The 164,495-nt window shown below is 44.9% G+C and carries 109 protein-coding genes and 1 tRNA gene; 38 read left to right on the top strand and 72 right to left on the bottom strand.

The window, feature by feature from the left end; translation table 11 throughout:
* Positions 1–198 precede the first annotated feature (198 nt).
* The 4 genes from AC23N5_RS21210 to AC23N5_RS21195 all read right to left on the bottom strand — a co-directional run bounded on the left by AC23N5_RS21210 (position 199) and on the right by AC23N5_RS21195 (position 6,274).
* Positions 199–272 (bottom strand) — tRNA-Arg (locus AC23N5_RS21210).
* A 176-nt stretch (positions 273–448) separates the two neighbouring features.
* Complete coding sequence (locus AC23N5_RS21205; protein ID WP_487757156.1) at positions 449–2,611, bottom strand: 3-hydroxyacyl-CoA dehydrogenase NAD-binding domain-containing protein; 2,163 nt, start codon at positions 2,609–2,611, stop codon at positions 449–451.
* Between the two features lie 32 nt (positions 2,612–2,643).
* Positions 2,644–5,061, bottom strand: a complete 2,418-nt coding sequence (locus AC23N5_RS21200; RefSeq protein ID WP_487757155.1) for a TonB-dependent receptor — start codon at positions 5,059–5,061, stop codon at positions 2,644–2,646.
* 58 nt (positions 5,062–5,119) lie between these two features.
* Positions 5,120–6,274 carry a DUF4249 domain-containing protein gene (locus AC23N5_RS21195; RefSeq protein ID WP_487757154.1) on the bottom strand — a complete coding sequence of 385 codons (1,155 nt, stop codon included), beginning with the start codon at positions 6,272–6,274 and terminating at the stop codon, positions 5,120–5,122.
* Between the two features lie 185 nt (positions 6,275–6,459).
* Between AC23N5_RS21195 and AC23N5_RS21190 the strand changes: the two genes are divergently transcribed.
* Complete coding sequence (locus AC23N5_RS21190) at positions 6,460–8,604, top strand: S9 family peptidase (protein WP_487757153.1); 2,145 nt, start codon at positions 6,460–6,462, stop codon at positions 8,602–8,604.
* Between the two features lie 63 nt (positions 8,605–8,667).
* Positions 8,668–9,345 (top strand): TerC family protein, encoded by a 678-nt coding sequence (locus AC23N5_RS21185; protein WP_487757152.1) that lies wholly within the window; start codon positions 8,668–8,670, stop codon positions 9,343–9,345.
* A 149-nt stretch (positions 9,346–9,494) separates the two neighbouring features.
* Here the strand turns inward: AC23N5_RS21185 and AC23N5_RS21180 are convergent, their stop codons facing one another.
* The 3 genes from AC23N5_RS21180 to AC23N5_RS21170 form a co-directional block, all read right to left on the bottom strand.
* The gene (locus AC23N5_RS21180) at positions 9,495–9,965 is read right to left on the bottom strand and encodes a hypothetical protein (RefSeq protein ID WP_487757151.1); all 471 of its coding nucleotides are present in this window, start codon (positions 9,963–9,965) and stop codon (positions 9,495–9,497) included.
* Positions 9,966–9,990: 25 nt separating this feature from the next.
* Positions 9,991–10,677 (bottom strand): M949_RS01915 family surface polysaccharide biosynthesis protein, encoded by a 687-nt coding sequence (locus AC23N5_RS21175; protein ID WP_487757150.1) that lies wholly within the window; start codon positions 10,675–10,677, stop codon positions 9,991–9,993.
* Between the two features lie 72 nt (positions 10,678–10,749).
* Complete coding sequence (locus tag AC23N5_RS21170; protein ID WP_487757149.1) at positions 10,750–12,657, bottom strand: M14 family metallopeptidase; 1,908 nt, start codon at positions 12,655–12,657, stop codon at positions 10,750–10,752.
* Between the two features lie 87 nt (positions 12,658–12,744).
* Here AC23N5_RS21170 and AC23N5_RS21165 point away from each other — a divergent pair, with 87 nt between their 5' ends.
* Positions 12,745–13,089, top strand: a complete 345-nt coding sequence (locus AC23N5_RS21165) for a transmembrane 220 family protein (RefSeq protein WP_183977979.1) — start codon at positions 12,745–12,747, stop codon at positions 13,087–13,089.
* 65 nt (positions 13,090–13,154) lie between these two features.
* Here AC23N5_RS21165 and AC23N5_RS21160 read toward each other — a convergent pair whose 3' ends face one another.
* The 4 genes from AC23N5_RS21160 to sucC all read right to left on the bottom strand — a co-directional run bounded on the left by AC23N5_RS21160 (position 13,155) and on the right by sucC (position 19,372).
* The gene (locus AC23N5_RS21160; protein ID WP_487757148.1) at positions 13,155–14,126 is read right to left on the bottom strand and encodes a Smr/MutS family protein; all 972 of its coding nucleotides are present in this window, start codon (positions 14,124–14,126) and stop codon (positions 13,155–13,157) included.
* A 37-nt stretch (positions 14,127–14,163) separates the two neighbouring features.
* Entirely contained in the window at positions 14,164–16,071 is a 1,908-nt protein-coding gene (locus AC23N5_RS21155; RefSeq protein WP_487757147.1) for a RecQ family ATP-dependent DNA helicase, read from the bottom strand.
* Positions 16,072–16,130: 59 nt separating this feature from the next.
* Entirely contained in the window at positions 16,131–18,050 is a 1,920-nt protein-coding gene (locus AC23N5_RS21150; RefSeq protein WP_487757146.1) for an FG-GAP-like repeat-containing protein, read from the bottom strand.
* Positions 18,051–18,148: 98 nt separating this feature from the next.
* On the bottom strand, positions 18,149–19,372 hold the full coding sequence (sucC, locus tag AC23N5_RS21145; RefSeq protein WP_122930931.1) for an ADP-forming succinate--CoA ligase subunit beta: 1,224 nt from the start codon (positions 19,370–19,372) through the stop codon (positions 18,149–18,151).
* Positions 19,373–19,497: 125 nt separating this feature from the next.
* Between sucC and AC23N5_RS21140 the strand changes: the two genes are divergently transcribed.
* Positions 19,498–20,217, top strand: a complete 720-nt coding sequence (locus AC23N5_RS21140) for a DUF1361 domain-containing protein (protein ID WP_487757145.1) — start codon at positions 19,498–19,500, stop codon at positions 20,215–20,217.
* Between the two features lie 60 nt (positions 20,218–20,277).
* Here AC23N5_RS21140 and AC23N5_RS21135 read toward each other — a convergent pair whose 3' ends face one another.
* Positions 20,278–21,027 carry a DeoR/GlpR family DNA-binding transcription regulator gene (locus AC23N5_RS21135; RefSeq protein ID WP_487757144.1) on the bottom strand — a complete coding sequence of 250 codons (750 nt, stop codon included), beginning with the start codon at positions 21,025–21,027 and terminating at the stop codon, positions 20,278–20,280.
* Positions 21,028–21,084: 57 nt separating this feature from the next.
* Here AC23N5_RS21135 and nudK point away from each other — a divergent pair, with 57 nt between their 5' ends.
* Positions 21,085–21,663, top strand: a complete 579-nt coding sequence (nudK, locus tag AC23N5_RS21130) for a GDP-mannose pyrophosphatase NudK (RefSeq protein ID WP_487757143.1) — start codon at positions 21,085–21,087, stop codon at positions 21,661–21,663.
* Between the two features lie 99 nt (positions 21,664–21,762).
* Here nudK and AC23N5_RS21125 read toward each other — a convergent pair whose 3' ends face one another.
* Complete coding sequence (locus AC23N5_RS21125; RefSeq protein ID WP_487757142.1) at positions 21,763–22,608, bottom strand: N-acetylglucosamine kinase; 846 nt, start codon at positions 22,606–22,608, stop codon at positions 21,763–21,765.
* 229 nt (positions 22,609–22,837) lie between these two features.
* Here AC23N5_RS21125 and lipB point away from each other — a divergent pair, with 229 nt between their 5' ends.
* Positions 22,838–23,551 (top strand): lipoyl(octanoyl) transferase LipB, encoded by a 714-nt coding sequence (gene lipB / locus AC23N5_RS21120; RefSeq protein WP_487757141.1) that lies wholly within the window; start codon positions 22,838–22,840, stop codon positions 23,549–23,551.
* Between the two features lies 1 nt (position 23,552).
* Here the strand turns inward: lipB and AC23N5_RS21115 are convergent, their stop codons facing one another.
* On the bottom strand, positions 23,553–24,878 hold the full coding sequence (locus AC23N5_RS21115) for a cytochrome P450 (RefSeq protein ID WP_487757140.1): 1,326 nt from the start codon (positions 24,876–24,878) through the stop codon (positions 23,553–23,555).
* Positions 24,879–25,348: 470 nt separating this feature from the next.
* Between AC23N5_RS21115 and AC23N5_RS21110 the strand changes: the two genes are divergently transcribed.
* The gene (locus AC23N5_RS21110; protein ID WP_487757139.1) at positions 25,349–25,972 is read left to right on the top strand and encodes a hypothetical protein; all 624 of its coding nucleotides are present in this window, start codon (positions 25,349–25,351) and stop codon (positions 25,970–25,972) included.
* A 25-nt stretch (positions 25,973–25,997) separates the two neighbouring features.
* On the opposite strand, the gene AC23N5_RS21105 is transcribed toward AC23N5_RS21110, so the two are convergent.
* Genes AC23N5_RS21105 through AC23N5_RS21090 form a run of 4 tightly spaced genes read right to left on the bottom strand, consistent with a single transcriptional unit; the run spans position 25,998 to position 30,487 of the window.
* Positions 25,998–26,978, bottom strand: a complete 981-nt coding sequence (locus tag AC23N5_RS21105) for a metallophosphoesterase family protein (RefSeq protein WP_487757138.1) — start codon at positions 26,976–26,978, stop codon at positions 25,998–26,000.
* 7 nt (positions 26,979–26,985) lie between these two features.
* Positions 26,986–28,344, bottom strand: a complete 1,359-nt coding sequence (locus AC23N5_RS21100) for a lysophospholipid acyltransferase family protein (protein ID WP_487757137.1) — start codon at positions 28,342–28,344, stop codon at positions 26,986–26,988.
* Between the two features lie 46 nt (positions 28,345–28,390).
* On the bottom strand, positions 28,391–28,969 hold the full coding sequence (locus tag AC23N5_RS21095; protein ID WP_183978001.1) for a TetR/AcrR family transcriptional regulator: 579 nt from the start codon (positions 28,967–28,969) through the stop codon (positions 28,391–28,393).
* A gap of 6 nt (positions 28,970–28,975) precedes the next feature.
* Positions 28,976–30,487 (bottom strand): S41 family peptidase, encoded by a 1,512-nt coding sequence (locus tag AC23N5_RS21090; protein ID WP_487757136.1) that lies wholly within the window; start codon positions 30,485–30,487, stop codon positions 28,976–28,978.
* Positions 30,488–30,604: 117 nt separating this feature from the next.
* Between AC23N5_RS21090 and AC23N5_RS21085 the strand changes: the two genes are divergently transcribed.
* Positions 30,605–31,078 (top strand): hypothetical protein, encoded by a 474-nt coding sequence (locus tag AC23N5_RS21085; protein ID WP_183978005.1) that lies wholly within the window; start codon positions 30,605–30,607, stop codon positions 31,076–31,078.
* Between the two features lie 64 nt (positions 31,079–31,142).
* On the opposite strand, the gene AC23N5_RS21080 is transcribed toward AC23N5_RS21085, so the two are convergent.
* The 5 genes from AC23N5_RS21080 to AC23N5_RS21060 all read right to left on the bottom strand — a co-directional run bounded on the left by AC23N5_RS21080 (position 31,143) and on the right by AC23N5_RS21060 (position 40,671).
* Positions 31,143–32,645, bottom strand: a complete 1,503-nt coding sequence (locus AC23N5_RS21080; RefSeq protein WP_487757135.1) for a SusD/RagB family nutrient-binding outer membrane lipoprotein — start codon at positions 32,643–32,645, stop codon at positions 31,143–31,145.
* A gap of 30 nt (positions 32,646–32,675) precedes the next feature.
* Complete coding sequence (locus tag AC23N5_RS21075) at positions 32,676–36,275, bottom strand: SusC/RagA family TonB-linked outer membrane protein (protein WP_487757134.1); 3,600 nt, start codon at positions 36,273–36,275, stop codon at positions 32,676–32,678.
* 46 nt (positions 36,276–36,321) lie between these two features.
* Positions 36,322–37,443: a FecR family protein gene (locus tag AC23N5_RS21070; protein WP_487757133.1), complete on the bottom strand. Its 1,122-nt coding sequence runs from the start codon at positions 37,441–37,443 to the stop codon at positions 36,322–36,324.
* Positions 37,444–37,491: 48 nt separating this feature from the next.
* Positions 37,492–38,088 carry an RNA polymerase sigma factor gene (locus AC23N5_RS21065; RefSeq protein ID WP_487757132.1) on the bottom strand — a complete coding sequence of 199 codons (597 nt, stop codon included), beginning with the start codon at positions 38,086–38,088 and terminating at the stop codon, positions 37,492–37,494.
* 87 nt (positions 38,089–38,175) lie between these two features.
* Entirely contained in the window at positions 38,176–40,671 is a 2,496-nt protein-coding gene (locus tag AC23N5_RS21060) for a PIG-L family deacetylase (protein WP_487757131.1), read from the bottom strand.
* Between the two features lie 180 nt (positions 40,672–40,851).
* Between AC23N5_RS21060 and AC23N5_RS21055 the strand changes: the two genes are divergently transcribed.
* Genes AC23N5_RS21055 through AC23N5_RS21045 form a run of 3 tightly spaced genes read left to right on the top strand, consistent with a single transcriptional unit; the run spans position 40,852 to position 43,298 of the window.
* Positions 40,852–41,214 (top strand): hypothetical protein, encoded by a 363-nt coding sequence (locus AC23N5_RS21055; protein ID WP_183978015.1) that lies wholly within the window; start codon positions 40,852–40,854, stop codon positions 41,212–41,214.
* A gap of 36 nt (positions 41,215–41,250) precedes the next feature.
* A complete protein-coding gene (locus AC23N5_RS21050; protein WP_183978017.1) occupies positions 41,251–41,943 on the top strand; it encodes a response regulator transcription factor in 693 nt (230 codons plus the stop codon).
* Positions 41,940–43,298: a HAMP domain-containing sensor histidine kinase gene (locus AC23N5_RS21045; RefSeq protein ID WP_487757130.1), complete on the top strand. Its 1,359-nt coding sequence runs from the start codon at positions 41,940–41,942 to the stop codon at positions 43,296–43,298. The genes AC23N5_RS21050 and AC23N5_RS21045 overlap by 4 nt, the downstream gene beginning before the upstream one ends.
* Positions 43,299–43,378: 80 nt before the next feature.
* Here the strand turns inward: AC23N5_RS21045 and AC23N5_RS21040 are convergent, their stop codons facing one another.
* The 5 genes from AC23N5_RS21040 to kdsB form a co-directional block, all read right to left on the bottom strand.
* Entirely contained in the window at positions 43,379–44,350 is a 972-nt protein-coding gene (locus AC23N5_RS21040; RefSeq protein ID WP_487757129.1) for a peptidylprolyl isomerase, read from the bottom strand.
* Between the two features lie 74 nt (positions 44,351–44,424).
* Positions 44,425–45,567 carry an NAD(P)-binding domain-containing protein gene (locus AC23N5_RS21035; RefSeq protein WP_487757128.1) on the bottom strand — a complete coding sequence of 381 codons (1,143 nt, stop codon included), beginning with the start codon at positions 45,565–45,567 and terminating at the stop codon, positions 44,425–44,427.
* A gap of 33 nt (positions 45,568–45,600) precedes the next feature.
* Positions 45,601–46,395 carry a Cof-type HAD-IIB family hydrolase gene (locus AC23N5_RS21030; RefSeq protein ID WP_487757127.1) on the bottom strand — a complete coding sequence of 265 codons (795 nt, stop codon included), beginning with the start codon at positions 46,393–46,395 and terminating at the stop codon, positions 45,601–45,603.
* 71 nt (positions 46,396–46,466) lie between these two features.
* Positions 46,467–47,519: a magnesium/cobalt transporter CorA gene (gene corA, locus AC23N5_RS21025; RefSeq protein ID WP_487757126.1), complete on the bottom strand. Its 1,053-nt coding sequence runs from the start codon at positions 47,517–47,519 to the stop codon at positions 46,467–46,469.
* 115 nt (positions 47,520–47,634) lie between these two features.
* Positions 47,635–48,414, bottom strand: a complete 780-nt coding sequence (gene kdsB / locus AC23N5_RS21020; protein WP_487757125.1) for a 3-deoxy-manno-octulosonate cytidylyltransferase — start codon at positions 48,412–48,414, stop codon at positions 47,635–47,637.
* 62 nt (positions 48,415–48,476) lie between these two features.
* Between kdsB and leuS the strand changes: the two genes are divergently transcribed.
* Entirely contained in the window at positions 48,477–51,263 is a 2,787-nt protein-coding gene (gene leuS, locus AC23N5_RS21015; RefSeq protein ID WP_487757124.1) for a leucine--tRNA ligase, read from the top strand.
* Positions 51,264–51,308: 45 nt separating this feature from the next.
* Here the strand turns inward: leuS and AC23N5_RS21010 are convergent, their stop codons facing one another.
* From AC23N5_RS21010 to AC23N5_RS20990, 5 genes are all read right to left on the bottom strand, one after another.
* Positions 51,309–51,710: a type II toxin-antitoxin system death-on-curing family toxin gene (locus AC23N5_RS21010; protein WP_487757123.1), complete on the bottom strand. Its 402-nt coding sequence runs from the start codon at positions 51,708–51,710 to the stop codon at positions 51,309–51,311.
* Positions 51,710–51,904 carry a hypothetical protein gene (locus tag AC23N5_RS21005; RefSeq protein WP_487757122.1) on the bottom strand — a complete coding sequence of 65 codons (195 nt, stop codon included), beginning with the start codon at positions 51,902–51,904 and terminating at the stop codon, positions 51,710–51,712. Before AC23N5_RS21005 ends, AC23N5_RS21010 begins: the two co-directional genes overlap by 1 nt.
* Positions 51,905–51,954: 50 nt before the next feature.
* Entirely contained in the window at positions 51,955–52,107 is a 153-nt protein-coding gene (locus tag AC23N5_RS21000) for a hypothetical protein (protein ID WP_183978057.1), read from the bottom strand.
* 3 nt (positions 52,108–52,110) lie between these two features.
* Complete coding sequence (locus AC23N5_RS20995) at positions 52,111–52,551, bottom strand: DUF6934 family protein (RefSeq protein WP_183978059.1); 441 nt, start codon at positions 52,549–52,551, stop codon at positions 52,111–52,113.
* A 101-nt stretch (positions 52,552–52,652) separates the two neighbouring features.
* Positions 52,653–56,198 (bottom strand): SNF2-related protein, encoded by a 3,546-nt coding sequence (locus tag AC23N5_RS20990; RefSeq protein ID WP_487757121.1) that lies wholly within the window; start codon positions 56,196–56,198, stop codon positions 52,653–52,655.
* Between the two features lie 126 nt (positions 56,199–56,324).
* On the opposite strand from AC23N5_RS20990, the gene AC23N5_RS20985 reads away from it, so the two are divergent.
* The 5 genes from AC23N5_RS20985 to AC23N5_RS20965 all read left to right on the top strand — a co-directional run bounded on the left by AC23N5_RS20985 (position 56,325) and on the right by AC23N5_RS20965 (position 65,550).
* Positions 56,325–58,607 (top strand): hypothetical protein, encoded by a 2,283-nt coding sequence (locus AC23N5_RS20985; RefSeq protein WP_487757120.1) that lies wholly within the window; start codon positions 56,325–56,327, stop codon positions 58,605–58,607.
* Between the two features lie 140 nt (positions 58,608–58,747).
* Positions 58,748–59,341, top strand: coding sequence for an RNA polymerase sigma factor (locus tag AC23N5_RS20980; protein WP_183978065.1), 594 nt, complete (start codon positions 58,748–58,750; stop codon positions 59,339–59,341).
* A gap of 48 nt (positions 59,342–59,389) precedes the next feature.
* A complete protein-coding gene (locus tag AC23N5_RS20975) occupies positions 59,390–60,478 on the top strand; it encodes a FecR family protein (protein WP_487757119.1) in 1,089 nt (362 codons plus the stop codon).
* 133 nt (positions 60,479–60,611) lie between these two features.
* Positions 60,612–64,097: a TonB-dependent receptor gene (locus AC23N5_RS20970; RefSeq protein WP_487757118.1), complete on the top strand. Its 3,486-nt coding sequence runs from the start codon at positions 60,612–60,614 to the stop codon at positions 64,095–64,097.
* Positions 64,098–64,116: 19 nt separating this feature from the next.
* Positions 64,117–65,550: a RagB/SusD family nutrient uptake outer membrane protein gene (locus AC23N5_RS20965; RefSeq protein ID WP_487757117.1), complete on the top strand. Its 1,434-nt coding sequence runs from the start codon at positions 64,117–64,119 to the stop codon at positions 65,548–65,550.
* 128 nt (positions 65,551–65,678) lie between these two features.
* Here the strand turns inward: AC23N5_RS20965 and AC23N5_RS20960 are convergent, their stop codons facing one another.
* From AC23N5_RS20960 to murA, 3 genes are all read right to left on the bottom strand, one after another.
* Entirely contained in the window at positions 65,679–66,926 is a 1,248-nt protein-coding gene (locus AC23N5_RS20960) for an MFS transporter (protein ID WP_487757116.1), read from the bottom strand.
* Positions 66,927–66,939: 13 nt separating this feature from the next.
* Positions 66,940–68,730: a 3-keto-alpha-glucoside-1,2-lyase-like domain-containing protein gene (locus AC23N5_RS20955; protein WP_487757115.1), complete on the bottom strand. Its 1,791-nt coding sequence runs from the start codon at positions 68,728–68,730 to the stop codon at positions 66,940–66,942.
* A gap of 66 nt (positions 68,731–68,796) precedes the next feature.
* Entirely contained in the window at positions 68,797–70,104 is a 1,308-nt protein-coding gene (gene murA / locus AC23N5_RS20950; protein ID WP_122930893.1) for a UDP-N-acetylglucosamine 1-carboxyvinyltransferase, read from the bottom strand.
* 454 nt (positions 70,105–70,558) lie between these two features.
* On the opposite strand from murA, the gene rbp reads away from it, so the two are divergent.
* Positions 70,559–70,945, top strand: a complete 387-nt coding sequence (gene rbp, locus AC23N5_RS20945) for an RNA-binding regulator (protein WP_028526504.1) — start codon at positions 70,559–70,561, stop codon at positions 70,943–70,945.
* A 56-nt stretch (positions 70,946–71,001) separates the two neighbouring features.
* On the opposite strand, the gene AC23N5_RS20940 is transcribed toward rbp, so the two are convergent.
* Positions 71,002–71,466 (bottom strand): Lrp/AsnC family transcriptional regulator, encoded by a 465-nt coding sequence (locus AC23N5_RS20940; protein ID WP_183978078.1) that lies wholly within the window; start codon positions 71,464–71,466, stop codon positions 71,002–71,004.
* A gap of 166 nt (positions 71,467–71,632) precedes the next feature.
* Between AC23N5_RS20940 and AC23N5_RS20935 the strand changes: the two genes are divergently transcribed.
* The 3 genes from AC23N5_RS20935 to AC23N5_RS20925 all read left to right on the top strand — a co-directional run bounded on the left by AC23N5_RS20935 (position 71,633) and on the right by AC23N5_RS20925 (position 75,903).
* Entirely contained in the window at positions 71,633–72,886 is a 1,254-nt protein-coding gene (locus tag AC23N5_RS20935) for a cystathionine gamma-synthase family protein (protein ID WP_487757114.1), read from the top strand.
* 146 nt (positions 72,887–73,032) lie between these two features.
* The gene (locus tag AC23N5_RS20930) at positions 73,033–75,393 is read left to right on the top strand and encodes a T9SS type A sorting domain-containing protein (protein ID WP_487757113.1); all 2,361 of its coding nucleotides are present in this window, start codon (positions 73,033–73,035) and stop codon (positions 75,391–75,393) included.
* A gap of 120 nt (positions 75,394–75,513) precedes the next feature.
* Positions 75,514–75,903 carry a hypothetical protein gene (locus tag AC23N5_RS20925; protein ID WP_183978084.1) on the top strand — a complete coding sequence of 130 codons (390 nt, stop codon included), beginning with the start codon at positions 75,514–75,516 and terminating at the stop codon, positions 75,901–75,903.
* A gap of 119 nt (positions 75,904–76,022) precedes the next feature.
* On the opposite strand, the gene AC23N5_RS20920 is transcribed toward AC23N5_RS20925, so the two are convergent.
* Positions 76,023–76,790, bottom strand: coding sequence for a class I SAM-dependent methyltransferase (locus AC23N5_RS20920; RefSeq protein ID WP_487757112.1), 768 nt, complete (start codon positions 76,788–76,790; stop codon positions 76,023–76,025).
* A gap of 93 nt (positions 76,791–76,883) precedes the next feature.
* On the opposite strand from AC23N5_RS20920, the gene AC23N5_RS20915 reads away from it, so the two are divergent.
* The gene (locus AC23N5_RS20915) at positions 76,884–77,240 is read left to right on the top strand and encodes a hypothetical protein (RefSeq protein WP_229601437.1); all 357 of its coding nucleotides are present in this window, start codon (positions 76,884–76,886) and stop codon (positions 77,238–77,240) included.
* A gap of 365 nt (positions 77,241–77,605) precedes the next feature.
* A complete protein-coding gene (gene hisS / locus AC23N5_RS20910) occupies positions 77,606–78,967 on the top strand; it encodes a histidine--tRNA ligase (RefSeq protein WP_487757111.1) in 1,362 nt (453 codons plus the stop codon).
* Positions 78,968–79,036: 69 nt separating this feature from the next.
* Here the strand turns inward: hisS and AC23N5_RS20905 are convergent, their stop codons facing one another.
* Positions 79,037–80,446 (bottom strand): thioredoxin-like domain-containing protein, encoded by a 1,410-nt coding sequence (locus tag AC23N5_RS20905; RefSeq protein WP_487757110.1) that lies wholly within the window; start codon positions 80,444–80,446, stop codon positions 79,037–79,039.
* A gap of 81 nt (positions 80,447–80,527) precedes the next feature.
* Positions 80,528–81,955, bottom strand: a complete 1,428-nt coding sequence (locus AC23N5_RS20900) for a DUF5106 domain-containing protein (RefSeq protein WP_487757109.1) — start codon at positions 81,953–81,955, stop codon at positions 80,528–80,530.
* 99 nt (positions 81,956–82,054) lie between these two features.
* Here AC23N5_RS20900 and AC23N5_RS20895 point away from each other — a divergent pair, with 99 nt between their 5' ends.
* A complete protein-coding gene (locus tag AC23N5_RS20895; protein ID WP_487757108.1) occupies positions 82,055–82,819 on the top strand; it encodes a YdcF family protein in 765 nt (254 codons plus the stop codon).
* A gap of 58 nt (positions 82,820–82,877) precedes the next feature.
* Here AC23N5_RS20895 and pfkA read toward each other — a convergent pair whose 3' ends face one another.
* The 9 genes from pfkA to AC23N5_RS20850 all read right to left on the bottom strand — a co-directional run bounded on the left by pfkA (position 82,878) and on the right by AC23N5_RS20850 (position 98,235).
* A complete protein-coding gene (pfkA, locus tag AC23N5_RS20890) occupies positions 82,878–83,852 on the bottom strand; it encodes a 6-phosphofructokinase (RefSeq protein ID WP_183978128.1) in 975 nt (324 codons plus the stop codon).
* Between the two features lie 269 nt (positions 83,853–84,121).
* Positions 84,122–85,771, bottom strand: a complete 1,650-nt coding sequence (locus tag AC23N5_RS20885; RefSeq protein WP_487757107.1) for a hypothetical protein — start codon at positions 85,769–85,771, stop codon at positions 84,122–84,124.
* Between the two features lie 47 nt (positions 85,772–85,818).
* Positions 85,819–87,471, bottom strand: coding sequence for a hypothetical protein (locus tag AC23N5_RS20880; protein ID WP_487757106.1), 1,653 nt, complete (start codon positions 87,469–87,471; stop codon positions 85,819–85,821).
* 134 nt (positions 87,472–87,605) lie between these two features.
* Positions 87,606–89,135: a DUF4394 domain-containing protein gene (locus tag AC23N5_RS20875; RefSeq protein WP_487757105.1), complete on the bottom strand. Its 1,530-nt coding sequence runs from the start codon at positions 89,133–89,135 to the stop codon at positions 87,606–87,608.
* A gap of 164 nt (positions 89,136–89,299) precedes the next feature.
* Positions 89,300–91,723, bottom strand: coding sequence for an exo-alpha-sialidase (locus AC23N5_RS20870; protein WP_487757104.1), 2,424 nt, complete (start codon positions 91,721–91,723; stop codon positions 89,300–89,302).
* A gap of 69 nt (positions 91,724–91,792) precedes the next feature.
* Positions 91,793–93,277 carry a capsule assembly Wzi family protein gene (locus AC23N5_RS20865; RefSeq protein WP_487757103.1) on the bottom strand — a complete coding sequence of 495 codons (1,485 nt, stop codon included), beginning with the start codon at positions 93,275–93,277 and terminating at the stop codon, positions 91,793–91,795.
* Positions 93,278–93,406: 129 nt separating this feature from the next.
* Positions 93,407–94,615, bottom strand: a complete 1,209-nt coding sequence (locus AC23N5_RS20860) for an acetyl-CoA C-acetyltransferase (RefSeq protein ID WP_487757102.1) — start codon at positions 94,613–94,615, stop codon at positions 93,407–93,409.
* Between the two features lie 77 nt (positions 94,616–94,692).
* Positions 94,693–97,620, bottom strand: coding sequence for a T9SS type A sorting domain-containing protein (locus AC23N5_RS20855; protein WP_487757101.1), 2,928 nt, complete (start codon positions 97,618–97,620; stop codon positions 94,693–94,695).
* Positions 97,621–97,674: 54 nt separating this feature from the next.
* Positions 97,675–98,235 carry a hypothetical protein gene (locus tag AC23N5_RS20850; RefSeq protein ID WP_183978104.1) on the bottom strand — a complete coding sequence of 187 codons (561 nt, stop codon included), beginning with the start codon at positions 98,233–98,235 and terminating at the stop codon, positions 97,675–97,677.
* A 74-nt stretch (positions 98,236–98,309) separates the two neighbouring features.
* Here AC23N5_RS20850 and AC23N5_RS20845 point away from each other — a divergent pair, with 74 nt between their 5' ends.
* The 5 genes from AC23N5_RS20845 (at position 98,310) to AC23N5_RS20825 (ending at position 110,768) form a co-directional block, all read left to right on the top strand.
* Positions 98,310–98,921, top strand: coding sequence for a fumarylacetoacetate hydrolase family protein (locus tag AC23N5_RS20845; RefSeq protein WP_487757100.1), 612 nt, complete (start codon positions 98,310–98,312; stop codon positions 98,919–98,921).
* A 203-nt stretch (positions 98,922–99,124) separates the two neighbouring features.
* Positions 99,125–101,152, top strand: a complete 2,028-nt coding sequence (locus tag AC23N5_RS20840; RefSeq protein WP_487757099.1) for a M23 family metallopeptidase — start codon at positions 99,125–99,127, stop codon at positions 101,150–101,152.
* 16 nt (positions 101,153–101,168) lie between these two features.
* Positions 101,169–101,933 carry an alpha/beta fold hydrolase gene (locus tag AC23N5_RS20835; protein WP_183978107.1) on the top strand — a complete coding sequence of 255 codons (765 nt, stop codon included), beginning with the start codon at positions 101,169–101,171 and terminating at the stop codon, positions 101,931–101,933.
* A complete protein-coding gene (locus AC23N5_RS20830) occupies positions 101,930–102,631 on the top strand; it encodes an SAM-dependent methyltransferase (RefSeq protein ID WP_487757098.1) in 702 nt (233 codons plus the stop codon). The genes AC23N5_RS20835 and AC23N5_RS20830 overlap by 4 nt, the downstream gene beginning before the upstream one ends.
* Before the next feature lie 397 nt (positions 102,632–103,028).
* A complete protein-coding gene (locus tag AC23N5_RS20825) occupies positions 103,029–110,768 on the top strand; it encodes an SdrD B-like domain-containing protein (protein ID WP_487757097.1) in 7,740 nt (2,579 codons plus the stop codon).
* Positions 110,769–110,874: 106 nt separating this feature from the next.
* On the opposite strand, the gene rho is transcribed toward AC23N5_RS20825, so the two are convergent.
* Complete coding sequence (gene rho, locus AC23N5_RS20820) at positions 110,875–112,686, bottom strand: transcription termination factor Rho (RefSeq protein WP_487757096.1); 1,812 nt, start codon at positions 112,684–112,686, stop codon at positions 110,875–110,877.
* A 439-nt stretch (positions 112,687–113,125) separates the two neighbouring features.
* Between rho and yidC the strand changes: the two genes are divergently transcribed.
* Positions 113,126–114,997 (top strand): membrane protein insertase YidC, encoded by a 1,872-nt coding sequence (gene yidC, locus AC23N5_RS20815; RefSeq protein WP_487757095.1) that lies wholly within the window; start codon positions 113,126–113,128, stop codon positions 114,995–114,997.
* 85 nt (positions 114,998–115,082) lie between these two features.
* Here yidC and AC23N5_RS20810 read toward each other — a convergent pair whose 3' ends face one another.
* On the bottom strand, positions 115,083–117,638 hold the full coding sequence (locus tag AC23N5_RS20810; RefSeq protein WP_487757094.1) for a phosphocholine-specific phospholipase C: 2,556 nt from the start codon (positions 117,636–117,638) through the stop codon (positions 115,083–115,085).
* Positions 117,639–117,883: 245 nt separating this feature from the next.
* Here AC23N5_RS20810 and AC23N5_RS20805 point away from each other — a divergent pair, with 245 nt between their 5' ends.
* Positions 117,884–118,168: a hypothetical protein gene (locus tag AC23N5_RS20805; RefSeq protein ID WP_487757093.1), complete on the top strand. Its 285-nt coding sequence runs from the start codon at positions 117,884–117,886 to the stop codon at positions 118,166–118,168.
* A 67-nt stretch (positions 118,169–118,235) separates the two neighbouring features.
* Here AC23N5_RS20805 and AC23N5_RS20800 read toward each other — a convergent pair whose 3' ends face one another.
* From AC23N5_RS20800 to AC23N5_RS20765, 8 genes are all read right to left on the bottom strand, one after another.
* Positions 118,236–128,525, bottom strand: a complete 10,290-nt coding sequence (locus AC23N5_RS20800) for a LamG-like jellyroll fold domain-containing protein (RefSeq protein ID WP_487757092.1) — start codon at positions 128,523–128,525, stop codon at positions 118,236–118,238.
* 156 nt (positions 128,526–128,681) lie between these two features.
* Complete coding sequence (locus AC23N5_RS20795; RefSeq protein ID WP_183979471.1) at positions 128,682–129,230, bottom strand: HD domain-containing protein; 549 nt, start codon at positions 129,228–129,230, stop codon at positions 128,682–128,684.
* Between the two features lie 127 nt (positions 129,231–129,357).
* Positions 129,358–130,434 carry an alkaline phosphatase family protein gene (locus tag AC23N5_RS20790; protein ID WP_487757091.1) on the bottom strand — a complete coding sequence of 359 codons (1,077 nt, stop codon included), beginning with the start codon at positions 130,432–130,434 and terminating at the stop codon, positions 129,358–129,360.
* 39 nt (positions 130,435–130,473) lie between these two features.
* Positions 130,474–132,267, bottom strand: coding sequence for a cytochrome-c peroxidase (locus tag AC23N5_RS20785; protein ID WP_487757090.1), 1,794 nt, complete (start codon positions 132,265–132,267; stop codon positions 130,474–130,476).
* Between the two features lie 68 nt (positions 132,268–132,335).
* Complete coding sequence (locus AC23N5_RS20780; RefSeq protein ID WP_487757089.1) at positions 132,336–133,802, bottom strand: PhoX family protein; 1,467 nt, start codon at positions 133,800–133,802, stop codon at positions 132,336–132,338.
* A 155-nt stretch (positions 133,803–133,957) separates the two neighbouring features.
* Positions 133,958–134,305, bottom strand: coding sequence for a hypothetical protein (locus AC23N5_RS20775; RefSeq protein ID WP_487757088.1), 348 nt, complete (start codon positions 134,303–134,305; stop codon positions 133,958–133,960).
* 81 nt (positions 134,306–134,386) lie between these two features.
* Positions 134,387–135,886 (bottom strand): SusD/RagB family nutrient-binding outer membrane lipoprotein, encoded by a 1,500-nt coding sequence (locus tag AC23N5_RS20770; protein WP_487757087.1) that lies wholly within the window; start codon positions 135,884–135,886, stop codon positions 134,387–134,389.
* Positions 135,887–135,935: 49 nt separating this feature from the next.
* Positions 135,936–139,142, bottom strand: coding sequence for a SusC/RagA family TonB-linked outer membrane protein (locus tag AC23N5_RS20765; protein WP_487757086.1), 3,207 nt, complete (start codon positions 139,140–139,142; stop codon positions 135,936–135,938).
* Between the two features lie 348 nt (positions 139,143–139,490).
* Here AC23N5_RS20765 and AC23N5_RS20760 point away from each other — a divergent pair, with 348 nt between their 5' ends.
* On the top strand, positions 139,491–140,228 hold the full coding sequence (locus AC23N5_RS20760) for an HAD family hydrolase (RefSeq protein WP_487757085.1): 738 nt from the start codon (positions 139,491–139,493) through the stop codon (positions 140,226–140,228).
* The gene (locus AC23N5_RS20755; RefSeq protein WP_487757084.1) at positions 140,228–141,376 is read left to right on the top strand and encodes a TIGR03364 family FAD-dependent oxidoreductase; all 1,149 of its coding nucleotides are present in this window, start codon (positions 140,228–140,230) and stop codon (positions 141,374–141,376) included. The genes AC23N5_RS20760 and AC23N5_RS20755 overlap by 1 nt, the downstream gene beginning before the upstream one ends.
* Positions 141,377–141,378: 2 nt before the next feature.
* Here AC23N5_RS20755 and AC23N5_RS20750 read toward each other — a convergent pair whose 3' ends face one another.
* The 6 genes from AC23N5_RS20750 to AC23N5_RS20725 all read right to left on the bottom strand — a co-directional run bounded on the left by AC23N5_RS20750 (position 141,379) and on the right by AC23N5_RS20725 (position 151,406).
* A complete protein-coding gene (locus tag AC23N5_RS20750) occupies positions 141,379–144,261 on the bottom strand; it encodes an ATP-binding protein (RefSeq protein WP_487757083.1) in 2,883 nt (960 codons plus the stop codon).
* A gap of 367 nt (positions 144,262–144,628) precedes the next feature.
* Positions 144,629–146,404: a T9SS type B sorting domain-containing protein gene (locus AC23N5_RS20745; RefSeq protein ID WP_487757082.1), complete on the bottom strand. Its 1,776-nt coding sequence runs from the start codon at positions 146,402–146,404 to the stop codon at positions 144,629–144,631.
* 105 nt (positions 146,405–146,509) lie between these two features.
* Positions 146,510–146,962 carry a D-aminoacyl-tRNA deacylase gene (gene dtd / locus AC23N5_RS20740; protein WP_487757081.1) on the bottom strand — a complete coding sequence of 151 codons (453 nt, stop codon included), beginning with the start codon at positions 146,960–146,962 and terminating at the stop codon, positions 146,510–146,512.
* Positions 146,963–147,025: 63 nt separating this feature from the next.
* Positions 147,026–150,817, bottom strand: a complete 3,792-nt coding sequence (gene metH, locus AC23N5_RS20735) for a methionine synthase (RefSeq protein WP_487757080.1) — start codon at positions 150,815–150,817, stop codon at positions 147,026–147,028.
* 2 nt (positions 150,818–150,819) lie between these two features.
* A complete protein-coding gene (locus AC23N5_RS20730) occupies positions 150,820–151,191 on the bottom strand; it encodes a type II toxin-antitoxin system VapC family toxin (RefSeq protein WP_487757079.1) in 372 nt (123 codons plus the stop codon).
* Positions 151,185–151,406 (bottom strand): hypothetical protein, encoded by a 222-nt coding sequence (locus AC23N5_RS20725; RefSeq protein WP_183979450.1) that lies wholly within the window; start codon positions 151,404–151,406, stop codon positions 151,185–151,187. Before AC23N5_RS20725 ends, AC23N5_RS20730 begins: the two co-directional genes overlap by 7 nt.
* Before the next feature lie 284 nt (positions 151,407–151,690).
* Between AC23N5_RS20725 and AC23N5_RS20720 the strand changes: the two genes are divergently transcribed.
* From AC23N5_RS20720 to AC23N5_RS20705, 4 genes are all read left to right on the top strand, one after another.
* A complete protein-coding gene (locus AC23N5_RS20720) occupies positions 151,691–152,152 on the top strand; it encodes an Lrp/AsnC family transcriptional regulator (RefSeq protein ID WP_122930858.1) in 462 nt (153 codons plus the stop codon).
* Between the two features lie 3 nt (positions 152,153–152,155).
* Positions 152,156–153,307, top strand: a complete 1,152-nt coding sequence (locus AC23N5_RS20715; RefSeq protein ID WP_487757078.1) for a glycosyltransferase — start codon at positions 152,156–152,158, stop codon at positions 153,305–153,307.
* Between the two features lie 120 nt (positions 153,308–153,427).
* Entirely contained in the window at positions 153,428–154,114 is a 687-nt protein-coding gene (locus AC23N5_RS20710) for a polysaccharide deacetylase family protein (RefSeq protein WP_487757077.1), read from the top strand.
* A gap of 36 nt (positions 154,115–154,150) precedes the next feature.
* Positions 154,151–156,022, top strand: a complete 1,872-nt coding sequence (locus AC23N5_RS20705; RefSeq protein ID WP_487757076.1) for a gamma-glutamyltransferase family protein — start codon at positions 154,151–154,153, stop codon at positions 156,020–156,022.
* Positions 156,023–156,026: 4 nt separating this feature from the next.
* Here AC23N5_RS20705 and AC23N5_RS20700 read toward each other — a convergent pair whose 3' ends face one another.
* From AC23N5_RS20700 to tpiA, 7 genes are all read right to left on the bottom strand, one after another.
* Positions 156,027–157,358, bottom strand: coding sequence for a DUF58 domain-containing protein (locus AC23N5_RS20700; protein ID WP_487757075.1), 1,332 nt, complete (start codon positions 157,356–157,358; stop codon positions 156,027–156,029).
* A gap of 1 nt (position 157,359) precedes the next feature.
* Positions 157,360–157,977: an L-threonylcarbamoyladenylate synthase gene (locus tag AC23N5_RS20695; protein ID WP_487757074.1), complete on the bottom strand. Its 618-nt coding sequence runs from the start codon at positions 157,975–157,977 to the stop codon at positions 157,360–157,362.
* Between the two features lie 101 nt (positions 157,978–158,078).
* On the bottom strand, positions 158,079–159,083 hold the full coding sequence (locus AC23N5_RS20690; RefSeq protein WP_183979441.1) for a glycosyltransferase family 2 protein: 1,005 nt from the start codon (positions 159,081–159,083) through the stop codon (positions 158,079–158,081).
* Positions 159,084–159,455: 372 nt separating this feature from the next.
* Positions 159,456–160,493: a YihY/virulence factor BrkB family protein gene (locus AC23N5_RS20685; RefSeq protein WP_487757073.1), complete on the bottom strand. Its 1,038-nt coding sequence runs from the start codon at positions 160,491–160,493 to the stop codon at positions 159,456–159,458.
* Between the two features lie 42 nt (positions 160,494–160,535).
* Positions 160,536–160,817 (bottom strand): 2TM domain-containing protein, encoded by a 282-nt coding sequence (locus AC23N5_RS20680; RefSeq protein ID WP_122930852.1) that lies wholly within the window; start codon positions 160,815–160,817, stop codon positions 160,536–160,538.
* Positions 160,818–160,959: 142 nt separating this feature from the next.
* Positions 160,960–162,051 (bottom strand): hypothetical protein, encoded by a 1,092-nt coding sequence (locus AC23N5_RS20675; protein WP_487757072.1) that lies wholly within the window; start codon positions 162,049–162,051, stop codon positions 160,960–160,962.
* An 81-nt stretch (positions 162,052–162,132) separates the two neighbouring features.
* Positions 162,133–162,897 carry a triose-phosphate isomerase gene (gene tpiA / locus AC23N5_RS20670; RefSeq protein WP_487757071.1) on the bottom strand — a complete coding sequence of 255 codons (765 nt, stop codon included), beginning with the start codon at positions 162,895–162,897 and terminating at the stop codon, positions 162,133–162,135.
* Positions 162,898–163,144: 247 nt separating this feature from the next.
* On the opposite strand from tpiA, the gene AC23N5_RS20665 reads away from it, so the two are divergent.
* Positions 163,145–164,401, top strand: coding sequence for an aspartyl protease family protein (locus tag AC23N5_RS20665; protein ID WP_183979433.1), 1,257 nt, complete (start codon positions 163,145–163,147; stop codon positions 164,399–164,401).
* The last annotated feature ends 94 nt before the right edge of the window (positions 164,402–164,495 follow it).

The raw sequence follows: 164,495 nt of genomic DNA, 5'->3' as shown, positions 1-164,495 counted from the left end.
AGGTTAGAATAAAATCAGGTAAGAGATACTCTACTAAAGGTAGGAAACTTTCCAAAACAGACAGGTTTGATTAAAACACAAACCTAAAAAAATACAACGCTCTCCACAAATTTTGAACTTGATCCGTTTTAAACCCTCAATATCAGATAAAAAGCAATAAAAAAGCCCCTCAAAACAGCTGTCTTGAGGGGCCTTTTGTGGTCACGTAGGGATTCGAACCCCAAACCTTCTGATCCGTAGTCAGATGCTCTATCCAATTGAGCTACGCAACCGTGTTATTTTTTTTACTTATTTCCCGTTGTTTTGGGAATGCAAAGGTAGGGGTATTTCACCCCTTTGTCAAGCCTTTTTTTGATTTTTTTTGAAAATATTTTTTGTCGAACCTGCGTTTTGGAGCTAAACACGCTGCTTTTCAGAAAGATAAGTGTTGAAAAAAAATAAAAAATTTTTACTTTTTTTCAACAAAACCTTCGCCCGCTGCCGCCATCGCTCGCAATTTGGGGGTGGGGCGAAAGCGCTCCCCGTAAGTTTTGGCAAGACGGTCGCATTCGGATACGAAGGTGGAAATGCCCACGTAGTCAACAAAAGACAGCGTGCCGCCCGCGTAAGGAGGGAAACCCCAGCCGAGAATCGAGCCCAAATCGGCGTCAAGGCGCGTTCGTATCACTCCCTCCTCAAAGCACCGCACCGTTTCTAACGCTTGACGGTACAACAAACGCGTTTTTACTTCTTCCAACGTAGGCTGTTGGGTCCTGACGGGAAATAATTCCGCCAAACCTTCCCATAAGTGTTTTTGGCCACCTTCGGGGTATTCGTAAAACCCTGCTTTAGCTTTTTTACCCAAGCGCCCCATTTCAGTAAATTGTTTCCCAATTTGGTAGCTAGTGTCGGTTTCGGCCAGTACGCCGTCTTTTACGGCTTGTCCCGCGATTTTATATACCAAATCAAGTGCCACTTCGTCCGAGACTGCCAACGGCCCTACGGGCATTCCTGCCAGTTTTCCTGCGTTTTCAATGAGCACAGGGTTTACGCCGTCTTTAAGGAGCTCTATTCCTTCGGAAGTGTAAGTGCCAAAACAGCGCGACGTATAAAAGCCCCGCGAGTCGTTGACAACAATCGGCGTTTTTTTGATTTTACGGGTGTAATCTATTGCTACTGCCAAGGCGTAGTCAGAAGTTTCTTTGCCGACAATCAATTCCACCAACATCATTTTATCGACGGGAGAAAAGAAGTGAATGCCAATGAAATTGGCAGGTTTCGCTGAGGCTTTGGCAAGGCCCGTGATGGGCAAGGTGGATGTATTGGAGGCAAATACGCCGTTGTTGACTAATTGGGGCTCGGCTTCTTGGGTAACGGTGGCTTTTAGCTCGCGGTTTTCAAAGACGGCTTCGATGATTAGCTCACTACCCGCCAAATCATCGGCGTTGGCTGTCGGTTTGATTAAGTCCAATACGCCTTCGGCTTTCAATGCGTCGAATTTGCCGCGTTCTACGGCTTTTTTTAACAAACTACGCGCGTAGTCCTTGCCTTTTTCAGCCGCTTCTTGGCTGACGTCTTTTAAAATGACTTCGATGCCCGCCAGCGCACTGACGTAGGCAATGCCCGCACCCATCATGCCCGCCCCCAAAACACCCAATTTTTTTACCTCCGTCTTGGCGATGTCTTTGGGGCGGCTTGCGCCTTTGTTGGCTTCGTTTAAGCCCAAGAACATGGTACGAATCAGGTTGCCTGCTTCTTTGGAGGTAGCAACTTTGACAAAATGACGGGCTTCAATGGCAATACCTCGGTCGATGTTGACCAACAATCCTTCGTAAACGCACGACATGATGTGTTGGGTCGAAGGGTAATTTCCTTTCGATTTGTCCATCATCATCGCCGTTCCTACCGTAAAGGTTTGCATTCCGACGGGGCTTAGAACGGCTCCATTGGGGACTTTGTAGTTGTCTTTGGCCTGAATTTTGCCCGTTTTTTTATTGATTTCGTCCCAAGGTTTTAGCGGTTTGGGATTGGCTGCAATCCACGAAAAAGCCTTTTCGAGCATTTCTTCGCGGGTTTCGGCGACAGCATCGACAATCCCCATACCTAAGGCATCTTTAGGGGAGAGTTCTTTGCCTTCCAAAATCAATGGTAGAGCGGCCTGCATTCCAATCATCCGCGGCAATCGTTGCGTACCACCCGCCCCAGGTAGGAGTCCAACTTTTACTTCGGGAAGCCCCAGTTTGGTTTTGGGGTTGTTGAGGGCGACTCGGTAATGGCAAGCCAGACATATTTCTAAGCCACCGCCCAGCGCTGTGCCATTGATGGCCGCGACAACGGGTTTGCCGTTGGTTTCGATGCGTCGAAAAAGCTCGTTAAGTCCTGCGGAGATTTTGAGCATTTCGGCGGGGTCGCCTCCTTGATTGCGCAAAATCATTTTTAGGTCAGCTCCAGCCACAAACTCGGGCTTGGAGGATGTAATGACGATTCCTTTTACGTCAGCGTTAGAGAAGGCTTTTTCGAGCGCTTCTCCAAAAGCAGGAACAGAGTCGTCGTTGAGGACGTTCATGGGCGAGCTTGTCATGTTCCACACAATCATCGCTACCCCGTCTTTTACTGAATAATCAATGGCCATTGGTTGTTGATTGATAAGTGAGTATCTGATTTTTACATAAACTTGAAATTGTATGCCAAAGATACAATTGGGGAGGCAAAAATTTGAAGCTGGTAGGCGGTATAGGCTGTTCCTTGGGTTTTCAAAAATACCGAGTACTGGTTTTTGCGACCGTAGAGGTTATAAACGGTGAAAATCCAGCTGCCAATCCAACGTTTGTCTTTGAGCGATGGGTTGTTGATTTGCCACGAAAAATCAAGTCGGTGGTAGTCTTTGATACGGCCTTGGTTGCGTTCGGCATAGTAGGGGTAGGCTTTCCCTTGGAAACTCACAAAGCCGTTGGGGATGGTGTAGGGGCGGCCTGTCCCGTAGGTGAATGTCAACGAAAGGCTGTGGTATTTGTTCTCACTGAAATTGAGCGACATGTTCACGTTGTGAGGACGGTCGAAGTTGGCAGGATACCATTTGCCATCGTTGATACGCTCGGTGAAGCGAGGGCCTTCGTCCACCAAATTAAATACCCTTGAATACGTGTAATTGACCCAACCCGTCATTTCGCCTTTTTTCTTGGTGAGCATTAATTCTAAGCCGTACGATTTGCTACGTCCCTGCAATACTTGGGTTTCGATGTAGTTTTGCAACAAAAAATCGGCACCTGGTTTGAAGTCTAGCACGTTTTGGGTGGCGCGGTAGTAGGCTTCTAGCGAAAACTCATAGATGTTATTTTTAAGGTTTTTGAAATAACCAACTGTCCACAACTGACTCACTTGCGGCCGAATGTGGGCATCACTCATTTTCCAACGAGAGGTGGGAAGGGGAGTGGTGGTATTGGAAACCACTTGTAAATACTGACGCATGAGGTTGTACCCGAATTTGACCGACGACAGTTCGTCGATGGTATAACGCAGCCCCACACGTGGCTCAAAACCTCCGTAGGTTTGGAGGGGTTTGCCGCTTCCGTAATAAGTAGAGTCGATGATGCTGGCTTCGGATTTGGGGCTACCGTCGGCGTACGAACGTACAGCGGCGGGGCCTAAGGCCATAAAATACGAATAACGCAGTCCTACCGAAACGGTTGTTTTGCGGTTTATTGAGATTTCATCTTCTGCGTGTAGTGCCAATTCCAGCCCATATTCGTTGGGAACGCGCAAAGGGTTAACCCGGTCGTTGGCGCCAGGGTTAAGCGTGCCAGGTTGTAACTGATAATGGGTCATGTTTGCCCCAAATTCTATTTTATGGGCTTTGTTGGGGGTATAGTTAAAGTTCGTTTTGGCCTGTCGCTGAAGGATTTCGGAGCCAATCGTTACTTTATTATCGCTGTTGAGTTCGGGCAAAAGGATGGTGGGGCGATATTGGCTAAAAACGGCTGTGGTTTGCACGTTGAGACGGTCGTGGAAGGCATGAAACCAGCGAGCGGTAAAGTTGAGGGTGTTGTAATCGTATTGGGTAGAAACGGAGTTGATGTTATTGATACCGCCAAGAAGGTCGGTTTGGAAGAAATCGGTGCTGTAATAATTGGATAATGAAAAGGTGTTTTTGTCATTGATTCTCCAAAAGAGTTTGGCGGCGGCATCTCCAAAACTCGCCCGAATGTTTTTTAATTTTTGAGGCCCCCACTGAAACGCAAAATCGTTGAATGCCCCGCGACCCGTTATCAATATCCCCACTTTTTCTTTGACCAACGGGATTTCAGCGGTCAAACGGTTGGCGACGAAACTAATGCCGCCTTGGAGTTTAAATTTGTCCAAGGATGGGTTGGCCATCGAAATATCGAGTACCGAAGCAGCTCGCCCGCCAAACCGAGCAGGGGCAGTACCTTTGTACAGTTCCATGCTAGAAACGGCATCGGGCGGAAAAACAGAAAACAAACCAAACAAGTGAGTTGGGTTAAAAATAGGGGCATCGTCAAGTAAAATTAGGTTTTGGTCAACGGCACCACCACGGATATTGACCCCGTTGGAGGCTTCCCCTACGGAAGTGACCCCAGGGAGCATTTGCAAACTTCGTAGCACATCGACTTCTCCCAAAATGGCAGGGAGGCGTCTGATGGTTTTAATGTTCAACTGCGTTACTCCCAGCAAAGGCCGAGCTACATTTTCGTCCACGGCTTGGGTAGAAATAACAACTTCTTCGAGCTCTTTTGCCACGTTGAGAAGTTTGACGTCTAAGTGGATGTTTTGGTCAAGTGTGAGTTTTAGGCGGTGCGGACGGTATCCTAATCGGCTGATGACGACGGTGTAGTCGGCTTTACTGAGCATGATGGTGAAAGTGCCCGTAGAATCGGTATAAAGCCCAGATTTGTCAAAATTTAGGCGGATGGCGGCATTGCTGATAAGTTCGCCCGTTAGCGAATCACGAACGATGCCACTCAGTTCAAACGGTCGGGTGGGTGGGTGCTTGACGCGTTGTTGGGCCCATATATACCCCGTACCCGCCATTAGCCAGAGAAAAAGAAGTAGCCTTATTTTCATTCCAATTGTAGTGTTTTCTCAGGTGTTAAAATAAAATGGGGTATTTGCTTTCTCACTTTTACAAAAGCCATCCTGCGGGACGAATGGGCGTTCGGGTAGCACTTTGCACACAGGGCGCTAAAGGAGGGCGAGACTCAAACAAAGGAGGCATGGGAGGGGTGTCGGGTTCAAGTGAAGGTTCTCGCCCAAGCATGAGGTACTTGTAGGCGTTAGAATAAGGGCGTTTATCAATAAAATGACGGGATTTTGCCACCCCTGCCGTCCCGAAATAGCCAACTACTTCTTCGGTGCTGTCATCTATGTTTCTAACGTTACCGATAATGGCAGAGGGTGGTGTATCGGTCAGATTACCCGTGTTTTGAGCTTGGTCGCGCAGGAGTTTGTAATATTCGTAGGCATTAGGAGAAATGGATAGTTGCTGGATTTCGACCAGCGCTGCCCGATTGGCAAATCCACCTCCCATTACATAGAACGGAATTTTGGCAACTTGCTGGGCCTGAACTTGGCGACCATTGGAATAAATATCTGAAAAGACGGTAATTTCATTGCTGTAAAAAATCTCCCAACAAGGGGCATCACATCGGTAATCGTATATCGTCCGACTGTTACGCTCAGGAATACACACGAACGTTTTTGAGTCGAGTTTTCCGCCTTCGCAAGTGGCACATAAGCCTTGCTCCTCGTAGTCTGTCCAGCGCCACAAATAGAAGTTGCGCTCATTGGCGGGGTCTTTAAAATCAACGTAAACATCTAACGAAGAAAAAGCAACTCGTTTTCCTGTGCGGTCTAGGATGCCATCACGGTTGTATTTATGGTAGATTTTATCAATTTCAGGGGAAGCCCTCAACTGTTCTTTTTCTGACTCATATACTTTTCCTGTGGGGGTTCGGAAATGTAATTGGTAGGTTTGACCGACTTGGCCATTAAAAGTAGCGGGTGCCATATACACGCCACTTTCGTATTCGGCTAGTTTTACAACTGAACCGTCGCCTACCCTGACTTCGACCTCACAATTTCGCAGCGGTACAGAGTAATAGGTGGCATTTTCAGAACGAGCTGTTTTCAGGGTGACAGTCAGACCGTATCCGTTGGTTACGAATCCATCTACGGTGATGACCTCCGAATTGAAACGATAGTTTACATCATAGACTTCAACGCACGAAACCCACAGCAAACAGAGAATAATAAAGGTGATGGCTCTTTGTAAAAACATCCCGAAATGTAACAATTTAGGACGAGTTTTCTGAGGAATATCTTATTCAGTCTTTTTATTTTACTACAATGTGCAGACTAATCACGCTATTTTATAGATGAATGGATGAGATAAGTCCCACTTTTTTCGTTGGGAAATAGCGGTTTCATTGTGTAAATTACCCCCAAATTCTAAAACCATTTTCGATGAAAAACCTCATTCCCAGCACCCTAGTGGTGTGTTTGGCTTTGGGAGCGTGCAAAACCACTCCCGAGCAAACAAAAGTCCTCACCCAAGCCGAATATCCTGCCGCTCCCGTTGCCGCCAAAAAGCCCCAAACTTTCACCAACCACGGCTATCAGCGTGTGGACGATTATTATTGGTTAAAGGATAAAACCAACCCTGAAACCATTGCTTACCTGAAAGCTGAAAATGCCTATGCTGATACGGTGATGGCTTCGACCAAAGCGCTTCAAAAAACGCTTTTTGACGAAATGAAAGGCAGAATCAAAGAGGAAGACCAGTCGGTGCCGTCGTTCGATAATGGGTATTATTACTATTCTCGCGTTGGGAAAGGTCAACAATACAGCGTTCATTGCCGCAAAAAAGGCAGCCTTGACGCTGCTGAGGAAGTCATTTTTGACGAAAACAAAATGGCCGAAGGAAAAGGAGCTTTCATCATGGGAGGCTACGAAGTAAGCGATAACAACAACATCGCGGCTTATGTCAGCAACACCACAGGGTCTTATGCTGAGTTTGAGCTACGTTTTCGGGATTTGCAAACGGGTAAAGAGCTACCTGACGTTATCAGTCGCATGGGCGGTAGCCTTGCGTGGGCGGCCGATAACCAAACGGTGTTTTATTCGGTGCCAAATGCTGCCCTTCGTTCGCACAAAATTTATAAACATATAGTCGGAAGCAACGCCAAAGACGAACTTGTATATGAAGAAAAAGACGAGCTATTTAACTGCTACGTAGGTCGTTCAAAAACCAAACGTATCATTGCGATTCAGTCGGGAAGTTTCACCAGCAGCGATACCCGAATCCTGCCCGCTGACCAGCCCAATGGAAAGTTTACGCTGTTTTTGCCGCGTCAAAAAGACGTTGAATACAACATCACCGATCACCCCGCGCATTACTATGTGTCGTGGAAAGACCCGCAAAACAAAAACCAAAAAATATACGAATTGCCCAAAGAAGGCTACGAAAACCGCAGTACGTGGAAGGAGATTGTTGCACATGACCCCAAAGCAAAAATCGAAGGGATAGATATTTTTGAAAAGTATATGATTATCACCAAACGAATCAATGGGTTGCTAGAGATGCAGGTGAGGGAACTGACAACGGGGAATAGCAAAACGATTTCGTTTCCCGAACCTGTCTATACCGCCTATCCGATGGGTACGCCTGATTTTACTTCGACGAAATTCCGTTACGCTTATACTTCGCTCAACCGCCCCACTACGACCTACGACTACGACATGGTGACCAACAGCAGCACAAAGCTCAAAGAACGTGAAGTGCCGAGCGGGTTTAATCCCGACGACTATGAGGTAAAGCGCCTTTGGGCAACGGCCAAAGACGGTGTTAAAGTCCCGATGGCTGTTGTACATAAAAAAGGAATCACGCTCGACGGTACCAATCCGAGTCTTTTGTATTCGTATGGGTCGTACGGGTATTCGTCGGATGCGGGTTTTAATGCCAATATCTTTAGCTTGGTCAACCGTGGATTTGTCTATGTCATTGCGCAAATTCGTGGCGGGTCTGATTTGGGCGAACAGTGGTACGAAGACGGGAAATTGCAGAAGAAAATGAACACCTTTACCGATTTTATTGCCTGTGCCGAGCATCTTGTGAACGAAAAATATACGTCTCCAGAAAAATTGGCCATCAACGGTGGAAGTGCGGGGGGCTTGTTGGTAGGAGCCGTGACCAACCTACGCCCTGATTTGTTTAAAGTAGTGGTGGCGGAAGTGCCTTTTGTCGATGTGATAAATACCATGCTCGACCCTAATCTTCCGCTGACAACCCAAGAATACGAACAATGGGGCAATCCGAACATCAAAGCTGACTACGATTATATCATGACGTACTCACCTTACGATAACCTCAAAAAAGGAAATTATCCCAATATTTTGGCCACGGGTGGTTTAAATGATTCGCAGGTTGGTTTTCACGAACCTGCCAAATGGGTCGCCAAAATACGGACGCTCAAAACTGACCAGAATGTAGTCCTTCTCAAAACCAACATGGACTCAGGTCACGGCGGTTCGACGGGGCGTTTTGATTACCTCAAAGACGAAGCCTTCAACTACGCCTTTATCCTTAGCCGATTGGGAATAGGGAAGTAAACAAGTTTTTTAACATCACACCACTAAGTAATCTTTAATAAAATGATAGACTTACTAATTCCTTTGGTTTCGCTCATTGCGCTTGAGGTTATTCTTGGCATTGATAACATTATTTTTATATCCATTTTGGCAGATAAATTGCCAGAGAATCAAAGAAATAAGCTCAGATTTTGGGGGATATCTTTGGCCATGGTAATGCGTCTTTGTTTGTTGGCTTTTATTTCCTGGATTTTAAAATTAGACCAAACATTATTCACCCTGCTAGATATTCCTTTTTCAGGGAAAGGTCTGATTTTGATTGGGGGAGGTTTGTTTCTACTTTATAAAAGTACCAAAGAGATTTACCACAAAACAGAAGCTAATGAAAGTGATAGGGCTACAACTGCTAAAAAAAGTACATTTAATCAGCTACTTGCGGAGGTTATCGTATTGGATTTGGTGTTTTCTATCGACTCTATTATTACGGCCGTTGGGATGGTTCAAGAACTTTGGGTGATGTACACAGCGGTCATTGTTACGGTGGTAATTATGCTAGTTGCTTCAAAACCAATTAGTGAATTTATCCGAAAGCACCCTTCTTTCAAGATATTGGCACTCTGCTTTTTAATGATGATTGGAGTGGCATTGTTAGCCGAAGGATTTCATTTTACAATACCCAAGGGCTATATTTATTTCTCGATGGCATTTGCCTTTTTGGTGGATATAATTCAGATGAAAACTATCAAACCACAGAAGGATTAAATCAACATAGAATAAACACATAGCACACAAATGACTGTCTATGTTGACTATGTGTTTATTCTACTATTTTCTATGTGTTTTAAAAAGAATGTTACCATATCCTGCATTTGTTCGGATACTCCACGGTGGAATAATCAAACTTGGAAAGTTTAAAAGTTTTTAGTCAATACAATATTCAATTGACGATTTTCTTTGGCCGCTTTTTCGTCCATTTTACGACCGACAACTACCCCCAAACCCAGCCCAATGGGTAAGCCAACTCCCAATAAACCCATGTTTTTGGTAGCAGCCCCTATCACTACTCCAATAGGTAGGCCAATAGCCGCCATACCCATACTCATCCAAATCGTTTGGTAGTAGTTTTTAGGGACAATTTTTACCTCTTTTGCCAAAAGGGTGACAATAGTTGATTGCTTCATTTTAATGAATTTCCCAAAGTCGGTTCCCGAGCCAGCAAACGAGTTGATTTCTACAACGTGAGCATTGATGCGGTCGATGAGTTGAGAAGGAATTTCTTTCTTTCTTAACTCAATTAGTAAAGTATCAAATTGGTTGTAAGTAGCTTCTAATTTAGGCGTATTTCCAATCTCAATTTGTGTTGATAAATGCTTGATTTCCATGAGAATGTTATTCTAGGGTTATTAACTAATGGCGTTCGTTAAATGCTGTTTTCTGTTGTTTCATGGACGTTTGCCATCCAGCTGGAAAAATAGCCTGATTGTTTTCGGTCATAGCTTCCATCTTTTGTTGAATGGAAGCTTGAATTGCTTTAGGAAGTGAATAAAACGCTTTGTCCACTTGGGTTTCTCGTTCAAAATCAAGGACTCCATTTTGATGTCGAATGGCGTATTTTTGGTCTTTGTAATAAATGATAAATTTGATTCTTCCGTCGTCGTATCCATTAGCCCCTTTCGTTCCATAGACAATGATTGGGTCAGGTATTCCATCTTTATCTACATCATTAAAACTGCAATATTTCGTCCAAAACCAGATGTTACTTTCTTGTTTTTCTTTGGCAAGAACAAAATCATTGATTTCCCAAACTTTGACCAAAGAAGCTTTTTCTACTTTTAAATTAATTGCTTTAATTTTGGTATGAAGGGTGTCTTTTCCGTTTGCAATTTTATCAATGTTTTCAGTCAGTAAGCAATAATATTGTCCAGTTTTGTCGGAGTATTTGTACGCGCGATAAATAGGAAAGTTGATCCCAAAGTTTTTTTGAACACTACTCGGGAATAGCGTGCTAATTTGCTGGTTAGTAAGTATTTCTATTTGAGAAAAAAGGGGAGTATAGGAGGTTGTTGCAAGCAATAAAAGTAGTAGAAATCGCATAAATAGGTTATTAATGGAGTAAATGTTGGCCAATACCTGAGATAGTTGAGGTATTGGCCAAATTTTTAAAAGTTACTGTCCAATCACAATTTCTTTTTCCTGATAGCCTCCCCGCGTCGAAAGCAGCTTAACTTTTGCTTTAACGCTTCCCGTTTGGTTGAGTTTTACACGAAAAACGCCTTCTTTCGTCTCGTTAGGAGCCGTATAGCCCGCAAAAATGGTTTTATCAAACAAGGTTGGTTGTGTAATCACCACTTTTGCTTCTTCAAATCCTTTCAGTAGGTTTTTGTCGATGTCAAGGGTTAGGCGGTCTTCTTGAACGATTTTAACGCGTTTGGCTTGCTCAAGGGCAACGGGAAGTTTACCTGTATTGCTCCATTTAACTCGAATTTCGTATTCTTTGTTTGGAAGAGCTTTCACCGAAACATCTTTAAACTCCACTTGCGGAAGCTCTAAAGCCATCCCTAAGTTGAAAAGGGATTGTTTTGAAATCCAGGTTTCCAAGTTCCAGGCGGGGCCGTTTTGGGCAAAAAACTTGGGGTGAAAACCGCCAAGTTCGACTTCTCCCAAAACGGGGTGCGTAAATTTTGTCCAAGGTTTAAAGCCGTTCTTCTTGTTGGCTTCATCGTCCCACATGAGGCCGTCATATTCGTCGTATTGGCCATCTTTGTCGTAATCTTTCATGGCGCCACCGTTCCAAAGCTCATCACCGTACCAGATGGAACCGTAATAAAAATACCCAAAATCAGGGCCGTGGCCAAAGAGAGGTTGGGGTTTTGAAGGGTCACCCGTCACGCGGTCGGTTTTGCTGCGAGTGGCATAGGTGTAATAGACATCGCCCGCCCACGGATAGTTGGTGTGCGAAAGCCCAAGGCTATCCATGTGTTTGTAAATAGCCAAGTCAGCAGGAAACATACTTTCTTCGCTTTTCGACGTTGACGGTGGGCGCAGGTGCATGGGCACACGCGTATCCATCGAATTGACCACCGAAATATTGGGGTGTTGAAGCAACCACAATACCGTCGAACGCGTTTCAATCTCGCTCAACGGATAATCACCCGCTCCACCTTGGGTATAGCCCCTGCCCGTGAGGTCGCCACCTTGGTCGGGGCGCCAGTTTTCGGGGTAGTTGCGGTGGTTGTCGAGTCCACCTATTCCGTCTTCGTTGTATTTGCCATCGCCGTCGTTATCAATGCCTTCGGTATAAACCAGCCATTCTCCTTTTCCTTCTTGAACGCGTTTCATCAAGCGCGGGTCGCGGGGGTCTAGGATAAAGTCTGCCTTTTCTTTTTCAGCTTTGGTAACGGCTTTTTTACGAATTTGGTAAATCACGCCGTCGCCGTCGAGGTCTTCTTCGGGATCTTCGTCGAGCAAACCATCACGGTCATCGTCTTTGGGATGCACGGTACTACGATTTCGCTGGGCCGAAAACAAATACATGGTTGAGCCATCAGGATTATTTTCGGGGCGTAAATAAATGGTTTTTGTATCAATCAGCTTGGTAATGGCGGCGTCTTTGCCGTAGTTGTCGAGCAGGTGTTTGGTGAGCCATAAAATCGCTTCGCTACTGGTGACTTCACCACTGTGGCGGCCTGCTTCAAAGTAAGCGGCAGGTTTGTCGGTATGCTTGCCCATTTTTTTGTTGGTGAGGGTCATTTGAAGAATAGGACGACCTTCGTAGCTTTTCGCAACTTCGTATAAATCAACGAGATTGGGGTATTGCTCGGCCCATTTACGGTACCAGTGATACATCACATCGGGGGAGTGATAGACATCAAATGCAAGTTTGTCGGTGGGGGTGTACTGGACGTCTTTGAAATAATGTTTTTTGAAAAAACTTACCCCATGACGTTCTCCTTTGACGGTGTAGAATTTGTTAGCGGTGTCTTGTTCGGGCCATTTTGGTTCGGGGTAATAGGGTTTTTGAGCCCAAATACTGACAGAAATCAGTACGAGCGAAAGAGTAGAAAGGGTTTTCATTGGAATTTAGAGAGTGTTGTTGAATGGGCAAATTAGCTATTTTTGGCCAAAAATTAGTAGATATTACGTTTAACCTAACCAATAAAAATGAACCTAAAGAAAGTGGTGTCGCTGTTGTTAGCGATTTTGTTTACCTATTTTGTGGTCGTACAGTACAACGACCCCGACCCTGAGCTGTGGATGCCGATTTATGGGATTGCCGTCGCGGCTAGTTTGAGTATATTTTTTGGGAAAGCCCCCAACCGCTACGTATTTTTTATTTTGGCGGGAGCTTATTTTTTAGCGGCTTTTCAGCAGTGGCCACCTAAGTACGAAGGGGTATTTTGGGGAGAAATGGCCATGCGTTCCATCAACATCGAACTCGCCCGTGAGTCGTTGGGCTTGGCCATCAGTGCTTTAGGAATGGTTATTTTGGGCTTTTTACGGAATTAAGTTTCACCTCCCCGAAAGTCCGTTATACCTTCCCGAAGGTTTTGAACCTTCGGGAAGGTACTATCTTACTTGATTTTTACCTTAGTGGCTCCGTAGCCAAACTTCTCTTTTTGAGCGTCTTCGTAAAACTTTACGTTTTTGTGCTTGCTCATTCGGCGGTGGAGTTCTGTACGCAAAACTCCGTTTCCAACGCCGTGAATAAACGTAATTTCGTCCATTCCGCTGGCGATGGCTTTTTCGAGCTGTTGCTCAAATGTCTTCAATTGAATTGCAATCATTTCGTTGTTATTCAACGCCAAAAAATCACGCGTCAGTTTTTCGATGTGCAAATCAACGACCGAAGAAGGACGCTCAATGGGCAGAGAAACAGCAGGTTCTGGTTCGTTTTTCTCCATCATTTTTTCTTTCAACACCTGCGCATTGAGCGGCTGGTCTAGCTTTTCGTCGGCGTCGAGCTGAAATAGGTACGCGTCCTTTTCAAGGATGGGTGCTTTGCGTTTGTTTTTAAAGAAAGTGTTGGCCCTAAACTTAATACGCTTCGTAAGCGGAGCCCTTTCGGGCGAAAACCCAACGGTGAAATAGAGGCAATGAAACACAAACGTGCCCCAGTCTTCAAAATCTTTGATCAGTAATTCGTGGACTTTAAGGGCGCTTTTGGCCTTGAGATACCCTCCCGAAATACCTCTTTGGTGGCGTTCGGTGGGAGTAGCGAGCGAATAAGGTAAATCCCAATCGGTATTGTTGACGAGATGAAGAACGATTTCGCGGTCGTTGAGCGGAACAAACGCCATAAAAATTCCCTTTTCAGCACGGATACCCGTGGGGCGGCTATCAGTAGCTTTATCTGGCGTGGGTTGGGGTTTTACCGTACGAAAAGCCTGTGCTTCAACGGCTGAAACGACGGCCAATTCACGCTTTAAAACGGGCAAACGAAACCCGTCTTCGATTTCGATTTCGATGACGTTGTTGGGTAAAATTCGGGTAACGATACCCTCTTCTTTGGAGTGGATTAATCGGACTTTATCGCCTATGTTCATTGTGATAGTGTTCGTTGTTTTATTGTTTTTTAAAGCTTCATGACTCCTTTAGTCGTATTCTTCCTTCATTTTCATACAAAACGACTTCGTCCTCCAATAGTTCCCGCAGCGTTGCGATGGCGGCTTGTTCGTTTTTTAATCCAAAGGCTGCTACTAATTGCTGGGGAGTAAGCGGACTTAGCGACAAAAGTCGGAGCATTTCGGCCCGAATGGGGGCATGTTCGGCGGGAGATGCGGCTTTTTTCTTTTTGGCTAAACAATTATCGCAAATGCCACAATCGGCGTCGCTTGGTTCACCAAAATAGTTTTGGAGTAATTGGGTTCGACAACGATTTTGTTGTTTTACATAATTGATTACGGCCGCAATTCGTTGCAAATCAGTTTGATGTTTTTCTTCAATCGCCAGGGCATTGATGGGCATTTGGAAGGCATCGAAGCGGGGAGTGGCAAAGCCAAATTGGGGCTTAACTCGCTGTTTGTCATAGACAATCATGCCAAGGTCATGAAGCCCTTGCAGAAGTTTGACCACATCGGCTTCCATTGTGTAATGTTTTTGCCCAATGGCAGTTTCCGAAATGGGGACAAACTGGCTAAATAGCTCACCCCCGTACATACGCAGCAACAGTTTGATAAAACTATCGTATTGAGGGTACTTGAGTTGGAGTTCGTACAGTGAGCGGTTATCGACCGTAATATGAACTTTAGAAACGCTATTGTAGGCTTCGCTAAGTTGCACAAAACCTTCTTCCTCAAGGAGTTTTATGGCAAAGTGGGTTTCAGAGAGGGGCAACCCAAACGTGCCTGTAAAGTCTTGTAAGTCAAAATCAAAGGTTTCAAATTCGCCCCCTCCCACGGGGACTTTATAATAATTGGAAAGCGCCTGATACACACGACGGAGCAGGTCGATAGGTGGATATTTTTGGTCAACATTTCGGGCTAATTCGTCCAAATCACGCTGAGAATACAAGGCCACAGCGTAGGCACGCTGCCCATCTCGCCCTGCTCGTCCCGCTTCTTGGTAATAGGCTTCGAGGGTGTCGGGCAAATCAATGTGAATCACCGAACGAACATCGGGCTTGTCGATACCCATACCAAAAGCATTGGTAGCGACCATCACCCGCGAACGGTTGCGAATCCAAGCTTCTTGCTTTTCGCTGCGTTGTTTATTGGGAATACCCGCATGGTAAAAATCAGCCCGAATGCCGTTTCGATTAAGCCAATCGGCAACCTCTTTGGTACGACGACGATTACGAACATAAATGATAGAACTTCCCTGTACGTTTTGTAAAATGCGGAGCAGTCGAGCGTCTTTGTTTTCTTCAAAAAACGCGGAATACGACAAATTGGCTCGCGCAAAGGTTGATTGGAAAACGGCGGGTTCGCGCATTTCCAATTTTTCACAAATGTCTTTCTTTACGGGGTCAGTGGCGGAAGCGGTCAGGGCAATCAGGGGAACCGTAGGAATCAACTGACGAAAAGCCGCAATTTGTAAATAGGCTGGGCGAAAATCATATCCCCATTGCGAAATACAGTGTGCTTCGTCGATGGCCAAAAGCGAAATTTTCATTTGCTTGACCCGCGTCAAAAAAATATCGGTTCGGAGGCGTTCGGGCGAAACGTACAAGAATTTGGTTGTTCCGTGAATGCAGTTATCAAGCACAATGTCGATTTCGTGCCAATTCATTCCCGAATAAATGGCTGCTGCCATGATACGCCGCCGCTTGAGTTGCTCCACTTGGTCTTTCATGAGGGCAATCAATGGCGTAACGACAATACAAACACCCTCTTTCGCCAACGCAGGGACTTGAAAACACACCGACTTTCCCCCGCCCGTTGGGAGTAACGCGAGCGTGTCTCGCCCCGACATAATACTTTGTATAATATCTTCTTGTAGCGGACGAAACGAATCGTAATTCCAGTACTGTTTTAAAATGTCATGAATCATACTTCCCTAACTCCAATCGAAACGCAAAGGTAACAGTTGGGGTGGAAAAACGTGAGGTCTTAATTGCAAGCGTTGCCAATGGAAGCTTTAAATACATTACTAACAGCCGAAAACCCAGGTAAAAGTATTATTGACTGAGTAGCTTTGTATTCGACAGTTGCGTTGGAGATTTTGTTGTTAGCAGAAATTTTACCCGCGGAAATAAGGTAATTCCCCGAGGTATAATTGTCGGTTACGTTGATATTTGCAGGTGGACTCTGAACAGTAATAGTAGCTGTATCAATATCAAAATCAGTTGTTTGTACCGAATTGTTGGGGTCTGTAACAGAAACAAGCCGATAGGTAGTAGTTGAACTGATGGGGGAGGATGCCACGTTGAATGGTACCCCACTGAAAACGTTGGTTGCAGTTCGATTGGTTACACCATCGTTATAAACGACTGTGTAAGGACCACTACCCGCAGCACCTAGAAAAGTTAGCTGTCCGTTTCCTGCTCCACAAAATGGGCCATTGGCATATAAACTTCCCTTAGTAGTAGAGGTTTGCTGAAGGATTGATACCGTACTAAAAGTAGCTGCAACAATGTCAGTTTTGCCGTCCATGTTTAAATCCCCAATGGCAACAGCATAGGGTTGTTGTTCCACCGTTACATCCGTTTTAGGGGCGAAACTGATGGTGCCAGGAGTACAGAGATTTCGTAAAATAGATATGGAATATGAGCCTTGGTTTGCCGAAACTAACTCAGGTTTACCATCGCCATCTATATCTCCGATGGAAACAGAATAAGGGCTAAACCCTGTGGTGAAATCAATTTTAGGGGCGAAGTTGATAGTGCCAATTGTTGATGTATTTTTTAATACTGAAACAGTATAACCACCTCCATTTGAAACAGCTAGGTCTTTCAGCCCATCCCCGTCTAAATCCTCCATTGCGATTGCATAACGAGCCCCATAATTGAACACATCGGGGGTTTTCGGGAAACTGACAACGGGCGCAAAGCTTATTTGTCCTGGAGCTGAACTTGTATTTCTAAGGACTGAAATGTTGGATGAGGTATAAAGGGCAATATCTGGTTTGTTGTCACCATCAAGATCTCCAACGCAAATATTGTAACTACTTACAACAGTGTCAAAGGTCAATAATTCTGAAAAATTTATATCTGCTACAGTTGAATTATTGCGATATACCATGATATTGTTGAATGCTGAAGCTCCTACGGCTTCAGGCTTTCCATCATTATCTAAGTCGATAATAGCATATTCATTACTTCCAAAATTAGTATTTATGTTGTTCTGGGTCATGGAAGAAAATAGTACAGTATCAATTTTAGAGTTATTTTTTAAGTAAGTAGCCCTACCTTGAAGAATGATGTCAATCTTTCCATCTCCATTTAAGTCCCCTATCGTTGACGATTGGGTAGTATTAGGAATAGTTAGAGGAGTAGGTTTGCTCAAATTAATGCTACTTGAACTGGTTAAATTTTGCAAAATAGTTGTAGTTGAGTACTGAATGGGCGCTCTTTGTCCATAGTTAGTAACATTAACATCTGCTTTACCATTATTATCAAAATCAGCTATCTGTATAGCAACTGGGCTAGAACCTTCTGAACTTACTTTGGTATAGGGCAGGAAAGTAAGCGCCCCTTTGAAGGTCACCTTAAAAATCTGGGAAGCGTATGCCGTAAGCCCATTTATGCTATTTGTAATCGTAGGATATTTTGGCGTCGCACCGTTGGGGACGTTGACAATTAGTTGAGTTGGTGAGGCTTGAATAACTTTTGCTTTAGTAGCACCAAAATAAACGATGTTACTATCAGGAACTGGGTGAAAACCTGCCCCAATAAAAGTGACTTCTGTTCCAATCGGCCCTTTTTTGGGGTTAAAATCAACAATAGTCGGTGCTTGAGACAATAGTGTGCTTGATTTGAAGATAATTAAGCACACTAAAATAACAGTATTTCTCATGATAATCAGAATCAAATATTTAGTGTAGATATGTAAAGATTTTAAATATTTTCCAAAAAAACAAGGCGCGACATTTGTCGCGCCTTGCCATGAGAATACAATATGGGTTTTTCTTACAGACCCAATGACTTCAAAACTTCAGTCACTTTCGCGGCTGCTTCTTTGAACTCGATGGCTGAGAAAACTTGCAAACCTGATTCGTTGATGATGCGAGCACCTTCTTCAGCATTGGTTCCTTGCAAACGAACGATGATAGGTACTGGAATGTTTCCGATGGCTTTGTAGGCTTCAACTACCCCTGTCGCTACACGGTCGCAACGAACGATACCACCAAAGATGTTAATCAAGATAGCTTTTACGTTCGGGTCTTTTAAGATAATACGGAAGCCAGCTTCCACCGTTTTTGCGTTAGCGCCACCCCCTACGTCCAAGAAGTTCGCAGGTTCACCACCCGACAACTTGATAAGGTCCATGGTAGCCATTGCCAAACCAGCACCGTTTACCATACAACCTACGTTTCCGTCAAGTTTTACGTAGTTAAGGTTGCTTTCACCTGCTTCTACTTCCAAAGGATCTTCTTCGTTAGTATCGCGCATGTCGGCTAGGTCGGCGTGGCGGATGAGTGCGTTGTCATCAAGGTTTACTTTGGCGTCAACGGCTAAGATTTTATCATCCGAAGTTTTCAACACAGGGTTGATTTCAAACATGGCCGCATCCGATTCGATGTACGCACTGTAAAGCGCCGAAACGAATTTTACCATTTCTTTAAAAGCATTGCCAGTAAGACCAAACGCAAACGCAATTTTGCGGGCTTGGAAACCTTGCAAACCTACGCGAGGATCCACCCACTCCTTGATGATTTTCTCAGGCGAATGTTCGGCCACTTCTTCGATGTCCATACCACCTTCGGTACTTGCCATGATAACAGGGCACCCTTTAGCACGGTCAAGAAGAATTGACATGTAAAACTCTTTAGGCTCCGAAGCCCCAGGATAGTACGCATCTTCTGCCAAGAAAATCTTGTTTACTTTTTTTCCTTCTGGGCCTGTTTGGTGCGTCACCAACACGTGTCCGAGGAGGTTAGTAGCTGTTTCACGAGCTTGGTCAGGTGATTTTACCACTTGAACGCCGCGTTGCTCGCTACCAACAATTTGACCCTTTCCGCGTCCACCTGCGTGGATTTGAGATTTAATAACGACAAACTTAGAATTTGTACGTTCTGCGATAGTGCGGTAGGCTTCTACTGCGCGTTCTGGGGTATCAACCACGATGCCGTCTTGGACTCTGACACCGTATTTTTTGAGTATTTCTTTTCCTTGGTACTCGTGGATGTTCATACTATTATTAGGTGAGTGTTTGTTTTTTTTTAGTTTGGCCGTGCCAAATTACACAAAAGTTTTAACTTGGTTATTGAATTTCGGCATATAATTCAGCGTTATTTGTGAAACTAACCCTCAATGTCTTGCTAAAACGTCTCCTTTATAAATTCTGGAAATACCGTTTTATGGTATCTGAGCCCCCAATTATTACCATGCAGGGGCTCTATCCGCTACTTTTGCTCTTGTTGTTGAGTATGGTGGCTTTGACATACCACATGGTTAGAATTCAGTTCAAAGAAGCGGTCGATTTTTCAATGGATTGGAATTTGTTTTTGAGCTGGATTCCCCTAATCGTCGCTTTTATCGTGGATGTCACTGTTAAGCGTTTTCATAATTGGTATGTATGGGTGGGGCTTTGGAGCGTTGTTTGGGTTTTGTTTTTTCCCAATGCGCCTTATATGATTACGGACCTTGTTCATTTGTCGGTGGACATGGGGAGCGACCTTACTTGGCACGATATGATTATGCTTTTTTTTTATGCGGAAGTGAGCTTATTCAACGGGCTTGTCTCCGTATATTGGATGCATCGAAGCTGGCAAAAAACGTATTCCAAAGCCATTGGAAATCTCTTACTACTCGTCAGCTTCCCTTTAGCTGGTTTTGGAATTTATTTAGGAAGAGTTCGTCGATGGAACAGTTGGGACATCCTGCATAATCCACAAGAACTGTTCAATGCCATTTGGCAAAGCCTCACCGACCGAACAGCGCTCATCCTGAGCCTTGAGATTGGGGTATTGCTCGGAATGCTTTACTTGGTTCTCTGGGCATTGCTTCGTTTCAGAATCCGACATATCAATGATTAGTAGCACAACTTTCCGAAAGCTCTACAACTTCCCGAAAGCTCTAAGCTTTCGGGAAGTTAGTTATCGCAAAACCTTTACGCCTGCGTTTTTGAATGCTTGAATAATCTCCGAAGATTGTTCATCGGTGATAAGTACGTTTACCAAAGTCAAAGGGGCAAAAGTGAGGTATTTGTCTTTGCCTAATTTTGAAGAATCACACAGTAAATAAGTGACTTGGGCGTTTGCGGCCATCGACAGTGTCATTTCGGCTTCTTTTTCACTGACCGCACTGAGTCCTTTTTCAACCGAAATCCCCCCAACGCCCAAAAAAGCTTTGTCGGCTTGGTAGCGTCGAATGTGTTCGATGGACATGCTACCGTGAACCGCTTGTCTTTCCGCATCCACTTCGCCGCCTATGAGATTAATGGAAACGGCGCTGTTGAGGAGCTCGTGTACCACAGGTAACGAATTGGTAATGACTTTGATGCGTTTGTCCCGAATAAAGCCACACATCCTAAAAACGGTGCTTCCGCAATCCATAAAAATAACGTCTCCGTCTTGAATTTGTGCCGCTGCAATGCGACAAATGTGGTCTTTCTTATCGGCATTGACGGCTGATTTTTGAACAAAACTGATGGGCTGATTGACCAAACTTAACTTCATAGCTCCTCCGTGGGTTCGATAAAGCAGGCCGTCGGAAGCCATTGTCCCTAAATCGCGACGTACCGTAATCTCCGACGTTTCAAGTACTTGTGCCAATTCCTTGACGTCAACGTCGCCTTTTTCATCCAATATTTTAAGGATGATTTGTTTTCTGCTTTGATAACTCATGGATTTTGCTTTGATTTGTTCAAAAATAATCAAAATTTATCAAAAATAATCATTTTTATGAATCCTAACGTTCAAATCATTGAGGAAAAATTGCTTTCGGACAATTGGTACGTTCTCAAAAAAATCACGTTCGATTACCAAAATAAGTCGGGCGAATGGCAACGGCAGTCGCGAGAGGCGTACGACCGTGGCAATGGTGCGGTGATTTTGTTGTACCATCCCCAAAATAAAACGGTGATTTTAACGCGTCAATTCCGAATGCCTACGTACGTCAATGGAAACGAAACTGGAATGCTCATTGAAGCCTGCGCGGGGCTTTTGGACAAAGATAACGCGGAAGATTGTATTCGTCGAGAAACGGAAGAAGAAACGGGTTACCGAGTTTCGTCGGTGCGTAAGGTGTTTGAAGCCTACATGTCTCCAGGTTCAGTCACCGAAATTCTTTACTTTTTTGTGGCAGAATACGAAGCTGCTATGAAAGTAAACGAAGGAGGCGGGGCCGAACATGAGCATGAAAACATAGAAGTGCTGGAGTTGCCGTTTGACCAAGCCCTAAATATGATAAAAGCGGGTGAAATCAGGGATGGGAAGACAATAATGCTGTTGCAATACGCGAAATTAGAAGGGTTGATTTGAAAAATGTTCAATTGAGCCATCGGTTTGAAAATGCGATAATTTGAAAATTAAAGTTTACGAAATTCAATTTTCAAATTATCACATTCATGAATTTTCAAATTATCCTTTCTCCTTGTGGTAAAGGGTTAGTCCAGCAATGGGGGTTTCCATAATGTGCCCGATGGTCATGCCTTTGTCGGCAGCGGCGCGGCGTAGGATGTCGTTGTAGTAAAAAGCGACCGAACCAACGAAGTGAATTTTGTGCTGGTTGTAATTGGGTAGCTTGGCAACATACTTGTCCAAAAACTCGCCGAAGGCATCATAAACCAATTGATAAGCAAAGGGGTGGTTTCGATTGTCAAAAAGGAATTTGGAAAAACTGGCGAAATAGCGGTTGGGAAATGGTTTTTTGTAGGCATTTTCCAACACGATTTCGCGGGTAAGTCCGTAACGTTTGGCAAACTTTTCGGCCAAGTCGGTAGGCATTTCTTTGTGTAAAAAGGCTAAAACGGCTTTTTTCCCTAAATGGCCACCGCTACCTTCATCGCCGAGCCAAAACCCGAACGAAGGGATTTTGTCAGCGATGTTTTTGCCGTCGTATAAGCAATTGTTGGAACCCGTTCCCAATATACAAGCAATGCCCGTTTGGTGTCCACAAAGGCCACGGGCAGCCCCCAACATATCACTATCGACTTCAACGAAGTGCGCGGTTGGAAAAACGGCCTGCAAGCCTCGACGAACGATGGCACAAGGTTCTTCGCCAGCGCAACCTGTGCCATAAAAGTAGATTTCGGTTACTTCGCCAACGATGGAAGGCAAAAGGTTTTGTCGAAGTTCGTTGGCTATCGAATCGGAATCTTGGAAATAAGGATTGAGGCCAATGGTTTTAGCCTGTTGGACATTGTTTTCGTGGTCGATAATTCGCCAGTCCGTTTTGGTCGAACCGCTGTCGGCAATTAATATCATTCGGAGCTACGTTAGTAATGAAATGGAGGCTTCAATAACGGGCGCAAAATTGGCTAATTCGCCGTCACGAACCAACTCTTTGAAAAAAATGTAATAAGGAAAACCTATAAGGTTTGTAAAATCGACGAGAGCGAAACCTTATAGGTTTGGGAAAGTAGAATAAATAAAACCTATAAGGTTTGAAAAATCGACGAGAACAAAACCTTATAGGTTTAAAAGACGTAGCCGCATGAATACGATTCAAAATAAAGAAGTACGTTTTGAAGATTTAGGTACAATTGATTACCAAGAGGCTTGGGATTATCAAGAACGCTTGTTGGCCGAAACCGTCGCCATCAAAACGCAAAACCGAAAGCTTGCCGTTGAAGAACAACAGTTTACGCCCAATCATTTGTTGTTTTGCCAGCACCCGCACGTATATACATTAGGTAAAAGTGGTCATCAAGAAAATTTATTGATGAACGACGAACAACTGAACGCAGCGGGAGCGCAATTTTATAAAATAAACAGGGGAGGAGACATCACGTATCACGGGCCTGGGCAACTGGTCGGGTATCCTATTTTAGACCTGGAAAATTTCTTTACCGACATTCACAAATACATGCGCCTATTGGAAGAAGCCGTCATTTTGACTTGTGCCGATTATGGACTTTCGGCAGGGAGAATCGACGGCCTAACGGGAGTTTGGTTGGGGCATGAAGATGGACAAAATCCCCGTAAAATTTGCGCGATGGGTGTCAAGTGTAGTCGCTGGGTGACCATGCATGGATTTGCCTTTAACGTCAATACGGATTTGAACTTTTTTGGGAATATTATTCCCTGTGGTATTAGCGACAAAGCCGTCACCTCTTTACAGCAAGAGCTTGGTAGAGAGCTCACTATGGTCGAAGTAGCAGAGAAATTAAAAGGGCACTTGGTGAGATTGTTTGAAATGGAGTTGTGATTTATTTTACCCAAACTTTGATACCATTCATGGGTTTGAGTGTAATCAGTGGAAACATTTTGGGGTTGTGGGTGTCGTCGGGTACAAACGTGAATCGTTTGAGTAAGGATGCTAAAATCAGTTGCATTTCGATGAGGGCAAATTGCTGACCAATACAAATGCGTGGCCCCGCGCCAAAGGGTAAGTAGGCAAATTTGGGGCGATTTTTGACGTTTTCGGGGGTGAAATGAGTGGGGGCAAAAGAAAGCGGATTGTGCCAAAATTCGGGGTTACGGTGAAGCTCGTACATGGGTAAAAATACAATGGTGCCCTTCCGAATTTCAAAACCCTCAATTACATCATCAGCGATGGCTTCGCGAGCAACAGCCCAAGCGGGCGGGAATAACCGCAAACCTTCTTCCACTACTTGACGAGTGTAAGTGAGTTGCAAAAGTTGTTCCCAAGTCGGAACAGTGTCAAAAATTGAACATTCTTCACGGATTTTTTGAACCATCTCTGGATGTTTCGATAGCTCCAACAACAACCAATTTAGGCCGTTGGCGGAAGTTTCATGCCCTGCGGCAAACATCGTAATCGCCTCATCCCGAACTTGTTGGTCGTTCATTTGCTGACCCGTTTCTTCGTCGGTACAGTCGAGGAGCATTTGTAAAAGGTCATCTTGCGGCTGACTCGAAGCGCGGCGTTGTTCAATTATATCAAAAATGAGGCGATTAAAATAGCTCAAATCAGCCCGAAAACGACGATTAGCGCCGTTAATGGCCATCCAAGGTTTGAGAAAAGGCTTCCGAATATTGGCAATGATAAATTCTTGGGTACGATTGATTTGCTGATAAATCGTTGCCTTATCTTCGTTGGTAATGGTGGTAAACAAGGTTCTGAGCGCAATGTCGGCGGTGATGGCCATCATTTTTTCGTCGAGGTCGATGGCTGATTGGTCTCGGTTTGCTTCAAAATCGTTGACAAACTGAGTGGTTAATTCTGCCATGATTTGATACAACCCCAGCATTCGTTCACGGTGGAAAACGGGTTGAATCAGACGCCGTTGCCGCAGCCAAAAGTCTCCTTCGCTGGTTAGCAGTCCTTTCCCGAGCACTTTACTTAACTCTGTAAATGCCTTTCCTTTGGCATAACCACGGTGATTTTGTTGAAGGACGTGCCGAAAAAAAGCGGGGTCTCTCGAAAAAACGATGTCTCTAAAAAGGCGTAATCGAAAGGTATCCCCACAGGTTGAAAAACCACTTCTGATGAATGAAAGCGGGTCTTTGGCAAAACGAAGTGGTATCGTTAGCGGGATTTTACTGGGTTTATATAGAGGGAGGACAGGCATTTGTGAATTGATTAAAATTCAAGAATTTAAGTTGTACTAATGAATACAGGTCTTAATAGCATTCCTTTTAAAACACATAGAGGACAGTTATAATTTTACGACAAAATAGTTGTATAAAAATCTAGATTTTATTTTTATATAAATCAAATAATAGATTGAAATATAATTTGTTTTTCTTATTTAATACCTTGTTTGAAAAGTAGTATGATATTTTTTATCCCGCAGATAAACGCAGATTAAAATTCAACGCGGATTGGCGCAGATAAGCTCATTAGCCGAATTAATCACCCAAAATCTGCGGTTATCTGTGGTTTTAGAATCAGCGTAAATCTGCGGGTAAATTATAAAGAAACTTAATAAACAACGTATTTAATAACTGTGTATTCAGAAATGACTTGTTTTTGGGTAATTTCAAAATAGTAATACTTTTGTAGAACTTTAAGTAAGTTAAACTATAAAAAAACACTAAAATGAGAGTCATAACAACTCTTCTCTTCTTTTTTGCTTTTACGGCTGCTTTCTGCCAGAGTGCACAAATTACACCAAATGAAATTGTTGTGCCAACTGTTACTACATTCCCAACCAGTTCAACTGGTAGTTTTGTATTTAAACTTCCTGAAAATGCCCTGTTTACCTACGATGGGACAAGCTGGAAGCAGTTACAGGCCGTTTCTCAAGAAGGTTTTTCAAGTTCGATTGGTTCCTACAACAATTGTTGTACATATCCTAATTCGCCTTCTGTTGCCTATTTAAACACCCCAAGTTTTAAATATGGAAATGGTACATTGACAAATAATTCATATCAGGTTGATAAAAGTGGTGTTTATCAATTTTCTTCCACATTTACAGCAGGCACGTTCGACTCAAACCCTGTAAATTATTTCTTGACAATTTATATTTTTAAAAATAACACAATGTTTAGACTAAATTCTTTTACAAATTTGTCTTCAGCTACAAATTCTACTTCACAAACATCAGATTATATCTACTTGAACTCTGGGGATATAATTCAACTGAAAATAGCCCATAATTACACAGGGGGGATGTCTCCAAATGCTACTGGTTCTCATTTTAGCTTAATAAAAATATACTAAAAGTCGGGGTTTATGCAATCGAACATCAGCTGATTGGAACTAACTCCACCTTCAAATACCCACCTGCTGCATTGGGCGGAGTGATGACTTGAGGAATGCCATTCACAATGTCGAGGGTTGGCTTGTGGGTATGTCCTGCCAAAATACCAAGCAAATTGGGACAAGAAAACACTTCTTTGTGGAATTGCAAGGTAGTCTGAGAATGACCCGTTTCAGGCCAGCGCTCGCGGCGTTCGAGTTGGTAATTCTTGTCGTTTTGGGCGTTCCATTTTGGGTGCCCACAGCCAAATCCTAAAGAGCGTTCGGGGGCATAAAGTGGGATGTGAACCATGAGCACAACTGGTTGCTGGGTGGCAACCTCTTTTCGGAAAAAAGCCAACTGTTCAGGGGTAATTTGGTACGTAGAATTATCAAGTGCCAGAAATCGGATGCCATTGATTTCGCGAGTGCTCATCAGAGGATGGTCGTTTTGGTACATTGGTCGAAGCCTTTTTTGTATCCAAGTGTCTCTCAACGAGTGGCTTGAGCCTTCCATGCCTTCGTAATGCCAATCGTGGTTTCCTGTCACGTAGAGGTGGGGAAGTTGCGCTTCCTTTAGCTGAGACGCCACCCATTCTACGGCAGCCTCCGAAGGAAAACTGAAAATGTCACCAATCAAAGCGACCAATTTGGATTGCTCTTGTTTCGCTATTTCAAGCGTTTTTCGAAAACTCTCCTCTGGATTGGTAGCTGCTCCCGTTTGAAAATGAATGGTTTGGTTGTAAGCTTTGGCCATTCTTCCGCTGAATTGCTGAAAAGGAACGCCGCGGTCATCGTCTTTAAACAAGTGCGTATCTGCCACCATCGTTATGCTAAAACGTTCTTTGATGGCTGAGTGGTAAAATCGCACTACGTTTCCATCGAGGGCAAAACTGCCCCGATTTTGCTCGGAAGCTACGTTCGGAACTTTCAATCCAGCCACTCCTAGGAGCGCCATTCCGCTTTTTAGGACAGTTCTTCTCTTCATTGTGGGTTTAGCGTTTAGTAGTTAAATAGAGTGTTTTTGCTTCTTCCAATGCCTTAAAGATTTTAGCACGTTCACTCGTAAGCGACTCCATTAAACTGGGCTTTTGTCGAAACAATCGAAGGGCTTGCCAAAGGTGAGTAAGTCGGGTAAGACGATCCCAATACCAAAGCACAAAATAACCAAGCAGAGGTAGCGATGCGACAAAAACGAGGGTAATCCAGCGCTGCTGAAATAGGGAGTGAACAATAAATGCTTCAAAACCATAAAAAATCGGGAAAAGTAAAATCCCAACGGTCATCATGATTGGGGCACGATAGCTAATGTCTGACGAAATCAGGCGTGCAATTTTTGAAGGTAAAATATATGGTATGTAATTGGTAATGAGGCCAATCAAATAGAAAGGAAGGCCAAGTAGAAGCGTAAAAAGTGTGCTGCTCAGATGATTATACAACCGTTTGGTTTGGGTGAAAATTCGGTCAGAAAGGTGAAGTTTTTGAAGTGAATCCAAGTAATTTGTCATCCTCACTTGCAGTGATTTTAGCCTGTCAGGATGCTGCGTTTCAAAGTATCGAACAGCGGTAATCAGCTGTTTAATGAGCCCAAATTCGTCTTTTTTTACTTTTTGGTTGAGTTGAAGTTCATCAAAAAGCTGGTTTTTGTACAGTTTTTCCACCTGCAACACCAAGCTGTCCTCTTCCGCATCCTCGGTGATAATGACGGTTTCTGTAAGTCGTTGCTGAATCAAATCGGTCAGGGTTTCAACGGCTTCAAACGAATCGGGATGGTAACTTTCCTTAAAGTCACGGACGTGAATGGGCTCGCCTACGTTGACAAAAACCTCCGATCGAAAGTGCGTAGGGTCAGAATAATTGAGGCCGATGGGTAAAATTTGAACCCCTAAATCAAACCCGTGCTCGGCTTCAGCACCAAGGGCAATGCGGGCCGTTCCTGTTTTTATCTCTCGCAACCGTCGTTCAATTTCGCTCGTCCCCTCGGGAAAAATCAGAATTGTTCCTTTGGTTTCTAAATAATCATAACAACGCTGAAAAGTTCGCTTGTTGAGTTCGGCGGGCGAAAGTGTATCAGAACTGGTGTCTTTTTTTCGATACACAGGAATGACGTGGAAGTACCTAAAAATGGGGCGCGTAAACCGATTGAAAATGCTGCCATTGGCAATAAAGGCGACCCGTTGCCGCACCAAGGTAGCGATAATGAGCGGATCCATAAACGTATTTGGGTGGTTTACGGCCAAAATGAGTGGCCCTTTCGCCCGATGCAATTTATCAAGTCCATCCACCTGAAACCGTCGAAAAAATACCCTAAGGGCAATTTTGAGGATAAACTTCAATAACGTGTAAAAAAGCATAAGGGCTAGGGGATTAGTTTTTTGCTCAAAATAACACTATTCGTTTCTAGGCACGAATGCCGTCCCAAATCACGCTGAAAGTCATTTCCCAATCGGCAGCCGAAACAGGTTTTTGGGTATAAATCGTTTGTTTAGCCAGTTCATGCAACATGCCCGATACCAGCGTTACCAAAAGCTCGGGATTTGCCTCTTTAATTAAGCTTTGGCGTTGTCCTTCGAGTACGAGCTGGTAAATAGGCTGCAAGGCGTGATCTTCTTCTTTGCGGGTTGTATCGTCTTCTTGAAAATAAGGAGAGCGAAAATATTGTTCTAAAAAAGCACCGTATTCTGGGTTTTGAATATTGTTTTCCAGAAAATTACGGGCCATTTTTTTAATTTTTATTTTCAAAGGTTCATCTCCCGTGAGTTCTTGGGTAAGGTCGTTGGTATTTTCGTGCATTAGGTACAAATACAACTCCCGAATCAACTGATTTTTGTCTTCAAAATAGATGTAAACAGTTCCCGTCGCTACGCCTGCTTCCTTCGCTAAATCCGACATTTTGAGGCCAGCCAAGCCCACACGGGTTATCATCTTTAGGGCCGTTTTCAGAATCAATTGTACCTTACTTTCGTCTTTGGTTCTCATGGCAGCTTATTTTTCACTTTTGGAGGCGTTGATTAATTCATAGGCACGCTCAACGTCCAAATCGCGGGCTTTTCTGACATCTTCAAAACGGTATTCAATGGGCACATTGGGCTGTACACCGTGGCCAATGTCGGCTCCAGGAATGTTAAGTACCAATTTAAACACGGGAATGCGCACTTTTGCCTGCGTATGCGGCAGGGTCAGGTAGGGGGAAATAAACGCATTGCAGCCGTGGCGCCCGCCGCCCGTTTCGCGGCCTATGACTACCGCCCGAGGGTTGTACTGTTGAATCATGGAGGGGAAAATGGCCGCAGCGGAAAACGACCCGCCATTGGTGAGCAAATACACCTTTCCCTTGAAACCATAGCGACGGGTCGGTTTTTGAACGCGCTGGGCGGAACGGCTGCTTCGGCGACCGTCGGGGAGTTTTTTTGACCAAAAATAACGCGTAAACCAGCGTGGAAATTTGTGCCCGTAATAGTGTTGGTACGAAGGACGAAGGGTGATGGCCGCCGCCGTGTCATAGACTGTATAATTGGCATCGAGGAGGTACGACATCAAATTAATACTCGCGTCTGATTTTCCTCCACCGTTGGCCCGTAGGTCAATGATTAAGTGTTTGATATTCTGGGTTTTTAATGCTTTGAAAGAACGGCGATAAAATCGTCGATAACGGTCGTCGCTAAAGGTGTTGATGTCCAAAATAGCCACTGTGCTGTCTTTTTCTGATAGCTTCAAAGTGCGCAATTTTGGATTGGTTTTGACCATCAATTTGGGCGTTGCAACGGGCGTTTTGGGTGGTTGATTGCTGGCCGTTTTGACAGGAATGCTGGCTTTTTTGGTAGGTTTGGGTGGTTTGTTAAAACTAAGTTTAAGCCCCCTTTTTTTACCTAACGAATCTTGTACGGTGACTTCAAATGTTTCTTTATTTCCGTACAAATAGCGATAAAAACCGCCAAAGTTACCGTTGATTACCGTCGTTTTAAACGTTTGATTGTAGCCGTCGGAAGGAACGAGTTGGCGCATTTTTGCAATAATATCAGCCGCAGGTTGCCCATCAATGGATACTACTTCGGTGCCAACGACCAGGCTAGTGTCGTCTGTTCGATTTTGGAGAATACGAAGCTTGTTTTCAACGTAATACAGCCCCAAAGGAAATTCTTTTGGTTTGTTTTTTTTGATGTATTTTGAATACCCTTTCGACGGATAAATATCGGTATGACCACAACGGATGTACGAAAAGATGGGGTTGACCGTGCGCCGAAACTCCAGCTCCGTCATGGGATGGTCGAGCAGCTTTTCAGTTTGGTCAAAAACCCAACGAATAGAATCAGAGGAGGTGTAACGATAAATCCCTGGGTGAGATTCTTCCAACGCATGACGCATGAGCTTAAAATCTTGCTTGATTTGTTCAACACTGTAAGTAGTGTCAGGAACGTATTTGCGGCTACATGAACTGAGCAGAAGAAAAATCCCAAACAGGAAGGTGGAGGGGACGAATTGTTTTTTTAGGGTCATGATTGATTGTAATATTCATTGACTGCTTTACAAAAAAATACATAAATTGCTTGAAAACAAAAAACCTAGACACTCGGTTTGATTTCTCATAAACCATAAATAAAAACGTATAAGGCTATGGCACGTCCTAATCTCGACCTCATTGCCGCTCTTCGTCGAACGGCTCGTAAGATTGAACAAGGCTCTCCGTACCAATGGGGACACATGGGGAGCTGCAATTGTGGAAATTTAGCGCAAGAAATTACGAAGCTTACCAAAGCCGAAATCCATGCCCATGCCCTGGCCAACGGCAGGGGAGATTGGAATGAGCAATTGAATGACTATTGCCCTACGAGCGGGCTACCGATGGATTTGCTCATCAATGAGATGATAGACGCAGGGTTGGATTCGGACGATTTGAAGCATTTAGAACGACTGTCGGACCGACGAATTTTGAATCGTTTGCCCGAAAATAAGCGTCATTTACGTCATAATTATCGCGATGACGTGGTGCTGTATATTTCGGAGTGGGCAACTATGCTGGAGGAACAGCTTTTAAGTACCATAAAACTTCCTCAATTTACTTGGGAAACGGAAGCCGTTTATGTTTAGTTAAGAAAAAAAAAGGCAAACCAAAATTAGCTTGGTTTGCCTTAACGTAAAATAGAAACAGTGGTTATTTCTTATCCCACCACACCTTAGAGGTATATGAGTTGCCGTTGGCAAGGCGCTTAACGGCTTCGTCATAGTTGGTTTTGTTTAGCAAAGTCTCACGAGACGAATAAATAGCTCGGCGTGGAATTTGGCCGTTGGTTGAGCCCAAATTTGGTCCTGCTTTCAAAGCAGGATACCCCATTCTGCGCCATTCGATAAAAGCTTCGTACGAACGGCCAAACAGCTGAATCCATTTTTGGGTACCGATTTTTTCCAACTTTTCGTCTTTACTTAAACCCGTAAATGAGAGCTCCTTTTGAAAATCAGCGGGTACTGTGGTGATGTTGTATGGGTTTTGTGCCAAAGCAGCTCTTACCCCATCCTGATAAAACTTCTCCGCTTGGTCAGGCGTCGCGCCCCAGTTTTCGAGGGCTGCTTCGGCTTTGTAAAAACAAACATCTGAGTACGACATGGCCAAGCACGGAATGGCTGGGCTATAAGCTTTGTTAAAAAACGTTGTTTGTGAGGCAGTTGAATAGTCGTCTTTGATGATTGTTTTCAAAAGCTCATCTGTAAGGGCCACACCAATTCCTTTGTAAGCGGGGGTACCAGCCTTCACAGAATTGACCGTGGGTTGCACAAGGCGTGCAAGGCGCGGGTCTTTAGAGTTCACCAACTGAGCTACCAAGGGTGCTGCTAAGTATTTAAGGTCGGGGCTACCCGCCAGCCAATGGTTCAACACTGGGTGTACGTTGGCGTTGGTTGCGTCGTTAAATGTTGGTACGGCCGCATTGTCGGTATTGCTTTCAAGCAAGGGTTGACCCATGGCTTCGGTAACGGTTTTTTGGGCCAAAGCCGCGTCAGCGTAACGGATACGCATTCCAAGGCGCAACTTGAGTGAATTGCCGTATTTTTTCCACTGCGTAAGATTGCCTTTGAAATAATAGTCAGCTGCCCCGTAGCTATCGTCGGTTGGCGTAATTTGAGAGAGCGCCGCGTCCAAGTCTTGTATCAACTTTTTATAAATAGCATCTTGCGTATCAAACTTCGGTTGATTATTGACCGCATCTACGCCCAAGGCAGTTTCGGAGAAAGGAACGTCGCCGAACAAATCCGTCAAACGTTGCCAAATCGAAATCTCAACAATCCTTGCAATGGCTAGTTTGGTACGTGCTTTGGGGTCATTTTCACGTCCTTTGAGCAATTGAGTTCTGATTTGCGAAATATTCCGAATCAGGGCATAATGGTCGTTCCAAAGGTTATCGTCGGTTTGTTGGATGTACCTAGAGCTCGAAATAAGCACGCCACCCGCCCAGTGTTGTATCCACGAGCCAAATTGGTTGTTGGGGTATTCGTAACCTTCCGAAAAAGCGGCGTCCTTTTGAGCTTTGGACAAAATAAGCCCTGGGTCGATGGTGGAAAGGGTCGTAGGAGGCGTATTGATTTTTTCAAAATCTTCGGTACAGCCTTGCGCTACAAAAAGCGCCCCTATCATAACAAGCGATTTGATTTTTATAGATTTCATGAGTTGAAAGTCGTTAGAGGAAAGAGGTGGTTAGAGTTCTAAATTCAAGCTAAAGCCAAAATAACGTAACAATGGCAACGAGGTGGACTCAAGACCCAGCGAGGAATTGTTGACGTTGAACGACGAGGCTTCGGGGGCGTAGCCGTCGGTTTTGCGTTGCAAGTAGAACAAATTGCGTCCATAAACTCCCGCGCGAATGTTGCGGAAAGGCGTTTTGCTGATGATTTTAGACGGCAATTGATAGTTGAAAGTAAGTTCTCTGAACATGATATAACTTGCGTCGTTGAGCATTTCTTCCGACACAACGTTGTCTTTGTCAGGGGCAATTACGTTCCAGTAGTCTTGAGCTCTTACTTGTTTGGTATTGCCTTGGCCTGTGCTTGTCCAAGTACCATCAGCGTTTTTCTGGGCTACAACACCATCGGCGACATACGAGCCATCGCGCCCAGGAAGGGTCTTTTTGATGGTTCCGAATACCAATTCTTCGCGCAAACTTTGTGAAAATATTTTTCCACCTTGGCTTACGTCCATCAAGCCAGACAAGCTGAAGCCTTTGTAGCGGAAGGTATTGTTAAATCCACCAATCCAGTTGGGTAACGCACTGCCAATTTCGTACAACAACTTCGCATTGGTTTTGAGGGGCAAACCTGTCGTTGGGTCAATCAAACGATTGCCTTTGTCGTCGCGTAACCATTGAAAACCGTTACCGATGATGGTTCCGAATGGCTTGCCTGGGGTGGCGATAACTTGCACGTTGCGGTCGTCGCCCAATAAGAAGGTAGAGACTCCTTCGGCCAATTCAACAACTTGGTTGCGGTTACGCGAGAAGTTGAAAGTAGCATCCCACGAGAAGCCTGTTTCGGTCCGCACGGGCGTTCCTGTGAGGGACAATTCAATGCCGTGGTTACGAATTTCGCCCGCGTTGATGCGGCGTGACGTGAAAGTACTCGACGGAGGCAATGGAATATTGAGAATTTGGTTTTTTGTACTTGCATCGTAGTACGCAAACGTCAATCCCAAACGATTTTTGAAAAAACGGGCTTCAAGACCTAATTCAAGCGACGTTGTTAATTCGTTTTTGAGGTTAGGGTCTGGAATAACTGAGGTAAACGAACCCAAAGGTTGCCCCCCGTGTGGTGTTTGGTCGAGCGCATAGTTACCCGTCAACTGGTACGGGCTTCCTGAACTTCCCGCTTGTGCCCACGAGGCACGAACTTTTAAGAAACTCAACGTAGAATTTTGGAGGTTCAAGGCATCGGTTACGACCAAGCTACCGCTCACAGCAGGGTAGAAAAAGGAGTTGTTGGCGGGAGAAAGGGTAGAAGACCAGTCGTTGCGGGCAGAGAAATCAACAAATAAATAGTCCCGAAAACCTACTGAACCTGCGGCATAAACGGAATTGATGGATGATTCAGAAAGGTTGAAAACGTAGGAATTGATGAGGGTGTTGTTGATGGAATACAAATTAGGCGCAATAAATTCCGTCCCCGTATTTCCTGTGGTACGGGCATAAAATTTTTGGTGGTTGGCGCCAAGGTTGAGCGACAATGAAAAATCTTTTGACAACTCAGGGGTCAACGACAGCAATACGTCGCTGTTGTCTTCGCGGACGCGCGTTACTTCTTCAATAATATCACCATTGCGGTTTTGGCTTTGGTAAGTGCCTTTTTCGCGGTAGCGAAGACGCTGGTCAGTATAAAAGTCAGTACCTGTTTTGGCCGTCAAACGAATCCAATCATTAAACTGATAACTCAATTTTATCAAACCAATCAAACGCTGACGGTCGTCGGAGTTGCGGGTATGGTCGCGCGTCCAATAAGGGTTGGCTGTTGAAGAGTTGGTAGCGTACGTTTTTTCCAACCCAATAAAAGGAGTGGTGCCGTAGCCCAGTTGTTTGCTTACATCTTCCGCCGTCCAAGTCGAGTTTTCCAAAATGCTCATAGGAATGGAGCGCGGTTGGCTGATCCAAAGATAGGCAGGGTTGTCGGCGGCATCCGAAACCGTAGGGCGATTGTTTCCCCGTTGACCGATGTAATTGGCTTTTACGTCAAGGTCAAGCTTGGGAGTAAGTTTCGCCATTGTACGAAGGCTAATGTTATTACGGTTGAGGGTATTCCCTGGGGTATAACCGTCGATTTTAGTATTTCCAAACGATAAACGATAGTTGACATTGTCGTTTCCGCCTTCAAGGCTAATGTTATTGGCCATCTGTCTTTCTTTGTTGAAAAACGTTTGGAAAGTGTTGGGTTGAGGGGTAAGGCTCAATACATTTCCCCATTGGTCTTCGTACTGTTGTCCTTCCATTTTGGCTCCCCAGCTGGCACGGGTAAAGCGGTCGCGTCCGCCACTCATTTTGGGAATACCTTGAATATTAGCGGCTTTTGCGGCTGCCCACGTATAAATTTTGCCATCGTTGCCACGGAAATGCGTAAACGTTCCGTCAAGTCCTTGACCGTATTCGTCTTGAAAATCAGGTAAAACTAGCGCGTCACCGACAGAATAATCAATGCCGTATTTGATGCCTACGCCCTTGCGTGATTTGCCCGATTTAGTCGTAATCAAGATGACCCCGTTGCTTCCGCGCTGACCGTATAGGGCGGCGGCGTTTGGCCCTTTCAAAACCGACATGCTTTCAATGTCTTCTGGGTTGATGTTGGAGATTCCGTCGCCGTAGTCGATTCCTCCCCAGCGGCTGGGTGAATTTACGTTGCTGTTATCCATCGGAATCCCGTCGATGACGTACAGTGGCTGGCTATTTCCCACCAAGGAATTGGCCCCCCGAATCACAACCCGCGACGACCCGCCTGCTCCGTTGCCTGCGCGTGTTACTTGTACACCCGCAATCTTCCCTGCCAATGAGGTAGCTACGTTGGCTTCTTTGGCTTGAGCAAGGCTTTCGCCGTTGATTTCCTGAATCGAATACCCCAAGGCGCGTTTGTCGCGTTTGATACCCAAAGCCGTGACAACCACCTCGCCGAGGGTTTGGGTGTCTTCGTTTAAGACAAGGTTGATTTCCGTCTGATTGCCAACCACAATTTCTTTCTTGATGTAGCCAACAAACGAGAAAACCAGGGTTTCGGAAGGTTGGGCGACAAGGCTATATTTCCCTTCGCCGTTGGTAGAAGTTCCGCGGTTGGTTCCTTTGACCAATACGCTTACCCCCGCCAAAATCTCTCCTTTGGCATCGGTGATGATTCCCGTAATAGGTTGCTCAATCGCGAAGGGTTCATGACTAACGGATGCTTTTTTCTCGACGGGTTGAGGAAGGGGTTCTTGCTTTAAAATGACTTGTTTTCCCGCTACTTCGTACGAAACTTGCAGCGGACTAAGCAGCGATTCAAGTACTTTGCTGAGGGGCTCGTTGACGGCATTGAGATTGACCTTGCGCTCCGACTTAATGAGGCTAGGGCTGTACAAAAACTTTACCGATGTAAGCTTTTCGATTTTTGTTAAAACTGCCTTTACCGATTGTTCGTCGGCTTTAAGGGTAATGCGTTGCTGAAGCAACTCTTGGGCGAAAGTTTCGCGGGCGTAAGACACACCAATCAGTAATACTGACAGTAGTAGCAGGGTGCAGGTTACACAAACCGTCCGCATCGCCAAACTGCGTAGTCGTAAAGGATTTCTCATAGAAGAGGGATGATTAGGTATTAAAAAATGAATATAAAGAGTGGAACTAATGGCAACCTTTGGAGTAAATAACAATCTGGGCATCAATGGTTTCTGAGGTGGCGTCTATTGCTTGGCAAATCAGTTTGATTTTTTGGGCGAGCGATTCCTCCGAAAGGGAAGCCGTGAGGGTGCAAGAGGAGAGAAGCTCGGCATCATAGACAATATGGATACCATAAGCTTTTTCAATGAGGTCTAACACCTGCGGAACGGGTGCTTCTTCAAACTCGAAAGCTGGCAGGGGTATAGGCTGAGCCAAAAGCTGGGGCTCGGGTACTAAGGCCCTCGCCAGTCGGAGTTCTTGCCGATTGAGCGTAATTTGCTGGTTAGGAGTCAATACAATTCCTTCCAATTCGCGGTTGCCCAACTTTTGGGCTTTTGAGGGGTCGTTTTGGGTAAATACCGATACTTTGCCCGTCTTTACTTGGACTTCCACTTGCTTGTCGTTGGGGTATGCTTGTACCACAAAACTGGTGCCTAATACTTTGGTGACCAGTTCGTTGGCATACACAAAAAATGGCGAATTGGGCTGTTTTTTGACCTCAAAAAAGGCTTTTCCCGACAAATAAACACTGCGATTTTTTTTTCCAAAAAAATGATCAAAACTCAAACGACTTTTGGCAAAAAGGGTGACTTTCGAGCCGTCAGGGAGCTGAAAATGAAGAGGCTTATCGCCTTGGTTTACCTTCTCAATCTTTGACTCATCGAGGGTTGCCACGTACGCTTGGTAGGGTTGAGCGCGGCGTTGAAAAGACTGCTGTCCCCACCAGCCGATACTTATCAAACCTACCACACTGGCCGCTGCCACGTACCGAATCCACGGCTGACTCCACAGCGAGCGAGTAGGCGCTTCCTCTTCGTCGTGCAGTCGGTTGGTGGCCTGAATGCGCGACAACAACATCGCTTCTGTTTCGGGGGTGAGGTAAGTACGGGTATAATCGTTCAATCCCAAACGCACGGCTTCGAGCAACTGCACTGCTTTGTTCCATTCTTCTTGTTGGGATGGGTTTTCAGCAAGCCAGCGATTCCACCAGTCCGTTGAAGCAGGGGTAGGGGTAAGTTGGTGCTTTAAAAAAGCATCGTCGATGACAAAATCTGCTGCCGAGTAAAAAGCGTATTGGTTTGGCACAGTGTTTAGGATTTTTGTCCGTAGATGACCAATCCCGCGCTTCTATACTCACTTACTGTTGAAAAAATCCTGAAAAAGATAAAAAAGAGAAGGGAGTAGCCAGCTTCTTAATTTTTCGACTGCCCTAAAGAGCAGATTTTGAGCAGATTGCCGATTCATGGAGAGGAGCTCGGCGATTTGGGTGTATTCCATATTTTCCACAAAACGCAGTCGTATGGCTTCCTGTTGACGCGGAGGGAGTTGGCTAACAAGGCGTTTGATTAACTGTTCGCGATCAAAAGACTCCTCTTCTTGCATCAGGAGTTCATCGCTCGAAGGCTCGGCCCAGAGGTCATCAAAATCGGGTTGAGAAACAAACAAATGCGGACGCTCATGGCGTTTGAGAAGGTGTAATATGCGGGTTTTGAGGGATTTGAGCAGGTAATACCGTACGTTTTCTGGAACCGTAAGGCGTGTTTTTTTTGCCCAAATTTCGGCAAATACATCGTGAATACAATCCAAGACAAAAGCTTCAGAAACAGGCACTAAACTAAGTCCATAACGGTACATGGCTCTGACGTGAAGGCGATAAAGCTGGGTATATGCGTCGTCGTCACCCTGCTGAAAATCCTGCCAAAGTTGTTGCTCGTCGATGGGGGTATCCATGTTAATTCTTTGGGTAAGGAAACAGACTAGCCGCTGAGGTACGGGTTTTAATCGTCGTCTCAGGGGCTAGTCAATCCTGTCATTGGGTTACTTTTTTCCCAACGAAATCATATTGGCAAACAAACGATAAGCACCAGGTACGCCCGCAGGTAACTCGCGGAAAAATACAATACCTGTGTAAATGAAGTGGCCTTTTCCGTACTGGGTATAAATCAAACTTCCTTCTTTGGCTGCTTCGCCTGTGTCGTTGGCCGAGAAAAGTGGTACGTAGTTTTTGTCCCATTCTACGGCAAAATAGATTCCACGCTCTTGTATCCAGCCTTCAAAATCTTTGGTTGTTATTTTATTCGGCGTATTCAAAATCGGGTGAGCAGGTTGTAAAATCCGCATTTCGGCATCTTCTTCGGTCACGCGGTCGCGGCCAACTTTGAAGGGATACGGCCCCATTTCTTGTACTTTGAGCGTATTTCCAAAACCACCCGCCGTCACGTATTGAACCACCATTGTACCGCCATTTTTGACGTATTCCATCAGTTTTGGTTGAAAATATTTGATACGCTCTTCGGTGTTGTAAGCGCGCACACCTACCACGATGGCATCGTATACCGACAAGTTTTTGTTGAGTGCACCTTCGTCGAGCAACGTCACTTGGCAGCCCATTTGGCGAAGTGCTGCTGGAACTTCATCGCCTGCACCCGCAATGTATCCAATGTTTTTTGCCTTGTTTTTGATGTCCAATTTTACCAAAGCGGTGGTTGCACTTGGATAGATGGTTTGGGTAGGAATATGCTTGTATTCTACCGAACGAAGGCTGTACGAATTTTCGCCGTTGTCAGTCTTGGTAATCACTTTGAGCTTGACGTCACTTTGCTGGGCCGATGGGAATACTTTGACCGAAACCGTTTGCTCTTGGTACTTTTCGCGCATTTCAAACGGCAATTGCATAGGTTCTACGCGCCAGCCCGCAGGTACGTCAAACGTCAACGTACCTTTGACATTGGCGCGGTGGGCTTTTACGACGATGTCCACCGTTTTGGGTTGATTGTCAGCAAAAACATATACTTTTTCCGAAACGTTTGCGGTAGCCTCTGGCCGAATTTCAAACGGACGATAAACTTCGCCGTCCACGGGGTCGGTTGATTTAAAGACCCAAGGCTTCGTGAAGGTGAATTTTTGACCACTAATTTCAAACGTAAACGCCGTTTGAAGCGTAGGAATGTTTTCGGGGGTTGATAATTTCGATTGGTCGTCGATTTGGAACGCCCCGTCTTTGATGGGTTTGACCAACCAATAAGGCTGGCTTATGGGTGTATTGGCAGGAACGGTAGGCGCAAATGAAAACACCGAAAGCTCGTTGTTTTTCATTTCCAACGTCATGGTAGTGTCTTTTGATGCCCCAATAAACTGCAAACGAGTGAGTTTAATGGGGAAATCGCTGCGCTTAACAACGCTAATTTTCAGTGGTGCGCGGTCGCCCACGGCGACCGCATAATCCGTCGGATTTGTTTCAAACCAAAGGCCAAGGCAATTTTGAAGTAATACTTCTACTTCGGCCTTTTTTTGTTGCACATACAGGTTTTTTGCGTCGAGTTTGCCCAATTCTTCATAAATTTTCACCAACACAGGCACCGACGACGCGGGGTAACTTACGTTGTAATTTCGGATGGCTTGGTCGATGAGCTGGGCAACTTGTTCGCTGCCTTTGACGCGGCTCCAAGTAAGATCAACGCCATCAAACACATCTTTTTCGGCAGGCACACCGTCTTTGTGAAGCATAAAATCGACGCGGGCATTGCGGTTGGCTCCCGAGCCAAACCCTTGACTTTTGTGCGAACTGCGGCTTTCGGCGGCAATTTCGGCGTGCGATTTTCCGATAAGCGGGTTATAGCCGCCAATGTCCACCGTTATGAATGTACCTTTGTCAGTAGGCTTTTGGTTGTTAAAACCTGGAGAAAATGAGTTCCAAACGATGCGTTTGGGCTGCCAAGTTTGTACTTCTTTGAGCTGCTCAGGAAATTTGGTGGGGTCGTTAGCCATTTTAAAGGCCAATTCTGCCAAAAAAGCGGAAGAGTTGTGGTGACCATGTCCCGCGCGGGCATCAGGCGGAAAGCGCGTGATAAGAACGTCGGGCTGGTTTTTGCGAATGTGATATACGACATCCGACAGCACGTTATTTTCTCCCCAGAACTTCAAGGTTTCTTCGCGGGTTTTTGAAAAACCAAAATCGTATGCCCGCGAGAAAAGCTGCTCTGCGCCGTCAATCCGACGGGCGGCCAACAGCTCTTGTGTACGAATAATGCCAATGTACTCGCCTTGTTCGGGGCCGATGAGGTTTTGGCCACCATCGCCACGGGTAAGGGCAAGGTACTGCGTCTTTACGAGCCTTTCTTTGGATAAATAGGTGAGTAAGAGGGTGTTTTCGTCGTCGGGGTGAGCAGCAATGTGCATGGCACTACCTACGACATTCAGTTTTTTTAGGTTTAGTAAAATTTCACTCGATGTGAGGGGCTTTACTTGGGCGTGGATGAAGTGACAAATTGTGGTAAGCAACAAGCAATGAAAAAGAAATAGGGGTTTTCTCATGGTTTAGACGGTTTGCGAGTATTTTGACAAAACTACAAAATCTAAAGAAAATGTAACAATGTGGCGGATGAGTTTTGCGGTAGTGGATGCTCAGATTTTCTAATGCTGTTCTAATTTCGTTGTAAGATTATTCTAAGGCGCAAACCTTACATTTGTCTTCTAACAAAAAGATACAACGGTATGGAAGCACTATCACCACTCTTATATTCGGGACTTGGCAGTATTATTTACGCACTTATTAAATTTGATGGACGAATGCAGTCGGAAGAATCATTAAATGCCCGTTTGATTTTATTGGATCAGGGGCCTTTGGGCGTTCAAGCCATTCATTCCTTTCAGCTTTGTGAGCATTACCGAAAATCAGTTGAAGAGGCGTATCATTCGGCCATGAATTGTTTTGTATCTCACAAAAAAGAACTGAACCACGAGGTTAAACAGTACTTTATCGGTGTGATGAAAAAAATTGTGAAATCGGATAATCGAGTTACGAGGAAAGAAGTTGAATTTTTGAAGAAATTTAGGGAAGATTTGCACAATATTTGAGCAAATAAGTAAGGGGTCAAATTTGTATGTAAGGTTATGGATAATAAACCACACCTTCTTTTGGTAGAAGATGAAGCAAAAGTCGCAGCTTTTATCAAGAAAGGACTAGAAAAACACAGTTTTGCCGTCGAAATAGCAGAAGACGGCCGCGCGGGTCAGCATTTTTTTGATCAAAGTAGCTACGATTTGCTCATTCTGGACGTGAATTTGCCCCACATGGACGGGGTTGAATTGGCGACTTATGTACGTACTAAGAATCCAGATGTGCCTATTCTCATGCTGACGGCGCTTGATACCACCGCCGATAAACTGGCAGGGTTTGACGCGGGGGTAGATGACTATCTCGTAAAACCGTTCGATTTTATGGAGCTCGTCGCGCGGTTGCGGGCTTTGCTCAAACGTTCCCAAAAATCAAACGAGCAGCCCACAAATCGCTTAAAAGTGGCTGATTTAGAGTTGGATTTGGATCAAAAACTGGCACTCCGTGGCGGAAATACGATTGAACTTACCGCCAAAGAATTTGCTTTGTTGGAGTATTTGATGCGAAACCGTGGGCGGGTTGTTTCAAAAATGGACATCGCCGAGCAGGTTTGGGACATAGATTTTGATACAGGAACCAACTTTATCGAAGTGTATATCAATTATTTACGCAAAAAAATTGACAAAGAGTCTCCCACCAAACTCATTCATACTGTCGTAGGAATGGGCTATACTTTGAAAGAAAAATGACCATCCGTGGGCGTCTGACGCTTCTCTTTACTGCGGTAGTTTCCGCGCTGTTGTTGGTGTTTTGTGTGGTTATTTATTTGTTGTCGGAGCGGCATCGCAGCAATGAGTTTTACGAACGACTCAAGGCCGAAGCTACCACGTCGGCTCAGTTGCTCTTTGGGACGGAAACGGTTAGTTTAGAGCTTTTTAAGCTATTGGATAAAAATCATTTAACCGTTTTGACGGAGGAGGAAATTATCATTTACAACGACCGAGATTCGTTGGTTTATGAAAGCGGTACCGATTATTTGCAGGTGACAAAAGCGCTTTTGCAACAGGTTCGGGAAGAAAAGGAAGTCCGTTGGGTGCAAAAGGGGCGTGAAGTAGTTGGGGTTTTGTTTGTAGATCAACATAACCACCTTGTCGTGCTTGCTTCGGGCGTTGATATTTATGGGTTTAGCAAAAACCGTAATTTACTTTTGGTACTTGCAGTAGGCTGGTTGTTGGCAAGTTTTGTGGTGTTTTTTGTGGGTTGGGTTTATGCCTATCGCGCCTTGTTGCCGCTAAAAAAACTCATCGGAAGGGTAGATCAAATTTCGGCCAATCGGTTGGATTTACGGGTGGACGTAGCCAATAAACAAGATGAGATTGGGCAATTGGCCGTGCGTTTTAATCGGATGTTGGATCGGTTGGAAGAGGGTTTTAAACTGCAACGCGCTTTTGTGTCGAATGCCTCCCACGAACTTAGAACGCCCCTGACGGCAATTACGGGGCAGATAGAAGTGGCATTGATGGACGAAGACCCCAAAGAATGGCAAGAGACGTTGATGTCGGTATTGGAAGATGTGCGTCAGCTCAATCAGCTTTCCAATGGGTTGTTGGCGTTGGCCAAAGTGAGCATGGACGAATCGGTGGTGAAATTTGAAAAAGTACCAATTGATGAAATATTTTGGCAGGTTCGCAGTGAGTTGTTGAAGGTCTATCCGCATTATACGGTGAAAGTGGACTTGAGCGAATTTTCAGAAACAAACTCCCATTTTTTGGTTGAAGGTAACGAAGCATTGCTCAAAATTGCGTTGGTCAATTTGGTAGAAAATGGGTGTAAATTTTCGCCAAATCATACCGTTTCTGTTCGCTTTCAGGCACTACGAAATACCATTGAATTGCATTTTCATAACATTGGCCCACCCATTACCCAAACCGAATTGCCTACTATTTTTAAGCCTTTTCGGCGAGGAATCAATGCCCGAAATATCAATGGACACGGTATTGGTTTGCCGCTGACGGAGCGTATTGTTTTGCTTCACCACGGTCATTTGCAGGTATATTCTACCCTTGAGGAGGGAACAACCTTTATTATGACGTTGCCTTTATGAACCATATAAGACATATAAGGGCATTTAAGTTTTTCTTATAATCTCTTATATGTCTTATATGGTTCAAAGTAGTTGCACTATTACCCCACCTTCACCAACTCTGTCTCAAAAATGAGCGTAGCTTTGGCAGGAATTGGTCCGTAGCCATTTTTACCGTAGCCAAGTTGGTAAGGAATCAAAAGCGTATATTTCGCGCCCTCCTTCATCAAAGCAATACCTTCGTCCCAACCTTTGATGACGCGGCCTTCGCCTAAACGAAAATCAATGGGCTGACGGCGTGAATGCGATGAATCAAACACTTGGCCGTTTTGGAAAGAGCCTGTGTAATGTACCGAAACGTTTTTACCAGCTACTGCTTCTTTTCCCGTTCCTTCATTGTTCACGACGTATCCAAGTCCCGAGGCGGTAAATTGTGCCGTTGGGTAGTTGGCCAATGCCCATTGTTTGAACGTTTCTACTTCTGCTTTTTCGGCTTCTTTTTGTTTTTCGGCAAGCTGGCCAATGTGGGCATCAAGTGCAGCTTTGTCGGCTTTAAAAGCTTGGGCTTTTTCGCCTTGACGAACAATTTTTACACTATTAATGGCATCGTTGGTTTTCATTTGATTGACCACATCTTGTCCATCAATGACGAAACCAAAAACGGTATGTTTGCCGTCGAGCCAAGGAGTTGGCACGTGCGTGATAAAAAACTGACTACCGTTGGTGCCTGGACCCGCGTTTGCCATCGACAATACGCCTGGACGGTCGTGGCGTAATGTGGCATCAATTTCGTCGGGGAAACGGTACCCTGGGCCGCCAGAACCAGTACCTTGTGGGTCGCCCCCTTGAACCATAAAATCAGAGCTATCGCCGTTGACTTTACTGATAACACGGTGAAATTTCAGCCCGTCGTAAAACGGTTGTCCCAATGGTTTGGCGCTGTTTTCCATTGTTCCCTCGGCCAACCCTACAAAATTGGTTACCGTCATGGGACATTTTTCGTACAATAACTCTACGGTAATTTCGCCCTTTGCGGTGTCGAATATGGCGTAGATTCCTTCTTTTTCAGTCATTTATTTATGCAAAAAGTTAATACTATCAAAAGCAAGAATTAAGGTGCAAAGTTCCGAAAAATGCGCATTAATCCCTAGTTTGACTTCTCAAGTAAGCTTTGGCCGATCAATTTTGCCGAAGTACGAACGGCAATGGTAAAGCCAAAGAACGGCCCAAAATCCTGTCCAGCCATTAAACTGGTGAAATAAAGGCCAGGGATATTGCTTTGAAAATGAGCATCTAAACACGGAAAACCGTTGGTGCAATGAAGAGATGCCAGCAGGTCGGGGTGTAGAAAAGGCAATTGACTTGTTTCTACTTTGTAGCCCGTTGCCGTAATTACGTGGTCAACCTCGATTTCTTCGCCCGAACTTAATCGGATTTTTAATGAATTTTGTGGTGTAACCTCTGCGCTAACCAGTTGTGTTTGAGGGTATAAGGTTACATTTTCTTGGTGAATCCGCGCATCGAGCCAAGGTTCTAACTTCAAACGACCTTCGGCCCACAAACGATAGCGGTATTCGTCTTTGCCTTCGGGAGAAAGCTCTCGAAACCAAGTTGGATGATTGCCAATGGTGTTGACAACGTCCATTACCCAGCCCCAGTGTGCTTCAGAGAATTGTGGGGTTTCGTGGCGGTAACTGACGTGAACTTGGGTAGTTCCTTTCTCACGAAGAAGGGCTGTCCACTCAAACGCACTTTGGCGTCCGCCAATAATCAACACCCGTTTTCCTGAAAATGCTGCTAGGTCAACCGCGTGGCAAGTGTGTGAAAAATAGCCTTGGGGCAACAGTTGTGTGACTTCGGTAGGCGTGAATGGAAAATAATAAAAACCAACAGCGACAACTACATGCTGGGCTTCCAGGACGCTTCCGTCGTCTAATTTTACCAAAAAATTATCTTCTTTTTTCTGTAAATCAGTGACATACGCTTGGTGAATGGGGAGCGCAGTTTGCTGCATAAACCACCGCACATATTCCAAATAGAAATCAAGCGCGATGGGTTCTACCTCCGCTACGGTCAGTCCACGTTCTTGTAGAAAAGCCTCCATTGTATGTTCCCCTGCGACATCGAGGTGCCAATCGCAGCCTGAGCGTAAGAACATTCCTTCGGGCATGTTTTTCTCCCAAAACTCCATCGGCTTGCCGACTACTACGTGAGAAACCTCTTGTTTTTTGAGGTGTGCAGAAAGGGTTAGGCCAAAAGGTCCCGCACCAATGATGAGCGTATGTAACATTTGAGTACGAAGGTTTACCCCAAAAAGGACAAACTAACGCGCAGCTACTTTCTCCAGAACCTCAAAAACGCCTTTTTCGTCGTTTGATTTTGCCTGAAAACGAGCCGCTTCCTTAATGGCGGGGTGGGCGTTTTCCATGGCGTACGAATGGTGCGCTTGTTGCATCATTTCGAGGTCGTTGAGGTAATCTCCAAAGGCCATGGTTTGCTCGGGTGTGATGCCGTAGCGTTCTTGTAAGACTTTGAGTGCCTGACCTTTGTTGGCCAATTTGTGCGAAATGTCAAGCCATTTTCCTCCCGATACCTTGACCTGTAAGTCGTTTTCAAAGGGTTTGAAGTAGGAATAACTGTTATTGGCAGAACCGTCAAAATCGCACAAGCTAATCTTGAGGCATTGGTCATCCTCAATGGTGGTTAAATCTTCAACAAGTTCGTATTGCTCAAAATGCCTGGTTACTTGGTCCCAAAATTTGGGAACATTACTTTCAACGTACGCTTTTTTCTTGCCACATAAAATAGTGTAGGTATTGGGAATGTTACGGGCAATTTCAACCATTTGACGCGCAATCGAAAGTTCCAACGATTGAACGTAGAGTTCTTGTTCGCGGTGCATAACGTAACTGCCATTTTCGGCCACAAAAAACATATCATCCTTGATGGCATCGAAGTACTTGGCAAGGTTGTAGTATTGTCGCCCGCTGGCAGCGGCAAACAGAATTCCTTGCGCTCGGAGCTGAGAAAAGAGGGTGAAAAAGGAAGCGTCAAGTTCGCTTTTGGAGTTGAGCAACGTACCGTCCATGTCCGTTGCGATGAGCCTAATATCGGTCATTGAGTGCGAATAATGGTGAAAAGAGGCTCAAAATTGCACAAATTCTTCTAATTAAATGCTATAAAATTCAGTTACATCCACCCCCTTCGACGAAAATAAATCAGCAGCCCAACGGTCAATACGGCCATGCCGCCAAGGGTGTAGAAGTAGCCATTGGGTTGGCGTAGCTCGGGCATGTGGTCGAAATTCATGCCGTAAATTCCCGCAATGAACGTAAGTGGCATAAACACCGCCGAATAAATGGTCAATGTCTTCATCACGCTGTTCATCCGTGAACTGAGGGTCGAATAATGAATGTCAATCAACCCCGTCAGAAGTTCGCGATTGGATTCAATCGAATCAATGGCGTTTGTAATGTGGTCGTGGACATCCCGAAAATAAGGAGTAGTGCTTTTCTGAATGAGTTTTGAGTTTTCGCGCAAACCCTGACTCAGCATATCGCGCAACGGCCACACGTACTTTCGCATGAGGGTGAGTTGGCGTTTGAGGTTGTACAATTGGCCGATGGGGTCTTTGTGTTTACTTTCCAAAATCAAACCTTCCAATTCTTCGAGTTGCTCGCTCATTTTTTCCAGAATTTCGAGGTAATTATCGACAATCAGGTCAACGAGTGAAAACAGCAAATAATCGGCGCCGTTTCGCCGCGTTTTTCCCACCGAAGCCTTGATGCGTTCCAAAACGGGAGCGAAAATATCATTGGTACGTTTTTCCTGAAACGAAATCAGGTAATTGGCCCCCAATAAAAAGCTGACGTGTTCGGCGTCAATGCTCAGTTCTTTTTCGTCCCAGTACAGCATTTTTAGGGAAATAAACACGTAAGAGTCGTTGTAAAACTCTATTTTCGGCTTCTGACGCGTATTCATGATGTCTTCCAACAGCAGTGGATGGATGTGGTGAATCTGCCCAACGGCTTCAATTACCTCGGGTTCGTGAATTCCGTCCACGTCGAGCCAACTGATGTAGGAAGCATCGGCGGCAATCTGGCAATCGGCTACTTTGTCAATGGTACGTTCCTTATGGTATTTTTCATTGTATTCAACCATCGTAATAGTCGTATCCTTGACGACCTCGGGGCCGACATAAATTAATGTACCAGGCGAAAGACCAACTTTTGAAGAAGACATAATTTGTAGTGTCGAATGCAAAATGCAGCGTGTCGAATGATTTGTGTTGAGGGTTGCTCACAACCTGAATAGTATAGGCATCATGCGGGTGCCCCCGTCAACCCTCTACATTCATCTATTGAATGAATGGCAAGATTTTTTCCACATCTTCGGGGGTATCGATGCAATGACTCTCGTAGGTGGTAAGGCCCATTTTGATTTTGAAGCCGTTTTGCAGCCACCGTAATTGCTCCAAGGACTCGGCCTTTTCGAGCGGTGAAACAGGCAAGCGAGTAATTTTCTCCAAAATATCAGCGCGGTAAGCATACATCCCCACTTGTCGGTAATAGGTATGATGTTTGTGCCATTCTTGTGGGTCAACTCCTTTTAAATAAGGAATGACTTGACGGCTAAAATAAATGGCTTCGAAGTGTTCATTAATAATCACTTTGGATTCCCCAATATCAAATAATAACTCAGCATCAGTCACAGGAATCATTTGAGAAGCTAATTCAACCGAGCCATCCAGCATAGCCCCCAACTCGTCGATTTGCTCAGGCGCCACAAAAGGTTCGTCGCCTTGAATGTTGATGATGTAGTCATTGGGCATAGTAGGGGTATGATATGTATTGCCCTCTGCTCCTTGCCCTTTGCCCCTTACGTTCAAGTAGGCTTCCCAGCACCGATCCGTGCCACTTGGGTGGTCGGGGTGGGTCATAACTGCTTTACCACCAAAGGATTCGACGTGCTCTAAGATGCGAACATCATCGGTCGCAACAATTACTTCGGAGAGGCATGTGGCCTTGGTGGCCTGCTCATATACCCGTTGAATCATCGTTTTTCCTTTGATGTCGATGAGGGGTTTTCCTGGGTAGCGCGTTGAGCCATAACGCGCAGGTATAATTCCAATAATCATAATCAATAGTTTTTCGTTGCTAAATACACTAATTTTGCGGAAAATTCACAGTACAAACGATTATGACCGAATACAATCACCGCGAAATCGAAAAAAAATGGCAGAAGTTTTGGGAGGAAAACCAAACTTACAAGACCCAAATCGACCCAAGTAAGCCTAAGTATTATGTCCTCGACATGTTTCCGTATCCTTCGGGAGCGGGTCTGCACGTAGGGCACCCACTGGGCTACATTGCTTCTGACATTATTTCGCGATATAAAAGACTCAAAGGGTTCAACGTTTTGCACCCAATGGGTTTTGATAGCTTTGGATTGCCCGCCGAGCAGTATGCGATTCAAACGGGTCAACACCCAGCCATAACGACCGAGCAAAACATCAATACGTTCATTTCTCAGCTAAAAAATATTGGGTTTAGCTACGATTGGAGCCGTGAAATTCGTACTTCCGACCCCAATTATTACAAATGGACGCAGTGGATTTTTATGCAGTTGTTTAACCACTACTACGACCGTGTGGCCGACAAAGCATTGCCAATCAGCCATTTGGTTGAGCAATTTGCGCAAGGTGGTTCGGCAGCAGTGAACGCCGTTTGTGATGAAGACGTGGCCGAGTTTAGCGCGGAAGAGTGGAACGCCATGAGTGAAAAAGAACAACAACTGGTCTTGTTGAAATACCGCTTCACGTTTCCCGAAGAATCGTTTGTGAACTGGTGCCCAGGCTTAGGAACGGTACTTTCAAACGACGAAGTGAAAGACGGCGTTTCGGAGCGTGGGGGCTTTCCTGTGGAGCGTAAATTGATGAAACAGTGGGCAATGCGGATTACTGCCTATGCCGACCGTTTGTTGAATGGACTAGATACAATCGACTGGCCTGAACCATTAAAAGAACAACAACGCAACTGGATTGGCCGCTCACAAGGGGCATCGGTAAAGTTTGCCGTTGAGGGGCAAGATAAATTGATTGAAGTATTTACGACCCGTGTCGATACCATTTATGGGGTAAGTTTCATGGTGTTAGCCCCTGAGCACGAATGGGCAACAGAACTGACAACCGCTGACCAAAAAGCCGACGTAGAAGCCTATATCAAGTGGGCTGCCAGTCGCAGCGAGGTGGACCGCATGGCCGAAAAGAAAGTGTCAGGCGTGTTCACGGGAAGTTACTGTATCAATCCGTTCAGCGGTGAAAAAGTACCTATCTATTTGGCCGATTATGTTTTGGCAGGATACGGAACAGGGGCTGTGATGGGAGTTCCTTCGGGCGATCAGCGCGACTGGAACTTTGCAACGAATTTTGGTTTGCCTATTATTCCGATTTTAGATACGCAAAAAGACACGGACCAACAGGCCGATAATACCAAAGAAGGACACTACATCAACTCGGGTATCATCAACGGCATGACTTACCAAGAAGCGACTGACACACTTATCAAGTGGTTGGAAGAACGTAAATTGGGTAAGGGTAAGGTACAATACCGCTTGCGTAACGCCGTGTTTAGCCGCCAACGTTATTGGGGCGAACCTGTACCTGCTTATTTCAAAGACGGTGTTCCGTACTTGATTGATGAGGCCGATTTGCCGTTGGAATTGCCAAAAATTGATAAATACCTTCCCACCGAAACGGGCGAACCACCATTGGGCCGTGCCGAAGGGTGGAAATACAAAGGAGAATACGATTACGAATTGAGCACAATGCCAGGTTGGGCGGGTTCGTCGTGGTACTGGTACCGCTACATGGACCCTCAAAACAACGAGGTATTTGCTTCCAAAGAAGCCATCGACTACTGGCAACGTATCGACTTCTACTTGGGCGGCTCCGAACACGCTACTGGACACTTGTTGTACAGCCGTTTTTGGAACAAGTTTTTGAAAGACTTGGGCGTAGTTCCTCACGAAGAATTTGCGGCTAAGTTGGTGAACCAAGGAATGATTCAGGGACGTAGTAATTTTGTGTATCGCTTGAAATCAAGTGATAATGCAAAACCCGTTTTTGTAAGTTATGGCTTGAAAGACCAGTACGAGACGACCAAATTGCACGTGGATGTAAATATGGTAGAAAACGATGTTTTGGATACCCAAGCCTTTAAAAACTGGCGGGAAGACTTTGCCAATGCTGAATTTATTTTGGAAGAAGGTAAATACATCTGCGGCTGGGAAGTGGAAAAAATGTCAAAATCGAAGTATAACGTCGTAAACCCTGACACGATTGTTGATAAATACGGCGCTGATACCTTGCGGATGTACGAAATGTTTTTGGGGCCATTGACCGACGCCAAACCGTGGAATACCAACGGCATCAGCGGAACGTCGAACTTCTTGCGTAAGTTTTGGCGCTTGTTCTTTGAGGACCAAACGGGTAAATCAAAATTGGTGGATGCCGAACCAACCGCCGACGAATTGAAGGTATTGCACCGTACCATCAAGCGCGTGGAGGAAGACATTGAGCGTTATTCGTTCAACACGGTTGTTTCTACGTTCATGATTGGGGTCAACGAATTGAGCGATTTGAAGTGTCACAAAAAAGCCATCTTGAAAGAAATGGTCATTTTGTTGTCGCCGTATGCCCCTCACATTACCGAAGAACTTTGGACGGCATTGGGCAACGAAGCAGGAACATTGACCACCGCTCCGTTCCCTGTGTTTGAGCCTAAGTATTTGGTAGAAAGCTCGTTTGAGTATCCAATCCAAATCAACGGTAAAGTACGTGCCAACCTCGCTTTCCCTGTCGATATGTCAAAAGAAGACATCGAACAAAGTGTATTGGCCAACGAAACCGTTCAAAAATGGTTGGAAGGAAAAGCCCCTAAGAAGGTGGTAGTGGTTCCGAAACGGATTGTAAACGTCGTTTTGTAATCCTATAAAACATCCCGAAAGTTTTAAACTTTCGGGATGTTGGCTTTACACTTTTACTGCGTTGTCTTTGAACCACCTTTTACACTCTTCTAAACTTGACTGACCAGAGGCCACTTTTAGGATAAAATCCGTCAGAATGGAATTGCTGATCTCAAGTCGTAGCTCGTAATGATTGAGATTCAAGAAAATTAAAGCAGCCGCTAATCCTGTTCGTTTATTCCCATCGGTAAATATATGGTTGCAAATAATGTTATAGCAATACAAGGCAGCTTTGTCAGAAATAGTTGGGTACAGTGGCTCTCCGAACATTTCTGCCTGAACAGCCTCCAACAAATAATCTAAATTTTCTTCGTGTAAAAAATTACTGGGAGGCATAAAGTTTCCTCCGTGCGCTTCAATGGTTGCTGTATTTAACCGAATAATCTGTTGTTTTGTGAGGTAAATCATTAAGCAAGTGCCTTAAACGTTTCTTCGTAACGGTCAAAATTTTTGCGAATTAATGCTTCAAAATCAGCATCTTGTGAAGTTTTTGCCTCTTCTATTGCTGTTTCCAATAGCATCTTTTTAAATAATTCGGGTTCTTCTTGAATCAACTCACGAAGGGCTTGTTTAACAATATTTTTGTCCAATACAGCTGTCATAGTGGTGGTTATTAAAATGCCTGAATTCGATTTCTAAACAAAGATGCAATTTATTTCATATTGACACGTGCTTTTTCAATGGTTTCCTGCCACTGATTCATATCTACTTTTTTTAAGAATTCATTCAAATCTCGCACTTTTTCTTCTACTATTTGATGACCTGTTGTGCGTGTTGCGGGGGCTTTTTTTGTCTTAGTTTTCATCGCTTATCTTTTTAAGATAACAAAATAGTCATACAAACGATTTGATTGAAACGGTTCAGATTCTCCTTCGCTACTGACTCCTAAAATTACAAATTCCTTTTCTAATTCATCCAAATCTCGGCTGATTATCAAACGATACAAACGCTGTCTTCGTTCGTCGCTACCTTTAAATGCTATAATTTTGCCTGGATTTGCTTCAAGGAAATTTATGATTATCCCCATTACCGTTGCTAAAATTGTTTTCATGTCTTTATTTCGGCTCTCAGTAATGTCTGATAAACGACCCTCTTCGAGTACATCTACCAGTGCCAAATTGTAAACATTTTGGAAGTCTGATGTAGTAAAAATAACTCTTTTATTGACTTCCTTTTCGCGACTTATACTTTTGAAATCGTAGCGTATTTCGGTAATTGGGTTTTCAAACGGATACTGTGGCTCATCCATCTCCAAAAAACGTTAACAAATGAAACTTTCAATGTCTTAGGACTTTAAAAGTTTATAAAGTAACCCCTTCCAAGGTTTTAAACCTTGGAAGGGATTCTGTCTTACCCCAGTCTCACCAACTCCCGCAAATCATTGTTAGACAAATCTCCCAACCATGTTTCGCCGTCGGTGACGGTGAGGTTGGCGAGTTCGCGTTTGTTTTGAATGAGTTTGTTGATTTTTTCTTCAAAACTGCCTTGCGTGATAAATCGGTGTACCAATACGTTTTTGGTCTGACCAATCCGAAAAGCGCGGTCGGTGGCTTGGGCTTCCACGGCGGGGTTCCACCACAAATCGTAGTGAATCACGTTGTTGGCCGCCGTTAAATTGAGTCCCGTTCCTCCTGCTTTAAGCGACAAAATCAAAATACGGGTCGAGCGATTGTGCTGAAAATCATCCACCATTTCATCGCGGTTTTTACGACTGATGCCTCCGTGAAGGAAAGGCACTTCCAATTGCATTTGCTCCTGAAACATCGTTTGTAACAACGTACCCATTTCTTCGTATTGGGTAAATAGGAGCGTCTTTTCGCCATTTTCGAGGATTTGACGAATCAAATCCAACAGCAACTGCGTTTTTCCCGATGCTTCAGGTTGAGCGCCGCCTTTTTTGAGGTAGTGCGTGGGGTGGTTACAAATTTGTTTGAGGGCAGTCATCATTTTAAAAATCAACCCACTGCGTTTGAATCCATCTTTTTGACCTTCAATGCCCCGCAACGCTTGGTCCACCACACTTTGATACAAAGCCGCTTGCTCGCCCGTGAGGGTACAAGCTTGGTCGATTTCAATTTTGTCGGGTAAATCTTGGATGATTTTTTTGTCCGTTTTTACCCGTCGCAAAATAAACGGCTCGGTCACACGCTTAAACTTATCCAAGGCGTGTTGGTCGCGGTCAATCTCAATCGGAATGGCGTAGTCACTCACAAATTTTTTCAGATTACCCAGGTAGCCTTTGTTGGCAAAATCAAAAATCGACCAGTATTCGGCCATGCGGTTTTCGACGGGCGTACCACTCATGGCGATTTTTATGCCCGATTTCATCTTTTTAACGGCTTTGGTTTGGGCAGTATTGGGGTTTTTGATGTTTTGCGCCTCGTCAATCACCATCACCGCCCACTTTAATTTACTCAAACCCTCTTCCTCACTGCGAACCACGCCGTAGGTAGTGAGCAAAATATCGGCGTCTTTGAGCGGAACCAAGCTGCGTCCCGAACCGTGATACAGGTGCAGACGAAGCTCGGGGGCAAATTTGCTGATTTCTTTCGACCAGTTGGTGAGCAAAGTCGTTGGCACTACGACCAACCCTTTCAATTTTTTAAAAGCCCCTTCTTGCTTCATTTTCAGGAGGGTAGTGATGACTTGCAGGGTTTTTCCCAACCCCATGTCGTCGGCAATGAGACTACCCATTCCCAAACGCGCATTTTTATAAAGCCATTCGTAGCCGCGTTGTTGGTAGGGGCGTAAGTTGGCGGCAAGGCGCTCGGGAAGTGCAACGGTTTCGTTTTTCAACAACGATTTCATCCACTTTTGCGCCGATTTGGTGAGGGTTACGCCCGTACCATTAAATTCTTCAGTAAGAGCCGTTTGTAACAGTTCATTGCTATCCAGCGAAGGCGGATTTTTGAGCTTTTCGAGTAAGGTTTTGATTTCTTTTTCGTCAAAATACGCGTATTGGTCTTTGATTTTTACCAACCCTCGGTAGTTTTCAATCATCCGTACAAAGCTTTGGGTATCAATGTGTTCGTCGCCCACGGCTACTTCCCAGCGGAACTTGAGCATATTTTCCAAACTGATAATCGACGAAGCCGCCACTTTGCCATCTTCCTCGCTGTCGAGCGTCATGGTCAGCTGCGGACGGAGCAGTTTCTGGAGCGATTTTGGCAACTGAATTTTGATGCCAAACAGTCGAATCGTTGGCAAAATCTTCAGAAGAATGTCGGCAAACACCTCGGAGTCGAACTGCAATGTTTTCGCTCCATTGCTGGCAATCAATTGATTAAGTTGCGGAAAATGCTCCGCCATCATCGACAAGTCGCGCATCACCCCCATGCGAACGGGCGCATAATTGCGTTCGGCCATGAACGTTTGGAGGGGAATCGGGATGTTGAGTTCAGACTTTTTATGTTCTACAAACAGGTTGACTTTAAAACCCTCCTCCAGTTCTTCTACTTGCACTAACGGCACGTAATCGCGTTGAGCAATGAAAAATTTATTTAACCACAACTGAATATTACTCGGGATTTCGCGGGACTCAAAACCTCCAAAGAAAACCATGGCGTTTCTAAAAAATAAGTCGTCGGTGTCGGTGGCTTTGTAGTCGTAATGATCATTGAATTGCCGTATGTGCTCAGTCAAAATGAGCGAAGACAAGGCATTCATAAAATCCGTTTCGGTGGGAACAAAGATGTCTCGTTTCCCAATTTTGTAATAAAGAATATCGGGAGGCAATACTGCCCGTACGTGAGCCGACAGGGTAGCAACTTGTTCGTTGACAGTGGCTGGAATCCAGCGTACTAAGTGGTATTCTCGCTTGAGTTTAGCGCGTAGCAATTGAGGAATAATCGCACCGCGTTCAAGGAGTTTGAGCGAAAAACGATTCAAAAAATAAAGCCCTTTGAGGGTAGGAGAGAGCTGTGGCAACTGCGACGAAGGCAAATGATGAATCCAATCGACAAACTTGGGGAGTTCGTCAAATTGAAACACAACTCGCTCGCGGGTATCTCTGAAATTGGCCTGCAAAAAGCCCAGCGCTTCGTCCATGATGATTTCGCCGCTTTCTACCGCGTCCAAATCTTTGTCATATTCTTGGTCACTCGGTTCGTCAGAAACAGCCAGTTCGCGCGCTTTTTTGGCAGTATGGATGTAAAATTTTTGTAAAACCTGTTTGAAATTACCCGTTCGGTAAAACAAAGGTTTATCCCCTAAAAGCGACAATAAATTATCCGAAATATCGGGAAGCGTCGAAAAATCCAGCGGGGTATATAAAGCTTCGTTTGGCTGAAAAACGGTTTCTTCCGAGCCTTCAAACGGTTGGCGAATATCGGCTACGTCGAGTGTTTCTACGTCTTTTTGGTCAGACGACGCAAACCCCAGCGTTTCCAAGCTTTTGAACAAATCAAAATCACGGAGTTCAAAAATCAGAAAAGGATTTTTGTCAATTTCATTAGCGACCAAAAACAGCACCGCCGCGCGGTGTTTGCAAGGATCGCCCCAATCGGGACACGAACAATCGGAATGAAACGCTTCCCACGAACCTGGAAACAGAAAAATCCCTTGATGTTGACAGTCGTTAAACAACTCGGTAGGCAGCTGACGATTCAGTAATTGTGTCAAATAGAGCGGATTTTCAGTAATTAAACTCAGCAATCGGGCTTTGTCGGATGGAGAAAGTGGGTCGATATTGAACGAAATTTTGTAAGGCCGAGGGCTGGTACCTTTTACCCGCGCCGCGATTTTGTTTCCCTCAAAAGCAATGCTTTGGACCGAGCCATTGTTGGCATACGTACGACCTCTGGCCAATCGCCCGCTTTCATCGAGTCCTTCCAGTATCGTGATCCATTGTTGTCCCCACCACGTTTGTCCAAACGTACTTTTACGCTGAAATGCCATTCGTTTTTCGATTTTTTGCAAAAATAGGGAAGGATGTGGCAAAGTAGAACAGGATTCTGTTTCTTTGAATAGCCTTCCAATGCTTCGGCCTAGTAGTTCATTTGATTAATTTCTCGTTTTACTTACATGAAATCACCATTTTCGACTTCCCTCTTTTTAAGTTTGTTGCTGTCTTTTGGAACAATTTACGCTCATTCTCAGGATTTTTCGACAAACTATTTTAAAATTCACATCAACGAAAAAGGCTGGATTACCAGCATGAAAAATACCACTACCCAACCTCAACGGGAATTTAGTCCTGCCGAGAAGCCGTCTCCGTTGCTTAGCCTGTACGACAGTAAGAAAAAGCACTATTTTAAGCCCATCAAAGCTACCTTTCAAAAATCGAAAAAAACGTTTTTGTTGCACTATGCCAACGGCTCCGTAGCAACGGTATCGGTGGTGCCTCATTCAAAATACATCAAGCTGACACTCCTTGCGCTTAGTCCTCGAAATGGGGTTGATAATGTCCAATGGGGCTCTTACCATACCAACATTACCAACCTTTTTGGGGAGGTGATTGGCGTAGCGCGCGATACCAGCGACACCGTCAATTACGCCATCGGGATGTTGGCCCTCAATGACATTACCATCGGAGGTACGGCTGATTTAGATGGGGATGCTGCTCCTTTTCAGTACATTATTCATACGCCCGATAAAAAACAGTTTCCGCTTCCTGCGCATTTGCACGAAGGGCAAGTATTCCCGATTGGTGGTGATGGCATAAGCGACGTGGCTTTTTATTCTCATTATGAGCCTTACTATCGAATTTTGTACGGAAATGCTGCTTTTGTGGACAAAGAAGGTGAAATCTATTTGACGTACCACGCTCGCAACCGCACCGTTAAAAACGACATTTTGTTTTCGCTTATTCCATTTTTGCCCACCAACAAACCCAACCACCAAGAAGTGGAGCCGCTGCCAGGCGTCGATTTTATTGGTTCGTCCATTGCCCTTTGGGGAAGCCCCGATAGCACCGCTTTGTTGGATGTGATTCAAAACATCGTTTTGTCCGAAAAACTACCGTATCCTACCATCAATGGCAAATGGGTCAAAGACCCCGCCCGATATATCCCCGACGTAAGTGCCAAAGGCGGGCTTTATGACAGCACCCTTTCGTACGTGTCTCAAATGGGTTTTAAAGCTGTTGAAGCCGAAGATTTGCCCTATTTTAAGGTGGACCGAGGCAATGGAGGCTACATTGATGGGCTAAATTTTGAAAAGAAACCGTTTAAAAAAACATCGGGGAGCCTGTCACATAAAGAATTTACGGACTTAGCCCGTCCCAAAGGGATTTTGGTTGGCCGTCATACCATTGCAACCGCCCTCGCTCAAGGAACAAAGGATGCTAGCCCGATACCGAGCGATAGTTTGTGTTATCAGCAAAAACGGGTGTTGATGAAAGCGATAAGCGCCACCGACACGCTCATCGAAATCGACGACCCAACGTATTTGGACGAAATAGCCAGTTGGGAAGGACATTGTGAAAACTTAAACATGGTTAAAATAGGGCAAGAACTAATCCACTATTTAGGGGTTTCTACCACCCCGCCTTACCGACTTTTGCGCGTCAAAAGAGGGTACTGGGGTACAACACCGTCGGCGCACTCAGCTTCTGAATCGGTGTATAAGCTTCAAGTAACCATCAATTATGGCTACGACGGCTTGATTCCGAACATCTATTTGCAAGACAAAATTGCGGCGTATTACGCAGACGTGAGCCACATCAATGGCATTCACTTTATGGACTTAGACGGGCAAGAGTTTTTGTTTAATAGCGGTCATGGGTATTATTCGGTGAAGCGATTTTTTCGGAAAATGTTTGAACGCGCGGCCGTGCATCGCATCCCCTACCTTAGGGTGTCGGGCGCTACTTTGTCGGAAGGGTCGTGGCATTATCAAAGTGTGTGGAACGTAGGAGGAGGAACCAACATGTATGACCTCAAAAAACGAGTTTGGGGCAGCACCACCAGCGAAGGGAAAGACATTCGGGATGTGGCTTTTTCCAATTATTTTCCTGCCACGTTTGGGGTGAATTTTGGAATGAACGCAAACTCAACGGTAGCCGATTATGAGCACATTCAAGCGATTTCGGTTGGAGCTGGAGCCACCTATTTGATGGAACTTAACCAAAAGTCAATCGAAAGTTGTCCCCAAAAATACGACATATTCAAAGCCATCCGAACGTGGGAAAATGCACGTGCGGCCAATGCGTTCCCTCGTTGGGTTAAAAAAGAATTGTCGAACCCCGACAATCAATTTCATTTGGAACAAATTGATACCCACACTTGGAAGCTGTACAAAACAGACCGAGACGGACAAAATCCAACGTTGTTTAGCGTCTTGAAAAGAGACACTAAGTATCCTTGAAACGGGAAAAATTTTAATTAAACGTAAGAGCAACAGTACGTTTAGGCGTTTTAGTTAAAATTTTTATCAAAAAATTCATAATTCAAGGGTTAGGTTTGCTGATTTTAGGTCTCGTGTCAGTAAAGGTCCTATTTGAACCCATGAAACCCAGACCCAAAGACGAACATACCCAACAACTCTGGCAAGATTACCGCGCAGGTGACCCCGCTTCGCTGGCGCAGTTGATGCAGTTGAATTACTCCGATTTATTTCATTGGGGAGTACGCTTTTGTCCCGAACGGGAGATGGTCAAAGACTGTATCCAAGAGCTTTTTTTGAGCCTTTGGCAAATACATGCGACCATCGGAGAGGTCGAAAATGTGCGGGCTTATTTGCTGAAGTCGCTTAAAACGAAGTTGTTGAGGGAGTTGTCAAAACAACACAACCATTTTTACGAATTAAACGACGACTACGATTTTGATGTGTTGTTTTCTGCCGACCTGCGCATGATTGAGGACGAGTATGAAGTATATCAACTCAAACGATTGGAACACGTATTGGGGCAATTGCCCGAACGCCAAAAAGAGCTTATTTATCTAAGATTTTACCAAGATTTGAGCTACGATCAAATTGCCGAAACCATGCAAATCGGCCGACAATCGCTGTATAATTTACTCCAAAAGGCACTGACAAGTTTAAGGAAACACTGGCAAGTGGGGCTCAACTTGTTATTGGCAGCCATGTGGGTGAGATAATCAATCGGGGCCTTTGGGAAATTAACTGAAATGCATTACACCAATCAAATGAAAAAATACGAAGAATATAATGCCTTAGATTTTGTTAAAGACGACTCATTCCGAGATTGGGTACGTGGGAAAGGAAGCGATGAGGGTTTTTGGATGCGCTTTTTACAACAACATCCCGAAAAAAAGGCGGACATTCGTCAAGCGGAGTTGCTTATTCGGGCCATGAATGTAGCGCCCGAATCACTCTCTGAAAAAGAAGTTCGCCAGGAGGTGACTCAATTTTTAGAAAAAATTACCAAACCATCTGACCAAGATGTCCCAACTCCCGTACGGTTATGGTGGCAACGTCCTCTCTATCAATTTGCGGCGGTCATGGCCTTCGCAATTCTTTCCTTTGGCGCTTGGTGGGCTATGAATGTGGACGAAAAATCGCCACTGATGAGTTCAATTCCTGCACTTGACAATTCGTTGGCCGAAACGGTGAACGAAACGGAGGGTTTCTTACTGTTGACCCTAGAGGATGGCTCCACCGTCAAACTTAGCCCTCATAGTCGATTAAAGTACGCCCCAAAATTCACGGGTGAAAACCGCGAAGTGTTTCTGACGGGCGAGGCGCTTTTTGAAGTAGTGAAGAAAAAAGAACCTTTTTTGGTACAAACAGGAAAGCTAACGACCAAAGTATTGGGAACTGTTTTTACGGTAAGGGCTTATAAATCAGACAATCGCGTAACGGTACAAGTGCGGTCGGGAAAAGTTTCGGTGTATTCGATTGATGAGAAAACCCCTGCGGTGATGACCACCACCAAAGGCGTGATATTGACGGCTAACCAAGCGGCGGTTTTTGAAGAAAAAGAAAAACAACTCAGTAAAACATTGGTGTTGGCGCCCATTGTGTTGCGCCCCGAAGCCATTATAAATCATTACGCGTATGACGAAAGCCCACTTCCGCAAGTTTTAAATCAATTAGAACAAGCCTATGGGATTCATTTTCAGTTTGACAATGAAAGCCTTAAAAACTGTAAAATCACCGCAACGCTTTCAAACGAATCCTTATATGATAAACTTAATTTACTCTGTAAAATCACGGGGGCAACCTACGAGATTGTGGACGGCCAAATCATCTTTGACGCCCAAGGATGTATTTAAAAAAAAATCGGCAGTGGTTCCAGCACGGCCGATTTGGATTTAACTTTTTTCAAATGTGTGTCTAAGCTATCTAAAAAAAGATGGTAGTGAAGATGAATGTCTCAAAACCAATGTTATAAACCCAGACAAATTTATGCAAAACCTTTTTACTGGTCAATTTTGGCTTCGAATTATGAGGTTTACTTTGACGCAACTGATGGTTGCTGTGCTATTTTTGAGTATATCCCATGCCCACAAAATGCACGCTCAGGAACTCCTGAATCAACGACTCACGCTAAGTTTTGAAAGTGCTGAAATCAAAAAAGTGCTTCAGCGCATCGAAAAAACGACGAATGTGCAATTTATGTACAGCTCCAACGTGCTAAAAAGTACGCAGCGTGTATCTCTAGCCGTTAACAACGAACGCTTGGCGGTTGTACTTGAAAGCTTACTCACGCCCATGGAAGTGGCATACGAAGTAGCAGGTAATCGTATCTTACTCAAACGGGTCAAAGCTGAAAAAACGGCCACGTCCAATCAAACGTCTGTCCACCCAAACGAATTCGCCCCCATCGACCGACAAATAATCGGAAAAGTAATCGATGAAAGTGGGGGAGGATTACCAGGGGTAAGTGTGGTGGTCAAAGGCACAGCCAAAGGGGCTATTACAGACAGCGATGGTAAGTACAACCTCAGTATTCCAGAAGGGAACGTCACGTTGGTGTATAGCTTCGTTGGTTATGAAGCCCAAGAAGTTGTCGTTGGGAGCCGTACTACTGTAGATGTTACCTTAAAAGTGGACGTCAAAGCCCTGAGCGAAGTCGTGGTAGTGGGTTATGGTACCCAAAATCGGAAAGACGTAACGGGCTCTATCGCCTCTATTAGCGCGCAGGACATTAAGGATATGCCCGTAACCAACGTGGCAGAAGGGATGGCTGGAAAACTGCCTGGGGTGTTGATTCAGCAAACCACAGGTGCACCTGGCAACAGCCCTTCGGTGAAAATCCGAGGGTTTGGGTCAATCAGCGCAGGAAATGGGCCGTTGATTGTGGTAGATGGTCAACCCCTTAATTCAGGCGACCTGACCAACGGTAGCGGTCTTAACCTGATGAATCCCAACGATATCGAAAGTGTCGATGTACTGAAAGATGCCTCTGCCACCGCTATTTTTGGTTCAAGAGGAGCCAACGGGGTAATGATGATTACGACCAAGCGGGGTAAAGCAGGACGCAGTCGTATCAATTTTGATTATTATACGGGTGTGCAAGCAATTAGCAAAAAAATGGACATGCTCAATGCCCAACAATTTGCGGAATTTAGCAAAGAAGCCTCCAACAATGCTTATTTAGAGCGCGTAACGGGTGCGCAAGCTTCTGACCCCAACAGCGTACGCGCCGCAGGAAACCGCTATCGTTATCCACGTGGCGAATACCCTGGTATTGACTTTGACAACCCTGCCGCTTTGACTTCATACGACTACCAAAGCCTGATTTTTAGGCAAGCCCCCATTAGTAGTTACCAGATGTCGGGCTCGGGTGGGACAGATAAAGTTCAGTACATGGTTTCGGGAAATTATTTGAAACAAGACGGTATTATCAATACTTCGGGTTTGAAACGCTATACGTTCCGTTCCAATATCGACGCCCAATTGTCGCCAAAATTGAAAATTGGAATGAGCGTTAGCCCTTCTTTTACGACCGAGCGCCGCGTCAATTCGGATGGACACTGGGCAAGTAATGGGGTCATCAACGCCGCTTTATCGCAAGCACCTATCATTCCAATTTACCAAGCAGATGGCGTGACGTACAACTCTCAAGCTTCGATTGCAGGAGCGTATGACTGGGCGGGGGTAACCAATCCCGTGGCTAACATCACGGAGTTAGACAATACGGCAACTACATTGCGCTTGTTGGGCAATACATACGCAGATTTGACCATCTGGAAAACCCTCAAATACCGCGCTACATTTGGCGCTGACTTAAATTATTTTCGTCAAAATCAATTCCAGACATCGGCCATTCCCCTGAATCAATTGTTGCCCCCCAACGCGAATTCAGGATCTTCGGCTACGCGTCAATCCATCAACTGGGTTACAAGCCATACGTTAGGTTATAATGTCAGCTTTATGGCCGACCATTATGTGGATGCTTTGGTGGGTTTTGAAGCACAAAAAAATGATTTTGAGTCCAATAGTGTCAACGCTAACCGATTCCCCAACGATATTGTACGTACAGTCAACGCGGGCGTTATCATCGGTGGTAGTTCTTTGCGCGATCAGTGGTCGTTGGCCTCCTATTTTGCCCGCGTAGGATACACGTATAAAGACCGTTATTTGGTCAATGCTTCTATTCGCCGCGATGGTTCATCTCGTTTTGGGATGAATCAGCGTTATGGAATCTTCCCATCAGCTTCTATTGGCTGGCGCGTTACAGAAGAGCCATTCATGAAAAACATTCCGACCATATCCGAAATGAAACTCAAGGTGAGTTATGGTTTGGCAGGAAACAATGCCTTTTCTAATTATGGTTCAATCGGTATTTTGGGGGCAGACAACTACGTGTTCGGAAATGCCCTTGTCAATGGTTTGGCCACTTCTACCATCGGTAACGATAACCTAACTTGGGAAAAAAGCCGTCAAACGGATATTGGTTTGGAGTTAGGTTTATGGAAAAATCGAATCTTCTTCACTGCCGACTACTATTCAAGAATCACCACCGATTTGCTACTTTCGGTACAAGTTCCTACCCTCACAGGTTTCTCAACGGCTAGCCGTAATATTGGTAAAGTCGAAAATAAGGGAATGGAATTTGGCCTTGTGACTCGTAATACAACTGGTAATTTGAAATGGACGACAGATTTGAATGTTTCGTTTAACCGCAACAAAGTATTGGCACTCGGGCCCACAGGCGATGCCATTAGAAGTGGTACGGGTGTGGGGGAAACCAACATTACTGTCATTGGGAAACCACTTGGAAACTTCTACGGCTACCAGCAATTGGGCGTATTTAAAGACCAAGCCGATTTGGACAGCTACCCACACGATGCCACGGCGCGCCCTGGTGATGTGAAGTTTGCGGATATCAACAACGACGGTAAAATCAATGCTGACGACCGCACGATTATCGGAAATAACCAGCCTGATTTTATTTATGGTATGACGAATACCTTGTCATTTAAAGGTTTTGATCTTGGAATTACCGTTCAAGGAATTCAAGGTGGGCAGATTCTAAACTTGAGCCGCCGTTTTATCGAGAACTTAGAAGGAAGTCAAAATCAATTATCGACCGTACTCAATCGCTGGCGTTCACCGCAAGACCCAGGCAATGGGATTGTCCCGCGTGCCAATCAACGAACGACGGGCAACAATAACGCTATTTCGAGCCGTTGGGTTGAGAGTGCAAGTTACTTCCGAGTTCGTAACATCACCCTAGGTTATAACTTGCCAAAAGCAACTCTTGAGCGCGTTAAAATCCAAAGCCTTCGGTTGTATGGTGGTATCCAAAATGCCTTTACTTCCACCAAATACCTTGGCTTCAATCCTGAAGTGAGTGGTTACGAAAACGCCCTTACGGGTGGGGTCGATTATGGCTCGTATCCATTGGCGCGTACCTATACCATAGGTTTGAATATCGGTTTCTAATCCCAAAAACGGTAACACAATGAAAAGAAGATACATATACCTTACCGCCGTCGTACTAAGTCTGAGCGGTTGTAAAGAGAGTTTTTTGGCACTTGCCCCTATTTCCTCTACCAGCACTGCTACTTTTTATAAGACTGGCAATGACATGGTGATTGCCCTCAATGCGACCTATGGCTCACTTCAGTCCTCGGGACAATATGGCAGTTACTACGTAGTTTCAGAAATACCATCCGACGATACCACACCCGTATTGTCAGGTTCGGTTACTGACCAAGACGAGTTTGATAAGTTTTATCTCCGTACCACCAATCCTTTCTTAGCTACTCGCTGGAATGACGGCTACCGTGGTATTTACCGCGCCAATGCCATTATTGATCGGATTGCCGCAGTTACGATGGACGAGAACCTTAAAAAGCGGGTTGTTGGAGAAACCAAGTTTTTGCGGGCGCTGATGTATTTTAATTTAGTAAGGGTATTTGGCGATGTGCCGTTGGTGCTGAAAGAAACAACCGACCCTGCCGAAGGATATAATTATGACCGAGCGGCGGTAGCAGATGTATATGCCCAAATCGTCAAAGATTTGACTGAAGCTGAAGCAAGCCTTCCTGACCGATATACTGGAGCTGATGTAGGGCGCGCGACCAAAGGGGCGGCCAAATCGTTGCTCGGGAAAGTATATTTGACCCGTAAACAATACGCCGAAGCAGCAACAAAGCTCAAAGAGGTCATCGACGGTGGCGTATATGATTTGTTGCCTAACTACGCAGATGTATTCAAAGCGGCCAACAAAAACCATAAAGAATCGATTTTTGATATTCAATACAAAAAAGGTTCAATCGGAGAAGGAAACAGCCTCCCCAATACCTACGCTCCTGAAAACTCAGGCAACTCAGTGGTACAGTTTGGAGGAGGAGGGAACAACCGCCCTACCGCCGATTTTGTAAATGCCTACGAAGCGGGAGATTTACGCCAAAATGCCTCAATGGCAACGGGTTATACCAACGCCCAAGGAGTGCGCGTTGAGTATAATTACGTGCGTAAATATTCGGATGCTCCCACCGTCAGTGGTGATTCGGAAGATAATTTTCCTGTGTTACGCTATGCAGATGTGTTATTGATGTATGCCGAAGCCCTCAATGAAACGGCCAAACCTGCGGAGGCCCTGCCTTACCTCAACCGCGTTCGTCAAAGAGCGGGGTTAGCCGCAAAAGGCACGTTAAATCAGGCCGAAATGCGCCTAGCTATCGAGCAAGAACGCCGTATGGAGCTGGCGTTTGAAGGACATCGTTGGTTTGATTTAGTACGAACAGGCCGTGCAATTTCCGTACTAACGGCCAAGGCGCAAGCCATTGGCATTAAAGCCAGTTTAACCGAAAATAACCTCGTTTTTGCCGTTCCGCAAAGCCAGATAGATATTAATCCATCCAAGATTAAGCAAAATCCAGGGTACTAATGTTAGCAATAACAGCCTATTACTCGGCCATTTAAACTATATCTCCCATTGTTAGAAATACAAAAAGCGCAGCCCTATGATACGGGGCTGCGCTTGCTTTTTGTTAGTAAAGTTAAGTGCTAGAAGATTTAGCTTTCTTTCAAATTTACCGTTTTGGTAGGGTCAATTTTGAGCCAGAGCAACGCGGCTACAAACAAACAACCCGCAATTAGAAACAGGGGTATGTTGAAGTTTTTGGTGTTTTCGACCACCATTCCAAAGATAATCGTGATGAAAAACCCGCCCATTTGTCCCGCGAAATTCATCGAGCCAGCTACCGTTCCTGCATTTCGTTTGCCAATATCCACGCACACCGCAAAGGCAACGGGCAGGGCTAAGTCTTTGGTCAATACACAAATGGCTAACAAATAACCAGCTAACTGGTCGTCGGGCGTCAGGCCAGCGGCTAAGAAAAAGAAACTGGATAAGCCCAAACCCGTGAGTGCAACGGCGCGACGGCCAACTTTTAAACCGTATTTTTTGGTGAGAAAATCGCTGAGAATGCCGCCTACTACGCAGCCAATGGCGCCCAAAAAGTACGACAATGAAATGAAGTTTTTTGACTGTTCTTCGGTCATGTGGCGGCCTTCCTGAAAATAGGTAGAAGACCAATTGGTGAAGAAATAAGAGCCGTAAAAAAACAAATGACACATCAACATCAAGGCCCAGATGTCGGGATTGAGAATAATGGTTTTCCAAGGAATGGCGTGGTCGGTCTGTTTGAGATTTCTACCCGTTTCAATCTCTTGAATTTCTTCTTCGGAGATGCCTTCCATGGTGCGGGGTTCGTCGCGGAACCAAATAAACCACGCTAACGCCCAAAGCGCTCCCGCGGCACCCAGTACCACAAACGCCCAGCGCCAACCCACCGCATGAACCAACGGAATGACCAGCAGGGGAGTGAGTGCGCCGCCGATGCGCCCCGCCGCCCAAATGGCCGATTGGGCACGACCTACCTCGATGGCAGGAAACCAGCGCGAAATGGCAATGGTGGCATTAGGGTAAGCGCCAGCCTCGCCCATACCAAAAAGAAAACGTACGACGAGTAAATACAAAAAGTTGAAGGCAGTACCCGTCAGGGCAGTAAAGCCCGACCACCAAAGTACCACCCGCGTCAAAACGCGACGGGGGCCAAGGCGATCGCCCATGGCCCCCGTCGGGATTTCAAATAGTGCATAAGCCAATGAAAATGCGCCTAAAATCCAGCCTAATTCTTGGTTGTTTAAACCCAAATCGGCTTTGACGTACTTGCTGACAACGTTCATACAAACGCGGTCAAGGAAAGTGATAATCGAAAGCGCGAATAAAAAAGCAAGCGTTCGGTAGCGATATTTCATGGATTAAGGTTAGTTACCACATCAGCGAATAATTGATTTTTGACGCTGCGGGCACTACTAACTCTTGATTTCCGCCAATGGTTCGGATAGCCGCTCCGTCAGCTTGAATATAGTAACTTTTATCGACAACAAAGGTATTGTCGCTGATTTTTACGATTTCTTTTCCTGAAGCCAAACGGCATTTCAACGTAGCAGGAATAGTTCCTGTAATGCGAAGCTCACGGTTCAAGAATTTGCTATCAGCATCGGGGCGAATTTGGTCTTCGACTTTTACGCCAGCTACGTCATACTTGAACGTAGGACGACCTGCGGCGTCGATTTCGTATCCGCGTTGACGGAAGCCATCGGTTTCGCCGTAGGAAGCAGGCCAAGCCGTTTGTTCACTCGCAATCAATGCTAAAGTTGGCTGGTTGTTGAGGTTTAGCACACTTCCCTGAGGAATACTCATACCATTACCACGATCGTTCCACATGGGCGTCACGTCCAAGAAATCACCTTTCCACACGCGGGCTAATGCTCCTTTTTCGAGGTTGACGGCGTAGTGAATTCCTGTGGGTTCACCCACCGAAACCCCGTGTGAAACGTTTTCGTTGGCAATACGGAAAAAGCTACGGTGAACTACTGGTGTGCTGCCTGGGGCAACAAGGATAGGATTGGTAGGATTGCTAAGGTTGACAGAGCCCAATCCTTGCAATTCGATGGCACGGTTAAAGTCACTTTCTATCGACAACCCGAGCGATGATTTTGCCCAGTCGGTGTTTTTGTTATACACATATTCAAAAGGCACTTCGCCCGCTGGTAAATTAACTTTAGCTTGGCCTTCCCACCATTTCCATTTCAAGATTTCTTCGTTGTTTACCCTAAGGATACCATTACCACCGTTGTGTACGGTTTGGAAACGATACTCTCCAGCGACAGGTACAACCAATTTTCCTGTAAAACGCAATAGATAGCCGTTGTCTTTGTTGGCAACGTCGTACGTAAGTTTTTCCAGCGAACCCTCTTTGACCAACTTGGTTTTGCTGTAATCAGGCTCGGTCATAAAAATACCATCGTACTGGGCAAACTTTAGATCTTTCAATTGAGGCACCTGTTCGCCGTATTGTTTTACAGAAAGGTTGCGGAAAGCTACGCAGCCGTGGTCACCTTGAATAAGAATGGGGCCTTTGGCTACTTCACCGTCAAGGCTGCCGCGGGTAGGACCAGCAAGTTCTACGTTTTCCTGAACAGTGATGCCGTTGACCTCTATTTTTATGACTTTTGCGTTAGCGATTTTTTTACCAGCACCGTCGAAACGAGGAGCTTGGAAAATGATTTTCATGTGCTGCCATAAACCTGGGGCTTTGCTGGCATTCATGCGAGGGGCATAGCCTTCGTACCCCTTTTGTCCAGTGGGTCTAGATTCATCCCAACGCTCGTAGATAGCACCCAAATCGTGCGCGTGGGGTTGACGTACGCCCCAGCTATCAAATAATTGGATTTCGTACCGACCTTGTAGGTAAAAGCCTGAGTTAGATCCTCTGGCCATCATAAAGTCAAACTCTACGTCGGCATCACCGTGTTCAAAATTTGTCACTAAATCGTACTGACGACCGTATTTCCCTTTGGGATGAATACAAGCCAACACACCTTTACCCGCGGTGGTGCTCATGGCATTGTTTTGAACAAGGTCAACTACGGCATCTCCTACAATCGACCAGTTGGCAGAGGGGTTTTTGAAGGAGCTCAGGTCATTTAAAGAAACGGTTTGGCTTTTTACGACTAACGAAACAAGACTAAAAAGCGGTACTAATTTGCGTATCATGTTGGTTTGTTAAAATGTGCCTTTCGGCAGCGATGGTATTGGATTACGTGTTAAAGTCAAATCGCACTAAAGCCGAACAATGTCAGCGCCAATGGCATTGAGACGGGTGTCAATATTCTGATAACCACGGTCGATTTGCTCGATGTTATCAATAATACTCACTCCTTTGGCCGACAGGGCGGCAATCAACAACGATACTCCCGCACGGATGTCGGGGGAGGTCATGCGGATACCACGAAGCTGCGTAGCGCGGTTAAGCCCAACGACTGTGGCACGGTGGGGGTCACAAAGAATGATTTGGGCGCCCATTTCTATCAGTTTGTCAACGAAAAACAAACGGCTTTCAAACATTTTTTGGTGAATAAGCACCGTCCCTTTGGCCTGAATCGCTGTCACAAGGACAATGCTCAACAAGTCAGGCGTAAAACCTGGCCAAGGTGCATCGGCCACAACTAGCATCGAGCCGTCGATAAACGATTCTACTTCGTAGTGTTCTTGAGAAGGAATAAAAATATCGTCGCCTCGGAATTCCATTTGAATCCCCAATTTTTGGAAAACACCTGGAATAACGCCCAAATCAGGAACGGAGCAGTTTTTGATGGTGATTTCGCTTTTGGTCATCGCTGCCAACCCAATGAAAGAACCAATCTCAATCATGTCGGGAAGCATGGTGTGTTCCGTTCCAAAAAGTTCAGACACCCCTTCGATGCTAAGTAAGTTAGAACCTACGCCTGAGATTTTTGCTCCCATGCGGTTCAACATTTTACAAAGTTGTTGCAAATAAGGCTCACAAGCAGCGTTGTAAATGGTTGTAATGCCCTCGGCCATAACGGCCGCCATGACGATGTTTGCAGTACCAGTTACGGATGCTTCGTCGAGCAACATATAAACGCCCTTCAGCCCGCTGGCGTCCACTTGATAAAATCCGCCGTCGTTGGCATCGTATTCAAATTTTGCGCCCAAACGTTCAAATCCCAAAAAGTGAGTATCCAAACGGCGGCGGCCAATTTTGTCACCACCTGGGCGGGGAATACGCCCTTTTTTAAAACGCGCTAGCATAGGGCCTAAAAGCATCACCGATCCGCGAAGCGCGGCCGCTTTTTGGCGATACATTTCGGTTTCCATGAATTCGAGGTTGACGTCAGAAGCCTCAAAGCGAATGGACGAGTCGCTCAAACGGGTGCGTTTTACCCCCAAATCTCCCAATAAATCAATGAGTTGGTTTACATCTCTGATATTGGGAATATTATGAATAGTAACAGGTTCTTTGGTCAGTAAGACAGCACATAAGATTTGCAATGCTTCGTTTTTGGCACCTTGGGGAGTAATCTCACCTTTCAATGAATGCCCACCTGCTATTTTGAATGAAGCCATGTGTTGGAAATAAGCGTTAGGGGGATTGAAATAAACGTTCGGTTCGTATCTTTTTTGCAAAGCTATCATTTTTTAAAAAAAGATAACAATTGGAAGAAGCACCGAGGGCATAAAAAAAAGTCGTGGACAGCAACTGCCGTCCACGACTTTCGCGTGTGCGTTCCTCAAATAATAAGGCATGGTATGCCTACAAACTAAAAGTATTTGACCAATACCTTTGGCTTGCAAGTATATGTACGCAAAAAAGTGAACGAGGGTTGCTTCTTTCTTTAAAAAAGTTCAAAAAACATTCTTGGTTTTATGAATAAAGCGGAAATTACTTTTATATTTGTCTCGCTATAGGTAGTTTCTCTGTTTCTCTCGACTTGCTGTGTACTTGTCATTTGCTAGACGGAGTATTAGATCGAAGGCCGTCCATAGCGCACCAAGTCACATTATATCAAATTAATGCACAATGAACATTTATGTAGCAAATGTCCCGTTCAAAGCGAACGATGACGAATTAAACGAATTATTTGCGGAATTTGGGGAGGTATCGTCTGCCCGCATTATTATGGACAAGTTCACAGGCAAAAGCCGTGGTTTTGCGTTTGTCGAGATGCCTAACGATGAAGAAGGAAATCAAGCGATTTCACAACTTAATGGTTATGAGTTTTTAGGTAAAGTACTCGTTGTAAACGAGGCTCGTCCACGCGAAGATCGTCCACGCACGGGTGGAGGTGGTTTCGGTGGTGGCAACCGCGGTGGCGGTGGTGGCTACGGTGGCGGTGGTAACCGCGGCGGTGGCGGTGGTTACGGCGGCGGCGGTGGTCGTGATAACGATTATAAGAAGCGCTGGTAAGCTTACAACAATATTGAGAGCAAGAGCCGATTCTTTGGAATCGGCTCTTTTTTTGTCTATTCCAATGGTAAAGCTGTGGAATGTTTGATTTCGGTCATTACAAACGAACTTTGGGCGTTGCCAATGTTATCGAGTTTAGCCAATTTATTGACGATAAAATGCTGGTAGGCTGTCATGTCTTTGACCATTACCTTGAGTAAGTAATCAAAATTTCCTGCTATGTGATAACATTCAATCACTTCTTTAAGTGAAACTACCTCATGCTCAAATTTCTTGAGGTAGGGATGACTGTGCTCTTTTAGCCATACATTACAAAATCCTACCAGTCCTTTCTCTACTTTGTGCTTGTCAATCAGCGCTACATATTGGGTGATAATCCCTTCTTTTTCTAAACGTTTGATGCGTTCATGGACGGGTGTGGTGGTTAAACTAAGCTTTGATGCCAGTTCTTTGGTGGTCAATTGGGCATCTTCTTGGAGGTACTGTAATAGCTTACGGTCAATCGAATCTAAAGGACTCATAGATAGTCAGTGGTTTTTTCTAAAGATATTCAAATAGCGAAACCAAATTGGAAAAATATTCTATAAAATTACAAATTGTAGCATATATTTCTAAAAATAAGAAAAATAGTGGATAATGATTCGTGAGAATGGTTGCTTTGCCTATCAACAAAACGACCAACTTCGTATGAAAACACATGAATTTAGTCCCGAAAGTCTAATGATGTCGTACGGGTACAAACCCGAACTCTCTGAGGGAGCAATTAAATGCCCTATTTTTCAGACTTCTACTTTTGTATTCAAACGTGCTGAAGAGGGCAAGGCATTTTTTGAAGTAGCTTACGGCTTGCGTCCAAAAAATGAAAAGGAAGAACAAGGGCTAATTTATAGCCGATTGAACAACCCCGATCTCGAAATTTTAGAAAATCGCTTGTCATTGTGGGAAGGGGCCGAAGATTGCGCTACGTTTGAAAGCGGGATGTCAGCCATCACAACGATTTTATTGGAGTTCCTAACTCCAGGTGATTTACTGCTTTGTAGTAGTCCACTGTATGGGGGAACTGACCATTTTATCAAACATTTTTTGACCAAATACGGCATTCACTATTTGGAGTTTTCGCCCAATAGCACTGAAGAAGAAATCAAACAAATGATACTCCAATCAGGAAAGGCAGACCGCTTGGCCATGATTTACATTGAAACGCCCGCAAACCCCACCAATGCACTCATTGATATTGCCATGTGTCGTCGTGTGGCAGATGCTTTTAAGATGCCCGAGCGCCAAATTTATATTGCAGTCGATAATACTTACATGGGGCCGCTTTGGCAGCATCCTTTAAAATTAGGGGCTGATTTTTCACTGTATTCTGCCACAAAATACATCGGTGGACATAGTGATGTCATCGCAGGTGCTGTGTGTGGTAGTAAGGAAGTGATAACGAGGGCAAAAACGTTACGGACTTTTTTGGGAAATATGGCGGGACCTTGGACAGGGTGGTTGTTGCTACGGAGTTTGGAAACGCTCAAAGTACGGATGGAACAACAAGCTGCCAATGCCAAAGAGGTTGCAGCCTATTTACAAACCCACCCTAAAGTCAAAAAGGTACATTATTTGGGGCTTCTGACCCCAGCAGATGGCAATCAGTACGAGATTTATTGTCGTCAATATTCATCTTCGGGTGCCATGTTGGCCTTTGATGTGGTCGGTGGAGAAACAGAAGCCTTTCGGTTTTTAAACGCGCTTAAACTGATTAAACTTGCCGTGAGTCTAGGAAGCACCGAGTCTTTGGCCGAACATCCTTATACTATGACCCATGCAGGCGTAGAGATAAGCCATAAGCTATCATTAGGCTTAACCGAAAGCATGGTACGGCTGTCAGTCGGCGTTGAAAACAGCAAAGATATTATCTGGGACATCGAGCAGGCGCTTGCACAGGTGTAGTAAAAAAGTAAACTATTGCCATTGGAGCGAACCTATTTTTATGGTAGGTTCGCTTTTTTATTGTACTTTCCAACCATTTTATTGTGAAATGCGTCTAAAGTGATTGAATAGTAACATTTCCCTACACCGTTTTTAATATTTATACTATGAAACGATTATTGTTTACCCCACTATTAGTAGCCTTGAGTGTTTACTCAGTTTGGGCACAGTCAACTCTCGATGTTCGTACCCAATGGGAAAAAGGCTACGGAGCCTCTTTGTTGGGTGAGGTTGCCTTAGGATGGCCTGTGAGTAAGGCAACGCCCAACGGAAACATACTTTTTAGTTTCCCGTACCGTCTTTGTGCTTCTAAGTGCAGTACTACCATTGTTTATAGAAGCATTGTCCGCGATAGCCTTTACAAAACAGAAGGCAGCTATGTGCCTTCGCAGGGCGGCGCATTAGCTTTTGTGAAAGGATATTCAACCAAATTAAGCGGTGGTTGGGATGAGGCTACCAATAAATTTTACACAACCAGCACTTATTACTCCCCTAATTTCGACGAGATAGGAAAGGTTACCCAATCGCAACCAGCGTATATTAGCTCGGTCAACCCACTGTCAAATGGCGCACTTATCATGAGTACCACGGCGACAATGGGAGATTATAGTGATAGCCTCGTTCGGTACGATGCGCAAGGGAAGCGGGTTTGGGCAGTTGCTACTGCCAACTATAACCGAACTCAAAATGAAACCACTTGGCGCGCAAGTGCTACCGTCACTCCGATGTATCACGGTGAAGAAGCTGCGTTTATCAGCTCAAAATCTGTACGGGACATCAATAATTTTAACACAATTATTTCCCAGCAGACTGACTTGAAGGTGCTTACTGGAAACGGAACCGAAAAGTGGAGTGCCATCATCGAATCGCCACTGACGTACACCAAAGTAGTGGGAACGGATACGCAAGGACAGTGGTATGTTTTGACGCAGCGCGATTCGTTGGGGCGTGTATTGACGTTTTCAGGAGAGGGCGTGAAAGTAAACGAAGTAGTGATTTCGATTCCTAATTTGAATAATAATATGGGAGTAGAAATTCAAAAAACGGCTGATGATGGTTTTGTGCTGTATTGCCGTAATGTTTTGAATACGTTTTTTGCCAAATATAGTAAGACAGGGACGCGTGAGTGGAGTTATCAGATGCCTACCTACGTTGATCAGTTAAAAATCACTTCGACTGGGAACATCATTGCTTATACCCAATACCTGAATCCGTACAATTTAACCATACTTTCGCCAACGGGGGCAGAAAAAAACAAGCTGTCACTTTTTCATTTAATGGAAGGTAGCAATGGCTGGCTCTATGGGACTACCTTGGATAAATTGTACGCCATTAATCCACTAGGCGAAATCGCGTGGACGATAAACCGCGCAAGTGCACGGGCTGTTGCAAGCGAAGATGTAGATGGGGGCATACTGCTGACTGAAACATTTTCAACAAAGAACCCAACTGCCAGTCCTTATCTTGGCGCGTGGAATCTTGATGTGGTTAATACATTTACCCTTAGCAAATATTCAAAAGAAGGAAAATTGCTTTGGAAAACACCAATTAATAAGACAGTCACCGAGCCAGACTATCAGGTTCGTTTTATGGCAGGTGCCTACCCCTCTAAAGAAACAAAAGGCGCTTACTTGCTCACTTCTCAGGTGATTACGATGAGTAAAAATGCCAGTATAGGAAATCAAAGTAATGTTAACTACAGTACTTCGGTTATCAAAATAACGCGTCCTTGCTATACCCAATTGACGGCTACGTTAGCCACTGCTTCGCCATCTTTGTGCGGAGGACAAACGGTGAAATTAGAAGCAAACCCCGATTCGTTGGGCTTTTTGACCTACCAGTGGCAGCGCGACGGGCAGGCAATCATCACCAATCGCCAATCTACTTTTGAAACCACCACCGAAGGTGTCTATCGGGTGATGGTCTCTGACTCAGTTTGTGGAACAAGCGCACTTTCTTCAACCATTGAAATAAAATCAACACCCAATGCCTCCGCGACTTTGGTGACAAATCCACCTGTATATGCCCCCAATAAAGCCAAATTACAAGCCAATGAAGGAGCAGGGTTGACTTATCAATGGTTGAAAAATGGACAGGAAATCGTGGGAGCGGTGGCGTCGAGCTATGAAACAGCCGAAAGTGGCGCGTTTTCGGTGAAAGTAAGCCGCGATGGATGCAGCCGTACATCGCCCCCGTTGACGGTAGAGGTAATGCTACCGTTGGGAGTGGAAGGAACGACCGAAGCCGAACTGCATATTTCTCCTAACCCCAATGTGGGACAGTTTGAATTAAAACTCCCGACAGGGTGGGAGCGGGCTCAAATAAAACTGCATGATGTTTTGGGACGTGATATTCCTGTAAATCAGTCCAATGGCCGAGTGACTGTACAAACGGTGGCTGGTATGTACTGGCTCAAAGCTCTGTTTGAAGGCCGCGAACTCACCCAAAAAGTGGTTATTCACCCCTAAAATTACTGTTAATTCTAAGGCTATTCTAATCTTGCCTTAATACGCCTCTAATATGGGTGTAGTACCTTTGTCATGTCCTAAAAGAAGGACGTATTCCAAAAATCATAAATCGTTACAATTATGAAATCGTTAATCACAACCATAGCAGCTGTTGCATTGTTGAGTACCACATCCGTAATGGCCCAACTCAATTCACCACATAACTACAAGCGCCCTGTTTCGCAAAAAAGCACAACAAAAAGCGCAAACATTGTGGTTGAAGACCGAGTAGCCCCTTTAAAATTGAACAACAACGTAGCATCGGTACACAATTATAAGCGACAAGGAAGTGCTAATTTTCAGCAAGAGTCAATTGTGGCTTTGAGCGCACCAGTGATTGGTAATAGCCCACAAAATCCGACGGCATTGCCTAATTATTACAAGAGCCAGTTTAAACCAACGGTGTCAGAAAATAGAAGTGCAATAAAAGTGAAGAAAGACGACGTGCGGACTGACACATTGGCAAGATAAGTTTTTAAGAATCCACACTGTTTCTTTTCTATTGTGAGTTTAGAAGAGGAAATATTTCTACTAGTTGAAGAGCCACGAGAGATTTCTCCCGTGGCTCTTTTGTATCTTGTTGGCGGAGGTTATACCTTTTGGCAAAAATAGATAATCTCGCTACCAGGTAAGGCAAAACGCTTTGCTTCTTCTTTGCTAAGTTCGTCCATCACAAAACGGTCTTCGGTTACTTTAAATCCACCTTTTTCGAGGCGTTGGCCGTAATCGCGCCCAAAAAGGCGCACGTGGTCATCTTGCCAAAAAAGCCTTTCACGCTCTTTGGGGTCGGTGATAGTCGGGTCTTCAAACGTGGTAGCCCTCGACCAATCTTGCGGAGACTGAATAATGGCCCAGCCGCCAGGTTTGAGCACCCGATAAAGCTCGGACATGGCCTTGATGTCATCCTCAACGTGCTCCATGACGTGGTTACAGAAAGCCACATCGAAGGTGTTGGCTTCAAATGGAATTTGGTGGATGTCCATTTTGACCTTTGCCAAAGGCGATTCGATGTCAGCCGTGATGTAGTCGATGTTTTTTAAACGTTCAAAACGGTCGATAAAACAATATTCGGGAGCTACGTGAAGAAGTTTCAGGTTGTCTTTGAAAAAGTTGGTTTTCCGTTGGAGGTACAAATACATCAGCCGGTGGCGTTCGAGCGACAAGCAGTTTGGACAAAGGGCATTGTCGCGCCCAGAGCGGCCATAAGGTAAAAATTTGCGGAATTCGCTGCCGCACACACTGCATTCCACTCCCTTACCACTGTAAAAAATAGCCAATACGCGTACGCCAATGTGACTAACCAACTGCAAGTACTTACGCGGGATATGCCGCAAAACCCAACTAATAATGTCTTTCATTCGTGAATTTTATCAAATTTTTATTCTACAAGTGCTGCAAAGTTTTTACTTTTCGCCATAATTCCAAAACCAATTACGACACCACTAACAAAGATGATTCCAAAAACATCGAAACCGCCTGGTAAAAAGCTCATCAAGCGCATGAGTTCGCGTACAAAATCATACATTTTGGCACCCATCAGTCTATTAATGATTGGCTATGGCTTGTGCGTTTTTAGTGAAGCAGGCCACCTCAAGCATACAAACGCTCCCTTTCGTCAGTGGTTTATGATGGGAACCTACAGCTTGGTGGTCATCAATGCAGGGCTTGGCTTCTTTGGTCAGGCAATTGTATTTAGGATTCAATACCAATTCAGACAAGAAACGCGGCGAAAGTTGAAAAAGATGCAAAAGGAGGTTGAGCTTGCGCTGAAAAAGAAAAATGCCGCTCAAGGCGGCAAGATTGTTTAAGCTTTAGCGGCGAACTCAGCCTTGATAGCTTCAACGTCCACTCTCTTAATTTCTGGTTTCCAGCTGCGTTGTTTCATTAACACTTGCTTGTTCTGTGGAATCATTACGTTGCGCTTACTTTTACGCAAAAGTTTAGTAACTGCCATTGTCGTATTATCTAAATGTATTGTATGTTTCTTGTAAAATGAGCCGCAAAAATACGGATTCATTTTTAAAAAAGTAAGCTCTTTCGCTCTTTTTTTTCGGTAGAGACGCTACTTTTGTGGTTAGAAAAGTCCACAGTTCATTGGCCACCCCTGATGGTCAATGAACTGAATTCAAAAAAAGCACTGTGGACTGTGGACTATCAACTACCGACTATAACAATGAGTAAGCCCTCTTTGGCCCGTGGAACGCGCGATTTTGGCCCCGCGCAAATGAATAAGCGTAATTACATTTTTGATACAATTCGACGCGTTTTTCAGCGATATGGGTTTCAGCCACTCGAAACACCTTCCATCGAAAATCTTTCCGTTTTGATGGGAAAATATGGCGATGAAGGAGATCAGTTGCTGTTTAAAATTCTGAACTCAGGTAATTTTATTGAAAAAGTTACCGAAACCGATTTGCAAGAGGGGTATAAAAAAATGACCCTCAAAGTGTCGGAAAAAGGACTACGATACGACCTTACCGTGCCTTTTGCGCGTTATGTGGTGATGAACCGTAGTGATTTGGTGATGCCCTTTAAGCGTTATCAAATTCAACCTGTGTGGCGTGCTGATCGTCCTCAACGCGGTCGCTATCGTGAGTTTTATCAGTGCGACGCCGACGTGGTAGGCACCGATTCGTTGGTGTGTGAGGCCGAAATTGTGTTGATGATTCACGAAGTGTTGCGTGGTTTGGGCGTTGAAAATTTTACGGTAAAAATCAATAACCGTAAAATTTTGAGCGGAATTGCCGAGGTAATTGGCGCCCCTGGACAGGAAGGCCCGATGTGCGTGGCCATCGACAAATTGGATAAAATTGGAAAAGAAAAGGTAGAAGAAGAACTGGCGTCGCGGGGATTCTCGGCAGAAACCATTGCCAAACTTCAGCCCATTTATGAACTAACCAACGACCAATCAACGATTTTTGAGCGCTTGAAAGCGTGGTTGGCTGATTCTGAAATTGGTACGAAAGGAGTGACGGAGTTGGAAGAAGTTTGGAATAAAGTAACACACTTTGGCCTCAATGCACCACAAATGGAACTCGACGTGACGCTCGCGCGCGGTTTGAGCTATTATACAGGGGCGATTTTTGAGGTAAAAGCGAACGGTGTACAAATGGGAAGTATTTCGGGTGGTGGTCGTTATGACAACCTAACGGGGACATTTGGAATGCCAGGACTTTCGGGGGTGGGGATTTCGTTTGGGGTTGATCGTATCTATGATGTGATGGAAGAACTCCAATTATTTCCCGAAAATCAGTCGGTTTCTACCCAAGTGATGATTACCAATTTTGATGCTGCGGCTGAGGCACACGGCTTGGGGGTTCTTCGCCAATTGCGCGAGGCAGGTATCAATGCCGAATTGTACCCCGATGCTTCAAAACTCAAGAAACAATTTGATTATGCCGACCGTAAGCGCATTCCGTACGTGCTAATCATTGGGTCAGAAGAAATTCAAACGGGGACGTACTCGCTAAAAAATATGCACTCAGGGGAGCAACAGAAATTAGACTTGGCCTCTATCCTCGCTTTATTTGCCTAACGACTACTGGCTGTATTGTCCACAAAAAATCCCCGTGAATTCAATTTCGCGGGGATTTTTTGTGGAGCTTTATTTCTTTGAAAGCTTCGATTGTTCTTCATAAAAATCAATGAAACTATCTAGTTGCTCTACAGCCATCTTGCGGGCGATAATTTTCTTGTCTTTGTCTAACACATACACCATGGGCGTGTTTACCACGTCAAATTCTTTGCGGAAATCAGTTCTGAAACTGAAATCATACCCGTGACGCCATGCACCTACGCCAAAATCATGGATGTATTTTTTCCAATTGTCGGGCGAACCCGTCACTGACACTGCCAAAACTTTAACGCTGGATGAATATTTTTCCGAAAACCGTTTTAACTCAGGAGTTGACTGTCGGCAATGCCCACAATCGGGGTCATAGAAAAACACAACGGTGTATTTCGATTGAATGTCTGCTAGTTTAAAACCAATTCTTGCGGTATCGCTGAGGGCAAGTGCAGGCATGGACTTGCCGACGAGCAATGGTTTCATAATTGCTACCCTACTACGGATATTCTGCACTGTACTGGAGTCGGTGATGGGCATAATGCCGCCTAAATAATATTTTTCGGCCAAGTGTACAAACACAGCATCGCCTCCAACAGTATTTGGGGTTTCGGCTTGGTTGGTCAGATACCAAATACAATAGGCCTGCATTTCTTTGCTTCCACCTTTCAGTGCTTTTCCGATCACATAGTCGCTGGCCTGAATGAGTGAATCTGGCGCTGGAAACGTCAGGTTTTGAAGGTAGCGTTCGAGTTTGCGTTGGAGAAAAGGCGTGCGAACGAGGCGTTCGTCACTAAAATCAAAATTATCCCAAAAATGCGCACGGTAATAGTTAAACAACCAAGCCGAATCAGGGCGGCCATCGGGGCGTTTGGGAGGCGTAGGAAGCGCAATTTCATTACTAGCACTCAAAATTTTCCCCGTAAAGGTAGCAGCGTTTTCTTTGACAAACTGATGGTAAAATTCCGACATTTGACGACGAATATTACCAATTTTTGCTTGACTTATCATGTCTTGCCGTACCTTTGCTTGGGCTTGAACCAAGGTTAATTCTTGGGAGTAACCAAGCATTTTTTGCTGGTAGTTGAAAAAACGCTCGTTGTCGGGCGAACCTTCTATTTTCATGTTACCAACAATACTTAACGTATCGCTGACAAACGAAAAGTGCTGTTCTGGACCCACGATAAAATCAAGTAAGCGGCTTTTGTTGGGTTTTAATACCATGTAAAGGCCCTCTGGTAGCGATTTTGAGCCCGTAAAACTCAAAACACCTTTGTCGTCAACAAGGGCAGTATCTTTGGTGATGGTTTGGTCATACCCAAAATAGTGAGCCAAGGTATAAGCACCAGGCTTGAGCCCTTTGATAGTGCCTTCGATTTTGTAGCCACTTTGTGCCCAGCTTTGGCTGTATAATAAGTACGTAAATAAAAGTAAAGCTATTTTTTTCATAGTAGGTAGGTTACGAGGGGTAACCTCCCGAAAGTTTTGAACTTTCGGGAGGTTCAAAACTTTCGGGAGGTTCAAAACGAGCTATTTAGAACTACTTTTTTTCTGTTCTTGCGCAATTTGATTTTTGTAAACATTCAAAAACGGTTCAATATCTTCGACACCGAGGCGGCGGGCAATGATTTTCTTCGATTTGTCAAGAATATAAATCGTAGGTGTAGAAAAAACATCGTAGTCGGTACGATACACGACCTGCCTTGAAGCGACCAATCCGTAGCCATTGGTCAGGTTTTCGAGCTTAAATTCTTTGATAAATTTCCGCCATTCATCTTCGCTACCATCTACCGAAATGGTCATTAGTTCTACCCCTTGCGAATAAAGCTTCTCTTGCAAAGCTTTTAGCTTGGGTGCCGATTCGCGGCAGTGACCACAAGTCGGTGAATAAAAAAACAATACCTGATAATCGGCTTTTACGCCATGAATGTACTCAAGACGGTCGGCGGCGCGGTAGCTCATTACCCCAATGTCAGGAATCACTTTGTTGACCAAAAGTGGTTTTAGAACCTTGATGCGGTCACGAACGTTTTTGAGGGTACTCGTGTCTGAAACGGGCATGATTCCCGTGAGGTAATATTTTTCGCCCATGTGGACAAATACGCCTTCGGTTCCAACAATTTTGGCGTTTTCGTATTGGTTGGTAATGAACCAAATACAGTACGAAATAATGTCTTTTTTCTTACCCGCAATGGCCTTGCCAACGACGAAATCGGCTTCTTTGGTAATAGAATCTTCCGACTGAATCGTCAAATCTTGGAAATAACGTTTGAGTTTTTGTTCAAGGAAAGGTGTCTGAATCATTCGTTCATCGGCAAAGTCAAAACTATCCCAAAAGTGAGCTTTGTAATAATTAAACATCCACAAAGAATCCACCTTTCCGTTGGCTTTTTTGGGAGCAGGTGGAATTTCGGGTTCTGCAGACGTTTTGAACAGCTTCACCGTAAAGCTGCCCTCGTTGTCACTCATAAATTTATCATAGAAGGCTTTCCGTTGCTCTTGCAAATCTTTGTACCGCTTGTCAGTTTCGGGGAGTTTGCTGTCTCTCAATTGTTTATACTGGTTGTCTTTTTCCCGCATAAACTTTTGAAACTGGTAAAAGAGCTCGTTGTCGCGGCTACCAGAAAACTTCGTGCTTGAAATCAAATCAGTGGTATCGCATTGGAAGCTAAATTGTTGGTCATCAGTGATTAATACGCGAAATAAATTTTTGCGATCTGGAAAAACGACCTCATAAACACCACCTAGCAGCGGTTTTTCACCTTCAAAAACAAACTTTCCGTAGGCGTCGATTTTGGCAGTGTCTTTGGCATAAATCTGGGTTCCATAGTAGTTTGCCAAGATACAATCACCACTCTTAAAATTCTTCACTTGCCCTTCAATTCGATAATTGCCTTGTCCATTTACGCCGTAAAAGACGCAGAGAAGAAGAAAGAAAAGCGTACTCGTAAATTTCATGTTGATTTTATTTTATTGTAATCCCAAAAATAGCGTAATTATTTTTAGTTACTTAAACGAAATTTTCGCGTTTTTAGCGTTCGATTTACAACCCAGTTTATGTTTTATATTCTCTCCAAGACATTTGACGTATTATTAATGCCCCTGACAATGGTTTCAATCGCCATTGTTTATGCAATGTTTCTCAAAAACCGTACCCGAAGCCGTTGGATTACAGGATTGTCTCTCTTTTTTTTGTATTTGATGAGTAGTCCCATCTTGGTGAATGAACTTTTGAAGGTATGGGAGACGCCTTCTCAGGCGATTTCGAGTGAGTACCAAGTGGGGGCTGTGTTGACGGGCGGCATCATCAAAAAGTATGACTATCAAACAAAGCAAGTGTGGTTGGGCAAAAGCGGTGACCGAGCTACGCAGGCTTTTGAGTTGTACCGATTGGGCAAAATCAAAAAAATAATCATCAGCGGAGGCGAAGGGTCTTTTTTGACCAATAAACATACTACTTCCGAAAACGACGGTATCCGACAATACTTGATTTATTCGGGTGTACCTGCCGAAGATATTATTCAGGAACCCATGGCGCGCAACACACGTGACAATGCCGCTTACACGGCAAAAATCCTGAAAGAACAATTAGGAACCAGCAAATGTGTCGTCATCACTTCGGCATTTCATACACCAAGGGCGTTGGGATGTTTCCAAAAAGCGGGGGTAGAGGTGGTGCCTTCTCCTGCCCACTTTTTGCAAGAGAATTACGACATCTGGATTGACAAGTTTTTCCCTTCGGAAGAAGCGCTCGTTGCGTTTTATTTCGTTTGGCACGAAATGGTTGGCTACACGATCTATAAAGTAATGGGATACTTGTAGAAGAAAAATAATACATCTGGGGAGTCGGATGACACCACCAGATGTAGAATAGAATGTACTACGTACTTAAGATTTTTACCATTCGCAACATGTCTTCATTGATTGGTTTTGGCAATCGAATGGTGTCACGGAAAGGGGTATATACCAGTTCGTTGTTGATGATTCCCACCATCATATTTTTCTGGCCGTTCATGAGTCCTTCTACGGCACCCAATCCAAGGCGACTGGCCAAGATGCGGTCATAAGCCGTAGGGATACCTCCCCGCTGAATGTGACCGAGGGTGGTTACCCGAATGTCCATATCAACTTCCAAGCGTGCCTTGATTTTATCGGCTACTTCGGCGGCGTTTCCTTCTTCGTCTCCTTCAGCTACGACGATGATAGACGATGATTTTGAACGGTTCCAGCCTTGTTTGAGGGTTTCTACTACTTCCGAAATCGGCGTGAGTACTTCGGGAACCATTACAATTTCGGCCCCGCCAGCAATTCCGCACTGGATGGCAATGTAGCCAGAGTCACGACCCATTACTTCAATAAAAAACACGCGGTCGTGCGAGTCTGCCGTATCACGAATTTTGTCGATGGCTTCCAAGGCCGTATTTACTGCCGTATCGTAGCCAATGGTATGGTCTGTTCCGTAGAGGTCGTTGTCGATTGTTCCAGGGGCACCAACAGTCGGGATGCCGTACTCGTCAAAAAAGATAGTTGCCCCCGTAAAAGTTCCGTTACCACCAACGGCTACAAGTCCTTCAATGCCAAATTTTTGAATTTGTTCGTAGGCTTTTTGACGGCCTTCTTTGGTCATGAACTCTTTGCTTCTAGCCGACTTGAGGATGGTACCACCGCGTTGAATAATATTGCTAACAGAATGAGAAGTCATCTGATAAATGTCACCGGCAATCATGCCGTTGTATCCGCGTCGGATGCCATATACTTCGATACCATAATAGATGGCGCTTCGAACCACAGCGCGAATACACGCGTTCATACCAGGGGCGTCGCCACCAGAGGTAAAGACTGCTATTTTTTTAATCATAAGTTAGGTATTAAGGTGGTTAGTTATTTCAGCAGTTAATAAGATACACAAGCCGTATTAGCTACTTCAAACACACAAATTTATTTTGTATTTCGGTGAAATACCGAATATTTTGAAAATTTCTTCAAAATTTAACCGAAGCATCTCCCGCGTTATGGGCGGAAATCTATCATTTTTGATAACTGATTTCTAGGTAATTTTGACGATGACTTATGGAAATTAAAATGCGTAATGGTCTGTTAGTCAAGAGTTAATGTTTTGTTTTGTTATTTGTGCGAATAAATTTTTACTCCCTCTACTTCTGCCCTAAACTGGTAATTTTTAGCAATAAATTCGGCCAATTCGGGGTAATTATGGTGTCCATATTTTTTGGGGTTATCCATCCAAATGGTTCTTGGAGTGACAGCATCCACAAAAATAGCAGGTTGATTTCGTTTCAAATCACTCAAATACCGTTGATAGTAGTATTTTTGATAGGAATGGTACATCCCGCTACGAGGTGTATGGTTTTCGTTAACTCCTTGGGGCATTTGGGTAGCTACGTATAAATCGCACGACCATCCCCAGACGGCCATGTATTGTCCTGGGGTACCATATTGGAGAATTTGGTGGGCAACTTTTGCCCGTGTAACATCGGCAGGGCGTGGCGTAGAAGTAAATTTATTTGTGGGCCTATTATGCACCGTATTGTTAACAAAAAGCACAAAAAAAGCTACTTGGGTCGAAACCATCACCCATTTGGTTTGAGATGGGAGGTGTTTTAAAAAAAGGCTAAATAACAGCAAAAAGGGCAAAAACAAGTAATGAAAGTAGTGCTCGTAAAAACTACCCGTTCGGGAGATAGCTAGGTTGGCCATTAACAAATATCCCCCCAACATCACCCAAAAATAAGCGTCAAGCGAAACGCCGTTGCGTATGCGCTTTTTGATGATTATTGCAAGACCAGCCACCAAAGAAAGCAGCATAAAGGGATAGAGAAGCCACTCAAACCCGCAGCCTTTGTTGATAATTACCCAAGGGAGGCGGAAGAAGTTAACGAACTTACTTCGTTTTACAACACTGCCAGCAAGGTTGTCTTTATAGGCCAAATTGGCCTCGATGTAATACGTATAAAAATCGTCTAAGACGTCGTTTTTGGCCAGAAAAAGGCACCAAACAGCCCACAAACTCACAAATCCCAGCGTTAAGTAAAGAAAATGGGAGAGGAGTTTGGAACGTTGGTACAAAAACAATTGGACACAAGCATAAACGCCAATGACAAAAGCCATGGGTAAGGCTTGGAGTTTGCACAAAGGAATCATGCCAAGTAGTACCCCAAAAATTACTAATTCGCTTGCCTGAAAACCTTTTTTTTGATTCCAATAGGCTAAGAAAAAGACCGTGGCGTTGAGGACTAAAATGGAGGTGATTTCGCTGTAGAAAATGATAAAATCGGGATATTGGGCCAAACTGATAAAAGAAACAAAGGGAAGCAAAGCCCACTGAGCGGTGGCAGCAAGGTTTAGAACTTTGGCCGTGAAATAACCGATTAAAAGCCCCAGTAGGGTCAGAACCCAACTGAGAATATGTGCCAAATGAAAATCGAGGGTAAAACCAAGATGGGCAAATCCACTCAATAAATAACTGGTCAGTGGTCCGCCCGTGGTAGGGTCGATGGAGCGATACACCACAGGGTCGATGGAAAGCGTTAGACCTTGGGCCAGCATTTGGCTTTCGTCGGGATCGAGTTCATGGTTAAACAGAAAAGCTGGAAGCCGCATGAGGGCGGTAAGCGCCACTAAAACGACAATAAAAACGCCATCCGAAAGCGGACGTTTTCGAAGCAAAATCCAAACACTAAATGCTGCAATGAGCAGGTGACCTACGAGTTGGAAAACAAATGGGTTTGTACTAAACTGGACCTCCAGAGGATTCATAACAACTGAGTAATGGATAATGCTAAAGGTGGATTATTGAACAGACACTAGCGGGCGACATAAATTTTTACACTATCTATTTCGGCTTTGAACACATAATTATCGGCAACAAATTTGGCCAATTCGGGATAGTTTTGGTGCCCATATTTTTTGGGGTCATTCATCCAAATGGTTTTACTGGTGATGGCATCAACAAACACTTTTGGCTTAGTCCGTTGAAGGTCGCGTAGGTAACGTTGATAATAGTCCGACTGTAAAGGATGTTTCATAGCACTCCGAACCGAATGGTTTTCGTTGACTCCTTGGGGCATTTGGGTTTCAACATGGTATTCGCATGACCACCCCCAGACGGCCAAATAATCGCCTGGTTTTCCATATTTTAAGATAGTTTTACTAACATCTCCCAATTCGTTTTGACGAGAATACGCAGTTTCATAAACATTAAGGGGGAAGTGATTGACCAGACGCTTAATTCCATCCCCCAAAAACACTAATTGAGTCAGCAGTACCCCCCATTTCCAAATGGAAGGGAAGGTGAGTTGTTGGAGAAACAGCCCCGTCAACAAACAGCCAGGGATAATAAAGTACAAAAAATGGTGAGGGTAAAAGCTGCCCGTCCGTATAATAACCGCTATGACCATTAAGAAAAAACTGAACATCATCGGCCAAAAATAGTAGTTGCTTTTGGTTACTTTGGTTAGGACTGTTTTTGAAAAAAGCGTGAAAAAAAATACGAATCCAAGTACTAAAAATGGAACAAACCAATAGTTTAGCTCCGCAGTTTTTTTGTAAATGATAAAGGGAAAACGTACCAAAAAAAGCCAGGGGCTTCGATACGACTCATCGTTAAAATGCACTTTTAGCTGTGCATTGCCCACGATGTAATAAAGGAAAAAGTCGTCAAGTAGCCCATTTACTTGCATGTATAATAACCATATCCCCGCCACGGCAAGTACACTACCAGACACAATAGCTGCGTGAAGAACCCATTTTTTCTTTTTTAACATAAAAAGCAACACCAAACTCCAAACACCAAGGATAAAAGCCAAGGGAATAGCTTGTATTTTGCATAAAACAATCACGGTGATTGAGACCCCAAAAGCAATCAATTCGGTGATGGTATAAGTTTTAAGATGCCCCCAGCGAACAAGAAGAAAGATGCAGTAGCTCAGTAAGATACTCGCAATTCCCTCGCTGTAATAATGAATATAGTTGGCATCTTGGGCAAAACTGACAAAGGCAATCGTGGGGATAACGGCTAGTTGGGCTAGGTAGGTTGGTACTAAATAGTTGAGGGCTTTGTAGAGGAAATAAATGGCTGTTAACGTAACAAGCCAACTCAGTACATGAGCAGTGTGAAAGTTGAGTGGAAAGCCCAGCAAATGAACAAGTGTCAAAAGATACGTATTGATAGGCCCGCTTGTAGTTGGATCAAAAGAACGATAAATTAAGGGGTCAACTGTTAGCGTTAAGCCTTGAGCTAACATTTGGCTTTCATCGGGATTGAGAGGGAGGTTGTACAGAAAAATGGGCAGGCGCATAAATCCAGAAAAAAGAAAAAGCGCTGATATGAAAAAAAACTCACTAAAGGGGCGCTTCTTTAAAATGAGCCAAAGGGTAAAGCTTCCTAAAAAAATATGTCCAATCAACCACCAAAAAATAGGAGAACCGCCGAAGTCGAGCCAACTTGTAAATTGCATAGAATACGATTTGTAATCGCAGCAAAATAACGAAAAAATACTTTATTGATAAAATAAATCGGTATTTTGCTAAAACAAAGAGCCATCGGAGGGTTTTCTCCGACGGCTCTTTATAAGAATACTGTATCAGGAAATTAAAACCCTAATCCTAAGGCCATTCCGCGAAGCATTGGGTTGCCTGGGATAGCAGCACCACCCGTTGCAGCACCTGTGGTTAGGTTGACAGCATAAACGCGTGTTGTACCACCCGAACGGAGTAGCGCGTAGGCCATGCCACTCATGCCACCAATGTCAAAACCATTTCCACTTTCGGCTTGGATACCAAGTGAACCAACAGGAACAAGTGTGCCGTTGTTTGGTGGGTTTTGGGTGTATAGCATGGCATTACCGCCCGTTGTTTCAATGTTGTACAGGGTTGTCGTAGTAGCACCTGCAAAGTTGTTGGTATAAGCAGAAGCTGTCACACTTGGTGTACCTGGGTTGATATTGCCATCAACTGCCACAGTCACGCCAGTATCGGGGTGTAAACGAAGGTTTTGGCCTGTGTTGCTCACGACGCGAATGCGGTCAACGGTTGGGTTAAAGTCAAATCCAAAATCTGTACCTGACAAAGTAGAAGCAAATGGCCCTGCACCTACTACCGTGGCGGCGCCGTTTGAAGTATTGATGGTATAAAGGCGGCTAGTGCTTCCTAGTGCGTACAATTGACCATTGGCAGGACGGAAATCAATTCCCAAAACCATTTCACCCGACTGCAAACCTGTGATGGCTTTCGTGATAGGCATTGGGTTCATTGGGTTGAAAATGTGGAGGTTATTCGTATTGTCAACCGCGTAAGCTGTAGGCTCCGTTGGAATGGCAATACCGATAACGTTGCTAGGTAAGTCACCTAATTTCTGCATACGACCTGTCATCAAATTGACTTGCTGTAATTCAGTGTTTCCGCCAAAAGTAACCGATGCAATGGCGTTTCCGTCAGGAGCAATGTCAAATCCACCCACTGCAGTAATGTCTAAACCCAATGAGCCTACCTCGGCCAACGTACCGTTATTAGGTGGGTCTTGGCGATAAAGGCGGTCTGTGGCAGGGTCGATGTCATACAAAACAGTCGTAGTCACACCTGCTTTATTGTTGGTATAAGCACCTCCAGCAATCATTGCACCTGCTGCACCGTTGATGTTGCCATCTACGGCTGCTGTTGCACCCGTTTCTGGGTGAAGACGAAGGTTTTGTCCTGCTTCAGTAACAAGACGGATACGGTCAACAGTTGGGTTGAAGTCTAAGGCTACCATTGAACCATTGAGTGCAGGAGTAAACGGAGCAGTACCAATGGCACGTGCCACACCTGTCATCTGGTTGATAACATAAATGCGGCTACCGTCGCTGACACCGTATAACTGTCCCGTAGCTGGACGAAAATCAATGGCTAAAATACGTTCCCCTTGCATCAAGCCTGTGATACTGACAGTCGCAGTAGGGGCGTTGGTTGCCCGTACATTGAGGGCTAAAAGCTGATTAGATGAAGTCAAAGCGTAAAAAGGCGCATCGGGTAAAGTTTGAGGATTTGGAGCCATGCGGTGGTCTTGGCAGGCATTGAAAACAAAGACCGCAACGATTGCCGCCATTGCCGAAAGGAGGAGACGTGATTTTGGTGGATAAGTCATGACTTAAGTTAGTTTTGCTAGTTGGGTTGTACATTTATTTCTAAACTGTATGTATCTACGCAGAACTACCTTTTCTGGATTTAAGCGAAGGAGAAATTTTCAAAAAAAACCTCTCGAAAGTTCCAAGACTTTCGAGAGGTTGACTGTAGTGAGCCGAAAATGTCTTAATATACTTCTATCTCAGAAATAACTGGGCAAGCTTTTGATTCTGTGATACTTACTCGTATTTTTTGAGTTGTAACAGGGGCAAGTTTAAGAATACGCTTGTAACCAATGGTCGTAGCGTTGGCGATTTTTTGCCATTGACCATTTTGCCAAGCTTCAACCGTAAATGCTTTTACCCGTTGACCCAATTGGATGTGTTCTTTCAACGTTACATATTTCACGGTTTGTGCTTTGCCAAGGTCAATTTCTACCGAACCTGTGGTTACGTCATCGTTGGTGGTCCAGTAGGTATTTTTATCGCCGTCGGTGACGTTTGAGGCTGCATAATTCGCTACTTTACCACGGTGCGAGCTCGCCGTTGCTTTGGTTTTTAGGGCTAAATTGGTTTTGAACTCACGGTCAATCATCTCTTTCCAACCTGTCAACGCTTTGACGTCGTTTTCGTGAATCAAGCCACGGCGGTCGGGCGGAACGTTCAATAATAAGGTTGAACCTCTTCCCACCGACGTGAGGTAGATGTCGAAAAGGTTTTCTGGTGTGCGAACTTTCTGGTCTTCTTTGGCGTGATAAAACCAGCCTGGACGAATGGAAACATCAACTTCCGCAGGAATCCAGTGCGTTCCGTCGGCCGAACCTGTATTTAACAATTTTTCGATTCCACCTTTGCCTGCGTAGAGTGTATCAGGAGTGATTGAATTCCAGTTGGTTTCGCCCGCAATACCGCGTTCGTTTCCGACCCAACGCACCCCAGGACCCGCATCGCTGAAGAAAATTACTTCGGGGTTAAACTGGCGTACCATTTGGAGCGTGGTTGGCCAGTCGTAATACGTCCGTCCATCAATGCGGCGTTTCTCGCGTGAGCCGCCGTAGTAGCCATCGCCACCGTTGGCTCCGTCGAACCACATTTCAAAGATAGAGCCGTAGTTTTCAAAAATCTCTTTTAATTGGTTGCGGTAGTATTCCACGTACCCAGGTTTGCCATACTCGGGGTGGTTGCGATCCCAAGGCGACAAATACACCCCAAACTTCAAACCGTATTTTTTACAAGCCTCCGCTACTTCTTTTACCAAGTCGCCTTGTCCGTTTTTGTAGGGGCTGTTTTTGATGCTATGTTCGGTATATTTACTGGGGAACAAGCAGAAACCATCGTGGTGCTTGCTGGTCAAAATCGCTCCTTTAAAACCTGCATCCTTCAACGTTTTAATCCATTGCTCAACGTTGGTTTGGGTAGGGTTAAAAATAGAAGGTTTTTCGTCGCCGTAGCCCCATTCTAAATCGGTGAAGGTATTGGTAGTGAAGTGAATAAACGCATTTTGCTCCATTTCGTGCCAACCCATTTGGGCTTTTGTCGGCGTTGGGCCTACGGCTTTGGGAGGCAATACGTTCGGAATGTCCAATACCACGTATTTTACCTTGGTGCGATGATGGGTATAGGTAACGTGAACGAGTCCATCGCTACTTTGGATGATAGCAGGGTAGCTAAATTCACCTTTTGGTTCATCTTCAAACACGTAAATATCGCGCCATTCTTTGCCGTCGGTTGAGGCAGCCAAGCGTAATTTCTGACGACCGTTTGACCATTCTTTGCCGCGTGTTAAGGGATTATAAACAATCAATTGCGTGCCGTTTTTGAGCGTAACAGCATCCGTGCCTGAGTTAGGGTTAGGTAATGAGGTGCCTGCTACTTTCGACCACGTTTTTCCGCCGTCACTCGACCATGTTTCTACCACTACATTTTGGCGACTACGGCAAAGTAACTGCAATCGGCCGTCGGGATAGGTAAGGATACTTGGCTGAATAGCTCCAAAAGAGCCATTGTCAATCATGATTTTTTGCCAATTTTTACCGTCTTTGTCGGTTTTTTCTAGGTAAACGTTCCAGATGTTTTCGTCATTACTCTCGAAACTCGTCGGGTGAAGGATGTCACCGTTGGCCAATTGCACCGACTTGTTTTTGATGGGGCCGAGAAAGCCTTCGGGTAGTTTTTCGGCCTTCGACCATGTTTTTCCATTGTCGGTTGAGGTCATCACCATGCCCCACCATTGGCGAGGATTGGGGCCTACTTTATAATAGAGGAAGAGTTTTCCTGCTTTGCTTTTGAACAAAACAGGATTCCAAGTAGGGTGACGTGTACTGGCGTCCATCACGCCGTCTGCCATTTTTTTAGGCGCACTCCATTTGCCATTTTTAGATTCTGACGTCCAGATACACACATCTGGGTGGCGTTCGTGGGTTCCGCCAAACCAAGTAGCCATCAAATGGTGTTTGCCTAATTCGACAATGCTTGAGGCGTGGCATTCGGGAAAGGGAGCAGTTTCGTAGATAAATCCTTCTTTTATGAGCTTGACTGCAGGAGTTTGGGCTAGGAGAGAGGACGTAAACGTTGTGAAAATCACAACGAAATTGAGCAGTTTTAAGCGCATGGGCGAATACGTGTGGTTAAAGTAAAAGGTAGATTTGGTTATGAATGCGCAATTTACCTTATTTCTACTTTACCACGACTTACAAATCCCAAAATATCCCCCAAAATTAGGCACAAACAGTTCGCCTTGGTCGTACGCCAACGAACCTTTGACAGACGTTTTTGACCAACGATTCAGGCGTATTTGGGCCGAAACTAAGCCCGAAAACTGATAAAAAGTACGCGGATTTACCCAGCCATAAGCACCCAAATTTTGGCTATACGAAAACCGAGAACGCACCGTAAGTTGCTGTTTGTATTGCCATTCAGTGCCAATGTAGCCCACGCGCAAACGGTTATTAGGGAAAAAATATCCAGGGGTCAAAACCGAATTGTTAGGCTGAATTGTTGCCCGAGGGGCGATGAATGGCGTCCCTAGGGTGAAACCGTTGTACGACCAGCCTTCTAAGTATTGGCCATGATTAAAGTAATTGTCAGCGCCTTGGTATTTCGACGTTGTGCTGTATTGTTCGCCACTTTGGTTAGTGGTTGTGAGGTATTCAAGTACAATGTGTTTGAGAAAAAGCGGATGTGTGCTCGAACTTTTGCGTAGCCAGCGTAGTCCCGTCAGTCCGTCTGGTCTATTCTGTAACGCGAGCCCAGAGGCATCTTCGTAGGGGTGTTGGTGGTAAAGAAACACTTGAAACTTCGTAGTTTTCCATTCAATACCAAGGTCGTAGCTGCCGAGGTGATTTCCAATGCGATTGGCTCCGTCGAACGAATTGAAGCGGTCGTTGGAATAGTCATCAGGATACCGCCCCGTGACCAGTGAAAGGTAGTCTTGAAACGTAGTTGGAAGAGAACCGTTGACGGCTGCAGGCGAATTTTTTAAATAATCGGCATGACCTCCCCACTGAACTTGATGGTTGATTCCTGCATATAACCGAAGCGGCCAATGCGGTTTGCCAAATCGAACGTAGAATTGTTTTTGGTGAAAATAGGCTTGATTGATGTAAGAGGCCGTAAACCAGCCGTGGGCGTATGCTCCCTGAAAAGCCAGAATATGTTTCAGGAATCCCAGCGAAATGAACCCGTGCGTTTGAAGCTGAATTTTGGGAAAAGGCATGGCATTGCCCGACCACGCATAAAAACCCGAAGAAAGCGTGCTGTCGCCTAAACCGATGACCTCACGTTGTCTGCCTGCCAAAAGCTCTATTTGTTTCCATTTAAGTTTGGCATAAACTTCGGGCCACAGCAGGGTAGTGCCGCCTTGGGAAGAACCAAACGTACGGTTTGCCACAAAAAATGCCCCCGCTGCCCAGTCAAACGCCGAACGACGCGTCGAGTCTGTACGGTAATCGCGGTGCGGATTGACTCGTAATGTTACAAAAGGATTGGTTTGGGGAACCATTCCGTATTGATTACTTCTGAGCCAAAAGGGTGTCTGGGTTTCGGTAGCAAAAGCTGCGCCTGCCTCCAAATCGTAGGAAAACTGGTTGAAAGGCTTGTAAAGTTGGGCTTGAAGCGGTGCCCCAATGCCTAGAAAGATGAATATAAGGAGGTAAAGTAGCCGCATAGAGACATAAAGTTAAAGAAGACAACAATATGTACGATAAAATGGTCGCTCCAGTAACTTTATGTTTATGTTATTTTTTGCAAAAATGAAAAAATCGGGTTGTGAGCAACCCGACCCCAAAATGTTTTTCTAATTGACACGTTCAAAAATGGTGGCAATGCCCATTCCGCCGCCAATGCAAAGGGTAGAAAGACCAAATTGTTTATCAGAACGTTCCAATTCATCAATCAAGGTAGCGGAAATAATAGCCCCCGTTGCGCCTAGCGGGTGCCCCAAGGCAATTGCTCCACCGTTGACGTTGACTTTGGCATGGTCAACGCCCAATTGCTCCATAAAAAACAAAGGAATGGCGGCAAAGGCTTCGTTTACTTCAAACAAATCAATGTCATGGATGCTCATACCTGCTTTTTTTAGCACTTTGTGGGTGGCAGGCACAGGCCCCGTAAGCATGATGGTTGGCTCTGAACCAACGATAGCAAAGGCTTTGATTTTGGCGCGTGGGCGCAGACCGAGTTGGTCACCGATTTCTTTTGAACCAATCAAAATTCCAGCAGCACCGTCCACAATTTGAGAAGAATTTCCTGCATGGTGAACGTGATTAATTTTATCAATTTCGGCATATTTCATCAATGCCAAAGCATCCAGCCCCATGCTTCCCATCATTTCAAAAGCAGGTTTTAAAGCCGCCAAAGAGTCAACAGTAGTGCCTGGGCGAACCCCTTCGTCGCGGTCGAGGAGGGTAATGCCTATTTCATCTTTATAAGGAACAAGTGATTTGGCAAAACGATTGTCCTTTTGAGCTTCTTCGGCCCGTCGGTAAGATTCGGCCGCGTAGCTGTCAACGTCGCGGCGAGCGTAACCGTATTTGGTCGCAATCAGGTCGGCCGAGATTCCTTGGGGAACGATGTTATGACGGGCCACAATCTGAGGGTTCATAAACAATGCCCCGCCGTCGGTTCCCATCGGTACGCGACTCATGGATTCGACACCACCAGCAACAATCATATCAACTTGCCCCGACATCACGTAAGCGGCGGCTTGGTTGATGGCCTCTAAGCCCGACGAACAAAAACGGTTGAGCTGCACACCTGCCACTGACTCGGCATAGCCTGCTTCAATGACGGCCGTACGGGCAATGTCGGCTCCTTGCTCGCCAACGGGCGTGACGCAGCCCATGATGACGTCATCGACAAAACTGGTATCAAGTTGGTTACGTTCTTGTATTGCTTTTAGAACAGATGTAAGCAGTTGAACGGGTTGAACTTCGTGCAAAGAACCGTCCGATTTCCCACGCCCGCGAGGGGTACGAACTGCGTCATAAACAAATGCTTCGGCCATAGTTGAAGGGAGATGAAAATGGTATTAGACAATTTTTTGTAAATGTAATACAATCTTGTCAACGAAAGAACCACTTTTTAACGGCTTATCACGATGCGCTTTACCTGACTGCCTACCCGCAAAAAGTAAGTTCCGTTGGGAAGATGTTGGACGTTGACAGTCATCCGATTATTGCCAGTAACTCCCATGGTATTGGTCGTATTGAACACCATACTTGCGGCGGCGTTGTAGATTTCAAACGATACGGGCTTGGGCGCTGATAGCGTAAAATCGACGGTAAGTAGCGTTTGAGCTGGGTTCGGATAAACATTGACCACATCGCCCGATGGGTTGGAGGTGGTCACCGAAAGTAATAAATCTGATTTTTTAATAGCTTGAAGCGCATACCAAAGGGTTTGGTCGGTGCTTTGAGCAAAGGATACATCGAAAGTATTGGGCGAGGAGGGAAGCACATCACTCGTTGATAATACCTGCCCTGTCGTGGAAAGCTTGTGAATACGTAGCGCTTCAGCAGTAAGCGTCAATCGGGCTTCAATGGCCAAGGGGCGCACCGTAGTTGGAGACGTTCCCCAATTGTTGTTGACGGAAGTGTTGGTAGCGTTCCAAACCATTCCTGTGTTTTGGGTTTGGGATGCAATGGTAATCAACGAACTGTCGGAATCTGCCAAGGGTTTTGAATTGAGTGATACCCACGTGAGTGCGCCAAATTCGCTGGCTGATTTGAGGGTAAAATTGCCCACTTGCGTATTGGGGGCGTCTTTTAAAAAGCCCGTAAGTGTCACAAAACGAGGGGTATTGGTGGTTAAAAGACCCGTTTGTGTGTTTAGTGTGGTTTGTTGGGTTGATGTTTGAAATGTACCATTGCTTACGTTTGGAAATGCCTGACTGCTGAGCCCTTGGGCATGGTGGTAGGTATTTGTGCGCAGCGAATGCGTAAGTTGGAGTCGAAAATCGTAGGGAACGTATTTTCCCCAACGGCCGCTGTTATCGTTTTCAAACGACCAATAAATGTCTTTTTCGGAGTAATTGACCAACGTCGGCGTGGCTTCGGTAATAAGGCCATTCCGAAACGCCCAGGCGCAAGAGGGAAACAAACTCATGGTGCTGTGGTCGCGGTGAATGGAAAAATAACCTCCTACTTTATCGGCTGCCCAAGTGCTGTTGACATCGCTATTGTATTCAAAAAACATGACCCCATCCATGCCGTGAAAAGCACCGTACGCAGCCATGGCAGGTACCATTTCGGCGCGGTAGCGGTTGGGATAGCCGTGGTTGTACTCACTGATGGTGATGGGTTTGGAGGCCAAGGGTATTCCCGAAAAAACGGAAGAAATGGCGCTAAAATACGCATTTTTGACCATGGGCGTATTAGAAATCACCCAGTTGGATGCATCCCAAGCCACACCAGGAAACTGGGGGTGATCCCAGTAGCTGTGGTCGTCGTAGTAATCCATTGATTCGTGCTCAAGTCCTTCTTGGACACCCGTGAGGGCGTTGGTGCCCGTGATGGGTGCTTGGACGTTGAGCGTAGTTCGTAGAAAAGTGCGCATTTCTTCCATAAACTTCTTTTGAAGTTGGATATAAAATTGCGCCAAATCAGCCACGCGTTGTTTGGAATAATTGCCCCTGTCACGGTAGTCCACCCGTTGGATGTTGCGAGTGGCGAGGTTTTCTCCCGCTAGAAAAGCCGTACGCGTCGCTTCCTTTAGAGAAACATTTTCGAGCCAAACCGTGGTGCCGTTTGGTAAATTACCCACCTGAAAAGCCAAGCGTCCTTTGCCTGCCAAATCGTCGCTTGATACAACGTTGATTTTGAATAATTGCCAAGCCGTGGTTAGGTTGAAATTTTGTCCGCCGTACCAAGTATAGGGGGAATCATCCCGCATGAGCGACACACTCAAAACGGCCGCTTGGTTGGCTTTTGCCCAAAACTGAATGGTGTAGGTGGTGTCTTTTTGCAAGGAAAAACGGAGGTACTTAAACTGCAAATGCCACGTTTCGGTGCCTTTGTTTGTGACCGTTACTTTGGCTGATTTACTGCCTGACTGAGCTTGCGTATTGTCTAACGTAGCGCTTGCGGTGGCTCCTGCATTTTGCTCCATCGCCCAGTTGGTATTCAACGTTGCGCCTTCAAAACCGCCATCGGTTACTCTTTCTGTGATGTTAAGGCTCGATCCTTGCCAAGCGGTTTGCAGGGTGGCTTGGGTTTGATATTTGGTGACCAAAAACGCATTCCAAAGGCTATCGAGCCTCACTGCCTGACGGTAGAGCAGAGAACCACCATCTTTTCTTGACTTGAGTTGGTTGTCTTCCCACATGCCATACAACGAATTTTCGTTGATGATTTCAACCATGGCCAAACACGGATCTTCAGCGAGTTTTAAGCCTGTGTAAGGGTTGACGTGGCCTAACAATTGGGTAGCGTATTCTTTTTGAAGCGCAATCAACTGAGGGTCAAAAATGGTGACTCCTTTGGCAAAATCCAGCAGTGAATCGGCATTGGCAACGCCGTCGGAAGTCTTGAACGTCCGTGAAACGTTCAAGTTCATATTCGTATAAATAGCGTTCTTTTTCAGCTCATTGATAAAAAAATCAAGGCGGTCGAGGGTTGTTGAATTTAAGGTTCGGGTCGATTGCCCTGAAACAAAAATACTGCCATCGTTTCCTCCCCACGGATTATCTAAGTGGTGAAAACGTACCAAATTGATGCCCATTTTACGGGCATGGGTTGCGACGTCGGGGGCGGTGGTTTTGGCAGGGAAAGCAGCGGCGGAAGTAATATTGACGCCCCAAAAACGAAAAGGTTGACCGTTGACGATGAAGTTGCTGCCATTGACCGAAACGCGGTCTGGGTTGCCAATGGTTTTCGCGGGAAATTTTGGCAAAAAAGCGGCATTACTTCCGTCGTTGTAGGGAAACGAAAAGTTGAAACCGCCCGTAAAGTTTTGACCAAAAGACGGGAAGTAAATACATACAACTAAGAAGAAGGAAAGTAGCTTTTTCATGCCGTTAAAGATTATAGTTGACGTTCCAAGTTTTTTAAAACTGGGAACGTCTTGTTAGTTGCCCAAAAACATACTTTTGAGACAATTCCAAAGCGCACGTTTGTTTTTGTCGTCACTCTGCACAATGTCGAGCGATTCTGACAAAAGGAAATTGACCCCCGCGATTTGCTTGGGGTCGTAGCGATTCATCATGATTTCCAAGTTGATTTGGATAAATGGAACGCCAAACGATATAATATGGTGTACTTTCTTGTTTTGGAGCAACGGACGAAAATCCATCTGTTTGGCCCCCGATAAGTTCAAAATATCCACCCCATCGAGGTTTAAGTTGACCGCCTTGAGTACTTTTTCCAAGAAAATGGTATTACTCGGCGACATCCTTGGCGACTCGTTAATTAAAATTAACACCTGATGGTTGAGGTTGGGCGTCTCAAAAGTCGGTGGAGGAGGGGTGGGAGCGGCTACAGGAGCAGGAGGCGGTGGTGTAGGCGCCTCCGCCACGGGCTCTTCGACCAAAGACGTGGCGACCTCTTTGACTATTTTTTCTATCGCCTCTACTTCTTGGGCACGATAAAGCGTTTCGTTTTGGAACAGGAGTTGATAAAATGACTTCATTCTACAAAGCTAAGAATAGATTTCCTTTTACGGGAGGTAGTCCGTAGTTTTGTGGGCGTAAAATCCAGAAAATTATGAAAATCATTTGCATAGGCCGCAACTACGTTGATCATATTCACGAACTTCAAAATGCCATTCCCGAAGATCCCGTCATTTTCCAAAAGCCCGACACGGCGTTATTGAAAGATGGGGCCGCATTTTATTTGCCTGATTTTTCCCAAGATGTTCACCATGAAGTAGAGATTGTGGTGAAAATCAGTAAGATGGGTAAAAACATTGACGAAAAATTTGCCCATAAATACTACGACCAAGTAGGCATTGGGATTGATTTTACCGCGCGTGATTTACAATCAAAGCTAAAAACCAAAGGCTTACCGTGGGAATTGGCCAAGGCATTTGATGGTTCCGCCCCAATTTCCGACTTTGTTTCAAAGGCAGAATTTGCGGATATGCAAGTCATCAATTTCCATTTGGAAGTAAATGGTGAAACGCGCCAACAAGGCAATACCTCGTTGATGTTGTTCAAAATAGACTACATTATATCGTTTATATCTCGCTTTTTTACGCTCAAAACAGGAGACTTGATTTTTACGGGTACGCCCAAAGGAGTAGGCCCTGTAAAAGCAGGCGACAAGCTCACGGCTTTCGTTGAAGGTAAAAAAATGTTAGAATTTGAGGTTAAATAAAAGGTTTACGGTTTAAAGTGCCGTCGGTTACAATAACCGACGCGAGGTTTCTCAAAACCTCGTGAATTGAAAGTAGCAACTCAAAACAGGAAACTGTAAACCAAAAATTGTCAGTGCCGTCGGTTACAATAACCGACGCGAGGTTTCTCAAAACCTCGTGAACTAAAAAGTAACCCCAAAAAAGAAAACACCAACGTTAGTACATGGTTATAAAACGCATTCTCGTACCGTTTTTCAGTATCCTTTTTGTCATTGGAAGCTTTGCTCAAAAAGCCAGCTTTCCCAAAGGCTATTTTATATTTCCGATTTCTCCTGGGCAAAAAAATACCTTGGCGGGAGTATTGGGTGACTTGCGCGCCAATCACTTCCATGCGGGGATTGACGTCCGCACCCAGCAACGCGAAGGCTTGCAAGTGTTGGCCGCTGCCGATGGGTATGTTTCCAAAATCAAGGTTCAAACAACAGGTTATGGCAATGTGATTTTTATCAAGCACCCCAACGGCATGACCACCGTCTATGGGCACTTGTTGTCGTTTGCCGACCCCATGGGGAGTTATTTGCGGGAAAAACAGTACGAACGCAAAACGTTTGAAATAGAAATCAACCCGTCGCCCGAGCAATTTCCCGTTCAAAAAGGTGAATTGATTGGGCTGTCAGGAAATACAGGAGGGTCGGGAGGACCGCACTTACACTTTGAAATTCGGGATTCAAAAGACAATTACTTGAACCCCCTGTTCTTTGATTTTGCGGAGGTAGAAGACGATGTTCCCCCGTATTTTAATTCGTTGGCCATTCGTCCGATGTCATTGATAAGTCGTGTCAATGGCGAGTTTGAACGAATCAGTGTTCGGCCTGTTCGCCAAAAAGACGGGAGTTATAGCATTGGTCAGACCGTGAAAGCTTGGGGGGAAATTGGGTTAGAACTGATTGCCTTTGATGCCATGAACGGTGTCAACTTTCGCAATGGTGTCAATTGTGTTGAAATCAAATTGGACGGGAAAGAAGTGTTTGCTTACAACATGACGTCGTTTCCCAGCTGGAGCACCCGCGACTACAACAATGTCATCGACTACGCGACCGAACAACGCAACGGACTTCGTTATTTAAAATGTTATAACCCCGATGGGAACTTGTATGGTCTCCAAAAGACGGATGGCTATCGGGGAAAACTTCAAATTCGGGACACGCTGACGCACGAAGTACAAGTGACGCTTTTTGACTCCTACGAAAATTCGTCGATACTGCGATTTAAGGTAAAAGGAGAACTTACAGAGGAGCTTATGATGCCTTTGGGAGAGCCAGAACAGGCACCGAGTTTGGCATACATCAAAACGGATGCGACCGAAAACGTTTTAAAAATAAGTGCGTTGGGGTTGTCGCAAGCCGTTCCCGCAGAAATTTTCAGTAAACGTGCTCCCTTGCAGCTTTCACCTGCCTACAAATCAAACGGAGAGACGGTTTATTTGCTGGATTTACGCGAACATTTGCCCGATTCGATTCGGATTGGTAACAAACTACTTCGTACCGATTTTCGGCAACGCATTCGCCCCGACCGAATTGAAACGTATAAAGAAGACCGCTTTTCTATTCGTTTTGGTAATAAAAGCATTTTTGATACGCTGTATTTAGCCGTTCAGTCACGCCCCAATGGTTTGATTATCAACGATGTCTATACACCACTTCGGGATGCGATAGGGGTGAACTTTCGACCTGATATTTTGCCAGAAAACCTTGAGAAAACCCACATGTACCGCTTAGACGGCGGACGCATGAGGTTTGTCGGGGGAAAGTGGGAAGGCAATTCGATTGATTTTACTACCCGTGAGCTGGGGAGTTTTGGGTTGGCAACGGACGAGGCACCGCCTGCGGTTCGGGTGATTCAAGCCAATAAAAAAAGCATTTCGGCCCGAATCTCAGATGGCATGTCGGGTATTGAACGTTTTGATGCCTACGTCAATGGCGAGTGGGTCTTGATGAATTATGATTACAAACGCAGTTATATTTGGTCGGACAAACTGGTGGATTCCCTCGATTTTGAAGGTACGTTGCGCTTAGAGGTGCGGGATAGAGCGGGGAATGTAGCGGTTGTTGAAAGCGAAATCAAAGAAGCGGTAGTTCGACCTGCCACAGCTTCAAAACGCACCAAATCAAAAGCCGTCGCTGGGCGTCGAAAAAAAGCGGCTAAAGCGACGGGCAAAGCAAAAAGATCTTCCAAAAAACGTAAGCGATAATTAGGCAGTTAAAAATATGCAACTTTTTTTTCGTCAAGTAGGCACAGGGCAACCACTGGTTATTTTACACGGACTGTTTGGGTCGTGTGATAACTGGTTAACAATAAGTAAGGTAATCGCAGAACAAGGGTTTTCGGTCTATGCCGTCGATCAGCGAAACCACGGACGTTCGCCTCATGCCCCCAGCCATACCTATCCCGAATTAGCGACGGATTTGCACGATTTTTTACAACAAAATAACATTGAAAACCCGATTTTAGTAGGGCATTCGATGGGTGGGAAAACGGTGATGCAATACGCCATGCTGTATCCTGACACGTTCAGTAAATTGGTGGTGGTTGACATTGCTCCCAAGTCGTACCCCGTTCATCATGCCGAAATCTTAAAAGGGCTAAGTGCCGTTCCGTTGACCGAAATTCAAAACCGCAACGAAGCTGAGGCCATTTTGAGTCAATACGAACCAAGCCCGTCGGTACGTCAATTTTTATTAAAAAACCTGTACCGCAACGAAGAAGGGGTGTTTGCGTGGCGCATCAACTTACCCGTGATAAAACAATACATCGAGTTGATTGGGGCGGATTTGGAAAACACCCAAACAATACGAACACCTACGCTTTTTATTCGAGGTGCGGAGTCGAGGTATATCAAAGATGCTGATTTCTGGACCATCCAGACGCTTTTCCCGAATGTGACCCTCGATACCATCGAAAACGCAGGGCATTGGGTACAAGCAGAGCAACCTGAGGCTTTCGTAAAATCGTTGATGAACTTTGCCAAATGAAACTATACCTAATTCCAACACCTCTGGCTGAGGGGACAACGCAACGTGTTTTGCCAGCCCATGTACCTGAGGCCGTAAAAGATTTGGAGGTGTTTTTTGCCGAAGAGTTGCGCACTGGCCGCCGTTTTGTGAGTAGTTTGCGCTTGGGAAAAACCATTGAAAACCTCACTTTTTACGAACTTCAAAAAAATACCCCTGAGGCGGATACCTTGGCGCAACTGAAGGCACTGTTGGCCGAAAACAAAGATGCGGGTGTCATGTCGGAAGCGGGCTGCCCAGGCGTTGCTGACCCAGGTGCTGTAGCTGTAAAATATGCGCACCAATTGGGCATTGAGGTCGTGCCATTAGTTGGGCCTTCGTCGCTATTGTTAGCATTGATGGCGTCAGGCATGAGCGGACAATCGTTTGTTTTTCACGGTTATTTGCCCATCGACCGAGCTCCGAGAGGAAAAGCCGTCAAGCAATTGGAGAAAGAAGCAATAGCCAAGAGGCAGACCCAGATTTTTATTGAAACGCCTTATCGGAACAACCAAATGATGAAGGAAATACTGGCACAATGCCAGCCAAATACCCGTGTTTGTGTTGCTTGCAACGTGACATCACCAGAAGGATTTGTCAAAACGTTGACAGTAAAACAATGGAAAACCCAGGTACCTGAGCTCCACAAAAAACCGACCGTTTTTTTGTTGGGAGAATAATTAGAAGTGGTATTGCTTATTTTTTTTAGGTATCGTCTAAACGATACCTTTTTTGTTTTGTAGGAAAAATTAATTTAGAAATCCTCTTTTATTGAAAAAAATCTAAAAAAAAGGAGATTTGTTGATTTTTTTAGAAAATAACAATGATAAAGGTATGTTTTATTGGTGTAAAAAAAGTTGCATATTGTCATTGGTAATTATTATGGGTATGTAAAATAATTATTTATTTGCTGTAGGTATATTTTTGGCATAAAATTTGTCTATTTTATTGGAGATGTGTTCTCTTTTAAATTCAAAAATTAAGTCAAATATGTTAAAAATATACCCTTATTGTGGTTTAAAAAAGCCTCTAGTAGTATCAGTTCAAGTTGATTTTGCTAATAAGTGGCCATTTTTTTTGAGCCTATTATGCCTTGTAATCTACTCCTTTGCTGCTAATTCGCAAGTTTCGGGGACTGTTTTTAAGGATTTTAATGCAAATGGTACATACCAGACATCAGGTACCCACATTGAAATAGGGATGCCTGGAGTGATTGTTAATGCAACAAAACCAGATGGTGCCGCTCTAACAGTCTCATATACAGGAGGTGGCTCTTCTACCAATTCCACGGGCGCATATACTGTAACTGGAGGAACTGCGGGACAAATTCGTTTGGAATTTGTAATGCCTGATACCTACACTTTTGCTTCAAAAGGAGCGATTGGAAATACTACGGTCATTTTTCCAACGTCCGCTCAAACGACAGTTAACTTAGCTGTAAACTACCCCGCAGACTATTGTCAATCGGCTCCTTCTATGGTAATTCCTTGTTACGTTGCCAACCGCCCTCCTACTGGTGCCGCAGATACGGATGTGCTTGTAAAATTTGCATATTCAGCATCAGGCACTACCCATGGTGCAGACCATGTGCCGCTGGCGGATGCGGGGGAAATTGGGTCAACGTGGGGAATCGCTTATAACCGAGAATCTCAACTTATTTATGCCGCATCTTTAATCAAGCGACATGTAGGAATGAAAGATAATAATAGCGACGGCAAAGATGATATAGGGGCTATCTATTCAATCACTCCGTCAGGTACAGCCACATTTTGGCTTGACTTGGCAAGTTTAGGGGTTGATGTTGGGTTAAGCCAAATGCCTACAATTGCAGCCCGTGCGTTACCTAATACCCTACTGGGTCCCTCGCGTGATAGTGATATTTTCCCGCTAATCGGTAAACTTGGGCTTGGCGATATTGATATATCAGACGATAACAAACAGTTGTTTGTGGTCAATCTTTTTGATAAAAAAGTATATACTATCGACATTGCAACCAAAACATTGGTTGGGTCGGGGATTGCTATTCCAGATGCCTGTTCTGGTGGAACTGCACGTCCGTTTGCTTTGACCTATCATAAGGGCAAGTTGTATGCGGGAGCTATTTGTGATGCCTTGACTTCACAGGCTACCAGCGATTTAAAAGCAAGTGTATATCGTTTGGATGGTTCTACATTTACAAACATTCTTTCATTTCCACTTAATTACCTCAAAGGTCCTGCTTTTTGGGACCGTGACCATGGTTCCGTTAAATACGGTACTCAGTGGAATCCTTGGAGAGATGTGATGCTTCCGATGATTGGGCTGAATTATCCAGATCCCAATACAGGACAACCCCAAAACAATCCAGTGTATCCGCAACCTATCTTAGCTGACATTGAGTTTGACGTTGATGAAGCAATGATATTGACGTTCAATGACCGCTTAGGCCACCAAACAGGTACATTGAATTATAGTACAGACCCCAGTGATACAAAATTATACAGCAGCGTAGTGGGGGGGGATATACTACGAGCGGCATTGGTAAATGGGTCGTATGTGCTTGAAAGTAATGGTACCTCTGGAGGAGTGACCACGACAGGGGCAGGCAATGGTGAAGGGCCTGGAACATTGAATGGAACAAATACAGGCTATACATCGCCCGCAGGTGAATTTTACGTGGGTGATAACTCTTTGGGGTATTATCATGGAGAAAACGTTCAAGGGGGGAGCGCCCTCTTCCCTGGAAGAAGAGAAGTAGCTGTCCCTGTAACCGATCCTATAAATGCTTTTTCAGGCGGAGTATTCTGGTTGAGCAATACAGCGGGGACAACTAATAAGTCGTATGAAATTTTTCCATATAGTTATGATAACACCCTGTTTGGAAAGTCAAATGGGCTAGGGGATCTGGAATTGATGTGTGACAATCCGCCTATTGAGATAGGAAACCGAGTTTGGGAAGATACTGATAACGATGGGATTCAGGATGCAGGGGAAGCTGGTATTGCCAATCTTACCGTAACTCTTTGTGACAAAAACGGGGTGGCTATTCCAGGGGCGGTGGCAACGACAGACGCTAATGGAAATTATTTCTTTTCTTCTGCGTCTGGGACTGGTACTCCCTCTGCAATTTATAACATATCTCTTGCCTTCAATACACAATATATTCTAAAATTTCCAACTACATCAGGTACAAAAACGCTAACTGTTTCAAACACTGGGTCAAATGATCAGTTGGACTCTGATGCTGCTTCAGACGGGAAAGTTGCTTTTTCGACGGGCTATGCAGGGCAAAATAATCATAGCTTTGATGTAGGGTACGGAACATGTTCGGTCGTAAAACCCGTTGTTGAAGACGCTAGTCGTTGTGGAACAGGCACCCTTACAGCCACAATTACCACAAACTGTACTGGCGGCTCTACTTTGAAAATTTTTAGCGATGTTGGTTTAACAGTGGATGTAACGTCCTCGTTCACCATTGGGGCTACTACCCTTACTAGTCCTAGTATTTCTACAACGACCACGTATTATGCTTTGTGCCAATTAGATGCCTCATGCAAAAGTACAAGCGATGCTTTTGTATTAACGGTTGATGCAAAACCGAATGCGGCAGCTAGTCAAGCCACAGTATGCGCAGGAACAAGCGTAACTTTGACAGGGACATCTCCAACGACGGGGACTTGGACAGCTCAAGGGAATAATCCATCGGGTGGGACACTCGGTGCTACTACCTCAGGGGTTGCGACCGTTAGCTTTGCAACTACAGCAAGTGGGGATTTTAATTTTATCTACACTGTTTCTGGATGCTCTGATACGGTTAAAATTTCTGTAAACGCCAAGCCCGTGATTGCCGATGGCAGTGCGACACTTTGCGCAGGAGAATCGGTGGATTTAACATCAAAAATTACGAATTACGGCACGTATTTGAGTCCAGTTTGGACGGTAGGGACTGTTGGCGGCACGGCGGTGACAACCCCAAGTTCAGTAAAACCAGCCTCTACGACGACCTATGTGTTGGTTGCCCAAAACGCGGCAGGCTGCAAGGATACAGCGAACGTGGTGGTAACGGTAAATGCCAAGCCAAATGCAGGCAAAGACACGACGTTAGCCTGTGTGAACGCAGCAAATAATACTTTGGCTACAAGTTATACCTTATCACCAAGCCCAGCGGGTGGCACGTGGACTCAGGTTGGTACGACACCCGCCACGGCGACGATTTCTGGCAACAACGTGACGAACATGAGTGTAGTAGGCACGTACCAATTTATTTACACGACAACATCTGGATGCAAAGACACGGTAGCGGTGACAGTTGCGCCATGTGCAGGTTGTGTGAAGCCCAATGCAGGCTCTGATGCGGCTTCGGTATGTCAACCAACGGCCACGGCGAAGTTGACGGCCGTGACGGCAGGAGGGACATGGGCTCCAATTGGCAGTCCATCCAACCCAAGTGCAGCGACGATAGATGTGAGTGGCACCATCAGTGGTTTGAATGCAGCAGGGACGTATAAGTTTGTGTACTCGGTGACGGGTGGCGGTCAAACATGTACTGACACGGCACAAGTAGTTGTCTTGGCCAAGCCTGTCATCGCCGATGGCAGCGCGACACTTTGCGCAGGAGAATCGGTGGATTTAACATCAAAAATTACGAATTACGCCACGTATTTGAGTCCAGTTTGGACTGTTGGCGGCACAGCGGTGACAACGCCAAGTTCAGTAAAACCAGCCTCTACGACGACCTATGTGTTGGTTGCTCAAAACGCGGCAGGCTGCAAGGATACAGCGAACGTGGTAGTGACGGTAAATGCCAAGCCAAATGCAGGCAAAGACACGACATTAGCCTGTGTGAACGCAGCAAATAATACTTTGGCTACAAGTTATACCTTATCACCAAGCCCAGCGGGTGGCACGTGGACTCAGTTAGGAACGACACCCGCCACGGCGACGATTTCAGGCAACAATGTGACGAACATGAGTGTAGTAGGCACGTACGAATTTATTTACACGACAACGGCTGGATGCAAAGACACGGTAGCGGTAACAGTTGCTTCTTGTGCGGTCTGTACCAAACCGAATGCAGGAGCAGACGCGGCTTCGGTATGTCAACCAACGGCCACGGCGAAGTTGACGGCCGTGACGGCAGGAGGGACATGGGCTCCAATTGGCAGTCCATCCAACCCAAGTGCAGCGACGATAGATGTGAGTGGGAACATCAGTGGTTTGAACGCAGCAGGGACGTATAAATTTGTGTACTCGGTGACGGGTGGCGGTCAAACGTGTACTGACACGGCACAAGTAGTTGTCTTGGCCAAGCCTGTAATCGCCGATGGCAGTGCGACACTTTGCGCAGGAGAATCGGTGGATTTGACATCAAAAATCACGAATTACGGCACGTATTTGAGTCCAGTTTGGACGGTAGGGACTGTTGGCGGCACGGCGGTGACAACACCAAGCTCAGTAAAACCAGCCTCTACGACGACCTATGTGTTGGTTGCTCAAAACGCGGCGGGTTGCAAGGATACAGCGAATGTGGTGGTAACGGTAAATGCCAAGCCAAATGCAGGCAAAGACACGACGTTAGCCTGTGTGAACGCAGCAAATAATACTTTGGCTACAAGTTATACCTTATCACCAAGCCCAGCGGGTGGCACATGGACTCAGGTTGGTACGACACCCGCCACGGCGACGATTTCTGGCAACAACGTGACGAACATGAGTGTAGTAGGGACGTACCAATTTATTTACACGACAACATCTGGATGCAAAGACACGGTAGCAGTGACAGTCGCGCCATGTGCAGGTTGTGTGAAGCCCAATGCAGGAGCAGACGCGGTGTCGGTATGTCAACCAATTAGTACGGCGAAGTTGACGGCGGTGACGGCAGGAGGGACATGGGCTCCAATTGGCAGTCCATCCAACCCAAGTGCAGCGACGATAGATGTGAGTGGGAACATCAGTGGTTTGAATGCAGCAGGGACGTATAAATTTGTGTACTCGGTGACGGGTGGCGGTCAAACGTGTACTGACACGGCACAAGTAGTTGTCTTGGCTAAGCCTGTCATTGCCGATGGCAGTGCGACACTTTGCGCAGGAGAATCGGTGGATTTAACATCAAAAATTACGAATTACGCCACGTATTTGAGTCCAGTTTGGACTGTTGGCGGTACAGCGGTGACAACCCCAAGTTCAGTAAAACCAGCCTCTACGACGACCTATGTGTTGGTTGCTCAAAACGCGGCAGGCTGCAAGGATACAGCGAACGTGGTGGTGACGGTAAATGCCAAGCCAAATGCAGGCAAAGACACGACGTTAGCCTGTGTGAACGCAGCAAATAATACTTTGGCGACAAGTTATACCTTATCACCAAGCCCAGCGGGTGGCACGTGGACTCAGGTTGGTACGACACCCGCCACGGCGACAATTTCTGGCAACACCGTGACGAACATAAGTGTGGTAGGGACGTACCAATTTATTTACACGACAACATCTGGATGCAAAGACACGGTAGCGGTAACAGTTGCTTCTTGTGCGGTCTGTACCAAACCGAATGCAGGAGCAGACGCGGTGTCGGTATGTCAACCAATAAGTACGGCGAAGTTGACGGCGGTGACGGCAGGAGGGACATGGGCTCCAATTGGCAGTCCATCCAACCCAAGTGCAGCGACGATAGATGTGAGTGGCACCATCAGTGGTTTGAATGCTGCAGGGACGTATAAGTTTGTGTACTCGGTGACGGGTGGTGGTCAAACATGTACTGACACGGCACAAGTAGTTGTCTTGGCCAAGCCTGTCATCGCCGATGGCAGTGCGACACTTTGCGCAGGAGAATCGGTGGATTTAACATCAAAAATCACGAATTACGCCACGTATTTGAGTCCAGTTTGGACGGTAGGGACAGTTGGCGGCACGGCGGTGACAACACCAAGTTCAGTAAAACCAGCCTCTACGACGACCTATGTGTTGGTTGCTCAAAACGCGGCGGGTTGCAAGGATACAGCGAACGTGGTGGTGACGGTAAATGCCAAGCCAAATGCAGTTCAAGATATTTTGGGAACAAGTGCAGTTTGTACAAGTGTCGGAACGGTTGCTTTGTCAGCATCCCCTTCAGGAGGTACCTGGAACCAGTTAGGTTCAACTCCAAGCGTTGCGAATGTGACAAATGCGGGGGCTGTTTCGGGCATGACCTCTATCGGTATTTACCAATTTGTTTATACCTTAAATGGCTGTATTGATACTGTATCGGTAGAAACCAAAAATTGTGCAAAAGGTAGCCTTGGAGATTATGTTTGGAAAGATGAAAATAACGATGGTTTGCAACAAGATGTTGAAGTCGGAGTCAATGGAGTGAAAATGATTCTGTGGTCTGTTGTAAATGGCGTTGCAACCACTAAGCTAGACAGCGTTGTAACTTTTAATAATGGTGTTAAAAATGGCTACTATTCATTTGCTAATCTATCTCAAGGCGACTACAAAGTGCAAATGGATTTACGTACAATTCCAACAGAGTGTGCAGTAAGTAGTAAGCAAGATGCAGGTATTGATACCAACGACAACGACTTCACTGAGATGGGATGGAGCCCAACAGTAACCATAGACCCGACGAGCTCAGGTATTGCAAAAGATAATCCAACAATTGATGCGGGTCTAATTATAGCTTGCACAATGTCAAAAATCACGATGTCTAATTTGCCAATTTGTTCTTCTGATTTACAGACCTATACAATGACGTTCTCTGTCCAAAATCAATTGGGGGTTGTTAAAGTGAACAAAGGTGTTCTTTCGGGTAATAACCCTTATACAGTGTCAGGAATTCCTTCTGGAGCGTTAGTGACAATCACCGATAGCTTGAATTCGGTATGTAAAATGGATACAGTGATTATCGGTCTTAACTGTAATTGTAATCCTCCTCTTCCAACAATCGCGATTCAGAGTTTAACGGCTTGTATTGGTGATACCTTCCCAACGTTGAAAGCAACCGTTGTAGGATTAGCTACGGTGGAGTGGTATAGCCAACCAACGGGAGGAGTATTGATGCATACAGGTTTGGATTTCAAACCTGTCGGTACGATGGTTAATAGTATCTTTTTTTATGCTCAAGCCCGAAGCACTGACCCTTCTTGCCCAACGGCCATTAGTTCGAGTCGAGTCTCAGCAACAATCAATGCACAAAGTTGTATTGACACAGTTGATGTAGCTTTGAAGAAGCAGATTAGCAAGAAAGTAGCACGAATTGGCGACGTGCTTACGTACACAATAAAAGTGTATAATCAGGCATCTAAAAATGCAACTGGGGTTTCTGTAAAAGATAGTATGGCATCAACCGTCGAATTTGTGGTAGGAAGTATCGTGGCTAGTCGAGGTACTGCAAGTTTTGTGAATAATACAATTAGTTGGAACATTGGTTCATTAGCGGCAAATGGTGATACGGTTATATTAACGTATCAAGTTAAAGCTGTTCAAATGGGTATTCATTTGAATGTAGCTGAAGTCTGTACGACCAATGAAAAAGACGTAGATTCAACTCCTTGCAATCACAGAGACTCAGAAGATGATATTGATCGTCAATGTTTTACAGTGCCTATTTCATTATGCACAGGTAGCAAAATAGAAGCACGTGTCTCTGATACCTATGTGAACGTCAAATGGTTTAAAGACGGAGGAATTGTACCAGTGGCAACGGGGAATGTAGTGTTATTGAGTGAAATTGGAACCTATACGTTTACAGCAGATAGTCAAACTTGTCCAACTGAAGGTTGTTGTCCAATCATCATTGAAGCGTCAAACAATTGCTGTCCCCCAGCCGTATGTGTTCCTGTTACAACTCGAAAAATAAAAGGGTAAAAGTATAGTTTTTCAAAGAAGTAAAAAAGGTATTAGGCTCTGCCTGATACCTTTTTTGTGCAAAAAAATAGCCCTCGCGAAGAGGGCTAAATTAAAAATCGTTTTTCTATCGGTTCATCGAAATCAAGAATTCTTCGTTGGTACGTGTTCCTTTCATGCGTTCTAATAAGAAATCCATCGCCTCGTTTGGATTCATGTCAGAAAGGTATTTACGCAAAATCCACATACGCTGGAGGGTTTCACGGTCGAGGAGTAAATCTTCACGTCGTGTACCTGAGGCGTTCACATCAACTGCAGGATACATACGTTTGTTGGCCAAACGGCGGTCGAGTTGGAGTTCCATGTTACCCGTACCTTTAAATTCTTCAAAGATAACTTCGTCCATTTTCGAGCCAGTATCAATAAGAGCCGTAGCGATGATGGTCAACGATCCGCCATTTTCTACGTTACGAGCCGCACCAAAGAAGCGCTTGGGTTTGTGAAGTGCGTTGGCGTCCACCCCACCCGAAAGGATTTTACCCGAAGCAGGTGTAACGGTGTTGTATGCACGGGCCAAACGCGTGATAGAGTCGAGGAGTATCACCACATCGTGGCCACATTCTACCATCCGCTTTGCTTTTTCAAGCACCATACCCGTTACTTTTACGTGGCGGTCGGCTTGCTCGTCAAAAGTGGAAGAAATCACTTCGGCACGAACACTACGCTGCATGTCGGTAACTTCTTCTGGACGTTCGTCAATGAGTAAAATGATCAGGTAAATCTCAGGGTGATTACGCGTAATTGCGTTGGCAATTTCTTTGAGTAATACCGTTTTACCCGTTTTAGGTTGTGCTACAATCATCCCACGTTGGCCTTTTCCGATAGGGGCAAAAAGGTCAAGAATGCGCGTAGAATAGTTGTCGGGTTTGCCGCTGAGCTTGATGTGGTCTTGGGGGAATAAAGGCGTGAGGTATTCAAATGGAATACGGTCACGGATTTCTTCGGTTGTTTTACCATTGACGGTTTCGACGCGAAGCAAGGCAAAGTATTTTTCTCCTTCTTTGGGCGGGCGGACTGAGCCACGAATGGTATCGCCAGTTTTTAATCCAAAGAGTTTTATTTGAGACGGCGATACATAAATATCGTCGGGACTAGCTAAATAATTATAATCGGCAGAACGTAAGAAACCGTACCCACCATCTGACATAATTTCGAGAACACCTTCGTTGATGATAAGTCCATCAAATTCTTTTACGTAGTTGTTGTACTGCCGTTTGATTTTATTTTGGAACTCATCGGGGCGATAGTCGCGTGAGCGTTCTTCCGTTTTCGCGGGAAGTGGTTCGGCTTCTACCTCTGCGGGTGCTTCTGCTTCAAAATTTTCCGTAATAAATGAGGTGTCGAAAAAGTCATCTTCAGGAAGCTCGATTTTTATATCGGCAAATTCTTCCTCAGCTGCTGGTTGCTCATTTGCTGGCTGCGCGGGCGCCTCGGTGGGTGCAACAGTGGGTTCGGGAGTAGGTTCATCAAAAAAACGAGGGGCGGCATCCTGAGGTGAATTTTCAGGGAATGGCTTCTCGTTTTTATGAATACGTTGACGTTTGCCACGCTTCTCAAACGAATCGTTTGATTTGGGGTGAAAAAAGTCGATAGTACTTTGAGAAACTACTTCAATAGATTCTGAAGAAGCATCTTCTGCGGCGGCGTCTTCTGTTGGAGCATCAGTGTCTGACGCAGCAACTTTTCGAGGACGTTTACCTGAAGGTTGTGCAGATTTTGATTTTTCGGCGGGTGTGTCAGAAGTAGAGGACTGTTTTTCTAAAATTTTAGCAATCAGTTCTTTCTTTGAAAACTTAGAAGGGTCTTTGATACCGTTTTTTTCGGCAATTACCCGCAACTCCGCTAGGAGCTTGGGATTTAGATCATCAATGCTGAGCATATAAAAATGAAGGGTAAAGAGAACCTTTACACGGAGAAATGTTTATTATTAGTTATTTAACAACAAGAGGATAAACCAGGAAAAAATAGGGATTGATAGCTGGAACTGAACAAGAGAGACGGCTTTTGGGTTAATGTGTATCAGATAAGCCGTAGTATTGTCAGAAAAGTCTCGCAATTATACTTCTTAAACGGGATTCTGTCAAGAAAATTTTGGTATTTGTTATTTTTTTTGGCGCTATTGTGATTTTTTCGCTAAAAAATGACCGCTCATCCTTCTCACAGGTGCTAATTCTTGAAAACTCACTAACTTTGCACCCGCTTTTGCCACAGCAAGAGCAGTTATTAGTTTACCGTTAATCATGAGAATGTTTCCTAACGGCTGAGTACGAATAACGTGTAACAAATAACGTGTCATAAATAACGTATAAACCAAACAAATGGAGAGAAATCAAATCATTGGATTAGCGCTCATCATGATGATGCTAGTAGGGTATCAAATCCTAGCACCACAAACTGAGCCTCCCAAGACGAATCCTGCGACGCAAACCAAGTCTAGTGCCACAGCCGCTGTTGCACCTGCCCCTCGTCAGTTGGATTCGGTAGCTGCCAAAGCCATCTATGGCGATTTTGCCAGTGCAGCCATCGGTACCGCAAAAGATATTGTGGTAGAAACCGATGATGTTCGCTTGACTTTTAGCACCAAAGGTGGAAATGTCAAAGAAGTACTATTGAAAAAATTCAAAACCTACACCAATGCTCCTTTGTACCTCATTGATGAGCAAAGTAGTAAGTTTAACCTCGAACTCCCTACCAACAAAGGCACAATCAACTTAGCTGATTTGTATTTTACAACTGAGGCAAGCAACCAAGTAATCACGACGGGAAAATCAACAAAACTAGCTTTCCGTTTGCCTCTAGGAGCTAATCAGTACATCGAACAAACCTACACCATTCAGGGAAGTGGGTATTTGATTGATTATGATGTGCAATTGGTTGGATTAGATGGCCTTGTTAAGAACGAGCCTACTCGCCTTGTGTGGCAAGATAAGTTGAAACAGCTAGAAAATGACATGGCCGAAAACCGTAAAGTTGTAACAACCAATTATTACTCAGACGGGGAGTTGTCGGACATTGGTCGTGGACAAAGCGATAATGTAGAAGAGAAAATTGAGCAACCTGTTTCGTGGTTTGCCCATAAAAACAAATATTTCCTTTCTGCTTTTATTACAAAAGGGTCGAGTTTGAGTAATGCCACTTTAAAATCGTTGGTTAATCAGTCGGACTCGACTTACATCAAAACCATGCAAAGTGAAGGAAGCCTTTCAACGGCCGACTTGAAAGCTGGCAAAGGAAATTTCCAGTTTTTCTTTGGACCAAACGACTACCAAATTGTAAAAAATATTGATACAGCTACCGATTTTGGTGATAACGTGGACTTGGGCTATGCGTTCTTGAAACCGCTTAACAAGTTCTTCTTTGTGCCTATGTTTAGCTTTTTGGAGAAGTTTTTCTCTAACTATGGGGTGCTGATTGTGGTGTTGGTGTTGATTGTAAAATTGTTGATGACCCCGCTCGTCTATAAGTCGTATGTGAGTATGGCTAAAATGCGGATGTTGGCGCCAGAGCTGGCAATTATCAAAGAAAAAGTTGGCGATGATGCGGCCAAAATGCAACAAGAACAAATGAAGTTGTACCAACAAGTGGGTGTGAGTCCGTTGAGTGGCTGTATTCCTGTGTTGGCGACAATGCCTATTTTGATGTCGTTGTTCTTCTTGTTTCCCAACTTGATTGAACTTCGTCAGCAGTCGTTTTTGTGGGCAAGTGACCTTTCTACCTACGATGCTCCCATCAAGTTGCCGTTTGCGATTCCATTCTACGGTGCTCACGTCAGTATTTTTACGTTGGCGATGACGGTCTCTCAGTTGGTATATGCGTGGTACAATAACCAGATAACGCCTGCGCAAGTGCAGCAGCCTGGCATGCCTGATATGCGTATGTTGACGTATTTTATGCCTGTGATGTTCATGTTTGTGATGAACTCGTTCCCTGCGGGTTTGAGCTTTTACTACTTAGTCTCGAACGTAGTGACTATTTTACAACAGCAGGTGATTCGTCGTTTTGTGAATGATGATAAAATTCGCTCGATTTTGGAAGAAAACCGCCGCAAAATTGCGTCAGGTGAGAAGAAGAAGTCGAAGTTCTCGGATATGCTTGAGCGCTCAATGAAAGCGGCTGACGAAGCCAAAAAACAAGCAGATGAAGCGAAAAAGCAAGTCGAAGCAAAACGTGCGCAAGCGAAGAAAAAATAGGTGTGTCGGGGTGCTCACACCCCGACGCACACGCTAATAACAAAAAAGGGCAGCGATGAGCTGCCCTTTTTTGTTATCTATCAATTTATGCCATTGCGGGGTCGCTTACAGAATCTTTGCCCGTTTCGACGTGGCCCGCAAAACGTTGCTCAAAACCCTCCGCACCTTCTATGCGGATGCTGACATCGTACCAGCCGTGGCTTTTCTTGAGGTCGAGAACGAGCGATGCTTGTCCATTTTTAGCCTCTACAACCACCGTTTTAGGGGTGTTTTTGTAGGCATTGTCCGTAACCACTACGCGTAGCCTTTTTTGAGAATCCGCATTACGGAATTGCAAGGTTAAATTACCCGAAAGTTGATTTTTTGAACCCTTCGATGTTTCATATACTCCTTTCACACTCAACTGTGGGCTATTGGCTTGTCCTTTAAATTCGCGGAAAAACCCGTTAGGGCCATATACACAGAGATGATAGGCATTGTTTTCAAAACTGGAAAGCGGCCAAGAGGGTGTGAGTGAATCGCCTGAACTTACGGCGTACGACCAAGCTTTTAAGTCTTCAAAAGGAGCATTTTCGTTTGCACGGTATTTGTGCGGGGCATACACGTGAAAGGGAGAGCCCGCTGATTTTGCCCCAAACACACGGTTTTGGGCGCTCAACTGAACAGATACCGATTTTTTATCGGCACTGAGTACCGCGTCAGCGTAAAGTTCATACGGAATAGCGGCCGAGGGGCGTGTACCTTCTTCTTGTTTTGGCATCCATGAAGTAGCGGCAGGATTTTGGTTGGCTGCGGCAATTTCTTCTGGTGAAAGGGCCTTAAAGTTAGAAGGCGGATTTTTGAACTTGGCGTTGTGGACGAGTTGATAAAAGCTGTCTTTTTTAACGGATTCTGGCAACGGAATTTCTTCTCCGCTGTAGGGGCGAAAGACCGAAGTTAAATCCCCGCATACCGTTCTTCGCCAAGCGCTGATGTTGGTTTCTTTGATGTCTTTCTTGGTTTTATGGCTCAAGAAGTGCTCCATAAACTGCAACACAGAGGTGTGGTCAAACACCTGCGAGTTGACAAACCCACCACGGCTCCAAGGGGAGGCAATCAGCATCGGAACGCGGTAGCCCAGTCCAATAGCCCCGTCGCGGCCAGGGTTTTGCGCACTGTATTCTTTGCGTTTACGTTCTTGTTCCATGGTCACGTGTTCAACACTCGGGTCGATGCCTTTGGAAACCAACCCGTCGCTTAAATCAGGTTTAGGGGCTACGAAAGGAGGGACGTGGTCAAAATAGCCGTCGTTTTCATCGTACGTAACAATGAAAATGGTTTTTTTCCAAACCTCAGGGTTTTTGGTTAAAATATCCATTACCTCCGAAATATACCAAGCGCCGTACCAAGGTGCCCCTGGGTGGTCGGAGAAGTTTTCGGGGGCAACAATCCACGAAACGGTCGGGAGTTTGCCCGTGTTGACATCTTCTCTGAATTGGTGAAGGGTATCACCTTTAGGAACCGACATTTCACGTTCGACGCTGCCATCCTCGTAGCGGTGCGTGGTCAATTCGTGGTAGTGAGAATCGTTTATATTAGTCGTAAACGCCTTTTGGTGAAGGTTTTTGGCACGCTGTGAAAGTTTTTCAAAGTTTTCTTTGCTCCAAAGTTCGCGGTCTTTTTTGGCGATTTCGAGTTCGTCTTTTTTCTGCTTGAGCGTTTTTTGCGCTGTTTCAGTTTCTTTGCCAGACGGAGGAAGCGTTTGCAGTTTTTGTTCTAACGCCGCAATTTCTTTGGGCAATTCAACAACCTGTTTGGCTAGGAATCGTTGATACCCAGTTGAGAAACGAACGTTATATTGAGAAAACCACTCAATGGGGTTGTCGGTGAAGTTAGCAAGCCACGCATCTTGTTCGCCGTTGAAGCCCATCGAAATACTCAATTCGTTTTGATAAATTCTCCACGAAATGCCATTATCTTCTAACCGTTCAGGGAAAGTGGTCCAGTGGGCCAAATCGTCGTAATCAACGTCTGAGTTACGAACATTGGCCTTTGATTCGATCGTAGGTTTTTCCCGAATGGTTCCCGACCAAAGATACAAGCGGTTGGGGGTAGTACCTGTCAATGACGAACAGAAATTATGGTCACAAACCGTGAAGGCATCGGCCATGGCATAATAAAATGGGAGGTCTTCGCGGGTAAAATAGCCCATCGTGAGCGGCATGTGGGCATAGGCTTTGTTGCCCGATTTTTTGACGTCAAGCCAGCGGTTGTACTTCCCGTTGTTTCGAGCATCCACTTGGTTTTCCCAAGAGTGGGGGAGTGAGCTCATCCAAGTCACTTTGGTATCTTTGATATCAAGGCGAAAAGGGGCGTAGGTTTCGCCTTTGGCGTTAGATTGCAACCAAACCAAGTTTTTGTTGGGTTGGCGAATAGCCCGAGGGTCATTAAAGCCCCGAACCCCTCTGAGGGCACCAAGTGCGTGGTCGAATGAGCGGTTTTCTTGCATCAAGACGACAATGTGCTCGGCGTCGAGGTAAGTACTTCCCTGTTGGGGATTAATTTCTAATGCTTTTTGGATAGATTGAGGTAAGGCACTCCATAGGCTTGCACCGCTAGAGAGTAGAGCGGCTTTTTTGAGAAATTCTCTTCTAGAATCCATATAGAAAAGTTGGTGATGAAAATGGAACAGATAGCAATACTACGACAAAAGTGTACATAAAGGCTAAGGAAAGGCGTTAAGAAATGGTTATTTTCATTAAAAAATAGAAATACTAAGCGGTTATGGTATTTTTTGTCGTGGCAGAAACTTAACATAAACATAACTTGAAAATTTTGTTTTAACCGAAAAATAGCTATGTATTTGTAGATTTTTTTATTTGAACCTTTTAAATCAGTAAACCATCAATGAAATCTGAAAAGAAAGCCCAAGCAAGTGCAATTATTGAGAAAATAACCGCCGCACTTACCGACGAAACAAGCTCAAAAAAAGCGGCCAAAGCTGTGGGCAAAGCAGCTGAGAAATTGGCAAAGAAGCTTGCCAAAATAGCAAAGAAAGAAGAAAAAGAAAAAGCGAAAGAAGCTAAAAAAGCCGAAAAAGGTAATAAAAAGGAGGGGAAGAAATCTTCAAAAAAAGAAAAAGCGAAAGTAGTGGCGCCCGTGAGCGAAACAAAAGACGCAATTGCTGAGTAGTTGTAGGAAGTACTTTTTATGATAAGAGGAGGTAGCATCCAAGGCTACCTCCTTATTTGTGTGTTTTTTAATTTATTTTAATCACTTTCAACGTTACTTGTTCCATTTCGGTTTGTACGTTTAAGAAATAAAGACCACTGGGAAGATTCGTAACTTCCATTTCTTCCTGATGTGTGTTTGACTCAGGTTGAAAAGAATGACTAAAAATTTGTCGGCCTGAAGCATCCCTCAATGTAGTGTGAACGACTTGCCCTTTGCTTTTTTGTACTTTGAGGCGAAGGGTGTTGCTAACGGGGTTGGGGAGAACGGTGGCGAAGGCGCCGTTATCCGTTAGCTGTTTTCCGTTATCCGACCCTTGCGCATTTGCTCCTTGCTCTTTACTTTTTACCTCTTCGCTGGCTGCTGACTGCTGACCGCTATCCGCTGTCCTCGCTGCACCCAATCCGACGCCCTCTTTGGACTGAATACGGAACCAGTATTCTTGGTAAGCCAATACACTGCCCTGGGCTTGGCGCGTTGCAGGATAAATACTACCCCAGCCCTTTTTATCCCAATACCGTACACTTAACTTATACAAACCTTTCGGTAAGCCTTCGTCGTATTGATTGCCTCCGTTGCCATTGTCTGCAAAAAAACCGTAGGCTGGATGGTTTTGAGCGTATAACTCCGTCCAGCCATCACGGTTGGCGTACATAAAGTAGGGGGCGTTGTTTTCGTGGGTATTAAATGAGCGGATGGCACCCATTTCTGGCGTTGCCAACATATCAAACGTTAGCGAACCATTTGTTCCTAATGCACAAGCATCTACGTTGATTGTCCAATAACGAGGAGCAATTTTATTGGGATGCTCAACATAATAAAGCGTTGGGTTTTGCTGCGTGCTTTGCTCCAATTCAGGGCCACCGTCGCGGGTGATGAATTGGCTCGACCAAGCAGAACGGTCGTTGGTTTTTACCGCTGATTTGGATTGGCCGATATTGATTAATGTTACGACAAACGCATTCCAGTAAATGTCTTTGCGAATGCTCTCCGCACTTTGGCAACCACTTTCAAAGATACACTTTGCCCAGTAACTTTGCTTGGTGACATTGCTGAATGATACCTCAAAACTTGGCGTTGTGATGCCTGTGTTCCAGAAGGTTGTACTTCCTGCGGGGCAGTTGGCTGAAATGGTCACGGTTGTACCAGTGCAAACTAATTCTTGAGAAACAGTTACGATGGGAGCTACCTGGGTAGGTGTTATCGTAAACGTTACCACGTTACTTTTTTCACTCACGCAGCCGTTTTCAGTCTGACAACGGGCGTAGTACGAGGTAGTTTCCAAAGGAACAGTGGTGGGCAGGCTTGGCAAGGCGATGTGGGTAGTGGCATTGTACCAAACTGTTTTCAAACTACCACAAGATGATTGCCCACCGAAACTTGCAGTGGAACTACAACTTCCCGTTGATGATAACGAGACTGTTGGGGCAGATGGAATTAAGACCAATTTTAAACGCATCACACCTGACTCAGTTTCTATGCACGATGGCAACCCGTTCGATTTGCGGCAACGCACCCGATAATTATGGTATTGATTGTCCACCAATCCTACGGGCACTCCTGCGCTATAATCGCCCCCATCCACCGAATAGAGCGTCATTTCGTCCGTGGCACAGTTGGCAGCGAAAAGAAGCGTTGTATTGACCAAACTACACACCTCTTTCGTTTCACCCGCTGCCACACTAACCCCATCAACGGCTAATGACACATTTTGCGGTACCGAAGCTCGGCTATTAATGGTCACTTCAATTGGGTTGGTATAAGTTACTGGACAAGTACGATCACAGGCCGCTTGGTAGCGGTGGGGTTGGTTATTCGATAATTGGGAAACTGGTGGAGTGGTTGACCAGTCGCTCCATACGCCACTGCCTATTTGAACTCGCCAAACGGGCGAACCCACCACACACGAATTGGTGACTGAAAACTGTAAACTGTTCACGGGATTCGCATCTGTATCGCAGAAGGTTTGTGAATTTCCTTCATTCAATGTCACTTGTTGGGTCGTTAAAGTAAAAGTGGGTTTGGTTAACACCGTAACCGTTGCCGAACCGTTTTGAGGTTGGCTACAACCATAGGTGTCGCTGACCTTTTCTAACGTATAGGTAAACACGCCCGCTTGGTTGGTTGCGGCGTTGAGACTAGCACTGTTACCACTTGAGGTCGTGATACTTTGGGTACTATTTCCATTTAGTTTGAAAGAAAATGTATAGGGAGAAGTCGCTGAAGCTCCCGTAAATTGAATAGTTGGCAAAGGGGCATTGAGGCACACCGTTGTGGTGCCTTGAATGGTAGCTGTTGGTAGTGGGCGAACTACAACGGTACCCGTAAGCGGTTGAGAAACGCATTGATTCCCGTTTTTGACGGTCAACGTAAAATGCATCGAAGTTCCTGATGCGGGAGCCGATAACTGAACCGTAATGAGGCTAGGAGTTAAACTTTGGTTAGTTTCTGCAACAATTCCAGCGCCAGCAACCGAATAAGTAACGGGCGAAAGAGTAGTCGCCGTGTACGGAATGGTAAATGAAGTTGCCCCTGCACAAATAGCAGGAATCGCACCGAAGGTAATTGTTGGGGGATTGGGGTCAGACAAGGTTTTAGAAGTTATGTCCGAACCTGTACAGCCTGAACGGGTAATGGAAAACGTACTGTATTCGCCCGCAGGTAAAGAAGACAGGGTAAATCCATTAGCTACGACATTGACGGTTTTAGGGCTTCCTGCTCCCGTGTAGTTTAGTGAATAACTGCCATCTTGCAATTGTTGGGTGGTAAAGGCAATTCTCCCGTCGCTACCCGAACAAGTACTTGGATTGGTAACGGCTCCTGCTACAAGGACGGGAGTAGAAGGGGCATTTAAGGTAGTTGATTCGGTTAAATTACCCGTGCAACCTGAATAACTCACAGAGAAATTGGTATATGTTCCTGCCGACAAGCCTTCTAACGTTCCAACTCCAGCCGCTACACTAAGTGTTTTAGGACTACCTGTGCCCGTAAAAGCGATGGAGTGGTTTCCGTCGGGTAAATTCGTGGTGCTAAAAACGATACGGCCATCATTTCCCAAACAAGTACTGGGGTTTGAGGTCGATTTTATGGATAAAACTGGGGCTAATGGGTCGCTGAGTGATTGGGCATCTGCTAAGGTGGCAGTACAGTTGTTGTACGTTATTGAGAAACCGCTGTAAACACCTGCCGACAATCCACCTAACGTAAACGTATTGGACAAAACCGTTACTGTTTTAGGACTTCCTGCCCCTGTGTAGGTAAGCTGGTAATCGCCGTCGGGCAAATTAGTGGTAGTAAAGGCAATTTTTCCGTTCGTACCCGCGCAAGAGGTTGGCGAAGTGACCGCCCCTGCCACTAAAGTAGGCATTGGATTGACCTTTACAAGCGCCGAACCACTCATGGAAGTCGCTGTACAATTGGCATCGCTCACGCTCGTGACTGTGTACGTCCCTGCCGCTGCGCCTACAATGGTATATGGGCTGCTTGAAATGCCTGTTCTTGAAGTGGATGTCGTTCCGTTTGAATAAACTACATCCCACGGCCCAGTTCCAGTTAACGCAATCGAAACGTTGGGAAGTGGTTCGGTAGAGCAAACCGTGCCGCCCCCACTGACCACCGATGTGGGTAAAGCATTGACAGTGATTGTAGGAGTAGTACTGCTGCATCCTGTTACGGTTTCGGTAAAAGTAAACGTTACATTTCCGCTGGCAATCGCAGTTACTTGTCCAGCATTCGTAACAGTAGCTTTGCTTTCATCGCTGCTTGTCCAAACCCCTCCTGTGTTGGGCGATAGCGTAAGATTTCCACCTATACAAATCGCCGTGGCAGGTACGTTGATGCTCGGAAGCGGTTTGACCGTGACCGTAGCCGAGGCCGAAAGGTTTAGCGTACAAGTACCGTCGTTGACCGATACCAAATTGAGCGTTTGGTTTGCAGTAACGCCCGAAATTGTCACAGTTGCAGTTCCTCCCGTGAGGGTGGTGGTAGCATTAGAACCACCGTTGACGTTGTACGTAACAACAGCGCTGTTAGTCCCTGTGAGGGTAAAAACGGCATTGTTGCCCGCACAAATGGCTGAATTGGTTCCACTTATGGTGGCAGTTGCGGTACAAGAGCTTAATCCTGAAACCTCGAAATCGTACACTGCTTCGTTACAGTCGTCGTTGTTGACAGTGATGGTTGCTGATTGAGCTCCAAGGGCAGTGGGAGTAAAGGTAACGGTAAAAGTAGCGGATGCGTTTACGGCTAATGGACTGGCGGTACTCAAACTTCCTACCGTAAATAACGAATTTGAACTTCCAATGGAACCGATGTTCAATTCTTTGGTTCCTGTATTTTTGATTGTAAAGGTTCTAACAAGCGAATTTCCAATAAATACATCGCCAAAACTTGTATGGTCGGTGTCAGCAGGGGAGGTGTCACCATCGACAATCGAAGTGGTATTTCCTTGAATATCGATTTCAGGATAGTGCTGCAACCCACCCGAAGCAATCCAGTTGGAGGTTGTTCCGTTGAGCGCAAATCCTGTCATGGTGCCAGTTCTGGCAGTATCATTGGTTTGAGCATCAAAAAGGGAGGTATTGCCTGTATTATCACCGCCTGCCGTCCCTTGGTTGAAATTGTAATACGCAACCAGACCACTTTCATTTCCTGCTAACTCATTGAATAAATTGGCTTGTATTTGGGCTTGCGTTCGTTGAACATTCCAAACACGTAGCTCATCCATGGTACCGTTCCAGGGATAACTGCCTGCCCGTGAGCCCAACCACATATTTGTACTAACGGTGGGGAAATTACCTTGAAAGCTGGCCGTTGGTGTCGGTTGGCCATCCACGTAGGCATACACGGTGCTCGTTGTGCCGTTGTAAGTGAAAGCATAATGGTGCCAGCAATCTTCGATGGGATAACCTGTGAAATAGGTATTGTCCCCGTAAACAGCTAGTGCCAACGTTGGCCCCAAAATTATGGTCGTTCCAGACCCAGTAAAATTGATGGGAAATGAGAAGTTAGGAGCTCCTTTTGCCCAAAACTCAACGGTGGTTGAATTGGTACCAAACAATGGGGTCGGCATAGGAACTTCAATGAGATCATCGTATCCGTCAAAATGTAGGGCATTGGCATTGACCGAGGTACTTGTCGCTGATACGTCAAAATCGTACGTTGATTCGTTACAATCGTCGTTTATAATCGAAATGACGCTGGTTTGGGTAGTAATAGAGTTGGGGGAAAAAGTAACTGTAAATGTAGCAGAATTGCCTGAAGAAAGCGGACTCGGCGAACTCAGCTCACTTACTTTGAATTTTGTATTGCTGCTCGTGATGGCACTAATCGTAAGCGGAGCGTTTCCCGTATTCTGAATGGTGAAGGTTCTCGTAAGGGCTGCTCCTGAAGTAGTCCCAAAATTTGTATCATTCAATTCCGACGTACCCGTTGTGCCATCGACAATGTCCTGACCTTTTCCTTTGACGTTGATTTCAGGAGCATTGACTGTTACGGTGAAAGTACAGCCCACGGCTGAATTGGTTCCATCGGTTCCTGTTAAGGTAACTGTCGTAGTACCAACGTTAAAGCTAATTGCCCCACTACCTGCGCCATCGGCCACCCCACTGATGGTTTTTGTGGTTGCTCCGCTCAAGGTGTATCCCCAAGTGGCTCCCGAACAATTATCCGATAGCGGGTCTGCTATGGTATAATCGGCGGTACAGCTACCTGATGCCACTGTCATTGTTTGGTTGGAAGGACAATTAAGCACGGGCGCTTCGGTATCATTGACGGTGACGTTAAATGTACAGGTGGCGTTATTTCCACAGCCGTTGGTCGCCGAGAGGGTAACGGTAGTAATTCCTTTATTGAAAACGGCTCCGCTACCTGTTCCACTGCCGCTACCAACGGTGGCTCCAGTAAATACGTATGAGATTGTGGGAGTAGGATTGCCCGTAGCCGTTGCGGTGTAATTGACCGTTGCGGTACATCCGCCAACGGCTGTGTTTGCCGTTTGGTTCGTAGGACAGACTGAGAAAGACGGCGCTACACAACTTCCTGTTCCAGAGATGGTAAAAGTGTAATTGGCTTCATCGCAATCATTGTTTAGTACCGTAATTGTGGCATTTTGAGCACCTGTAGCTGTCGGTGTAAAAGTCACGGTAAACGTAGCTAAGCTATTGACCGCAACCGTTGTGGGGACATTGCTTACCACAAACGTAGCATTATTAGACGTAATGTTAGTGAGGGTCAAAGCATCATTGCCTGTATTTTGAATGGTGAACGTCCGTTCCAAAGCGCCGTTAATGTTCACACTGCCGAAATCAGTATGATTAGCCGTCGAGGTAGATGTACTACCGTTCAAAATGGAAACCAAAGGTGAACCACCCTGTACGTTAATTTCGGGAGCGACAACCGCAGGGCAATTGGTGCCTGAAATGACTCCTCCAGCGGCAATCCAGTTGGAAGTAGTTCCAGTGAGTGCAAAGCCTGTCAACGTACCGTTATTAGCTCCGCCAATGGTTGTGGCCAAATCATTTAATGTAGTTGTCCCACTGTTATCGCTGTCCGCAAATCCTTGGTTGAAAGGGTAGTAGGCTACTAAATTTGCTTCTGTACCTGTCAATTCACAACTACGCTGTTGACTAATCTGCTCACAAGTACGGGCTGTGTTCCAAATACGCAATTCGTCCAATGCTCCCTTGATAGGCAGACAGCAACCTGAACCAATACGTAACACATCAAAACTAGGAGGTGCGCTGTTGCCCTTGGTATATAACAAAACGCCGTTTTTATAAAAATAGCCCGTCCCATTGTTATAAACATACGCAAAGTGCTGCCAAGTATTAAGGACAACGGTGTTGGCAGGAATGTTTACGGGGGTCATTCTGCTCGCTATATCAGTGCCTACATACACTGAGCCGTTGGCTGTGGTATGAAATGCAAAGCCATTCCAATGCCCACTAGAGGCACTTCCAATTGAGATTTCTTGGTTGTAGTCGCTCAAAGACTCGGGTTTTAGCCAAAACTCGACGGTGAACTGAGTCGGTGGGGTTGGGAGTAAGCCCGATGCTGTAATAAGGTCATTAGAGCCATCAAAGTGAAGAGCAGCCCCTGTAGTTGCCCCAGCGCCAGTCACGATAAAAGTGTACGGGCTTTCGTCGCAGTCGTTATTGGTGACAGCAATAGTGGCATTTTGTGCCCCTGTTGCTGTAGGATTAAATACAACATCGAAGGTTGCAGAACTATTTGCCGCCACCGAGGTTGGTTTATTGCTGATGGTAAACTTGGTGTTATTGGATGTAATGTCAGTGATAGTCAGCGTATTGTTTCCTGTATTCAAAATGGTGAAAGTGCGCGTCAACGACCCATTTACTAGAACATTACCCAAATCGGTACCATCGGCGGTAGCAGGGCTGGAGTCTCCACTTGAGATAGAAGTCAGCGGTGTGCCACCCTGTAAGTCAATTTCAGGGGCAACAACCGTCGGGCAACTCGTACCCGTTGTGACACTGCCAGTAGCTATGAAATTGGAGGTGCTACCGCTGAGCGCAAAATTGTTAAAAGTTCCATGATTGCCGTTTGCAGTGGCGTCTGTCAGACTTGAAATTGAGGAATTATTACCATCCGCTGCCCCTTGGTTGAACTTGTAATACGCCACAAGCCCGCTTTCATTTCCCACTAATTCACAGTTGTACTGTTGGCCAATTTGGTCGCAGGTACGCACGGTATTCCAAATCCGTACTTCATCAATTGCACCGTTAAAGTATTGAAGAGAACTGGGGTTTCTACCGATACTCAACGGTTGGTTTGTAGAGGGAGGTATCTGTGTCTCTGCTTGCGAATAGACCAGTACCCCATTGACGTATAGTTTTACTTTGGCTCCGTCGTAAGTGGCCGCGATATGGCTCCATGTATTCAAAGAAATAGCACTTGGGGCCGTGTGAAAGCGGCTATCACTGGAGTTGGTCCAAAAATAAAACATCGGTTTTCCATTGGTCAATGTCAGGCCATAGTTGGCAGTCGCATCCGTATTGGTACGTTTGTCAATAATGATGTTGTATGAATTAAAACTGGCTGGTTTAACCCAAGCTTCAAGGGTAAGACTTGCCCCAAGGTCAAGTATATTGGCATCAGGTACACTCACATAATCGTTGGTTCCGTCAAAAGAAAGAGCCGCTCCCGCTGTAATGGGGGCATTGTACGACAATGTCACTTGTCCTGCGGAAGGCAGGTTGTAGTTGATGTACCAATTGGCAGGAAGGTTAACCGTCGAAAAAGTCCCCGACAAAGTGGTGGCATTTATGATAGTGAGTTGGTGGCCGTTGCTACCCGTGTAGCTATTGATAAGAGAAACGTCGAGGGTTCCCCCAAGGGTTGCCGTACCTGTGATGTTCAGACGGTCGTATTGGGTACAAGCAGTAGTTCCGCCCAATTCAATTTGAAGAGTACCGTTGTTGGTATAACCGTTGGAAAAAGAATGGCAGCCAGGCGAATTTCCTGGTGCCACAAAACTTCCATTGGGGTTGGTAAACAAACTTCCCGAGTAAGTACCTGCCCCTTTGTACGTACCATTGTTGGTCAACGTACCCGCACCACTCAAGGTACCATTATTGGTGAAAGTAGATGATGTTTCATTAGTGATTGTTCCAGCATTTGTAGCAGGCACAGACGCCCCGATAGTCATCGTTCCAGTATTCGTGATTATTCCTGTTGACGTATTCGCGAAACTCGCCAATCCACTTCCTTGCGTCATTGAATACGTACCGTTATTGTTGAAGGTGCCGCTGTTGGAAAAAGCCAACAAGCCAAGCGCCATTGTAGCCCCTGTGCTATTGGTCAGGGTCGCTCCTGAACGGTTTGAAACGCCGAGATAGTTAAAACTAAAGGTGTTATTGTTGATGAATGTCCCAGCATTGTCCAACGCTGCTGCCATTGACCCATTATTGGTGATGGTCTTGTTTGCAGCATTGATAAAGCCGTTGAATTGAACTGAGCCGCCACTGTTGTTTGTAAACGTACCATTATTTTGAACATTGATGTATTGACTACTAATCAACGTTCCCGAATTATTAATCGTCCCTGTATTTGTAAAACCGCCATACGTGGAGGTACTCGTACCACTATGATTGAACGTCCCTGAATTGTTAAAACTGCCACTTGGATTGGAGAAGTTACCTGTTGAGGCAGTGTTCATAGTACCCGCGTTGTTCAAGGTACCATTGTTGGCGGTTAAAGTACCATTAATGGTAAGTGTTGCACCTGATTGAATGGTAATGGTCGGTGTACTGGTCATTGTGAAGGTAGTCGAGGCATTGATGGTCAATGACGTACCAGACGGAAAAGAAATAGCCCCCCCAGTGATGGTACAATTTGACGCAATTACGACGGCGTCACCGCTGGCCAAATTTGCCGAAGTAGGTACGACCGCACCACTCCAATTGGAAGCTGTCGCCCAATCGGTGCTGTTGGTACCGTTGAAGGTATAGCTGGTTGTAGCACTGCCAAGCCCCCCTAATGCTGCCGTTCCTGACATTCGAACACGGTCAACGGTTAGGCTACCATTGCTGAAAAAGTATGAAAAAAGGTAATTCATCGTCGTTAGGTTCGATGAATTGGTGGCAATGGTAACTTTTCCTGTTACGTTCGTTGCAGCCGAACCTATCGTAGCGGCATTCATGGCTGTTTGGTCGAGCGTAGTACCATTAAAAAAAATGTTGTACTGTGCCAACGACAGAATCCACGCAGACGTCGAACCGTTGTCGTAAGAAAAGGCGTACAGGTAGGTGGTTCCAGTGGTCAATGCTGCTCCACCTGTCATGGCTGAGATTCCTGTTCCTCTGACTCCAAGGGCAGGGTTACCCGATTGCCCATCGTTGGCAGGTAGAAATCCTAGATAGTGATTTTGGTTGTTGGTAGAAGCATTCGTTCCTAGCCCCAACATCAACACCGACGAACTGACGGGCGCTGCATTTAGCTTGAATAAAAAACTTCCTGAAATAGGACCAGCGGCGTCAAACCCCGTCGTGATTTGCCGACGGGCATTCGAACCGCTAGCAACAATCATTGCCCCACCTGGGCTGGTTAAACCTCCGAAACTTAGTCCCGTGGCGGTGTAGGCGCCTGTGCCTCCTGACCAAGCTGCGGCAAAGCCAGTTCCGCCGTTTTGGTTGGTTAAGTCTCCCGAAGTCGTTCCGTAATCAAAGTCTTCAGAAATGATAATTTGGGCAAACGTAGGGTTGCCAGACATGAATAGTAAACCGAGAAAAACACCACATAGGAGGAGCAGACTACGGTTGGTTTTGGAGAAGAAAGAAGGGTAGAGATTCGCTTTCATACGTTTCACGAAGTGATTGTCTATGTACTTCGCAAAACAGCTAAATTCAGCGGGTTAACTGTTAGAACAAATCGGACAGTCGCTGTCCGATTTGTTCTAACGGGGTGTTTTTAGGGAAATAATTCGCAAAAAATCATTGTTGGGGCTCGGGTAAACTCAGGCCAATACCTCTTCGCACAGTTGAAGGTAGTACTCTAAGTTGGGTTTGGCTAAACCTGTGACTTTGGCGGCTTCGTCCCAGCGACGCATCTGAATGATTAAGTCAAAGTAAGGATTTTGTTCAAAAGTAGCGGCTTCTTCGGCATTCATTGGCCCCCCTTGAAACTCTAGTGTTTTTAGACTTGCTTCCGAAAGTCCCGCAAAATACTTGGGGTTTTTGAAGGTCAAGTACCGTTTTGCATTGACGTGGTTAGCAACCAAAATGCACACCTTTTCGGGAAAACCTTGGTCACGGAGCCAATCGGCCGCTACTTCTTCGTGGTCTTTGCGGCCGTATTCTGCCATGAGTTCTTCTTCGAGCTCGGTTGGCATTAAGTGGCCAATATCGTGTAAAAAAGCGGCTACTTGCACTTCTTGGTCAAAGCCTCCTTTGCGGGCTAAATCGGCGCCTTGGGCGGCGTGTTCGAGTTGGCTTACGTCTTCGCCGTAGTATTGGTCATCTCCTTGTGCTTCAAAAAGTTGACGAATGGTGGTAATTGCGGACATTTTTTTGAATGAAAAGTTGAATTATCTTTCTTCGTCAGACGATAGTCAGACGAAGTTTTATTCACTTAAAAATTATTTGCTGTACCCCGTCTGACTGGCTTCATCGTCTGACTACCGTCTGACGATTTTACTTAAAAACCGTTTGAATGGTTTCTCCTACTGGATGTTCACAGGTAAAATGTAATCCAAGAGCTTTGGCGAGAGTTTGAGCGATTTGATTTTGAAACAGTACTTCCGGATGTTGCACTTCGCCTTTGGCAGGGGTATCGGGTCCCAAAGCGCCCATCCAGATTTGAAAACAATCGGGGGTTTTGGTCCCGTGGTCTTTCCAGCGGGCTTTGGGTGTATGTCCGCGTCCGTGGTCGGTAGTGAGCAAAATCGTGGTTTTGCCTTTGTATTCGGGTTGTGATTGGAGGTAAGTCCATAAATCTGCGACAAACTTATCAACCATATTGGCCGTTAGCAAATACTGGTCATATTTTCCCGCGTGGGCAAAGTCATCGGTTTCGTCAAACGACAAGAAAAATACCTTAGGCTTATTTTTTTGAATGTATTCTTTGGCCATGTAATAGGTAATAAAATCCTGGCGAGTTTCACCCCAAGGACTAGGCAACTTATCCTGAATGTCGTTTAGTAATTGTTCGCGAGGGTTGGGACTAGCGACGGGTTCGTGGCCTGCATTGACAGGGATGCCAGTTCGTTTTTCATTGATAATGTGCGGCACCACATCCCAAGTTGCATAGCTGGCTACTTTACCTTTGTACTTTGGTTGGTTGTTGATAAACTCAAAAACGGTGGTGTTGGGGTTGTCGATTTTATCGTTTGAGTTGATTCGCTCATCGGCAAAGCCACTCAAAATTTCGTTGTATCCTGGGTAGCTAAACCAGTAGGTGTTCGAGATGTTCATTTTACTGCCATTCCAGCGGTTTCCGTACAGTTGACCTTGTTTGGCGATGGTACTCCAGAAAAATGGAAATAGTTTTTGGCGGCGTTCTTCGGGCGTATTGGCCCAAAATTGTTTTATTAATTTCGCCGTATCGCTGGTATAAGTTGGATCAAAAAGGAGGGAAGAATCAGCCCCTCCAAACATTTCTTGCCAGCGAAGACCATCGGTGGTAATCAAAATGACGTTTTCGGTTTGGCGCTGGGCAATGCTTGATAAAGTAATCAAGAGAGAGCAGAGGAAAGATAGTATGGTTTTCATTTTGTAAAAAAAGTCAGGGGTTAAATATGGACTGTCATTTTAAAAAGAATTGGCCCTAATATCAGTAAGAGCTTTCAAAAATGCTATCATATCGGCTTTTTCCTCTTTACTGAGGTTGAGTTTGCCAGACGGTAGGGTTTGGTTGGGCAAATCAAGACCCAATCCTGCCGCACCTCCGTGGTCGTAAAAATCAATTACTTCTTCAAGCGTTTTGTAAGCTCCGTTGTGCATATAAGGCGCAGTAAGGGCAATGTTACGCACTGTGGGTGTTTTAAACGCATATTTTAGGTCGGGCAGGGTGGGATAATTGAATCCTTTTCCTAAATCAGGGTCAATTATACGAGACCTTGGAGCGGTCATTACCCCAATCACTTCCGACTCGCTTTTGGCGAATGAAGGTGGAACGGTACCGTTGAAGAGTGGCATAAAATGGCAAATGCCACATTTGGCCTTGCCCATAAAAAGATTAAAGCCACGCTTTTCGGAGTCGGTGAGCATAGTTTCTTTGCCACGCATATACTGGTCAAAACGACTATTGAAAGGTATCAAACTACGCTCATAACTGGCCAGGGCATTCATGACGTGCTTGGGTTCTATTTGCTTTAAGTCAGGAAACGCACTTCGAAAAAGGGCCATGTACTTCGCATCTTTTTGAAGAATATTGCAAGCCTCTGGTAGAGAGCCGTGCATCTCATCGCGGTTTTGAATTACATCTTGGGTTTGGACTTCAAGGCTATTGGCACGCTGGTCATGAAACTGGCGCTGTTGGAGCGCTGCATATAAAATTGTAGGAGCGTTGCGTTCGATGTGCCCACCGCCCAATTTAAGACTTTTGGGTAACCCATCCGTAAATGCTTTTTGTGGCTGGTGGCAAGTGGCACAACTACGATTGTTTTTAGCCGAAAGTTGGGTATCATAAAAAAGTGTTTTCCCAAGTGCTACTTTGGCATCACTTACAAACAAATCGGCATTGCCTGTGTAGTAGTTGGGGTCAAACGCATTTTTGTCAAATAAAGTAGCGACATCGCCCCGCAAAGCCCTCAACTCCGTGAAAGGCATGATTCGTAGCTCTTTCTGTTGGGCGAGTAGCTGGGTAGTGAGTGGGTTGGCATATTTGGTGATGAAGGTAAGACGGTCGAACGTGTCAAAGTCGTTGTTCTGGTTTGCAAAAGCGATGGCTTCTCTAAACAACTCATTGATAGCGTCAGATTTAGAACCTTTGAACAGGTTGGCGTATTGTTGTAGTGCTTCCAAACTTACGGCTAGTTCTGGGGTAGCGGTTTTACAAAGTGGTGTATCAAAGCCAGAAATTCCAAGCGAAATGTTTCTAAAAAGTTGTAAGCGTATCGCATCAAATAGGTGTGTTTCCGTAAATTCGGTAGCTTCCCAAAGCTCGCGGTAGCGGCGGAGCTCGGGTTGAAGTTTTTTTATTTCACGCAGCAGTTCCGCTCGGTTTGTGGAGTCAAACGGAAACAGATGTTCCTCAATAACTTGTAAGCCACCAGGTTCAAATGATTTGTTCTCTTCGAGTTCGTATTCTGGCAGCGGCGGGCCGTTTACCAAACGACTTGTGGTGGGAAAGAAATACTCAGTTAAATGCTCTATTTTTTTGTATTGAAGTCTGCTTTTTAGAAAGGATTTCTGTAACGAATCTTGGTCGTTGCTATGCTGGGCAAGTTGGGTCAATTCTCCATTGACGAGGTGTTCAAGCGAATCTAGATCTTTGATGAACTGTGTTTTGGATTCTTCAATAGGGCTTGTTTGAGGGCGGCAGGTTACAATCAATACTGCCGCAAAAAGACAGGTGCTCAGCAATAAAAAGTACTTGTTCATGGTATTGGTGGAAAAAATAAAAGCCTGCCAACTTTTAAAAAATTGACAGGCTTTTGATAAAACAACTATTATTTCTGGATACCGCGTACAATTACTACCTGACCACCCTCGGTAAAAGAGCTGGTCAAATCTGTAGTTTTTGTGGACGTCGAGCCATCAACACCTGCATATTTGACATCACGCCAAGTGTGAGGGTGAATATTAATAGCAAAGGTGTTAGGAATACCCGTCAAATCCGAAACATCATACATGGCGCCATATTCCCAAGAACTCAATAAATCGCTCTTGACAGTGTTGTATTTGTCATTGAAGGTAGTTTCAGTACGGCGGTGGTTCATTTCGAGCATTGGCTTGAGTACTTTAGTAGCAATGTTATACTGCCAAATGCGGCCATCGTGCTTGGTGTCCAAATAAAACGAGTCACCATCTTCTTGGATGTAAACAAAGTTTTGTGTTACGCAAATGTTGTCTGGGTTTACAATCGAAAGGCTTGGAGTTTCATCACCATCTACAATAAGCTGCAATTTGCCTTTCAATGGGTCGTTGGCATTCATCGAAAGCTGATACACACGGCCCCACATGGTTTTGCCAGGAATTGGATCTTTGCGGTTATTGGCTTGACCAGTTGCCGTAAAGTAAATTTCACGACCAGCCGCTGCAGAACCTTTGCCATAGTCAATATCTTCTACACGTGTAAACTGAATGGCTTTTTTGGTTACCGACTGTGCTGCGATTTGCGCGCCAGTTTGTGTTTTGGCATCATCTACTTCCACAAACTCCACGTCATAAGAAGTGCCACGCTTCATGTCGGTTTCTACCGCATTTTGATCCGTACGGCGCAAGAAATAAAGTTTTCCGTTTTGCAAATCGCCTACCGTGTTTGAAACATAAGCTAATAACTGACCAGCACCATCGTCTTCGCCAATGATGATGATAGTTTTGCCGCTGTAAGCAGTTTTGGGAAGTGGAACGGCGTTTTCCATTGAAGCTTTTCCCAAAGCAGGCAATACACGGTCTTTGTTCTTCTTGTCCGCAGCCCCAGTTGGATTAATCGCATGTACCATTGACTCAGCACCGCTTTCACCTGCTGTCAAAAACACGGGGCCAAAGCCGTGCTCTTCGGGGGTTGCCAATGTAGCCGAACACAAACGCCAAGTACCACCGTCATAATCAACGATGTATTCGCCTTTTACTGGTTTGAAAGTTTTATCCAAATAAACCCGCGATACCGAACGGTTAAACTCGTGGTTGTTGAGCATGATAAAGCCATCACCAGCAGGATTTTTGATGATACCTGCGCCGTCGGGCTGTCCACCAAATACGAAGTCAGGCGATTGTTCAAGTTTATCGTCAGAAGAAATCAACGTAGTGATTTCCAAATTCTCAAAACCTGCAAGAGATTTAATGAGCGAAGGGTTGACCGAGTGGTTTTTCAACACGACGTCAGTAGGAGGCGAAGTTACGTGGTCATTCACACAACTCGTCATGAGAGCCGCTGAAGTAAAAGCTGCAAGAGTAGATTTTGTAATTTTCATGTACTTTACTTTATTGATTTTAATTACGGTGTAAAGTACAGGAGCAAACGTTACCCTAGTATGAAATAGAGTTTATGCTTTTTTAAAATTAAGTGATAAAAAAATAGCGATTTTTTAACCAAGTTTTTCAAAACATTTTTCTTTAACATAAGCTATTAATGAATTTTATTCTGATACCAACAGTCGTGTTTTATCCTTGGTGAGTTCAACGTTATAAAGCCGAATGGGCATAGCTGCTGGCGACCCAAAAGTACACTGCCAACCCGTATAAAGCCACCCGGCACGCGCAAGGCGTTGTAAAGTGATAAAGTGAGGTCTAAACTGAAATTTACTCTACCGTTACCCAGTTCGGCATTACCCGTTAATCCTTCGATTTCGGGCGGAAAATCGTTTGATTGGGCTTCTAAAGGGCTAGTGATACAGCTACTTACCCCAAGGCAATAAAATGCCATCAGGGCTTGACTGCTCAGTCCTATTGTTTTAATAAAATCACTGCGTTTCATGAATTTATGGATAATTTTAAAAGAGTAAAGCGGGAAGAATACCTCCCGCTTTAGTGTTCACTTAGCCTATGAGTAAAACATTTATTTTAGTAACCACATCAAGTCGTTCACGTCATCTTTACCAGTGAACTGTGAGGAAAGAGCAGAATTATAGTTAGTTACGTTGGTGGTACGTTCGGTGGCTGGGTACTGCCAGCGTTTCGGAATACGACCACTGTTGCCAGTGCCTACACCTGTCAGAAAAGTAGGAATGCCCGTACGGCGTTGGTTGTAAAATGGCTCTAATCCTGAATTTTGGAAGAAAGCGATGTACTTTTGAGTGACAATTTGACTTAAACCTGTTTGATTGTTGCCAGCGTATTTTACCAGCGTACCGTCGAGGTAAGTGGTTAGCGTCGCTGCATCAGCGATACCATAGTGGCTCATGGATGCTTCAATCCCTTTTTTGTACCATGAAACAGCATCACCTGTAGCCCAACCACGATTAATACCTTCGGCAATGTTAAAACACAATTCTGGATAACCAATAAGGAAAAGTGCCTCGCCAACGTCGTTGGAGTAATACCGAGCACGTTTTTGGAAAGAATATTCACCTTTGAGCACTTTGGTACTCATATCGGCCAAATCTTCTCCCGAAGAGGCACCTACGTATGCTTCGTAATCAGTGGCTTTCAAACCTGCATTGATTTTGGCTTCGGCAGGTTCAGCAACGACAAAAACGCGCGGGTCTTTACGGGTTACGAGCAAATCAATGTACGTCTTGGCCATGTTCTCACGCGTGGCATTGAAACCAAAATTGGATGGGTTTCGGGGGTATTTGTTGAAGTTATTAAAAGTATATTGAAGGTTATCGCTCATGCTTGCTTGTACTGGGAATTTAGTAGGGTTGCTAATCATTTCGCCAAAACGTTGTTTTACCTGCAACTCACCGTCAGCATCTTTGCTACTAAGACTTATCAGTACCCTCATTTTGAACGAATTAACCGCTTTTTGCCATTTGACGAGGTCATTGCCTAAGTAAATATCGCCCGATAAATTGCGATCTCCTTTGGCGATAAGGGCGGCTAACTCCTCGTTGGAGCTGTCTAACCACTTCAAAACCTGAACGTACACCGCTTTTTGAGTGTCGTATTTAGGTGTAGGTGATTCCAACCCTTTGAGGGCTTCCGTCATGGGAATATCGCCTACGCGCTTTGTCATATTTTCGAAGAAATAAGCCCGAAAAAATTTGCCCAAAGCACTGTAAGGGTTTTGTTCAGGTAATCCTGCTCTTTTGGCTTCTTCTTCCATCTTTAATACGTTTTTGATCGTAAAATAGTAGAGGTCGGTGGTCGTCCAAGAATATTCGTTGGTCGCGTAATAATTGTAGTTTGAGCAATAATACTGGTTCCAACGGGCTTTGTCTCCCCAAGCACTTCCACCGTTTACAACATTGTACATGTCGTTCAAAACCCCATTGAAAACCAACGAAGCAGGTGCGTTCACAGGGCGGTTAGGGTCTTTTTCGAGAGTAGTAAAATCTTGGCACCCCCCTAATCCCCAAAGTGGGAATAATAACAGAAGTCTAAAAATATTTTTCATCGGTATAAAATTTTATGTGAATCCCCCATTGGGGGTTTGGAGCCTTGTTTTAGAATGTTAAATTGATGTTTACTCCATAACGACGCATGGTCGGTGTTTGAAGGTCAGAACTGCCTTGTGAGCCGTTGGCAAACTGGTCGAGATCAATGTCTTTTTTCTCGGCAAAATACAGTAAGTTACGACCAACAAACGAGATGCTTGCTTGTTTGAAGAACGTCTTTTGGAGCAAATTGGCTGGCAAATTGTACCCAATAACGACTTCGCGAAGTTTGGCAAATGAACGATCCATTAGGTTGCCACCGTTGGGGCTATACCGTCGGCTGATGTAGTCTTGGAGGAACTGCTTCGTGGTATTTGGAGTAAACTGAAGCTCGCCATAATTAGTAATGTTACCATCAACATCGTATTTGATAGCTACATTATTGGAAACTACCACACCTTCGCCAACGTATGATTTTACACCTTTGTAATCTTGGAAACGAGCCTCACCCATAGCGCCCTCCACAGTAGCAATGTGACGACCTCCACGGAAGGTCTGACGCTGAATGTAATTGGCAATGACACCACCTACACGTCCGTCAAATTGGAAGCTGAAATTCCAGTTTTTGTAATTGAAGCGGTTGTTTAAGCCCCACACCCAGTCTGGATTTAGATAGCCGAGGAATTGACTAACTGGGTTGATGATTGGGCGCCCTCCCGCGTCATTGATCAATTGGCCATCTTGCGTACGGATAAACGTTTGGTCGTAGTACGCATCAGTACGGTCACCTACTTTCAAGAATTGATTCAAACGGTCAACACCAGGGTAAATCTCAGTCAAACGCTCCTTGAAGGTGGACCAGTTGGCCAAAATTTCCCAATTTAATCCATTGAGATTTTTAATGGGCGTACCAGTTATTGAAAGTTCAACCCCTTTTTTCTGAGTCTTGATACCGTTAACCAAAGCCGCCGAATACCCCGTTGTCGTAGAAAGAGGCAAGTTAAAGATACGAGGCCCATCGTTTGAGATAAAATAGGCAGCATCAAAGCTGAGGCGGTTGTTTAAGAAACGAATGTCAGCTCCAAACTCAGTCTGAGAAGTAGAGTTGGGCTTAATTTGGGCATTGTTGAGCGTGTTTGTAAAAAAGGCCGCAGGTTGGTTGTTGTAGGTCAATGGCGTACTGTAAACGGCGGAGTTTTGGTAAGTGGGGCCATCGTACGAAGAGGTGTAGGAATCGCCGTAGCCCAAACCAATGCCTGAGAACGATGAAGAGGTTAAACCATCTTTTACGTTGGCATACGACCCACGTAATTTTAGAAACGAAATGGGGCCTAAATTTTGAACCAAATCAGAAACGACAAAACTCGCAGCTACCGAAGGGTAAAAGAACGTGTTGTTCCCTTTAGGAAGCGTTGATAACTGATCCATACGGCCTGTAGTAGAGACTGTTAGCAAGTTTTTGAAGGAGAAGTCTGCCGAGTAGTAGGCCGAATTTACCCCCATAGCCGAACGGAAATTGCTGAGTTTGACAGGGTTGGCTGAGTTGGCAAAACTGTAAACACCTGGTACGTTGAGGTAATCAGTGGTAGTGAAATTATAGTTGAAGTTGAACGTACGGATATTTCCACCTACAAAACCATTGACCGAAAAATTAGTGCCAATTTTTTTGTCAATTTTCACCAACAATTCCGTGTTGTTGTCAAACAAATTGCGCTGGTCTTCGCGGTAGTCGCCACGGCGTTCGTCGCGTCCGTACGTGCCCATCGAAAACGGGAATTTTTCGGTACGAAGGGTATTCCACGACGATACTTGGGTACGCAGCATGGCTTCGATGCCGTTGGCGATTTGGTATTTCATCGCCACTTGACCCACAATGTCGGTTTTATTGTGTCCCCGTAGCCACTCATACGCCATAAAGTAAGGGTTGTTATAACGCTGATATTCGGCGTAAATTTGTTGTACACCCTCTTTGCCAGGCTGCCAATAATTGCGCATGTCGTCGATGTTCCAATCGGCACCTGCCCAAATGATGATGTTGTAAATCATGGAGTTAGGTCCATAGTTTACGTCAGGGAAGTTGGGTGATTGTTGACGGTTATATTGCAAGTTTGACTCAAAAGAAAGTTTATTGCTAAACTTATAATCAAACGAAGTATTGAAGGTAGAACTGTTGAGGCGGGTGTTTGGAACGATTCCTTTTTGATAGGTATTCGACAACGAAAAGCGGGCGTTGTATTTGTCACCTGAGGCCGAAACCGCGATGTTATTGGTGGACAAAACGCCCGTTTCTAAATACCTCTTTAAGTTATCTGTTCCGCGAGCGATCCACGGAGTAGGAATGTGCTTACCAGTTGCAGGGTCAATAGGGCTATCATATTGCGAAATGAGTTGACCTTCAAATTTTGGTCCCCAGACGTCATAATCTCCGTCGTTTTTACCGCCCCCACGACCATCCACAAACTCATAAACACCGTGGTCGCCAGGGCCATACTGGTCTTGTACTTTTGGAATGGCGTTAAATCCGTTGTCAAACATGGTTGAGGAGTTAAAATCAACCGCAAATCCACGTTTATCTTTTGAGCCACGCTTGGTTGTAATCAAAATAGCGCCGTTTTTGCCACGGAAACCATACAAAGCCGATGCCGAAGCTCCTTTCAATACGGAGTAGCTTTCGATGTCGTCGGGGCTGATGTTCCAAGTGTCGGAGTTGATAGGTACACCATCTACTACGTACAAAATGTCCGTATTACCACGAAGTATTACTTGTGGACGACGGAGCATTTCGGCGCTCATTCCAATCGTTAAACCCGCTACCTTGCCAACCAATCCCTGAACTGCATTGGGTTCACGGGCTTTGATGGTTTGGCTCGCGTCGATTCCTTGAATAGAAACCCCCGTGCGACGAACATCTTTTTTGATACCAAGCGCAGTTACAACAATTTCATTCAGTTGACGAAAATCTTGCGCCATAGAGAGGTCAATGACGGTACGATTGCCCACCGAAACTTCTTGAGGAGTATAACCCACAAACGAAAAAACCAGAGAGGCATTGGCAGGGACACTCAAACGGTATTTGCCTTGGGCGTCAGTATTTGTGCCTTTATTTGTCCCTTTAATAACGATGCTGACGCCAGGTAGCGGGGTGTTATTTTCGACGTCGATAATTTTTCCTTGCACCGTCATATCTTGTGCAAACACCGTGGTGCAAAAACAAAGCGCTAAACAACATAGCACCCAGATTTTCTTCCCTAAAATTGGGGGTAGAGCTTGTAACATAAGTACAGAATGGTTAATTGTAAGAATGAAGAAGAGTTTGTGTATTTCAGGCCACAAAGTAAAAATGTGGATGTTACCTCATGATTAATGTAAGATGAAGTATGTATTAAGATTTTTACAAGAGTTAAACTTTTAAGCCCAGGTGTAATTAGGTAAAAGAAGTATTTGTCTTGTGTAATAAATTGAAAGACAGTGTATCGTAGTTTTTTAGGGCTGTTAATTTACTTTTTTTCTTTCTTGGAAAAACTCTTTTTTGTTAAATTTAACTAAACAATAACAAAGTCAATTGTTAACTTTGTATAGTAATATTATACCTTTGTTATTTCAACTAAGCTACCACGTAATCGAATGAGTGTACATCAAATAGAATTAGTCATTTTGGACATGGCTGGTACAACCGTAACCGACCAGCACGAAGTAGAAGCCTGTTTTGCCAAAGCTGCACGGCAAACTGGAATTGTAGCAACCGACGAGGAAATATTAGCCGTTCAGGGGCTTGCTAAACGTTTTGTTTTTCAGTTATTTTGGAGAAAACAATTGGGTGAAACTCACCCCGATGTCGAGAGTAGGGTAGATGAATCGTATGCGGTTTTTAAAGAGGTGTTGGAAAAACATTATCGCACACAGCCTGTTTATCCTACAGTTGGGTGTTTGGAGTTGTTTGGTTACCTTAAAAAGAATGGCATTAAAGTGGCCCTTACAACGGGTTTCTATCGGGAAGTAACCGACATTATTTTAGGGAAACTGGGCTGGTTGGAAGGTCTTGATGAACAGCGTGTTGGCAATGAATCGACCGTCATTCAAGCGTCGATTTCGAGCGATGAAGTACCGCAGGGGCGTCCTGCTCCCGACATGATTTATAAAGCCATGCGCCTTTTGGGAGTCACGGATGTGAAGCGCGTCATCAACGCAGGTGATACCCCTTCAGACTTAGGCTCAGGCAAAGCAGCAGGTGTGTATCTTAACCTTGGCGTTACCAACGGAACACATACCACCGAACAATTGATTGGTCACCCACACGACGCGTTGTTGGGTTCGATTGATGAAATTATTCAGGTTTTGGAAGAAATTAAAGTAAAAAACTAATGCAAAAACATTTTGACCTTATTGTGGTGGGAAGTGGTATCATGGGCACATTTCATGCCTATCACGCAGCTCGCCAAAACAAGTCGGTCTTATTGCTTGAAAAAGATAATTTTCCCGTTGGAGCTACTGTCCGAAACTTTGGGCAAGTGGTGCCTTCGGGGCTGTCGGGACGGTGGTTTAATTATGGGCAACGCAGCCTAGAATTATACCAAACGTTGCAATCGAAGGTAGATTTGACCGTTCGTAACAATGGTTCTGTCTATGTGGCGTCTGACGACGACGAATGGCAGTTGGCCAATGAACTGTACGATTATTACCAAAAAATAGGCTACACCTGCGAGTTATTAAGCCGCCAAAAGTGCCTTGAAATTTATCCATACTTGCGACCTAGCTACGTCGTAGGAGGCCTCTTTTTTCCGCAAGAGCTGAGCGTTGATTCACCCGTTTTGATGCAGCGATTGTTGGGGTATTGTAAGGAACAAATCGGCATTACTTTTCTTAACAATGCGACGGTGGTTGATTGCCAAAGCGCCAACGGAAAAGCCACGGTACGTTTGGCCAATCGACAAGAATTTGAGGCTGAAAAAGTACTGATTTGCAATGGACATGAGTTCCGAATGTTGTATCCCGAATTGTTTGCCAACAGCGGTTTGATTGTTAGCAAATTACAAATGATGCAGACGATACCTTTCCCTACTTTATCAATGAAGGGAAATATCCTGACGGGCTTGACCATCCGCCGTTATGAATCCTTCCAACAAATGCCTTCGTATGCGTCGATGGTTACTCCTGAGCATTATTCCGATCTCAAAAAGTGGGGGATTCACGTGTTATTCAAACAAGCCGAAGACGGTTCAGTGGTGATAGGCGACTCGCACGAGTACGCAGATGCACAACACGTAGATGATTTGGGTTTTCATACTACTGACTATATTAATGGCTTGATTATCAGTGAAGCTGAGCGAATTGTTACTTTTGAGGTGGACAAAATTCGTACAACTTGGGCAGGTTTTTACAGTCAAACCACTGAGGAAATCTATGAACGTCAGATCGACGACCACATCCAAATCATTACGGGGATTGGGGGAAAAGGAATGACTTCAACGGGCGGGTATTCCGAAGAAAATATAAAGAAATTGTTTACGTAGTTTCAAAGCGATGAAACATCTAGCTCCGAAGGCTTGATACCAAAGGTTTCTTTAAAACATTTGGTAAAATAGGAGGGGGTTTCGAAACCGACTTTAAAGGCCGCATCGGCAATCGATTCTCCTTGCTTTAACAATGTCAAAGCCCGCCGTAAACGATGATTGCGGATTAGCTCGTTGGGAGAAAGATTTGTCAAGCTATTTACTTTTCGTTGCAGTGTTCGCCGATTTAATTGCAAGGCGTCGGCCAGTGAGTCCACGCTGAATGTGGTGTCAGAAAGGTGATTATCAATGACTCCAAACAACCGTTCCATAAAGGCTCCTTCCAACTCAGGGGTGGGCGGGACGAGCACGGGTTTTTGGAGCAACTCCGTGTAATGTTTCTTTAATTTTTCTTGTCTAGCCAGCCAGTTTTTGACTTTCAACTGTAACTCAGTTGCGTGAAAGGGCTTCACAATATAGTCGTCGGCTCCTCCTTCAAAACCTGTTAATCGACTTTCAATCGCCGTTTTAGCCGTCAGCAAAACAACGGGAATGTGGCTAGTTCGGGCGTCTTTTTTGAGGTGCTGACAAAGGTTGATTCCGTCCATATTAGGCATCATCCAGTCAGAAATAATCAAATCAGGAATGGCTTCCATCGCTTTTTCTAATCCCTCTTGCCCATCTACGGCCGTAAGTACCTGACATTTATTGTCAAACAAACTGGCGATGTATGTCCGCAAATCGGGATTGTCTTCTACGATAAGCACGACCGAAGTGGGGGTAGTAATTTCGTCCACCAAAACAGAAGTAGCTGTTTCGACCAAAGCAGGAACGACTTCGGGCTGCTTTTCCAGCATGTTTTCGGTTTCAACGATTCCCCATGTGTGTGCATCGATGGGAAAACGTAAGAGAAAAGTTGTGCCTGAGCTGAGCCTACTTTCTACCGTAATTTCCCCTTTTAGTACTCCTACAAGTTCTTTCACCAAAGACAAGCCAATGCCCGAACCTTCATACATCCGTCGCGATGAGGAATCGACTTGGTAAAAGCGGTCGAAGATAGTGCTCAACTTTTCAGGAGGAATGCCAATTCCTGAATCCGATAAGGTGATAGAAAGCAGCGTATCGTTGATGTCCCAGTGGTACTGTACTTCCCCACCTTGAGGTGTGAATTTCAGGGCATTGCTTAATAAGTTGGTGATGATTTTACTGAGTTTGTCGGTATCGATGTACCCCAATGGCATTTCCAAAACTTTTTTTGGAACACGTAATTCAATGCCTCGTTCGTCGGCCAATGCTTCAAAAGGCTCAGCTTGGCGGCGAAGAAAAAGTACCAAGTTTTCTTTGGTTAATGAGGGCTGTAAGGCACCCGCATCGATTTTTGATAAATCAAGGAGCTGATTAATTAAGGCCAACAACCGAGAAGCATTGGCATGAATCATTCCTAAAAGAGGTTGTTTGGGTTGTTGCTTCAAAAGGGTTTCGAGCGGACTGATAATGAGGGTCAGCGGCGTACGAAATTCGTGGGTGATGTTGGAAAAAAAGCGGGTTTTCGCCTCGTCGAGTTGGCGAAGCTCCTGACTCTGGCGTTCAATGATTTCATGTTGTTGGGCCAACTGCTGAAGTTGTTTTCGGTTACGCCAAAAAGAATACGTTGCTAAAAAGAAAAGAAGGGTTACCAAGCCTACAATTCCCCACAAAAACCATTGTTGCCGCTTTTCTTGTGCTAGTTGTAAAGCCGTTTCGCGGGTGCGGAATTGGGTCTCCCATTGCGTCATGGTTTGGTTATTGCGCCGTAAATACACCCTTTCTTTTTCTTCTAACGCTTTTTTGTAGTAATCATTGGCTCCCTGAAAATCGCCTAATGCTTTGGCTACTTGTGCTCGGTTTTCGTAGAAATAGTCTTTTTCCCATTCGGGTGAATCGTATCGTTGGGCCGAATCTAAGTACATCGAGGCCAATTTGAAATTTTTTATGTTGATGTATTGGTCGGCAATATATTGAAACGTTGCGCGGGTGTCGGTAGGCCGTTGAAGATGACGAGAAAGAAGCACGACATGCTTAAAGAGAGCGATGACTTTTTTGTTTTCTCCCGATAAATAACTTAAAAACGCAACGACGGTATTGGTAAAACGATACCGTGCAAAAAGGGTAGTCTGGCTAGGGAAAGTAGCTAAAGCCAGCTCTAGGTTTTCGAGGGCATGTTCAATGTCCATCGAATTGTCCATAAAATAGGTATAAACAAGGTTTTCGTAGGTATCGCTAATCAGCGAAGAGTCGTTGAGGGATTGAGCGATGTCGAGGGCTTCTTTAAAAATAGGCAAATACTTATCGGGTTCTTGGCGGTAAATATCTCTGGAGGTATTGCCAATTTCATTCAATAGTGCGGCGGTTAATCCTTTATCCTTGGTAGCACGAGCGGATTGTAAGGCTTCGTTGGCTGTTTGCAAGGCTTTTTCAAACTGAATTTGGCGTCGAAACTGAGCGGTTTTGAACAATGCCAGTGTGCCGATTAAAGGAGAATGAGCTGAGAGAGAACGTTCTAAAAGTGCCAAACATTTCGATGCAGAATCTTGCTGTTGGGTAATCTGTAAGAATTTGGTAAGGGAAGCTAACCAAGAAGAATACGAAGCAGAATTGGTGGCTGGACGGGCGGTTGAGAGTATTTCTCCTGCGCATTTTATTCTCCCATTTTTGTACAAACTTTCAAAGGAAGAGTGATTTAGTACGTAATCAAGTGCTTCTGAATGGCTTAAATGGGAGGGAGGGCAGGAGGGTATAGCAAGGTGAGCTGTTAAGATTTTCTTTTGGAAAAGGACATAAAGTTCATCAACTCGCTTTTTTTGGATGGAGGTAGGCGACTGTTGTCCATAAACAAGGCAAAAGAAAAAGGGGATAATCGCTTGCAAAAAAAGCGAAAGAAAGTAGCTGCGAATGAATCTTGAACCAAACGACATTCCTTTAAAATATACTCTATAGTAGGGTAAGGGAGCGCTAAAATAGGAAAACGTACTAAAAAAAACGAAAAAATACCTAGAAGTTAATACGTAATCAGGTTGAACGCATTAAAATGTAGAATGGCTATTGATTGCTCCAGAGGAGCTACACCTTAGTAGAAAAATGCCCAAATCCCTATCTGGGCGGCCGACGTTCGGTGAAAGATGTCACCCGATGGGGCTTTTGGATGTCCTTTACCTCTTTTTTCTACTAAGATTTAGCCTCGCTGAGGCTACTTTTTTTAATGCGTTCAACCTGATACGTAATGTACGAAAGCAATCAACGAAGTAAATTCACAAAACCTCGATAGACTTGTCCTTTGGGTTCGGTCAAGATGTGATAAGTATAAACTCCTATTGGAAGGGGATTGCCATTCCAGTTTCCATCAAAGGAGGCCAATGAAACTTGGTGACGGTGATAAATAAGTTCTCCCCAGCGATTATATACACTGATTTGAGCGTCGGGATAGTCTTCCAAGCCCTTGATTTCCCACGTATCATTGACGCCGTCTTGGTTAGGACTGAACACATCAGGGATATAAAGTGGAGTAAAAACGGTAATATAAATGCTATCAGTTGCAACGCACCGAGAAGGGCCAATGGCTTTGACAATGTACTTTGTCGATTGTGAGGGGGACAATGTTGGGGTAGGACTTGCGATGTCACTAACGCCCGTGGTAGGAGACCATTGGTAACGATAGTCGGGGCCTAGGTCAGCATTTAATGCGATACTACCACCTTTGATAATGTCCTTGTCGGGGCCTAAATCGAGCTGAGGGGAAGGGGAAACGAGCACATCTTGGCGGCTTTCTCCATTCATACATTCTACACTTCCTTTGACGGAGTAACTAACTGTATGTTGTCCCAAACCCGCCAATTGAGGGTCAAACACATCTCCCATTACGCCTTTTCCCGAAAAACTTCCTCCCGTTGGGGTTCCCGTTAGACGAAAAGGAGCCGAGGTTGTTCCACAAAAACTAGGAATGGGAGCTAGAGTGGTTTCTATTTTGGTAACTAGTACAATGTCAATGGGTTTTGAGGTTGAAAAGCAACGGTTGGTATCTTTGACTGTAACGGTGTAACTTCCCGCTTGGGTCACCATAAAGTCACTTTTGGCACCACTTTGAGCGGTTTTTCCTTCTTTTTTCCACTCAAAAGTTTTCAAGTCTTTTCCTTGGGCTTTCAGTACTAGGGTTCCACCTGGACAAATTTGATTTCCAGGAGAGGTAATGGAAACCACAGGGTCGCCGTATTGGACCACCGAAATTTGGTTCGACTCCGTGGTACATCCGTTGGGAGACGTGATTTTGACGGTGTATGTACCAGTTTGCGTGACCGAAATGGAATCTTTGATGCCGTTGATTTCTTGGCCGTCGCGTAGCCAACGGTACAGGTAGGTGCGTCCTTGGGTGGCTTTGAGTGTTACTTTTTCACCTTTACAAAACCCAGCGCGGGACGTGCTCAAGTCGGCCTTGGGAGGTGTGTAGGTAATGACCGTCAGTGCTCCAGACACGTTAGCGCAATCGAAACCATCAACGACTTTAAGGGTATAAACTCCCGTCTCAATGGCATCAAAAACGTTGCTTGTTGCACTAGGAATGAGCTGATTTTCAAAGTACCACTGATATTTTAACGGGCCGTTTCCGCTTGAGTTACTGGTTAATTTTATCGTTCCTTCCTTGCACGGGACGCCAATCGGGTTCCCTGCCGAAATGCTGACCAACGGTTTGGCATTGGTCGTTATGACTAAAGGGGCGGAAACGATGGGAAGGGAGCAAAGTGGAGAGCGAACAATACAATGGTAAGTGCCCGATTGATTGCCACGAACTACCAAAACAGAATCAGCAGCATTGGGTACATCAACGCCTCCTTTTTGCCACGTAAATGTACTGCCAGGTGGGTAGTTTCGAGCGTTAAGCTGGACTAAACTGTCTTGACAAACGGTTGTAGAACTGGCAACTGATGGGCGCTTTACTTTTGATACAAAAAGGGTGGGAGGGGTAGTGCAATCAGCAACGCGAGCGGGCTCATGGGCATGAAGTAGTTTCAATGCCATGCACCACAACGTTAAACATACTAAAACCGACCGACCTCGCATTTGGGTAAAAAGGATTGCTTAGCTCAAAACACAGGAAGGACGTAAATATACTTATTGGTAAGGTTATACCCGATTTTTGGAATCAATTAAGATAGTGACAGGTCCATCGTTGAGGAGGGCGACTTTCATATCGGCACCAAATTCGCCCGTTTGAATTGGTTGGCCTAATTCCTGTGAAAGCTGTTCAATCATTTTTTCGTACAATGGAATGGCCACATCAGGGCGAGCGGCATCAATGAACGAAGGGCGATTCCCTTTTTTTGTGCTGGCGTGAAGGGTAAATTGGCTGATAAGCAGAATGTTACCGCCAACGGTTTTGATGTCAAGGTTCATTTTTCCTTCTTCGTCTCCAAAAATGCGCATTCCCACAATTTTCTTCGACAACCAATCAATGTCCTCTTGGGTATCGGCATGGGTGATTCCCAACAAAATCATGAAACCTAAGCCAATTTGGCCTTTGACTTGCCCTTCGATGGTGACGGATGCTTCGGTAACGCGCTGAATGACTGCAATCATAGAAAAAGGAAGACTTAAATAGGTAAATAAAAAAGTCGGGGTGGAAGCACCCCGACTCATAAACTAATCGTAATTTAAAACAGGCGAAAGCCATTTTTCTACTTCTTCGAGTGGCATTCCTTTGCGAACGGCGTAATCTTCCACTTGGTCTTTGGCGATTTTTCCGAGGGCAAAATATTTACTGTCGGGGTGGGCAAAATACCAACCACTGACTGAACTCGCAGGGTACATGGCAAAACTTTCCGTCAGTTGAATTCCTACTTGGGCTTCGGCATCCAACAACTCAAACATGGTGCGCTTTTCGGTATGGTCGGGGCAAGCAGGATACCCTGGTGCTGGCCGAATCCCCTGGTATTTTTCGGCAATCAATTCTTCGTTGCTGAACGTTTCGTTTTGGGCATACCCCCAGTATTCTTTGCGAACGCGTTCGTGCATCAATTCCGTAAAGGCTTCGGCCAAGCGGTCGGCTACGGCCTTGAGCATGATGCTGTTGTAGTCGTCGTGGTCGGCTTCGTATTTTTCCAACAATGCCTCAATTCCAATACCCGTCGTTACGGCAAAAGCCCCGATGTAGTCTGCCCCTGTTCCCTCAATGGGGGCGATGAAATCGCTTAGGCAGAGATTTGGTAGATTGGCAGCCTTTTGATTTTGCTGACGTAAATTATGCAATCGTACCGTTTCGTTTTGTTGTAACAACGATGGCCATTTTCCCATGCGCTCGTCAGGAGCCGCTACACTTCCCTTGCGAGAAGCAGTTGGCTGCGTAAGCACAATGTCATCTTCCACCGAATTGGCAGGGTAAAAACCAATGACGGCGTTGGCTTTGAGGGATTTATTTTTGATGATATTGGCTAACATGGCATTGGCATCATCGTACAATTTTTTTGCTTCTGCCCCTATCGTCGCATCGTCAAATATCTTTGGATATTTTCCGTGTAATTGCCACGTTTGGAAAAACGGTGTCCAGTCGATGTACTTCGCGATTTCCTCCAATGGATAATCGTAGAAGTACTTATTTCCCAAAAACTTGGGTTTCACTGGCTCAAATCCTGCCCAATCAATGTTGGTTTTATTGGCTCTTGCGGCGGCAATCGATAAGGCTTCTTTTGCTTGTTGACGTTTTGCGTGGTCTTCGCGAAGTTTGGCGTATTCTTTCTTGATGTCGGCCAACGTGTCGGCGTAGGTTTGTTCGTTTTGCGTCAACTTTCCAGCCACTGGCACCGCGCGACTCGCATCCAATACGTGAATAACAGGCCCCGAATAGTGCGGGTCAATTTTTACCGCCGTGTGAATGCGTGAGGTCGTTGCTCCCCCAATCAACAAAGGCATGGTAAAGCCTTGGCGCTCCATTTCTTTGGCAACCCCCACCATTTCGTCTAAGGAAGGAGTTATCAAGCCCGAAAGCCCGATGATGTCAACGTTATTTTCTTTGGCCGCTGCTAAAATTTTATCGGTCGGAACCATCACCCCAAGGTCGATGATTTCGTAGTTGTTACAGCCAAGTACTACGCCTACGATGTTTTTTCCAATGTCGTGAACGTCGCCTTTTACTGTTGCCATCAAAATTTTTCCAGCCGCAGCACCACCACCTGCTTTATCAGCTTCGATGTAAGGGGTCAAATACGCCACGGCTTTTTTCATTACCCGTGCCGATTTTACCACCTGTGGCAAGAACATTTTGCCTGCCCCAAACAAATCTCCAACGACGTTCATGCCGTCCATCAACGGCCCTTCAATCACATCTAGTGGGCGGCTTGATTGCTGACGCGCTTCTTCCACGTCGGTGTCGATGTATTCGGTAAGTCCTTTGATAAGAGCGTGTTCCAAACGTTTTGAAACAGGTTGGTCGCGCCAAGCATTGTCAACAACTATTTCTTTTCCTTTCGATTTTACGGTTTCGGCAAAAGCCAACATCCGCTCCGTTGCGTCAGGGCGACGATTGAGAATGAGGTCTTCGCAATGCTCCAACATGTCTTTGGGCAGGTCGTCATAAACCCCCAACTGACCTGCGTTCACAATCCCCATGTCCATTCCAGCCTTGATGGCGTGGTACAAGAAAACAGTGTGAATGGCTTCACGCACGGGCTCATTGCCACGGAACGAAAACGAAACGTTGGAAACCCCACCGCTCACTTTGGCGTACGGTAAGTGTTCTTTAATCCAACGGGTTGCGTTGATAAAATCAACGGCATAATTATTATGTTCTTCGATACCCGTACCCACCGTAAGGATGTTCGGGTCGAAAATGATGTCTTGTGGAGAGAAACCTACTTTATTGACTAAAATCCAATACGCACGTTCACAGATTTCGACACGACGTTCGTAATTATCGGCTTGGCCTACTTCATCAAAGGCCATTACTACCACCGATGCCCCGTAGCGTTTTACTTTTTCGGCCTGTTCGATAAACTTCTCTTCGCCTTCTTTCAACGAAATAGAGTTCACAATGGCTTTTCCTTGCAAACATTTCAAACCAGCCTCAATCACTTCCCATTTCGAGGAATCCACCATAAAAGGAACGCGGGCAATATCTGGCTCGGCCATAAGCAAGTTACAGAAGCGTGTCATGGCTTGCACGCCGTCAATCATCCCTTCGTCCATGTTGATGTCGAGGACTTGAGCGCCCGTTTCTACCTGCTCGCGAGCTACCGAGATGGCTTCGTCGTATTTGCTTTCACGAACCAAACGAGCAAATTTCTTAGAGCCTGTTACGTTACAACGCTCGCCGATGTTGACGAAATTGGTTTCTTTCGTGATTTTGAGGGGCTCAAGTCCCGAAAGTTTCTGAATATGGTCGTTTTCGGGTAAATCACGAGGCCCGTATTTGGCGGCCACTTCGGCAATGGCCTTGATGTGCGGTGGTGTTGTTCCGCAGCATCCTCCGATGATATTAATAAAATTATCCTTCAAGAAGCCTTCAACGATGTCGGCCATTTCATCGGGAGATTGGTCGTATTCACCCATTTCATTAGGCAAACCTGCGTTGGGGTGAGCCGAAGTAAAAAATGGCGCTTGGTTGGCCAAGGTTTGCACGTAAGGGCGCATCAAATCGGCTCCTAACGCACAGTTGAGGCCAATCGAAAGCAAAGGCATGTGCGAAACCGACGTCAAAAAAGCTTCCGTCGTTTGTCCCGACAAAGTTCTTCCCGAAGCATCCGTAATCGTACCTGACACCATGATAGGCATTTCAGATTTACGGTTTAAAGTAGTAGGTTGAAAGCTTCCTGGAATGGGTCGAACGCTCCCTTTTTTAACGTCCGAAAAATACAAATCAATGGCATACAGTGCTGCTTTGGCATTGAGTGTATCAAAGATGGTTTCGACCAAAAAAATGTCAGAACCACCGTCGGCAAGGGCTTGAGCTTGTTCGTAGTAGGCATCCACTAGCTCATCGAACGTAACGGCGCGATACCCTGGGTCATTGACGTCGGGCGAGAGTGAGGCCGTACGGTTGGTGGGGCCAATAGAACCTGCCACAAAACGCGGCTTATCGGGGTTCATGGCGGTGTATTTATCACAAGCTTCCCGTGCCAAACGTGCCGATTCGTAATTTAGCTCATACACTAAGTCTTCCATGTGGTAGTCGGCCATAGCGATGGTGGTCCCACTGAAGGTATTGGTTTCGATGATGTCGGCACCTGCTTCGAGGTAGGCCTCGTGGATTTCGCTGATAACGTCGGGGCGGGTCAACGACAACAAATCGTTGTTGCCTTTGACCTCGTGTGGGAAATCTTTGAAACGATCGCCACGGTAATCAGCATCTGTCAATTTATAACGCTGAATCATTGAACCCATCGCGCCGTCAAGCACAAGGATTCGCGATTTTAGTATTTCTTGGATTGGTGGTTGTTGCATTTTTATACTAGTATCAATTCTTTAATTCTCTTAAAATGCTTCACATTAAGTGTTTTAAGAGGTGTTTTGTGAGTGATTGCAGTGGCTGCAATAAAAATATCTCTAAATTCAATTAGCTTATTCTCTTGTTTAAGAGCATGAAAAATTTCTGAGGCTTTTTCGGCTACTGCATCGTTGAAAGGCAAAATGGTTAGCTGCTGAGTTAGTAGATAGACATCTCGTTTTTTTAAATCATTGGTAGCACCCATTAAAAGTTCATAATAGGTCACAGATGACAGTGATAAAGGAGTGTCTGCTAATTTGTACAATGCAGTACGTGTTTTGTTTGAAGCACGTAAGTACTCAATAAAGATAGAGGTGTCAAGCATTACCATTCAGAACCTTCAAAGTTAAATTTACTTGGATAGGCCTGTAATTCTGCCAAATCATCCTCAGACCAAGTCGAAACCTGTAATAATTGTTGTTTGTAAGTAGAGGCATCTACAGACATTTTTTTTTGTTTTTTCTGTACTAAAAACTCTAAAAAATCCATTAGCTCTTGTTGACCGAATGTATCTAAGAGATTGTATTTCAAGATTAATTCTTCCATAATTAAAGGAGATTTATTTACTCAAAAACATACTTTCCGCTGGGCACGTTCACTTTGAAGGAGGCGTATGCTCGGAAAAGATAGACATCTTAGGATTGTACAAAATTAACGTAATTCAGAAAGAATTTTTCTGTGATTAGACGATTATTGTCAATTAATCTTTGAAAATAGATTTATTTTATACTTTTGAGCCTTTAATACCTATAAAATACCCGCATTTGTAGAAATCAGTCTGCAAAAAATAGATAAAATGTCTAACCTCAATTTCAGTGTAAAATACAACAATGCTTAAACTAGACACAACCGACCGTGGCCTTCTGCGTTATCTGCAACAAAATGCACTCTTAACGACCAAAGAATTGGCCGCTCAACTCAATCTTTCCTATACGCCTGTCTATGAGCGCGTGAGGAAATTGGAAAAAGAAGGAATCATCAAAAAGTACGTGGCGCTCGTCAATCGAGAAAAAATAGGCCGTAACCTCATTGCGTTCTGCAACGTTTCTCTCAAAGAACATAGCCGTGCCAACGGCGAAAAGTTTGTGTCGGCCGTGATGACTTTTGAAGAAGTGATGGAGTGTTATAACATTTCGGGAGAATATGATTTTATGTTGAAAGTAGTGGTGAATGATATGCCTGAATATCAGCGCTTTTTGATGGAAAAGCTGGGGGCTTTAGACAGTATCGGCAATACCCACAGCATCTTTGTGATGAGCGAAATCAAACACGAAACCGCCCTGAAAGTATAAGCTATGTTGTACGTGTTTGGCGGGGTGATTGGGGGCTATGCCGTGGCTTGTCTATGGTTGTGTTGGCAATGGTTACGTATTCCCAAGCGGCCATTGAATCACTTGGACGTGCCTCCTGATTTTAAAATTTCGGTCATCATTCCAGTGCGCAACGAAGCCGCTCACATTGGCGTATTATTGAATGACCTTGAGCGACAAACATTAGCCAGTCAGCATTTTGAAGTGTGGGTGATGGATGACGCTTCCACGGACAAAACGGCGGAGATTGTGAATGAATTTATTCAAAACAAAATGTTGAATTTACAGCTCGTGTCATTGGTCAATGCTCCCGTAAGTTCACCTAAAAAAAGGGCCATTACGGAAGCACTCAAACGAGCGAGTGGACAATTGATTATCACCACCGACGGAGACTGTAGGGTAGGAGAAAGGTGGTTGGAAATGTTCGCCCAAACGTACCTAGAAACGGGAGCGAAATTAATAAGCGGCCCCGTAACGTTCTTGAAAACAACGCCTACCAGTGTCGTAGAATGGATGGGAGAGGTGGCTCAAACCATCGAATTTTCCAGCCTGATTGGCACGGGGGCTTGTCTGCTCGAAGCGGGTCACCCAACCATGTGCAACGGGGCAAATTTGGCGTATGAACGTGCCGCCTTTGAAGCTGTAGGAGGATTTGCAGGGGTAGAGCAAATTGCGTCGGGCGATGATGAGTTTTTACTTCAAAAAATTTCAAAACATTTTGGCGTGGAAAAGCTTTATTTCCTAAAAAATGAGGCTGCTGTTGTCTCAACTCACGCGCAAGATTCTTGGCAAGGTTTTTACCATCAACGCATTCGTTGGGCCAGCAAATGGGCAGTCAATAAACGCCTTGCCACGATGCTGGTTGCGATTTGGGTATTTTTAGTCAATTTGATGACGTTGATTTTGTTAATAGCACCATTCTACGAAAATGTAATGTCTTTTGAGTTTTGTACAATTCTATTGTTAAAATATGTGCCTGAATTTTTGTTTTTACGTTTGATTATCAGATTTTTGGGGAGAAAATCTTGGGATTGCTACATTCCCATAGTGCAACTTTTTTATCCAATATACGTTCTGTTTTTTGGACTGGCGGCTCAACGAAAAGGCTATGTTTGGAAAGGGCGAAATTTGCGTTAAATTGCCTCCGCAATAGTGATTTTACCCCCTGATTTTCGCAGCTTTAAAGCTGCAAATTTCGCAGAATTTAACCAAAGTTTTACAATCATTAACGGGTCTTAACTAACATCATCAACAGCTATGATTCCATTGTTTGTCCATAAGTCGCCCCGAATCTTGAAGTCATTTTATTCACCTTTCGTTTGGGAAATTCCAACGGAAGAACCCGTGATTTATTTGACATTCGACGATGGCCCTATTCCTGACGTAACTGAGTGGGTGCTGGAGCAACTGGACATTTATTTGGCAAAAGCCACGTTTTTCTGCATTGGCGATAACGTTCGTAAATACCCTGAGTTGTTTGCCAGCTTGCTTGCCAAAGGACATAGCGTCGGAAATCATACCTTTAATCATCTGAAAGGTTGGAATACGGAGGATGAGACTTACCTCGAAAACGTAAAGCAGTGTAGTGACATCTTACCCGTAGATACGTCCCTTTTCCGTCCACCTTACGGGCGGATAAAGCTGAGCCAAGCGCGGCCTCTCCTTAATAATTATCATGTAGTGATGTGGGATGTACTAACGGGCGATTTTGAAAAATACCTTAGCCCTGAGCGTTGCCTTGAAAAAACGTTGAAATATACCAAAGCAGGCTCGATTGTGGTGTTGCACGATAGCCTAAAAGCGTGGCGTAATATGAGTTACGTACTTCCTAGAATGCTAGAGCATTTTTCCAGTCTTGGGTATCGTTTTGAAGCCTTACCGCAGCACATTCCGCCTTCTATGAACCTTGGTGATGCCGCAAGCTCGCCGTATTTGGTACATTAATTTTAGTAAATCATCATCTAACCTAACCGAAAACCGATGAAGTGGACAAAACTTTTACCTTTTACTTTTTTACTGGTGGCGATTTGGGCACAAACCCATGCTCAGTCGTTCAATAACCTGCCTGTTGTTACCCAAAAACCACCCTTGCACGGAAAGCACTGGATGGCTATTACGGGTAAACCTTTGGCTGCCACGGCAGGAGCAATGATTTTTACCAAAGGAGGAAATGCCGTGGACGCAGCTTGTGGTATGTTGGCAGCTACCTGCACCATGTGGGATGTACTCAGCTGGGGCGGTGAAACGCAAGCCCTTATTTACAATCCCAAAACCAAAAAAGTCATTGCCATTAATGCCTTGGGGGTAGCACCAACGGGAGCCACTGCCGATTTCTTCAAAAACAAAGGCATGAAGTATCCTCCTGAGTACGGGCCTTTGGCAGCCATGACACCAGGAACGCCTGGCGGATTGATGACCATTTTGGCCGAATACGGAACCATGTCGCTCAAAGAAGTACTTGCACCTGCCATGCAATTGGCAGAAGGATATCCTATTGAAGCCCAAACGGCCAATTCAATCGAAGGGAAAAAAGACCTTATCAAACAGTGGCCGTATTCCAAAAAGGTATTTTTGCCGCATTTGGGTGCCAAACGCGAAGCGCCCGATGCAGGAGAGATTTTTGTGCAAAAAGATTTGCTCGAAACGCTCAAAAAATTGGTAAATGCCGAACAGCAAGCGTTGGCAAAAGGAAAATCTCGAAAAGAGGCAATTTACGCCGCTAATGATCTTTTTTATCGTGGGGAAATTGCCAAAGAAATTGCTCGGGGCTGCCAAGAGCAAGGAGGCTTGATTACGGAACAAGATTTGGCCAATTGGAAGGTCAAAATCGAAGAGCCTATGATGACTACTTACAAAGGAATTGAAGTATATAAACTCCAACAGTGGACGCAAGGCCCTGCCATGCTTCAAACGTTGAACATCTTGGAAAACTTCGACCTCAAAAGCATGGGTTACAACTCCACTCGCTACGTGCATACGCTGTACCAAGCCATGAATTTGGCCTTTGCCGACCGTGATTTTTACTACGGAGACCCTGCGTTTGGCCCCGAAGAGCCCATGAAAGGGCTACTTTCTAAGGAATATGCCAAAGAGCGTAGCAAGTTGATAAACCCCAATATGAACGACCCCAAAATTGGCCCAGGCGACCCGTATCCGTTTGAGGGCAAAGCAAATCCTTACCTAGATTTGCTCAAAAATTGGGGAAGTGCAAGCTTAACGGCTCCTAAAAACAATGCAACGTTGGACGAGAAATTCCAGGAAAGTTTCACGGCAGGAACGACCTCGGTAGAGGCCGCAGATGCCGAAGGTTGGGTGGTTTCGATGACGCCTAGTGGTGGATGGGTACCTGCGTGTATTGCAGGAAATACGGGTATCGGAATGAGCCAACGAATGCAGTCGTTTGTGCTTGACCCGAAAGAGAATCCTTTCAACGTGGTTGAGCCCGGAAAACGTCCTCGGGTGACACTTACCCCTAGCCTTGCCCTAAAAAATGGCAAGCCTTTCTTGTCCTTTGCCAAACAAGCAGGAGATGAACAAGATCAGTTATTGCTCCAGTTTTTCCTCAATATGGTGGAGTTTGACATGACCGTGCAGGAGTCGTGCGAGGCGCCAAGTTTTAAAACGTTTCAGATGTATTCGACTTTTGGTAACCACGAACGCATCAACGGTGGTTTAACTCTCAACGAAGCCATGCCTTCTTGGACACGAAAAGACCTTGGGCGAATGGGGTATAAAATCAACTACCAAGAACGAACCAGTGGTCCCATCAACGCCATTTATTTTGATTGGGAACACGGTAGCTTTTGGGGAGGCTCAAGCAACCACGGTGAAGATTACGGAATTGGCTGGTAGCAAATCAGACCATCCCGCGTGATTTTAACTCCAAATATTTGTTGACGGTATTCGCATTTAAGTCCTGTGGTGCCGTCAAAATCGACTGAATGCCGTATTGTTCAAGTTCCTTGACGATACGGCGTTTTTCGTAATAAAACCGCTCGGCAATGGTCTTCAGATAAATCGTTTCGGTTGTTTCGGCGGGCGTTTTTAGCAATTGAGCCGTTTCGGTATTTTCAAAGAATACCACTATAAGCAGGTGGTTCTTTGCTAATTGTCGTAGATAAGGCAACTGACGATGCAGGGCATTGACAGTTTCAAAATTGGTGAATAATAAAAGCAAACTACGTTGGCGAATTTGGTTTTTGACGTGGCTATAAAGCGTTTCGTAGTCGCTTTCCAAATACCGCGTTTTTTGTTTGTACAATACTTCCAAAATCTTTTGCATTTGTCCCGTTCGGCGGTCGGCGGGAAGAACTTGCCCAATCACTTCTGAAAAGGTAAAAATTCCCGCTTTGTCTTGCTTCAATAAGGCAATGTTGCTCAATACAAGCGACGCGTTGATGGCGTAATCTAACAGTGTTAAACCCTCAAACGGCGATTTCATCACCCTTCCTTTGTCAATCAGGCAATACACTGCTTGCGAGCGTTCGTCTTGGAAGGCGTTTACCATCAGCTCGTTGCGACGGGCGGTGGCTTTCCAGTTGACCGTTCTGATGTCATCACCCTGAACGTAGGGGCGAATTTGTTCAAACTCCATACTATGTCCCAACCGCCGTTGACGTTTGATGCCAATGTCGGTGAGTCGGTTGGAAATGGCCAAAAGTTCGTATTGCCGCATTTGTAAATACGAAGGATACACAGCCACCATTTTGTCTTGTGAAAATTGGTAACGCCGTTTTAACAAACCAAGCGGACTTTTAACAAAAACATTGACAGCCCCGAAACTATATTCACCGCGTTTGGTGGGACGGAGTTCATACCGAAGCTGTTGGGTTTCGTTGGGCGCCAAACTCGTTTGAAACAACACATCACGTCGTTGAAATTGGAAAGGAATTTCGTCGATGATGTCAAGATTAATACGGAACGAATAACGGTTCTCAAGGTGAAGAGTGATGGGGTTGGGGTCGCCATTGGAAAGCCGATCTGCAACATCACGACGGGCAAAAATACCTTTTTCGGCCCGAAACAGCAGCAAAGCATCCACAAGGGTCACCACCAAAGCTACCGCTGCCGCCAACTTTACCAAACCAAATAGCCCGATGAAAAGGTAAGAGACCAAAAAAGCCGCTACCAAAACAATCAGTAGTGCCCAGAAAAGCGGAGAAAAATACAGGTTTTTGATGACTTTCATGCTAATAAATAAATTCTCCCGCTCCTTCGCGAATGACCTCAAAATCGTCGGTGGTGGCGTCAATAATGGTTGAAGCGATAAGCCCTCCAAAGCCGCCGTCGATTACAATATCCACTTGGTGTTGAAAACGCTCGAACATGATTTCGGGGTCGGTAGGGTACTCCATAAAATCATCATCGTCTTTGATAGACGTAGTAATGATGGGATTGCCCAATTCGTGGACAATTTGAAGTGGAATGGGGTGGTTGGGTATCCGAATTCCCACTGTTTTGCGGTTTGCCAATACTTTTGGAACGCGACTACCAGCCAAGAGGATAAAGGTAAATGGCCCTGGCAGAATACGTTTCATGACTTTAAAAGCCGAATTGCTCACTTTGGCATAATCCGCAATGTGGCTTAGGTCGTGGCAAATGAAAGAAAAATCATTTTTTTGGGGCTTGATGCCTTTGATGCGTGCAATGCGCTCGACGGCGCGAGCATTGTGAATATCGCAACCTAAGGCATAGACCGTATCGGTAGGATAAATCACCAAACCACCATCTTGAAGACAGCGGATTACCTGCTGAATTTTGCGTGGTTCGGGATTCTGGGGGTGTATTTTAAGGAACTCTGCAGGCATTCGACAACTCAGTTGGTTTCCGAAATAAATGAAAAAGCTTTGTTTTACAAACGTATCATTTTATTTGGAGAACACAAATAACGAAAGTCATTCAACGAACTTTAAGAGTCGAGCTGTACAAACGGAACGCCTTGCTGCATCAATGATCGTTTTCGGTTGCTTTGCCACTTGGCGTAAAATTGATAAAGCCAATTGACTGGGAGGTGGAGGCGGCATAAAAAAACGAGCAATTCGGTTTCCCAGCCAGGGTCTTCGATGTAATTGAGAAGCTTACGAAATTCGGTGGCTTGCTGGGCATCTTCTGCTACGAAGCACTTTTTGATGAATTGGCGTATCCTTTCGGCTAATAAGTCATATTCTTCTTGAGAACGGCTGAGGTCGTAGGCTTTGTTGCAAACTGCCCAACTGGATTTCAACATGTCGTTTCCAACCAGATAAAACTGCGAAGCCATCGACCCATCGAGAACGCGCTTGCTCATTAACACTTCATCAATGTAATGGTATTTATAATCGTGGGCCGAGCGAACAAAAAAATCAAAATCTTCGTAACTCAGCGTTTCGTCGTACCCACCGAGTTTCATCAATACGGATTTTCGCATCATGATAGAAGGAGTACAGATGAAATAGCGCCGCAATATTTCTTTGTAAACATTTCCCGTTGGAACTACTCCTTGGGCTTTTCCATCGTTACCTAAGGCATAATGGTAGCCAATAAGTTTTCCTGAAGTGTCTATGTATGAAGCATTTGAAAAAACAACGGCATAGTCTTTGGGAAGTCCCTCAAACGCTTTGACCTGCTGTGCGATGCGTTGAGGAGGCATGACGTCATCAGCGGCCAAGTCGATGACGTACTTCCCTTTGGCTTCACCCAGTCCTTGATTAAAGGCTTTGCACAGCCCAATATTGTCGACATTGCGGATAAAAATGGTGTTGGGGTACTGATCAATAAATTGTAAAATTACCCGTCTTGAATTATCCGTACTGGCATTATCAATTACAATCAATTGAATATTGTCATACGTTTGATTGGCTACCGATTGCAGGCACTCGTAAATAAACGGCGCATGGTTGTAGCAAGTACAGATGACAGACACTTCTGGATTCATAAGGAGGCGTTGAGACTATTTCTTTGCGTAAAAGGGCATTTATTTGATTAGTAAAAGTAATCTAAAATTTACAAATTCTATTCAGGATATACTTACTTCTTAGTAAACGGTAACGGCATGTGTATCTATTCGACATAAAAAACGCCGCGAAAAATGCCTAATAATTTTTTTTGAAAAAATAGTAAGCAGGATAAGTGTTCTGAAAAACAGGGGATTGAATGCTTTTGAGCTAAAAGTGAAGAAATTTTATTCAACATAAAGAAAAACTTTGGCATGATTTTCTCTATGTATTTATCAAGATGTAGAAAAACATCTTTCAATATTTATGGGTTAGGGTAGTGCATAAATGCCGACACGCGCTGCGTACGGCATTTATTTTTTTGTACCCTTCGTAAGCTTCGACGGAGGCGTAGATGTTTCGTATTTGGCCCGCCAAATGCTCAAATTTAATTCAAAACCAAAAATCAATAGCAAAGCAACGAGGTAAAACCAAATCATCAGTGCAATGATGGTTCCGATGGAGCCATAGAGCTTATTGTAACTACCAAAATGGGATAAATAAAACGAAAACCCGTAGGTGGATGCTATGAGCAAGAAAGAGGAGATGATTGCGCCAAGGTTGAAAAAACGCCAGCCGTGGTTGATTTTGGGGGCAAAACGGTAGATAATAGCCACTGCCAACGTAAAAGTTGCAAACATGACACCATAACGCACCACGTCTAATAAAAAAACGGTAAAGCTGTCGCGGAGAAAAATGGTGTCGTGAAGCCAATCGACCAAAAAGCCGCCGACAATGATGATTAAAACCGCCAAAAAAAGCACAAAAGACAGCATAATCGTCAGCATGATTGCAATGCCTTTGGTTTTAAAATAGCCGCGATTTTCAGAGGCTTGGTCGGCGGTGTTAAAGGCGGTCATGAGGGCGCCCATGCCATTGGTGGCGGTAATAAGCGCTAAAATAAAACCAAACGACAAAATACCTCCTTGTTTTCGGCTGATGATGTCATAAATTGTGGTGGCGGCAAATTCATAGAGGGGCTCTGGCATGGCATCGCGCATAAATCCCATGATTTGTACCTCCATGTTTTCAATGGGTATGTACGGAATGAGGGTAAATAGAAAAAGCGTGGCGGGAAAAACCGCCAGCGTAAAATTATAAGCAACAGCCGTAGCGCGTTGGTCGATGTTGTACAAAAGGATTTTTTCAACCAGAATCGTAACGATGTCGGCAAGTGATACTGAAAGTGAAAAGAATCGTTTACGGTGAAGAAAATGGTAGAACTTCCGTAGTTGACGATACTTAGATTTAGACCAGTGTTGGAGCATGGAGCAGCGACGCGAATCGTTTTGAAAAAACGAAATTACTAAACTTAGTCCATTTACCCATGCTTTATGCCAACGGCTTACCAAGTTTTTAATCGAAAAAGCTTGGTAAGCCGTTGGGTTTAAAGATTAGAGACGCGATTGATTTTTAAGGAGTTTTTGATATTCGCGCTCAACTAATTGATTTTCTTTAAAAATATATATCCCTGCAAAATGGGACAGAAGTCCAATTCCCCAGCCAAAAGTTGGCCAAATGGGCCAAGGGTATTTTGAGCCGCTACGAAATATAATTCCTGTTCCCCAAAGTACCCATAAACCAGCGATGACGACGAGGTAGGTGAATAAATGGCTTTTAAATCCTGCCCGTTGGTGGGCCATTTTCCAGAGAATGGGGTCTTTTTCAGTTTCCATGATTGTTAATTAGGTTTAGAGGTGACAATTGTAATTTGTTTTTGATGATACAAAAATAAAAAGCGGTAGGGGCGAACCCTACCGCTTTCAGATTAAGCCACTCTTTTGGAGGATGAACTTTAATTTTTGAGGAGTAAACCCATTAAAACGCCACAATTGAATAGGCTGCTTGATGAGGTTGGCGGGTTTGATCGCCAATTTTGCTGCGATTGCGGTCATCGTCGTGAATGACAAACAACGTGTTTGACCCAACAGGCGTGAGGTCTTCTGCTTTGTGGGTAAACTTCAACGGCTGCCCTGTCGAACGGTCTTTGACCAAGGTGAGTTTATTGGCCTTCAGGTCGGCTTCGGTTGCCCACCATAAATAAGCGCTATTTCCCTGTGTTTCACTTTCCATCGAAGTAAGTACCCAAAATAGCTGGCGTTTGGCATCGTACTCGATGCACGAAAGCGCCAAAGGCTTTGGTAAACTGGGTTCTAAACTGGCAATATCAATGTCAGCCAATGTTTCAAAATTATTGGAAACCATCAAAGAATCATTGGCGAAGCGATAGGAGACAGTAAGTACTTTGGCTTTGTACTTAAAATCATCGTATTTTTTTCCTTCTTCACGGATTCCAAAATATAACTTATCGTGCGTAGCTGCGAATCCTTCCACTTTAAAATAAGGCATTCCGTCAGGAAAATCGGTGGAGCGGAGGGCTTTGGACAACGCACTACGAAGGCTCATGGAGAATTTTTCGCCCGCCACCAAGTGCGCAGCTTTGGGCTGAATGTTTTTTGGGTCGGCACCAACTTTCCAATAGAGAAGCGCATTATAGCCATCCCATTCGTTGCTTCCTTCTTTGACACGATCAAAACCTGTGCTTAAAAAGGCCAAAGAACGATTCGGAGCAAGGGCAAAATCTTCGTATTTCTGGCTAGTTTTGAGTAAGTTTTGGGTCAAATAGGTTGGTTTATTGGCAAACATATCGGTTTCAGAATAAGCCCAATAAAACACCGCAGCGTCGTTGTTTGGCATGTCTTTGTCGTTGGCAAGAGTGAGGTTTTGGCCATCGTACAAAACAGCAGAAGCTTCGCACCAAAGCTCACGGCCTGAGGCTTGTAGTCCCGCTTGAAAGCAGTCAATAAAGCCTTCTTTGACAATACTAGCTCCCGAAATCGAACGACTTGCGGGGCGCTGACAGCTTACAAAAGCCAATAGCCCTAAGGCGTAAAGAGTTAATTTTTTCATACCTGTAAAAAAAGACGGAGAAACGGAGCTACAGGTTGCATCTCGGTTTCTCCGTTGCGTTTTGAATGTTATCGAAACGAATTACATGCGCGATTTGATGATGTTTGTGAACTCTCTTGATTTAAGAGAAGCACCACCAATCAAACCACCGTCAACGTCGGGACAAGCAAAAAGTTCATCCGCATTTTTTTCGTTGCAGCTTCCACCGTACAAAATGGTTGTGTCGTCTGCTACTTGAGCACCAAATTTCTCAGCAACGTGCGCGCGCAGTGCGGCGTGCATTTCCTGTGCTTGGGCAGAAGAGGCTGTCAAGCCCGTACCAATGGCCCATACAGGTTCGTACGCGATGACAACTTTTCCAAAATCTTCAGCTGACAAATCAAACAACGCTGCCGTGATTTGGTCTTTTACGATGGCAATAAAATCCTCGTTCTGACGCTGTTCCAACAATTCGCCGCAGCAGAAGATGGGCTTCAAGCCGTTTTCCAACGCAATTTTTACTTTTTCTGCTATTAACGCATCCGTTTCTCCAAAGTACTGACGACGTTCGCTGTGACCGATAATGACGTATGGAACCTCAATCGCTGAAAGCATTGAAGCTGAAATTTCGCCTGTGAAAGCCCCAGATGCCTTGTGGTGGCAGTTTTGGGCTCCGAGGGAAATGCGATCTACTTCTTGTACATATTTCTGCAAAACTGGCAAGTAAATGTAAGGTGTACACAAAACGACTTCAACGTCGCCACGAACCTCGTCCCGTACCATATTTACTACTTCCGACGTAAGGCTCAACGCTTCTTCAAGCGATTTGTTCATTTTCCAGTTACCAGCTACAATTTTTTTTCTCATTGGATGGGTGATTTTTAAAAGTTTTTGGGAGTAATTTTATTTCGATTTTTGGGTGTATTTAGCAATATTACATCGAGCTTAGCCGAAATTGCCAAAGAATCCGCCTCAAACCTTCTAAAACAATTAAACTCGATGCGAAGTTAAGAAGAATAAATTGATTCAAAACGGCACTTTTTGTAGTATATTTTTTGTTTTTCTAAGAAAATAGCATAACTTTACTAACAGCCTACCTTTTTTCGGCACGACAATGAGACGGTGGTTTTTATCTTTCGCAATAGCCTGTTGTTTGCCACTTTCACTTTTGGCCCAGCGAGGCCAAAAAAAAGAAGACAAATTTGGCTTCTTCTTGCAGGGTAATATGAAGTTTACCCGCATCCCTTTTGAAATGCACGCTAATCTAATCGTTGTACCAGTTCACATCAACGGTTCAGATACCCTTCACTTTATTCTCGATACGGGCGTAAGCTCAGTGATTATTACGAATCCTAATTCACTAAAAAGAGAAAAACTGAAATTTACCCGAAAAGTGGTTCTAACTGGGGCTGGAGAAGGGGAGTCATTGACGGCTTCGGTGGCCATCGGTAATACCCTCGAAATGGGGAAAATGAAAGCAACGTACCAAAATATCGTTGTTCTTGAACAAGATGTGCTTCGGCTGTCGGAATACGTAGGGATTCCGATTGATGGAATTTTTGGCTACGAAGTGTTTAACAACTTTGTAGTCACAATTGATTTTGTGAACAAGGAATTGTTGCTGAACAAACCTGAAAGTTATAAATACCGCAGTCGCCACGGTGATCGTTACCCGATTGTGGTGGAAGATACCAAGCCCTATGCCGACGTGATTGCGCTGGTGGACAATGGGCAAGAACTCCCCATTCGGGTGGTGATTGATACGGGTGCTGGCCATGCGTTGTTGATTGACAAACACGCTGATAACCAAGTTAGACTTCCAGAAAAAGTACTTCGGGCGCAGCTTGGTAGGGGATTAAACGGCGTCATTAATGGCAACCTCGGCCGAATCGATAAAGTACGTTTTGGCAAATACGAACTAGACAATGTTTTGGCATCGTTTCCTGATAGTTTATCGTTTGGGATGAAATTTGCTAGTCGAAACGAACGTCAAGGCAATATTGGTTGTGAGCTTTTAAGACGTTTTAAAGTGACGTTCAATTACGCTGATCGGTATATTGTCCTCAAACCTGTTAAACGTCGTTTGAAAGAAACCTTTGAACACGATATGAGTGGGATTGAGTTTCGCGCCAAAGGCCAAGATTTTAAGGATTATATTATTGATAAAGTGGTTGAAGATTCGCCTGCTTGGGACGCGGGCTTGCAGGAAGGCGACGAACTTCTGTTTATTAATAACAAATCAGCCGATGATTTGATTATCAGTGAAATATACAAACTTCTTCAAAAAGGGGAGGGCAAAGAAATTGCGATGCTAGTTCGCCGCAAAGGAGTCATTCATTTTGCCAAATTTCAGTTGAAAAGAATGATTTAAGTACTAAAGCACAACGGGGCCGCCCTTTAGGTTTGTACTATGGTAAAATTTCAAGATTGAGTATTTTTAACAAACAGTACCAGAGTGGGCTTCC

The sequence above is a fragment of the Runella sp. R5_40 genome, assembly GCF_057652295.1.
Note: the sequence above shows the minus strand (reverse complement) of the source record. Positions and strands in the feature narration are given on the sequence as shown.

What these genes read in the sequence shown, in the direction of transcription:
- AC23N5_RS21045 (WP_487757130.1), top strand. Translation starts at nt 41,940, where the DNA reads ATGACCATCCGTGGGCGTCTGACGCTTCTCTTTACTGCGGTAGTTTCC.
- corA (WP_487757126.1), bottom strand. Translation starts at nt 47,519, where the DNA reads ATGTCTTCTTCAAAAGTTGGTCTTTCGCCTGGTACATTAATTTATGTC.
- AC23N5_RS21030 (WP_487757127.1), bottom strand. Translation starts at nt 46,395, where the DNA reads ATGACCGATATTAGGCTCATCGCAACGGACATGGACGGTACGTTGCTC.
- AC23N5_RS20700 (WP_487757075.1), bottom strand. Translation starts at nt 157,358, where the DNA reads ATGAAAGTCATCAAAAACCTGTATTTTTCTCCGCTTTTCTGGGCACTA.
- AC23N5_RS21115 (WP_487757140.1), bottom strand. Translation starts at nt 24,878, where the DNA reads ATGCCTGTCCTCCCTCTATATAAACCCAGTAAAATCCCGCTAACGATA.
- AC23N5_RS20780 (WP_487757089.1), bottom strand. Translation starts at nt 133,802, where the DNA reads ATGAAAATTACAAAATCTACTCTTGCAGCTTTTACTTCAGCGGCTCTC.
- AC23N5_RS21125 (WP_487757142.1), bottom strand. Translation starts at nt 22,608, where the DNA reads ATGATATTAATTGCCGACAGCGGTTCGACCAAAACGGACTGGCGAATT.
- AC23N5_RS21000 (WP_183978057.1), bottom strand. Translation starts at nt 52,107, where the DNA reads ATGAAAACTAAGACAAAAAAAGCCCCCGCAACACGCACAACAGGTCAT.
- AC23N5_RS20880 (WP_487757106.1), bottom strand. Translation starts at nt 87,471, where the DNA reads ATGCAATTTACAAGTTGGCTCGACTTCGGCGGTTCTCCTATTTTTTGG.
- AC23N5_RS20760 (WP_487757085.1), top strand. Translation starts at nt 139,491, where the DNA reads ATGAGTGTACATCAAATAGAATTAGTCATTTTGGACATGGCTGGTACA.
- AC23N5_RS21155 (WP_487757147.1), bottom strand. Translation starts at nt 16,071, where the DNA reads ATGATTCATGACATTTTAAAACAGTACTGGAATTACGATTCGTTTCGT.
- leuS (WP_487757124.1), top strand. Translation starts at nt 48,477, where the DNA reads ATGACCGAATACAATCACCGCGAAATCGAAAAAAAATGGCAGAAGTTT.
- AC23N5_RS20830 (WP_487757098.1), top strand. Translation starts at nt 101,930, where the DNA reads ATGAAACTATACCTAATTCCAACACCTCTGGCTGAGGGGACAACGCAA.
- AC23N5_RS20925 (WP_183978084.1), top strand. Translation starts at nt 75,514, where the DNA reads ATGAAATCGTTAATCACAACCATAGCAGCTGTTGCATTGTTGAGTACC.
- AC23N5_RS21160 (WP_487757148.1), bottom strand. Translation starts at nt 14,126, where the DNA reads ATGAACATAGGCGATAAAGTCCGATTAATCCACTCCAAAGAAGAGGGT.
- AC23N5_RS20990 (WP_487757121.1), bottom strand. Translation starts at nt 56,198, where the DNA reads ATGGCATTTCAGCGTAAAAGTACGTTTGGACAAACGTGGTGGGGACAA.
- AC23N5_RS21065 (WP_487757132.1), bottom strand. Translation starts at nt 38,088, where the DNA reads ATGGATACCCCCATCGACGAGCAACAACTTTGGCAGGATTTTCAGCAG.
- AC23N5_RS21055 (WP_183978015.1), top strand. Translation starts at nt 40,852, where the DNA reads ATGGAAGCACTATCACCACTCTTATATTCGGGACTTGGCAGTATTATT.
- AC23N5_RS20965 (WP_487757117.1), top strand. Translation starts at nt 64,117, where the DNA reads ATGAAAAGAAGATACATATACCTTACCGCCGTCGTACTAAGTCTGAGC.
- AC23N5_RS20705 (WP_487757076.1), top strand. Translation starts at nt 154,151, where the DNA reads ATGAAGTGGACAAAACTTTTACCTTTTACTTTTTTACTGGTGGCGATT.
- rho (WP_487757096.1), bottom strand. Translation starts at nt 112,686, where the DNA reads ATGCTCAGCATTGATGATCTAAATCCCAAGCTCCTAGCGGAGTTGCGG.
- AC23N5_RS21195 (WP_487757154.1), bottom strand. Translation starts at nt 6,274, where the DNA reads ATGTTTTTACAAAGAGCCATCACCTTTATTATTCTCTGTTTGCTGTGG.
- AC23N5_RS20745 (WP_487757082.1), bottom strand. Translation starts at nt 146,404, where the DNA reads ATGGCATTGAAACTACTTCATGCCCATGAGCCCGCTCGCGTTGCTGAT.
- AC23N5_RS20715 (WP_487757078.1), top strand. Translation starts at nt 152,156, where the DNA reads ATGTTGTACGTGTTTGGCGGGGTGATTGGGGGCTATGCCGTGGCTTGT.
- hisS (WP_487757111.1), top strand. Translation starts at nt 77,606, where the DNA reads ATGAGTAAGCCCTCTTTGGCCCGTGGAACGCGCGATTTTGGCCCCGCG.
- sucC (WP_122930931.1), bottom strand. Translation starts at nt 19,372, where the DNA reads ATGAACATCCACGAGTACCAAGGAAAAGAAATACTCAAAAAATACGGT.
- AC23N5_RS20805 (WP_487757093.1), top strand. Translation starts at nt 117,884, where the DNA reads ATGAAATCTGAAAAGAAAGCCCAAGCAAGTGCAATTATTGAGAAAATA.
- AC23N5_RS21135 (WP_487757144.1), bottom strand. Translation starts at nt 21,027, where the DNA reads ATGAGTTATCAAAGCAGAAAACAAATCATCCTTAAAATATTGGATGAA.
- AC23N5_RS20905 (WP_487757110.1), bottom strand. Translation starts at nt 80,446, where the DNA reads ATGAAAAAAATAGCTTTACTTTTATTTACGTACTTATTATACAGCCAA.
- AC23N5_RS20795 (WP_183979471.1), bottom strand. Translation starts at nt 129,230, where the DNA reads ATGTCCGCAATTACCACCATTCGTCAACTTTTTGAAGCACAAGGAGAT.
- AC23N5_RS21100 (WP_487757137.1), bottom strand. Translation starts at nt 28,344, where the DNA reads ATGCTTTTTTACACGTTATTGAAGTTTATCCTCAAAATTGCCCTTAGG.
- AC23N5_RS20800 (WP_487757092.1), bottom strand. Translation starts at nt 128,525, where the DNA reads ATGAAAGCGAATCTCTACCCTTCTTTCTTCTCCAAAACCAACCGTAGT.
- AC23N5_RS20755 (WP_487757084.1), top strand. Translation starts at nt 140,228, where the DNA reads ATGCAAAAACATTTTGACCTTATTGTGGTGGGAAGTGGTATCATGGGC.
- AC23N5_RS21110 (WP_487757139.1), top strand. Translation starts at nt 25,349, where the DNA reads ATGAGAGTCATAACAACTCTTCTCTTCTTTTTTGCTTTTACGGCTGCT.
- AC23N5_RS20665 (WP_183979433.1), top strand. Translation starts at nt 163,145, where the DNA reads ATGAGACGGTGGTTTTTATCTTTCGCAATAGCCTGTTGTTTGCCACTT.
- AC23N5_RS20775 (WP_487757088.1), bottom strand. Translation starts at nt 134,305, where the DNA reads ATGAAACGCAGTGATTTTATTAAAACAATAGGACTGAGCAGTCAAGCC.
- AC23N5_RS20935 (WP_487757114.1), top strand. Translation starts at nt 71,633, where the DNA reads ATGAAAACACATGAATTTAGTCCCGAAAGTCTAATGATGTCGTACGGG.
- AC23N5_RS21060 (WP_487757131.1), bottom strand. Translation starts at nt 40,671, where the DNA reads ATGAGAAAACCCCTATTTCTTTTTCATTGCTTGTTGCTTACCACAATT.
- AC23N5_RS20710 (WP_487757077.1), top strand. Translation starts at nt 153,428, where the DNA reads ATGATTCCATTGTTTGTCCATAAGTCGCCCCGAATCTTGAAGTCATTT.
- AC23N5_RS21170 (WP_487757149.1), bottom strand. Translation starts at nt 12,657, where the DNA reads ATGAAAACCCTTTCTACTCTTTCGCTCGTACTGATTTCTGTCAGTATT.
- AC23N5_RS20895 (WP_487757108.1), top strand. Translation starts at nt 82,055, where the DNA reads ATGTTTTATATTCTCTCCAAGACATTTGACGTATTATTAATGCCCCTG.
- AC23N5_RS20940 (WP_183978078.1), bottom strand. Translation starts at nt 71,466, where the DNA reads ATGAGTCCTTTAGATTCGATTGACCGTAAGCTATTACAGTACCTCCAA.
- AC23N5_RS20690 (WP_183979441.1), bottom strand. Translation starts at nt 159,083, where the DNA reads ATGAATCCAGAAGTGTCTGTCATCTGTACTTGCTACAACCATGCGCCG.
- AC23N5_RS20790 (WP_487757091.1), bottom strand. Translation starts at nt 130,434, where the DNA reads ATGAAAACCATACTATCTTTCCTCTGCTCTCTCTTGATTACTTTATCA.
- AC23N5_RS20960 (WP_487757116.1), bottom strand. Translation starts at nt 66,926, where the DNA reads ATGAAATATCGCTACCGAACGCTTGCTTTTTTATTCGCGCTTTCGATT.
- AC23N5_RS20995 (WP_183978059.1), bottom strand. Translation starts at nt 52,551, where the DNA reads ATGGATGAGCCACAGTATCCGTTTGAAAACCCAATTACCGAAATACGC.
- AC23N5_RS21080 (WP_487757135.1), bottom strand. Translation starts at nt 32,645, where the DNA reads ATGAAATCTATAAAAATCAAATCGCTTGTTATGATAGGGGCGCTTTTT.
- AC23N5_RS21050 (WP_183978017.1), top strand. Translation starts at nt 41,251, where the DNA reads ATGGATAATAAACCACACCTTCTTTTGGTAGAAGATGAAGCAAAAGTC.
- AC23N5_RS20900 (WP_487757109.1), bottom strand. Translation starts at nt 81,955, where the DNA reads ATGAAATTTACGAGTACGCTTTTCTTTCTTCTTCTCTGCGTCTTTTAC.
- tpiA (WP_487757071.1), bottom strand. Translation starts at nt 162,897, where the DNA reads ATGAGAAAAAAAATTGTAGCTGGTAACTGGAAAATGAACAAATCGCTT.
- AC23N5_RS21180 (WP_487757151.1), bottom strand. Translation starts at nt 9,965, where the DNA reads ATGGAAATCAAGCATTTATCAACACAAATTGAGATTGGAAATACGCCT.
- AC23N5_RS21200 (WP_487757155.1), bottom strand. Translation starts at nt 5,061, where the DNA reads ATGAAAATAAGGCTACTTCTTTTTCTCTGGCTAATGGCGGGTACGGGG.
- AC23N5_RS21010 (WP_487757123.1), bottom strand. Translation starts at nt 51,710, where the DNA reads ATGATTTACCTCACAAAACAACAGATTATTCGGTTAAATACAGCAACC.
- lipB (WP_487757141.1), top strand. Translation starts at nt 22,838, where the DNA reads ATGAATACGATTCAAAATAAAGAAGTACGTTTTGAAGATTTAGGTACA.
- AC23N5_RS20860 (WP_487757102.1), bottom strand. Translation starts at nt 94,615, where the DNA reads ATGGCCGAAGCATTTGTTTATGACGCAGTTCGTACCCCTCGCGGGCGT.
- AC23N5_RS21040 (WP_487757129.1), bottom strand. Translation starts at nt 44,350, where the DNA reads ATGACTGAAAAAGAAGGAATCTACGCCATATTCGACACCGCAAAGGGC.
- AC23N5_RS20850 (WP_183978104.1), bottom strand. Translation starts at nt 98,235, where the DNA reads ATGAAGTCATTTTATCAACTCCTGTTCCAAAACGAAACGCTTTATCGT.
- AC23N5_RS20985 (WP_487757120.1), top strand. Translation starts at nt 56,325, where the DNA reads ATGAAATCACCATTTTCGACTTCCCTCTTTTTAAGTTTGTTGCTGTCT.
- AC23N5_RS20915 (WP_229601437.1), top strand. Translation starts at nt 76,884, where the DNA reads ATGATTCCAAAAACATCGAAACCGCCTGGTAAAAAGCTCATCAAGCGC.
- AC23N5_RS20865 (WP_487757103.1), bottom strand. Translation starts at nt 93,277, where the DNA reads ATGCGGCTACTTTACCTCCTTATATTCATCTTTCTAGGCATTGGGGCA.
- AC23N5_RS20875 (WP_487757105.1), bottom strand. Translation starts at nt 89,135, where the DNA reads ATGACTTATCCACCAAAATCACGTCTCCTCCTTTCGGCAATGGCGGCA.
- AC23N5_RS20770 (WP_487757087.1), bottom strand. Translation starts at nt 135,886, where the DNA reads ATGAAAAATATTTTTAGACTTCTGTTATTATTCCCACTTTGGGGATTA.
- AC23N5_RS20885 (WP_487757107.1), bottom strand. Translation starts at nt 85,771, where the DNA reads ATGAATCCTCTGGAGGTCCAGTTTAGTACAAACCCATTTGTTTTCCAA.
- AC23N5_RS21105 (WP_487757138.1), bottom strand. Translation starts at nt 26,978, where the DNA reads ATGAAGAGAAGAACTGTCCTAAAAAGCGGAATGGCGCTCCTAGGAGTG.
- AC23N5_RS20930 (WP_487757113.1), top strand. Translation starts at nt 73,033, where the DNA reads ATGAAACGATTATTGTTTACCCCACTATTAGTAGCCTTGAGTGTTTAC.
- AC23N5_RS21035 (WP_487757128.1), bottom strand. Translation starts at nt 45,567, where the DNA reads ATGTTACATACGCTCATCATTGGTGCGGGACCTTTTGGCCTAACCCTT.
- AC23N5_RS20970 (WP_487757118.1), top strand. Translation starts at nt 60,612, where the DNA reads ATGCAAAACCTTTTTACTGGTCAATTTTGGCTTCGAATTATGAGGTTT.
- AC23N5_RS21095 (WP_183978001.1), bottom strand. Translation starts at nt 28,969, where the DNA reads ATGAGAACCAAAGACGAAAGTAAGGTACAATTGATTCTGAAAACGGCC.
- AC23N5_RS20695 (WP_487757074.1), bottom strand. Translation starts at nt 157,977, where the DNA reads ATGCCTGCAGAGTTCCTTAAAATACACCCCCAGAATCCCGAACCACGC.
- rbp (WP_028526504.1), top strand. Translation starts at nt 70,559, where the DNA reads ATGAACATTTATGTAGCAAATGTCCCGTTCAAAGCGAACGATGACGAA.
- AC23N5_RS20765 (WP_487757086.1), bottom strand. Translation starts at nt 139,142, where the DNA reads ATGTTACAAGCTCTACCCCCAATTTTAGGGAAGAAAATCTGGGTGCTA.
- AC23N5_RS20785 (WP_487757090.1), bottom strand. Translation starts at nt 132,267, where the DNA reads ATGAACAAGTACTTTTTATTGCTGAGCACCTGTCTTTTTGCGGCAGTA.
- AC23N5_RS20675 (WP_487757072.1), bottom strand. Translation starts at nt 162,051, where the DNA reads ATGAAAAAATTAACTCTTTACGCCTTAGGGCTATTGGCTTTTGTAAGC.
- AC23N5_RS21205 (WP_487757156.1), bottom strand. Translation starts at nt 2,611, where the DNA reads ATGGCCATTGATTATTCAGTAAAAGACGGGGTAGCGATGATTGTGTGG.
- kdsB (WP_487757125.1), bottom strand. Translation starts at nt 48,414, where the DNA reads ATGATTATTGGAATTATACCTGCGCGTTATGGCTCAACGCGCTACCCA.
- nudK (WP_487757143.1), top strand. Translation starts at nt 21,085, where the DNA reads ATGAATCCTAACGTTCAAATCATTGAGGAAAAATTGCTTTCGGACAAT.
- yidC (WP_487757095.1), top strand. Translation starts at nt 113,126, where the DNA reads ATGGAGAGAAATCAAATCATTGGATTAGCGCTCATCATGATGATGCTA.
- AC23N5_RS20980 (WP_183978065.1), top strand. Translation starts at nt 58,748, where the DNA reads ATGAAACCCAGACCCAAAGACGAACATACCCAACAACTCTGGCAAGAT.
- AC23N5_RS20855 (WP_487757101.1), bottom strand. Translation starts at nt 97,620, where the DNA reads ATGAAAAAGCTACTTTCCTTCTTCTTAGTTGTATGTATTTACTTCCCG.
- AC23N5_RS20840 (WP_487757099.1), top strand. Translation starts at nt 99,125, where the DNA reads ATGGTTATAAAACGCATTCTCGTACCGTTTTTCAGTATCCTTTTTGTC.
- AC23N5_RS20870 (WP_487757104.1), bottom strand. Translation starts at nt 91,723, where the DNA reads ATGCGCTTAAAACTGCTCAATTTCGTTGTGATTTTCACAACGTTTACG.
- AC23N5_RS21075 (WP_487757134.1), bottom strand. Translation starts at nt 36,275, where the DNA reads ATGAGAAATCCTTTACGACTACGCAGTTTGGCGATGCGGACGGTTTGT.
- AC23N5_RS21175 (WP_487757150.1), bottom strand. Translation starts at nt 10,677, where the DNA reads ATGCGATTTCTACTACTTTTATTGCTTGCAACAACCTCCTATACTCCC.
- AC23N5_RS20975 (WP_487757119.1), top strand. Translation starts at nt 59,390, where the DNA reads ATGAAAAAATACGAAGAATATAATGCCTTAGATTTTGTTAAAGACGAC.
- AC23N5_RS21005 (WP_487757122.1), bottom strand. Translation starts at nt 51,904, where the DNA reads ATGACAGCTGTATTGGACAAAAATATTGTTAAACAAGCCCTTCGTGAG.
- AC23N5_RS20920 (WP_487757112.1), bottom strand. Translation starts at nt 76,790, where the DNA reads ATGAAAGACATTATTAGTTGGGTTTTGCGGCATATCCCGCGTAAGTAC.
- AC23N5_RS21190 (WP_487757153.1), top strand. Translation starts at nt 6,460, where the DNA reads ATGAAAAACCTCATTCCCAGCACCCTAGTGGTGTGTTTGGCTTTGGGA.
- AC23N5_RS20955 (WP_487757115.1), bottom strand. Translation starts at nt 68,730, where the DNA reads ATGATACGCAAATTAGTACCGCTTTTTAGTCTTGTTTCGTTAGTCGTA.
- AC23N5_RS21090 (WP_487757136.1), bottom strand. Translation starts at nt 30,487, where the DNA reads ATGACCCTAAAAAAACAATTCGTCCCCTCCACCTTCCTGTTTGGGATT.
- AC23N5_RS20845 (WP_487757100.1), top strand. Translation starts at nt 98,310, where the DNA reads ATGAAAATCATTTGCATAGGCCGCAACTACGTTGATCATATTCACGAA.
- AC23N5_RS20680 (WP_122930852.1), bottom strand. Translation starts at nt 160,817, where the DNA reads ATGGAAACTGAAAAAGACCCCATTCTCTGGAAAATGGCCCACCAACGG.
- AC23N5_RS20730 (WP_487757079.1), bottom strand. Translation starts at nt 151,191, where the DNA reads ATGGTAATGCTTGACACCTCTATCTTTATTGAGTACTTACGTGCTTCA.
- AC23N5_RS21085 (WP_183978005.1), top strand. Translation starts at nt 30,605, where the DNA reads ATGGCACGTCCTAATCTCGACCTCATTGCCGCTCTTCGTCGAACGGCT.
- AC23N5_RS20810 (WP_487757094.1), bottom strand. Translation starts at nt 117,638, where the DNA reads ATGGATTCTAGAAGAGAATTTCTCAAAAAAGCCGCTCTACTCTCTAGC.
- AC23N5_RS20725 (WP_183979450.1), bottom strand. Translation starts at nt 151,406, where the DNA reads ATGGAAGAATTAATCTTGAAATACAATCTCTTAGATACATTCGGTCAA.
- AC23N5_RS20720 (WP_122930858.1), top strand. Translation starts at nt 151,691, where the DNA reads ATGCTTAAACTAGACACAACCGACCGTGGCCTTCTGCGTTATCTGCAA.
- metH (WP_487757080.1), bottom strand. Translation starts at nt 150,817, where the DNA reads ATGCAACAACCACCAATCCAAGAAATACTAAAATCGCGAATCCTTGTG.
- AC23N5_RS20835 (WP_183978107.1), top strand. Translation starts at nt 101,169, where the DNA reads ATGCAACTTTTTTTTCGTCAAGTAGGCACAGGGCAACCACTGGTTATT.
- AC23N5_RS21165 (WP_183977979.1), top strand. Translation starts at nt 12,745, where the DNA reads ATGAACCTAAAGAAAGTGGTGTCGCTGTTGTTAGCGATTTTGTTTACC.
- dtd (WP_487757081.1), bottom strand. Translation starts at nt 146,962, where the DNA reads ATGATTGCAGTCATTCAGCGCGTTACCGAAGCATCCGTCACCATCGAA.
- murA (WP_122930893.1), bottom strand. Translation starts at nt 70,104, where the DNA reads ATGGCTTCATTCAAAATAGCAGGTGGGCATTCATTGAAAGGTGAGATT.